Consider the following 230,686-nt stretch of genomic DNA (forward strand, 5'->3'; position numbering starts at 1 on the left):
TCTTCCTGACGGCGCTGGCTTTCGCTTTGTGGTTCCGTGGTATTGAGGGCGCAGGACCATCCGCAGTCGCTCCGTTCTTTCTGCTCGCTCCGGTGACAGCTTTTATTATGGATGCTGTTTTTAATGATATGGTGCCAAGCTGGCTGCAACTTGGCGGTATTGTTCTGGTGCTGGGAAGCTTGCTCTATGGACAGCTGGTTGATCGCAGATCATTCAGACCGGCACGGCACCATCATAAGATTACCGATGCTGAGAAACAGGTAGAAAAACAACCGGAGGCGGCTGAATGAGCACAGAAAAACCAGTCCGGATTACCCGCCGCGGTATAGAGCGGCGGGAGCAGATCAGAACCATCGCCGGTGCCCTGTTTCTGGAGCATGGCTATGAGGGCGTGTCGGTTGATGAGATCATGCGTCAGGCCGGTGGTTCAAAGACCAATCTCTATAATCATTTCGGAGATAAAGAAGGCCTGTTCATGGCTGTTATCTCGCAAATGAGTGAGACTTTCACTTACGGGATCAAAGATCTGGATGTCTCCATGTTGCCGTTGAAAGACGGACTGGAACGGTTGGGTCGTCAATTGCTGTCTGTCCTGATGGAAGAGCATCACGTGGCGTTTCAGCGGCTGGTTATCGCGGAATCGGGACGGTTTCCGGCAATTGCACGGACATGGTTTGAAAAAGGCCCGCAAATGGCGCGGCATTATTTCGCCAAGGCCATTGCCCCGCATGTAGAGAACGGCAGTCTGCGACAGGGCGACCCTTATATTATGGCCACCCATTTCCACGATATGATTGTTGAAAATCTGCTCAGTCTGGCTTTGCTGGGGCAATATGTGAGTGTGGAAATGCAGCACCGGACTATAGACGATGCTTTGCAGACACTGCTGCATGGCTGGACTGTGCGCAATGACCGGACAGGAGGAATATTATGAGCCCGAACTGGATTTATCAGCTTTTATCCATGCCCGTTATTCAGCTGTTGGCGCGTATTTTGCTGACCATGACATTCTGGCTGAGCGGGATTGCCAAGCTCTTTGATTTTCCGGCTGCGGTGGCTGAAATGGCAGCAAATAATCTGCCGGTGCCAGCCTTGTTTGCGGCACTGACCATTGCCGTGCAACTGATCGGTTCCGCTCTGATTATTCGGGGTTGCTCACTGGTCTGGCTGGGTGCCGGTGCGCTGGGTGTGTTCACCGCTATGACAATTCCGGTCTCCCACGCTTTCTGGCGGGCAGAAGGGGCAGAAGCCATCGCGAAAATGCATGTGGCTGTTGAACATATGTCGGTTATCGGCGGGCTGATTATTGTAGCTGTTCTTCATGCAATTGTGCCGCGCCTGCGCAGTAAATAATTTTTACACGGTACGGTTCTTGTTCAGCCATTCAATATCATCGCCCAAAGCTTGTGCGAGGGTGGCTTCCATATGACGAAAACGGCGGATCAGTTCTTCTCCGAAGGGTGTGAGGACTGCGCCGCCGCCTTGTTTGCCGCCACGCTGAGAGGTGACGGAAGGTTCACTGAACATGGAGTTCAGGGCATCAACCAGCTGCCATGCACGGCGATAGGACATATCCATGGCGCGCCCTGCCGCTGATATTGAGCCGGTGTCGCGAATATGTTCAAGTAGCTGGATCTTGCCGCGCCCCAGCCGCGCATTTTCAGGAAAATCAATCCGCAATACCGGCTTCAGCAAAGCGATATCCTGTTGTGCCATGATTGGTTCTCCGTTCTGTCTTCAAAAATTAATTGCTTAAAAAGTCGGCGGTGTACAGGCGCTGATAACGTCGCAGGCCACCGGCCCGACACAACGAAACCGGTGCGGGCGCCGGCTTTCAAAATAATAACCGTCACCTGGTCCCAATATACGCCTCTCACTGTCGACAGTCACTTCCAGACGACCGGCAATAACAATGCCACCTTCCTCACCTTCATGCACCAGTGGTACTTTGCCGGTATCCGCGCCCGGCTCATACCGTTCTTTGAGAATTTGCAGCGCCCGCCCGAACAAGGTGTCGCCCAGCTGCCGGTAGGAGATTTTGCCTTTGCCGATCTCGACAAACTCCTCAGACTGATAAAACGCCTTTTGTGGCATATCCGGTTGCAGGGCGAAAAACTCCGACATGCCGATCGGCAGGCCGTCGAGAATGCGTTTCAACGCGCCGACAGAAGGATTGGTCTGATTGGCCTCAATCAGCGAAATCGTGGCATTGGTTACACCGCTGCGCTTTGCCAGTTCGCGCTGCGACAGACCTGATTTTTCACGGATGAAGCGCAAACGGCCGCCAATATCGATCTCACCGGTCATGGGTATCTGTTTCCGCTGTTGAGGTTGTTAAATATTTTAAACATTTTATATTTTTTGCCAAGCAGATCAAGGTGATAATGAGCGCAAGAAATAGACTTGTTTCGCTCTCCGAAGCATGGCCAACTCTTAGCCACATATAAGGGAGAGGACGGTTTTCCGTTTGGAAAATTGCGCCGGCGAGGAGCGAAACAATGACTGATTTAACCAATAGTCCTAAGCTTGACAGTTTCTGGATGCCGTTTACGGCAAACCGCCAGTTCAAATCTGCGCCACGTATGCTGGCTACAGCTGAAGGCATGTATTACACGGATGTGGACGGCAATTCCGTGCTGGACGGTACTGCGGGTCTGTGGTGCGTGAATGCCGGTCATGGTCGCAAGCAGATTGCCAGCGCCGTCGAAAAACAGCTTTCGACGATGGACTTCGCACCGACATTCCAGATGGGGCACAATATTGCTTTTGATTTTGCTACCCGCCTTGGTGAAATTGCACCGCGCGGCGACGGCAAAATTCTCGACCGTGTTTTCTTCACCGGCTCCGGTTCAGAATCCGTTGATACCGCACTGAAAATCGCGATTGCCTATCAGCGCGCGATTGGTCAGGGCACCCGCACCCGCGTGATCGGCCGTGAGCGCGGCTATCATGGTGTGGGTTTCGGCGGTATTTCGGTTGGTGGTCTGGTCAATAACCGCCGCGTGTTTCCGCTGCTGCCGGGGGCTGACCATCTGCGCCATACCCATGATCTTGAGAAAAATGCTTTCAGCAAAGGTCAGCCGGAACACGGTGCCGAACTGGCGGATGATCTGGAACGCATGGTCGCGCTGCATGGTGCGGAAACCATTGCCGCGGTGATTGTAGAGCCGCTGGCCGGTTCAACAGGTGTGCTGGTGCCGCCAAAAGGTTATCTGGAACGCCTTGCTGCTATTGCCAAGAAACACGGTATTTTGCTGATCTTTGATGAAGTGATCACCGGTTTCGGTCGTCTTGGTTCACCATTTGCTTCGGATTATTTTGGTGTTACGCCGGATCTGATCACCACCGCAAAAGGTCTGACCAATGGTGCCATTCCGATGGGCGCTGTCTTTGCCAGCCGTCATATTTATGATGGTCTGATGCACGGGCCTGAAGGCGCGATTGAACTGTTCCACGGCTATACTTATTCCGGCCATCCGGCAGCCTGTGCGGCAGGGATTGCAACGTTGGATATTTATGCGGAAGAAGGGCTGCTGACCCGCGCTGCCGAACTGGCGGATGACTGGCAGGAAGCGATCCATTCGCTGAAAACCGCGAAAAATGTGATTGATATCCGCACTCTTGGTTTGGTGGCCGGTATTGAACTGTCTTCGCGTGACGGTGCTGTTGGCGCACGCGCCTATGATGTGTTCACCGATTGCTTCAAAAAAGGCCTGCTGATCCGCGTGACCGGTGATGTGATTGCCCTGTCTCCTCCGCTGATCGTCAGCAAAGAAGAAATCGCCAAAATCGTTTCGATCCTTGGTGATGCGATCAATCGCGTATCGTAAGTTTTAGACATGAAAAAGCCCCGAAGATGATTTCTTCGGGGGCTTTTTTAATGCTTAAATTATTTCGCGCTGTCAGTATGCGGTGCTTCCTGCCACTTGTCCCAACCGGTCAGAATGGTTTGTGCATAGGCTTTGCCGACGCGATAGGCATTGGTGGTTGCCAGTTTAAAGCCGCCGGATTCTGATTTCAGCGATTCCAGAGCATCCTGATCTTCGCCCTGACGATCAAAATTTGATGCAGTACGCAGTAGGGCAATACGGTCGAAATCCAGTTTGCCAGCTTCCGATGCACGTTTCAGTGCAGTCAGAGTAGCATTATCTTCCATCTGCGAGGTGCAATAGGTGGCTTTACCATCGGTGAGCAGTTCGACCCATTTTTCCATGAACAGAGCCATTTTAATGCCGTGCCAATAGGTGTCGCTGGAGAGCGTATCGCACATGCTGACAATCGGAGCGCCGGTTGCAATATCGCCCTTGTAATGTTTGCGATAGGCTTTGGCACCGTCGCCATCGAGCAGTTCTACATCCTTGGTCACGCTGAAAGCATAATCTGTGAGTTTGGCATTCAGGGCATAAACTTCTGTACCTGCTGACCATTTGGCTTTTTCAGTCGGATTGCTGGCACCAAGTGCGAAAGAACCGGTTTCCCATGTATCCGGCACTTCGCTCTGGTCGATGCGGTGGTTGAGGTCAGCATCAACGGCAAATTTTGCCCAGTGAGCGGAGCCGAGGGTGCCGTGTTTCGGATCAACACCGGCAATACCGGCAATCAGAAAATAAGTTTTGGAGAGATCGAATTTTTCGCTGAGTGCCATGGCCGAGACCGAGCTTGCCGCATTGGCAAAACCCATGGCGGTTGTCATGTGGCACAGACCTTCGTCAGTGCAGTCAACATTCGGATATTCCGGATTAAGACCGGCCAGCTTGATCTGCTGCGTGAATTTCTCGCCCTCAGCCCAAGGTTTGGCTTCCTGACCGAACATGGTGATAACCATGACTTTCGGTGCAATTTTAGCAGTATCCTGCGCCAGCGCCGGAGCAGCCAGTGCGGCAGAAAATGTAATAGCGGTAAGAGCGGAGGCAGAGAGGAGAAGAGCGCGCAATTCTGAATACCTTCGATGATATGACATTGGTCAGTTTCATCCGTGGTGACAGGTGCGTTGCGATCATGACTGATCAGACTTTAACTGCTGGCCGGAAAGAAACTGATCTTGCGTCTTGTACGCGATCTGCTTTGAGAGCGAAACCGGAATCTCTGCCGGAAACTTGTCGCAAGTCTGTTTGTCACAGGCAGAAGAGAGCTTCTGTGATTACAAGATCTTCTTTGCCTGCAGAAAAGAATACAGAGGGATATTTCATCTCTGCTCGTAAAAAGAAATCAAATTCCAATAATTGCTGATCGTGGAAAATTATCCCTCTTGGAGATGCGGGAAACCGCTCCTATGATGCTGTTTTTAAACTGGTCAATGATCCCATGCTGCAAGTGCCTGCCTATATGCTCACAACCGGTCCGGTACCGGCCTATCCGGAAGTTCTTCGGGCATTAGGGCAGCCGGTTTTGTATGATTACATCGATGCATTTCAGGCCTTTTATCAAAGCGTGATTGAGAAGCTGGCGCAGGTCATGCGCACCGGCAATCAACCGGTGATTATGCAGGGTGAGGCTATTCTTGGTATTGAGGCGGCAGCTGCGGGTCTGATCGCCCGTCAGGATGTGGTGCTCAATCTTGTCTCCGGTGTCTATGGCAAAGGGTTCGGCCCCTGGGCTGCGCGCTACGGTCGTGAAGTCATTGAACTGGCAGTGGATTATGATGATGTGATTGATCCGCAAGCCGTGGAGGCAGTACTTAAACAGCGCCCTGACATCAGCATAATTGCCGTTTGCCATCACGATACACCTTCGGGCACACTCAACCCGCTGGCGGAAATCGGTGCCATTGCCGCACGTCACGGCGCTTATCTGATTGTCGATGCGGTCTCATCTTTTTGTGGCATGGATGTGCATCCTGAAGCTGTACATGCGGATATTTTCATTACCTCTCCGTCCAAATGTCTGGGCAGTACACCGGGTCTGACGCTCGCGGCAGTGAGTGAACGTGCATGGCAGAAAATGGCGGCGAACCCTGATGCACCACGGGCATCGTTTCTGAGCCTTTTGGACTGGAAAGACGCTTGGCGTGCAGGCAATGCTTTTCCGGTCACCCCGTCTGTTGCGGAAATTTATGCTCTTAACACAGCGCTCGATCTTTATTTGGCGGAAGGCGATTCAAACGTCTGGGCACGCCATGCGCAAACGGCGCAAATCGCCCGTGAAGGTGTTAAAGCATTGGGGCTGGAATTATGGCCGCGTCAGGAAATCTATGCTGCACCGACTGCGACCGTGTTCAAATTGCCGGATGGCATCAGCGATGTGGCTTTGCGCGATCTGATGCTACACGACCATGATGTGCTGGTGTCGCTGGGTCGTAAGGATACGGCTGGTAAGGTTTTGCGTATCGGGCATATGGGGGCATCAGCGCAACCGGAATTTGCGGCAAAGGCTGTTGAGGCTTTGGCCGGTGCATTGAAAAAACGTAAGATTTAAGCGGTTACAGAGGGACAGGGTATTATGACAAGATTGACACTGAATCGACGTGCTCTGCTGGCGGGAACTGCCGGTGTTGTGGCATTGTCTGTTCTGCCGCGTTTTGCTTTCGCACAAACGGCTGAAAAACAGGCCTCCGTTGAGCCGGTGCGCGGTGGTCGTCTGGTTGTGGCCGCAGACAGCGAACCGGCCAATCTCAATCCGGCAATTGTGGCCTCAAACGGCGTTTTCTATGTGGCGAGCAAGGTTGTCGAGACTTTGGCCGAGCAGGCTTATGTCGATGCCCAGCATCCGGATGGTTTGAAGCCATTGCTGGCGACCAGTTGGGAAGGCTCGGCAGATGGTTTGTCTGCCACATTCAAACTGCGTGAAGGCGTGACATGGCATGACGGCAAGCCGTTCACCTCTGCCGATGTGGCTTTCTCGGCGCTGGAAGTCTGGAAGAAACTGCAAAATCTTGGCCGCTCAGTTTTCAAAAATCTGCAAAATGTTGAGACACCGGATGAGCATACGGCTGTCTTCCGCTTTTCCGAGCCGACACCATTTCAGCTGATCCGTAATGCGCTGCCGGTAGTGACTTCGGTACTGCCGAAACATCTCTATGAAGACATGGATATTGCGAAAAACCCTGCTAATGAGAAACTGGTGGGCACGGGGCCGTTTGTCTATGGCGATCACAAACCGGGCGAATATTACCTGCTGAAGCGCAATGAAAATTATTGGGACAAACAAGCACCTGCGCTGGATGAGATTATCTATCAGGTACTACCGGATCGCGCTTCTGCGGGCAATGCGCTGGAAGCAGATCAGATCCAGCTGGCTGCTTTCTCTGCAGTGCCGCTGGCTGATCTGGAACGAATTTCCAAAGTGCCGGGGCTGAAAGTCTATGCCAATGGCTATGAGGCGCTGACCTATCAGTTGAGTGTGGAACTTAATCATCGCCGCAAAGAACTGGCTGATCTGAAAGTACGCCAAGCTATCGCCCATGCGATTGACAAAGATTTCGTGGTCAAGACGATTTTCCTTGGTTATGCCAAGCCAGCGACAGGGCCGGTACCGGCTTTTGACACGGTGTTTTATGCGCCGGATACGCAGCAATATGTCTTTGATATTGCCAAGGCTGAAAACCTGCTAGATGAGGCTGGTTATAAAAAAGGCGCTGACGGTTTCCGCTTTAAGCTGAAGCTGTTGCCTGCACCATTCTTCAATGAAACCAAGCAATTCGGCGATTATCTGCGTCAGGCTTTGGTGAAAATCGGCATTGATGCAGTGATTGTTGCCAATGATTCACCGGCACATCTCAAAGCGGTCTACACCGATCATGATTTTGATATTGCTGTGGCTACGCCGGTTTACCGTTCTGATCCGGCAATCTCGACAACAGTGCTGTTTCAGAGCGGCTTGCCTGCCGGTGCGCCATTTACCAACCAATATGGCTATAAGAATGAGGCGGTCGATGCGCTGATTGCCAAAGGCGCAGTGACTTTGGACGACAAAGCGCGAGCAGGCATCTATCAGGATTTGCAGCGTCTGGTGGCAGAAGACCTGCCGCTGATCAATGTTGCAGATTTCTCGTTCATTACGGTTGCCAGCGAACGCGTGCAGAATGTCTCGGATAATCCGCGCTGGGCGGTGTCCGGCTGGGCGAATACCGGTTTGCAAGAGTAAATATCAGTGCCGTTTCTCCTCCGTCGTCTTGGCAGTATCCTTCCGGTTCTGGGCATTGTTCTGGTGGGCAGCTTTCTTATTCTGGAAGCTGCCCCCGGCGATGCTGTGGATGCTTATGTGGCACAGATGGGCGGGGCGGATGCGCAGCAGCTTGAAGCTTTGCGCCAGTCATGGGGATTAGATCAGGGGCCGTTGCAGCGGTTCTTTGCCTATGTCACGGCGCTGTTCTCCGGTGATTTCGGCTGGTCTTCGGCCTTTCAGCGTCCGGTGCTTGATGTTATTCTGGAGCGGCTTCCGGCAACATTATTGCTGATGGGCGTATCGACATTTTTGGCATTCTTTGCCGGTTCTCTGCTTGGCATCGTGGCCGGTGCCAAACCGCATTCCAGGCGTGACCGATTGTTATCGCTGACCTCGCTGACGCTTTATGCCGTGCCGGGTTTCTGGCTGGGCTTGGTGCTGATCGTGATCTTCGGCGTAACATTGCGCTGGCTGCCAATCGGCGGGCTGGAAACCATTGCGTCCGGCAAAACAGGACTGGCCAGAGCGGCAGATATCAGTCGCCATTTGATCCTGCCTGTTGCGGCACTCTCCAGTGTTTATCTCACGCTCTATCTGCGGCTGATGCGGGATCGCATGGCCGATCTGCATCAGGAAATGTTTGTGCAGGCGCTTAAAGCACGCGGTATTTCCTCACGCCGTATCATCTGGCGACACATTGCCCGTAATGCGGTTTTACCGGTGGTGACAATGTTAGGCCTGCAAGCCGGTGTGATGCTTGGCGGCAGTGTGGTGATTGAGAGTGTCTTTGCCATTCCGGGCTTCGGACGTCTCGCCGCAGAAGCCGTTGCCAAACGCGATACGGCCTTGCTGCTGGGTGACATTCTGTTTGGTGCTTTTGCAGTGATCATTGCCAATCTGCTGGTTGATCTGGCCTATGCGCGGCTTGATCCGCGGGTGCGGAGCCAGCGCCAATGAAGTTTTTCCAGGCTTTGGACAGACAGGGTAAAGCCGGTATTGGCCTTCTGATACTTTTAGGATTGATGGCGCTGTCTGCACCATTGCTGTTTGCCGGTGATCCGCTGGCGATTGCCGGAGACCCGCTGATACGGCCATTCACAGATCACGCTCATTGGCTCGGGACAGACCGGCTGGGGCGCGATGTGCTGGCAGGTCTGTTTCATGGTGCACGAACGACTCTGCTGGTGGCGCTGAGCTCAGCAGCGGCAGCGCTGATTGCCGGTAGTCTGGTCGGCACATTGGCTGGTTTTCTCGGTGGTTTTGCCGATAATGTTCTGATGCGGATCACTGAGGCGTTTCAGACTGTGCCGGGCTTTTTGCTGGCGCTGGCGATGATTAATGTGCTGGGGCCGAGCATTCCGACGCTGATTATTGCAATCAGCATCGGCAGTTGGACGCAGGCTGCGCGAGTGACGCGGGCTGAAGTGCTGTCTCTGCGTGAGCGCGATTTCGTCGCCGCTGCCCGTACGCTGGGGCAGGGGCCGTTCTCCATTGCTTTTCGGGAAATTCTGCCCAATGCCTTCGGCCCTGCGGCATCGCTGGCAGCCGTTTCGGTCGCGGCGGCTATTCTGATTGAAGCCTCACTGGCCTTCTTAGGCTTTGGCGATCCGAACAGTGTGACATGGGGCACGATGATTGCTGAGGGACGCAGCGTGTTGCGCTCAGCGCCTTATCTATCCATCATTCCGGGGCTGGCATTGGTGGTGACTGTTCTTGCCGTGCATCTCACCGGACAGGCGCTAACCCGCCGCCCATCATCAGCGAGGGAGCACAGCAATGTCTGAGGTCTTTCTTGCCGTACAGGATTTGACGGTTCGTTACGGGGCGCAAACTGTGCTGCATCCGGTCAGCTTTGAACTAAGGCAAGGTGAAAGGCTAGCGCTGATTGGTGAAAGTGGTTCCGGTAAAACCACATTGGCCATGGCGATTGCTGGTCTCTTGCCCGCTAATGCTAAAACTGCCGGTTCAATCCATTTTCCGGCTTTAGCGCATGAGCCGCGTGCGGGGCGCGATATCGGCGTGGTGTTTCAGGATCCTGATGGTTCGCTTGATCCGATGATGCGGGTGGGCGATCAGATTGCCGAAGTGATTGTCACGCATCTTAAAACTTCCTGGACTGAAGCTCGCCAAAGAGCGGCAGAACTGATGCGGCAGGTGCAGATTGCGGACAGTCAGCAGCGCTTACGCAGCTATCCGCATGAATTCTCCGGCGGGCAGAAACAGCGTATTGCCATTGCCGCAGCTTTGGCTGCACAGCCGCAATTGCTGATCGCAGACGAGCCGACCAGTGCGCTGGACACGGTGGTGCAAAATCATGTGGCGCAATTGCTGGATGGTCTGGTGCGGGCGCAAGGGCTGACAATGCTGTTTGTGACCCATGATATCGCGCTGGCCTCACAACTGGCCGATAGAATTGCCGTGCTTTATCGCGGGAAGCTGGTGGAGCTCGGCACGGCTGAACAAGTGATCACCGCGCCGCAGCATGATTATACCAAAGCCTTGCTGGCAACCCATATCGGGCTGGACTGGCAAAAGCAGCCGCGCCTGCCTGAGATTGACGGTGTGTTATGAGAGAGGTTTTGCAGATTGCCGGTCTCAATAAGGCCTTTGGCAAAGATTCGTCAAAAGGTTTGAAAAATATCAACCTGACACTTCATGCCGGTGAGACACTGGCGCTGGTCGGGCGTTCCGGCTCTGGTAAAAGTACTTTGGCACGACTGATTATGCGGCTGAACGAACCGGATAGCGGCAAGATTATTCTCAACGGCACGGATATGACAGTCCTTCAGGGCAGTGCGCTGCGGGAGAAGCGTGCTCAATTCCAGATGGTGTTTCAGGACCCTTTGGCGGCTTTTAACCCGCGCCATACGATCAGCCAGATCTTACAGGTGCCGCTGGTTCTGCATGGCAGTCAGCAGCATACGAACCAGCAAATTGCTGAAGTCTTGCAACGGGTTGGTCTGACAGCGGATATGGCTGACCGCTACCCGCGTGAACTCTCCGGTGGTCAGCGTCAGCGTGTGGCGATTGCCCGCGCACTGTTGTGCAAGCCTGACCTGATTGTGTTGGATGAACCCGTATCGGCTTTGGACATATCAGTGCGTGCGAAAATCCTTAATCTGCTGGCCGATTTACAGCGCGATAATGGCATTGCCTATCTGTTTATATCGCATGATCTGGCACTGGTACGGGCTTTTTGTGACCGGATGCTGGTGTTGCATGAGGGCGAGATTGTTGAGCAGGGTGTGCCGGATGAGGTACTGCAAAACCCGCAGACCGAGCCGACGCGGCAACTGGTTGATGCCGTTCCAAAACTTATAACTGAATTCGGCAAATCTTAACGGCGAAATCAATGAAGTGTCGCAGAGCTGGCAGAATGCGCCCGCTTTTCCGGTAAAACAGATGCACCGGTACCGCTGGTAATTCATAATCCGGCAGCAGGCGGATCAACTCGCCGGAGCTGATCATATCCTCAACCATATAATGATGCAGAGAAACAATGCCCGTACCTTGGTAGGCAGCCTGCCGCATGGCCGATGTATCATTGAGGCGCAGAACTGTGCGCATTGCCACGTCCTGATGATCCCTGAATATCAGCCTGTTCGGGTGGCGGCGCATCGTATGGGCAATCAGATAATGTTCGCTCAGATCATCCGGTTGTTGCGGGTGACCATGGCGCTCCAAGTAGGACGGTGCGGCACAGAGCCAATAGGCAGTCTTGCCGATGGAGCGCTGGATCAGCCCGGCATTGCCTTGCATGGTCATGCCGAAAATCAGGTCGATATTCTCCTGTTCAATATCCGGAAAGCGCTCTGCCAGTTCCAGATCAAGGGTAATATGCGGAAAGCGGCTGGTAAATTCGTGTAAGTGCGGCAGCAAAAATTGCGCGGCCAGCGGTCTTGCAGCGACAACACGCAAAGTACCGGATGGCTCACCGCGCATTTCCGAAAGATAACGGCTTTCACGCTCGCTCAGAAGGCGCAAAGTCTCGGCCGCATAATCTTTGAAAATCCGGCCTGCCGGTGTCAGCTGCATGCGCCGTGTGGTGCGTTCAATCAGCCCCAGTTCCAGCTGGTTCTCTAGCATTGTCAGTTGTTTGCTGACGGCAGGAGCGGTGAGCCCAAGTTTTTTGGCCGCCGCAGCAATGCTGCCAGCCTCGGCAATATCCAGAAAAACTTGCATCTGCTGTGGTGAAGCGCGAAAATTTGGCGACATCTATTCGTAACTTTAAGTTATGAAATCGTAATTTTAACAAGGCTTATGTTACTTATTAGATTGTTTTAAGGACTGGCGCAAATTCTGGATAAAGAAAGGAATGCGCCATGACCACATTGGCTGCGCAAACGGAAACACTCCGTAAAACACCGGCTTTGCTGCTTCTGGCGCTGCTGGTTACACTGCCGCAAATCGGTGAAACAATTTACACGCCCTCTCTGACCGATATGGCGCAGGGTCTGAATATTTCCGCATCGACAGCGCAAACAACACTGAGCATCTTTTTTGCCGGTTTTGCGCTTGGCGTTTTATGCTGGGGGCAGGTGTCCGATCACATCGGGCGACGTAAAACCATGATCATCACACTGGCACTGTATCTACTGGGTTGCCTGATCTGTCTTTCTGCATCCTCGTTATGGGTGCTTAATAGCGGACGTTTCATTCAGGCTTTCGGCGCGGCCAGTTGCTCGGTGGTGATTCAGTCTGTCTGCCGAGAGGCATTCAGCGGTGAGCGCCGCGTGGTTGTTTTCACAACAATCGGTATGCTCATTCCTGTTTCTGCGGCGGCGGGGCCGTTTATCGGGGGGCTGAGTGTCACGCTCGGTGACTGGCGTACCGCTTTCATGGTGTTACTGGTGCTCGGTGCTGTCTCTCTGGTGCTGGTCTGTGCAGCTTTTCCTGAAACTCTGGTGAAGCAGAACCATAAATCATCCCTGATGCAGATTTGGGCACGGATGCTGCGCGATGGGCAGGTGATCGGCACTGGTTTGCTGATCGGTATCGGTAACGGGATTATTTTCAGCTTCTATGCGGAAGCACCGTTTCTGCTGATCAATATGCAGGGCTTGTCGCCCGTTACCTATGGGACGCTTTGTATGCTGGTCGTGTCCGGCAGTATCTGGGGTGGTATGGCAATGCGCCGTTTGAATACGGCAGGCTATACAAGTCAGACGGTGATGATGGCTGGTATTCTGCTGTTGGCTTGTGCCGCTGCCGGTTTGCTGGTCGTGAGCCTGCTGACAATGGGACAGCTTTATCTTGTGTTGTTTACCGGTTTTTCCGTACTGTTGTTTGCCGGATTTACCCTTCTGACAACCGCCTGTTTGCATGGCGTCTTGCAGCACTATCACGATGCTTTGGGCACGGCAGGCGCTTTGCTTGGCCTGTTTTATTATGCGGTGATCACAGCGCTTACAGAGGGCATGGCATTGCTGCACAGTGGCTCAGCGCTGGTTTTCCCGAGCTATGCGCTGGGGCTGAGTGTGGTTGCCGCAGTCATATTCTTCGTTTGTGTTTACAAGACACGGATAACCGGCTTTAAAGCCTGATACAGCGCGGTATAGCGTTGATAGGCTGTTTCATAAGCCGCATGGAGTTTTTTATCCGGCTCAATGGTTTTGATAATCTGCGGGCTGGTGCAAATAGCCAGAGCATCAGCATTTTCAGCAGCAATCAGTCCAAGACGTGCAGCCCCGAAAGCCGCGCCGAAATCACCGTCGGCAGGCAGATGAACCGGCATATTCAGAGCGGTAGCCAGTGCTTTCAGCCAATAGGTCGAGCGTGAGCCGCCGCCGATAGCCATAACACTTTCAAGCTGTGTGCCGGCTTTTGCCAGAGCTTCCAGATTGTTACGGAAGGCAAAAGCCACACCTTCAAGCACGGCTTGAGTGAGTGCCACACGATTGTCGCTATGGCTGATCCCTGTGAAACTGCCGCGGATCAGGCTGTCATTATGCGGGGTGCGCTCGCCGGAAAGATAAGGCAGAAAACTCACTTCTGACGGAGCCTGCAGATCATCGCCGAGTTCCTGCGTTAGCGCCGCAGCTTCATGGCCGGTAATGGTGCTGTACCAGTTCAGGGCATCGGTCGCGGAGAGGATAACGCCCATCTGGTGCCATGTCTGCGGCAGAGCATGGCAGAACGCATGAACGGCACTGTCAGGACGCGGTAGAAAACTGTCATTGGCGGCAAATAACACACCGGATGTGCCGAGTGAGGCAAAAGCCTGTCCGGCTTTCACCGTGCCGATACCACAGGCGGATGCCGCATTGTCACCGGCACCACCGGCAACCACTACACCTGATGCCATGCCCCATTGCTGACACAGCTCTGCGCGCAATGTGCCGGAGACATCCGTGCCTTCGACAAGGCGCGGCATCTGGCTTTCATCAAGCTCTGTTGCTGCCAGCAGGTCAGTCGACCATTTGCGTTGTGCCACATCCAGCCATGATGTGCCGGACGCATCGGACATTTCGCTGACATGCTCTCCGGTCAGCCACAGACGCAGATAATCTTTCGGCAGCAGGATCTTTTTAATGCGGGCAAAAATCTCCGGTTCATTGTCCTTCACCCAAAGCAATTTCGGCGCGGTAAAACCCGGAAAGACAATATTGCCGGTCAAGGCGCGGAATTGCGGATCAGCATCCAGTTGCGCAGCTTGGGCGTGGCTGCGTGTATCATTCCAGAGAATGGCGGGGCGCAACACTTGATCCTGCGCATCCAGCAGAACCGCGCCATGCATCTGGCCGGAAAGGCCGATGCCGCGCACATTCGAAAGCGCAGTGCCATGTTCCGCTTTTAGCCGGGTGATTGCTGCTTCTGCTGCCTTTATCCAGTCTTGTGGCTGTTGCTCAGACCAGCTTTGATGCGGTCGGGAAACATGGAGCTCTGCATGGGCAGAGGCGATAATGCTTTGTTTCTCGTCGATCAGCAGTGCTTTGAGGCCGGACGTGCCGAGGTCAAGACCGAGATAAAATGCCATGCTGCTGATCCTGTGACTGGAATTGTGAACAGGCCGCAGCTAACGACAGAAACTTAATGCAGGCAATAGTTTTTATTCTTCATTGAGCGACATGCTCTCGATAGAAAACTCCATGCGATCAGCCGCAAAGCGAGTTGTTGAATATTCCACCGGCACGCCATTGGTATCGACATTGACCGATTGCGCCGTGAGCACAATCGCCCCCGGTGTGAGCTTCAGGTGCAGCAGATCCTGTCCGTTGGCGTGCTGGGCGGAAATCAGTGTGGATTTGCGGAAATAATCCTCAACGCCCGATTGCTTCAGTGCTTTTGTGACTGAGCCGCTGCTCTTGTAAAATTCATCAAATTGCGGAAAACGCTGTTGGTCAAACCAGCTGTCAGACATGGAAACCGGCTGACCATCAGCAATGGACAGGGTTTCAAAATAATGCACTTGCGCATTTTCATCACTAAGCTGCAAAGCATGGGCGACTTCGGCTGAGGGCTTTTCAACCCTGTGCGACAGGATGATCCGCTCCTGCTGTGTGATCTGTTCGGCCAGACTGGTGGACATGCGCGTGCGCTTGCTGATGGGATAGGTCAGGCGTTTGGCATTGGCGATAAATGTGCCACGCCCTTGCTCTGCCCGTAACACACCTTCCTGTGTCAAAGCCGCAATCGCACTGCGCACCGTATGGCGATTGACGCCAAAGCGGGCAGCCAGTGTCATTTCCGGCGGCAGCTTCTCGCCGCGCTTGAAATGCCCGTGTTTAATTTCCCTGCGAATTTCATCGGCAATCTGACGCCAGACGGCCACACCGCTGTTTCGGGCGATTTTTGTTGTCTCTGCCATTTAATTTGCCGCAGCTCCGCTGATTGTCATGTGCTTGTCACTAAGAGTGTTTAAGACAATAATTAATGTCTAGTTGTATAGATAAATAGACAATTTAGAGCGGTGTGTCAAATGAAGAATGAAACCGAGAATTTACCCGAAAAGCTGCAAGGCGAACGGCGCAAGGTCGCCGCTTTGCTGGCAAAGGCAGAATTGAAGGAGCTGGCTTCCTTCTGGAGTAATCAAGCAGAGCAGCCGCAGGTTGATGTGTTGCGCGGCCCTGAAACCGGACTGGTGATGGTGCGTGGCCGTATCGGTGGTGGCGGTGCCCCGTTCAATCTGGGCGAAACGACTGTGACCCGTGCAACTGTGCGTGTGTCGTCAAGCTCCTCAGAGGGGCTGGTTGGGCATTCCTATGCACTGGGACGCGATCATGAAAAAGCGCGTCTGGCAGCGATTGCCGATGCTTTGTGGCAGGCGCCGCAGAGCCGCGAGATCGTTGAGCGTGATCTGTTGCAGAAAATTGCGCAGCGTCTTGATGCCCGTGCCACACAGCGTCGCCGTGAAGCGGCGGCAACGAAAGTGGACTTCTTCACCATGGTTCGGGGAGACGACTAATGGCTTTTGATAATCAGGCTTTTGAAGGTGGTTTCACTGACGCCGTTTATGATGCGCAGACCTGCTTCCGTGCATTGATGGATGCTTTGGCCAATCCGGGCACGATCCAGCCGCTGACTGCCGAAACGCAGCCGCCATTGCCGCTGACACCGGAGCTCGGTGCTATTGCGCAGGCATTGTTCGACCATGACACCAAGGTTTGGCTCGACAGTCGTTTGGCTGCAAGCAGCGCTGTGCGTGAATGGCTCGCATTTCAGACTGGCTTTGAGCTGGTTTCCGAAGTTGGTGAGGCGAATTTCGCGCTGGTCAGCGACGTTGCCCACATGCCGCCGCTGGATGTTTTTGCCAAAGGTACATCGGAATATCCGGATCGCTCAGCCACTATCGTTATGGCGGTAGAAGGTTTCGAGGGTGCGCAGACTTTGCAGCTTCAGGGGCCTGGTATTGAGCATGTCCGTGACTTTGCACCAAGTGCTTTACCGGTACGTTTCAATGAACAATGGGCGGCTAATACTGCCTTGTTCCCGCGTGGTGTGGATCTGGTTTTTGCAGCATCCAAAACTGTTGCCGCACTGCCGCGTAGTACCAAACTCATAAAAAACGGAAATTGAACCATGTATGTTGCAGTTAAAGGCGGTGAAGCCGCTATTCAGAATGCACATCAGTTGCTGGGTGACCGCCGCCGTGGTGACCGCTCAGTACCGGCATTGCAGCTGGAGCAGATTGTGGAGCAGCTGGGTCTGGCCGTCGACCGTGCTATGGCCGAGGGTGCGCTTTATGATCGTGAGCTGGCAGCGCTGGCAATCCGCCAATCGCGCGGTGATCTGATTGAAGCGATTTTTCTGGTGCGTGCCTATCGTACAACCTTGCCGCGCTTCGGCTATTCCGAGCCGCTTGATACAGCGCAGATGCTGACCGAGCGCCGCATTTCCGCAACCTTTAAAGACCTGCCGGGCGGCCAGCTTCTGGGCCCGACTTTTGATTACACCCATCGCCTGCTTGATCCTGAAATGGCTGGCGATCATCCGGTGGCACAAGGCGTGCAGCGCGATGATGAGACTGTTGGCGAAGATATGCCGCGCGTGACCGATATTCTTGGTGCCAATGGTATGATCGAGCCGGATGGCGAAATGCCGGAAGGCCATGTGCCGGGCGATCTGACCCGTGAGCCTTGGACATTCCCGATGGAACGCGATCTGCGTTTGCAGGCTTTAGCACGCGGTGATGAAGGCTTCCTGCTGGCGCTGGGCTATTCCACACAGCGCGGTTATGGCCGCACGCATCCGTTTGTCGGTGAAATCCGCATCGGTGAAGTCGAGGTTGAGCTGGATGTGCCGGAACTTGGCGGTCTGGTATCGCTTGGCGCTGTGCAGGTGACTGAGTGTCAGATGGTCAACCAGTTTGCCGGTTCTGCAACACGTCCACCGCAGTTTACCCGTGGTTATGGTCTGGTGTTTGGTCAAAGCGAACGCAAGGCCATGTCGATGTCGCTCTGTGATCGCGCATTGCGCAGCGAAGAATTTGAAGAAGACATTACCGCACCGGCACAGGATGAGGAATTTGTGATTTCCCATTCCGACAATGTGCAGGCGACCGGTTTCGTTGAACATCTCAAACTGCCGCATTATGTGGATTTTCAGGCTGAGCTTGATCTTATCCGTCGTATGCGTGCCGAATATGCCAGCCACAATGATGCACAGAAGGAAGCCGCAGAATGAGCGTTCTGATGCAATATAATTTTGCTTATCTTGATGAGCAGACCAAGCGGATGATCCGCCGCGCATTGCTTAAAGCCATTGCGGTGCCGGGTTATCAGGTGCCTTTTGCGAGCCGCGAAATGCCGATGCCTTATGGCTGGGGTACCGGTGGTGTGCAGGTAACCGCTGCGGTTTTGGGCGCTGACGATACGCTGAAAGTGATCGATCAGGGCGCGGATGATACCACCAATGCCGTGTCGATCCGTGCCTTCTTTGAAAAGACGGCACAAGTTAAAGTGACGACCCGCACGGAAGATGCAACCATCATCCAGACCCGTCACCGTATTCCGGAAGCACCGCTCAAAGAAGGCCAGATCCTTGTCTATCAGGTGCCGATCCCTGAGCCGCTGCGCTTTCTGGAACCACGCGAGACAGAGACCCGCAAAATGCATGCGCTGGAAGAATACGGCCTGATGCATGTCAAACTCTATGAAGATATTGCCCGCCACGGCCATATCGCCACGACTTATGCCTATCCGGTGAAAGTCGAAGACCGTTATGTGATGGATCCTTCACCGACACCGAAATTCGACAATCCGAAAATGCATATGTCACCGGCTTTGCAGCTGTTTGGTGCAGGACGTGAGAAGCGTATTTACGCTCTGCCGCCATACACCAAAGTCGTGAGTCTCGATTTCGAAGATCATCCGTTTGAAGTACAGAAATTCGCTCAGCCTTGCGCCATGTGCGGTGCCAAGGGCGTCTATCTCGATGAAGTGGTTCTGGATGACAAGGGCGGTAGCATGTTTGTTTGCTCCGACACCGATTATTGCGAAACACGACAGGCCGATGGTCACGTTGGCCATCTCTCTGCAAATAATAAAGATATCGGACAAGTGTCCTCAGGTCTGGAGGCAGCCCAATGAGCGATATAAATCATGATACGCCTTTGCTGCGTGTAAACGGATTGTCGAAATTCTATGGCAACCGTCTTGGTTGCAGCAATGTGTCCTTTGAGCTGTATCCGGGTGAAGTGCTGGCGATTGTCGGTGAAAGCGGCTCCGGTAAGACGACACTGCTCAACTGTCTTGCTACACGCTTGCAGCCTTCAGTCGGCGCTGTTGAATATCGGATGCGTGATGGCCAGTTCCGTGATCTGTACCGGATGAGTGAGGCCGAGCGCCGCTTTCTGATGCGTACCGATTGGGGCTTTGTGCATCAGAACCCTTCTGACGGTTTGCGTATGACTGTCTCCGCCGGTGCCAATGTCGGCGAGCGTCTGATGGCTGTCGGTGACCGTCATTACGGTAAAATCCGCGAGACAGCGACGGACTGGCTTGGCCGTGTGGAAATTTCCGCCGACCGTATTGATGACCAGCCGCGTGCATTCTCCGGCGGTATGCGTCAGCGTTTGCAGATCGCCCGCAATCTGGTGACTGCACCGCGCCTGATTTTCATGGACGAGCCGACCGGTGGTCTGGACGTTTCCGTGCAGGCACGTTTGCTCGATCTGTTGCGCGGTCTGGTGGCCGATCTCGGTCTGGCTGCGATTGTTGTGACCCACGATCTGGCGGTGGCGCGTCTGTTATCGCACCGCATGATGGTGATGAAAGACGGTCATATCATCGAAGCCGGTCTGACCGACCGCGTGCTGGATGATCCGCAGGCACCTTATACACAGCTGCTCGTTTCCTCGATTTTGCAGGTTTAATCATGACTATGCCTCTTATTGTTTCGGAAGTGGCAAAGAGCTTCACCATGCATTTGCAGGGCGGTATTGCGCTGCCGGTGGTGACAAATGTATTCTTTGCGCTGAAAGCCGGTGAATGTGCTGTGCTCGGTGGCCCGTCCGGTGCCGGTAAAAGTTCGATCCTGAAAATGGTCTATGGCAATTATGCCGTGGACGAAGGCCAGATCATTCTGCGCCATCACGGTAAGCAGATTGATATTGCCTCGGCTGATCCGCGCACGGTTATGGCTGTGCGCCGTGATACGATTGGTTATGTCAGCCAGTTTTTGCGCACTGTGCCGCGTGTCAGCGCGCTGAATGTGGTGGCTGATCCGTTGTTTGCCCGTGGTGTTGATCGTGAGCAGGCGCAGGACAAAGCCCGTGAATTACTGGCTATGCTCAACCTGCCGCAGCGCCTGTGGGATCTGCCGCCAGCCACGTTCTCCGGTGGCGAGCAGCAGCGTGTGAATATTGCCCGTGGTTTCATCACCGATCATCCGGTGTTGTTGCTTGATGAGCCGACCGCTTCGCTCGATGCCAAAAACCGTGAAGTTGTTATGGAGTTGATCCGTCGCAAAAAAACAGAAGGCGTGGCGATGCTTGGCATTTTCCATGATGAAGATGTGCGTGAGGCTGTGGCTGACCGCATCATCGACGTGACCGAGTTTGCTCCGGGTTATGTACGTCAGGGAGCAGATGCATGACCAGATTGTCAGAACAGCCGTTTATCCATCCGGATACGGAAATTTCCGACAGCACATTTGGCCGCTATACGGAAATTGGTACCCGTTGTCGTATTTCTGAAACGGAAATGGGTGACTATTCCTATATTGAGCGCGACGGCATGGTCTGGTGCGCCAAGATCGGTAAGTTTGCGAATATTGCCGCTTCGGTGCGTATCAATGCCACCAATCATCCGATGTGGCGCGCAACACTGCATCACTTTACCTATCGCGCCAATGATTACTGGCCGGATGCCGAGCAGGAAGCGGATTTCTTTGAATGGCGCCGCGCTCATGAAGTGACCATCGGTCATGATACATGGCTGGGGCATGGCGTGACCGTTTTGCCCGGTGTTAAAATCGGTAATGGTGCGGTCATCGGCTCTGGTGCTGTGGTGTCCAAAGATGTGGCGCCTTATACGATTGTCGGCGGCGTGCCTGCCAAACTCATTCGTCAGCGTTTTTCCGATGCGATTGTCGAGCGTCTGGAAGCTCTGGCGTGGTGGGACTGGGATCATCAGCGCCTGCGTGATGCACTGGATGATTTCCGCAAGCTTGAAATTGAAGCTTTTCTTGAAAAGCACGGCGGCTGATAGCCAAGCTGCTGAATCCAATCGCAGAACAGAGCCGCCGGAATTTCCGGCGGCTTTTTTGTCAAAAATCTGATTCAGAACTTTCATGGAAGTGTAATCTAACTTACATTTTCATTTCATATCACGCGCCTAATTTCGCAGGGAAATTGATAGAGGGCGCTGATGCTGAAGCTTGAAAATGTAACCCGTCGTTTTGGCGGCAATACTGCGGTTGCAGATGTAAATCTGGAAATCCCGCAGGCCCAGATGGTGGGGATCATTGGCGCATCCGGTGCCGGTAAATCCACTTTGTTGCGAATGATTAATCGTCTGATTGATACATCGGACGGTTCGATTGTTTTCAAAGATCAGGACGTGTCGCGTCTGCGCGGTTCTGAGCTGCGCCGCTGGCGCAGTGATTGCGCAATGATTTTCCAGCAGTTCAATCTGGTGCCACGTCTTGATGTGCTGACCAATGTGCTGCTCGGCCGTCTTAATCAACGTTCTACAGTTAAAAGCCTGATGGGCATTTTCTCCCGTGAAGAGCGCGCACAGGCTATCGCCAATATCGAGCGTCTGGACATTGTCAAAACCGCCTTGCAGCCTGCCGGAACATTGTCCGGTGGTCAGCAGCAACGCGTGGCGATTGCCCGCGCGCTGATGCAGAACCCGAAAGTTATTCTCGCAGATGAACCGATTGCCTCGCTTGACCCGCGCAATGCGCAGGTGGTGATGAGCGCTTTGCGCGACATCAATAAGCGCGAAGGCCTGACAGTTATCACCAATCTTCACACGCTGGATACCGCACGCACCTATTGCGACCGGATCATAGGTATGCAGGGCGGACGCGTTGTGTTCGACGGAACACCGGCTGAACTCACACAACTGGCAGCGCGCCGCATTTATGGTGCCGAAGCCGATGATGAAAGCTTCTCGGAAGCTGTGACTTCAACAGCTCTGGAGCAGCCTGCACCGGAAGCTCCGGTCAGCCCGCAAGTGGCACGACAGGTCGCAAAGCTCGTTGCAGACGCACAGTAACACTCATCCAAAACCAAACGATAATCGTTTAACAGGAGAATGGTTCATGACCTTCAAGAAGCTTTTGCTCGGCGCCGTTGCGCTGTCCGCAGTGGCAACCGCAACCGCAGCGCAGGCAGATAAGCCTGAAGTGTTCCGCGTTGGTATTATCGGCGGCGAAAACGAAGCTGACCGTCTGCGCAATTACCAGTGCATTATTGACCAGCTGCCAAAGGCAATCGGCGTTAAGGAAGTTAAACTGTTTCCTGCTGCCGACTATGACGGCGTTATTCAGGGTCTGCTCGGCGGCACACTGGATTATGCAGAGCTTGGCGCTTCCGGTTATGCCAAAATCTATCTGACCAAAGAAGATGCTGTTGAGCCGATCCTGACCACTGAACAGACCGATGGTTCGACCGGTTATTATTCGATCATGGTTGCCCGTAAAGACAGCGGCATCAAGACTGTTGCCGATATGAAAGGTAAGAAGCTTGGTTTTGCTGATCCGGATTCAACCTCCGGCTATCTCATTCCGGTAACCTCGCTGCCAAAAGATCTCGATGGCGCGACAGTTAAAGATTATTTCAGCGAAACCGGTTTCGGCGGCGGCCATGAAAATCTGGTTCTGGCTGTAAAAGACGGCAAGTTTGATGCCGGTACAACTTTCGGCTCCGGCGTTGGCAGCTTCGATGAAGGTTACACATCCGGTAACCTGCGCAAGATGGTCGACAAAGGCCTGATCGACATGAAAGACTTCACAGAAGTCTGGAAATCCCCGCTGATCCCGAACGGCCCGATCGTTATCCGCACAGCCATTGATGCTGATCTGAAAGCCAAGTTCAAAACCTATATGATGGATCTGCCAAAGACTGATCCGGAGTGCTTTGCTTCCACAATGGGCGGCGATTTCAAGTCCTATATCGAAGTGAACAAAGATTTCTACCAGCCGGTTATCGACGCACGTAAGTCGCAGATCGGTCAGTAAGATTAAGTTGCGGCCAGTGTCAAAGAATGATGCTGGCCGCATTTTTGTATCCTTTTTAGGCGGGCCCGATGACCCATTCTGTTTCTAAGCCATCCCTGTCCGGTGAAGCCGCTTTGGTCGAGCAGCACTGGCGGGAGCTGTCCTCCCGACGTCGTACCTATACGCTGCTGATTATCGGTGGTTTGTTTCTGGCGCTCTCCGCATCTTTGTGGTTCGCCAATGAAAGCAATGCCGGTAAATTCTGGGAGCGTCTGCCGCATTTCTTCGATTTCGTCGGTGATATGGTGCCGCGTGACGGCTGGGAAGTCTGGCGGGCTTTGTTTGATCTGCCGTCACCTTATTTCGACGGTAGCCAGAAATATGATTATGAGGCAGGCCGCGTCTATCTGTTCGGCAGCGTTTTCTATATTCCTGAATATTTCTACAAAATGCTGGAGACGCTCAATATTGCCATGATGGCAACGTTGATCGGCTTTTTCTTTGGTTTCATCCTGTGTTTTCTTGCGGCTAAAAACCTGACAACCAGCCGCGCACTGCGTTTCTTCGTGCGCCGTTATATGGAAATCCTGCGTGCTTTCCCTGAGATCGTGATTGCCGGTTTCTTTGCCGCTATTCTCTCGCTGGGGCCAATTCCTGCGATTTTCGCGGTTGGTATTCATACGATCGGTGCGCTGGGTAAGCTGTTTTTCGAAGTGGTTGAGAATGCCGATATGAAGGCCGAGGAAGGTCTGCGTGCCGTCGGTGCCAACTGGTTTGAGCGTGTCGGCTTCGGCATTGTGCCGCAAGTCATGCCGAACTTCATGTCCTATGCTTTCCTGCGTTTCGAGATCAATGTCCGTGCATCCACCATTATCGGTGCGGTTGGCGGCGGCGGTATCGGTGAGGCATTGCGCCTGTCGATCGGTCATGGCCATCAGGCAAAAACACTGGCGATTGTGTTTCTGCTGCTCGTTACAATCATTGCGGTGGATCAGACCTCTGCATGGCTGCGCGGCCGTCTTGTCGGCGCTCAGGCCTTTCAGTTCGGAGCGTAAAAAATGACAGCTTTGACTTTAAACGCCGCTCAGATTGCTGATTACGAAAACCGCTATCCGCAGGTCTTTCGCCGCCCGTTTTCCAAACGCTATACATTGCCGCTGATCGGTCTGGGTATCGTGCTTTATATGGCCTATAGCTGGTGGTTCTTTGCCATTGGCACCGTGTTGTCGGAGGGGCAGTGGGATCGCGCCGGTATTACTGCCCGTCAGTGGTATTCCTATGAAGTGCGCCCGACCATTCGCCTAAACACTGGTTTGAATGGTGATGAGGCAAAAGTTACCTATCCGCGCTTTTCGGTACTGGGCAAGAATCCTGATCCGGAATGGGTGCAGCAGGCAAACGGCCGCACCAGTGTGATTTTCGGCAGCTCTGAAGCGCTGCATCTCAGTGGCAATACGGTTGTCGTAGAGCATGGCGGCGAAGTGCTGAATGTGCGCATTGATGCCGATGCTGCCCGACCTGTTGATGATAAGCCGCTGCCGTCTTGGGCATTGCTGAAAAATGACGAAGTGCAGGTGGATTTCGGTTTCTCCGGTGAAGCTCGTATCATGCCGGAGCGTATCACCGTCAATCGCCGTTTCTTCGGCTGGCCGAACTTTGTGTTCGATACCAATTCGCCATTCTGGGGCAAATCAGCTGGTGAGGTCGCCTCGCTGATCGTCTCCGGTGAGCGTATCAAACCGGAAATGTCCAATCTGTCGCTGGCTTTTGACAATATCTGGAACAATGCGGAATGGCAGCACGGCGATGTCTGGATCAAGATGCTGCAGACGATTGTCATGGCTTTTGTCGGTACATTGTTTGCTGGTATGCTCGCGCTGCCGCTGGCTTTCATTGCGGCGCGTAATATCACGCCGAACTTCTTTGCCAATCAGATTACCAAGCGCCTGTTCGACTTCCTGCGCTCGGTGGATATGTTTATCTGGGCGCTGTTCTTCACCCGTGCTTTCGGACCAGGGCCGCTGGCTGGTATTTCGGCGATCTTCTTCACCGATACCGGTACGCTGGGTAAACTCTATTCGGAAACGCTGGAAAATATCGATGATAAACAGCGTGAAGGTGTGAAATCGGTTGGTGCATCACCGTCCAATGTGCAGCGCTACGGTGTTATTCCGCAGGTGATGCCGGTCTTCCTTAGTCAGATGCTGTATTTCTGGGAGTCCAATACCCGTTCGGCAACGATTATCGGTGCGGTGGGTGCCGGTGGTATCGGTCTGAAACTTTGGGAAGCCATGCGCACCAACTCCAACTGGGCAAATGTCGCCTATATGGTGATCCTCATTCTGATCGTGGTGTTTGTATTCGATGCCATTTCCAATGCGCTGCGCTCACGTTTGACCGGTGATCGCCGCGTCTCACAGAAATGAGACAAAAACTTCAAATCAGCGTTGTCTGATTGTCACAAAACTCCTGTAGGCCACAGCCATGCTGCGTGATCCGATCATGCAGCATGGTTGTTTTTTGTAGGAAAGCATAATTTCGATGACACGCGACACGCGCCCTTCCGATATCGTTTTTAAAAATGCCCGCATCATCCTCGAGGATGAAGTTATCACCGGCACGATCCAGATTCGTGACGGAAAAATCGCTGATATCAGCTCTGGCAATGGCATTAGCGGTGAAGATTTCGGTGGCGATTATCTGATGCCGGGTGTTGTGGAACTGCATACCGATCATCTGGAACAGCATTATGCGCCGCGCCCGAAAGTACGCTGGAACGCCGATGCGGCCTTGATGGCGCATGATGCACAGATTGCTGCTTCCGGCATCACTACAGTATTTGATGCTCTGCGCGTTGGTCTTGACGGCGATACCGATATTAATTCCGATGACATGGTGCTTCTTGCCGATGCGATTGCTGATGGTCAGAACAATGGCCGCTTGCGTGCAGACCATTATCTGCATTTGCGCTGCGAAGTGTCTTCACCGAATTGCCTCGATGCGTTTGAATTGTTTGAGCACAATCCTCAGGTGAAGATTGCCTCCCTCATGGATCACGCTCCGGGACAGCGCCAGTTTGCCAGCCTTGAGGCCTATAAGACCTACTATATGGGCAAGCAGAAAATGACACAGGCCGAGTTTGATGCGTTCTGTGATCGTCGTGTGGCGGAATCTGTGGCTCATGCAGACCGTTTCCGCAAAGAAATTGCTGCCCGTTGTCAGGCCAAGGGTATTTCGCTTGCCAGCCATGATGATGCGACACTTGCCCATGTGGATGAAGCGATTGAGCAGGGTATTCATGTGGCCGAATTCCCGACAACGCTGGAAGCTGCCAAAGCCTCGAAAGAAGCCGGTATGGCTGTGCTGATGGGCGCACCGAATATCGTGCGCGGCTCATCCCATTCCGGTAATGTCTCGGCGCGTGATCTGGCTTCCGCCGGTCATCTCGATATTCTGTCGTCCGATTATATTCCTTTCAGCCTTGTGCAGGCAGTTTATACACTGCCGCAACTGGTTGATGGCTATACGCTGCCGCAGGCGATCAATCTGGTTACCCGCAATCCGGCTAAAGCTGTCGGTTTTACTGACCGCGGAACACTTGCATCGGGCAAGCGGGCTGATATGGTTCGCGTTCATATTCAGAATGCGATACCGGTGGTACGTTCAGTATGGCGGGAAGGGCAGCGCGTACTCTGAGTGCGGTTGCAATATTGAGTGACGGAATGAATGGAATGACCGGTATTTTTGTTGCCGTTGTGGGGCCGAGCGGTGCGGGCAAAGACACAATCATCGACTATGCACGCACGCATTTGCCGCAGGATGGCAGCTATCATTTTGTGCGCCGCGTCGTGACCCGTGATGCCCATGGCAATACGGAAGATCATGATACACTGACCGAAACGGCATTTCTGGAAGCGGTTGAGCGGTCAGAATTCTGCATGCACTGGCAGGCACATGGCCTCTATTATGGTCTGCCTGCCTCGGTGGAGCAGGTGATTGAAAATGGCGGTGTGGTGATTGCCAATCTGTCCCGCCGTGTTCTGCCGCAATTGGCCGCGCGTTTCCCGCGTGTGGCGATTGCCCATATTACCGCAACTCCGGAAGTGCTGGCGCAACGTCTTGCATCGCGCGGGCGCGAAACACCGGAATCCATTGCGCTGCGCTTGCAGCGTCAGGAACCGGTTGAAGCCGGTGATGTACCGGTCTGGGTGATTGATAATTCCGGTGATGTTGCCGCAGCGGGTGAGGCTTTTACCAGCCAGTTGAATACCTGCCGCGGCTGATTTGGCTTTAACTATGCGATGAAAATAATTCAGGGCAGTTTCGGGAAAACGAAACTGCCCTGATCTTTATGGTTTTTCCGGTGCCGGCCTGTCATCGTCATCCGGCAGGAAAATCCGGTTGGCGGCTCCGTCCATATCCTCATATTGCCCGCTTTTCAGTGACCATAAAAATGCTGCGAGCCACATGCCGCCCAAAAACAGGGCAATGGGTATGAGGAAAATCAATATATTCATAATCTCAGGCCTTTTGTCGCTTCAGCAGGCTTAAAGGAGAGGCCGCTTTCTGGCCTTGTTTTTTACCTGCCTTCAAGCGAAGGGCGTTGCTGACCACGAGGATCGAAGACAGCGACATGGAGAGCGCTGCAATCAAAGGCGTGACATAGCCGAACAGCGCAATGGGTACGGCAATAATATTATAGATCAGTGACAATGCAAAGTTCTGGCGGATCAGTTTGCCTGCCTCGCGGGAGATTGCCACTGCCAGCGGCACCGCTGTCAGGCTGTCATGCAGGAACACGAAGTCCGCAGCATTGCGGCCAATATCCGCTGCCGTTGCCGGTGCCATCGATACATAGGCAGACATCAGCGCAGGCGCATCATTCAGCCCGTCACCAACCATCAGCACTTTATGGCCTTCATTGGTACACTCGGTCACCAGTTCTGATTTATGGGCAGGCAGAATTTCTGCGCGGTATTTCTTAATACCAAGCTGACGGGCGAGGGCACTGACTGTTTTTTCTTTGTCACCGGAGAGAATTTCAACACTGAGTTTTTCATCTTTCAGCGCCTGAACAGAGCGCGCAGCATCATCACGCGGACTGTCTTCAAAACTGAACGCTTCCAGCAAAGTACCATTGCGGCTCAGAACGGTTTCCGTGCCGGTGCTGGCATTGTCCTGTGAAACATCTTCAACTGCCCAGTCACGGCGACCAAGACGATAAATATCCTGCCCCATACGGGCTTCGATACCGGCACCGCTGACCTCTTCAATCAGATCAAAACGGATGTTTTTTGCCGGATTGGTGAAGGCGGTCAATGCACGCGACAGCGGGTGACGCGAATAGAGTGCCAGTTCGGCGGCCAGTTCCAACGCATTCTGATCGAGATTGCCGCGCTCCATGAGCTGTGGCTGGCCGAGTGTCAGCGTGCCGGTCTTGTCAAACATCACACTGTCAATTTCAGCCATACGTTCCATCGCGGAACCGTCTTTGACCATGATGCCGTTTTCAAACAGGCGACGTGCGGCCACAACCTGCACAATCGGTACAGCCAGAGCCAGTGCACAAGGGCAGGTAATAATCAGCGTGGTGATCGCGACATAGGTGGATTTGTACCAGTCGCCGCTCAGATAAAGCCAGACGATAAAAGCCAGAAATGCAGTGGTGTGGACAAGCGGCACATAAAGTGCGGAAGCACGGTCTGCGAGCTGGCGGTAACGGGCACGGCCACCTTCTGCGGCATCCATCAGGCGCACCATTTCCGCGAGGAAAGAACTATCAGCAGAGGCGGTGGCTTTAATGGTCAGCGGGGCGGTGAGGTTCATGGTACCTGCACGGATTTTCGATCCTTGTGTCACCGGAACCGGCACACTTTCACCGGTCGCAATTGAACAATCGAGATCAGAACGGCCGCTTTCAACTACAGCATCAACAGGCACGCGCTCACCAACGGCCAGAATAATGCGCATAGACGGGCGGATATCGGCAATCGGCATGAAGCTGTGCTGGTTGTCATCGCCGATCACTACGGCACCGCGTGCGGCCAGCTGGCTTAAACCTTTCACTGCAGAGCGGGCGCGTTCGCGCATCACATGATCCAGAGTGCGGCCGATCAGCAGGAAAAACAGCAATGTTGCTGAAGCATCAAAATAAGCATGCTGGCCGGAATTGAGCGTTTCATACACACTCATCACAAAAGCAAGGGTGATCGCCAGCGAAATCGGCACATCCATATTGCTGCGGCCATGTTTCAGCGCGTTCCATGCGGACATATAGAAAATCCGGCCGGAATAGACCAAAGTCGGCAGTGCGATCAGGCCGGACAGCCAGTGGAACATATCGCGCGTTGCGGCATCCGCGCCGGACCAGACCGACACGGAAAACAACATGATATTCATCGAGGCAAAACCGGCGACAGCCAGCGCGATCAGCAGGCGGGAAAGCTGCGGATCTTTATCATCACCGAGCTCAAAAATATGGGCGGGGTAACCGGCTCTCTGCAAAGCATCAATCACATGCGGCGGTTCAATCCCGTCTTTCCAGCGGACAGATACCCGTTTGGATGAAAGATTAACACGCGCATAACTGATTTCAGGCAAAGCATTCAGCGCAGTTTCAACAGTCTGAATGCACAATCCGCAATGAACTGAGGGAACAGACAGGTCAAGCTGACGCTGGCCATCGCCGAGTGTGCGGCTGGCCAGCAGTAATTCTTCCGGACGATAATCCGCAGCTGAAAACTGAATGCCGGAACCACAGCAACTCATTGCGCTGATCCTTGTGTCGGCTGGTTGTCTGCGGTGATGGTGAATTTACCACCGGCAATATTCACACGGTTGACCTGACGGTAAGGCAGATCAAGTCCGGCATAGGTATTGATTTCAACTACCCAGTTTCCGTCTTTCAGATCGGCTTCTGCGGTCAGCACATTATTACCTGCAGGCATCAGATTCAGGATCTGGTCTTCTTTTTCATTCACTGGCCTGCGGAAAACAGCCGTTGCGCCAAGCGCTTTGACCGGCGCGCCATTAGCATCGGTCAGGCTATAGCTGACAATACCGTCTTTATAATCCAGATTTTGTTTCCAGTTGAGCGCGGCATGTTCTTTGCCGAGCTGGGATTTTTCATTAAATTCCTGACTGGCAACATAGGAGTTCTGGACAACAAGGCCGGACCAGCTGCGGATTGCTGATGTGGCCATAATGACATTCACGATAATAATCACCCCGAAGAAAGCGATCATAATCGCAAGCATATGCCAGCCGGTAAATTCGCGTCCCTGAGGGGCAGGGGAAGACGTATTCTGCTTGATCATCACGTTTCTCCGTTATCAGCGCTTTTCAGGGGCAATGAAAGTGGCTTTATAGGTTGCTGACTCGGTTCCGTTAACATCACGGACTGTCATGGTGAATGGTGTGCTGCCCGGAGGGACTGCGGTCTTAGGCAGGACAACGAACACTTTCAGGGTTTTCAGACGATCCGGTTCGGCGTTGAAAATATGGCGCCCTGAACCGTCTGTTGCCTGATCGGCCACATGCACTTCTGCCTGTGACAGGCCGTCAATAATCAACTCAAACTGGCGTGGTTCATTGACCATGTTCAGTAGTTTGACCGTATAGCCGTTGCGGATAGAACCATCAGACAGCAACACATATTGCGGGTTACGATCCTGCAGCACATTGATGCCGATCCGTTCGCGCATCAGCAAAGTTGTAATCAGCGCTACACCGATCAGTGCCCAGATCGAGAAATAGAACAGGCTGCGCGGGCGGAAAATCTTGGACATTTTCAGCTGCTGCACCTTGTCATTAAAGGTGTTTTTAGCTTCATAAATCCGTGTCGGCTCAATCGGTGTTGTGCCGTTATTGGTCGCCAGCGCCATATTGAGATCATAGTCGGACAGCGTGGAATAGGAGATCAGGCCGCGCGGCTTGCCGATTTTGTCCATAACCGAGTTACAGGCATCAATACACAGCGCACAGGTAATGCATTCCAGCTGCTGACCGTCGCGGATATCAATACCCATCGGGCAGACGGCCACACAGGCATTACAATCCACGCAATCGCCGACACTCTCACCGGCAGCAATGGCTTTTTTGGAATTACGGGTGCGTGGCTCACCGCGCCAGTCATTATAGGTCACTGTGAGCGAGTTTTCATCGAGCATGGCTGCCTGAATACGCGGCCAAGGACACATATAAGTACAGACCTGCTCACGCATCAGCCCGCCGAAAACATAGGTGGTGGCGGTCAGAATAGCGACAGTGATATAGGCGACCATTGCGGCCTGACCGGTCACAAATTCCATCAGCAATGTTGGTGCATCTGCGAAATAGAAAATCCATGCACCGCCGGTCATAACGGCGATAGCCAGCCAGATTGTATGTTTGGTGACGCGTTTTACAAGCTTATTGGCCGTCATCGGGGATTTGTCGAGTTTGATACGTGCATTGCGGTCGCCTTCAACGGCGCGCTCAACAACCAGAAACAGATCAACCCATACGGTCTGCGGGCAGGTATAGCCGCACCATGCGCGCCCCGCGACACTGGTAACAAGGAACAGGCCGATACCGGCCATAATCAGCATACCGGCAACGTAGTAGAATTCCTGCGGCCAGATTTCGATGAAGAAGAAGTAGAAGCGGCGATGTGCAATATCAATCAGGACAGCCTGATCGGGGGCGTAAGGCCCGCGATCCCAGCGCAGCCATGGCGTGAGATAGTAAATGCCGAGTGTGATGAACATGATAATCCACTTGAAGCGGCGGAAATCACCACTCGCTCGTTTCGGGAAAACCTTGACACGCGCGGCATACAGAGAGCCGCGTTTCTCAGACGAATTCACCGCCTGCGCATCGATACGTTCAAATTCACCAACATCTGACATGGTACACTCCGGGGGCTAGAGCTGTTTGCGTTCAGATTGGAGTATGGCGCTTGCTCTAGATTCTTTATTTCATCGCATTAACACTGCACTCATTGAGGGCATTTGAGCGCGGAATGCTTAAGGGCAGTCTGAAAACTGAAATGGTCTTATAAAACTGCACTCAAATCACTCAGAGCGGGTTCCGGTTATCGGAACAGAAATCCGCACTGAGTTTCTAAGGTTTCATCAGAGCCCCGTTTTTCAGATTATATCTGCTGGGCTTGCTGATTTTTTGAGCACCGGCCGGAATATTTTACACCAATATTTTACACCGGCCGGCCATGACTTGAAACAGGGCGTTTTTACTCACCGCCACCCAGAGAGTGGACATAGATTGCCAGCTGTTTCACAGTTGTGTCACCCAGACGGCCTTCCCATGCAGGCATTACGCCATGCTTGGGATTTCTCACCTGTTTGGCAATTTCCGCTTCGCCGGAACCGTAGAACCAGATCGCATCGGTCAGATTTGGCGCACCGAATTCCTTATTGCCCTTGGCATTTTCGCCGTGACAGGCAGCGCAGTTTTCAGCAAAAACCTGTTTGCCTGCGGGTATCAGGCTTGCATCATGCGGTGTCGATGTCAGGCTGGTGACATAGGCTGCCACATCACGGATCTGCTGCGGCTCAAGAATGTCGCCATAGGCAGGCATTTCGGAGATGCGTGTTTCTTCGTCATCCTTGGAACGCACGCCGTGGCGTACAGTCTGCAGGATTTCATCAATAGAACCGCCCCACAGCCAGTCATCATCATTCAGGTTCGGATAGCCTGGGGCACCCTGTGCACCGGAACCGTGACACTGAACACAATTCACACGAAATGCCGCTGCACCGCCTGCAATTGCAAACTGGTTGAGCTGCGGATCAGCTATAATTTCCTGAACGGATTTTTCTTTAATAGCTGCCAGAATATCCTGACGTTCACCCTGAATTTTGGTGTTTTCTTTCCAGAAATCACCACGGCTCGACCATTCCAGAAGACCGGAAGTGGCGCCGTTGATGAGCGGCCATGCCGGATAGGCAACAGTATAGGCAATCGCCCAGACAATGGTTGCATAATAGGCATAGAGCCACCAGCGTGGCATCGGATTATCAAGTTCCTTGATGCCGTCCCATTCGTGGCCGGTTGTTTCAACGCCTGTTACATCGTCAATTTGCTTATCAGTCATTGTTTTCGTCCTTGAACGGAATGGCTTTCGCAGCATCGGCAGCTTGTTTGCTGCCTGGACGGAAGGCGAAGAAGACAACAAAGAGGAAGAAGAGGAACATGCCTAACAGCCCCCAGCTGTCGGCAAAGTGGCGCATGGTCGTATAATCCATGATGAACCTCCTTAACGCGACTTCGGTGACTGGTCGTAAGTTGAGAAATCAACCAGAGTTCCCAGCATCTGCAGATAGGCAACAAGTGCATCCATTTCGCTGACAACCTTCGGATTGCCATCGAAATCGCCGGTCTTGGCTTTAGGGTAGCGGGCAAGCAGAGCCTCTGTATCGGCTTCCGGATCAGCCTGCGCTTTCATATCCGCCAATGCATTGTCGACCATTTCCTGATTATAAGGCACGCCGACAGCAATATTGGCTTTCAGATTGCCGGTAATGCCGGACATATTCAGCGGCGTGTTCATCAGGAATGCATAGCTCGGCATAACCGATTCAGGCACCACATCGCGCGGCTCAATCAGATGCTGAACATGCCATTCATTCGAGTAACGGCCGCCGACACGGGCAAGATCAGGCCCTGTACGCTTCGAGCCCCACTGGAACGAATGGTCATACATGCTTTCAGCTGCAAGGCTGTAATGACCGTAGCGCTCCACTTCATCGCGGAACGGACGGATCATCTGCGAATGGCAGGTATAGCAGCCTTCGCGGATATAAATGTCACGGCCTGCCAGCTCCAGAGGAGAGTAGGGGCGCATGCCCTCTACTTTCTCAATGGTGTTTTGCAGGTAAAACAGCGGGGCAATTTCCACGATACCGCCGACAGTGACCACAACCAGCGAACCGATCAGCAGTAAAGTAGCGTTTTTTTCAATCAGCGAGTGTTTTTTGAGAATAGACATAACTCACCTGCTCCTTATTCTGCCGGTTTCAAATACGGGCCGGTATTGGTGTCTGAGATTGGTGTCGAGCCCGGAATTGCGGCCTCCTCTCTCAGATCACCCTTGATGGTCTTGTAGACGTTCCAGGCCATCACAAGTCCGCCCGCCAGATACATCGTGCCGCCAAGTGTACGGATGACATAGTAAGGGAACATTGCAAGTACTGTTTCGGCGAAGGAGTAAACCAGGAAGCCCTGATCGTCATATTCGCGCCACATCAGACCCTGCTGGATACCGGCAACCCACATGGAAGCGGCATAGAGCACGATACCAAGTGTAGCCAGCCAGAAGTGCCAGTTGACCATGCGCACAGAATAGAGACGCTCACGGTTCCACAGGCGCGGTACAAGGAAGTACACGGCCGCAAAAGTGATCATACCATTCCAACCGAGCGCACCCGCATGAACGTGACCAATGGTCCAGTCTGTATAGTGCGACAGCGAGTTAACGGCCTTAACCGACATCAGCGGGCCTTCGAAGGTCGCCATACCGTAGAAGGCAATAGCAGCAACCATCAGACGGACAACCGGATCAGTACGGATTTTATCCCATGCGCCGGAAAGCGTCATCAGACCGTTGATCATACCACCCCAGGACGGCATCCACAGAACGATGGAGAAGACCATGCCGAGTGTCTGTGCCCAGTCCGGCAGCGCTGTATAATGCAGGTGGTGAGGACCGGCCCAGATATAGAGGAAGATGATCGACCAGAAGTGCACAATCGACAGGCGGTAGGAATAGACCGGACGATTGACCTGTTTCGGCACGAAATAATACATCATCGCAAGGAACGGCACGGTCAGGAAGAAGGCCACGGCATTATGGCCGTACCACCACTGGGTCACCGCATCCTGCACGCCGGAGAAAGCCGAATAGCTTTTCACGCCGAGGAAAGAGACCGGAATTGCCAGATTGTTGATCACATGCAGCATGGCAATGGTGATGATGAAGGAGAGGTAGAACCAGTTGGCCACATAAATGTGCGGCTCTTTACGCTTCATCAGCGTGCCCATGAAGATCACGAGATAGACAACCCAGACAATGGTCAGCCAGAGATCGACATACCATTCCGGTTCAGCATATTCACGCGACTGGGTGATGCCGAGCAGATAGCCGGTGCCTGCCATGACGATGAACAGGTTGTAGCCCCAGAAAACGAACCATGCCAGATCGCCGCCGAAAAGGCGCGCACGGCAGGTACGCTGCACCACATAGAAAGAAGTGGCGATCAGGGCGTTACCGCAGAAGGCAAAAATAACAGCTGATGTGTGAAGAGGGCGGACACGGCCAAAATTTAGCCATGGTCCCAGATTCAAATCAGGGAATGCGAGCTGCGCAGCAATGAAAACACCAACGAGGAAGCCGATAACACCCCAGAATACTGTGGCAATGACACCGTAACGGATCGGACCGTCCATATAAACGGACTGATCTTCCTTCACAGGCTTCAGACTGTAATCTGCATTACGCAGCAGTAAGACTGTAAAAATCACAAGAGTGAAAAACAGAACCCACATATGGCTTCTGAATAATGGATCATGCGTAAACCCCGCGGCCAGCAGTGCTAAAAAAGCACCGAGCCCGGAGATTACAATTCCCGCAGCGTAATTCATGAAAAATCCCCTCGCGCGCGCAACTTATCCTGCCCGCAAATTACAGAAATGCCTGCAATTCGAGCAATATAGCGGGTATTATATGCGACGGAAAAATTTAGTCATTGATTTAAATCAAGTACGGCCGGTGACAGGGCATGTATAAATGAAGCGTTTTTTGCGTGATTTTCCGCTAATTCGCAGCATATTGACGGAGATAATGGCTTCGGGTTTTGTTGTTTGCGAAATAATTTAATTATGACAATGTGATATGTAGAATTTTCTATAAATATCATATAGTTGCCTGATAAATTCTTATATCTTTATTGCTGTATTTACAGAAATTTCTGAAATAAATGTAGGAAATTATTTAGATTTTTCAGTTCTGAACCGGATCGGGGAATAGTCGTTTAAGCTTTGAAAATTCAGCCGGAACAGGTGCGTTGTGTCTTGCTGCGCAGGGTGGGGCTGATTGTCGCTGAGGCTGTGCCGGTGGCCGCTTAGGCGCCGGTTTTAATGGTACTGCAAAGTACAGCAGGGGCTCGGATCGCTCCAGTCTGGAATGATTCTCATCTCTACAGAGCTGTTTGTGCAGGAAAAATCACAGAAAACAGTACCAGTTTGGCATTGATAGTTACGTTGCCAATGTTTTTCATTATGCAAAATTGCTATCAATTTATGCAATTTTCGTCTGGTAAATTGTCAACATTTGCGGCGCGGGCTCTTGCTTTGGTACCAGTTTTTTGCAAGCATGTTCTTAACAAACAAAAATAACTGCTGACGGACTGACCGGTCAAAAGCCCGGGAGTAACCGAACAGTACAGGGGAATAAAAAAGCCACCGGATCTCGTATGAGTGAGGCTTTTCCTCAGCTCAATCATTAACCTTCCCGATCTTCATATCGGTAGGGCTCGCTGAATTATGTCTTGTCTTCCTTGAAGGCAGGGTGCTGGGAGATAGACAGAGTATGGAATATGCAGATCTCGTCCTTGCGGGCGGGCGGATTTTTTGCGGCCTTAATGAAGGGTTTGTTGAGGCGCTTGCAATTGCTGACGGTAAGGTTCTGGCAACCGGCACTACAGCTGAGATTGAAGCACTGACCGGTGAAAAGACACGACGTGTCGATCTGGGCGGACGTGTTGCGGTGCCGGGACTCAATGATGCCCATATGCATCTTCTTATGCTTGGCATAGGTATGAACGAGATCAATCTGCGCCCTGAATCAGGCGTGCGCAGTCTCGAGGAGATTTTCAAACGTATTGCGCAGGAAGTAGCTGTGAAACCGGCGGGTGAATGGATCCGTGGCGGCGGCTATGATCATTTTGAGCTGAGTGAACAGCGCCATCCGACGATTGAGGAACTGGATGCGATTGCGCCCGATCATCCGGTTTATATCACCCGCACCTGCGGTCACGTTGGTATCGCCAACAGCGCGGCCATGCGTCTGGCAAATATTACCCATGACACACCAAGTCCGTCCGGTGGTCTGATTGAAAAGCGCAACGGCAAATTATCCGGCCTGCTGGCAGAATCCGGTATGCGTGTGGTGACGGATAAAATCCCGCCACTGAGCCGTGATGAGCTGAAAGCTGCGATTACCCGCGCTGCGGAATTCATGCTTTCGCAGGGTTTTACCTCAGTGATGGATGCCGCTGTGGGCATGGGTTACGGCATGGAAGAACTTCATGCCTATGAAGAACTGGCAGCAAGCGGTAATCTGCCGATCCGCACATGGGTTTGCATTTATGGCAATCATGACGGTATCGGCGATCAGGCTCATGCACAGGGTTTCCGCGCTAAACGTCAGACAGGCAATTTGCGCTACGGCGCAATGAAAGTTTTCTCGGATGGCAGTGCCGGTGGTCTGACAGCCGCTATGAGTGAGCCTTATGTGGCAGGCGATCCGAATAATTTTGGTATTTTCTGCTATTCCGATGCGGAAATGCACAAGTCCCTCAAGCATTATCATGAGCTTGGCTATCAGCTGGCCATTCATGCGATTGGTGATGCGGCGATTGAACAGGTACTGTCCGGTATTGAGAATGCCGACAGTGCGCAACATCCAATTAAAACCCGTCGTCATCGTATTGAACATTGCGGCTTCCTGAGCGACGGGCAGATTGAGCGGATGGCCAAAGCCGGGATTGATCCGGTACCGCAGCCGATGTTCATTTATGAGTTTGGCGATCTTTACGTTGCCAATCTGGGCGAAAAGCGCGCCCATGCATCCTATCCGATGCGCAAATGGGTGGATGCCGGTTTGCATCCGGCTGCGTCTTCCGATGCGCCGGTCACCTCCACCAATCCGTTCCAGAATATCTACACGCTCGTCACCCGCAAGACCAAGGTCGGTTCGGTGATCGGCGGAGACCAGTGTCTGACACGGGAAGAAGCCATTCACGCTTACACGCATTTCGGCGCCTATACGCAGTTTGCGGAACAGGACATCGGACGTCTGGTGGCAGGTATGGCGGCGGATATTGCTGTGTTGTCGAAGGATATTTTCACCTGTGACGTGGAAGAAATCCGCAGCGATGTGGTCTGCGATATGACCGTGCTGGATGGCAAAGTCGTTTTCGAGCGGCAGGTGTAACTGTTCAGGTTCGGGGCGCGTTAGCGCGCCTTGAACCGACAGCCAGAGAAAGGCAATTTCATGCTTCGGCACACGTTACAACGTCTGCTTCTCGCTTTACCGGTCATGTTCGGTGTGCTGCTGCTCGGCTTTTTGCTGATGCAGGTGGTGCCGACCGATCCGGCACAGGTGCGTGCAGGGCCTACCGCGACACAGGAACTGGTTGAGGCTATCCGCCGTGATCTCGGTCTCGATCAGCCTTTGTGGAAACAGTTCTTCTATTATATCGGCCGCCTGATGCAGGGCGATCTCGGCGTTTCCATCATCAATAATGTGCCGGTCTCGCAGGAACTCGGTGCCACAATCGGCCCGACACTGGAGCTGATGGTTGCATCCCTGATCTGGGCAATTCCTCTGGGCATTCTGCTCGGCACAGTCGGTGCATATTATCGCGGCTCGCTGCTGGATCGTTCGATCATGGCGGTGTCTGTTGCCGGTGTGTCTATCCCTGTGTTTTTTCTCGGTCTGGTGCTGGTCTGGCTGTTCGGCTTCAAATATCCGATCCTGCCATTTACCGGTCGCCTCGGGCCGTTATGGACATGGGAAGGCTTCACCAGCATCATTCTGCCTGCGATCACGCTGGGCGGTGTGTTTGTCGGCCCTGTTGCCCGTATGACGCGTACATCGGTGCTGGATGTGCTGGGTGCGGATCATATCCGCACCGCACGCGCTAAAGGTCTGAAAGAGCGCAAAGTTGTCACCCGTCACGCGCTACGCAATGCGCTGGTGCCGGTGGTGACACTGATCGGTTTGCAGATTGGCTTCCTGCTCGGCGGTGCTGTGGTGGTTGAGACGGTGTTCTCATGGCCGGGTATTGGTCGTCTGGCAGTCGGTGCGATTTTGTCCAGCGATCTGCCAATGGCGCAGGGCACGATTATCGTGATGTCTCTCGGCTTTATTCTCGTCAATCTGGGCGTTGATATTCTCTACGCTGTGCTCGATCCGCGTGTGAGAGGTGCATGATGACCAGCCTTGCAAAAACAACTGTTGCGGATGCAGCGCAACCGGCAGAGCAGGAAATTGCCTTCAAGCGCGTCAGCGTGTTGCGCATGCTGCTCTCCGATACCGGCTCTGTCATCGCTTTGTCTTTGGTGGTGTTGACCTTGTTCTGTGGCCTGTTCGCCCCGTGGCTGGCACCGGAAGATCCCTATGGCGGCAATCTCGGCATGATGCTGAAGCCAATCGGTGAAGCAGGCTATCTGCTCGGCACTGACGGGCAGGGGCGTGGCATGGTTACGCGTTTGCTCTATGGTATCCGCACCACGCTGTTCATGGGCTTTGTCTCGGTGTTCTTCGGGTGTGTGGTTGGCGGGATTATCGGTTTTGTGGCCGCTTATTACACCCGCTGGAGCGGCTTGCTGATGCGCTTCATGGATGTGCTGCTGTCTTTTCCTGCTATTTTGTTCGGTTTGGCAATTGCCGCAATCTTTGGGCCGGGTCTCACTGCCGTTATCATTGCGCTGTCGATTGCAACCGTGCCGCTGATGGCGCGTGTGGTGCGCGGCGGTGCGATTGTCGTGTTGCAGCAGGATTACATTGAAAGCGCGCATTCGCTCGGCATGTCCGACAGCCGCATCATTTTCAAATATGTGCTGCCGAACTGTCTGTCATCGATCTTCGTGTTTGTAACGCTTCGTTTCGGACAGGTGATCCTGCTCGGTGCGGCACTATCCTTCATCGGCCTTGGCGCACAGCCGCCGACAGCGGAACTCGGTGCCATGGCATCGGAAGGGCGTAACTTCCTGTTCTTCGCACCGCATGTCTCGGTTCTGCCAAGTCTGGTGATCTTCATTATCGTTCTGGCGTTTAACGTGCTGGGGGATTCCCTCCGTGACGCGCTCGATCCGAAATTACGTAAATAAAATCATTTTTGGCGGCGGATCACTGCACAGAACAGTGGGCGCCTCATCAGGAGGACTAAAATGAGAAAATATCTGACTGCCACTCTCGTCGCCGGTGTTGCTGCCAGTGCCGTTTTGTCCGGTGCAGCCTATGCCCAGACCAAGGCGCCATTGTCGATCCTGCGCGTGATCGATGCGGATAATTACGATCCGATCCGCTCCACTGCAACAGCTATGGTTGAAGTCATGGCGATGCTGGGTGACACGCTGGTCTCGCTCGATTTTGACATGAAAACCGTCAAACCGGGTCTGGCGGAAGCATGGTCGGTATCCGAAGACGGTAAGACCTATACTTTCAACCTGCGTAAGGATGTGAAATTCTGCGACGGCCGTCCAATGACGGCTGCCGATGTAGTCTATACGATTGAGCGCTGGCAAAACCCGGAAAAACGCTCACCGACTGCCTTCCGTGGCGGTAAGGTCAAGAGTGTAACCGCTAAAGACGATTACACAGTGATCTATGAGCTGGAAGAGCCGTATTCCGATCTTCTGCCGCAGCTGACCATGCCGTTCTCGACCATTGTGGACAAAGCAACCGTAGAGAAGCTCGGTGAGAATTTCGGCGTGCAGGGCTTCAACGGCACCGGCCCTTATTGCTGGGTCAGCTGGCAGCCGCGTCAGGAACTGAAGCTCAAGAAAAACCCGAATTACACATGGGGACCGTCATTCTATAAAAATCCAAGCCCGCAGGTTGATGAAATCGTCTGGCGCGTGATCCCTGAAGCCAATACTCTGATGGCCGCAATTCAGGCGCGTCAGGCAGACATGACCTATTATATGCCGCCGATTGCGCTGACCACGATGGAAAGCATGCCGGGCATTAATGTTTCCAAACAGGAAAACTACATCTACGACATGTTCATGGGCTTCAAGATCGACAAGCCTGTGGTGTCCGATCCGGTGATCCGTAAAGCCGTGAATATGGCGACCAATAAAGCGGCAATCACTCAGGCGGTGTATTTCGGTCATGGTAAGGAAATGAAGTCGCTCGTTAATCCGGCGATTATTGATTTCGATCCTGAATCCGCAAAACTGATGCCTGCTTTCGATCAGGATGCAGCCAATAAAATGCTCGACGAGGCCGGCTGGAAAATGGGCGGCGACGGCATCCGTGAAAAAGACGGCCAGAAAGCCACGTTCCTTGTTTATGGTTTGCGCAATGCAACCAACCCGACTGTGAGTGAGGCCATGCAGGCTGATCTGCGCAAGATCGGTATCGACATGAAAATCCAGCTCTGGGATGCAACTGTCGGCTGGGGCAAGATGGCAACGCAGGAATTTGATGCGTTCTATATGAACTATCCTGCACTGACTGCCCTTGAAGCGATTGGTCTCTACTTCCCGAGCCGTCAGGCCCCGACACCAAACCGCATGAACTGGAAAGATCCGGCAACGGATGAGCTGATCCGTAAAGCGGCAACCACCACCAGCAAGGAAGAACGTCACGAAGCGCTGGCAACCCTGCAGCGTAATCTGACCGAGGCCAATGTCTGGGTCACTCTGTCGTCCGAGCCAATGTGGCTGATCGCCGGCGACCGCGTGGAGGGTGCCAAGGCACACGGTATCTATGGTGCCGGTATCTATAAAGGTCTGGATATTTCTCTGAAACGCTAAAGACAAAAACAGGCGCGGCTCATGAGCCGCGCCTGCACAATCTGTAATTCAGGCGCAGGGGAGTGATGCGGTGAGTGTAACAGTTATCAGAAACGCGGATATTGTCGTTGCATGGGATAAGGACAGCCAAAGCCATATCTATGTGAAAAATGCCGATGTCGCTTTTGAAAACGGTAAGCTGACTTTTGTTGGTACAGGTTATACCGGTGCTGCTGATGCAGAACAGGACGGCCGTGGCTTTATGGTCATGCCGGGTCTTGTCAATATCCATTCCCACCCTGCAAGCGAGCCGCTGAACAAGAGTATTCTCGATGAGCTCGGTTCTCCGGGTCTGTATAATTCCGCGCTTTATGAATTTATGCCGATTATCCGTCCGGATGCGGAGGGTGCAGAGGCTGCATGGAAAGTCGCTTATGCGGAACTGCTGAAATCCGGCGTCACAACACTGGCCGATCTCTCCGTTGCGCATCCGTCATGGATTGATCTGGCAGGGCAGAGCGGTCTGCGTGTTTGCATTACACCAATGTTCCGCACCGCGCGCTGGTACACCAAAAACGGCCATGTGGTTGAATATGAATGGGACGAGGCCGTTGGTGAAAAAGCCATGGCACAGGCATTGGAAATGGTGGATGCCGCTGAAGCGCATTCATCCGGCCGTCTGTTCTCGATGCTGTGTCCGGCACAGATCGACACTTGCAGCGAAGGCCTGATCAAAGAGAGCTATGCGGAAGCACAGCGCCGCAAAATTCCGTGGCAGATTCATGCCGCACAATCGACCGTAGAGTTTCATGAAATCACCCGCCGTCACGGTGTTTCGCCTGTGCAATGGCTGGAGCAGCTTAATGTATTGGGCGAGACCAGCATTGTCAGTCACGGGATATTCCTCGATGATTATCCGCGCAATAGCTGGTATACGCGCCGCGATCTTGATTTGCTGGTGAAAACGCGCACAGCAGTAGCCCATTGCCCGACTGTGTTTATGCGCCGTGGCATAGCCATGCGTGATTTTGGCCGTTATCTGCGCGCAGGTGTGCGCCTTGGTATCGGCACCGATACCTATCCGCATAATATGCTCGAAGAGATGCGCCATGTCGGTTACGTGGCGCGGATGATGGCTGAAAACCCGCGCACCGTTACCTCCGGTGAGATTTTCACCGCAGCAACTGTGGGTGGTGCCGATCTTCTCGGACGTGATGATATCGGTCGCTTGGAAACAGGCTGCAATGCCGATCTGGTGCTGGTCAATCTCGCGCATCCGATGATGCGCCCGGGCTATGATCCGATCCGCAGCATGATCTATGCCGCAGCCGAACGCGCCGTGGATACGGTCTATGTCGGCGGGGACAAAGTGGTCGAGAAAGGCCGCTGCCTGACGATTGATTTCGAGCAGGCCGCCGAAGAGCTCCACGCCGCACAGCAACGCACAGTTCAACGGGCACCGCAGGAAGACTGGGCGAAACGCCCCGTTACTGCTTATGCCCCGCATTCATTTTCCGGCCTGAGTTAAACTGGCCAAAGCAATATTCCGGTCATATGGAAATATGACCGGCTTGGAGATTTCTATATGACAGAACCGGTACTCGAAATCCGCAATCTCGTCACGGAGTTTAAAACCCCGAACGGTGTTATCCGTGCGGTGGACGGTATTTCGCTGAAAGTCGAGCGCGGCAAGACACTGGGTATTGTGGGGGAGAGCGGTTGCGGTAAATCCATGCTGTCGCTGTCTGTCATGGGGCTGGTGCCGCCACCGGGCAAGAATGCCGGCGGTGAGGTGATTTTTGAAGGACAGGATCTTCTGAAACTGTCGGCTGATGAGATGCGCAGGCTGCGCGGCAACCGTATTGCGATGATCTTTCAGGAGCCGATGACTTCGCTCAATCCGGTGCATACAATCGGCTATCAGCTGGTTGAAGCCTTACAGGCGCATCATAAAAAACCTTACAAGGAAATGCGTGAGGAAGCGATCGAAGCACTGCGCAAAGTGCGTATTCCTGCACCGGAGCGCCGTTTTGATGAATATCCGCACCAGCTGTCCGGCGGTATGCGCCAGCGTGTGATGATCGCGATGGCACTGGTCTGCAAGCCGGTGTTGCTGATTGCCGATGAGCCGACAACGGCGCTCGATGTGACTATTCAGGCGCAAATCCTCAACCTGCTGCGCGAGTTGCAGCAGGAAACCAATATGGCCATTATCCTCATCACCCATGATCTGGGTGTGGTGGCGCAGGTCGCGGATGATGTGGCGGTAATGTATGCCGGTAAGGTAGCAGAGCGCGCTTCCGTCAATGCGATTTTCAAAGACCCGCAGCACCCTTATACTATCGGTCTGATGGGCTCGATGCCGCGGATGGACGAGGATGTTGACCGGCTGGTGGCAATCAGCGGTGTGGTACCGCCTCCATTCCGTCTGCCGTCCGGCTGCCGGTTTAATCCGCGCTGCCCGTTTTCAGATGAGGAATGTACAGCAACTCTGCCTGCTCTGCATGAACTCCAAGCCAATCACCTTGTTGCCTGCCATAAAGCTCCGGTGGAGGATTTCGTATGACACAACCACTTCTGGAGCTGCAGGGAATTTCCAAACATTTTCCTGTCAAAAAAGGCCTGATCCGTCAAAAAGTGGTGGGTACAGTCCGCGCCGTGGACGAAGTCTCTTTCAAGCTGATGCCAGGGGAAACACTGGCCATTGTGGGCGAAAGCGGGTGCGGCAAGTCTACGACTGCCCGTCTGGCGCTGCGTCTGCTGGAACCAACCGCCGGTCGGGTGCTGTTCGAGGGTGAGGATGTCACCAATGCCAGCGGCACCAAGCTGCGTGATCTTCGCCGTAAAATGCAGGTGGTGTTTCAGGACCCTTATGCCAGCCTTAATCCGCGCATGACGGTGGGAGAGCTGATTGCCGAGCCGATGCTGGTGCATGGGGTTGGCACCGATACTTCGCGCCGTGAGCGGGTGATTGAACTGCTGCGCCGTGTTGATCTGGCACCTTACCATGCCGCGCGCTATCCGCATGAATTTTCCGGTGGTCAGCGTCAGCGTATTGGTATTGCCCGTGCGCTCTCGCTGTCGCCGAAACTGATTGTCTGTGATGAGCCGGTTTCGGCGCTCGACGTGTCCATTCAGGCGCAGGTCGTCAATCTGCTCAAAGATTTGCAGAAAGAGATGGGACTATCCTACCTGTTCATTTCGCACGGCTTGCCAGTGGTCAAACATATGGCTGACCGTGTGGCGGTGATGTATCTGGGGCAGGTGGTGGAGATTGCTGACAAGCATCAGCTTTATAACAATCCGCGCCATCCCTATACGCAGGCTTTGTTGTCTGCCGCGCCGCAGCCTGATCCGGCTTCGCGTGGCTCGTGGAATGTGCTGGGCGGTGATGTGCCAAGCCCGCTCAATCCGCCGTCCGGTTGCCGTTTCCATACGCGTTGTCCGCTGGCGCAGGATTTGTGCAAGCAGCAGGTGCCTGAATTGAAGGATTTAGTAACTGGCCAGCAGGTCGCCTGCCATTTCGAAGCACAGGTACCTGTCTTCAAACATGCCGCGCATTTCGCTTCCGGTGCGGAGAAATTGCAGCAACGTCTCGGATTGTTTGCCAAGAAACGTGCTGAAAAAGAACAGGCTGCTTAATATAATGATATTGATACAAAACAGGCCGCTTCATTTCTGAAGCGGCCTGTTTTTTGTTTGGTGGTTATTTCCAGATTTCGCCGTCCACTTTGCCTTTCAGCTCCGGATAATCCTTGAGCGTGAAATGCGGTGTACCAAGCTTCTGCTGGTCGAAATAATCTTTGGTCACTTTGACAACAGTGCCGGAGAGCAGCGCAATGGCGATCAGGTTGATGGTTGCCATCAGACCCATGGCGGCATCGGCAGCGTTGAATACGGTGAGGATGCTTTCATAGGCACCCCAGACCACCATCAGCAATGTGGAACAACGCAACAATGTGAGCCAGAGATGTCTGTCCGCACCCAGATAAATCATGGCATTTTCCGCATAAGCGTAATTACCGATGATCGAGGTGAAGGCGAAGAAGAAGATCGCGATACTGATGAAATAGCTGCCAAACCAGCCGATATGTGCGGTCATGGCTTCCTGTGTCAGCAGCGTGCCGGTCAGGCCGGAGCCCGGAACCAGCTTATGCGACAACAGGATCATAATCGCGGTTGCCGAGCAGATCAGAATTGTATCAATGAACACGCCCAGTGCCTGCACAAAGCCCTGCGAGGAAGGGTGGTGCGGATTTGGTGTGGCGGAAGCGGCAATATTCGGCGCAGAACCCATACCGGCTTCATTGGAGAACAGTCCGCGTTTCACCCCATTCATCAGAGCGCCGGTGATGCCGCCTGCCGCTGCTTCAATGCCGAAAGCGCTTTTAACAATCAGGGCAAATAATGCAGGGACTTCAGTAATATTGGCAAGCAGCACATAGACGGCAACGCCCAGATAAATTGCCGCCATAAATGGCACAACCAGTTCGGCCACGCGGGCGATCTGGCGGATACCGCCGAAAATGACAATACCGGCCAAAGCCGCAATGACGAGGCCGACCAGAACTTTAGAGAAACCGAAAGAGCCGTTCATCGCATCGGCAATGGCATTGGCCTGCACGGCGTTAAAAACAAGGCCGAATGCGATAATCAGACAGACGGAAAAAATTGCTGCTGCCCACGGGGCTTTCAGACCTTTGGAAATATAGAAGGCAGGGCCGCCGCGAAACTGGCCGTCATTATCGCGGGTTTTATAAAGCTGTGCCAGCGTGCTTTCAGAATAAGCTGTGGCCATGCCGACAAAGGCGACGATCCACATCCAGAAAATTGCGCCGGCGCCACCGAGATAAAGCGCGACTGCCACACCGGCAATATTGCCGGTGCCGACGCGTGAGGCGAGGCTGGTACACAGTGCCTGAAACGGGGTAATCCCGCTGTCATCGCGTTTTGGCGCACGCATGACCGAGCGGAAAAATTCAGGAAAATGGAAGATCTGAAGGAAGCCCAACCGGACCGAGAAATAAATCCCGACAGCGAGCAATCCGTAAATCAGCACATAATCCCAGAGGATCATGTTTATAAAGCTAATAATTGTATTCATCGGTATGACGCGCTCCGCTGCACCTTCGGGTGAGGTGAATATGTCGTTTTTATGATAATTATGATCTGATAAATTGGTTTTAGCTTATATTCACAGCGAATGCATGATTTTTTAAATCAGTGTGGAAATGCGCAATTTTCCGGATTTAATTTTGGTTTTTCAAAAAGATACAGCCGCTCGGTCTGTGTAAAACCGGCGGCTGTTATAAAAAATATTATTGCTGATCCGACGTCAGAGCTTCAGCTTTACGTGACGATTCACGTCCTTATAGAGCAGATAACGGAACTTTCCGGGGCCGCCGGCATAGCAAGCCTGCGGGCAGAAAGCGCGCAGCCACATATAGTCACCGGCTTCCACCTCCACCCAGTCCTGATTGAGACGGTAGACCGCCTTGCCTTCCAGCACATAGAGGCCGTGCTCCATTACATGGGTCTCGGCAAACGGAATAATGGCGCCCGGTTCAAACGTGACGATATTGACATGCATGTCATGTCGCAAATCAGACGGGTCAACAAAACGGGTGGTCGCCCATTTGCCGTCGGTGTCCGGCATGGCAACCGGCTCAACTTCGGATTCATGCTTGAAAAAGGCTTCCGGCACATCCAGACCGTTCACATATTCAAAGCTCTTTCTGATCCAGTGAAAGCGGGCAGGCGCATCGCTTTTGTTGCGTACAGTCCAGAGGCTTTTCGGCGGCAGAAAAGCGTAGCTGCCCGCGCGCATGGCATGGTCTTTGCCGTCAAGCGTAATGACAATATTGCCCTCAACCACGAAAATACCGGCTTCGGCATCCGGATCAGGTTCAGGTCTGTCACTGCCGCCCTGCGGTTCCAGTTCCACAATATATTGGGCAAAACTCTCGGCAAAACCGGAGAGCGGACGGGAGAGTATCCAGACGCGGGTTTTATCCCAGAATGGCAGGCAGGATGTAACAATATCCATCATCACGCCTTTTGGGATAACCGCATAGGCTTCGGTGAATACGGCACGGTCGCTCAGCAATTGCGTCTGCATCGGTGCGCCGCCCTTGGGGGCGTAATAAGTGCGCTCAGTCATAATCTCTCCCGTTACTTTTACCCTCAGTGCGCAGTCAGGCCGGTTTTCAGCGTTTCTGCAAGAGGGATAACGGGATTATCATTAAAAAAGATAAATTGTCGACAATATTGTATATAATATCCCGTTTATCTTTTCAATAAACGGGATACAGAACATCAATTATGCAAGATCAGGCCGGTCTGTGGTGATCTGACGGATCGGCGTATTTTTCCAGAATTCCAGTTCCGGCTCAGTATTAGGTACCCACACGCCCAGACGTTCCGGTGCAATCCGATCGGTAATTGCATCCCAGCTATGGGCAAGCAGAGCTTTTTCAACGGCCAGAATATCGGCATGGCTGCCGAAATAGTCGAGCGCTTCTTGCAAGCCACCGAGAATAGTGGCGCTGAAAGCATTGAGTGAGGCGAGGCGGCGCATTTCCGGCGCAATGTCTTTTACTTGTTGTAGCACCTGACGGGTAAAGCCGGTGAGAATGCACTGATCTTCCATATCCTGCGCACGGATAATCTGTACAACCGCATCGGTGAGACCGTCATAGAGATCACCATTGACGCGGTTCTTCAGTTCCACATGCAATTCCATGCCGGTCGGTTTGAAGATTTCCAGAACCTCTTCAAACAGCGGAAGATGCTCATCCATACTTTCACGCAAAATCGTGTTCTTACGTGCCTGTTTGGAAAGCTCCGCCACATCGCCGATGCCGTTAGTGGTGCGCTCTAAAGTCGGATCATGCAGCACAACCACTTCACCGGCATTGGTCAGGTGCAAATCAAATTCCACACCGGCAATATTGAGTTCAGCGGTTTTGCAAAAACCGGAGAGTGAATTTTCAGGCCAGAGATTACGCGCGCCGCGATGGCCGATAATACGTGTCATTGTCTTGCTTTCTGTTATCGAATAGTCGGGTCGAGCTTGTCACGCAGCCAGTCACCAAGAATGGAAATCGACAGCGTGGTGAACATGATCACAAAGGCCGGTGCCAGCATGATCCACGGCGCGGTTGTCAGATATTCACGGCCGTAGCCGACCATATTGCCGAGGCTGGATTTCGGAGGCTGCACGCCAAGACCTAAGAAAGACAGGCTGCTTTCCAGCAGAATGATTTCGGGGAAAGTCAGGGTCATGGAGACGATCAGAGTCGAGGCAATATTCGGCAGGATATGGCGCAGATAAACCCATGATTGCTTAGCACCAAGCTGCGTGACTGCGGCGGCATAGCCTTGCGAGCTGGCAGAAATCGCCAGACCGCGGGCAATACGCGCATAGCGCTCCCAGCCGTAAAGCCCCATCAGGCAAACCAGCAACACCATGGAATTGCCGAAGAAGGCCAGCACGGACAGAGCGAGGATCAGGAATGGCAGTGCCGCCTGAAAGTCGGCCAGTGTCAGCACTACCTGCTCCACGGTCTTGCGGAAATTCGCTGCAAGAAAGCCGACGGTGGTGCCGAGCAGGGTGGAAATAATCGTAGCGCCAAAAGCAATCAGCAGGGAGACACGGATGGATTCAATCAGGCGGGACAGCACATCGCGCCCCACCTCATCCGTACCGAGCCAATGCTGCGGATGACCGGGCATCACAAGGCGGCTTTTGAGATCCATTGCGGTGATGCTGTAAGGGCGGATCCAGTCAGCTGCGATAGCGATGATGATCATCGCTGCAAACCAGATCAGCGACAGCATCACCAGCAGCGGTATACGCTTCTTTCTGCGTTGATGGACATTGACCACGGGAACGGCGGTACTGTCACTGATTGAGAGTTCAGACATCAGCCGGTTCCTTTACGCTTTGGCCTGATTATCGCGCAGGCGCGGATCGAGAAAACCATAGAGCAGGTCAACAACGAAGTTTGACAGCACCATGGTGGAGGCAATTAGCAGCAGGATACATTGCACTACTGCGAGATCACGGTTGGAGACAGCAACCACCAGCAGGCGTCCGACACCCGGCCATGAGAACAGGGATTCAATCACCACTGCGCCAGCAACGAGTGAGCCGACCATGAAGCCGACCAGTGTCACAATGGGGATAGCTGCATTGGGCAGTGCGTGATTGCGGATGACATCGCCCCAGCGCACGCCTTTGGCACTGGCGGTGCGGATATAGGGTTGGCCGAGAATTTCGATCATCGCACTGCGGGCAAAACGGGCGAGAATAGCTGCACCGGCAATGCTCATTGTCAGTACCGGAAGAATGGCATGCATCCATGTATCACTGCCGCCGGATGGCAGCCATTTCAGCGTCACGGAGAAGATTAGCACCAGCACCAGACCCAGCACGAAATTCGGCAGGGTAAAGCCGATAATGGCGGTCATCATCACCAGCCGGTCGATGATACTGTCACGATGGAGTGCCGCATAAACACCGGCAGGAATACCGATTGCCAGATTGAGCAGCAATGTCGGAATAGTCAGCATCAGCGTGGCCGGAATACGCTCGGCAACCAGATCAATGGCTTTTTGCCCGTCGCGCATGGAGACACCGAGATCACCCTGAAAAATAGCACCGAAATAGCTGAAATATTGCACGAGGATCGGCTGATCCAGCCCCCATGCCTTGCGGAAGGCTTCAATCGCCTGCGGCGGTGCATCAGGGCCGAGAATAATCTGTGCCGGATCGCCGGACATGCGCAGTACAATAAAGGCAAAGGTCACAACCAGCATAACTGTAATAAAAGCCCGCAACAGACGGGTGAGAAAAAAGGAAATCATCAGTCAGTCCTGTTATCCGGCTAATGCTATGGGTTGCGATGCACCGTCATATAAGTGGCTTATTTGCCCCTTGTCATAGAGATGACAGGCAACACTATGCTCTTTGCCAGTGTGCAAGGTTTCCGGTACATCGGTGCAGCAACGCTCCGAGGCAAAACGGCAGCGTGGATGAAAGGCGCAGCCGCTGGGTCTGGCTGCCGGATTTGGCGGTTCGCCCTGCAGGATAATGCGATTGCTCAATAAAGTTCCGGGCACGGGAATGCTGGAAACCAGAGCCTGCGTATAAGGATGCTGGGGTGCCTGAAAAATCACGTCGGACGGTGCTTCTTCAACAATCCGTCCCAGATACATCACGGCCACGCGGTCACTGATATTGCGCACCACTTTCAGGTCATGGCTGATAAACACCATGGCAATGCCGTTTTTCTCTTGCAGGTCGCGCAGCAGATTGACCACCTGTGCCTGAATGGAAACATCCAGCGCAGAGACCGCTTCGTCACAAACCAGTAGCTCCGGATTACAGGCGATGGCACGGGCAATCACCACACGCTGGCGCTGCCCGCCGGAAAGCTCATGGGGAAAACGCGCTGCATGATGGGGCATCAGACCAACAGACTGCATCAGCTCTTTCACCCGTGCCGCACGGCTTTCTTTGTCGCCAATACCGTGGATCAGCAGCGGTTCTTCAATCTGTGTGGCGATGGTCAGACGACGGTCGAGGGCAGCCAGCGGATCCTGATAGACAAGCTGCATACGTTTGCGCAAAGCCCGCCATTCATTGGTGCGGGCAGGCGGCAGAACCTCACCGTCAAAACGCACTTCACCGGTACTCGGACGCTCCAGCCCCAGCAGCAGGCGACCAGTGGTGGATTTGCCGGAACCGCTTTCGCCGACAATGCCCAGCGTTTTGCCTTTTTGTAAGGACAGGCTCACCGCATCTACGGCTTTGACTTCTGTTGGCTTGGCAAACAAACCGCGCTTTGAGGTGTAGATTTTGCTTAGATTTTTGGCTTCGAGCAGTGGCTTGTTCATGACAACACCTGCTGCTGTGCTGCCGGAGCAGGTGCAATGAATGCAGCCGGTATGACCGGTGCTACAGGAATAACAGTGTCACGTATTTCGACAGGGCGGAAACAGGCGACATAGCGATCATCCTGATTGCCGGTCAAAGGCGGCAGATCGCTTTTACAGCGGTTTTCCGCACGGTTGCAACGCGGAGAAAAGGCGCAGCCTTTCGGTAGTTTTCCCGGTTCCGGCACAGTACCTTCAATCGGGATGAGACGTTCACGGCCGCCGTCAATACGCGGGATCGCATCAAAAAGCCCGCGTGTATAGGGATGGCGCGGCTGGGCAAACAATGCTTCAGTTGAGCTTTTCTCGATCATACGACCGGCATACATCACGCAGACCCGTTCGCAGATTTGCGATACGGCACCGAGATCATGGCTGATAAACACAATCGCCATGCCGGTTTCCTGACGGATACGGGCGAGCAGGTCGAGCACCTGCGCTTGAATAGTGGCGTCCAGCGCCGTGGTAGGCTCATCGGCAATCAGCAAATCCGGTTCACCGGCGAGCGCCATGGCAATCATCAGGCGCTGGTTCTGGCCGCCGGAAAACTCATGGGGAAAATTATCAAGACGGCGGGCAGCATCGGGAATGCCGACCAGTTCCAGCAGGCGCAGCGCTTCTTTGCGCGCAGCCGCACCGGAAATACCGCGATGCAGTTTCACCGCTTCTTCGATCTGCTTACCGACACGGATCACCGGATTGAGTGAAGAGGACGGGTCCTGAAAGATCATGGCAATGCGGGCACCGCGCACAGATTCCAGCTTGCGCCGTGGTGCGCCGACCAGATTAGCACCGTCAATGATGACAGAACCGGAGACAGTGGCTTTCTTCGGCAGCAGCCCGAGTGCTGCCAGCCATGTTACGGATTTGCCGCAACCGGATTCCCCGACCAGCCCGACGGCTTCACCTTTTTCGATTTTCAGATTGATACCGTGCAAAGCCTGCACGCCGTCAAAAGCCACTTTAAGATCGGCGATCTCGACCAAAGCCATCGACGCGCTCCTGTCATAAATATCGGCATCAGATGCCGAAGCAGAGAATGAAACAAAAAAGCCATGCGGATGGTGACACCCGCATGGCCTAAAGGGCTTAACCCCAGTTGTTGCTACGGAATTCCATGGCGAAGGCCGGTGCGGCTTTCCACTTCACGGATTTGCGTTTGGCGGTAAAGGTCGCGTTCTGATGCAGCAGCGTATAGGCCGGATCTTCACGCTCGCAGATTTCCAGCATCCGCTTGAAGGCTTCACGGCGTTTGCCCTGATCCATGCTGGTTTCAAGGAAACCGGACAATTCGTTCATTTCCTTATTGGTCCATTCGCCAACCTGCTGCTGCTGGCCGTTCGGGCCATGCTGGCTGACAATGGAGGAAACAGGATCATTGAACGGAGCAGAGTTCGACCAGTCACGCACAGCGCGGGTCGGGGTCTGTTCCAGAATCTGCTGCCAGTTTTCCTTCATTTCGATCTCAACATTAAGACCGGCCTGCTGCCACATCTCCACCAGAATCTGACCTGTTGCGGTCTGGTTGGTGTAGTAATTGTTGAGCAGGCGATAAGGGATCGGATCGCCTTTATAACCGGCTTCTTTGAGCAGCTGGCGGGCGAGGTCCGGATTATATTCCGGCACAGTCCAGTCCTTGATGAACATGTCATCATAATAAGACCATTGCAGACCGGCCGGAATTTCTGTGCGGCCTGCCCAGAGGCTGTCCACGATAGCCTCACGGTCAATCGCATGGGTGAATGCGCGGCGGATCAGCGGATTGGCAAGCTGCGGATGGTTCTTATCAAATACGGTCAAACGGTGATTGAGAACCGCACCACCGAGCACTTCAAATTCCGGATTCTTCTCGATGGTTTCGATCTGATCCGGCGGGATATCGCAGGCGAAATCATATTCACCGGAGAGCAGGCCGTTGACGCGGGAGGCCACTTCCGGCACCTCAACAAAGCGGATGCTTTTCAGCGGCGGGCGACCGCCCCAATAGTCGTCATGGGCTTCAAGCTGCAGATAATTATCCGGCTTGAATTCAACGATCTTGTAAGGGCCGGTGGTCACAGGCTTGCGCGCCCAGTCCAGATAGCTGTTGGCTTCTTCAAAAGAGCGGCGGTTCATAATCTGGCTGCCGTAACGGGAAATACGACCTTCCAGCGTGATATCCGGCGTACCGTTTTTGAAGCGCACGGTATATTTATCGATGATCTCAACACCGAGCAGCGACGGGAAATTGCGGCGGGCTGTGGCAGGCACTTCCGGCGGCAGTTCTTTGCTCTCGCGATTGGTGGGGTTCATTTCCAGAACGCGCAGGGTCTCACCGGTATTCGGCTTGGTGTCACCGAACATACGATCCGTACTGAAAGTGAAAGCCACGTCTTCGGCGGTCATTTCATCGCCGTTGTGGAATTTGACGCCTTGGCGCAGTTTCAGTTCAACAGTCTGATCGTCAATACGTTTCCACTCGGTCGCCAGTGCCGGAGCACGAACGAGATTATTCATATAATCAAGACCGATCAGCGCTTCCCACAATTGCGAGAAGAAAACGCGTTCGCCCACATTGGACTGTTCACGCAATACATCAAGCGTATTGGAATTGGATACTTTTTGCACCGCAATAGTGATGGAAGGACGGTCATTGCTCTGCGCAATAGCAAAGCGTGGCAGGGTCAGAGAGGCTGCGCCGAAGCCGATCAGGCCGAGTGCATTACGCCGGTTAATCGAAACCATCAAAGGTCTCCCGTTGTTGACAGAAATGTCATGCCGTCCGGCCGTTAAAAGCAGGGGTAAAGACCATGCCGGCATGGGCTGGCAGCGGAATAGGCTCTCTGTATGACAGGGGTATAAATCTGATTTTATCTTTTCATGACGTTCTGTTGACGGTGGGGTTCTGTGTTGCAACGGTATGAATTATTTATGAAATTTTGAATTTTGAGCAATTTTGCACAAGGCTGTAAAATGCCTGACATATAATGCAGGCAAGAGCGCGCCCATGCGGTTGGCGGCAGAGTTGCTGCGCCGCTCTGTCGATGCATATTATGGAATTGTGCATCGCGTTTTGGCGCCATCCTTCAACGAGTGTGGCTATCTGATTATTATCGAGGACGAGACAATGTCTGAACTGCCGATTATTGGTGCTGCCCTGCTGGTTGAGGAAATGCCTGTTCATCGCGACTGGTATCTGGAAAAGCCGCGTGATCTGGAAATCCAGAGCTTTATCAATGCTGATGTTTTGATCGGCGACTGGAAGCCGATGGCTGAAGAAATCAAGAAACAGCTGGATGGGCATCAGGGGCGTCTGGGCATTCACGGCCCGTTCTGGGGTTTCACTATTGATACACCGGATCCTGATGTGCGTACCGTTGTACAGAAACGTCTCGATCAGGCGCTGGATGTTTGTGAATTCCTCGGCGCCGATCAGGTCGTGATCCACAGCCCGTTCACCACATGGTCGTATAACCATCTGGATGACGGTTTTAAAGGCCGTGAAGAAATCACAGAAAACACCCATCTCACTCTGGCACCGGCTATTCGCCGTGCAGAAAATATGGGCGTGACTTTTGTGATTGAAAATATTGAAGATATCAATCCGTTTGAGCGCCTGAAACTGGCTGACAGTTTCAATTCATCTGCCGTGGCAGTTTCTATTGATACCGGCCATGCGCATTATGCCCATGGTAATACCGGTGCGGCACCGGTTGACCATTTTGTTCACGCCGCAGCCAACCGTTTGCAGCATGTGCATTTGCAAGATGCGGATGGCTATGCAGACCGCCATTGGGCAACCGGTGATGGCACAGTCAACTGGAAGGCCGTCTTTGCAGCACTCAAGCAATATGATAGTAATCCGCGCCTGATCTTGGAAATGCGCGATCATAATGACATTAAAAAGTCGATGAAATATCTGGAAGCTGTTGGTCTCGGACAGTAAACCTTTAGCAGCCGAAAAGAATTGTTGTTGCGTCCTGCCGGTGTTACACCGGCGGGATGTTGCATTTTAAGGAGCCTGTTATGTCTGTTTTGCGTCCGGTTTTGTCTGCCTGCCTTTTGTCTGCTTTATGGACAGGTACAGTGCTTGCACAACAAAATCCGGCAGAACCGCAGAAGCAGGAACAGGGTAAGGCGGAAGGCCCTTGCGCGGCTATTTTTGCTGAGGCGGATTTGTCTTCACTTCTGGACGGTGCTGAAATTACCTATCGTACAGATGGCTGCACACTCAGCAATGTCACCATCGATGCCGGAACCTATCAGAGCTGGTCAGCCGAAACTGTTGAAATCCGCAGTGCTCCGCTGGAAAAGGATGCTGAATACTGGCCGGAATGGGCTGAAATCTCTGTCAAGTCTGTCGGATACTGGCCGTCCAGTCTGCCTGCGATGCGTTATTTAAGCAAAATTCAGAAGAATGGTTTTGATCTGAAGCTGGCTTATCAATGGGATAAGGACAGTAAAATATTCCGCGTGAATGAGGCGCGTTTCTCCGGCCGGTATATTGGTGAAGTGCTGTCATCCGCGACGGTTGAGCTGTCTGAATTACCGCGTTTTGATATTCTGGGGGCGCAAAGCTCATCTCTGGAAACCATTAAAATTCGTGAGATTTCGACCGAGCTCGACGATCAGGGTTTCTTTGCAAATTATGTTATGACAACTATCGTCGGGATGATCGGTTATAATGATGATCCGGAACCGGAAGTTGAAAAATATCGCTCTATGGCGCTGGCCTTTGTTGCGGGCTTGTCAGCCAATATGATTGATGCTGATGGCAAACAGGCACTCAGCCGTTTGATTGCTGATCTGCCGCATCCGCAATCTAAGGCCGCGATAAAGCTGGTTTTTGATCCGGCTTATGCTGTGTCCCAATCCGATAGCTCACCGCTGGCTGTACTGGCTGCGTTCCAGAAAAATCTGAAAATCAGTGCTGTTTACGCCGGTAAATAAGGCTTTGGCAGCATTGTTATGAGCGGGTTTGACCGGACCTGCACAAATTTGTTTACGCGGACTTGCGTTTTGTGAAACGGTTTCCGGTGGTCTCGGTGTCTGGTTTTCGTTATAGCGGAAAAAACATTTCGTATCAGGCATCGGGACATTATTCATATGCAAGCTCTTGAACAGGCGTTTCCGCGCCGCGCAATTCAGATCAAAAACTCCGGATTTTCCGGTGGTATTATCCTCTCTTTTGCGATGATTGTCTGTATGGCGCTTGGTGCGTTTCTGCTTTGGTACCAAGGGCCGGGTATTCTGCGCGACTATAAAATCAGCCAGAATCCGGTCGTGGACGAGATTGCCAGCTTGCGTAAAGGCGAGTGCAAAACCCGCCAGCTGATTATGACCGATTGTAAAGCCGATATTGTTTTCAAGGACAGTGCCGGTCAATCTGTTCAGGAGAGCGTCAGCTTCATGTTTTTTGACATGAACCGCTCCGGCTATGATGTGGAAATCGTTCGCTCCGGTGATGATCCGTCGCTGGTGACACTGGATCTGGGCATCGAAAAGCTCTGGGATCGCATTTTCACGCTCGGTGTTTTCACTGTGCTGCTGATCGGTGGCGCGATTGCTGTGATTGTGGCCATGTTCAGAACGCGTGGTCTGAATAAGAAAATCCGCAAACCACTGCCTCTTAAGCCGGTTGCTGTCACCGTGACCGGTATTCAGTCGAATTACGGTATGCGTAATGTGTTTTACAGCTATCTGAATGAAGCGGGTAAAAAGAAGAAGCGTGCCAGCCGTTTTAAGAAGAAAGAAGAGCCGTTTTATCTGAGCGTTGCAGCCGGAAATAAGAAGAATGAAACACCCGCGCTCGCTGTCCTGCCACAGGGATGTGACGTGCCGGTGTTGCTGGATGCAGATCTGAACCGGCTTGATCTGACGGCGGATGAAAAACAGGCTATTGAGAACGCACTGGCAGTTTGACTGTAATAATGTGCAGAGAACTTGTTCTTTTGAACAGGTTCTCTTTAACTGGCGGAAATCGGACAATTTGTCGGGAAATAATGTTTACCGGCAATATGCAGGCACTTTATTAGGAATGCGCCTTTTGATGCTTGGCGTGACGCACACAAAATCTTGACATTCAGCTTATACTGGCAATTGTTTCCCTATGCAGGTGATGGTTGATATTGATTTGTCAGACTATATTGCCTTGTGCGAACCCGGTATAAAAGGTGCGGAATGCTTGACAAAGGCTTGATACTGATTGTTGAAGATGAACCGGCAATTGCCGGTATTCTCGAAGCTTACCTCATCCGTGACGGGTTCCGCACAGTCTGTGCTTCTGATGGTGAAATAGCATTGCGCCATCATGCCATGCTGTCGCCGGATCTGATCCTGCTGGATGTCAAAATGCCCAAATATGACGGTTTTGAAGTTCTGGCGCGCATCAGGCGGGAAAGCAATATTCCGGTAATTATGATCAGCGCGCTGGCAGAAGATCTGGATCGTCTTTCAGGTCTGCGCCTCGGTGCGGATGATTATGTGATTAAGCCGTTCAACCCGCAGGAAGTTGTGGCGCGGGTGAATGCCGTGTTGCGTCGCACCCGTAATAATGCGGCCAATGCAGCGATCCGCTTTGAGAACATTCTGGTTGATTTCGATGCCCATGCGGCTTTCACCGATACGGATGAGGAGCGGCAGCTGCTGCCGTTAACGCTGAGCGAGTTTCGCATTCTCGCCCATATGATCCGGCGTCCGACCCACGCATTTCCGCGCAATGATCTGCTGGATGCCTGTCTGCCGCAAAGTGATGCGCTGGTTCGTACCATTGATACGCATATTGCCAATCTGCGTCGCAAAATTGAAGCATCAGGCGGGCCGTCCGGTCTGTTTCCGGCGGTACGCGGTATTGGCTACCGTCTGGCAGAACCAAGATGAAATTATCCCGCCTGTCGCTGAGTACGGTTTCAGCTCTGGTCACAGCAGCGATGCTGATGCTCAGTTTTTCGATTATTTTCTTCGGTGTCATGTGGGTACAAGGCCTGTATGAGCAGCAATATCTGAGCCAGATCAGTGATAATGCCCGTCTCGCTTATGAGATGCTGGACAGGGGGGAGCTTCCGAAAGAGGCCGATTTTCTGGCTCTTGTCCAGCAACTGACGCCTTTATACGAAGACGCAGAGGCTCAGCTTTATCTTCTGGTGCTGAAATTCGGACTTGGGGCTGCGTTGATTTGCAGCCTCATCGGTTATTGGCTTGCCCGTAAATTCAGCAGCCCTTTGGAAAAGCTTACACGCGTAGTGAATAACCTGCGTGAAGGCGATTTTTCCGTCCGTGTTCCTGGCACGGTTAAAGGCACCAGCGAAGTTGCGATGCTTATCGAGCGCTTCAATGCGCTGGCAGAAGAGCTGGAGAATATGGAACGCCGTCTGCGCTTCAATACCATGGCTGTGGCCCATGAGTTGCGTACGCCTCTGACCATTGTTCAGGGCATATTGCAGGGAATGGCCGATAAGATTTTTCCGCGGGATGATGACCGGATTCAAGACCTGTTGATGCAGGTGGAAGGTTTGACCCGTCTGGTCAATGATTTGCGGACCTTATCGCTTGCAGCCAGCCAGAAACTGGTGACCGAGCGCTGTAATACAGATATTGCACAGGCGGCCGAGCAGGTCTTGCAGGCTTCACGCTCACTGCTCGCTGAAGCGGGAATGGTGCTGGAAACCAATCTGAAGCGAGCCATCATTCCGGCGGATAGTCAGCGTCTGCGGCAGGCCATGCTGGCGGTTCTGGAAAATGCCTGCCGTTATGCATCATCCGGCGGATATTTGCGCTGTGAAAGCGGATATCTGAATAAAGAAGAAGCCTTTCTGCGCATTATTGATCGCGGACCGGGCTTCGATCAGGAGTTTTCCGGTCATACGATTGATGTGTTCTGGCGTGGCGAGCCGTCCCGTGCAAGAGCAACCGGCGGGTCAGGTCTGGGCTTGTCAATTGTCCGTGCAATCGTGACTGCCCATGGCGGCAGGGTGGAACAGGCCAGTCTTGCTGAGGGCGGAGCTTCCGTGACCATGATTTTTCCGCGCAAATTGGCGGAGAATAAGCCGGACGGGGCAGCGGCATAAACTCATAATATCCGGTTTTTAGTTCCGTATTATGGAGTAATGTTTTTACACAACTGTCATAGAATACAGTTTTCATAGGTAAATTATAAAAATATTATTGAATATATTGTTTGACGATAAGTCTTAAACCGGATCACATCTTCTTCCGGTTAAATCTTGACAATTTTGCTGCACATCAACGCGTGTAATAAACGTGAGCGAGAATTGTTGAGTGCCATATTATACGGGGTTTCAGTCAGAATTTCAGGATAAGAAGAACCTGCCTGCCAAGTTGCAGCAGAGGTTACATGCGCTTGTGTCTTCTTCATTCCTTCCGCGCAATCCAAAACGACCGCAAGCTATCAGGCGGAATCTTTACAAAAGTGAATTTTTACTGACAGGCCAACATGTGATGCTTGCCGGACGGAGTGTTATCCCATGAGAAAGCTACCTCATGATTTACATTTATGTTTTGTTTTTATTGTATTTATTCGTGCGTGAATTTCTATGGGTATAAATAATAATCTGCCTGCACTGATACGCAGTTCTGCCGGTCCATTGCACGGCAATGTTTCTGCCATTCGCCATGGCAATTACAGACTTAACATACTGATAAGACTGGCAGTGATTGTCAGCTTTATCTTCATGGTGATACCGGTCATTGATATTACGGTTTCCGGCTGGTTTGCAGATCGTGCAGGCCAGTTTCCGCTGCATGAAAACCGCTTTTTACTGACATTGCGTGATCTGCACCGCACTTTGCCGGCGATCATCGTGCCTGCATTGCTTGCTTGTCTGATCTTGCAAGGTCTGTTTAACCGGCGCTGGCCACCTGCACCGCATAAGCTGCTTTATATTCTGTCTGTCTATGCTATCGGCGCGGCAGCTATTGTTCATGGTTTGAAATATCTTGTCGGCCGTGCCCGTCCGAATGAAATTATGGAATTCGGCGGCAGTTCGTTTTTCAGTCCGGCATGGCAGATTGCCAAGAGCTGTCAGAGCAGTTGCTCTTTTCCGTCAGGTGAATCTGCGAGTGCTATGGCAATGCTTGCTATTCCGCTGGTTCTGGGCGGTACCAATCGTGTGCTGCTGCTGATTATTACTGGTTTTGCAGCTTTGGTTTTCTCATTGAACAGGCTGGTTATGGGTGCCCATTTCCTGTCGGATATCACGCTGTCATGGCTGTTTGTTGCGATTACTATGGCGTGGTTCTGGCCGGTTTTTCAGCGCCATGGCGATCGCATTGACAGCTTCATTTTCAAGATCGGTCAGCGTATCCGTAATCGCGGTTTCGTGTGGCTGGCTCCGGTTGCGATGATCTGTAGCGGGCAGGGCTTGCACCAGTCCATTTTTTAAAAGCGCGGTGAAAAGCACTCGGCTCCGTATAGCCGAGTTCTGCCGCAATCATACCGACAGGCTTATCGGTTTCCTGCAGCCAGTTCAGCGCATATTGGCGGCGAAGTTCTTCTTTGAGGCTGCTATAGCTCATGCCGTCTGTCCGCAAATGGCGGCGTAATGTCGGTTCGGATATATGCAGGCTTTGCGCTGCCTGTGCAAAATCCGGCCAGCTGGCAGGCGGGGTTTCCCGTAGCAATTTATGGATCGCTGAAGCATTGCCGCGATCATAGCGATAACGCAGCAGAATATTGGCAGGTGCCTGTGCCAGAAACTGCCTTAGGGCTGCTTTGCTGCGGTGGATTTTCAACGACAGTAATACAGGGTCGAAGCTGAGGCTGGTCTCCTGTTGGAAAAAACGGACTTTGGTGCTGAAAAAATCCAGATAATCCGGCCTGTCCGGCGGAGGCGCACCGCGAAAACCAATATCGTGGATAGGCAGGCGCCGTTTCACGAGCCAGCACAGCACGCCGTAAAGAATGAGAAAAAAGGTGCGGTAGGCGAAGGCCGGACGTGCGGGGCTCACCTCACGCAGCACAATAACAGCAAGCCCGTCACGCAGGATCAGTTCTCCCTTCGGCTCACCGATCAGCAAGGTAAAAAAGCGTAATGACCGGCGGATGGCATGTTCGAGATTATCGCTGGAAAGAGCGGCATGGCACAACATGGCGAAACTTCCGGGTGGCATCGGGCGCTGGCCAAAGCGGAAAAACTCACACTGAATTTCCTCCGCAATCGCCAGCCAGAGGCGGCTGTAATGTGCGGCATCCATTTTGAAATCCGGTTGTTGTAAAGCATTGGCATCAATACCGGCACCTGCCAGCACATCCGGTATTTTTGCAGGTGCATAGTGTTGCAAGACTGTCAGTGCATCATCAACAAAGCCACGACCGATCATTGTCTCCTCCTGCTCCTGAATAACAAGATATGGCAAAACCGATCATAAAATAAAGTCCAAACTGTCATTCTTTGCCATAGATCTTAGGGCTAGGCTTGATGTTTCTTCATCTGAATATGCAACTCCGGGAGGGCGCGCAGATGGCAGATCCTGTGGTTATTGTCGGTATGGCACGTACACCTCTGGGCGCTTTTCAGGGCGCTTTCAGCACAGTACAAGCGGCAGAACTTGGTGCAACAGCAATCAAAGCCGCGATTGAGCGGGCAGAGATTGCAGCACACGAGATTGATGAGACTTTGCTGGGTTGTGTGTTGTCTGCGGGGCAGGGGCAGGCACCGGCACGCCAAGCCGCCATTGCCGCCGCTATTCCCGTGGCATCAGGCGCTACGACGATCAATAAAATGTGCGGTTCCGGCATGAAGGCCGTGATGCTGGCGCATGATATGCTGGCCGGTGGCAGTGCGGATATTATCGTAGCCGGTGGCATGGAGAGCATGACCAATGCGCCCTATCTACTGGATAAAGCCCGTGGCGGTTATCGCATGGGACATGGCAAAATCAGTGATCATATGTTTCTCGACGGGCTGGAAGATGCCTATGAAAAAGGCCGCCTGATGGGCAGTTTCGCCGAGGATTGTGCCGAGGCCTTTCAGTTCAGCCGCACCGCGCAGGATGAGTTCGCGCTGCGCTCTTTAAAGCGTGCGCAGACGGCGCTGGAGCGCGGTTATTTTTCAAAGGAAATTGCGCCGGTTGTGACGGGAAACGGCAATTCCGCACATCTGATTGATATGGATGAACAACCGGCCAAAGCACGACCGGAGAAAATTCCGTTTCTGCGACCTGCCTTTCGTGAGGACGGAACGGTTACGGCCGCCAATTCCAGCTCGATTTCGGATGGTGCAGCGGCACTGGTGCTGATGCGTCTTTCGCAGGCAGAAAAACGCGGACTGACACCGCTTGCCCGTATTGTTGCGCAGACATCTTATGCCCATGAGCCGCGCCTGTTTGCCACGGCGCCGATCGGTGCCATGCGCAAACTCTATGAGAAAACCGGCTGGACAACAGATGATGTCGATCTTTTCGAGATCAATGAGGCCTTTGCTGTCGTGACAATGGCTGCAATGCAGGAGCTCAATCTGTCAGCGGAGAAAGTGAATATTCATGGCGGTGCCTGTGCGCTCGGCCATCCTATCGGTGCATCGGGTGCACGTATTCTGGTGACATTGCTGGCAGCTTTGCAGACCCATGATTTGCAACGTGGCATTGCCAGTATTTGCATCGGCGGCGGTGAGGCAACAGCGATAGCGGTGGAGCGTTTCAACTGACAATCAATGCGGTTTTATGAAATCGCAGACACAGTGATTTATGCATTTTGGGAGGATTGCATGAGGCAGCTGAGTACGGAGAATTTTAAGCAGGCGCGTGATTTTCTGTTAAAATATCGCGAGGATTATCAGGCCGCGAAAGCCGGTTTTGTCTGGCCGGAGGCGCTGCCTTTCAACTGGGCGCTGGACTGGTTTGATGCCGAGCTTGCTGCCAATCCGCAAAGCCGCGATCAGACCGCTTTGTGGATTGTTGATAGCGCCACGCAAACAGACATAAAATTGAGTTTTGCCGATCTGAGCATCCGCTCTTCCCAGCTTGCCAATTATCTGCGCGGGCTTGGATTGAAGCGCGGCGATCATCTGTTGGTACTACTCGGCAATGTGCCTGCCCTGTGGGAAGTGATGCTGGCAGCAATGAAACTCGGCATTATTGTCATCCCAGCGACGACATTGCTGACACCGGATGAACTGTCTGACCGACTGGAGCGCGGCCATGCCTGCGCTATTCTCGCAACCGGCGATCAGCTCTTAAAATGCGAGGGACTGGCCGGAAATGAGGTGCTACGCATTCAGGTTCCAAATGCTCACGTAACGGAAAACAGCAACTGGCATGATTATAACGAAGCCTTCAATCAGCCCGATGAATTTCAGCCGGATGGTGAAACACAGCCGCATGATCCGATGCTGCTTTATTTCACTTCGGGTACCACGGCCAAACCGAAGCTGGTGCGCCATAGCCATCGCAGCTATCCGGTAGGCTCACTTTCGACCATGTATTGGGTTGGTCTGCAACCGGCCGATATCCATCTGAATGTCTCGTCTCCGGGCTGGGCGAAACATGCATGGAGTTCGCTCTTCGCACCGTGGAATGCCGGTGCCATAGTGCTGGTTGTCAACCAGCCAGCCTTCAGCGCCAAGGTGTTGCTGGCAGAAATGCAGCGCTGCGCAGTGACCACGATGTGTGCCCCGCCAACGGTGTGGCGTATGCTGATACAGGAAGACCTCAAAGCCTGTAAAATGAACCTGCGCGAAGTGGTAGGTGCCGGTGAGCCGCTTAATCCTGAAATTATTGATCAGGTGCGCGACGCATGGGGACTGACCATTCGCGATGGTTATGGCCAGACTGAAACCACGGCACAGGTGGCCAACACCCCCGCGCAACCTGTAAAAAGCGGTGCTATGGGCAGGCCATTGCCGGGCTACGAAGTGGTGATCCTTGATGCAGACGGTCATGCAGCGCAGGAAGGCGAAGTCTGTCTGGTGCTGGATGATAAGCATCCGGCAGGGCTGATGCAGGGCTATCAGGAAACGGACGGCAGGCTCAGCGGCACCGATGGTCGTGTCTACCGCACCGGTGATGTCGCCTATCAGGATGCTGATGGTTATTTGCATTTCGTTGGCCGCGCCGATGATGTGTTCAAATCCTCTGATTATCGTATTAGCCCGTTTGAACTGGAAAGCGTGTTGCTGGAACATGATGCGGTGACTGAGGCTGCTGTCATTCCGGTAGATGATCCGATCCGCCTGTCGGTTCCCAAAGCCTATATTCTGCTGCGTGCCGGTGAAGAGCCTTCGCGTGCGCTCGCACTCTCGGTGCTGCAATATACCAATGAGCGTCTGGCACCGTTCAAGCGCATCCGCTCGCTGGAATTTGTGCGGGAACTGCCCAAGACAATCTCCGGAAAAATCCGCCGTGTGCAACTACGCCGTTTTGAGCGGGAGGGCATCGAGGATGATGTGTTTCGTGGTGTAGCTTTTAATGAGGGTGAATTTCCGGAACTGAACATCGGGCGCAACAGACCTGTGCAGAGTGAAGGAGAGAACCATGTCCGGTGAACTCAATGAGGAGCAGAGCAGCATTTTCGCTATGGCTGCGGATTTTGCCGCGCAGGAACTGGCACCTTATGCTCTGGAATGGGATGAGCGGAAGCACTTTCCCGTGGACGTGCTGCGCAAGGCAGCGGCGCTGGGTATGGGCGGTATTTACATCCGTGACGATGTAGGTGGCTCCGGCCTGACCCGCATGGATGCGACTCTGATTTTTGAAGCACTGTCGCAAGGCTGTCCGGTCATCGCTTCATTTCTGTCGATCCATAATATGTGCGCATGGGTGATTGATGCCTATGGCTCAGAAGCACAGCGGCAAAAATGGTTGCCGCAACTGACACCTATGGAGCTGATCGCCAGCTATTGCCTGACCGAACCGTCCTGTGGTTCCGATGCCGCCAATCTCAGCACCAAAGCCGTGCGCGATGGTGATGATTATCTGATTACAGGGCAGAAGCAGTTTATCTCCGGTGCCGGTGCGAGTGATATTTATATCGTGATGGCACGAACCGGCGCGGCAGGAGCCAAAGGCATCTCAGCCTTTATCGTGCCGAAGGATGCAGTTGGTTTGTCCTTTGGTACCAATGAAAAGAAAATGGGCTGGAATGCCCAGCCGACCCGCACGGTGATGTTCGATAATGTGCGCGTACCGGCGGAAAACCTGATTGGTCAGGAAGGCATCGGTTTTAAAATTGCTATGTCTGCGCTTGATGGCGGGCGGTTGAATATCGCCGCCTGTTCGCTCGGCGGAGCGCAGGCCGCTTTTGACAAGGCACTGACCTATATGGATGAGCGCAAGGCTTTTGGCTCCAAGCTGCATCAGTTTCAGGCATTGCAATTCCGCCTTGCCGATATGGCTACGGAGTTGGAAGTAGCGCGCACATTTCTGCACCGTGCAGCCCGTGCGCTCGACCGTCATGATGCCGATGCGGTGAAACTATGCGCTATGGCCAAACATTTCGTCACTGATGCCGGATTTAACATTGCCGATCAGGCGCTGCAACTGCATGGCGGCTACGGTTATCTGAGCGAATATGGCGTGGAAAAACTGGTGCGTGATCTGCGCGTGCATCAGATTCTGGAAGGTACCAATGAAATCATGCGGGTGATTATCGCCCGTGAGCTACTGAACGGGAGAGGCAAATGAACACTCAAACAATCGGTTTTATCGGCCTCGGTCATATGGGCGGGCCAATGGCGGCCAATCTCGTCAAAGCGGGATTTAACGTGCGTGGTTTTGATCTGGTTGAGGCATCAAAACAAGCAGCTAAAGCAAACGGCGTTCAGATTGCAGATAATGTTGCGCAGCTTGTGCAGGGCGCTGGTGTGATTATCACCATGCTGCCTGCGGGTTCCCATGTTTTGAGTGTCTGGCGTGAGCTGACAGCGCTGGTTGTGCCGGACACACTCTTGATTGATTGCTCGACCATTGATGTTGCCAGCGCCCGCAAGGCGCATGAAATGGCGGCAGAGCATAAATTATTGAGCATTGATGCGCCGGTTTCCGGTGGTGTGGTTGGTGCAACGGCGGCAACGCTCACCTTTATGGCTGGTGGCGAAAAAGCTGCTTTTGACAAGGCTGAACCGGTTCTGGCCGCTATGGGCAAGCGCATTGTACATTGCGGTGATGCGGGTGCAGGGCAAGCGGCGAAAATCTGCAATAATATGATCCTCGGCATCTCTATGATTGGCGTGTGCGAGGCTTTCGTTTTGGGGGAAAAGCTGGGGCTGTCCCAGCAGGCATTATTTGATGTGGCCTCCACTTCGTCCGGCCAGTGCTGGGCGCTCACCACCAATTGTCCTGTGCCGGGGCCGGTGCCGACATCCCCTGCAAACAGGGATTATCAGCCGGGCTTTGCTGCAAGCCTGATGCTGAAAGATTTGAAACTGGCGCAGGAGGCGGCTGCTTCTGTGGGGGCAACCACGCCATTGGGAGCGGAGGCGGCACAGCTCTATAATTTGTTCAATGCGCTTGGCTCCGGCGGGGAGGATTTCTCCGGTATTATCCGCCTGTTACGCGGCAAGGAGGGTACATCATGACTTATGAAACCATTCTCACAGAAATGCATGGTCGTGTGCTGCTCATCACGCTGAACCGTCCTCAGGCGCTGAATGCGCTGAACCGCCAACTGGCGGCAGAGCTGATCGCAGCGGCGGAGGCAGCAGACAAAGACGAGCATGTGGGTTGTATTGTTCTGACCGGCTCTACCAAAGCATTTGCTGCCGGCGCGGATATCAAGGAAATGCAGGCGCAGGATTTCAGCACTATGTTCGCGGCAGACTGGTTCGGCGAGTGGGAGCGTTTTACCTCGGTGCGCAAACCGATTATCGCAGCTGTGGCAGGCTATGCGCTGGGCGGCGGCTGCGAACTGGCGATGATGTGCGATTTTATTCTGGCGGCAGATAATGCCCGATTTGGCCAGCCGGAAATCCGCCTTGGCGTTATTCCGGGCATGGGTGGCTCACAGCGTCTTACCCGCTTTGTCGGTAAATCCAAGGCGATGGAAATGTGCCTGACAGGGCGGATGATGGAGGCCGATGAGGCCGAGCGCTGCGGTCTGGTTTCCCGTATCATCCCCGCAGATCAGCTGCTTGAAGAAGCTTTGAGTGTGGCATCCACCATTGCGGAGAAATCTCTGCCGGTAGCAATGATGGCGAAAGAGGCTGTGAATGCGGCCTATGAAACAACACTGTCTCAGGGTGTGCAATTCGAGCGCCGTCTGTTCCATTCAGGCTTTGCCAGTCACGATCAGAAAGAGGGGATGAGCGCCTTTATCGAAAAACGCGATCCGTTTTTTCTGCATCGCTGAGACCGGAGCACGCATTCAGTTCAGGCGTGAGAAGTCTGTGAAAACAAATATCGGCTGAGAAGATTTTTTGGCTTGATCAATTTTGTATCCTGGATAATCATAGTGAAAAATATAAGGGAACACAGGCTTGTCCAGCTATAAATGGAGCAGCCAAACGAGGCTGCTGGACGAAGTTGCGCAAGCACTTCGTGAGAGCATCTATGCGGGTCAATATGCGCCGGGCACGATTTTGCGACAGGAGCATATTGCTGCTGAATTTGGTATCAGCCGCACGCCGCTGCGTGAAGCATTGCGCGTGCTCGAGCGCGATGGTCTGATCGTTCATCTCCCTGGTCGCGGTGTGCGTGTGGCAAATGTTGACCTGCCGCATTTGCTCGATGCCTATGCCGTGCGTGAAGTGATTGACGGTGTTGCTGCTCGTTTTGCTGCCGAGCGCGCCGATGCAGGTGCGATTGCCGGTCTTGAGAAACTCATTATGCATCAGCGCTCGATAATCGAGCCTTGGGATTCCAAAGCCTATACGCAATCCAATGTGGATTTTCATCTGGCGGTAATGGCAGCAGGCGGCAATGCTTCTCTTGAGAATTTTGTACCTCTCTTGCGCATGACATCGCAGGTCTTTGCGCCGGTTTTTGCACTCACAGCAGAGCGGGCGAAAAATGCCATTGAGGAACATGCTCTGATCGTTGGGGCGATTGCGCGCAAAGACGGTACAGGGGCTGAGGAATTGGCGCGGCAGCATATCCGCAAGACCATCAACAGCCTTCAGATGATGCAAAATAATCAGCAGGAAACATCCTGCGGGAGAGAATGACATGGCACACGGGATAGAGAACGGACAGCGGCGCTACGGCAATTTCATTAATGGTGTGTGGCAGGATGCCGTGCAGGGTGAGGTGCTGACACTGAAAAATCCGTCAGACGGTAGTGATCTGGCGCTGATCGCCCGTGGCACTGCGGCTGATATTGATCTCGCCGTTGATGCTGCGCGTGCAGCCTTATCCGGTCTCTGGGGAAAAATGACCGCAACCGAACGCGGCCGTATTCTGCATAAAATCTCAGAAGCGGTATTGCGTGAGATTGATCTTCTGACTGTGCTGGAAGCACGTGATGTCGGCAAGCCTTTAACGCAGGCGCGCGCTGATGTGGTAGCGCTGGCGCGTTATCTGGAATTTTACGGTGCCTCTGCTGACAAGGTGCATGGTGATACACTGCCTTATCAGAATGGTTTCACCGTTCTGTCTGTCTATGAGCCGCATGGTGTGACGGGGCATATTATCCCGTGGAACTATCCGATGCAGATCCTTGGCCGCAGCCTTGGTGCGGCTCTGGCTATGGGCAATGCTGCGGTGGTCAAACCCGCGGAAGAAGCCTGCCTGACTATTCTCGAATTTGCGCGGATTGCCCACGAGGCCGGATTGCCGACCGGTGCGCTGAATGTGGTGACAGGACTGGGGGGCGAGGCCGGAGCGGCTTTGTCTTCGCATCCGCAGGTCAATCATATTTCTTTCACCGGTTCCTTGCGCACGGGTGAGGCAGTGCAGGCGGCAGCGGCTAAAAATGCTGTGCCGGTGACTTTGGAACTCGGCGGTAAATCTCCGCAAATCGTGTTTGCTGATGCGGATATTGAGCGTGCATTGCCGTTTCTGGTCAATGCAGGCATTCAGAATGCGGGGCAGACCTGTTCTGCTTCTTCGCGCATTCTCGTGCAGCGTGAAGTCTATGAACAGGTGATTGCCGCTATGAGTGAGCGCTACCATGCGCTCAAGGTCGGTGCAGCGGAAGCTGATCTGTCGCTCGGGCCTGTTGTCTCAGCACGTCAGAAAGCGATTATTGAAGACTATTTGCAACTGGCAAAACAGGATGGTTTGCAGGTTGCGGCGCAGGGTGAAATTGTGCCTGATGCACCGAAAAACGGTGCTTATGTGCGCCCGACTTTGCTGCGTGATGTGCCACCGCAACACCGTTTGGCACAGGAGGAAATTTTCGGCCCCGTGCAGGTGATTATGCCGTTTGATACGGAAGAGGAAGCCGTGGCTCTGGCCAATAGCACGCCTTACGGGCTGGTTTGCGGTGTGTGGACAAAAGACGGTGCACGGCAATTGCGCATGGCGCATGCGGTGCATGCCGGACAGGTGTTTATCAATAATTACGGAGCAGGCGGCGGCATTGAGCTGCCTTTTGGCGGGGTGAAACGCTCCGGCCATGGTCGCGAGAAAGGGTTTGAGGCGCTTTACGGCTTTGCCTCGCTGAAAACCATTTCGGTCTATCACGGCTGATCTGCAGAAAATCGCATGGGAGAATACCGCATAATGACTGGTTCGCTTGAGAATAAAACTGCAATCATCACCGGCGCAGGTTCGGGGTTTGGTGAGGCTATGGCGCGTAAATTTGCCCGCGAAGGTGCAAATGTGGTCGTCGTTGATCGCGATGCTGCGGGTGCAAAGCGCGTGGCAGGAGAACTTGGCGGCAAGGGGCTGGCGGTTGAAGCGGATATTGCATCGGAAAATGGTGTGGCGGAAGCGGTGCGTCAGGCACAGATGCAGTTCGGTCGGATTGATATTCTCATCAACAATGCCGGTATCGGCCATAAACCACAACCGGCGGAAAATGTGCAGCCGGATGAATTTGACCGTATTGTTGGCGTGAATATTCGCGGCATTTATCTGATGAGCCGTGCTCTGATCCCGCATTTTAAAGATAATGGCGGTGGCGTTATTCTCAATATTGCATCTACCGGCGCTGCCCGTCCGCGCCCGAACCTCACATGGTATAATGCCACTAAGGGCTGGGTTGTTTCCGCCACCAAGGCGCTGGCGATTGAACTGGCACCGGAGAATATCCGCGTCAATGCACTCAATCCTGTGGCCGGTGAAACACCGCTGCTCACGACATTTATGGGCGAGGATACGGAAGAAATCCGTCAGAAATTCCGCGCTTCCATTCCGCTTGGCCGTTTGCTGAAACCGGAAGATCTGGCAGAAAGCGCTGCGTTTTTGTGCTCACCGGCAGCGAGTATGATCACCGGCGTTGCATTGGATGTGGATGGCGGCCGTTCAATTTAAAACTGCGGCTTCGGATGTGATAAACCTTTGAACGATCAGTGGTTCGTATTAAAGTCGGCCAGCTCTATTCCGGTAATTCCTGAGCAACATCAGGATGATATAAATAAGGGGACAGGCAATGCGATATAAATATTTGACCGGACAGTTCATGCTGGCAGCAATGACGGGGATTGCTGTTGTAGCGACGAGCGGTTCAGGGCTGGCAAAAGACACATTGGCAATCGGCGAGGTGCTGGAACCTCCGGGTATGGACCCGACAGCAAATGCTGCGGCTTCCATTCGCCGACTGACCTATAATAATCTCTATGAAGGTCTGGTGCGTATTGATGAAGAGGGCGCTGTTAAGCCGAACCTCGCGGAAAGTTGGACGATTTCACCGGATAATCTGACCTACACATTCAAGCTGCGTCAGGGCGTGAAATTTCATAATGGTACGCCCTTCGATTGTTCCGTTGTGAAATTCACCTATGACCGCGCCATAGCGCCGGATTCCACCAATGCGCAAAAGGCACTGTTTGCGCCGATTGAAAAGACAGAATGTCCTGATCCGGCAAGTGCTGTTGTGACGCTGAAACGTCCGTCCTCCACCTTCCTGTTCGGGATGGGCTGGGGTGATGCGGTAATGATGGCACCGGATACGATTGCCACCAACAAAACCAATCCGGTTGGCACAGGGCCGTTCAAATTCAAGCGTTGGCTGCAGGGCGACCGGATCGAGTTCGAGCGCAATCCTGATTACTGGGGCGAGCCTGCTAAGCTCTCTGCGATCACTTTCCGCTTCATCAGCGATCCGTCAGCGGCTGCCGCTGCGGTTATGGCCGGTGATGTCGATGCTTTCCCTGAATTTCCGGCGCCGGAGCTCATCAGCCGCCTGCAAAGCGATGAACGTCTTGCTGTGGAAATCGGCTCGACAGCTGGCAAGGTGATTATGTCACTGAATAATGCGCGCAAGCCTTTTGACGATGTGCGGGTGCGCCGTGCGCTTGCCCATGCCATCGACCGGAATGTGGTGCAGGAAGCGATCACGACCGGCCTCGCCAAGACCATTGGTGCTCATTATACACCGGCTGAACCGGGCTATGTCGATCTGAGCGATACCTATCCTTATGATGTGGCGAAGGCCAAAGCATTGCTGGCTGAAGTCGGTGTTCCTGCGGGTACTTCCATCACTATCATGTTGCCGCCGCCTGCCTATGCACGCCGTGGTGGCGAGGTGATTGCGGCAATGCTGGCAGAAGTTGGCATCGAGGTGAAACTTGTGCCGGTTGAGTTCGCGCAATGGCTGGATCAGGTCTTTGCCCGCAGCGATTTTGACGCGACGATTATCGCGCATGTGGAAACCCGCGACCTCGATATCTATGCGCGGGATAAATATTACTTCAACTATAACAGCCCTGAATATAAGGCGATCTACAAGCAGTTTTCTGAAGCAACAGACGACAAGCAGCAACTTGAATTGCTTGGTCAGTTGCAGCGCAAACTCGCTGAAGACGAGCCGAATGTGTTTCTCTATGCCCTGCCGAAAATCGGCGTCTGGGACAAAAAGCTCAAAGGCATGTGGAAAAATCAGACCATTCCGGCCAATGACCTGACCAGTGTGTACTGGGCAGACTGATCCTGTTGATGCTGAAATGAATATTGAAGGAGGCCGCATTTGCTGCGTTATTTTACAGGGCGTCTGATCTCTCTGATCCTGACGACGCTGGCGGCCTCTGTTATTGTTTTCCTGCTGATGCAGGTGCTTCCGGGTGATCCGGCAGCGATTATGCTTGGTATTAATGCGCAGCCTGACACTTTGGCGGCTTTGCAAAAACAACTCGGTCTCGATGCTCCGCTAATTGTGCGTTATTTAAATTGGATTACCGGCTTTCCGGTTGGTGATTTCGGCACCAGCTATACCTATTCCGTGCCGATCAGTGAGCTGATCGGGCCACGCTTGCAGGTGACTTTGCCGCTGGCGGTGCTGGCGATGATCCTCTCCGTGGTGATTGCTATTCCTCTTGGTGTGATCGCCGCTTCAAAGCGTGGCAGTGCGACCGATGTGGTGGGGATGGGCGTTGCACAGATTGGTGTGGCGATCCCGAATTTCTGGCTCGGTTTGCTGCTGATCCTGTTTTTTGCTCTCACACTTGGCTGGTTTCCGGCTTCCGGTTTTGCCGGTTGGGAAAATGGTCTGTGGACAGGCACCCGCTCGCTGATCCTGCCGGCTGTGGCGCTGGCCTTGCCGCTGGCTGCCATTCTGGCGCGCGTTACCCGCTCTGCGGTGTTGGAAACCTTGAGTGAGGATTTTGTACGCACAGCCCGCGCCAAAGGTTTGAGCCGCAATGCAGCCTTGTGGAAACATGCGACGCCCAATGCCCTGATCCCCGTGGTGACGATTTTGGGTCTGCAATTCTCATTCCTGCTGGCCGGTACAATCATTATTGAAAACGTGTTCAATCTGCCGGGTCTTGGCCGTTTGATTTTCCAGTCAATTGCGCAGCGCGATCTGGTCACGGTGCAGTCGCTGGTGACCTTACTGGCAGCCAGTGTGATTGCAGTGAACTTTCTGGTTGATATGGCCTATGGCTTTCTCGATCCGCGCCTGTCTGCAGGAGTGCGGGCATGAGCATGGCAGAAAATTTCTCCCGCTGCAGCCGTATGGTCTTGCTGTCTTTCGGACTGAGCCGCAGCCTGCTGATCGGGACAATTATTACCGGATTTCTGATCGGACTGGCCGTGCTGTCACTGGTCTGGACACCTTACAGCCCCACAGGCATGAATATTCTGCGCAAATTGCAGGGGCCGTCGATGCAGCATTGGCTGGGCACCGATGCACTTGGTCGTGATGTGTTGTCGATGATTATGGTCGGTGCGCGTAACTCTTTGTCGGTGGCGTTGATTGCTGTTGCGGTTGGTATGGGGCTTGGTGTGCCGCTCGGCGCCTATGCGGCGGCACGCGGTGGCATGATCGACGGTTTTGTCATGCGCATGACTGATCTGGCTTTCGCTTTTCCGGCACTGCTGACAGCCGTGATTATCACTGCCGTATTCGGTCCCGGTGCGGTTAATGCGATGATCGCTATTGGTATTTTCAATATTCCGGTTTTCGCCCGTATTACCCGTGGTGCGTCGATGGGGCTGTGGAAGCGCGATTATGTGCTGGCAGCCCGCTGTGCAGGGCGCAGCGATGTGGCGATTACGCTGGATCACATTCTGCCGAATATCGGCCATGTGCTGATCGTGCAGGCGACTATTCAGTTTGCCTTGGCTATCGTGGCGGAAGCTGGCCTGTCCTATGTCGGTCTTGGTACGCAGCCTCCTATGCCAAGCTGGGGTAAGATGCTCAATGATGCGCAGACCTATATTTATGACGCGCCGCATCTGGCGATTTTTCCGGGGCTGGCCATTACCTTTGCGGTTCTCGGGTTGAATATGCTGGGTGATGGTTTGCGTGATATACTCGACCCGCGTGTCAGGAGAGAGAGATGACCATACCGCTTCTCGAAATCCGTGATCTGGGCGTGCATTTGCAAGCCGGAGGCAGGCAGGCCGAAATTCTGTCCGGCATCACACTGACACTAAATCGTGGTGAGCGTCTGGGCATTGTCGGGGAATCCGGCTCGGGTAAATCCATCACCGCATTGGCGGTCATGGGGTTGCTGCCGCATCGTATGGCTTTGAGCGGAACCCTGCGCTTCGACGGACAGGATCTGACAACAATCTCAGAGGCTGCTCATTGCACGATGCGCGGGCGGCAAATGGCGATGATTTTTCAGGAGCCGATGACGGCGCTGAACCCGATTAAAACCATCGGTGCGCAGATCAGTGAAGGCCGCCGCCTGCATCTGAGAGAGAACCGTGCCGATGCCGATAAGACCGCGCGTCGTTTGCTGGATCGTGTTGGCCTTGCTGCCCCGCGTTTTGATCTGGAACTTTATCCGCATCAATTATCCGGTGGCCAGCGCCAGCGTGTGATGATTGCGATGGCACTGGCCTGCGAGCCGGAATTGCTGATTGCGGATGAGCCGACCACGGCACTGGATGTCACCGTTCAGGCGCAAATTCTTGATCTGCTGGATGAGCTTATTGACGAGAGCGGCACGGCACTGTTGTTGATTACCCATGATCTCGGCGTAGTCTCGGAAATGACAGATCGTATTGCGGTGATGTATGCAGGGCGCGTGGTCGAAACCGGCGATACGCAGGATGTTTTTCGCCATATGGCGCATCCTTATGCGCGCGGGCTTTTTGCAGCCTCGCCGCATAGTCTGACAATACGTCCGAAGCCGGAAAACACGGATAAACGCCAGCGTCTGACCACGATTGCCGGTGTGGTGCCCGATCCGTTCAGTCGTTTGCCACAATGTGGCTTTGCTGACCGTTGCCGTTTTGTGCAGGCGGATTGCCGTGCAACAGTCCCGCCGTTAGGTAATACGGGTTTTCTGGATGTGACGCATCGGGTCGCTTGTTTTCATCCGTTGACAGATGAGGTGATGGCATGACTGCTCTTCTGGAAGTGCGTGATCTGGTGCGTGATTATACGCTGCCAAAACAGTCCTTGCTTTCCAAGCCGCAAAATTTGCGGGTGCTGCATGGTGTCAGCCTCAGCCTGAGGCAGGGCGAAAGCCTTGGCATTGTCGGCGAATCCGGTTCCGGTAAGTCTACACTGGCACGTTCAGTCATGGGACTGGAAAAGCCGCAATCCGGTAGTGTGACCATCAATGGCAAGGATATTTACAGTCTGGGGCGAGCGGAGCTGAAAGCCGCGCGCAAAGAGTTTCAGGCTATTTTTCAGGATCCTTACGGTTCGCTCGATCCGCGTCATTCTGTGCGCCGCATTCTGGCGGAGCCGGTTGTGTCACTGGAAAGTGCCGCAACAGCTGAAAACCGTGAAGAGCGTATCCGTCAGGTGCTTGAGGCGGTAGGCTTGTCCGCATCAGCTGCGGATAAATATCCGCATGAATTTTCCGGCGGTCAGCGCCAGCGTATCGCGATTGCCCGCGCATTGATTACGCGCCCGAAACTGATTGTTGCCGATGAGCCGGTTTCGGCACTGGATGTTTCCATTCAGGCGCAGGTGCTCAATCTGATGATGGATTTGCAGGAGCAATTCGGCCTGTCCTATCTGTTCATCAGCCACGACCTTGGTGTGATGCGGGTGATTACAGACCGTGTGGCGGTGATCCATCTGGGCAGAATTGTTGAAGAAGGGCCGACCAATGAGGTCTTTGACAATCCGCAGCATCCATACACACAAGCACTGGTTAATGCCGTGCCAAAACCGTTTTCCGGCCGACGTAAAAAAATACGGGCGTAAAATGCGGATGAAAGCTTTGTAATGAAAAACTGAATGTCTGTCTGAAGATCAAAACCCGCCAAGAGGTTCGCGTCAGACAGGGAAATGGGAGCAGATATGTCCGAGCTTGCTGATTTAAGCGCTGTCGAAATGGTTGCCGGTTATAAGGCGGGTACTCTGTCGCCGGTGGAAGTGGCAGAATCCGTGATCGACCGGATTGAGCGTTGCGAGCCGCAGCTTCATGCGATGTGGGCTTTTGAGCCGGAAGCGGCACTGGCCGCAGCAACCCTGTCGGAAGGTCGCTGGAGGCGGAAAGAAGAGCGCGGGCCGATTGACGGCGTGCCGCTGACTATCAAAGAAAATATTGCCACCAAAGGTTTGCCGGTACCGCTCGGTTGCGCAGCAATAGCATTGAACCCGGCGGCAAAAGATGCACCGCCTGCTGCCCGATCCCGCGAGAGCGGTGGTATTATTCTGGGTAAAACGACGATGCCTGATCTCGGCATGTTGTCGTCCGGCCTGTCGAGTTTCCATGAGCTGGCGCGCAATCCGTGGGATCTGGCCACCAATCCCGGCGGTTCCAGTGCAGGGGCGGGAACGGCAGCTGCTGCCGGTTACGGTCCTTTGCATATTGGTACAGATATTGGCGGTTCCATCCGCCTGCCTGCCGGTTGGTGTGGGGTGGTGGGGCTTAAACCGTCTTTCGGACGTATTCCGATTGATCCGCCTTTCATCGGTCGTGTTGCAGGGCCGATGACACGGACAGTTGCAGATGCTGCGCTCTATATGTCGGTTCTGTCCAAGCCGGATCGCCGCGATCCGATGAGCCTGCCTTACAGCCGTATTGACTGGATGAATTTGAAGCGCGATGTCAAGAATCTGCGTATCGGCCTGTGGCTGGATGCCGGTTTTGGCTCCGCTGTGGAGCCTGAGGTCAAAGCGGCGGTAGAAGCCGCAGCACAAGCCTTTGCCAATGCCGGTGCGATTGTTGAGGAAGTGCCTAGCTATCTCACCCGTGAGATGATTGACGGGCTGGATCATTTCTGGCGTGTGCGCTCATGGGGCGATATTTCCAAAATGACGCCGGATAATCAGGCAAAAATCCTGCCTTATATTTATCAGTGGGCAGAAGGCGGCAAGGATTTGAACGGTGCGCAGGTCTATCAGGGCTTTGCGCAGATCGAGGCCATGCGCAATGCGGCGCTGGCGGCAATCAGCTCTTATGATTTTATTATTTCGCCGACAGCGCCGATGCCGACTTATCCGGCAGAATGGGCTTCACCGCTGAATGATCCGCAGCGCCCGTTCGAGCATATTGCTTTCACCGTTGCCATGAATATGTCGGAACAACCTGCTGTGTCTGTGAATTGCGGTTACACGGAAAAAGGGTTACCGATCGGTTTGCAGATTATTGGTCAGCGTTTTGATGATCTGGGCGTGTTGCAACTTGCCCATGCCTATGAACAACTTCGCCCACAGCAAAGGCCGTGGCCGAAAATATAGACAGCAGAGGTTAAGGGGACAAACGGAATACATTCTGCCATTCGGGGGGAGCGGCAGAAACAGCATGCAGTATCAGTTCCAGCCAATGGAGAAGTGCAGTCATGTCATATCCGCCACTCTCATTACATATGCCCCGCACGATGCGGGGAGAAAGTGTCCCGCCGCCTAATCCGCATTTACGTTTTGCCGGAGCGGGCGAAATGCGCCGCCCGCCGGTTGATTCCGATCCTTATGCTATGCATGATCTGGCCTATAATCTGGTACGGGTGCTGGATGATGACGGCGAGGCTAAAGGCGAGTGGGTGCCGGATCTGACGGCAGAGCAATTGCGCCACGGTCTGCGCTCCATGCTCAAAACCCGTGCCTATGACCGGCGCATGATGCGCATGCAGCGGCAGGGTCAAACCTCTTTCTATATGCAATGTACCGGTGAAGAAGCGATTGCCTGCGCTTTTCAGATGGTGATGCAAAAAGGGGATATGAATTTCCCCACCTATCGCCAGCAGGGACTGTTGATAGCACAAGGTTTCCCGCTGACCGATATGATTTGTCAGGTGCTCTCCAACGAAAAAGACCATCTCAAAGGGCGGCAATTGCCGGTCATGTATTCGGCACCGGAGGCCGGATTTTTCTCGATCTCCGGTAATCTCGGCACGCAATTTGTGCAGGCCGTCGGCTGGGCCATGGCTTCCGCTATGCGCAGTGATACAAAAATCGCTGCCGGATGGATCGGTGACGGTTCCACTGCCGAGAGTGACTTTCACGCGGCGCTGGTTTTTGCCTCGGTCTACCGTCCGCCGGTGGTCCTCAACATCGTCAATAATCAATGGGCGATTTCATCGCCGCAATCGGTGGCAGGTGGCGAGAATATCAGCTTTGCCTCCCGCGCTCATGGTTTTGCTATTCCGTCTTTGCGGGTGGATGGCAATGATTATCTGGCGGTCTATGCGGCAGCAAGCTGGGCGGCAGAGCGGGCACGGCGCAATCTGGGGCCGACACTGATTGAATGGGTGACCTATCGTGTGGCGCCGCATTCCACCTCCGATGATCCGAGCAAATACCGGCCGAAAGAGGAGGAGCTGAACTGGCCGCTGGGCGATCCGGTAGAGCGGCTCAAACAACATCTGATCCGCAAAGGTGAATGGAGCGAGGAGCGCAATGTGCAGCTGCTGGCCGGTATTGATGCAGAGGTTAATGATGCCGCCCGCGAGGCTTTGAAATACGGCACTTTGCATGAAGGGCCGAAAGTCAGTCCCGCAACCATGTTCGAGGATGTCTATAAGGACATGCCGCAGCATTTGCGCGAGCAGCGCCAGCAGATGGGGTATTGATGATGTCAAAACCTGTATTGCCAAGACGCACAATGATTGAGGCCATCCGCGAAGCGATGGATGTGATGATGGAGCGTGACGACAAGGTGGTCGTGTTCGGTCAGGATGTCGGCTTTTTCGGCGGCGTATTCCGCTGCACGGAAGGGTTGCAGCGCAAATATGGTGAGGCGCGCTGCTTCGATACACCGATTTCCGAAACCGGTATTGTCGGTGTGGCGGTCGGCATGGGCGCCTATGGCCTGCGTCCTGTGGCGGAAATCCAGTTCGCCGATTATGTCTATCCGGCCTATGACCAGATCGTCTCGGAGGCCGCACGTCTGCGCTTTCGCTCTGCCGGTGATTATACCGCGCCGATGGTGATCCGTATGCCATGCGGCGGCGGTATTTTTGGTGCGCAGACCCATAGCCAGAGCCCCGAGGCATTGTTTACCCATGTGGCGGGGTTGCAGACCATTATTCCGTCCAATCCTTATGACGCCAAAGGCCTGCTGATCTCGGCCATCGAGAATGATGATCCGGTGATCTTTCTGGAACCGAAACGGCTTTATAACGGGCCGTTCAACGGACATTACGACCAACCGGTCGTACCTTGGTCAAAACATGTTTTGAGTGAAACACCGGAGGGCTATTACTCGGTGCCGATCGGCAAGGCGGCCATCCGGCGCAAAGGTTCCGCAGTCACAGTGCTGGCCTATGGCACTATGGTGCATGTGGCGGAAGCGGCTGTCACCGAGACCGGTATTGATGCTGAGGTGGTTGATCTGCGCTCGCTGGTGCCGCTGGATATTGAGACGATTACGGCTTCTGTCGCCAAGACCGGACGCTGCGTGATCGTTCATGAAGCCACGCGATTGTCCGGTTTCGGTACGCAACTGGCGGCGGAAGTACAGGAGCGTTGTTTCTATCAGTTGGAAGCGCCGATCCTGCGCGTGACCGGCTGGGACACGCCTTATCCTCATGCCCATGAATGGGATTATTTTCCGGGGCCGGAACGGGTCGGTCGGGCACTCATGCAAGTGATGGAGGCATAAATGGTGAAAAAGATCATTAAAATGCCGGATATCGGCGAAGGTGTTGCCGAGGCTGAAATCGTCGAATGGCATGTCAAAGCCGGTGATGTCATTGCAGAGGATCAGTTGCTGGCTGCGGTAATGACCGATAAGGCAACGGTAGAGGTGCCGTCGCCTGTGGCTGGTACAGTCCTGCAGATCGGTGCGGAGGCCGGAACTGTAATGGCTGTTGGTGCAATGCTGGTTGAGATTGAGGTTGAAGGCACGGGTGCCGATGATGTATTGCCACATCAGGCCGTGCAGACATCCGCCGTGCCTGAAAGACAGGTTCCCGCACAAACAGTGCCGGAAATGCCGGTTTTGACGCCGGTTCAGCAGGTGCAGTCCGTTCCGTCAACCATCCCACATGACAAACCGCTTGCATCCCCTGCTGTCAGAGCATTGGCACGGGAACTGGGGATTGATCTCTCTCATGTAAAGGGCAGTGGCCCTGCAGGGCGCATTACCCGCGATGATCTTGATCATTTTACGGCCAGCGGCGGCAGTGCTCAAAGTTCGGCCTATCAACGTCGCGACGGTACAGAGCAGATCAAAATCACCGGACTACGCCGTAAAATAGCCGAGCGCATGGCCAAATCCTCCCGTGAGGTGGCACATTTTTCCTATGTGGAAGAGGTGGATGTAACCGATCTGGAAATTCTTCGCAGTACGCTCAATGCAAGCCATGCGGAGCGGCGCGGAAAACTGACGGTATTGCCGTTCATTCTCCGTGCGCTGGTTGTGGCATTGCGGGATTTTCCGCAGATGAATGCGCTCTATGATGAGGAAGCGCAGGTACTGACCCGTCATCAGGCCGCCCATATCGGTATGGCAACACAAACACCATCCGGTTTAATGGTGCCGGTGCTGCATCATGCAGAAGCGATGGATCTCTGGGCAATGGCTGCGGAAATCACACGGCTTGCTGCTGCCGCGCGCGAAGGCGTGGCAAAACGCGAAGAACTCTCCGGCTCCACTATTACCGTCACCAGCCTCGGTGATCTCGGCGGGCTGGTGACGACGCCGGTGATCAACCAGCCGGAAGTGGCGATTATCGGTGTGAACCGCATCACGATACGCCCTCAATGGCAGGAGAACCAGTTTGTGCCGCGCAAAATGATGAACCTGTCATCCTCTTTCGATCACCGGATGGTCGATGGTTATGAGGCCGCCGCTTTTATCCGCCGCATCAGGCAATTGCTTGAAGTTCCCGCAACACTTTTCATTGAGGTGTGAGATGGAAGATATTGCAACACATGTGCTGATTATTGGTGGCGGACCTGCCGGTTATGTCGCTGCCATCCGTGCCGGACAATTAGGACTGCCGGTGATACTGGTTGAGAAAGAACAGCTGGGCGGCACGTGTCTGAATATCGGCTGTATCCCTTCCAAAGCACTGATCCATGCGGCTGATGCCTATCATCATGCACTTGCTCAGCAATCCGGTTCTGCGCTGGGCTTGCGTGTGGGAGATGTGTCGCTGGATTGGGGCAAAACGCTCAGCTGGCAAGGTGCCATTGTGCGGCGGTTGACCGGTGGTGTTGAAGGCCTGTTGAAAAAGCACAAGGTGACTGTGCTAAAGGGCACTGCAGAGATCATTGACGGCAAAACGGTCGTGGTCCATGGCAAGGCCGGTACAACCCGTATCCGCACCAAGCATCTGGTTCTGGCAACCGGATCTCTGCCGATGCAGATCGGTGCTTTGCCTTTCGGTGGCAATGTTATTTCCTCAACAGATGCTCTGGCGCTGGAGCAGGTGCCGAAACGTTTAGCTGTGATCGGTGCTGGTTATATCGGTATGGAACTGAGTACAGCTTTTGCCAAACTCAGCTCGCAGGTGACGATTATCGAAGCGGCTGACCGCATTTTGCCGCTCTGGGATGCAGATCTGACTACGCCGGTGCGCAAGCGGCTGACGACGTTGGGCGTTACTGTGATGACGCGCAGTGAAGCACGGGGATTAAGCGCAGACGGCGGCTCTTTGCTGGTGCACCAGCATGGAAACAGCGCGCCGGTTGTTGTGGAAGCTGACAAATTTCTGGTGGCAGTCGGACGGCGATCAAATATCAGCGGTTTCGGGCTGGAAAGTCTTGATCTGGCGATGAATGGTGCCTTCATCCGCATTGACAAATATTGCGCGACCTCGATGCTCAATGTCTGGGCAATCGGCGATGTGACCGGTGAGCCGATGCTGGCGCATCGGGCAATGGCACAGGGGGCCATGCTGGCGGAACATCTGGCCGGACATAAAGCAGCGCTGGATGAGCCTGTGATACCGTCTGTTTGTTTCACTGATCCTGAGGTGGTAAGCGTTGGATTGTTACCGGATCAGGCGAAATTACAGGGCTATGAAATTGTCACCGGAAGTTTTCCGTTTATGGCCAATGGCCGTGCCATGACCCAGCAGGATGAGACGGGTTTTGTCCGTGTTGTTGCGCGGGCCGATAATCATCTGGTGCTGGGTATTCAGGCCGTCGGCCATGACGTATCTGAGCTGGTCAATGGTTTCGCTCTGGCATTGGAAATGGGCACTGTGCTGGAGGATGTGGCGCAAACCATTCATGCGCATCCGACACGCGGCGAGGCTTTTCAGGAGGCCGCTTTTACGGCGCTTGGCCGCAATCTGCATAGTTAAGATTATGGCGGGCTTTGCCGTGGCAGAACCCGCCATATCGTAATTATTGTTTCGGCAGCTTGGCAATGAAATGTTCTTTCAGCCGGTCAATATCTGTCTGTGACCAGTTGACATTGGTCACCTCTACCCATGCGTCGATATAATGTTGGGGTGCATAGACATGGCCGTGGCCGATCGGCGTGGTGGTAGCCAGCATCAGGTCAATAGCCAGCTGTAACATGCTGACTACCGGATACCATTTCAGCTGCGGGGACACATCAGGGCCACGCGGTGCTTTCATCCAGTCCGGCTCGCGGTAGAAGTCTTTCGGATCAAAGAACACAATCGGATCACTGGCATATTGCAGATAGACAATCCGCATAGGCCCCCAATGGCTGTTTGGCAGTTTCAGCGCATTATTCTGGTTGGTGAAGCGTGCATAGGAACCGTCGCGGAACTCCGGCAGCCATTCCGGTGTGCCTTCATTACGGTTATTAGTGATGGAGCGCCACAAACGGCTGGTGAATGGCGGGCCGCTCCACAAAGCGCCCTGATAAGGATCGCCCAGCACCTGAAACAGTTCCGAGGAAAGCTGGGAATTCATCGCACCGAGGCTCAAACCATAGAGATAAAGTTTTGGACGTGTGTCTTTCGGCAGTTTGGTCCAGTAATCATAAACCTCGTCAAACAGAGCCGTTGCGGTTTCGCTGCCATAGCCCGGCTCAACGAGCAGCGAAAGCCAGCTGGCGAGGTAGGAATATTGCACGGCAACGCTGGCAATATCGCCGTCATGGAGATATTCCACCGGATCAATGCCCATTTCATCGACCCAGCCGGTGCCGGTCGGAATGGTCACCAGCAGCAGAGAGCGGTCAAATGCGCCGACGCGGATCATTTCTGCAAGCGCAAGTTTGGCGCGTTCTTTAGCAGTTTCAGCCGAGCGCAAGCCCACATAGACACGCAGCGGATTTTGTGCCGGACGGCCGGTGAAATTGCTGATCTGCTGTGCATCAGGACCGGAGCTCACATAGCTGCGTCCCATGCGCCCTAACTCATCCCATTTTACCAGAGAGGCAGCACTGCCGCTTTTCAGCGGGTCTTGCGGTTGCGGGACTTCCGCTTCCATCAGCGCGTCAAATTGACGGTAGGAAGAATCCATCACATGCAGGCCAAAGCGGAACAGCACACCATTGATTGCCATGCTGAAAATCACGGCGGCAACCAGAAAACCGGTAAAGCGTGACAGGCGTGGCGGGATATAGCGGTCGAGCCAGCGGCTGGAGCTGCGATAAATCAGCTGAAATAAACGGGCGAGCGCGATCAGAATAACAAAAGTGATCAGAGCAATCAGGCCGGTTTTCAGCGGATGCGCGCTTTCAACTTTTTCCAACCCCATCAGACTGCGGATGGAATTTTGTCCGTCTGCCGCATGCCACAGAAACACCATAGCCGTGATGATGGTCACGGCCATGGCAGTAATTTTGATGATAGTGGAAATCCGGCCTTTAGGCTTCGGTAATTGCAAATAGTTCCACAGCCAGAACAGAAACACACCGATCCCGTAACCGATGGCGAAACAGGCGCCCGACAGCACGCCCTGTATCAGAAAGGGGCGCGGCACCAGCGATGGCGTAAGCGAGGCTGCGAAGAAAAGTGTGCCGAGCAACATCCCGATCAGCGACAGGGAACTCCAGAATTTTTCCAGCCAGACTGGTTTCATCAGTTATTTTCCCTTTTGTTTCAATGCAATGCACAAAAAGCGGTGCAGTCTTTATTTGCCATAGCCGTAATAAACCGGTCCGCAGCTTGACGTGCAGTATCACGCAAGACCGGTTTGGCGCGCTCGATAATATTGCTCAGCATTTTGCGATCTTGCAAGGAGATAGCTTTGGCAATTGCGGGGGCGTTATCTGCCAGTGCTTGCGCCAGTCTTTCCTGATTATGGGCATTGAGTTCAGGATTGCTTAACATAAGCGCGGAGCCGTTGATAACCTGCTGTAAACCGAGCCGCAATTTAAGGATTGTATCCGTCTGTGCTTTGCCGTTGCTTGTCGTTTTCAGTGTTTCGGCATAGTCGCCTGCGGCTTCGAGTGCGGCAGCAATGAAGCTGACCATAGCGGCAGAAGAGCGGGTGATTTCATCCTGAAAAGCGATACTGTTTTTCTCAGTATCTGCCGGTTTTTGCGGGTCAGTTGAGAAAGACACATAGGCCTTGGTCACCTGTGCCTGCTGCTGAATAATATCCATCAATATTGGCAAATCGCTCACCTGATAGGGTGCCTGACCGATAATCGCCGGCACATTCCACAAGTCTTCAAGCACAGGCGCATCCTGACTGTTGGACAGGCGTGGCGGGAGTTTGGTGCGCTTGGTTTCTTCCAGCCGCACAATAAATTCCTGCAAGGCTTTATTCAGGTGATCGGTACCGGTGGCGGGTACAGTTGCCTGTAGTGGGCTGCTGAAAGCAACAGATATGCCCAGCGCCAAAATGGCGAGTGAAAGGCGTTTGAAATGTACCGGCGCCATGAAATCTCTCTTACGGTTCTGATCTGAACTGTCTGCATAATACAAAAATTGCAGCAAAAGACACTGAATTCATGAGGCTGACGAAGTTTTGATAGGAGAAGCATCAGAGGAGGTTTTCGTCAAAATTATAGATAAAAATTCAACATTGGGTTTATTGCGATATAAATTTATAGATTTTTTTATATGGACATATCAATTTTGACGTTTTAACTGAAGTGAAAATTACGAATCTCGTAAAATTATCTATAATTTATGCCAAGCATCATTTTATAAGGATATTTCATGTCTCAGCCTGTTTCTTATCAGAATGCACCTCAGACACGCTGGACGGCAGAAGAGGCACGTCGCGTCTATGATCTGCCGTTTAATGATCTGATGTTTCAGGCGCATGTCATCCACCGGCAGAACTTCGACCCGAACCGTTTGCAGATGAGCAAATTGCTGAGCATCAAAACCGGCGGCTGTCCTGAGGATTGTTTTTACTGCAACCAGTCTGCGCATAATCCGACCGGCCTGAAGGCATCCAAACTGATGGAAGTCGAGCGTGTGCTGGCTGAAGCGCGGCAGGCAAAAGCAGCCGGTGCCACCCGTTATTGCATGGGGGCGGCATGGCGCAGCCCGAAAGAGCGCGACATGGATATGATCGTTGCCATGGTTGAGGGCGTTAAAGCCATGGGCATGGAAACCTGCATGACGCTTGGCATGTTGTCATTGCCGCAGGCGCAGCGTCTCGGTGCTGCGGGGCTCGATTATTACAATCATAATATTGATACATCTGAGGAATTTTACCCGCAGATTATCACCACCCGCACTTTCGCAGACCGGCTGGATACGCTGGATAATGTGCGTATGGCCGGTATCAAAGTCTGCTCCGGCGGTATTCTCGGTATGGGGGAGAGCGAGCAGGATCGTGTCAATATGCTGGTGACGCTGTCCAATCTTGAAGAAGTGCCGCAAAGCGTACCGGTCAATATGCTGATCCCGATTGAAGGCTCCAAACTCGCCAATGCCAAGCCGGTGGATTCCATCGCTTTCATACGCATTATCGCCTTGGCACGGATTATGATGCCGACATCCCATGTGCGGCTTACCGCAGGGCGCAGCAATATGAGCGATGAAATGCAGGCAATGTGTTTCTTCGCCGGTGCCAATTCGATTTTCATCGGTGATGTTCTGCTGACAGCCGCCAATGCCGGTGATGACCGCGATACGGATTTGCTGAAGCGTTTGGGCATACAGGCTGAGACTGTGGCTGAGGAAAGCTGCACATGCTGATGCAGGCTTACAATGCGATATTGCAACGGCTTGAAAATAAAGGACGGCTACGCAGTCTCAACGTGGCGCAAGGTGCAGATTTCTCATCCAATGATTATCTGGCACTGGCTGGCTCGAACTATTTGCGCAATATTGCCTGTGAAGCGCTGGAGCGTGGCGTGCCGGTCGGCTCCGGCGGCTCGCGTTTGTTGCGTGGCAATCATCCGGAGCATGAAGCACTGGAGGCGGAAGCCGCTGCTTTTTTCAAAGCGCCTCAGGTTTTGTACTTTGCCAGCGGTTTTGATGCCAATCAGGCAGTATTTGCAACGCTGCCCCAAGCTGGCGATCTGGTGCTTTATGATGCACTGATCCATGCCAGTATTCATGCAGGGTTACAGGCAGGCAAGGCGAAGACCAAAAGCGTACCGCATAATGATATTGCGGCCTTTGAAGCGGCGATCCGGCATTTTCGTGCGACAGAGAAAAGCGGCAATATCTGGCTGGCAGTGGAAAGCCTCTATTCGATGGATGGTGATTTTGCACCGCTGGCAGAGCTGAGTGCTTTGGCAGATCATTATGACTGTTTTCTTTACATTGACGAGGCACATGCGACCGGCGTGTTTGGCGCAGGCGGGCGGGGCTTAGCGGCAGATTTTGCAGGGCGAGATAATGTTCTGATCCTGCATACTTGCGGCAAGGCACTCGGTGCTTCCGGTGCGTTGCTTTGCGCGGAAAAACCTATGATTGATGTGCTGATTAATCGGGCCAAGGGCTTTATTTTCTCAACTGCGCCAGCGCCTCTGCAGGCAGCGATTGTGCGCGGTAGCTTGAAAATATTAAAGACGGAACCGCAGCGACGTGAGAAATTACACGCACTCATTTGTTATGCAGAACAGTATTTGCAGCCAAGTGGTTCGCAGATCATTCCGTTTATCGTGGGCGATAATCAACGTGCAGTCGCAATGGCCAAAGCTATGCAAAATCATGGCTTTGATATCCGCGCTATTCGACCACCGACCGTGCCGCTTGGCACAGCGCGGCTGCGTATTTCTATCACATTAAATGTTGATGAGGCAGAGATCAGCCGTATGGCTGAAGTGCTGAAACAGATTGCAAATTCCTATGAATAATCCTGTATTTATTGTCAGCGGTACTGATACCAGTATCGGCAAAACCATTTTCAGCGCAGCACTGACTCAAGCCCTGCAAGGCAGCTACTGGAAACCGGTGCAATCCGGTCTTGAGGAAGAAACGGATAGCGAGACCGTGCGTCGTCTGGCGCCGGATTGTCCTGTCCTGCCGGAGCAATGGCGCTTGCAATTACCTGCCTCACCGCATCTCTCAGCCCAGGCCGAAGGGGTGAAAATCGATCCTGCTGCTCTGACCATTCCGTACTGCGACCACCCGCTGGTGGTGGAAGGTGCAGGCGGCTTGATGGTGCCGCTGACACGATCCCAGACTTATCTTGATATTTTCACCCGCTGGCAGCATCCACTCATTCTCTGCGCACGCACGCAGCTCGGCACGATCAATCATAGTTTGCTGTCATTGGAAGCACTGCGCAGCCGTAATATTCCGGTGCTCGGCGTGGCCTTTATCGGTCATGCGCATGAGGACAGCGAAGGGATCATCTGTGAACTAGGAAAAGTGCGCCGCCTTGGTCGGTTGCCGGTCGTGGATGATCTGAACCCGCAGACATTGAGGCAAGCCTTTACAGAGAACTTTAATTTGCATGATTTTACCGGAGGTGTCCGATGAGTCATTATTCATCGCCGGTCTGGCATCCGTTTACCCAGCATCTGCTGGAGCCTGTTACGAAAAAGATTACCCGTACGGAAGGTGCCTATCTGATTGATGAAGACGGGCGCAAAATTCTTGATCTGATCTCGTCCTGGTGGGTGATTACGCATGGTCACCGAACGCCGCCGATTATGCAGGCAATTCGTCAAGCAACAGAACAATATGACCAGATCATTTTTGCGGAATATAGCCATGAACCGGCTGAACAACTGGCACGGGAGCTGATCCGAATTGCGCCACATGGTCTGTCTCATGTGTTCTATTCCGACAGTGGCTCAACTTGCGTGGAAGTGGCGCTGAAAATGGCGCTGGGCTATTTCCATAATCGCGGCGAGCCACGCTCCAAAATTGCGGTGATGGCCGGTAGTTATCACGGGGACACAATCGGCACTATGTCTGCCGGTGAGCGCGGCGTGTTCAATGCGGCCTATGATGCACTGCTTTATGATGTGGCCACAATTCCGTTTCCCGTTGAGGGGCGCGAACAGGAAACACTGGATGTGTTTGAACAGCTCTGCCGTGGCGGGAACTTGGCAGCATTGATTGTCGAGCCGCTGGTGCTTGGCGCAGGCGGCATGAAAATCTATCCGGCTTTTGTTTTGCGGCAGTTAAAAGCGATTGCCGAGGCGCATGGGGTTTTATTGATCTGCGATGAAGTGATGACCGGCTGGGGACGCACTGGCACTCTATTTGCCAGTGAACAGGCCGGTATCACACCGGATATTTTGTGCCTCTCTAAGGGTATTACCGGCGGAGCGCTGCCGCTGGCGGCGACGCTGTGTGTACCGGAAATATTTGAAGCGCATCTCTCAACGGATCGCAGCCGTACTTTCTATCATTCGAGCTCCTATACTGCGAACCCGATTGCCTGTGCGGCAGGGCTTGCCAATGTGCAAATCTGGCGTGATGAACCGGTTTTGCAACGCGTACAAAATTTGCAGGCGATGCAGAGCCGTGAGCTGGTACGTTTCAAAAATGACCCGCGTTTTGAGAATGTCCGGCAATGCGGAACTATCACAGCGCTGGATGTTAAAGCGCAAAATAGCGGTTATCTCTCGGATGTCGCTCTGCGGCTGAAGGCATTTTTCCGCTCTCATGATGTGCTGCTGCGGCCGCTTGGTAATGTGCTGTATCTGATGCCACCTTATTGTGTCACAGCGCAGGAATTGCAGCGCTCTTATCTGCTGATTGATGAGGCGGCAGCCTTGCTGCAAAGCGGCAAATTATGAGCGGTTTTTATCCGTCATCTATTATCAGCTTTGGTCATGCCGTGCCCAAGCGTCAGGTTTTCAATGCGGAGATTGAAGCCGAACTCGGGCTTGAGGCAGGTTGGATTGAACGCCGCACCGGCATCCGTAGCCGTTATTGGGTTGCAGATGGAGAGATGCTGACGGATCTTGCAGCAGAGGCCGGACGCATGGCGCTGAGAAATGCTGGTATAGTTCAATCTGAAATCGGTATGGTGCTGCTGGCAACATCTACGCCCGATCATCTTTTGCCGCCTTCCGCACCTTTGCTGGCGCATAAATTAGGGCTCACAGGTGCCGGTGCTGTCGATCTTGCCGGTGCCTGTTCCGGTTTTCTCTATGCGCTGGTGATGGGGGATGCATTGGTGCGCATGCAGGGAAAGGCTGTGCTGATCGTTGCGGCAAATATTCTCTCGCGCCGTATCAACAGGCAGGAACGGGCATCTGCTGTAATGTTCGGCGATGCGGCCGGAGCCGTTGTTCTGGTACCATCCCAAGATGGGCTTTGCAGTCTGGTCAGTTCCACACTCACCAGTGATGGCAGTCATTATGATCTGATCGGCATTCCGGCAGGTGAAACATTGATGACTATCCGCGATGGCCGCTCCATGTTTGCGCAAGCGGTGAAGACCATGGCCGAATGCGGCAAAACAGTTTTACAACAAGCCAATGTTGAACCCGCTGCGATTGGTCATTTTGTGCCGCATCAGGCCAATGCGCGGATTTTTGATGCTGTGGGTGAGCAATTGCAACTGAGCAATGCGGTGACCGCCCGCACGATCGCTGATTATGGCAACTCATCAGCGGCGACCATTCCGCTTAGTCTGTCTCTGGGGCAGGGTGCTTATCGTAAAGGCGATCTGATCTTGCTGACAGCGGCAGGCGCAGGACTGACAGGCGGCGCGGCACTGCTCAATTACACGGGATAATTCGGTAAATTTTATAGGCTGATTGCCGTATCACTATTTCACAAGGCATGGCGCGGTTTCTTATTCTTGTCTCCGGTATGGAGGAATTGGAATGGTGAAGCAGCAGAAGCCTTTTGCGGGTATTACGGTGCTGGATTTTTCCCGCGTTTTGGCAGGGCCGTTTTGCTCGGCCATTCTGGCGGATCAGGGCGCGGAGATCATTAAGGTCGAGCCGCCGCAGGGCGACGATCAGCGCTATATGGGCGCGGTGCGTAACAATCAGAGTATCAATTTTCAGCTGTTTAACCGCAATAAGCGTAGTCTGAAGCTCGACCTGCGCCAGCCGGAAGCGGTGAAGATTGCACAGGAGCTGGCGTTGAAGGCCGATGTGGTGCTGGAAAATTTCCGCCCAGGTGTGGCTGACCGCTTAGGCATTGGCGCAGAACAGTTGCAGGCGCTGAAGCCTGATCTGGTCTATTGCTCCGTCTCCGGCTTTGGCCAGCAAGGGCCGATGGCCGCTATGCCGAGTTATGATGTGGTAGCGCAGGCGCTGTCCGGCATGATGAGCGTGACCGGCGAGGTATCGGGTGCCCCGACATTGGTTGGCGACTCCATCGGTGATATTGTTTCCGGTATTTATGCGGCGCAGGCGATTTCTGCCGCGCTTTACCGTCGCTCGGTCACCGGACAGGGCGCACGGATTGATGTGGCTATGTTTGATGCGCTGTTCAGCCTGCTACCGACTGTGCTCGCCGGATGGCAAGGCAGCGGTAACCGGCCTGCACGCTTTGGTAACCAGCATCCGCTCTCCGCGCCTTTTGGTGCTTTTGCTGCATCGGATTCGCCTTTCATTCTTGCCGTGGCCAATAAGGCTTTGTTCGCCCGTCTCGCAGAGGCGCTGGGAAAACCACATCTGGCGGAAGATCCGCGCTTTGCTTCCGATCAGTTGCGCAGTCAGAACCGTGATGCTCTGCAGGCCGAGATCGAAGACTGGTCACGGCACTATACTGCTGCCGAAGTGGTGGAGAAGCTTGGCAAAGCCGGTTTGCCGGTGTCAGAAATCTGGGCGGTGGATGAGGCCGCACAAAGCGCCCATGCGCAGCATCGTCAATTGTTGCATGAAGTTGAACATCCGCAATTGGGCAAGCTTCTGGTGCCGGAGCAGCCGGTGCATTTCGACGGCTTGCCGCGCGGTGACATCCGGCAGGCACCGGAGCTGGGTGCTGACGGTGCGGATATTTTGCGGGAATTTCTGAATATGGATGAGGCACAGATCAGTGCGCTGACAAGCGCCGGTATTGTCTGATTATCCTTGTGATTTAAGGGACGGAGTACAAGAATGGGACTACAGATTACGGATGCCGACCGCGCATTCGCAGCGGATGCACGCGCTTATTTGCGTGCCAATCTGCCGGAAGCATTGGCCTATAAGGTGCGGCACAATATTCGCCTGACTAAGGAAGACCTGACCGGCTGGCAGGAAGTGCTGGCGGCACGCAACTGGTATGCAATCGGCTGGAGCAAAGAGATGGGCGGTGCCGGTCTGACACCAGTGCAACGCTATTTGTTTGAGCAGGAATATGGTGCGATCTGTGCACCGCATCCGTGTCAGTTTGGCATTGCTATGGCGGGGCCTGTTATCCACTCCTTTGGTAATGATGAACAGCGGGCGCGCTTTCTGCCGGACATTCGCGAGAACCGGACATTCTGGTGTCAGGGCTATTCCGAACCGGGGGCAGGGTCTGATCTGGCTTCGCTGACAACTTCCGCTGTGCGGGATGGTGATCATTATGTGGTCAATGGTCAGAAAATCTGGACGACATGGGCGCAATGGGCAGACTGGATTTTCTGTCTGGTACGCACGCATAAAGGCGAACGTCCGCAGCAGGGCATTTCCTTTCTGCTGATTGATATGCGCACCCCCGGTATTACGGTTCGCCCGATCCGAACACTGGATGGAGAAGCCGAGTTTAACGAGGTGTTTTTCAATGATGTGCGTGTACCGGTTGAAAACCTGATCGGTACTGAGGGCGAAGGCTGGGGCTATGGCAAATATCTGCTCGAATATGAGCGTTTTTCCATGTCCGGTGCTGCGCGTTCCAAGCGTATTCTCGGTGAATTGAAAGAAGATGCTGCACGCCTTGGTGTAGCGAATGATCCGCTGTTGCAGGATCGTATGACGCGGATTGAAATTCAACGTCTGGCGCTGGAGCATATGGAACTGAAACTCCTGTCGCAGAGTGAAGCGGGTGAAAATCCGGGTCCCGAAGCCTCAAAGCTGAAAATCCGCGGTACAGAAATTGCACAGGCATTGGCGCAATTACGACTGGATATTTGGGGTTCGCAGGTGCTGCCTTACAGCGAGGCATTCCTTGAGGGGGAGGCGGATGCGGAAAATCCGGCCGCTGCCGGTGCCGCTGCTGCGTGGCTCAACTTGCGCAAGCTGACGATCTGGGGTGGATCAAATGAAATTCAGCGCATGATCCTTGCCAAACAGGTTCTGGGTTTAAGGTGAGGAGAGCGGATATGCAGAAAACACGTGAAGAAAAAGCAGACGAATTGCGGATGCTGACGGATTTTGTGACCCGCTTTGCTGCCGATCACACACCGGAAAACGGTTTGCCACAGTCTGACCTTGGTCTGTGGCCGCAGATTGCGGAAATGGGGCTGATTGGTCTTGCACTGCCGGAAGCATCAGGCGGTGCGGAACTGGGCGCAGAAGGTCTGGCAGCTGTGGCGCAGGCTCTGGGAAGTGTTGCCTTGCCGGTAGATTTTGCTTGCGGTGCAGCACTCGCAGCAAGTCTGTTATGTGAAGCGCAGAAGAGCAATCCGGATGTTGCGCCATTGCTGGAAGGTTTTCTCACCGGTGAGTTGCGCATAGGCATTGCCGGTCATTTGGCGACCTCTGCGCAGGGCATCAAGTCTGCTAACCTGCCGGAACTGACCGGCAATGGTCTGGCGCTCAACAAGCAACAGGTCTTGGGTGTGCGGGAGCCGGAAAAGCTGTTGTGTCTGGTGCAACAGGATGGTGGCGTTGCCCTGTGTCTGGTCTCTGCGGAAAAGGCGCAGTTCCGTCAATTATCAATGATTGATGGCCGGATGATGAGTGAAATTACGGCAGATATTGCACCGGCGGATATTCAGGTGCTGCTCTCCGGCGCTGATGCACAGCAGCGCATGGAGGCTTGCGCCGCAGATATTCTGATTGCCGTTGCCGCAGACAGTCTTGGCGCGATGGATAATCTTTACCGGCAGACGCTGGATTATATGCGGATGCGCAAGCAATTCGGCAAAGCGCTTGGCTCTTTCCAGACCATTCAGTTTCGCCTCGTGGATATGTCAGTGGCGCTGGATGAGGCAAAAGCCTTGGTCGAAGCTGCAGCGGAAGCGCAGGATAATGGTGCGGAAGATGCCCGCGCACTGACCCTTGCCGCATGGGTGCAGACATTGTGGTCAGCCCGCCATATCGCGCAGGAGGCTGTTCAGCTTCACGGCGGTATCGGCATGACTGAAGAATGCGCGATTTCCCCGCTGGTCAAGCGTCTGCTGGTGAATGAACATAGTTTCGGTCAGGCAGAAGCCTATATGGCAGCCTATCGTCAGTTGGCTGCCTGAAACGCCTTACGCAAACACGCGAGCAGAATATGCTCCGGCTCATTGAGATTGCGGGTGCCGCTGGTGCCCGCAGTCAGATAAAAATGCGGCGCATCCGGCAGAATGTGCTGTAACAACGGCTTGGCGGAACTGATATTGTCTGCCAGAGCCGCAGGGATAATTGTGCTATAGCCGTTACCCGCGAGTGTAAGGCATAATTGCAGGGACTGGGTTTCCAGTGCCGGTTGATACTCGGTCGCTTCCGGCATTTGCATCAACGCGTTGCGGATACTGTCACCGGTAGCAGGCAAAGCCAGCGGTGCGTCCTCTGCATCAATATCGGAAATATATTGCAGCGGCCCCAGATCAGTTAAGAATGCAGAATTTTCAGGGTGCATTGTGCTATCGAGCAGAGCAATAGAGCACTCTCCCTGCTTTAGCCGTTCTTGCAAAATATGCGCCGGTGCTTCACTTACTTTCAGCAGAACATACGGACAAAGCCGCTGCCATTCACGCATCGCATTGCTGATCGCTGTGGCGCTTGACTGGCTGAGCAAGACCATCGGGCTGAGGCCGAAAGAAATCACCGGCTCGTCCATGACTGCAATTTGTTGCGCGCCCTGACGGATCGCATCGGCCAGATTGAGCACGCTTTGCAGCAAAGGCGCTTTATGTACCGCAGTCGGCAGCGGGTGCAGGCCTTTATAGTGGCGGGCAAACAGAGCTGTGCCCATCAGCTGCTCTGTCTTGCGTAATTGTGCAGACAAAGCAGGTTGGGTCTGATTGAGCCTGCGGGCGGCCTCGCTCATATTGCGGCAATGATAGAGCGTCAGAATACTCTGAATATCGCGCAGGGAAACCGGCGGATTATAGAGCGTTACAGTCTGTCTGCTCAGTTCTTCACGCACCAGTGTGATGAAATCCTGTGCGACGATAGTCAGCTTTTCATCTTTGGTGGTGATTTTTGCAGTAACCGGACTATGCAACGGGTTTTGCAATTGCAGCACCGCAAGATCATTGCGGCTGATACCGCTGGCAAGCAGGCTATGCGGTGCCAGCAGAAGTACCGGCTGCTTGGCTTGCTTGAGACGGGTGAAAATCCCCACATCTTCCGACGTCATCTCCGGCGCAGGCAGATCATGCTGGCAGCAATAGGCGCGGATACGCGCTTCTTCAGCTGGTAAGAGTGGCGGTAGCCAAAGACTGTAATTGCGCAAATCTTCGGGGCTGAGCGGCGCCTGATCCTCATCGGGTATCAACCCGCCCGCAACGGCAATCCATTCATCATCAAACAGAAATTGTTCCTGCTCGCTGCCATTTTGCGAGGCATAGCCCATCAGAATATCTGTATTCTCAGGTTTACTGGTGTTGAAGGCGCTGATCAATGGCGAGCGAAAATGCACTTGTGCATAATATTCAGGATGGGAAAGCCGGAACGGGCGCACGGCTGCCGTTGCCGCGCGGGATAATTTGCCGAACATGAAATGCAGCGGTGAGCTGACTTTCAACGCAGTTGAAATGGCCTTGCCGGAGAACGCGGTTTCTACTGCCTGCAAGGTCGCAGTTGCCTGCTGAAACAACCAGCGGCCTGCTTCACTCGGTACAAGTCCCTTTGGACCGCGCACAAAAAGCTCCAGCCCTAACTCCGTCTCAAGCGCAGAAATTGCGGTGCTGAGAGTGGAGGGCGAAATCTGCTCGGCTTTCGCCGCTTCTGCATGATTATAATACTGGCAGGCCAGAACAAAATAGGCGAGGGAGCGAAGTTCCATGGTCTGTGCAGCTTTATGTTTTTAAAGGACAGTTTTCTATAACTGTTCCTCAATGCAAATGACCAGCTTAAAAACAGGATTGAAGCAGACAAAACAAAACCGGCGATGCAATGCAGAGCCGGTTTTGTTGTTATGTGATTTACTGGTCAGACGCTGAATGTTGTTTCTGTATTCAGCGGATAGATCGGGCGACGCAGCTTTTTATAATCGCGAGCGCCGAGATTGGCTGTGCTCAGTCCATCCGCATCCACTTCGATAATCGCTGAGGCAATCGGCCCGAAAGCTGCGCGGAAATGCTGCTGGGATTTCACGACAACAATATCATAATCAGCAGGCTCAATGCCGACGCTGCGGAACAGGTTTTTATCCAGCATTTGCTGCCGTTCTGATGAGATCAGCATGTCGGTATTGCCGACGCGGAAACAGACGCTTTTACCAAGTGAGGCAGGCAGTCCCTGAAACATCGGCCCCTCAAAAGTGATATTGCCGTCTGAAATGGCAATAACTTCGCCGGTCAGCGTAATTGCACCACCACCGATTTTCGGGTCAACTTTACCGCCAAGGCTGACAGTGCATTGCGCACCAATACCTGCCGATGCCAGTTCTGCAACGGCCTGCGGGTCACAGAAAGCACCAAAAGCCGCACGCCCGACATTGGTTTCCAATAAGCCCTTCAGCACGGTTGTAGCATCACTATAGGCGCCGCAACCCGGATTGTCGGAGAAATCGGCGATTACCAGCGGGCCTTGCTTGGTGTTGCCGGCAAAATGCGCACGGATTGCCTCGGGCATTTCCGGTGCCTGCAAGCGGTTATCCTCATCCTCGCGACGGCTCCAGATTTCCTGACACAGTTGCTCGGCATGGCTGACAGCCTGTGCTTCCGTTATTTTGTTGCGGTCATAGCAGATGACAGCAGATGATCCTGTGTTGAACACATCGGCATCATAGAACCCCGCATTAATGGAGGTGGCAAGAATGCCGTTCTGCGCTGCAATTTGATCGGCAACTTCCAGAATTTCGGTCATCGCGCAGGCATGAGTAGTACGGCCGTCATTACAGCCATTGAGCATTGGCGGCTGACGCACGGCAATCGCAGGGCTGATCTGACCGCGCATTGCTTCTTCAAGCAGTTTACCTGCCTTACGGCCACATTCAGCCATATCCACATGCGGATAGGTGCGGAAAGACACAGCAATATCCAGCAGCGCACTCATTTCCGGCGCGCTATTGGCATGCAGGTCGAATGTACCGGCAACCGGTATATCATTGCCGACAATCCCACGGATAAATTGCAGCAATTCGATCTGGGCATCATCCGCGCTTTCCGTGCACATGGCGCCGTGGAAAACAATGAATACGCCGTCCGGTTTGTGTCCCACAAGCGTTTCAGCCACATCACGTTGAAAATGCTCGATCATGGACTTTTCAACCAAGCCACCCGGTTCGGCACGTGCGGCAACGGTATAAACCGGTTCCCAGCCATAGGCTTCGCAACATTCGATAAAGCCGCCGATCTCGGAATTGGTGCCGCGACAGTGGGTTTCGATCTCCTGACCTTTAAAATAATGGCAGAGATGGAAGTCCTTCAAAGTGGTCTTCAGCTTGGAAAAAGTATTGGTTTCCTGATTGAGTTCAAGAACGGCGACTTTGAAGCTCATAGGGGCATCTTTCATTTATGCGGTATTGATATTGCAAGCGAAAGGCTTTCTGCCCCGCCTGCTTTTGCTGTAAGCGGGGCAGAAAGCATGAGCCTGTGAACGGAACGCTGTTTGCAGGCTACGGGGGAAGAAATGATCTGAGGGTGCAGATTTACTTCAGATAGGCGCTGGCATTGACCGGACGAACCATAATGTCGAAGTCAAAATATTGCTGGCGGATCTTGTCGTAAGTGCCGTTTTTGATGATGGCTGCAAGCGCGGTGTTGAGGCGCTCTGCCAGATCACCGCTGTCTTTACGCACGGCCATCGCATTGCCCTGTGCCGCATCCAGAATGAAAGGCTTGCCGGCAAATTCACAGCAATTGCCGCTGTCCTGCGCCAGCCAGTCGCTCAGTGCCATCTGACTTTCCAGAACCATGTCGAGACGACCGCTGTCCATATCGAGGAATACCTCGCTGAGCGAAGGATAGAGTTTCACTTCATTGTCAGGGAAATAGTCTTTGAGCGTATCGACCGCAACCGAGCCGGACTGGGTGCCGATGACCTTGCCTTTCAGGGCTTCTTTGGAGATTTCCTGAATGCCGAGATCCTTGCGGGCAATGAAATGCATGGCATTGAAATAATACGGATTGCTGAAAGTAACCTGCTTTTTGCGCTCTTCATTGACGGCCATTGAGGCGATCATCACGTCAAATTTGCCGGATTGCAGGGCAGGAATAATCCCCGACCATTCATGCGTGCTCCATTCGCACTCAACTTTCATTTCAGCGCAGACGGCTTGCCCGATATCATAGTCAAAACCTTTGATTTCGCCGCTGCCGGTTACATAATTGAACGGCTTGTAGTCACCTTCTGTGCCGATGCGCAGTTTTTCTGCCGCCGGAGCCTGAGCGGTCATAATGCCCAGAGCGATCAGGCTTACCGCTGATATGAATGCTGATTTCATTAAAGATTCCCCGATGTTGCCCTTCATTCTTCTAATGTCTGATTTTAGAATAAAGGCTTGTTCTTGGCGCTTCCATTCGCCGTGTGAAACTAATTTAATATCAATTAAAACATTGATATTAATAATTTAATTGAATTTTTATTGTTTTTTCAATTGCCAGCATGATGGATTTAAAATCTGTATGCAATGTGAAAAAATTGATTTAAAATATCGAAATAATTCATATCTGAAAAATTCCGGACAGGATGAAAGATGCGTGATTTACCCGGGTTGAAATCATTGCGGGCTTTTGAGGCCGCTGCGCGCTGCGGCAGTCTCACGGCAGCAGCGGATGAATTATGCGTCGGGCAGGGCGCGGTCAGCCATCAGATCCGCCTGTTGGAGGACTATCTGGGTTTGCGGGTGTTTATCCGCAGACAACACGGCGTGGAGCTGACACAGGAGGGCAGTCTGCTGTTCACATCCTGTCAGCGTGCCTTTGATGATCTGGCCGGAACAATCCGCCATATCAGCCCGCGCACGGCGCAGAAGGTGTTGCGTGTTAAAGTGGGGCCGTTCTTTTCGATGAAAATCATTGCGCCGCGCATTTCTGAATTTTTGGCGCAGCATCCGGGTCTGCAGCTGCATCTGTCCCATCTTGATACCAATGTGCCCGCATCCGGCCAGCCGGATATTGTGATTGATTATCGTCTGGGCGGTGTGGCCGGAAAATTCTCAAAACAATTGCTGCGTGAAAGGCTGGTACCGGTTTGCGGGACGTCCATCCGTAATCAATATAAGAGTGCAACGGAACTTTTATGCAGCAACCGTCTGCATTACCGCTCCGTATCGGAATGGCAGAGCTGGATTGCCACATCCGGTCTGATGCTGGGTCACAGCCAGCAGGATCTGATTTTTGATGATCAGCATATTATTCTGGAGGCAGTAAAAGAGGGGCAGGGTGTGGCGCTGATCGATCAGGCGCTGGTTGAGCAGGAGCTTAAATCCGGCCATATGTTTCTGGTCTCGGAACATTGCTTTGAACCTCAGGAGACTTACCAGTTTGTATGTCAGGAGGACTTGTTTCGGTCAAAGCCGGTGACAAAAGACTTCCTCGACTGGTTGCTCAGAGAGGTTGCGTTACGGCGAAAGCAACAGGACGCACCAGAATTACCCGGCTGAGGCCGGTAGTACCGCTGCATCTGACAAGGATACAGCGGTGAATGATTTATCGCGACAGCGCCTGACTTGGATAGCGCAATGTTGCATCAAACGGATTGAGCTTGCTGGAAATCAGTGCTGCTTCTTTTTTCAAAAGATCAGCGATGGTGCGCTGGCGCTGTTCTGTCAGGCGCGAGGCCAGTGTACCGATACTCAGCGCCGCAACGGCTGTGCCGTTCTGATCCAGCACCGGCACGCCCAGTCCTGCCATGCCTTCAATCATTTCAAAATTCATATGGGCAGCGCCGGTCTGTCTTACGCTGTCAATCATAATGCGCAGATCAACTTCATCAATCGCTGCGCGGTCGAGAATGCGCGGCATGTTAAAACGGATAATCGCTTCGCGCTCTTCCTCCGGCAGAAAAGCCAGAATGGCAATACTGCCCTGACCAATACCGAGCGGAACTTTGCCGCCGATATCACCTGTGAAAGAGCGGATCGGAAACGGGCCTTCCACGCGGTCGAGACACACGACATCAAAACCGCTGCGCACCAGCAGAAATACAGTGTCGTTAAAGGTAGCTGACAGACGTAGCAGTGCCGGACGGGCAAAATCCAAGATACCATCGCGCTGGCGGGTTTGCGCTGCCATACAGAAAAAATCCAATGAGAGGCGATAGGATTTCGTGTCGTTGATCTGCTCAACTAGTCCTTCGCTGATCAGGCTTTTCAGTAGGCGATGCGTGGATGGCTGGCTGAGTTCCAGCTCGCGTGCCAGATCAATCAGCCGCATTCCGTCCCGTGAATGAGCGGCCAGTCCTTTTAAAATCTGGATGGCTTTTGTGAGGCTCGTATTCACAGGGGATTTCGTATTTTCACTCATTGCGCGACTCTTGAATTGAAATAATTCCGTATTATGGATTAAACTATATAAAATATTTCAGAATAGAAAATAGAATTTGTCTAATTCGCAAATTTTCTGTCAATTATTGGATAAATTCCGCTTTAAGTGAAATCTGCCCTCATGCCCTTGTTACAAGGCAGCCATGAAATAGGCCGATTGAGAGAGCGGTAAACGGCCGGATAACCCGCAGCGCAGAAATGCCGGTACTGCTCAGGGAGGTATGCATGAGCTTTTTGAACCTGAAACAGGTTTCCAAAATTTATGGAAAATTCACAGCGGTGAAAGATTTCGATCTGGCTGTGGAAAAAGGTGAGTTTATCTCACTGCTGGGCCCTTCCGGCTGCGGCAAGACAACGACATTGCAGATGATCGCCGGTCTGGTGACGCCATCATCCGGTTCTGTCACGCTGGATGGTCGCGATATTACCTATACAGCTCCGGCACAGCGCCAGCTCGGCGTGGTGTTTCAGAGCTATGCGCTGTTTCCGCATATGACTGTTGCGCAGAATGTCAGCTTTGGTTTGGAAATGCGCAAAGTGCCGAAAGCGGAGCGCGATGAGCGCGTGAAAGAAACGCTGGCTCTTGTGCATCTTTCCGCATTGGCCGACCGCTATCCGCGTGAAATGTCCGGCGGTCAGCGTCAGCGTGTGGCGATCGCCCGTGCACTGGTGATCAACCCGCCGGTGCTGTTGCTGGATGAGCCGCTTTCCAATCTTGATGCGCAGCTGCGTGAAGAAATGCAGTTTGAACTGCGCCGTATTCAGCGTGCCGTCGGCATTACCACCATTATGGTGACCCACGATCAGGCGGAAGCTTTGTCGATCAGTGATCGCATCGTGGTGATGGAAAAGGGCAATATCACGCAGGTTGATATGCCATATAAGCTCTATGAGCATCCGCGGAATGATTTCATTTCCAACTTTGTCGGCAAATCCAATTTCCTGAGTGCACAAGTTGAAGCGGATATGCTGGCGATTGAAAATACCGCTATACGCTTCAAACCGGAACAGGCTGTGAGCGGCGACAGGGTTTCTCTGTTCATCCGTCCGGAAAAACTAAACCTGACCAATGCCGGTGCCGGTCATGTGGATGGTACTGTTGCCACCCGCTATTTTATGGGCAGCCAGTGGTTTGTCACGGTTACTACGCCTGCCGGACAATTGTCTGTGTCGCTGCCAAATGTTGGCACACCGCCACCAGCAGAAGGCGAAACAGTTGGTTTGGTCTGGCAGCATGAAGATTGCCGGATGCTTGCAGGCGGAGCGGCCTGACCATGAGCGCAACCTCCGCCGCCCCATCTCAGGCAAAACGCCGCTTTGCTCCGCTGTTTCTGGCAGGGCCCGCGACTTTGCTTTTCATCGGTCTTGTGTTGTTGCCGCTGGCGCTGACAGTCATTCTGTCGTTCAACAGCTATAATTACGATACTGGTATCGAAAACACCTTCACCCTGCACAACTATACGCAAGTGTTGCAGGATGATTATTACCTGTCGATTTTCTGGCGTACCTTGCGTCTTGCGCTGATCACAACCGTGATTGCCGTGGTGATCGGCGTGCCGGAAGCCTATATTCTCTCGAATATGCGCTCCCCTTGGCGCTCGATTTTCCTGCTGGTGATTATCGGCCCGCTGCTGGTTTCCGTTGTGGTACGTACCTTCGGCTGGAGCATGATCCTTGGCCGTAATGGTTTTATCAATGGTGCGCTGACAACGGTCGGGCTGGAGCCGGTGCAGCTGCTCTATACAGAAACCGCGATTGTTATCGGTCTGGTGCATATCATGCTGCCATTCATGGTTATTCCGGTCTGGACAGTGTTGCAAAAACTCGACCCGACAGTTGAAGCCGCAGCGCTGACACTTGGTGCATCGCGCTTTACAGCGCTGCGCCGCATCGTGTTTCCGCAGGCCATGCTCGGCATTCTCTCCGGAAGCCTGATTGTCTTTGCCTTGTCGGCAAGCTCTTTTGCTATTCCCGGCTTGCTCGGTGGCCGCCGCTTGAAAATGGCTGCAACCGTTGTCTATGACGAGTTCATGATCGAGCTCAACTGGCCGCTCGGCGCTGCCATTGCCATCATTGTTCTCGTCGCAAACCTCATCATCATGATTGCCTATAATCGTATGATTGAAGGTCAGGCCAAACGGAAGCTGGGGTAATATCATGCAGAAAAATGGTCCTGTTGCTCTGATTTTTCACAGCCTTGTCGTCATCTTCATGCTGGCGCCGATGGTGGTGGTCTGCCTCGTTGCCTTTACACCGGAAAACACACTGACAATGCCTTGGAACGGGCTGTCGCTGCGCTGGTTTGAAGCCGTGTTCAAGCATAATGATTTCATGACCTCTTTCGGGAACAGTCTGAAACTGGCCTTCCTTGCGGCGACGATTTCCACGTTGCTGGCGGTGCCGTCAGCACTGGCGATCAGCCGTTATGATTTTGTGGGGCGCGATGCACTGAATGCGCTGTTCCTGTCGCCGCTGATTATTCCGCATCTGGTGCTCGGCGTTGCGTTCCTGCGTCTGTTCTCGCTGATGGGCATGAGCGGTTCGTTCTTCTGGCTGGTGGCAACGCACGCGATTATCATCACGCCTTATGCGCTGCGTCTGGTACTGGCCTCATTAAGCAGCATGGATCGCAATGCAGAAAACGCTGCCCGCACGCTGGGTGCCGGTGAATGGACTGTGTTCAAGCGCATTACACTGCCATTGCTGTTGCCGGGTGTGAGCGGCGGCTGGTTGCTGGCTTTCATCAATAGTTTCGACGAGCTGACGATGTCGATCTTCGTGACCTCGCCGTCAACAGTCACACTGCCGGTGCGCATGTATATGTATGCCAGCGAGTCGATTGATCCGATGATGGCTGCGGTCTCTGCCCTGATGATCCTTGTGGCGACGGTTGCGATGGTCATTCTGGATCGCCTGTTTGGTCTGGATCGTATTCTGGTCGGAAAAGGCTGATCCGCAGTGAGTGCTCAAACGCAAACTTCACATAGCGGCGGGCAGTTTCACCGTCGCTACCGTCAGGATGAAAAGCCAATCGGCTTTTCACTGAACGGTGTTGCGCAGGTCGGACGCCTCGGCGATACGGTGCTGACTGCCATTATGGCGGTCAGCTGCCATGTGCGCCAAACCGAGTTCACCGGTGAGAACCGTGCCGGTTTCTGCCTGATCGGTGCCTGTCAGGATTGCTATGTCATGACGGAAGAGGGGCAGCGCCTTCGTGCCTGCACCACGCCGTTGCAGGAAGGTATGCGTTTTGTAACAGCCATACCTGCGGGAACCGGAGTGTGATGATGGCCAAAGCCGATTTACAGCCGGTGATTATCGGAGCGGGGCCTGCGGGTATCCGCGCGGCGGAAGTACTGGTCAAGGCTGGTTTGCGTCCTGTTGTTTTGGATGAAGGTTTGCGGGCAGGCGGGCAGATTTATCGCCAGCCACTGATTGATGACGGCCGTTCTTATGCCAAACGCTATGGTTCTGAAGCATCAAAAGCCAAAGCGCTGCATGAAACATTTGAATTGCTGAGACCGGCGATTGATTATCATCCGGAAACGCTGGTGTGGAATATTTCGCCAAGCGGTGACACACGTTTTCTCGATGTTATATCCAATGGCAGCTATCGCCGGATTGAATGTTCCGAACTGATTGTGGCGACCGGCGCGACGGATCGTGTTCTGCCCTTTGCCGGCTGGACAACACCCGGTGTCTATACGCTTGGTGCCTCGCAAACGGCACTGAAAGCACAGGGCGTGACCATCGGAAACAAGCTGGTTTTCATGGGCTCGGGGCCGCTGCTTTATCTGGTAGCATGGCAATATATGAAAGCCGGTGCCAAAGTTGTGGCGGTGCTGGATACGGCACCTTTCAAAGCCAAATTGCATCTGGCGCAGCTGGCGCTCCATGCGCCGCGTATTGTGGCACTTGGTATGTTCTATGCCATGCAGTTGCGTCTTGCCGGTGTGAAAACCATCTATAATGCACGTCCCGACAGCATTGTCGGCAAAACCCATGTTGAAGGTATCCGCTATCATATTCAGGGCAAGTCCGAGGTCAAAACATTGGCTTGTGATGCACTGGCCTATGGCTTTGCGCTGCGTCCTGAAACACAGCTGGCTGATCTCGCCGGTTGTGCTTTTGAGTTCAACAGCCGTGACAGAGCATGGCTGCCGGTGCGTGACGCACAGGGGCAGAGCAGCGAGCAGGGCATTTACCTTGCCGGTGACGGCAGTGGTATTGCCGGTGCCGATGCAGCGGAAATCTCCGGTGAAATGGCCGCTTTGGCTTTGGTGCAGAAGCGCGGGCTTCCTGTTGATACAGCGCGCATCAATGCTCTGCAAAAAGCTCATCAGAAGATCATCCCCGAGCGCGACCTGCTGGAAAAGGCCTTTCCGTTTCCGCGTGATTGGTTTGAGACCGTCAGCCCTGAGGTCACTTTGTGCCGCTGTGAGGAAATCACCGTGGGCGAGGCATTGAACGCGATCAGCGGCGGCAGTATCCGCGAGATCAACCGTCTGAAAGCCCTGAGCCGTGTTGGCATGGGGCGTTGTCAGGGGCGGATGTGTACTGCCGCAGCCACAGAACTTCTGTCATCGCAATTGCATATTGATGCATCTGAAATCGGGCGGCTGCGTGCGCAGGCGCCGGTGAAGCCAGTGCCACTTGGTTTCGGTGCGATGCAACAGGCCGGTGAAGACGAGGTGGTATCATGACCAGACGTCTGGAAGCGGATGTAGCCATTATCGGTGGCGGTCTGGTCGGCAGTTCTGCGGCACTGGCGATGCGCAAGGCCGGTTTGTCGGTGATCCTGCTGGATAAGGGCTTCTGCGGCGCGCAGGCCAGCGGTGTCAATTATGGCGGTGTGCGTCGTCAGGGGCGCGGTGTTGAGCAATTGCCGCTGGCGGAATTGTCTCATGCAATATGGGCTCGTTTGCCGGAATTGATCGGCATTGATGGTGAATATCAGCGTTGCGGTCATTTGAAACTGGCACGCACGGAAGAAGATTTCGCCAAGCTCGAAGCCTATGCTGCCAGTGTGCGTCCGCATGGTCTGGAGTTGGAACTCATCAGCGGCAAGGCCGTGAAAACACGTTTCCCGTGGTTGACCGGCGATGTTGCCGGAGCATCGCTCTGCCATGATGACGGCCATGCCAATCCGCGTCTGGTTTCTCCGGCTTTTGCCCGTGCAGCCCGCGCTGCCGGTGCCACGGTGCTGGAACATATGCCGGTGCATCAGGCCGTTAGTACCGGCAGTGGTTTTGTGCTGCAGGCCGGTGAGAACACGGAAATCCGTTGCTGTCAGCTGGTCAATACGGCCGGTGCATGGTCGGATAAGTTTGCCAGCCAGTTTGGTGAGAGCGTTCCGCTCAAGAAAATCTATCCGTCGATGGTGGTGACAGAACCGCTGCCTTATCGCCTGCCAATGAGCATGGGCGAAGAGGGCGGCAGTTTCTATGGCCGTCAGGTGACGCGCGGTAATTATGTGATGGGCGGCGGGCGCGGAATTGTGCTGGATAATCCGGACTATTCGCGACCTTCGGTGACTGCCGCCTCATCGGTTATGCAGCGGGCAATTGCGCTGTTTCCGCATCTGGAACATGCCCATGTTATCCGCTTCTGGTCCGGCACTGAGGCTGAAATGCCGGATGGCAATCCGGTTATCAGCGCGAGTTCCAAGGTGAACGGGCTTTTTCATGCTTTTGGTTTTTGCGGAGCGGGCTTTCAGACCGCACCAGCTGTGGGGGCGGTGCTGTGTGATCTGGTAACACAAGGCCAAAGCAACATACCGATCGGGGCTTTCAGCATTGATCGTTTTCATAACCTTCCTGCCTGAGAACGGGTAGAGAAGGCAATCTTTAATCTTCATAATGGGAGTAGCACGAAATGAATTCTAAACTGACAATGGTTTCCGTTCTGGCATTGGGTGCCGCTGCTGTTGCAACAGCTGCACAGGCAGAAACCAAGACACTCTATATCGGCATGAATGGCGGTAATTTTGAACGCGCTTATACCGAGCATGTTCTGCCACCGTTTGAAAAAGCCAACAATGTTAAAGTTGTCGTGGTTCCGGGCACTTCAGCCGATATTCTGGCCAAAGCAACCGCTGCCAAAGACAACCCGCAGATGCATGTTATGCTGCTGGACGACGGTGTGATGGTACGCGCTATCGGCAGCAATCTTTGCCAGCCAATCTCTGATGATCCGGTGCTGAAAGAAATCCAGCCGGCAGCGCGTCTGAAAGACGATATGGCCATCGGCGTTGATATGGGCATGACCGGTCTTGCCTATAATAAAAAGCTGTTTGATGAAAAAGGCTGGGCAGCACCAACCTCATGGATGGATATGGCTGACCCTAAATTTGCCAATGCGGTTGTGTTCCAGTCCGCTTCAGCTTCCAGCTTTGGCCTTCACGCATTCCTGATGTTTAACCGCATTCAGGGCGGCGATGAAAACAATGTTGAGCCGGGTTTTGAGAAATTCTCCGACACCATCGGCAAGAATGTGATCGAGTTCATTCCTAGCTCGGCCAAAATCTCTGAAATGGTGCAGACCGGCGAAGCTGCAATCTTCCCGCTGACACCAACCGGCGTGAACAATCTGAAGGACAAGGGTATTCCGGTGGAATATGCGCAGCCTAAGGAAGGTTCGGTGGTTCTGGCCGTTACCCAGTGTGTGATTGCCAATAATAGCGAGCCGGAACTGAGCCAGAAGCTGGCACATTATCTGCTGTCCGCCGATGCGCAGAGCCTTGCTCTGGACAATGGCAATATCATTCCTTCGAACATCAATGCCAAGGCCGGCAATGAAGACGCAGCCGCCAAGCTCACAGCATTCCGTGGTTACATGGAAACTGCAAATGTTCTGGACTGGGATGCGGTCAACAAAAACCGTCAGGCATGGAACAGCCGCTGGAACCGCACAATCGAGCGTTAATCAGCCGCTTTTTGCTTGAAACTATATGGCCCGCGATCTCTGATCGCGGGCTTTTATTTTACCTTCTTGATATTTACACTTATTTGTCAGACATTCAGCAGCAATATTCAGAACAATCATGTCGACATTCTCTTGAAAATAATTAAACAGGCAGGATTATGCATGCCTGATACGAATTGAGAGATAAGTGAAATAACGGGAGTTTCCATGTCCAAGGCAGAAAGTGCCCAGGCTACGCCGGCAAGTCAGATATTTGACAGGATATGGCTCTCGATTGCCGAGCGGCGGCTGAAGCCCGGCACGCGGCTGAAAGAAGAAGAACTGGCGGAAATTTTTGATGTCAGCCGTGCGCGTATCCGTCAGGCACTGGCTACGCTTGAGCGTGAAGGACTGGTGACAATTCAGGCCAATCGCGGTGCATTTGTTTCCGAGCCATCGGTAGAAGAAGCGCGGGATGTGTTCTATGCCCGCCGCGCTATTGAACATCGGGTGGTTGAGCGCCTGTGCGAGAATATCAATAAAGAGCATGTTCAGCGGTTGAATGCCCATGTGGAAGAAGAGCGCAATGCTGACCGGCAGGGCAATCGCACGGATATTATCCGGCTTTCCGGCGGGTTTCATCTGTTGCTGGCAGAGCTTGCAGGATCATCTTTCCTTTATGGTATTGTCAAAGATCTGATCTCGCGCACATCGCTGATTACGGCCGTTTATCGCTCACGCCATTTGCATAATTGCGGGCCAGATGAGCATCAGGCAATTGTCGAACATATTGCGCGTGGTGATACGGAAACGGCAATCAAAGCCGTGATTGAACATCTCGACCGTGTCGAATGTGAATTAGAACTGGAAGATGACAAAGATCAGTCCTCCAGTCTGCGCGCCGCATTGCTCTGATTTTCATTTATAATTACGCGATTTTTAGCTCCGGTAAGCCGCAGGCCTGCCGGAGTTTTTTATATTGTTTAAAATATTTGATGACAAATATGTTGACAATTATGTCTGCATAAAACATCGTCTCAATCCTGTTCGGCACTCTCCCGTCTGAGGAAAAGGAGGGTGCTGTTATCTGTCGGCGAGAGGGACGACTATGACTTCACTACTGAAAAAACTATTATTCTGCACGGTTGCAACCTGTATCAGCACTGCATCTTTTGCTGAGACACTGCGCTGGGGCGGTGCACGCGATATTTTTTCGCTGGATCCGTATTCCTATGGCAGTACGTCTAATCTGGCGTTTCTGAACCATATTTACGAAGGTCTGGTGCGCTATACGCCTGAATTCGTTGTTGAGCCTGCGCTGGCAACCAGCTGGGAGCTGATCGACAATAAAGTTTGGCGCTTCAAACTGCGCGAAGGTGTGAAATTTCAGGACGGTTCCGATTTCACCTCTGCGGATGTTCTCGCTTCCATGAAGCGCGTCAGCCATCCGTCATCACCGCTGCGCGGCAATATTCCGCTGTTTGTCGGTGCAACGGCTGTTGATGATTACACCGTTGATATCGAGGTCTCGTCACCGAGCCCGCTTTTCCTGAACGACATGACCAATATTTTCATGTTCGACGGCGACTGGCTGGTGAAAAATAATTCTGAAATGCCGACCGATGTTGGTGGTCAGGTTGAAGGTTACACAACCTTCCACACCAATGGTACAGGCCCGTTCCAGCTCGAAAGCCGTGTGCCGGACAGCAAGACCATTCTGGTCAAACATAATGGTTGGTGGGATACACCGAAGCACAATCTCGACCGTATTGAATTTACCCCGATTGCCTCGCCTGCAACCCGTGTTGCAGCCCTGCTTTCCGGCGAGATTGATCTGGTAGATGGTGTGCCGCTGCAGGATGTAAAGCGTCTGGAAAGCACACCGGATATCCGTGTGGAGCAGCGCCCTGATCTGCGCACCATCAATCTGGTGTTTAACCGCAAGGAAAAGCTGAACGACGGCCGCGATAATTTCTTCAACGATATTCGTGTGCGTCAGGCAATTGACCATGCGATTGACCGTGATTTGCTGGCAAAACGCGTCATGCGCGGCATGACCCATACGGCCGGTACTGTCGTTGCACCGGAAATTCCGGGCTATACGAAAGAGCTGGATATTCCGACAAAATATGATCCGGAACTGTCCAAAAAACTGCTGGAAGAAGCCGGTGCTGTCGGCACAGAATTCACCTATCTCTGCATGAATGATGAGAGCGTGAATGAAGAGGATGTCTGCTCGGTGATCGTCACCATGCTGAGCCGTGTCGGTCTGAAGCCGAAGCTGGATATCGGCCCGCGTGCTGTTCAGGCACCAAAACGCTCGAGCGGTAAATCCGATATGTTCATGATCGGTTGGGCGAATGAGCCGACACTGGATGCCTATTCCATTCTGGTGCAGGTTCTGTCATCACGCAAAGGCGCTGCCGGTGTGGCAAACTATGGCGGCTGGTCTTATCCTGAACTCGATGCGCTGACGGAAAAAGCAGCGCTGGAAATGGATCGTGACAAGCGTCTGGCTTTGGAATCCGAGGCACTCGGCATTGTTAAATCCGAAGTGATCATGATTCCGCTGCATCAGCAGCCAATGGCATGGGGCATGACCAAGAAAGTGGAAGATGTCACCATTCGTGCCGACAATAAGCCGCGTCACTGGCTGACGCGTATTGCTAAATAAGCATAATATTTGCTGAATTTCGATATTTACAGCGCCTGCAAGGTTCATTTGCAGGCGCTGTTTCTGTTTTTGGATCGGGTTTTCCCCGATATTATCTGTTTGCTCTAATATTTTGTAAAAAAATATGTCGACAATTTAGTTGACAATGAATTCTGAATTCCACACACTCTCCCCGTCCGGACAAAACACCATCAAGAGTGAAGAGCCGGTTGTCTTTTTTGGGGAACAAATTCATGAAATTCAGAAAATCGATCCTCGCGGGTCTGATGGCTTTCGCATTAGGTCATACCGCGCATATTGCTTCTGCTGAGACTTTGCGCTGGGGCGCAGCGCATGATGTCTATTCGATGGACCCTTATTCCTACGGCGACAGCTGTACGATTGCCTTTCTCAGCCACATTTATGAAGGGCTCGTGCGCTATAATGCCGATCTGAAGATCGAGCCTTCCCTTGCAACCAGTTGGGAAGTTGTCGGCGAAAACACATGGCGCTTTAATCTGCGCAAGGATGTGAAGTTCCATGATGGTGCGGATTTCACCGCCAAAGACGTTCTGGCTTCGCTCACCCGTGTGAGCCACCCGACATCGCCGCTGCGTGGCAATCTGCCGGCCTATAAATCCGCTAAAATTGTTGACGACTATACAATCGATATCGAGCTGACAGGCCCTTATCCGCTGCTGCTTAACGACCTGACCAATATTCATATGTTTGATGAAGACTGGCTGGTGAAGAACGATTCCCTGCTGCCGACCGATGTGGGCGGGCAGAAGGAAGGTTATGCGACCTATAACACCAATGGTACCGGCCCGTTCAAGCTGGAAAGCCGCGTGCCGGACAGCAAAACCATCCTGCTGAAAAATGAAGGCTGGTGGGATAAGCCGCAGCACAATATCGACAAGATCGAATTCACCCCGATTACCTCTGCTGCAACCCGCGTAGCAGCGCTGCTTGGCGGCGATGTGGATTTCTCTGAATCCGCGCCGACGCAGGATCTGGCGCGTTTGGCTTCAGCTCCGGGTCTGCGCCTGATGGAGCGCACCGATCTGCGCACTGTGTTTGTCGGCTTCCAGCGTCGTGAGAAGCTGCACAACGGTGATGAAAACCAGTTCAACAAGCTGGGCGTGCGTCAGGCTTTTGCCCATGCGCTGGATATGGATCTGATTAAAAAGCGCATCATGCGTGATAAATCCCGCAATGCCGGTACGATTATTGCACCGGAAATTCCGGGCTATGTGCCGGAGCTGGATACGCTCTACGGCTATGATGTGGATAAAGCGAAATCGCTGCTGAAGGAAAACGGCGCGGAAGGCTTCCCGTTCACGCTGGTCTGCACCTATGAAAACTACCTGAATGAAGAAGAACTGTGCAACGGCATGGTTTCCATGCTGACCCGTGCCGGTTTCAAACCGTCGCTGGATATCGGGCCGACAGCTGTGCAGGCACCAAAACGTACAGCCGGTCAGGCCGATGCCTATATTCTCGGTTGGGCGAATGAGCCGATGCTCGACAGCTATTCCATTCTGATGCAGGTCATCCAGACCAAATCCGGTGTTGCCGGTGTATTCAACTGGGGCGGCTGGTCCTATCCGGAACTAGACAAACTGGTGACAACAGCCTCCACAGAAATGGATCGTGAGAAGCGTCTGGCCTTGCAGACACAGGCACTGGAAATCGTCAAAAAAGAAATCATCCAGTTACCGCTGCACCAGCAGCCGATTGCATGGGTTCTCACCGACAAAGTGGAAAGCGTTGTCCAGCAGGCTGATAACAAGCCGCGTCACTGGCTGACTGTTCTGAAGAAATAACGAATTTAGCTATGCCGCGGTCATGCAGATTGCGGCATAGCGTGATTATCCTTGGGAGAGGGAACTGAATGCTTGTATTTATAATCAAGCGACTGGCAAATGCGGCGATGGTTATGCTCGCCGTGGCATTGCTGGCTTTCATGATTTTCCGTTTTGCGGGCGATCCTGTTGAACTGATGGCCAATGAACAGATGAGCCAGATCGACCGTGACAATCTGCGCGAGCGTCTGGGGCTGAATGACGGTTTTATCACGCAATATGCGCGATTTGTCAGCGATGCTGTTCAGGGCAATTTCGGTATTTCCTATCGTAACGGTCAGGAAGTGCTGGGGCTGATCGCCGAGAGCTTTCCCGCAACGATGGAGCTGGTGATTGTCGCCACCCTGCTGTCGCTGATTATCGGTATTCCGATGGGGGTGATTACGGCCATTCATCGCGGCAAATGGTATACGGAGCTGTTCCAGTTCGCCTCGATCATCGGCGTGTCTCTGCCGAGTTTTGTGGTCGGTATTCTGCTTATTCTCGTCTTCTCGGTAAGTCTTGGTTTGCTGCCTGCTTTCGGGCGCGGCGATGTCGTGCAACTCGGCTGGTGGTCGACAGGCTTCCTCACTCATTCCGGACGCATGGCGCTGATCCTGCCATCTATTGCGCTGTCGCTCTATCAGATTACGCTGATTATGCGTCTGGTACGCGCTGAAATGCTGGAAACCCTGCGCTCAGATTTTGTTAAATTCGCCCGCGCCCGTGGCATTCCGCGCTATCGCATCTATTTCCGTCATGCGCTGCGCAACTGCTTAATGCCGGTTGTGACCATGACCGCGATGAATGTCGGCTCGCTGATCGCTTTTGCGCTGATTACTGAGACCGTGTTCCAGTGGCCGGGCATGGGCATGCTGTTCATTCAAGCTGTGACATTTATCGATATTCCGGTGATGGCCGCCTATCTTTGCATTGTTTCTTTCATCTTTGTTGCGCTGAATACGCTTGTTGATATCACCTATGCTGTGATTGATCCGCGCCTGCGCGCCGCTACACGTTAAGGGGCAGACATGACAGACAAAATAAACGCCCCGATTGTGAAACCGCAAAGCCGCTGGCAGCGTATGCGCGACAGTGATCTCTGGTGGTCATTTACCCGCAATAAGCCGGCAATGATTGCAGCCTTTCTGCTGTTTTTCATGATCGTGACCGCTTTTGCAGCACCGCTGATTGCACCGCAAAATCCGTTTGATCCGGCACAGCTTGATCTGTGGAATTCCGAACTGCCGCCGATCTGGAATGCTGACGGTCAGTGGCCTTATCTGCTGGGTACAGACACACAGGGGCGCGATATTCTCTCTGCCATTCTTTATGGCTCGCGTATCTCCATCCTGATCGGTGTGGCTTCCGTTGTGCTGTCGCTGATCGTGGGCTTAAGCTTTGGTCTGATCGCCGGTTATATGCAGGGCATTATCGATAATCTGCTGATGCGTATCGGTGATGTGCTTCTCTCAATCCCGACCATTCTGATCGCTATTCTGGTCAGCGCCGTGGTGCGCCAGATGCTGCCTGCCGATCTGCGTGATTATGCGGCTGCCGGTGTTCTGGTACTGGCGATCACACTGTCTGGCTGGGTGCAATATGCCCGTACCGTGCGTGCGCAGACCATTGTTGAGCGCTCCAAGGAATATGTTCAGGCTGCGCGTCTGCTCAAGGTGCCTGCACGCCGCATCATGATGTACCACATTCTGCCGAATACGCTGACGCCGATCCTTGTGGCAGCGACGCTGAATTTTGGTATGGCAATTCTCACCGAAGCCACGCTCTCCTTCCTTGGTATCGGTATGCCGCCGAGCCAGCCGAGCCTTGGCACACTGATCCGTCTGGGCAACCAGTTCCTGTTCTCCGGCCTGTGGTGGATCACCGTTTTCCCTGTTCTGCAGCTCTGTCTGCTCGTTGTTTCTGTCAACGTGCTCGGCGACTGGCTGCGCGATGCCCTTAATCCGAAACTGAGGTAAAATTTATGTCTGATCTTTTGTTGCGCAATGTGCGCCCACAGGCAGGTGCTGTCACCGATATTCTGATCCGTAATGGTCGTATCGCTGAGTACGGAACCAATCTCAGTGCGGAAGGTATGGCTGTTGAAGACGGTCAGGGACATATTGTTATCCCTGGTCTGATTGATGCCCATACTCATCTGGATAAAACCAATTGGGGTCTCGACTGGCATGTGAACGGCAAGCAGGCTTCTCTGCGTGAGCGTATTGATTTTGAACGTGAAATGCGTCTCGAAATCGGTCTCGATCCGCATATTCAGTCGATGCGCCATGCCATTGGCCTGATCGCTCACGGTTCCAGCCATATCCGCAGCCATGTGGATATTGATACGACCCATGGTCTGAAAATTCTCGAAGGCGTGTTTGAAACCCGCGAGAAGCTTAAAGACCTGATCGACATCGAAATCGTTGCTTTCCCGCAATCCGGTCTGATGGTGATGCCGGGCACATTGGAACTGCTGGATGAAGCGCTGCGTCAGGGCTGTGAAGTGCTGGGTGGTATTGATCCTTGTGGTATCGACCGCGATCCGAAAGGCCAGCTGGATGCGCTGTTTGCGCTGGCAGTAAAACATGGCAAGCCGATTGATATTCACCTGCACGAACTGGGTGAACTCGGTGCTTTCACCATGGAACTGATTTTCGAGCGTATCCGTGCCAATGGCATGCAGGGTAAAGTCGCGATCAGCCATGCTTTCACACTCGGTGCGAATGATTATCTGCGCGTGTCGAGCCTGCTTGAGCAGCTTCGCGAGCTTGATGTCGCCATCCTCACCACCGGCGCACCTTCCGTTCCGGTGCCGTCCGTGCTGCGCCTCAAAGAAGCAGGCATCCGCATGGGTGCCGGTTGTGACGGTATCCGCGATACATGGGGTCCGTGGGGTCAGCCGGATATGATCGACCGTGCCAAAGTGATCGGCATGAAAAACGGCCTGCGTCGTGACGTTGATCTGGAGCATGTGCTGCATATCTGCTCGCAGGGCGGTGCTGATGTGATGCAGCTGGAAGGCTATGGTCTGGATGTTGGCTGCAAGGCCGATATGACATTGCTCACCGGCCAGACACTGGCTCATGCCGTTGTTGATGTGGCACCGCGACCGCTGGTGATTAAAGGCGGCCGCGTTACTGCGCGTAACGGTACAGCAGTGGTGGAAATGCCATGACGGACAAGACACAATTCACTGCACTTGAAAGCCTGAAACTGGGTGCGCGACCTGAAGGGCGCACACTGCTCACAGCACAATGGGTGCTCGGGCATATTGATGGCCAGCATCGCCTGTATAAAAATGGGGAAGTGGTGATCGAAGACGGCACGGTGCTGTTTGTCGGTCACGATTTTGCCGGTGATGTTGCCCGCCGTATTGATCTGGGCAATGCGCTTATCAGTCCGGGTTTGATTGACCTCGATGCGCTGTCTGATCTCGATACAACTATTCTCGGTATTGACCATCATCCGGGTTGGGCGAAAGGCCGTGTTTGGCCAAAATCCTATATCGAGAGTGGCCCTTATGAAATGTACAGTCAGGACGAACTGGCATTCCAGAAGCGCTTTGCATTCGGTCAGCTGCTGCAAAACGGTATCACCACAGCAGCACCGATTGCCTCGCTGTTTTACCGCGAATGGGGAGAAACCGTTGCGGAATTTGATGCGGCAGCGGATGCGGCCGGTGATCTCGGGTTGCGCGTTTATCTGAGCCCTGCTTATCGTTCCGGCGGTATGATGCTGGCGGAACCGGGCAAGATTGTACCGGTCTTTAACGAAGAGCGCGGTTTTGCCGGCCTCAAAGATGCAACTGATTACATCTCCCGTCAGAATGGCCGTCATGGTGATCTGGTGCGTGGTATGCTGGCACCGGATCGCGTGGAAACCTGCACCGCTGATTTGCTGAAGCGTACGCAGGATGTGGCGCGTGAACTGGATTGTAAAATCCGTTTGCATATGGCGCAAGGTCAGATGGAAGTGGAAACCGTGCGCAGTCTTCACGGCACCACTGCACCGGTCTGGCTCAACAGTCTTGGCGTGCTCAATGACCGGATTATTGCTCCTCATGCCACCAATGCAACTGATGAAGATCTGGCGCTTTATGCGCAGAATAATGTGTCGATCATTCATTGTCCTCTGGTTTCAGCCCGTGGCGGCAGCACGCTGAAGTCGTTCTCCAGTGTGAAAAAGCGCGGCATCAATATTGCTATGGGCACCGACACCACACCGCCCGATATGCTGATGAACCTGCTGATCGGGCTGATTACCTGCCGTATCAATGATGGCACACCGGAGAGCATCCGCTGTGCTGATCTGTTTGATGCAGCCACACTGGGCGGTGCCAAAGCCTTGGATCGTGATGATCTTGGTCGCCTGCAGGCAGGTGCCAAGGCTGATATCGCTGTGTTTGGCCTTGATGATACATTCATGGCACCAAGCATTGATCCGATCACCACGCTGGTTACCGGCGGTTCCGGCAAAGTTACCAAAGCGGTGTTTGTCGATGGCCGGCTGTCGATGCGTCACGGTGAGGTTGCAGGCATTAATATGCAGGCAGCACGTGCGCAGGCGCAGGCGCAATATGACGGCCTGATCGCCAAATATCCTGAGCGTTCCTACAATAATCCGCCGGTATCAGAGATTTTCCCGCCGAGCTATCCGCTGGCAGGCAAACATGGAGAGGAAGCATAATATGGCAGATACCTCGTCCAATAAACCGACCCTTGAGGTCAAAAATCTGCGGGTGGATTTTCCGGGCAGACGCGGCACACTGACTGCCTTGTCCGATGTCAGTCTGTCGATCATGCCGGGAGAAATTCTCGGCGTGGTCGGTGAGTCCGGCGCCGGTAAATCCATGACCGGTCTGGCCGTGCAGGGCTTGCTTGAATCACCGGGACACATTGCCGGTGGTGAGGTTTTGCTCAATGGTCGCCGCATTGATAATCTCAGCGATAAAGAAATGCAGAAAATCCGCGGCCGTGAAATTGGTGCGATTTTTCAGGATCCGCTGACCTCGCTTAATCCGCTTTTCACCATCGGATCACAGCTGGTGGAAACCATTACCCAGCATTTAGCCTTAAACCGCACACAGGCACAGGAACGGGCGATTTCGCTGTTGAAAGAAGTGGGTATTCCGGCACCGGAAGACCGCATCAATCATTATCCGCACCAGTTCTCCGGCGGTATGCGCCAGCGTGTGGTGATCGCACTCGCGCTTGCCGCAGAACCAAAGCTGATTATTGCCGATGAGCCGACAACCGCGCTGGACGTGTCTATTCAGGCGCAGATCACTTCGCTGTTGCGCCGTCTCTGCAAAGAACATGGCACAGCGGTAATGCTGGTGACCCATGATATGGGCGTGATTGCCGAGACTGCTGACCGTGTGGCGGTAATGTATGCCGGACGTTTGGTGGAAAACGGCCCCGTTGAAACCGTGCTGAAAAACCCGAGCCATATGTATACGCGTGGTTTGATGAGCTCCATTCCGGCGCTCGGAAAGCGCGTGGAACGGCTCAACCAGATTGACGGCTCCATGCCGCGTCTCGATGCTATTCCGAGCGGTTGTGCCTTCAATCCGCGCTGCGTGAAAGCCTTTGACCGTTGCCATAAGGAGCGGCCTGATCTGATGCCGGTTGCCGGCGGATCAGGTGTCAGTGCCTGCTGGCTCAATGCGGGAGCTGCCTGATGAATGATATTGCTATGAAACAGTCACCTGCCGCGCTTGAAGTCAAAGATTTAAGCATTTGCTTCGATGTTTCCGCGCCATGGCTCAATCGTGTGATCGAGCGCAAACCGCGCCAGATGCTGCATGCGGTCAATGATATCAGTTTCAGCGTGCCGCAGGGCGGGTGTTTGAGCCTTGTTGGTGAATCCGGTTGCGGTAAATCCACCGTGGCGCGTCTGGTGACCGGTCTTTACCGCCCGAGCAATGGTGAAATCCGTTTTGCTCCGTCCAAAAACGGTGCGCCGCTGTCGGCACATATGATCTTTCAGGATCCTTATGCCAGCCTCAATCCGCGCTGGCGGGTACACAGCATCATTGCTGAACCACTGCGTGAACTGAAGCTGCGCAAGACTGAAGCCGAGATCAATGACCGTGTGGAAGAATTGCTGAAAATCGTTGGTCTTGCACCATCGGACGGCAAGAAATTCCCGCATGAGTTTTCCGGCGGTCAGCGCCAACGTATTTCGATTGCCCGTGCACTTGCCGGTGAGCCGGAATTTCTGGTCTGCGATGAGCCCACTTCGGCACTGGACGTCTCTGTGCAGGCGCAAATTCTCAATCTGATGCGCAAGCTTCAGGATGAGCTTGGTCTGACCTTCCTGTTCATCAGCCACGATATGAGCGTTGTCCGCCATATGTCGGATCGTATTGCGGTGATGTATCTGGGGCGGATTGTTGAGGAAGCGGACACGGAAACCCTGTTTTCTGATCCGAAACATCCTTACACACGCCTGCTTTTGGAAACGATCCCGAATATTGCCGAACCGCATCGTGACCGTGTGATCGGCGGTGGTGAAGTACCAAGTCCGCTGAAACCGCCTTCAGGTTGTACTTTTCATCCGCGTTGTGCCTTTGCCGACAGCCGCTGCTCGGCAACAAAACCGGAAATGAAAGCCTATGATGACGGCAGCCGTGTTGCCTGTCACCGCATCGGCGAAATTTAAGGTTTAAATTTAGAAGAACCCTCCGTGCCGGATGTCTTCGGATATCCGGCACCATCCGGCAAAAGGCGGCAGAGGTCACTCTGTCGTCTTTTGTTTTTTACACATTAAAAAGCCTCCGGACATTGCTGGCCGGAGGCTTTTTAATAGCGTTGATGGGTGTGGTTATTTCACACGCGGATAGTCATAGGCACCGGCTTTGGAAGTGCGGTATCCGGCGCTGACATAGGCTTCAGCGAGTTTGACAGCGGCGGTAACGCCGTCAATTACCGGCAGACCGCAGCGCTGCTCCAGCCGTTCGCACAGTTCAGACATACCGGCACAGCCGAGCACAATCGCCTCAGCATGGTCTTCGCGTTTGGCGCGCTCGATTTCCTGCACCAGCATTTCTTCCGTATGGCAGGCATCGTCTTCCAGAGCCAGCACCGGCATATCAATGGAGCGCACGCGGCGGCAATGATGGGTTGCGCCATATTCCTGCACAAGATCCTCAATGATCGGCACGGAGCGGGGTAGGGTAGTGACAACGGAGAAGCGTTTGGAAATGGTCATGGCAACCTGCACAGCGGCCTGACAAATGCCGAAAACCGGCCCTCCGGCAACTTCACGCGCGGCATCCAGTCCCGGGTCGTCAAAACAGGCGACGACATAGGCATTAAAGCCTTTCGCTTCACCTTCGCGGATGAGCTGCAGCATGGAAGGAACGGCCATCGCCTCGTCGGCATGACCTTCAATACTGCGCGGGGTATCTACCGGATTGATCGCTTCAATAGTCGTTGTCGGCAAAGCTGCGCGACGGGCGCTGCGTTCTGCCTGATCGGTCATGGACTGGGTGGAGTTCGGATTGATAAGGAGTATGCGCAAGGGCTTAGCCTTTATTGGTCAGACGATCCTGAAACGCAGCTAATCCCGGCGATTTCAGAACGAACTGGTTATCGGAAGCGATGTAATTATCGGCATGCAGACGGGCGATTGGCTGATAAGTGTCCGGATTGACGTAACGGCCAGCATCATCCAGACAGTCGCGGCGCACATGCATATGCACAACCTCGCCAAGCACGATGACGCGGCGCTCATAATCAATCAGCCGCTCCACACGACACTCCATCGAGCAAGGAGAAGCCGGAAGCCAGCGGGAGCAAACCTGTGCGCCTTCCTGCGATGACAGTCCGGCCATTGCCACTTCATCAACATCCGGCTCAAAGCCGAGGCCGCAAACCAGCATGGCATCGGAAAGCGCCATATCCACCATATTCACAGTAAATTCCTGTGTCCGGCGGATATTAAGGACTGTATCCTTTTCCCGTCCGTCCTGCCTTGTCTGAATACCGAGAATGACAATCGCAGGATCATGAGAAAAGACGTTGAAAAAGCTCATCGGGGCGGCATTGTCCTGCCCGTTTTCCGCGCGGGTTGTGACCAGAGCAATCGGGCGCGGGCCGACAAAATTTGTCAGCAGCCGGTAGCGATCCTGCGGATCCATACGCGTGAAATCAAAATCCATTCATGTTCCCCCGTTTATTGTTGTGGAGTCGGCTCAGCTTAGAAAAATTCGCTAATATTGTCTACAAATATGTTGTCAATAATTTACGTCTTTGTTTGCAATTAAAGAAAAGAAATTTGCTATATTCAGTGATATGAAGCTGATATATGAGATTGCAAATTCTGAAAGAGACGGAAGGTCTGACTGATGATTGGTGGTTCTGATTACGCTACAGAGCTGAACGCAATTCGCCCTTGGACAAATATTGCGCCGGCAATATCAGTCGCTGAGCGGCTGGGGCGCATTGAGAAAGCCCGCAGACTGATGGCGGAAAGCGGTGCAGGTGCGCTGATCGTTGGCGCAGGCACCAGCCTCAATTATTTCACCGGTATCGGCTGGGGCATGATCGAGCGTCTGGTGGCGATGGTACTGCCGCTGAAAGGCGAACCCTATCTGGTCTGTCCGGCTTTTGAAGCGGGCTCGCTGGAAGCTGTGCGCATTATGGATGCGCGCATCCGCCTGTGGGAAGAGCATGAAAGCCCGTCAGAGCTGGTGGCGCAAATTCTGCAGGACGAGAATTGCAAGGTTCTGGCCATTGATCCGGCGCTGCCATTCGGCATGGCGAGCAACATCGGCAAAGCTGCACCTTCCGTCACCTTGCAGGATGCAACGGCGATTATTGATGGCTGTCGCAGCGTGAAGTCACCGGCAGAAATCGCGATCATGAAACAGGCCATGCAGATGACACTGGAAGTGCATCGCCGCGCTGCCCGTATTCTGCATGTGGGTATCAAAGCCAGTACTGTGCGCACATTTATCAATGAAGCGCATAAGGCTATTGGCAGCAATGGCAGCACTTTCTGCGCTGTACAGTTTGGCCGCTCTACTGCTTTCCCGCATGGTTTGCCGCAGGATGATGTGCTGGCTGAAAATGACGTGGTGCTGGTGGATACCGGCTGTCTGGTGCAGGGCTATAATTCTGACCTGACCCGCACCTATATTTTCGGTACGCCGACCTCTGAGCAGCAGCGTATCTGGGATATTGAAAAAGAGGCTCAACTCGCAGCTTTTGCGGCGGCTAAAATCGGTGCACCCTGCGGCTCTGTGGATGATGCAGCCCGTGCTGTGCTGGAGCGCCATGGTTTGGGGCCGGATTATCAATTGCCGGGTCTGCCACACCGTACCGGTCACGGCATTGGCATGACCATTCACGAAGCACCTTATCTGGTGCGCGGGAATAAGACTGTTTTACAGGCAGGGATGTGCGTTTCTAACGAGCCGATGATTGTTGTGCCGGAAAAATTCGGTATCCGTCTGGAAGATCATTTCTATATGACTGAGCAGGGCGCTGAGTGGTTTACTGAACCGTCTTTCAGCATGACGCAGCCATTTGCGTGAATTTAAAAAAAGCCGCTCAAAACTGAGCGGCTTTTTTGTTTCCGGAGCGTGAATTATTTGCGTAATTCGGCTTCAATTTCATCAAGAACCTTATCTTTGCCGATGCCGGTCAGAAAGGCCAGACCTTTGATGACCGGTTTGGTCACAGATGCTGAGATCGGTGTGGTCGAGACGATGAAATCCACATTATCAGCAAGAGACGGCACTTCCGTAGCTTTGGCCTGCTGAGCATTGAAAGTGAGGCCGCGCTTTTTCATTTCCTCGGTTACAGTGGCATTCACCGCTGTTGAGGTGGCGATGCCGGTGCCGCAGGCAAAGAGAATGGTTTTCTGTTTAGCCATGAGGTCGCTCCTTATAATATTATTTAACCGAGTAGTTTTTTAAGGTCGTCTGTTGTCTGTGCCAGTTTCAGCCCGTCGAGAATCTCCGGTGACTGAATTGCGCCCATAATGGATTGCAGTGTTTCAATCTGCTTGTCCTTATCATTGATGGCAAGCAGGAACACGGTGCCGACGCCGACTGTTTCATCCGGATCTTCCATATTCGCGAAATCAACCGGTGTTTTCAGCGTGGCCATGGCAATTGCTGCTTTCAGCACATGCTCAGGATCAGTATGCGGCACAGCGACATTGTCAGAGCGCTCCAGCGGCAGGCCGGTCGGCATAGACTGTTCCCGTTTCACAACCGCATCGGCATAGCTGTCTTTGACATAGCCGAGCTGATGCAACCGGCTGGCCAGGAGACGGATAACCTCCTCATTGGTTTTTGCCTCAACGCCGAGCAGAATTGCGTCAGCTGTAAGGGAATTGAAGAGGCTGGTCGCCATCCTGTTTCTCCGTTTACTATGAATATTGTGCATTTACCCCGTTATCGCGGGGTAAATGCTTGAGATAATTGTCAGGCTGCGGCCTGATCTGCAGGTTCATCAGCGGCTCCGGCTGCACGTTCCCAAGCCAGCGTATTGCGGCGATAGAGTACAAACAGAGCAGCCACAACCACAGCCAGCACACCGATACCGGCAACGCCAAGCCACTGAATTGCTTCAATGATAACATATGGAATCCACAGGAAGCCATCGACCACCGAAGTAATCTGCAAGGCATTATCCGGTAGCTTGAAGCCCGAAGAGACGGCGGCGCTGGTGAACAGCGGTGCCAGAGCATTGGCCACATAGAAACCGATTGTCAGCGTGATTGTGCCGACAATAACCATGCGGAACACATTGCCTTTCAAAAGCGGAGCGGTAAGCGCCACGATGAACGGAATAACCGCAAGGTCAGCAAACAGGATAACGCGGTTGCCCGGAAGGATAACCGAGAGCAGGATCGCAATCGGCACAAGGATCAGCGATGAAGAAATCGCAGCCGGATGGCCGATCAGGATTGCTGAATCAAGGCCGACCAGCAATTCGCGGTCGCCGGTGCGCTTGCGCACAAATTCCTGCGCGGCATCGGATACCGGCAACAGGCCTTCCATCAGAATTTTCACCATGCGCGGCAGCAGCAGCATCACAGCGGCCAGTGTCATACCGGTGCCGAGAACTTTAGCCAGTACCGTGCCGAAATCACCGGCATTGTAGAAAGCGATGGTTCCCAAAACCAGACCGATAATCAGGCCGAGCACCACCGGTTCCCCGAAAACACCGAAGCGGCGTTCAATGGTTTCTGTGCTGATATTGACTTTGTTAATGCCCGGAATGCGGTCGAGAACCCAGTTTACGACAATGGCAATCGGCAGAATTTGCGCCGATGCAATATGCGGCACGGAAATGCCCGGCACATCATAGAATTGCTGAACGGCACGCGCTGACCAGTCGGCAAACAGCAGCGACAGCGCGGCAACCAGAGCGGCAATGGCAATACCATAGGCCAGATTGTCGGTTGCGGCGACAACGAGCGAGCCGATAAAGGCGAAGTGCCAGAAGTTCCACACGTCAACATTGAGTGTGCGTGTCCAGCGCATCAGCAGTAATGCAATATTCACCGCGATGCCGACCGGAATAACCCACAGACCGACGGAAGAGCCGAAGGCAATGGCGGCGGCAGAAGGCCAGCCCACATCAACAATGTCACGTTTAATGCCGGTATTGGTAACGATTGCCTGAGCCACTTCACCGATCGAGGTGAACATCAGGCCAAGCACCAGATTGATACCGATAAAGGCAACGCCGATGGTGACGGCCGCGCGAAACGCCTTGCCGACCTTTGCCCCAAGGATGACGGCGATAATAAAGATCACGATTGGCAGCAGGACTGTTGGCCCCAGTGTATCAATCGCGGATTTCAAGCCATTCAGGAATTCATTCATATCTCCAAGCCTCCCGGGATATGTAAGAGCGTTATTATGTTGTGATGCAACATTTGTTTTTTAGTTAATACCAAAGTGTATCTGCGAAATTTATATCCAAGTCAATCGGGGGCAAATGTGACCTGAAGAATTTCGCTCTTAATAAGCCGTGTTTTTAGCGGAAAATATACAGAAATTTACGCAGCTCAGAATTTTTTCCTGATGCTGCGCATTGGTTTTCGTGACGCTGCTGCGGCGTGGTTTTACGCTTTTGTGTCGTGACCTGCGACTGTTTTACTGCAGATGAATTGAACAGAGGTATTGACTTGAATACAAATGTTCAATACCCGATTATAGAACTGATAAAATCAGACAGAGCGTCAAGCACCCAAAACGCTCTCAGGAGGAACTCATGACCACCAATGTTGCGCTGACAGGGCTTGCCCGCGATATGAAAGCCCGTGCTGATAGCGGCAGGCCAATTCGTATCGGCCTGATCGGATCAGGTGAAATGGGTACGGATATTGTGACCCGTGTTGCGCATATGCCCGGTATTGAGATTGGTGCTATTTCCGAATTGCGAGTGCCGAATGCGCTGAAAGCTGTCGATATTGCTTTTCAGGAAAGCGGTCATGGCCGCGAGGTTAATACGGCATCCGACCTGACCGCTGCTATGGAAGCGCACAAAGTTGCTGTTACCGACAATGCCGATCTGATCCTTGAGAATGATCTGATTGACGTGGTGATTGATGCGACCGGCGTGCCTGCCGTCGGTGCGGAAATCGGCCTGCGTGCCATGGAGCACGGTAAACATCTCGTCATGATGAATGTTGAAGCTGATGTGACCATCGGCGCTTATCTGAAAAGCGAAGCGGATCGCCTTGGCGTCACCTATTCGCTTGGAGCCGGTGACGAGCCGTCTTCCTGTATGGAGCTGATCGAGTTTGTTTCCGCTATGGGACACCCGATTGTCGCTGCCGGTAAAGGCAAGAACAATCCGCTCAATATTGATGCCGTGCCGGATGCCTATATGGAAGAAGCAATCCGCCGCAATATGAATGTGCGCATGCTGGTGGAGTTCGTTGACGGTTCCAAAACCATGGTTGAAATGGCGGCAATCGCCAATGCCACCGGTCTGGTGCCTGATAAGGCCGGTATGCACGGCCCTGCCGCAACCCTCGACCAACTCTCCTCAACCCTGATCCCTGAAAAAGACGGCGGCGTGCTCTCTCGTGTGGGCGTGGTTGATTATACTATCGGCAAGGGCGTGGCACCGGGCGTGTTTGTTATCGCGGACATGTCCCATCCGCGTATTTCCGAGCGTATGGAAGACCTGAAAATGGGCAAAGGCCCGTATTTCACCTTCCATCGTCCTTATCACCTGACCTCGCTGGAAGTGCCGCTGACCTGCGCCCGCGTCGTGCTCTATGGCAAGCCGGACATGGTGCCGCTGGATAAGCCGGTGGCTGAAGTCGCAGCTGTGGCCAAGAAGGATATGGCGGTCGGTGAAATCCTCGATGCCATCGGTGAATATTGCTACCGCGCATGGATCATGACGGCCGGAGAAGCCCGCGCAGCCAAAGCCATTCCATGTGGTTTGCTGCAGGGCGGTGTCGTTACTGCACCGATTAAAAAAGGTGAATTGATCACCTATGCTAATGCCGCTGTGGCAGCAGGTTCCAAGATCGCAGAATTGCGCGCCCGTCAGGACAAACTGGTCTACGGCGCCTGACATTATTGAATTTGATATACGGCCTCATCAGGCCCCCGTTCTGATGAGTGCCTTGAGGAGTAAACTTTGATGGCTCAGGTCAAAAAGGCTCAGACGGACGACGGCGCGAAGGGTGATTTGCGCAATCTGCCCTTTGCTTTCCGTGAATATTCACCGGAAAAGCTGAAAGAAGCGCTGCATAAAATGTATCTGATCCGCCGCTTTGAAGAAGGCGCGGAAGAAAGCTACACCCGCGGACTTATTCACGGCACTATGCATCTGTCCATCGGGCAGGAAGCCAGCGCTATGGGCATCTGCCTGCCGCTGGAAGAAAATGACATGATCGGCTCGACCCATCGCGGTCACGGGCATTGTATTGCCAAAGGTGCTGACATTGGCCGTATGTTTGCCGAGTTCTTCGGCAAGGAAACCGGCTATTGTAAGGGGCGCGGCGGCTCCATGCATATTGCGGATGTTTCCAAGGGCAATCTCGGTGCCAATGGTATCGTCGGCGGCGGTATTCCGATTGCTGTCGGTGCTGCGCTGTCGGCCAAGAAACAGAAAAACGGCAAGGTCGTTATTTCCTTCTTCGGTGACGGGGCCAACAATGAGGGCGCGTTTCACGAGGCGCTGAATATGGCCTCGGTCTGGAAACTGCCGGTGGTTTTTGTTTGTGAAAACAACGGCTATGGTATGTCCACCTCGACCAGGCGCTCGACCGCGGTTGAAAATATCGCTGACCGTGCTGCCGCCTATAATATGCCGGGTGTGATTGTTGACGGCAATAATCTCTCTGATGTGGCCGAAGCTGCCCATGAGGCGATTGAGCGGGCGCGTCGCGGTGAGGGTCCGACCCTGATCGAGAATAAGACCTATCGCCTGCGCGGCCATTCCAAGAGCGACCGCAACCGTTATCGTACCAAGGAAGAGATCGAGGATTGGGCAACCAATCGTGATCCGATTGCCCGCTTTGAGGCTGATCTGAAAACCTACGGCCTCATTGATGATGCCGAAATTGAAACAATCCGCACCAATGTCGAAAAAGAGATCGCTGACGCTATCGAGTTCGCCAAGAACAGCCCGTCACCGGATCTCTCCAATCTGACACGCGATGTATACACGGACTGATAGAAAAATGGACACGACAATCCGTGAGTTGAGTTATTCGCAGGCTATTCAGGAAGCGATGGCAATCGCCATGGAGCGCGATGAACGCGTTTTCCTGATGGGTGAAGATATTGGTGTTTACGGCGGTGCTTTTCAGGTCACCGGCGATCTGGTGCATCGTTTCGGTGAAGACCGCGTGATGGATACGCCGATCTCCGAGCTTGGCGGTGCCGGTGTTGCCGTCGGTGCTGCACTGACCGGTATGCGCCCGATTTTTGAATTCCAGTTCTCTGATTTTGCGGCGCTCGCAATGGAGCAGATCGTTAATCAGGCGGCAAAAATCCGTTATATGCTGGGTGGTGCGGTTTCCGTGCCGCTGGTGATGCGCTTTCCTGCCGGCTCCGGCACCGGTGCCGCAGCGCAGCACAGCCAGAGCATTGAGGCGTGGCTTGGCCATGTACCGGGTCTGAAAGTTGTTCAGCCGTCTACCCCTTATGATATGAAGGGCATGTTGCTGGCAGCAGTAGAAGATCCTGATCCGGTGATGATCTTCGAGCATAAGCTGCTTTACAAAATGAAGGGCGAAGTCCCTGAAGGCTATTACACCGTGCCGCTCAACAAGGCGAAAGTGGTGCGTGAAGGTACAGACCTGACCATCGTTGCCTCGGCAATTATGGTGCATAAGGCGCTGGATGCGGCGACTGAGCTGGCCAAGGAAGGCATTAATGTTGAAGTGATCGATCTGCGCTCTGTGCGCCCGATTGACCGCGAAACCATTATTGCCAGTGTGAAGAAAACCTCGAAACTGATGTGCGTTTACGAGGCGGTCAAGACATTGGGCATCGGCGCTGAAATCAGTGCGCTTGTCGCTGAAAGCGATGCATTTGATTATCTTGATGCTCCGATCATTCGTCTTGGCGGTGCGGAAACACCAATCCCTTATAATCCTGATCTTGAACGGGCAACGGTGCCGCAGGTGCCGGATATTCTCAAAAGCGCCCGTGAACTTGTGAAGGGGGCACGCTAGTCATGGCGGTTGAAGTCATCCTGCCTAAAGTTGATATGGATATGGAGACCGGCCAGATTTCGCGCTGGTACGCCAAGGATGGCGATACGGTCACCAAAGGTCAGTTGCTGTTTGAGATTGAAACAGACAAAGCCGCTATGGAAGTGGATGCACCGGCATCCGGTATTCTCGGCGATGTGTCCGCTGCGGAAGGTGCAGTCGTACCGGTCGGTCAGGCTGTTGCATGGATTTATGCTGAAGGCGAGGAGCGGAAAGCTGCCAGCAAACCGGTTTCAGAACCGGCTGTTGAACCGCAAATATCGCCTTCAGTCTCTGAAGCCCCCGCTGTGCAGCCGGTTGTTACCCCCGCGCCGGTTGCACAGACTGAAATTGCAGGCATTCGTGCGACTCCGCTGGCGCGCAGGCTGGCGAAAGATGCAGGCCTTGATCTGAATGCGATACAGGGTTCCGGTCCTAAAGGCCGGATTCAGAAGAAAGACATAGAGTTCAGCTTGGCAATTGCGGCACCTGCTACTTCGCCGGTGCAGGTCACCGCATCCCGTCCGTTTGTCACATCTCCGGCGCAAGCTGCGCTCAATGCGGTCTGGTTGCGCCAAGGTGAAAGCGGGCAGTTGCCAATTGTGCTGATCCATGGCTTTGCGTCAGACCTCAATAGCTGGCGCATGTTGCTGGCCGGCGGTACTTTACGCAATCCGGTTCTGGCGCTTGATCTGCCAGCCCATGGCGGCTCACCGCGCTACGTGCCGGAAAGTATTGATGCGATTGCGGCCAGTGTGGAAGCAACGCTGGCAGCGCATGGAGTTGAATCCTGTATTCTGGTCGGTCATTCGATGGGTGGTGCAGTTGCGGCTGTCACAGCTGCACGCGGCATTGCGGATGTGCGCTCGCTGGTGCTGATTTCCTCTGCCGGTCTCGGGCCGCAGATCAATGGTGCATTCCTCAACGGTCTGGTGCAGGCCAAAAGTGAAGCAAGCATTGTACCCTGGCTGAAAGAACTGTTTGCCGATGAGAATATGCTCTCCAGAGCCTTTATCAACGCAACGGTTGCGCAGGCACAGGATACGGAACTACGTGCAGCACAAGCCGGTATGGCGGCGCATTTATGTGCGGACAATACGCAGACATTTGAAATCCGCTCAAGCCTTGAGAGGCTGGCAATTCCTGTGCGGCTGATCTTCGGTGCGCAGGATCGCATTATTCCTGTGGCTCATGCCCATGGCCTGCCGGGAGAGGTGGGTGTGCATGTGTTCCGCAATTGCGGACATATGCCTCAGCTGGAGCAGCGTGATGTTGTGCTGCGTATCATCGGCGAGTGCAGCAGGGCAGCACAATAAAATTGCAGAAAACAGGCTGCATACCGTTCCCTCTGTATAGCCTGTTTTTCTGATCCCACCCCCGCCGGATGCAAGGCTTTCCTTTCCATCCTGCGGGGGATTTTTTAGTTCTAGAGCATAATTCCTTAAACTTGGATCAGTTTAAGGTAAAATTATGCTCTACTTTTAAAGTGTTAGAACGACCTTTGTGCGCCCAACGGGGCGCCCGACGCTCTAATTATGCGATGGCTGCGTGAGTGCAACGGCAGGATTGTCTGCGCCGAGTGCACGCTGCACTGCCGCGCGTGCCGAGGCAAAATCCGGCATCACCCAATTGGGTTCCTGTCCCAAAAACTTGTCGAGAAAGGCGATGGCAAAGCCCGGCATTTCAGACGCATTTTCTTTATATGTCCACCAGGTGCGCAGATCATTGGCGCTCTGGTCAATATCGGGGCTTATGCCGAATTCTTGTTCCTGTATCGCGGCAATCGCACAGATACAGTAATTGGTATAGAGAAAACCTTCCGGCCAGAAGCGGATGATTTCGTTCAAATTCTCCATCTCGCCGGTCAGAACTTTATCCGGCGCATTCACGGCTCTGGCGGGGCTGAGGCGGATCAGCTCTTTAAGAACCAGACCGGCGGCAAAAATAATGAAATCCTTGCGGTCAACAGCAGCATAATGCTTGTTCTGATTGACCAGCTCGATCCAGTTGAGAAAGGCTTCCGTCAGGCGTTTTTCATCAATATCATAGCGCATACCGGTCATTTCGGTAATCAGACCGGCATGTTTACGCAAAGTCGCCCGAAACCAGCGCAGCTGACGCAGCCTGTGCCGTAAATCAGGCACATTTGCCATCTGGTTTTTGAATAGCAGATCCATCATGAGCTCTTTCTTGTATCGGTCTTTTATGCGGGCACTTTATTGACAGTAATCATAAGCGATGACAGGAGAAATGTCATGGTCCATTCGCTTTGATCTGCGTGTAATGAATTATACATATTGACATTAAAAAAAACAAATGTTCTCTAATTCACTCGGGAGAATGAGCTGATGACGGGTTCAGAGGCAGTCGGGAGGATATCGTATGGCGATATGGCAATGGGCATTATTAGCTTTGGCATTGCTCTGGGGTTTCCAGTCGCTGGGTGTCTGGTTCCAGATGCGTCACTATACCGATGTCATGAAGGGCATCAGCAATAAATACAAAGACGGATATGTTGGTGCCGGTCATGTGCGCGGGCGTTTTGGTAAGGGCGTTATTGTTCTGATCGTGGTGGATCGTGATCTGGTTGTGCGCAGATTGCTGGAGATGAGTGGTCGTACAGTCTTTGCCAAATTCACCCGTCGTGATGCTTTTGAAGGGCTGACACTGACCCAATTGCGGGAGCAGCTGGAACAGGACAAATTTCAGCCGGCTGTGGCACATGCGGTGCGCTCTGCAATCGAACAGGCTGAAAGGCTGGCTGATACGTCTGACGGAGAGACCGGACTAACCGGTCTGAAGACAGCGGAAGCCTGAACTAAAAAAGAGTAGGGGAGGCCGCATGTCCGGTGCGGCAATCAGGGAGGTAATATGTCAATTACAGCAATGTTGGCACAACATGCCGACGTCACCATGCAATCCCTGCATCATGCGGGGGGGCTGGTATCCGACGCAGTGTTAAACGCAGGGCTGCACAGCAAAATGGCGGTGCAGCAAAGCGGCAATGATCTCGTGGTATTGGCGCAGGCCAGCACCGATACGGGAACAGCGGCTGCAACCGGCGGCAATATCACTGTCGATCAGTTCCGTGAACGCCTGCAAAATGTGCAGCAGGAAGAGCAGCTCGGCTGGCTTACCGCTTTGGGTAAACACTTTATCGGTGTGTTCCAGAAGGGCGGCGAGGTTCTGACCGGCTTTGTTACCGGTATCATCCCGACACTGATCGTGCTGATGACCGCTTTTTACGCGATCACCGAACTGGTGGGCGAAAAGCGCGTGCATGGTCTGGCACGCGGTGCCGGACGTATCGCGCTGACCCGTTATACGGTTTTGCCTTTGCTTTCGGTCTTCTTCCTGACCAATCCAATGGCCTATACATTCGGCTCGTTCCTCGAAGAAAAGCACAAGCCTGCATTTTACGATGCTGCGGTTTCCTATGTGCATCCGCCGCTTGGCCTGTTCCCGCATATCAATCCGGGCGAGTATTTCGTCTGGGGCGGCATTCTTGTGGCGCTGTTGGAGCTGGAAAAGAAGGGCGCAGTGCCGGGCGGTTATCATATCACTGTGGCGATCTGGTATGCGCTGGTCGGTCTCGTAGTGATCCTGCTCAAAGGTATGCTGACAGAACGTATTACCGCCATTATGGCGCGCCGTCAGGGCATTGAGCTCTGAGGGGCGGGAGGGGAACATGGCAAAAACCTATAAATCCGTAACAATTAATCCGGGTTCCGGCGGCTGGGGCGGCCCGCTGACCATTCAGCCGACCGAACAGCGCAACAAGGTTGTTTCTGTCACCGGTGGCGGTATTCACCCGATTGCCCGTCAGATTGCAGACCTGACCGGTGCTGAAGCGGTTGACGGCTTTAAAAGCCCGCCGATTGAAAGCGAAATGGCTGTTGTAATCGTGGATTGCGGCGGCACGGCACGTTGCGGTGTCTATCCGCGCAAACGTATTCCGACCGTTAATGTGATGCCGGTCGGCCAGTCAGGACCATTGGCACAGTATATTACCGAAGATATCTATGTGTCGGGTGTGAAGTCTGAAAATATTGCCCTTGCAGATGGTTCCGCACCGGCGGCTGCTGCTGCGACACAGACCAAGGCTGAGGCACCTGCTGCACCGGTTGAACAGCCTTCTGAGGGCGGTCTGATCGGCTTTATCAGCAGTGTCGGCCGAGTGATGGGCGGCATTGTCGGCGTATTCTTTAATGCCGGTCGCCGTACCATCGATCAGGTTATCCGTAACGTATTGCCGTTCATGGCTTTCGTTACCATGCTGATCGGCTTCATCCTCTATACCGGTATCGGCGATATTCTCGCACAGCCGCTGGGGCCGCTTGCCAATAATATTATCGGGCTGCTGATCCTGTCCGCAATCTGCGGCCTGCCGTTTCTGTCACCGGTTCTCGGACCTGGTGCAGTGATTGCGCAGGTGGTTGGTGTGGCAATTATCGGGCCGCAAATTGCCAATGGCACGATTGCTCCGGCAATGGCTCTGCCTGCACTGTTTGCCTATAACACGCAGGTCGGTTGTGACTTTGTACCGGTTGGTCTGGCATTGGGTGAAGCCAAGCCGAAAACCATCGAGATCGGTGTGCCTGCGGTTCTCATCAGCCGTCAGATCATGGGGCCGGTTTCGGTGCTGATTGCATGGGCTGTGAGCCTGATGGTTCTTTAAAATAACACATACAATACAAAGAGCGGTCTGGTCGCCAATGACTGGCCGCTCTTGCAAAGCAGAATAGATTGAAAGGTTCCGCCATTATGACAATTTCTCTTAAAACGCGGATTACCGCTGTGGGTCCTGAAGTGGCGGATCTGGCTGAAGGCGGCGTAGTTATCCTGTTTGCTGACGGCTCTCCGTCAGAACTGGCTGAGGTTTCTGTGCTTCATGCGGTGGAAGCCCAACCGTCTGCTGAAGCCCCTGCAACCGGCGCAAAGATCAGCATCGGTTCTCTTGAGGCGACGATTACCTCTGTCGGCTCCAGCGCGTGGCAGAAAGTGCTGGATATCGGCCATGTGGTGATTTCGTTCAACGGTTCTGAAAGCACCGAGCGTCCGGGAGAAATTTGCGCTTCCGAAGTGGATACGCAGGCGCTGGTGGCGCAATTGCAGACCGGCACCGCGATTATCATTCACGCATAAATTCAGACTATTGAAACAGGTATAGCATGGAACGCTCGACAATCGTACGGGTGCATGAAGGTTTACATGCACGGCCGGCTACCCGCTTTGTAAAGCTTGCCAAGAGCTTTGAATCGGACATTGAGATTGCTAAAGCGGACAAAAGCGTCAGCGCAAAAAGCTCCGTGAAGCTGATGCTGCTCGGCGTTAAGGAAAATGACACGGTGACCGTGCGTGCCGAAGGTGCGGATGCGATTGAGGCACTGGAAGCGCTGATCGGCTATCTGGAAAATCCGCTGTCGGGTCTGGATGAAAATGCGGATGCTCCTGTTGTTGCGAGCGCGCCTGCATCTGTTGAACCAATAGTTCCGGCTGTTACGCTGGCAGAGCCGGAAGAGACCGGTTTCATCACCGGTATTGCCGCCAGTGAAGGCGTGGCAATCGGTGAGGCCTATCCGTTTTTCCCGCCGGAAATCTCTGCTGATAACCGCACGTTGAAAACCTCTGAAATATCCGCAGAACTTGCCCGTTTTCATGATGCTGTCGCGCATGTCCAGCAGCGTATGGATGCGGAGCTGAAAGCGGATAATCTTGCCGAGAGCGATCGCGGTATTATTGCGGCATTGAAGGATATTGCTGCGGACGAGACTTTGCTTGATGAAGCAACAGGACTGATCCGTGGCGGGCTGGATGCACTCTCAGCTATGCTCGGTGCCAGTGCAGCCGTTGCCCGTCAGTTCTCAGAGATTGATGACCCTTATCTCAACGCCCGTGCTGATGATGTGCAGGCCGTTGGTCGTCAGATTTGTCTGGCGCTTCTGGGACAGCAGGATATCAGTCTGGAAGCCTTGCCGGATGGCGCTATTCTGATTGCTGAAGATATCGGTGCATGGGATTTCGCCCGCGCACCGCTGAAAAAAATCGGTGCGATTGTCTGTGGCCATGGCGGCGCAACTTCCCATGTGGCGATCATTGCCCGCACTCATGGTATTCCGGCGGTGCTCGGTCTGGGTAAAGCGGTGCATCAGCTGAAAGATGTGAAGCAGATTGCTGTTGACGGCAGTAAAGGCCGTGTCGCGCCGGATCCAGATGACGTAATCTGCGCGGATTTCAAGCAGCGTATTGCAGATGCGAAGGCTGAAAAACAGGCTTTGGAAGCCTATCGCACCATGATCCCGCAGCGGGCCGATGGTACAGTAATTGAAGTTGCCGCCAATCTCGGTGCACTGGAAGAGATTGAGGTGGCGCAGGCAGCCGGTGCGATGGGTGTCGGCCTGTTCCGTACCGAGCTGCTCTTCATGAAACATATGCATCTGCCATCGGAAGATATGCAGACGGAAACCTATTCAGCTTTGCTGAAAGCTTTTGCACCTTATCCTGTGATTGTACGCACGCTTGATATCGGTGGTGACAAGCCGATTGCGGGCATTGAATTTCCGCAGGAGGAAAATCCGTTTCTCGGCTGGCGCGGTATCCGTATGTGTCTTGACCGGCCGGATATTTTCAAGCCGCAATTGCGTGCCTTGCTGCGTTCTGCCGTACATGGGCAGCTTAAAGTCATGCTGCCGATGATCTCGGATGTGGCGGAAATCCGCGCAACCAAAGCTTTGATTGAGACATGCAGACAAGAACTGCTCAGTGAGGGCAAGGTTTGCGGTCAGTTTGATCTTGGCGTGATGATTGAAACGCCTGCCGCTGTTTTTGCTGCACAACAGCTGGCACAGGAAGCCGCTTTCTTCTCAATCGGCACCAATGATCTGACCCAATATGTTATGGCTGCAGACCGGCTTAATCCGACTGTTGCCAAGCTGAATGATGTTTCACATCCGGCGGTGATGGCCGCCATTGAGATGACTGCAAAAGCAGGCGTGCAAGCCGGTATTATGGTGGGAATGTGCGGTGAGGCGGCAGCAAGGCCGGATCTGATTGCAGAATTTATCCGCATGGGGCTGACAGAACTGAGCATGAGTCCCGCTTCAATCCCGCGGGCAAAGAAGCTGATTTCTGAGCTTAAATAAATTTAAACACCGCCGTAAAATACATTCTTATGGCGGTGTCTTGTCTTTACGGCAGATGAAAAATCAGTGTGGCAAACAGTTTTTGCAGTGCTGCTTCATCCTTGTTGTGCAGGCTTTCAAGAATACGTTCGCCGCGTGCTTCCACTGCCAGCAGGGCGCTTTCCAAATTATCAATATTTTCCATATCGACCGGTTTGGCTGTTGCCAGACCACAGGCCAGACTAATGGCCGCAAAACCTGAAATCAGGGCTTGTTCGGACAGGGTGCTGGACTGGCGCACCGGCTGCTGGCGCAATATTTCCTGAAACAGCGCCGTGCACAGTCTGGCAGTCTGCTGGATTACATCAGTTTTCGGATCATGCAGGCGGGCAATATCCGCACTATAGCGCTGTTTCATGTGATTATAGACCGACATGAAAACGGCTTCCTGAATCAGCACGTTTTCTGCTTTGTTGCGACGCAACACGGCCTTGGTCAGATAATACATATCGCGGTGAAACGCGCGCTGTCCTTCTTGTCCGCTTGTGAAATAGAAGCGCAAACCCTGCACATCCGGCGCAGTGTCATGAATGGACGGATTGTCGGAAACCAGAGAAATCGAGATATTTTCAGCGGTGCTGAATGCTTTATCCATCACGGTTGCGGCAACATGTGCAGCACGGTTGAGGACAATATCCGGCAGGATTGCCGGTTCCGCAGCCTCATTCTGGCCGTGACGGGTACGGCGCAGGGCATAACGCAGGCCTCGCAGCTTGTCTTTGATACTGACGGCGATGTCGTTCGGAATGTCCTGATGCATGGTCGTTCATCCTGCGCGCATGATGCGGGTATAACCCGAAATGATGACGGGATTATTGTTTCTTCATGGCTGAAAAAGCAATAAGCTGCGCGCAGAAAAACCTGCTTATCGGCCAGTCTTTCAGCAGGTCGTATAAGTATGTGCAAAATATTCGGGGAATTGGGTTGAAAAGCACAAAGCGCAAATCGGGTAATGTTCAGGAAACACCGGAATTTATCGTCGGATCAGAAGGTGTCGCCAGCGAGAATAAAACCAACAGGCTGCGCACCCGCGCGGCATGGATGTATTATGTCGAGCAGATGACCCAGAATGACATTGCGGATGTGCTTGGTGTCGGTCGCGTAACGATTGTGCGGCTGCTGGCCGAAGCCCGTGCCCGCAATGAGGTGAAGATCACGATTGAAGGCAAGCTGGCCGGTCTGACTGCGCTGGAAAGAATGCTGGAGCAGACCTTCGGGCTGGAGCGGGCAATCGTTGCGCCGCTGTCAACGCCGGAGACTGACCCGATTGTGCCGATTGCTGCTGCAACCGGTGCTTATCTTTCCGAGAAAGTACAGCACGGCATGCGCATTGGTGTAGGCTGGGGGCGCACATTATCCGGCACTTTGCAGCATATCGGTGCGCGTAGTCTTAATGATCTTAAAGTGATTTCGCTACTCGGCGGAATTGCCCAGCCGCGCCGGTTCAATCCGCCGGAATTTGCCTGGCAATTCGCGCAGATTTTTCAGGGCGAGGGCTATCTGATCCCCGCACCGGCACTGGTTGACAGTCAGGAAACGCGTGAGGCATTGGTTGAACGCTGCGGCCTGAAAGATGTTTTCGAAATGGCTGATGATCTGGACATGGTGCTGCTCAGCATCGGCGGTATTGAGACGGCCAGCAGTACATCCTATCGCGTCGGGCTGATTGATGAAGCGCAGAAGCGCTCTTTGATCGAGAATGGCGCAGTCGGCGATATGCTGTTCCATTTCTATGACCGCAATGGCGAGATCGTTTCCGATCCGGTGCATGAGCGCGTGATGTCGGTCAGCATGGATAAGCTGCAAAAAGCACCGGTGCGTATCCTCACCTCCGGCGGGCCGGAAAAAGTGGTGGCATTGCTCGGGGCGATGAAGCTGCTGAAACCGACTGTTTTCATCACCGATGAAATCAGCGCCGCAGAAATGTTGAAGAAATATCAAGCCGGCAATTAAAACTGTAACGCCCCCCTCCGCATGATTGAACGTTGGGGAGGGGGACGGCTTAGCCGGTCTGTGGATTAAAGATTTTTGATCGCATTGATGCGGTCGATACCACCGACAACCGGTGCGAAATCATCCCATACGTTTTTTGCACCGGCCTGCCACTGGTCATAATTTTCCGGTTGCAGTACCTGCGCACCATGTTCCTTGGCTTTGGCAATCGCCGCGCTTTCATCATCAACAATCAGCTGATTAAAATAGCCGGTGGCTTCTTGTGATGCTTCCTGCAGCACCTGCTGTTGCTCGGTATTGAGACCGTTCCAGAAATTGGCAGAGAAATAGACCACACCCGACGCCCAGATATGGCCGGTTTCAGTGACAAACGGCACAACCTCATAGAGCTTGAAGCTCGCATAGGCTGATTTTGTCAGATCCATCGCATCGGCAACGCCGGTTTCCAGTGCATTATAGGTTTCGGTGATCGGAATACCCACCGGCGTGGTGCCGAAATTGCTCCAAAGCTTGGTATGCAGCGGGCTTTGAATAACGCGGATGCGTTTGCCTTTGAGTTGTTCCGGTTTGGTCACGGCTTCCTTGGTCAGCAAATGCCGTGCGCCGTAATTGATGAAGCCGATGGCAATGAAGTTCTGCGCTTTGAGCTTTTCCTTCAGATCATTGCCAGTCTCGCCCTGCACGGTTTTCAGCACATGGTCTGCATCTTTGAACAGGAATGGCAGGTCAAGAATTTGCAGCTCCGGCACCCAGCCGGAAAGTGCGGAAACGGTAGAGAGGCTGCCTTGCACGGAACCAAGGCGGATGCCCTCAGCCACTTCCTTTTCACCGCCCAGAGCACTGTCTTTGACGATGTTGAAACGGAACTGTCCCGGCAGTTTTGCTTCTACGAGATCACGGATTTTCAACCAGATTTTGGTTTCCGGCTTATCATCGCCAAACAGCGAAGCGATAGTGATCGATGTTTTGGCCTGTGCCGTGCGGATGAGAGCAGGCATGGCAAGGGCGGTGGCAGTGCCGAGTGTGGCAGTGCGCAGAAAATGGCGGCGGTTAAGCGTAATCATAGCGGGAAAATCCTTATGAGAGCAGGTCAGATGAGCAGAGCCCATGCGCCGAGAATGACGAGAGAAAACAGAAGAGCGATGAAATAGGGTGTCATGGCTTTGAAGAGAGCGGTGGCGGGAAGGCGGGTCACACCACTGACCACAAAGACCAGCATGCCGACAGGCGGGGTCAGTCCGCCGATCATGAGATTGACCACGAGAATGACACTGAACATTACCGGATCAATACCTGCTGCCACTGCAATTGGCAGAAAGATCGGGCCAAACAGCAAAATGGCAGCACCAATATCGAGCACAAGGCCGACAATCAGCAATACGAGATTGATGGCAATCAGAATGATGATCGGGTTCGCGCCAAGACCGTTGACCAGATCGGAAATCGTGCCAGAAATATCATCCACTGCCAGCAGGAAAGCGAAAGGGCTGGCCGTGCCGATAAGTAAGCCGATAGCAGAGGCTTCTTTGCCGGATTGCCTGAAAATATCATAGAGCGAGGTAATGCCGACTTTGCCGATAACGGCCATAATCAGCGTGTAGAGCGCAGCAATGGCTGCGGCTTCTGTGGTGGTGACAACGCCCATGCGGATACCGACCACAACGATAATGCCAAGGCCGAAAGCCGGGATGGCACCGATGGCTGAATGCAGGCGTTCCTGTCCGCTGGCACGCGGCTGTGTCACCTGTTCGCGCACGGTCAGATGAATGGCAACGGCAAGGCAGAGAGCCATGATCGCACCGGCAAAAAAACCGCCGACAAGCAATGCGCCGACAGAGAGATTGGTTGCCGCTGCGAGAATGAGAAAAGCAATAGACGGCGGGATCACATTATCCAGCACAGAAGTTGCCGCAATAATCGCACCGGCCTGCGCAGGCGGATAGCCACGCTTCACCAGTTCCGGCTGGAAGGTTGCAGCGCCGAAGGCCGCATTGGCGACAGAAGAGCCGGAAGCACCGGAAAATAGCACACTGGTTAGCAATGTGGTTTGCGCCAATCCTGCACGGCGATGGCCGACAAGTGAGGAGGCAAATTGCACGATCTTCTGCGCAATGCCTGCGGCGGTAAGCAGGCTGCCCGCCAGCAGAAAGAACGGAATTGCCAGCAGCAGGAATTTGGAAACACCGGTTACGGTGGAAGACACAACTGCCGGTTCCGGCAAGGTGCTGCCAAAGGCAATGGCAATATATGCAGCAGCCAGAAATGCATGGGGCAAAGGTGCAGCAACCAGCAGTCCGGCCAGCGCAATCAAACCCAGCACAATGCTCGGGCTTAAATCCGTATCAATCTGGATATGACTGACAGCGATATAGAGCGCCGTTGCCAGCAGGCCGGCAATCAGCAGATCCGGTATTTTATTCTCGCTGATGCGCTGTAGCCCCAGCACAATCAGAATAAAGAACCCGCCGAGACCGAGAAAGCCGAAACGTATCCATTCCGGCAGGCCGAGTGTCGGAGAAATACCGCCAAGCAGCACAGCAATCCGCGCACTGCCGAAGCTGAGGATCAGCCCGCTCATCAGCGTGAAAGTGTCCGCAATAATAGCTGCGCCACGCTGACCCGAAGGCGAGAGACGGGATGTCACCAGATCAAGCCGCATTGCCAGTGCCGAATTGATTGCCAGCGGCGCACCAAAGGCAATCAATGCAACATAGAGCCATGTGGCCAGTTCTTCAGAGCCGAGAAGACCGGTATTAAACCCGTAGCGCAGCACCACTGTTGTCAGCACAATCAGCAGCAATGCGGCAAGGAGCGCGGCACAGATTGCACCCAGCAGATTTTCAATGCCGGTCAGCATTGTTCTGGCAAAGGATTGCACCGGTGTTATTGCGATCGCGGGATAGGTCTTCACTGTACTCATCATCAAGCCGGAACTGCCTTAGAGAGGTCGCGGTCAAACAGCGTTGACCATGTGTAATTCTTTGCTTGCTTTACTTCTGTCGAAACATCAAGACGCGGCAGCACAGTTTCCCCGAAACGATAGGCTTCTTCCAGCAATGGCATACCGGAGAGGATGAATGTTTCCACACCCGCTTCACGATAGGCTTCCAGTGTGCGGATAACCGTATCCGGTGAACCGACAATTGCAGTGCCCGGACCCGGACGCACAAGGCCGATACCCGCCCAGAGGTTTGGTGCAACTTCCAGATCACGTAAGTTTTCAGGCTTAACACCGCCATGCAAAGCACTCATGCGTTTTTGGCCAACGGAATCCGTGTTGGAAACAAAGCGCTGATTGGCAGCAATGGATGCGGCATCCATCTGCGCATAGAGATCATTGGCGGCTTCCCATGCTTTGGCATCGGTATCGCGCACAATCACATAAAGGCGGATGCCATATTGCATAGTACGGCCGAATTGCTTGGCACGTTCTTTAACCTTGGCAATTTTCGCACCAATCTGCTCCGGTGTTTCACCCCATGACAGGTAAGTGTCGGTATGCTTGGCGGAAACATCGAGGGCTTTATCGGAGGAGCCGCCGAACCAGAGCGGCGGCGGGGTAATCGTGTCGCCCACCGGCAGTGCCAGTTTGGCACCGGTTGTGGTGAAATATTTTCCCTGATAATCCACGCTCTCTCCGGCGAACAGTCTGTGCCAGATGGTCAGATATTCATCGGCCATATCATAGCGTTCATCATGGGGAATGTTCATGCCATAGGCGCCGAGCATTTTGGCATCACCCGATACGACATTGACCAACAGGCGGCCGTTGGAAAATTCCTGGAAACTCGCCGCCATTTTGGCAAGCAGGGTAGGGGCAATCAGACCCGGATGAATGGCAACGAGAAATTTCAGCCGCTCCGTATAAGGTAGCAGCGAATTGGCCAGCCCCCAGACATCATGGGCACCAGTGGCAAAGAGTGCGCCGGTATAACCCAGCTGGTCATAGGCCATGGCAAGCTGCTTGTAATAACCGAGATCAACCTTGCGGGAGCCTTCCGGCTTCCACGGATAGGCACCGTCAGGTGCGCACATATACCAGAAAATATTCATATCATTGTCCGTATTCTTAAATTGCGGTGATGTGGCGATCAGGCAGCCTGCGGATAAATCTGCGCAAGGCGGTCAAAATGCCCGTGACGATGCAGAACTTCTGCTTCTGTCTGCTGTTCTGTGAGAATGGTTTCATCCGCCGGAATGACAGTGAAATCGCGTGAGGCAATCACCTTTTCCCAGCCTTGCAGGCTGGCTTCCGTTGCGCCGCTTTCCACCAACCTGCGGGCGGCCTGATGCGGATCGGCAGTGATTTCACGGCCGATACGTGCCAGTTCCTGCGCAATTTTCAGGCGGGTTTGGGCATCAAACCCGCTGCTTTCCAGCGTCCAGAACAAAGAGCGGTTGGGAATAGTAGAGCCGCAGCGCGAGAGCAGGCGGATATCATCGCGTTCAAGGGCATTTTCCAGACGCGGTGCCATGGCAATCCATGCATCAACACGACCGTCGAGCAGAGCTGGCAGGGCATCATTCACTTCTGGCTCGATGCGTTCAATATCGGTGAGGCTGAGGCCTGCTTCTTCCAGATTGCGTGCCAGATAATAAGTCTGGAAAGAGCCGTCTACCAGTCCGATGCGACGGTGTTTCAGATCAGATGTGGATTTGATCGGGCTGTCAGTGCGCACCAGAATGGCACCATTGGCAGGACGTGGGGCAGAGGCGGCGATATAATTGACAGGCAACCCGTCCAGAGCTGCAGTGATCGGCGGGGTTGAGCCGGTGCCGCCAAAATCAATCTTACCTTCTGTAATCAGTCTGCCGGTGTTGCGCCCTTCGCGATAGGCAACAAACTCACCATCCAGTGCGGCAAAGGCATCAGGCCAGACCTGTGCGATACGCAGATGCAGATTGCTGGGATGAACACCGATTTTCATAAACTGCCCTTTCAGAAGACAGGCAGAAACCGGAATTATCCGCCTGTGGTACTGAGATACAATTTACGTTTTTGTAAAATGAAAGCCAAAGCGGGCTGTTCTAATTTTGTGCGGCTTTGTAACGGATTATTCTAGTTTTTGGCATGTGCGCAGGTCATAATTTTTAACGCTTGAATTTATAACATATTGATTAATATCAGTTATCAATATATTTTTTTATAGAATGTTTGCGCGTGGTTATAATGAGAGGTTTAATGACCAAGCCGGTTGCAGCCCGTTTATGCCGTTCGGTCACCACAGCGAGTGACCTGCTCAAGCTGATTGCCAATGCAAACCGGCTGGCGCTGGTCTGTTATCTGATGGAGCAGGAAGCGCAGGTCGGTGAGCTGGAAGCGGAACTGCGTATTCCGCAGCCGAGCCTGTCGCAACAATTGAGTATTCTGCGTGAAGCAGGTGTCATTGTCTGCAGGCGCGACGGCAAGACGATGATCTATAGTGTGGCCGACCCGCGCGTTGAGCAGATTGTTCTGCGGCTACGGGAGATTTTTGACGGGCTGGAAGATGTGACCGGACGGAATATGACAAGCCGCCAAACATCCGATGCGATGCCCGACCTGATGCCCGACCTGATGTTTGACTGATATGATTGATCTCTACACATGGATTACGCCCAACGGGCTGAAAACCTCCATTGCACTGGAAGAATTTGGCTTGCCCTATCAGGCGCATGCAATCGACCTGACCAAAGGCGAGCAGTTCTCTGAATACTTCCGCAAGATCAGTGCGGGCTCTAAAATTCCGGCGATTGTCGATCATTCAAACGGGCTGACATTGCTGGAATCCGGTGCGATCCTGACTTATCTCGCAGAGAAGACCGGCCGGTTTTTGCCAGCATCAGGTGCTGAGCGTTATGCGGTGCTGGAATGGGTGTTCTGGCAGGTTGGTGGTTTTGGCCCCACGCTTGGCCATGCGCATTATTTTCTGACCTATCATCCGGATGTGGCACCGGCAGCTTCCGCGCTTTTCGCTCATGAAACCAAGCGGCTTTACGAGAAGCTGGAGCAGCATCTCAACGGTAAAGACTATCTGGCAGGAGATTATTCCATTGCTGATATGTCGGTCTGGCCGTGGGTCTCGCGTTTTGAACGTCATAAAATCAATCTCAATGATTATCCCTCCGTCCGGCGCTGGTATTTGCAGATCGCACAGCGCGAAGCTGTGCAGCGTGGCTATCGTGTGCCGGTTTTTACGGGGGAGATTCCTTTGCCGCCCCCGCTGACACATGAAAATTCTGAGGAAAGACTATGACTGCGCCCCGCATAACCGGATTTTCCGGCAACCTGACCAGCCCGTCAAAAACCCGTGGCTTTGTTGAACATATTGCCGGACAGGCAGCTTTGTCCCTCGGCGGTGTGTTATCCGTCTATGATATTGCCGATCTGGGCGCGTCGTTTCCTGCTGCGCGCTGGCCATCGCAGCTTGACAAGCAGGCTTCTGACATTGTGGATGAAATTGCCGCTGCTGATCTGCTGGTTGTCGGTACGCCGACCTATAAAGGCAGCTATACAGGGCTGTTCAAACATTTCTTCGATCTGCTTGATCCGAAATTACTGCGTGGCAAACCGGTCATTCTGGCTGCAACCGGCGGCGGTGATCGCCATTCGCTGATTGTCGAACACCAGTTGCGTCCGCTATTCGGGTTTTTCGAAGCTTTTGCACTGCCGACCGCGATTTATGTTTCAGACCGCGATTTTACCGATGGTACGCTCAGCAATGTGCTGATTGAGAACCGCATTGCGCAGGCGGTTTCTGAAGCTGTGCGTGTGGTTTCCGGCCATCATTATCAGCAGCAGGCGGCTGAGTGAGTATCTCACTCAGCGCAGCATAATCAGCGCCATTCCGGCTACCACCAGCAGAGCGCCAAGCCATGCACCATTGGCGGGGCGCTCACCGGTACGCAGCCATAGCAGCGGCAGAATAATCACCGGTGTTGTCGCCGAGATGGTGGAGACAATACCGACTTTGCCGCCGGAGAGCGCAAAGAGCAGCAATGTCATGCCGAGTGCCAGCGAGAGAAAGCCGGTCAAAGCGGTGAGGAAGGCAATCTTCAGCGTAAAAGGCTTTTTGGGTTTGAGCGCCGGAAACGGCAATTGTGTCAGCACGGTCAAGCAGCAGGCGGCAATGCCAACACGCAATAGCGAGGCCAATGCCGGATCAATCCCGCTGGCCATGACAGGGCGGGCGATAATCGAGCCGATGGCCTGACCGGTTGCTGCCGCCAGCCCCAGCCCGACACCGATCCAGAGCGGGCCTTTGATCTTTTCCCATTCATGGATTTGCGCACGGCGCTTGCCGAACAGAATGGCCAGTAGTACGCCGGATATAGTGACGGCGATGCCGAGCACACCCATAGGCGATAATGTTTCATCCAGCAGCAGCCAGCCAAGCACGGCGGCAATCGGTGCATTGAGCGCAAACAGAATACCGGAGCGGCGGGGTCCAAGGCGGTTCAGAGCGGTGAACAGCAGAGAGTCGCCGACGAAAATCCCGATCAGGCCGGAGAGCAGCAGCGGAACTGCACTGTCCCAGCTGAGGTCACGCCATGTACCGGAAATCAGGACATAGACCAGCAATAATCCGGTGACGAAAACCTGTCTGCCGCGGTTGAATGCCAATGCGCCGACATGACCGGCGGGAATGGCAGAAATAATACCTGTAAACGCCCAGCAAGTCGCGGCTCCGAGTGCGGCGAGTTCATATACAGGCATAGTCGTGATCCGGATGCAGGATGAGAAATGTTTGAATAACAAAGGCTTCTACAGATACAAAGCCTTGCCGTCCAATCATATTGCGCAGAGCGGATCATCAAAGTTTCAGATCAGATCATGTCTTTATGCGATGACCGGATTTGATCATGCTCCTGTTGCTCTTGCTTACAACATAAAAAAAATGTGGCCGCGAAAATCGCAGCCACATTCATGATTTCAAATTGTGTTCGTAACTTATGGAGTTACGTCAAAACCGAACCATTTTTCGGACAGCTTTTTGATTGTGCCGTCTGCTTTTGCGGCTTCAATCGCTTCGCTGAACTTCTTCTGCAGCTCAGGTTCGTTCTTACGCAGACCAACGGCAACGCCGCGACCCAGAACGCCGCCTTTAAAGTAAGGACCGGTCAGAACGATATCTTCATTGCCTGGCTTTTTCGCAGCATCGGCCAGATAGGCCAGCGACGCTACAACCAGATCAACGCGGCCGGACTTCAGATCCAGATCGTGTTGTTCAGTAGTCTTATATTCGCGGATATCAGCGGAATCTTTGAAATAGGTGTTGAGCAGTGTCAGGCCGAGCGAAGCGGTCTGTACGCCAACAGTGCGGCCTTCGATTGAAGTCGAAAATTCGCCGATGGCTTTCTTGGTGGCTTCATCTTCATTGGCAAGGAACAGAGTTTCGCCGGTATGCGGCAGTTTCGCATATGGGCTGTCTTTCAGCGTTGCGAAAGTCTGTGGTGTCAGGCCGTAGGAGACCGAGAAATCAATGGTTTCTTCGCGCTTTGCAGTGGCGGTCAGACCAGCCATGATCGCGTCGAATTTACCGGCATTCAGAGCAGGGATCATGCTGTCAAATGGTGTTGCAACGAGCGTGCATTCCACTTTCATATGATCGCAGAGATATTTGCTCAGCTCGATTTCATAACCGTCGAGTGTGCCGTCCGGCTTGGTGAAGTTGTACGGACGGTAAGCACCTTCAGTTGCGATGGTTACTTTTGTCCATTCCTTTGCCTGTGCAGTGACGCTGGCCGATACGGCGCCGAGCAACATTGCAGAAGCAAGAAGCGATTTGGTGATGAGGCTGATTTTCATAGAAGCACCCTGTTAGATAATTGTTTTAGTTCGATCAGGCCGCATTTTCGTGGCTGATGAATTTGCGGAAACGTTCTGACTTGGAATTGGTGAAGACTTCCGACGGTGCGCCGTCTTCTTCAACCTGACCCTGATGGACAAAGATAACGCGGTTGGACACGTCACGGGCAAAGCCCATTTCGTGAGTCACGACCAGCATTGTACGGCCTTCTTCAGCAAGTCCGCGCATCACGCGCAGAACTTCACCTACCAGTTCCGGATCAAGTGCGGAAGTCGGTTCGTCAAACAGCATTACTTTTGGCTTCATTGCCAGCGCGCGGGCAATCGCTGCACGCTGCTGCTGGCCACCGGACATATGCGACGGATAGTAATTGCGCTTATCGGCAATACCGACTTTCGCCAGCAGTGCTTCCGCTTCTTCAATGACTTCAGCGCGGTTGCGCCCCTGCACATAGATCGGCGCTTCAATTACATTTTCCAGAATGGTTTTGTGTGACCAGAGATTGAAGCTCTGGAAGACCATGCCGAGTTCCGAGCGAATGCGCGAGACCTGTTTCTTGTCGGTCGGGTAGCTTTCGCCTTTGGAGTTCTGCGCCATCTTGATGGTTTCACCGGAAATGGTGACCGTACCGGATGTCGGTGTTTCCAGAAGGTTGATGCAGCGCAGCAATGTGGATTTACCCGAGCCGGAAGAGCCGAGAATGGAGATCACTTCACCTTCGCGGGCTTCGAGCGAAATACCTTTCAGCACTTCGACCTGACCGAAATTCTTGCGCAGGTTTTCGACTTTCAGCGCGACCGGTGCGGATGCGGATACTGTATTGCTCACGATGCTTTTCCTTCAGTAGGAATATTGGCCGGTACGCTGACAGGAACAGGCTGACGCAGATATGGCGTCAGGCGGTATTCAGCCAGCAGCAGAAGACGGGTCAGAATGAAGTTGATGGACAGATAAATCGCACCGGCGACGACAAAAACTTCAATCGCGCGATAGCTCTCGGCAATCAGCTTGGCAGCAATACCGGTCACTTCCATCAGCGTGATGATCGAGGCCAGCGAGGTGGCTTTGACCATAGAGATCATTTCATTGCCATAGGCAGGCAGTGCCTGACGGATAGCAAGCGGCATGACCACGCGGCGGAAAGCGGTGAAGCGGGACATGCCGCAGGCTTTGGCTGCTTCAATCTGGCCATGAGGCACGGACAGCAGGCCGCCACGGATGATCTCGCCGGCATAGGCGGCAGTATTCATCGTCAGAGCGATAACCGCACACCAGTAAGGTTCACGCAGGATCGGCCACAGGAAAGAGTGACGGATCGCCGGAAACTGGCTGAGGCCGTAATAGATGATGAAAATCTGTACCAGCAGCGGTGTGCCGCGGAATACAAACACATAAATACGAGCAATCCAGTCCAGCACAACATTGCCGGACAGGCGCATCATCGCGATGACCAGAGCAAGACAGGCACCCAGTGCAATCGCAGTCGCGGCCAGTTTCAGGGTCAGAGGCAGACCTGCCAGCATGGCGACAAAAGATTCAGCGAAGAATTCAAAACTCATTGGGCTCTCCTCACGCCGCGGGAGAAATAGCGCTCAGCAGACTGCAGAATGCCGCCTGAAACAGACGAAATCAGCAGATAGAGGGCACCGGCGATCAGGAAGAAGTTGAATGGCAGACCGGTTGAACCGGCACCGATCTGTGCCTGACGCAGCAGTTCCACAACGCCGGTCACGGAAACCAGAGCGGATTCTTTCAACGATACCTGCCACACATTGCCAAGGCCCGGCAGCGCATGACGCAGCGACAGAGGCGCAATGATACGGCGGAATTTCAGCCAGCGACCCATGCCGCATGCGGTTGCCGCTTCCAGTTCGCCTTTGGCAACGGCTTTGAACGCACCGCGGAAGACTTCCGTGTGATGCGCGCCGCAGGAAATGGCGATAGCCAGCATGCCGGCGAGAAAGCCCGGAAAGCCGAGGAAACCTTCAGCGCCGAACAGTTTGCCGATTGCGGTAATCGCTGCACTGCCGCCGAAATAAAACAGATAGATAATCAGCAGGTCAGGAATGCCGCGGATAATGGTTGTATAACCATCCGCGATGGTACGGGTAATCCGTCCGCCTGAGATTTTTGCCCAGGCACCGAACACGCCGATGACTGCGCCGAGCAAAAAGCCGGTCACAGCAAGGGCAACACTCATTAATGCGCCGGTGAGCAGAACTTGCCCCCAGCCGTCAGGCCCGAAGCTGAGGATTTCAAAAAAGCTGAGTTGCTTCATAATGTCCTTGGCCGGTTAGAGCAGTTTCAGGAAAAGTGGGAACTGGTTTTCCGTCCGAAACTGCGTGTGAATAGAAGGAGAGATGAAAGAAATGGTTGTCATAATGGATTCCTGTAGCCCGCTGACTATGCTTTTTGCACGGGGAGGGCAGGCTGCACATCATCCGGTATCGGATTGATGAAAACTGTACCGCCGAGGCGTTTTTTATGATCTGCTTTGGCCGCTGTAATATGTTCCGGATTGCGGAACAGTTCTGCAGCGGTGCTGCTCATGATTTTCGCTGCATGTGCCATGCCTTTATGGGCTGCAGGCAATTTACCCTGCGCCACCATTTGCCATGAATGCAGCGGCGTGCCGATTGCGCAGGTCGCACCGCGCATTTGCACAGTTGGTACCACCCAGCTTACACTGCCCACATCGGTAGAGCCGACAAGGGAATTATCCCCGTTATACGGCTTATAGATCTCTTCGCATAGGGCAAGGCCGTCTTGCTGCTCAACACCAAAACGGCGGAAAGCATCCGAGATATCTTCTTTGCTCAGAGTATCCTGAAATTCGCGGGCAGTTTTTCTGTCCTGCTCGTCAAAAACAGGTGCGCCGAGACGTTCCAGCTGGATCTGCATCAGCTGTTCAAGGGTTGAATTGCCGATCAGATTGGCATCACCGCTGATGATCTCATCACGCACCGACGTTTCCGTCATCAGGGCTGCACCCTGTGCAATTTTACGAACGCGTTCCAGCAATGTCTGCATTTCCGGCAGGCTGAGCGCGCGGATCAGGTAACGTACAGTGGCTTTGGCCTGCACCACATTCGGTGCAATGCCGCCGGTATCTGTCACAGCATAATGGATACGGGCGCTGGAAGGCATATGCTCGCGCATATAATTGACGCCGACATTCATCAGCTCCACAGCATCCAGCGCACTGCGGCCGAGATGCGGGGCGGATGCGGCATGGGCTGCGCGGCCGGTAAAATGGAAGCTGATTTCATTGCAGGCCAGAGAAACCGGATCATTGACACCGGCAAAAGGAGCAGGATGCCAGCAGAAAGCGACATCCACATCATCAAACAGGCCTTCACGAACCATGAAGCCTTTGGCTGAACCGCCTTCTTCCGCAGGGCAGCCGTAATAACGTACACGGCCTTTGATACCGTTTTCTGCCAGATAGTCTTTCAGCGCGGAGGCTGCGAGGAGTGAGCCGGAGCCGAGCAGATTATGACCGCAGCCATGACCATGGCCACCGTGCTCAATTTCCTGCGGCTCTGCCAGACCGGCAATCTGGCTCAGGCCGGGCAGGGCATCAAATTCACCGAGAATAGCAATGACAGGGCCGTCTTCACCGGCTTCGCCCATAACGGCGGTCGGCAGACCGGCAATACCGCGCTCTACGCGAAAGCCTTCATCCATCAGCATCTGCGCATGGGCATCGCTGGCTTTATATTCTTCGTAATTGGTTTCAGGATTGTCCCAGACTGTATCACTCAGATCAAAATAGGCAGGGCTTTTCTCTTCAACGATATCCCAGATATCAGAATGATTTTTCAATTGCCTGCTCCGTTTGATCCTGACACGCGCTGCATCCTTTACGGATAGTGTCGTGCTATGCTCGTTTACCCGTTCAGACTGGGAAGATGAAGGGGTATTACAACTTATTATTGAGTGCTGATAAAATTCCTTGGTCCCGCTTACAAGTGCTGATTACATCAAAAGCTGCCGTTCAACATAGTTTGATGCTGATACGGGCTGTATAAAGACAGCATGCGGGTCTGGAATATCCTCCGTTGCAGACAACCTCCTCTTTCTGCGCGCTGATAACTACAGTGACGAAATGGCAGAGTACAGGCACAATAATGCTCAAAAAGACGGCATTATTTGCCAATATGGATGGTTGATGTGCCGAAACGGGCGTGAAACAGCGCTTTTGAACACTGTTTCAGGCTGAGAATAAGCATAATGGTCAGTTTTGACGGATGTATAAAGTGGTCGTGATTCAGTGGCCGTTGACCAGCCCGAGGATCAGCTGGTGAATATTTCCGCCCTGTGCCATGTCTGAACGGTCAAAATCGCGGCCGCGCTGGCGCTGCTCCTGAAACAAATCCGAGAGCACTTTATTCAGCTCTGTTTTGAACTTGGTGCATTTCGGATCATTGGCAACGGACATCCCGACGGTGGCCGTTTCAATTTTCTGTACCATTTCTTTGATGTAATCGCCGTGAATATGCTCATGTTTTTCAATGCCGGCATAGAATGTTGCCCAGAGCGCGGCAGTTTCCGGCGGTAGCTTTTGCGCCGGTCTCGGCAATGTATATGTAATTGTCAGTTTTGGTTTGGCAGAAACCAAAGTGCAGTTGCCGTCATCGGTTTTATATTTGCGCGACCAGAGCAATGTGAAATTTGTATGCGCAATGGTGCGTCTGTTCTTGCCGATCTGCGGGCCTTTTTGGCCGATGGAAGCATAGAGCTCTGGACCTGTTGTGCCGGAGACAGAATAGGTTTCCACCTTCTCAATCGCCTGCCACTCAGCTTGCGCACTGCCTGCCCAGATTGTGCCGGTTGCAAGCAGGGTGAAGAAAATACTTTTAACAGACATGCTATCTTCCGGTTTGACCGACATTGTTGAAAGAATGCCGGAACCGGCGTGTCTATACCTAGAGCGTATCCCGAAAAGTGTGAAGCGCCTTCGCGGGAAAAACAGTCCACTGACTGTTTTTTTATCCCGCTTCGATCGGATAACATATGCGCAAAATAAAAAGATCGAGTATTTTTGCCGGAATGGATCGTATCAGTGAAAGCATCATGCGAATGGCCGAAAGCCGGTCTCCCGTTTCACCGGTTCTGAGCCTCCCCTGATTTAGTTGGGATGATTGTGATTTTCTTCAAAATTATCAATGGCACTCGGGCGGAGATCGTTACACTATCACGATACGGAATCACTTAACTCCGGTCATCAATCACTTTTTGACCGGACTAAGAGCGTAGTCTGAAGACTGTGAAACAGTTTTCGGGATGCGTGTAAAATGAACAGGCAAGGCAGTTCTGTTGGTTACTTGAACAGAGGGGTTTTGTCTGCCGGATGGAATGGGGAATACCAGTATGAATATTTATAAAAAGGCGCTTTCGGCGACAGCACTTGCTTTGCTGCTCGGCGGAATGGCCTCTGCTCAGGCTTCAGCAAAAACACTGATTTATTGCTCTGAAGCGGCACCGGACAATTTCGATGCGGCAACCACCACATCAGGTGCAACTTATGACGCTTCGGCGCGTAACGTGTCCAACGGTCTGATTAAAATCAAGCGCGGCTCAACAGAACTGGAACCGGGACTGGCCGAGCGCTGGGAAATTTCGGAAGACGGTAAGGAATATACTTTCTTTCTTCGCAAAGGCGTAAAATTCCAGACAACCAGCTATTTCACACCAACCCGCGAATTCAATGCGGATGATGTAATTTTCAGCTTTGACCGTCAGGGCAACAAGGAAAATCCGTTTTACGGCAAGGGGACATGGCCGCAATATGGTGCCTATTCTTTCCCGACACTGATTAAAGAAATCAAGAAGATCGACGATCATACGGTTAAGTTCGTTCTGAATCGTCCGGAAGCAACCATGATTGCTTCGCTGTCGCTGACTTTTGCTGTAATCCAGTCCAAAGAATATGCGGATCAGCTGGTGGCAGAAGGTAAAACCGATCAGCTGAGCCAGTTGCCGGTTGGTACCGGCCCGTATCAATATGTGGATTATCAGGCAAACAGCGCTGTGCGTTTTCAGGCCAATCCTGATTACTGGGGAGGCAAGCAGAAGATCGACAATCTGATTTTCGCGATCACCCCTGATGCTTCCGTGCGTTATCAGAAGCTGAAGGCCGGCGAATGCCATATCATCGCTTATCCGAACCCTGCGGATATTGATGAGATGAAAGCGGATACTTCGCTTGAAGTACAGCGTAAAGAAGGCCTGAATATTGCTTTCATGGCATACAACACTGTTGTTGCACCATTTGACGATGTGCGCGTGCGTAAAGCGCTGAATATGGCGATCAACAAACAGGCGATCATTGATGCTGTGTTTGGCTCAACCGGTATGGTTGCGGTCAACGCAATGCCTCCGGGCGTATGGGGCTATAATAAAGACGTTAAAGACGATGCTTATGATATTGAAGCATCGCGCAAACTTCTTGATGAAGCCGGTGTTAAAGATCTTTCGATGAAGATCTGGGCAATGCCTGTACAGCGTCCTTATATGCCGAATGCCCGCCGTGCAGCGGAATCGATGCAGGCTGATCTGGCAAAAGTTGGAGTTAAAGCTGAGATCGTCTCCTATGACTGGAGCGAATATCTCAAGCGCTCGCTGGAAAAAGACCGTGACGGTGCAGTCATGCTCGGTTGGACCGGTGGTATGGCTGATCCGGATAACTTCCTTGCAGCTTTGCTGGGTTGTGAAGCTGTCGGCAGCAGTAACCGTGCCAACTGGTGTAACGCTGATTTCGAAAAGCTTATTCAGGCGGCCAAGCTGACCACGGATCAGGCAGAACGCACCAAGCTTTATGAACAGGCGCAGGTGATCTTTAAAGAACAGGCACCGTGGCTGACGATTGCCCATCAGGTGATGGAACAGCCGGTCAGCAAGAAAGTTAAAGATTTCCGCATCGATCCTTTCGGCGGTTATCTCTTTGAAGATGTTGATATCGAAGAATAAGCAACACGATCTTACCCGTTTTTGGTGAGCACTTGTTTCAAAATCAATGGCGCCGTCACCGGCGCCATTTCTGCAAGATGAAATGAAACTGTAAGCTGATACCAAAGTTCATTGAGTAAAACTCATTGGACTTTGGTTAAGCCCGTGTGGTGATTGAACATTTTCAAGGCGTGATGCGTTAGCATCTTAGCGCCTTGGTATGAGGTAAAAGAATCCGATGGATATTGTTGAACGCTTTCTGAACTATACCCGTATTAATACAACAGCCGTATCCGATGCGGGGAAACTCCCGTCCAGCAGCGGCCAGACTGAACTCGCCAATCTGTTGGCAGGCGAGCTGCGCGATTTGGGACTTACCGTGGAAATGAGAGATCATTCCATCGTGGTTGGTACATTGCCGTCCAATATCAAAGATGCCAGCCGTCAGGCACCGGTGATCGCATGGGTTGCCCATATGGATACCAGTGGTGAATATACTACTGATACCAAGGCGCATGTGGTGGATTATCAGGGCGGGGATATCGTCCTCAATAAAGCGCTTGATATTGTGATGCGCGTTGAGGAATTTCCGGAACTGAAGCGTTACGAAGGCGACCGCATTATCGTGACAGACGGCACCAGCCTGCTGGGTGCGGATAACAAGTCAGCGATCGCTGAAGTTATGCATGCGATGCAGGTGTTGCAAGATAATCCGCAGATTGAGCATGGCGAGGTTAAAGTCGTGTTTGTGCCGGATGAAGAGATCGGTCTGCTGGGCGCGAAAGCACTGGATGTACCGAGCCTCAATGCGGATTTCGCCTATACGCTGGACTGTTGTGCAGTGGGTGAAATTGTCTATGAAAACTGGAATGCCGGTGAGTTCCACATCACTTTCCGCGGCCAGCCTGCCCACCCGATGTCGGCTAAGGGCAAGCTGCGCAATGCCATTCTCTATGCCCAGCAATATGTTGGTATGCTGCCGGCGGGTGAGCGGCCGGAACATACGGAAAATCGTGAAGGCTATTACTGGGTCAAAGCTATTCAGGGCAGCGTGGCATCGGCCAAAATCGTGGTTGATATCCGCGATTTTACTGTAGAGGGCTATGATAAACGCCGTAATTTCATTGATACACTCGCGGCAAGCTTTAACCAGTTGCATGGTGAGGGCACAGTATCGGTTGAATATCGTCCGATGTATCGCAATGCTGCCGAAGGCCTGAAGGGCGATAATTTCTATCCGGTTGAACTGGCTCTGGAAGCGATGAAAGCTATTGGTGTCGAACCTTATGCCATTCCGATGCGCGGTGGTTATGACGGTGCAGTTCTGTCAGAAAAAGGTCTGCCTTGCCCGAACCTGTTCTGCGGTGCGCATAATTTCCATTCGATCTACGAGTTCCTGCCGGTTGGTTCTCTGAACAAGGCATCGGAGATGGTGATTGAGATTTTGAAACGCGCAGCAGCGGCTAAACGCTGATTAAACATACGAACACAGTTATGAATGTTACAGGCGCGGAAGAACACCGCGCCTGTTTTTATTCTGTCAGCAACAATGTGTGGAAACCGGTAATACGCAGCAGATGCGCGCGCCATTCGGCAATGGCCTGATAATTATTCACATACCACCGCAGAGCCGAATAGACCTGATTGAACGCGCCAACTGTCATCATCAGTCCGCCGAAATTCAAGCCGCCGGAAAAATAGATCGGTGCGGCGGCCAAAATCGGCACCACAATAGCCATCCAGCCAAAGCCTGATGAAATCCATGTGAGATTGGTCTCCATAAGGATCAGCTTTTTTATGCTGGAATACAGGCCTTGAAATTTACCGCGCAAAAAACCGATTTTCCGCTCGCTCTCATTGGCCATCGGGTAATTATCGTTTTCACTAATAATTTTAACAAGAGCGGTTCTGAATTCTGCTTCCTGCGCTTCACGGGCGGCGTTCAGTTTGACCAGCCCGCGCCCCACCAAACGGCTTAGGGCAGAGGCAAGTCCAACATAGAGAATGGCCGCCCAGACCATATAGCCCGGTAGTGAGAATTCGTAGCCATTATAGCGGAATACAAAACCTTCCGACACATTCCACAGAATGCCGATAAAACTGAATAAGAGGATGGAAGACTGAATGAAGCCGATTGTCAGCCCCGTGGTTGAATCTGCCAGCTGTCTTGTATCCTGATGGATGCGCTGGTCGGGATTTTGCGCATAAAAACCGGTCTTATCGAGTTTGGATGCCTTATTGCCATGTAGCCAGCAATCAAGAAGATTTTTGACAATAGCTTTGCGCATCACCACAGAAAGCGTTTGCTGAAACCAGTTTTGCGCAACATTGAGCACCAGCAATCCGGCAGCAATGAAAACAAAGATCTGCAACTGCCGGATAAATTCCGGAACATCCCGCTGCTCAATGGAATTGTAAAACGGTACATTCCATTGATTGAGTGTCACCTGCCCATAGGCGGTTGCCAGCAAAATCAGCAGCAGCGTAACAGACATGGCTGCCAGTTTCAGAAATTCTTCCGAGGAATTCAGAAGCTTGCGCAGAATGCCGAGTTGCGTGAAAAAGGGAATGTCCGGTAGGTGACTGTCGCTCTGAGGGTCTTGTTGATGTGGCACCGAAATGACTTCTTTCAGCTGCTGCATAATTTAAAATCTTAGAGCGACCTTTGTGCGCCCCATTGGGCGCACGGCGCTCTAATGACCCTGTAATTTTAGGCTGGCTGCAAAGTAATAGAATTCGGGGAGCCGATCCAGAGCGGCCATTGAAAAAAATACGCTGCAATTTCATCAATGATAGAAACAGCGAGCAAAAAAATCCCCCGAACCATTGCTGATCGGGGGATTGTCTCTTCAGCACTGAGCAGGAAGATCAGTCTTCTTTGCCGTAAATGCCGGTATGGATGATGCCATCGGCACCGCACCATGCGCGATACATGCCGGGGCTGTTGAACGGCAGTTCGATATTGCCTTTGGCATCAACGGCGATCAGGCCGCCGGAGCCGCCGAGTTCGCCCAGTTCCTGCACCACATCACCCGCAGCCTGTGCAAGGCTCTGACCTGCCCAGCGCATACGCGCGTCAATTTCATGACCAACCGCCCAGCGAATGAAATATTCGCCATGACCGGTTGCGGAAATTGCAGCGGTTTTATCATCTGCCCATGTACCGGCACCGATCACAGGGCTGTCACCCACGCGACCCGGTGTTTTCGCGGTCATGCCACCGGTGGAAGTTGCAGCAGCAATATGACCGTTTTTGTCGAGTGCAACAGCGCCAACGGTGCCGTGTTTACGTGCCGGATCACCATCATCCGCCAGACCAAGACGACGACGTTCCATTTCCGCTTTCAGTGCATCGAGACGTTGCTGGGTGCCGAACCATTCCGGTTCCATCATTTCCAGACCGGCATTTTCACAGAAGCGCTTGGCACCGTTACCGGCGAGGAACACATGCTCGGTCTGTTCCATGACCGCGCGGGCTGCCAGCACCGGATGACGCGGGCCGCAGATGCCGGTGATCGCACCGCAGCGGCGTGTCTCGCCGTCCATCACGGCAGCATCCATTTCATGCGTGGCATCAGTGGTATAAACCGCACCGCGACCGGCATTGAACAGCGGATTATCTTCCAGTGCCATAACGGCGGCGGTGGCGGCATCCAACGCGCTGCCGCCTTCGTGTAAAATTTTCAGACCGGCTTCCAGACAGGCTTTGAGACCTGCGTGATAGGCGACTTCCCGTTCCGGTGTCATATTGAATTTCAGGATTGTGCCTGCACCGCCGTGGAGTGCAATTACAGGAGTAGTTTCAGACATGGTATTCCTCAGATATTGAAAGCTGTCATGAGAACGCCGTCTCAATTGAGACGGCGTAACTTCATCAGTCAGAGCGTAGTTTCGGGTCCAATGCGTCGCGAAGACCATCACCAAACAGGTTAAAACCCAGAACAGTCACGAAAATCGCAATGCCCGGAAACAGGGTCAGGTGATCGGCAACGCCCATATAGGAGCGTCCGTCTGCCAGCATGGCACCCCATTCAGGGCTTGGCGGCTGTGCGCCCAGACCGATGAAGGAGAGGGATGCCGCAGTCAGAATGGATGTCCCGATACGCATGGAGAAATAGACGATCACATTCGGTAATGTGCCCGGCAGAATGTGGCGCAGCATGATCACGCGGTCTTTAACCCCGATAGCGCGGGATGCATCCACATAGACTGTGCGCTTGAGCTGCAATGTGGTGCCGCGGGCAAGACGGGCAAAAACCGGAATCGAGAAGATCGCAACCGCATAGATCACATTGGTGATGCCAGGTCCGAGAATGGCGATAACAGCGATCGCCAGCAGGATACCCGGAAAGGCCAGCAGCAGATCGCACAGACGCATCACAGCGGAGTCAATCCAGCGACCGTAATAACCGGAGATGATGCCGAGCGAGACGCCCACCAGAGCACCCAGTGTTACGGACAGGAAGCCGACGGACAGCGAAATCCGTGCTCCCCAGATGATGCGGCTGAAAATATCGCGGCCATAGGTATCCGTGCCTGCCCAATGGGCGGCACTTGGTCCCTGCAGCACGGCATTATAATCCGGAATGGTCGGATCATAAGGGGCAACAAACGGCGCGAAGATAGCCATCAGCACCAGAGTGATGATGAAGATAAGCGCAACCATAGCCACTTTTTGTTTTTTAAAGCGGCGCCAGAATTCAGCCAAAGGCTTGCGCATTTTTTCGGTGGGTTCCACCACAACAGTTGTCGCACTCATTTGTAGCGGATCTCCGGATTTGCGAAAGCATACAGCACATCAACCAGCATATTGATGAAAATGAACTGCAGCGAGAACAGCAGGATCAGCGCCTGAATGACCGGATAGTCACGATAGGAAACTGAATCGACCAGCAGACGGCCGAGACCCGGCCATGAGAACACGCTTTCAACCACAATCGAACCACCGAGCAGGAAGCCGAATTGCAGACCGACCATGGTGATGATCGGGATCAGCGCATTGCGCAGAGAGTGTTTCCAGATCACACGGCGTTCCGGCACACCTTTGGCGCGTGCAGTGCGGACATAATCTTCACGGGCAATTTCGATGAAGGAAGAGCGGGTGAAACGCGCCATAACTGCCGCAACACCGACGCCGAGCGTAAAGGACGGCATGACAAAATGCTGCCATGTGCCGTAACCGCCGGTCGGGAACCAGCCGAGATGGACGGAAAACAGGTTGATAAGCAGCAGGCCGAGCCAGAAAGGCGGAAAGGAAATACCGGAAACCGCAATAATCATACCCGCATAATCAGGCCATTTGCCGCGTTTGACAGCGGAGACAACGCCGATCAGCAGGCCGAGAGCCGTTGACCAGAGCATGGCGAACAAGGTCAGCCAGACGGTCGGCATCAGGCGGGCGCCGATTTCTTCCGCAACAGTGCGGCGGGTTTTCAGCGAAATGCCGAAGTCGCCCTGTACAGCGCGGGTAAAATAGCGGACGAACTGTTCAGGCAGCGGTTTATCAAGCCCGAGAGAGGAGCGCACAACGGCGACATCTTCAGCGCTGGCTTCAGGGCCGGCAACAAGACGGGCAGGATCACCGGGCAACATATGCACGAAGGCAAAAACGCAGACCATCACCATCGCAATGACAGGGATAGTGGCCAACAGCCGTTTGATCAGATAGGCAAACATGGATTTCCTTTCTGAAAAACTGTGCTGACCGTATTAAGCGTATCCCGAAAAGTGCGAAGCGGTTTTCGGAAAAGATACGCGTCAAATAGCGGTCAGCACTCGCTTTCAGATGCGATTATTCAGCAAAAGCGGCATCTTCGAGCAGGAAGCCGCGGTCAGGCAGCATATAAACGCCCGACAGGCTTTTGCTCTTGGCAGCAATATTCTGACCTACACCAAGGAAAATCCACGGTGCATCCTGCCATGCAAGTTTCTGCACTTCCGCATAGGCTTCAGCACGTTTTGCCGGATCTGCAGTTGCAATACCTGCTTCAATCGCTGCATCAACCTTCGGGTTTTTATAATATGCGACGTTGAACATTGCAGGCGGGAAGCTCTGGCCGTAAAGCAGCGGGCGAATACCCCAGTCAGCATCACCGGTCGAAGCAGACCAGCCGCCGTAATACAGCTGCACGGTTGCATCTTCAGGCTTATCAACGCCCCAGACTTTCTGCGCGGCAACACCGGCTTCAAGCGGCACGACATTGACCTTTACATTGATCTGCGCCAGCTGCTGCTGGATGAACTGCGCGGCACGCAGGGAACCGGTATTGGAGGCAGCCCAGACTTCTGTTTCAAAACCGGCTTCGAGGCCTGCTTCTTTCATCAGTTCTTTGGCTTTGTCGAGATTGAAAGTGTAGTCACCGGCTTTCACATGGAATGCCAGAGCCGAAGGAATGATGGAATCTGCCGGTGAGCAGTAACCATTGGAGACAACTTTACAGAAAGCGTCTTTATCAACGGCATAGTTCAGAGCCTGACGCACGCGCAGATCATCAAACGGCTTCTTCAGATTGTTCATGGCGACATAGGTTTCAACGATCGACGGTGTCGCTTCGACCTGAACATTCGGATTGTTTTCGACTGCCTTCATCAGTTCAGTCGGGAATGTCGGAATGTACTGAGCTTCGCCGGTCTGCAACATCGCAAAACGGGCGCCGGATTCCGGAACGGAGCGGATGGTCACGCCGTCAACTTTCGGCATGCCTTCTTTCCAGTAATTGTCGTTTTTCACGACTTCCAGTGTATCAGCAGCCCAATGTTTGAAAGTGAACGGGCCGGTGCCGACCGGATTACGGTCGATATCTTTGCCGAATTTTTCCAGCGCTGCCGGAGAAATCATCATCGCGCCCGGATGGGCGAGAGAGGCAACCATGGCACCGAAAGGCTCTTTGAGGGTCAGTTTGATGGTTGAGTCGTCAACGGCCTGTACTTCCTTAACCATGGAAACAAGGCTGCGGCGGGACAGTTTGTTATCCGGATTGGCAAGGCGGTCAATGTTGAACTTGGCAGCAGCAGCATTGAAATCTGTGCCGTCGTGGAACTTGATGCCCTTGCGCAGTTTGATTGTAAACTCGGTGGCATTTTCATTGGCTTCATAGCTTTCAGCGAGAAGCGGGATCAGTTTCATATCCTTGTCGAAACCGAACAGACCCTGATAAATCAGGCGCAGCGAGGTCTGGGACAGGGTGTCATTGACCACAGCAGGGTCAAGACCGGTCAGGTTGTCCTGAACAGCAACGGTGAGCGATTTCGCCCATACGGTGCCCGGAAGCATGACAGCGGCAGCTAATGCCGATGACAGCAGAATTGATTTCAGTTTCATTAGTCTCTCCTTCCACTTATTATTTAAAATCACCGATCGGGTGGCGGGCTACAAAATGGCCGGGTTCCACCTCAACCAATGGTTTGACAACAGGCATATCGTCGGGCTTGCGCACCGGACTTGGGATTTCGCCCTCAATCAGCGGTCTGTTGCGGTCGCGCCGTGCCGGATCGGCAATCGGCACCGCAGAGAGCAGACGGCGGGTATAGGCATGTTGCGGATTTTCAAAAATCTGACGGCGCGGGCCGATTTCAACAATCTGTCCGAGATACATCACGGCAACACGGTGCGAGACGCGTTCAACCACGGCCATGTCATGGCTGATGAAAATATAGGACAGGCCGCGTTTTTCCTGCAATTCCATCATCAGATTGATGACCTGCGCCTGAATGGAAACGTCCAGTGCGGCCACAGCCTCATCCGTAATCAGAATATCCGGATCACCGGCCAGAGCGCGGGCAATACAGATACGCTGACGCTGGCCGCCGGAGAACTGATGCGGATAGCGGCGCGCATGTTCCGGCTGCATGCCGACATCGCGCAGCAATTGCACAACGCGCTCCTCAATCTCATTGCCCTTGGCAAGGCCATGGGTGATGAGCGGTTCGGCAATAGAGAAGCCAACTGTCAGGCGCGGATCGAGTGAGGCAAACGGATCCTGAAACACATATTGAATTTTACGGCGAACAGCGAGTTTCTCAGCGCCGCTCAGCTTGAAAATATCCTTGCCGCGATAGTGTACTGAACCGGAAGTGGCTTCCTGCAACATCATCAATGTACGGCCGGTGGTGGATTTTCCGCAGCCGGATTCACCGACAAGTGCCAGAGTTTCGCCCTGACGCAGATCAAAATTGACCTGTTCAACCGCGTGCACGCGACCTGCCAGCTTGGAAAAGAAACCACGGCGGATATCAAAACGGGTGACGAGATCGCGCACCTTCAGCACAGGTTCGTCGGATTTGATTGTATCCTGCGGCGGGGAAACTTCAAATTCAGCAGGCTTGCCATTTGCATGATCAGCTTTGAGCATCGGGAAACGGCGCGGCAGGTCTTCACCATTCAGTGCACCAAGACGCGGCACAGCAGCCTGCAAAGCACGGGTATAAGGATGCTGCGGCGACTTGAAAACGTCCTCTACAGTGCCTTCTTCAACCTTTTCACCGTGACGCATCACGAGAACGCGGTCAGCCACTTCTGCCACCACACCCATATCATGGGTGATGAACAGCACAGCCATGCCCATCTCTTCCTGCAACAGGCGGATGAGGCGCAAAATCTGTGCCTGAATGGTCACGTCAAGCGCGGTGGTCGGCTCATCAGCGATCAGCAGTTTCGGTTTGCAGGACAGCGCCATTGCAATCATCACGCGCTGGCGCATACCACCGGAAAGCTGATGCGGGTGGCGGTCAAGCAGGCGTGCTGCATCGGGAATACGGACTTTTTCCAGCATGCGCAGCGCTTCCGCACGCGCTTCTGAAGCAGAGCAATTCTGGTGCAAACGCACAGCTTCGGCAATTTGTTCGCCAACGGTGAAAACCGGGTTGAGCGAGGTCATTGGTTCCTGAAAGATCATGGCAATATCATTGCCGCGGATCTTTTCCATCGCTTTCAGGGAATGTTTGGTGAGGTCGGTGGTAACACCGTCATTGCCGGTAAAGTGGATGCCGCCTTCGGTGATCTTGCCGCCGCCGCTTTCCACCAGACGCATAATGGCCAGCGAGGTTACGGATTTACCGGAGCCGGATTCACCAACCACAGCCAGCGTTTCTCCGGCCTTGATCTCGAAAGACAGGTTCTTAACCGCACGGAATGTGCTTTCATCACCTTTGAAATCAACGCTGATATTCTCAACGCGGATAACCGGTGCTGTTTGCGGGTTACTCGGCTTCACTGACATCCGTGGTCCTCGTTTTGGACTGCGGATGCTGTTCATCATCCGCATAAAAATAGGGCATGAGAAAGCGTGTCATCGATACGGCATCGGACACGCTCTGATGATGGGCCGCCAGAACGGCGAGAATAGTTTCAAAAGCAGCAAGTGCGGCAATGCCGGAACTGTGCAGAACCGGATGATCCGCCGGAATGAAAATCTGCTCATGGCTGAGGGCGCAAAGCGGAGAATGCGCTCCGTCCGTAACCGCGATGCAATAGGTGCCGCGACCACGGGCGAGCTTCATAAAATCGACTGTGTGTTGTGAATAGCGTGGCAATGCCATGGCGATCAGCAGGTCTTCAGGACCGAGGCCTGCGATTTTGAGCGCGACCCGCTCCATGCCGTTCTCACCGGTCAGCATGATCTGTGCACGGCTGAAAGGCAGCAGCCTGTCGGCAAAAAGCTGGAGCAGATTGCCGCTGACACCAAAGCCTAAGAATGCAATGCGCTGGGCGTTTTGGATACGCATGGCGGCGCTTTCCCAGACCGGATTATCCGCTTGCTTTGCAACAGTCTGTACCTGTGAAAGAGCATTCTTGAAGGCGTCTTTAATCACACGGCGCGGCGGAATGTGACGGGCGCGGTCGATATTTTCAACCGGCTTCAGCAGAGACTGATAGCCCTGCACGGCATGGGCGCGAAATTCGGTAAAACCGTTCAGGCCGAGCGCTTTGACAAAACGTGTGATGGTGGCGGTGGAGGTTTCGGTGGCTGTTGCCAGCTCTTCAATGCCCATTGTGGCAACCGGAAAGGGGTTCGTCAGCACGAAATCAGCAATTTTCTGCTGATTGGCTGTCAGGCGTGACCACTGTGCTTCAATAAGCGCCGGTAGATTCACCGATCTTTCCCCCTCATTATTCTCCCGAAAAAAATCCTATCAAAAAAGATTCAAAATGAAAATCTTTTTCATAAGAGTGTCACAGAAATAAATTTCTACGATGCAGAATGAAATTTGGCCGCTGTTCGGATGGGAACAGCGGCCTGAAACAGGTTCAACAGAGAGGGAGCCGAAGGCTTTGTTATTTCAGGCTTTTGATCGAGCCAATATCTGCACCATCCGTGCGAGTTCGGCTTCACTTGAATTGGCAAAGCCAATGCGGAAAGCCTCTGTGGCACGGCTTTTATCCAGCTCAAAATGTGCACCGGGCAAGACGGAGAGGCCGGAGCGGGCAGCATTTTCAGACCATGTTTGTGCACAAAACCCCTGATTGAGTCTGAACCAGATGGCCAAACCACCAGCCGGAAGCGAGAACCGGCCGTCATCGCCGAGCAGGTTTTGCAACTGTCCGGCGAGAAAGTCGCGTCTTGCGTGATAAATCCGGCGGGCTTTTCGGGCATGGCGCTTGATAGTGCCGTCAGCGAGAAGGTCACTCAGGGCAAGTTCCAGCGGCAGGTCGCCTTGCCGGTCAATCGCCTCACGGTGCCGGATCATCCGCCTGAGAATATCCGCCGGTGCAACGGCATAGCCGATACGAATGCCCGGAGCCAGAACCTTGGACAGGGAGCCGAGATAGATAACCGGCAGTTCCTTGCCGGAACGCGCGGTTAATGGCAGGACAGGGCGGCCGTCATAGCGATATTCATTGTCATAATCATCCTCGATAATGACCAGACCGTAACGCTGTGCAATATCAAACAGGCGCAGCCGTCTTGCGGCTCCGAGCGTGACTGTTGTCGGATATTGATGATGCGGTGTCAGGTAAACAGCTTTGAGCTGCGGGTCTTGTCGGGCAAGTGCCTCAAGAGCATCAACATCAATCCCGCCTTCATCCACCGCTATGCCGCAGATTTCTGCGCCCGCTGCACGAAATGCCGACCATGCCAAAGGATAACCCGGCTGCTCAACGGCAATTTTTGTGCCGGGTTCAATGATTGCTTTCGCGGCCAGAAACAGCGCCATCTGGCTGCCTCTGGTAATGAGAATGTCTTTCTCAGTAGCCACCAGACCGCGCTCGACATTCAGATAGGCTGAAAGATTTTCCCGCAGTGATTTATTGCCTGCCGGATCACTATAGGAGCCGCCATGGGTGAAATTGGTGCTTGTCAGTGCACGGCGGAAAGCCTGCGCAAAGGCGGTTGTCGGCAGCAGGCGTGCATCCGGCGCGCCGTCAGAAAATTTGAGTGTAAAAAGCGGCAGATTGCTGTTCACGGGAGAGGGCTGTTTACCGGCCGTTGTTGTTTTTCCTGAGCCGGAAACGTCCGGCAGGTCATGGGAAACAAAGGTGCCGCGCGATGGTTCAGCTGAAAGCCAGCCCTGCATTGTCAGTTCGTGATAGGCCGCATCAACAGTATTGCGGTTGAGTTTGAGTGTTTGCGCCAGCGAACGTGTGCCGGGCAATGCCGCGCCGGGTTTGAGGCGGCCACGTTCAATCTCGCTAATAATGGAGCGGGCTAAGGCCAGAAAAATCGGTTCCCGTTCGCGGGCAGAGACTTCGATTGCAAGTGCGGTACTTTTTCTCATCACAGACCTGAATTGATAAAGGCAGGATGCTGCCTGTTCCATATTAGAGCGGAAGAGAGGCTTCAGACGCTGGTCAGCCTTGCAGGCGGCGTGACCAGTCCTCCGTTTTTCGTGTGGCTAGTCGCTTAACGGCATAATCACGCCAGCTCTGCGCAAGATGTTCAAGATCGGCCATCACAGCCAGTTCTGCAAAATTCAGCGTATCGACATATAAAATATGCCACGCTTTGCGGATGGTCCAGTCAGGCGAGGGGCGTTCAATCAGTTGTAATATATCGCCGGCTTCAACAAAGCCTTCTTGTAGAACGCGATAATACCAGCCGGTACGACCGCTGCGTTGCACACGCAGGGACATGTCGCCGGTATCAAAGCGGAAATTAAGCTTCCAGCAGGGCTGACGTCCCTGACTGACCTGAATAACGGCGTCACCAGCCTGAAATATGTCCCCGATTGCAATAGTCTCTTCTGTCAGGCCGGTGGTCGAAATATTTTCACCGAATGCGCCTGCCTGTTGCAAGACATCGCGCTCGCCGATTTCCTGCTTCCAGACCGCATAATGTTCATAGGCATAATGATGAACAGCTTTTTCCGGCCCGCCGTGATGCTTGCGATCACCTTGTGCATCCTTGGTGAAGCCTTCCGTGCCGAGCCAGTTTTTGCCCTGTGACGGAGTTTTGGCAATTGCACTGGGGGCTTCGCGGGGGCCAAGCGGGGCAACGGTACCGGTCAGAACTGTATTTATCGAAATCATATCTGCGTTCTCTGGGCATAAGGAGAGAGCCATTTCTGACCAATATTATGACTGATATTGGTCAGAAATGGAGGCCGACCTTGGATTTGAACCAAGCTGAACGGATTTGCAATCCGTTGCGTAACCTCTCCGCCATTCGGCCTGATCTTGGGGCTTAGGATCGTGTAGTTTTCAAAATATCTTGGGAGGATGTTTTGTAAAACCGTCTCCTGAATAATGCTGTTCAGGGCAAAGCGGATGGTCCGGTTTTTATATTCTGAACAGGCCGGTAGCGATGTGTAATGCATAGAAATACAGAATAGAAAATCAGATTAATCAGTATATTTGTCAGTCAATCGGCCTGTTATTGTCGGATTGTTTCTGCCTTTGCTTTTATTACAGGTCGAGATTGCGTAGCCAGTTTTCAAAGCTGACCTGTTTGCTGTTCGGGACAGGGAAATCTGTCGGCTCCGGATGGGGTGCGGACAGGTTTTTGCGCACTTTGCTCGGGCTGACGCCGAACTCATTGGTGAATGCGCGGGTGAAATTTGCGGCAACATCAAAACCGGCCGTTTGGGCAATGTCGAGAATTCTGTCCTGATTGGCCGGATCCTGCAATGTTTCATAGGCCGCTTGCAGGCGCTGTTTGCGGATATAATTCAGAACGCCGCCATGGGACTCGAACAGCTGATAAAGCCGCGTGCGGGATATGCCGACCGACCGGCAGATTTTCTCTGCTGTGAGTTGCGGATCGTGCAGATTGTGATGAATGTAGTGATGCACCCGTTCCATGGTTCCGAAGCCGATTTGACCCGGATGGTCATGGTCTGGACGGACACAGGGCTCAACGCCGTTCACAATCATATTCCTGATTGTTTGTACAATACCGGGCAGATCATCCAGTGTCAGCGAGGGCAGATGTGTTTCAACCTGAGCCAGAAAATTCGCCAGCAGCGTGGCAAGCGTTCCTGACAGGATGGAATTATTGACAGACTTGAATAGACCGGCCTCGCCGGAAAACAGGCTGTAAGGCATATAGAGCAGCACAATTTCAGAACTGGTGCAGCGCCCCCGATAGGGGTGTCCGAGTGTGCGGAAGGCCACGCGACCCGAGCCGGTTTTAATAACTTTGCCGTCAACCTCCGTCCATGCCTGCCCGCTGCGTCTTAATCCCAGATACCAGTGATCAATCGGGCTGTAGCGTAATTGTGCAGCAGTGCGGGCGTAACTATAGGCATCGCTCTGCTGCCGGACAAACAGCATTTTCCCGAAATGCCAGACAGTATGGGTAGCGAAAAATCCGTCCTCAGGCAGAACATTGTCCGGCAAACGGACATCAATAATCGGCCGCATATAAACGCGCCATGCCTCGAATTGCTCTTCGGGAGGCAGGTCCTGCGTGGAAAAATGCAGCGACGGTAAAGGCGGTGCGGTTGAAGGAATGATCACCGGCTCAAGAACATCCTGACCGGTGCGGGGAAAGCGGCGGCGCTCAACCTGCGGCCATGTTGCTTCAGCTCTCAGCCGGTCAGTGTTTCCTTCCGGGGTGTCAGATTGCTTATGCATGCGTTTCCTCCGTCCACTGCATATTTTCGCAGTGAAATCTTGTGAAATCTCTCAGCACATCATCCTCAAGCAATATCTTATCATATCAAATAAGAAATGTACGAAATGATAATTTTCAGGATGCAGTGATAACGACAATCCTCTGACGGAACGGTATATAGTATATAAAAGTAATTTTGTTAAAATTTCGTTTATATTTTGAGTATTTTTAGTAAGTTTACTTAAGTAATTTCATTAAATTTCTTTTTACATCAATGCAGATTTAAAGATAAATTTGATGGAGTTGAAGATGAGTGAACTTAATCACCACATTGGTAATCAGTCTGGCAGAACACCTGTACGTGAGCTTTATGCTGTTCAGTCGGATATATTACATAAGCAGATTATTGTCACAGGCGGAGCCGGTTTTCTCGGTTCGCATCTCTGTGAGCGTCTCCTCCGTTCAGGCCATCGGGTTATCTGTGTTGATAACTTCTCGACCGGCAGCAAGCAGAATATTATGCATCTGCTTGGCTATGACACTTTCAGTGTTATTGACCATGATATTGTTGAGCCGTTCGATCTGGAAGCGGATGAGATTTACAATCTCGCTTGTCCCGCATCGCCGCCGCATTATCAGGCCGATCCTGTTCACACAACGCTGACCAGTGTGCTGGGCGCGTATAATCTGCTGACACTGGCTGCCCGCTATAATGCCCGCATTTTTCAGGCGTCAACATCCGAGGTTTACGGCGATCCGCATATTCATCCGCAGGTCGAAACCTATTGGGGCAATGTCAATCCGTTCGGCCCGCGCTCCTGCTATGATGAGGGAAAGCGCTGTGCGGAAACCCTGTTTTTCGACTTCCACAAAGCCTATGACACCGAAATAAAAATCGTCAGGATTTTCAATACTTTCGGCCCGCATATGCGGCCGGATGACGGACGTGTGGTCTCCAATTTTATTGTTCAGGCGCTGAAGGGCGAGGACATTACGATTTACGGTGACGGCACGCAGACCCGTTCCTTCTGCTATGTGGATGACCTGATCGAAGGTTTTGTCCGTCTGATGGCGGCCGATGCATCGGTGACAGGACCGGTTAATCTGGGCAATCCCGGTGAGTTCATGATCGGTGAACTGGCGAAGATCGTGATTGATCTGACAGGCTCCCGCTCGCGTATTGTTCACCATCCGCTGCCTGTCGATGACCCGCGCCAGCGCCGTCCTGATATCTCGCTTGCAATGCGTGAACTGGGCTGGCAGCCGCAGGTGCAGCTGACCGAAGGTCTGGAAAAGACAATCACCTATTTTGACAGCCGTCTGAGCCTCTCCGGATACAGATTACGGGAGATAGCCAGATGACAGCAAAGCGCATTCTGATTACGGGCGGTGCCGGTTATATCGGGAGCCATACAGCCAAGCTTCTGAAATTCCGGGGTATTGAGCCGGTTGTTTATGACAATTTGTCTACGGGGCACCGGTCTTCCGTGCGCTATGGCCCTCTTGTGCAGGCCGATATTCTGGACACGATGCTGCTGACGGAAACGATCCTGCGCTATATGCCGGTTGCCGTTATTCATTTTGCCGCGTCCGCCTATGTCGGGGAATCCGTCACAGATCCTGCAAAATATTACCGTAATAATGTCTGCGGAACTTTGTCTTTACTGGATGCCTGTCGCGAGACAGGGCTGGATAAGGTGATCTTTTCTTCGAGCTGCGCCACTTATGGCGTGCCGGCAAATTTGCCGGTTGCGGAAACTGCCGCCCAGATCCCTGTCAGCCCTTATGGTCAGACCAAGCTGATTGCTGAACATATGCTGGCCGATTATGCCTCGGCTTTCGGGCTGCGCTATGTGGCTTTGCGCTATTTCAATGCCTGCGGCGCTGATCCGGAAGGTGAACTGGGAGAATGGCATGATCCGGAAACCCATCTCATCCCCCGCGCGCTGCTGGCAGCAGCCGGAAAAATCGCACAGCTTGAGATTTTCGGAGATGATTATGACACTGAGGACGGCACCTGTGTGCGGGACTATATTCATGTCACTGATCTCGCCCGCGCCCATGTTCTGGCTTACGATTATCTTGCCGGTGGCGGTGACAATCTCGCGGTCAATCTCGGGACAGGGCGTGGCTCTTCTATCCGCGAAATCCTCAATACGATCGACAAGGTAACCGGCCGTACGGTTCCTGTAATTATCCGTCCGCGTCGTGCAGGTGACCCGCCGGCTCTTTATGCCGATCCCGCTCTTGCACGCCATATGCTTGGTTTTGAACCGCAATATTCGGATCTGGAAACAATCGTCCGGACTGCGGCTCCTTTCTTCGGACTGGAGGCGAGATCATGACACTTCCTGCCATCAACAGACAGAAGTCTTTCACGCTGAATGGCGAACCGCTGCTGGTATCCGTATTTCAGGGCTACAGGCGGGCAGAATATATTGCCGGTGTTTCTATATGGCTGGCGGCCTTCATCTATTTCTGGGTCTGGTGGTTGCAGCCTGAACATCATGTGAGTGTATTCGGCAGTCTTGTAGCAACGCTGGTGCTGGCTTGGCTCACATTGCTGCCAGCCTATTTTCTGGGCATGTTTTACTTTGCGGTTAAGCCCGTCGGTGCTTTGCGCATACCGCAGAACAGCCGGATTGCCATGGTTGTGACCAAGGCACCATCAGAACCATTCTCCATTGTCGCTGAAACTTTGCAGGCGATGCTTGCGCAGACACAGCCGCATGATACCTGGCTTGCCGATGAAGATCCGTCACCGGAAACACTGGCGTGGTGCCGCGCGCACGGGGTTTTTGTATCGACACGTAAAGGCCGCGCCGACTATCACCGGCAGACATGGCCACGTCGTACGCGCTGCAAAGAAGGCAATCTTGCGTTTTTCTACGATCATTACGGTTATGAGCGCTATGATTTTGTTGCGCAGCTTGATGCCGATCATGTGCCTGAGCCGGATTATCTCTGGCAGATGTTGCGGCCATTCGCCGATCCGGCAGTCGGTTATGTTTCCGCGCCGAGTATCTGCGACCACAATGCTGCGGAAAGCTGGTCGGCACGCGGCAGGCTCTATGCCGAAGCCAATGTTCACGGCTCTTTACAGGCAGGCTATAGCGGTGGTTTTGCGCCGATGTGCATCGGCTCCCATTATGCAGTGCGCACTGTAGCGCTCAAGGAAATTGGTGGTCTCGGGCCGGAACTTGCTGAAGATCATTCCACAACGCTGATGATGAACGCTTATGGCTGGCGTGGTGTCCATGCGATTGATGCGATTGCGCATGGCGACGGCCCCCGCACTTTCGGCGATCTGATTACGCAGGAATTTCAGTGGGCACGCAGCATTGTAATGATCCTGCTGCAATATTCGCCGGATCTGATCCCGCGTCTGTCGCCGCGCCTGCGTTTCCAGTTCTTGTTTTCGCAACTCTGGTATCCGCTGTTTTCGCTGCTCACAGCAACACTTTTTGCCATGCCGGTTATTGCACTTATTCGCGGCGAGAATTTTGTGGCTGTCACTTATCCTGACTTTCTCACGCATTTTGTGCCGCTTTCGCTGATCCTGCTGGTCTTCGCCTATCGCTGGCGGGCAACCGGAACTTTCCGGCCTGAAAACGGTAAAATTCTGAGCTGGGAGAGCGCGCTCTTTCTGCTCGCCCGCTGGCCTTGGGCACTGGCAGGCTCGGTTGCGGCATTACGCGACTGGATGACCGGATCTTTTGTGGATTTCCGCGTGACCCCGAAGGGAACATCCGAGGTTGATCCGCTGCCTTTCAGGGTTCTGGTTCCCTATGCCTTTGTTGCGCTTGGTTCCGTATTGGCGGTGTTTCTTGTGCCGGATGCCGGTGAAAGTCGTGGCTTCTACCTGTTCGCCATTCTCAACAGTGTGACTTATGCCGTGCTGCTGATCGTGGTGCTGGTGCGGCACAGCGTGGAAAACAAAGTGCGCATGACCACGCGCTATTACCGTCCGGCAGTGCTGGCGACTATTCTGTCTCTCATCCTTCTGCCCGGAATTGCGACCTTTGAACGGGGACGTGAAAGCCTCGAAGTGCTTGCCTGGGGCGCAAAACATGTCCGGCTTTTTGATGAACGCTATTCGGCAGCCGGTGCCGGTGTCGGCGGACAATCGCTGCGCATAACAACATTCAGACCGCATTGGCGCTCCGGCGCATCAATAAACATATCGGAAGATTAGAGCGTATCCCGAAAAGCGGGAACCGGTTTTCGGATAAGATACGCGCAAAAACAAAGAGATAGAGCATTTCATCGGATTCAATCAAAATTGAAATGCTCTGGAAAATTATAACAGGGAGGCGCCTCAGGGCGTTGCAGATCATGAAAATCACGATGATAGGAACCGGATATGTCGGCCTCGTCAGCGGCACCTGTTTTGCACATTGGGGCAATGACGTTATCTGTGTCGATAAGAATGCTGCAAAAATAGCCGGACTTAATCAGGGCATCCTGCCGATCTATGAACCGGAGCTGGACGGGCTGGTCAGCAAATATCATCAGGCGGGGCGTTTGTCTTTCACCTGCGATCTGGCCGCAGCGGTCAAAGATGCGGATATTGTGTTTATCGCTGTCGGCACACCGGCGCGCGCCGGACACGGCGATGCGGACCTGTCATTCGTCTATATGGCTGCCAAGGAAATCGCACCGCATCTGGCGGAAGGTGCCGTGGTTGCGGTTAAGTCCACTGTGCCGGTCGGCACCGGTGATGCGGTTGACAAGATTATCGGCTCGGTGCGCCGCCGCGGCAGCTATTCGGTTGCCTCCAATCCTGAATTCTTGCGTGAAGGCGCAGCCATTCCAGATTTTCTGAAGCCGGATCGCGTGGTGATCGGTGTTGAGGATATGCATGCACAGGCCGTGCTGATGCAGCTTTATCGCGATGTCTTTGCACCGCATGATGTGCCGGTTGTCGTTACCAGACGACGCACATCCGAGCTGATTAAATATGCAGCCAATGCATTTCTGGCGACCAAGATTACTTTTATGAATGAACTGGCCGACCTGTGTGAACTGGCAGGTAGTGATATCAGTGATCTGGCGCTGGGTATTGGTCTTGACCGGCGCATCGGCTCCAGTTTCCTGAATGCAGGTCCCGGCTATGGCGGTTCCTGCTTCCCGAAAGATACGCTGGCTTTGTTGCGTACCGCTCAGGATTACGGCGTAGCCTTGCGGGTAGTCGAGGAAACCGTAACAGCAAATGAAGCACGCAAGCGTAAAATGGCGCTGAAGGTGCTTGATGCTGTCGGCGGTGATGTGGACGGACTGACCATTGCGGTTCTTGGCCTGACATTCAAGCCGGATACGGATGATATGCGTGAGGCACCGTCGGTTCCTCTGATCGAGACTTTGCAGCGTTTCGGGGCAACGATACGCGCTTTTGATCCGGTGGGAATGCCGAATGCGGCGCAGATGCTGGATGATGTGGCTTTGATTGATGATCCTTATGAATGTGCACGCAATGCGGATGCCGTTGTCATCGTGACAGAATGGGATTGTATCCGCAGGCTGGATCTGACCCGCTTGAGAAAACTCATGAATGCACCCGTTCTTGTTGATCTGCGTAATGCTGTTTCTCAGGAGAGTGCAGAGGCAGCGGGCTTCCGTATTACGATGATTGGTAAACCTGCCCGAAATCACAAGGAAGCACATTCTGCCGGCAAGGCAGCAAAGGAAACACAGCCTGTCCTTCAGGGACGGGGCGCAAGAGGCAGGCTTCACACCGGCAATGATGAAAAAGCCGGAACAGCAGGGAGAAGCAGGCTATGAGCAGAGATAACAACAAGACAAGAAATCAGAAGCATGGTGCAGGCTTACACCGGTTTGGTGTTGCGCTCGCCGTACTGACAATGTTGGGTGTGCCCGTAATACCGGCCGGTGCCGCAGAGCCGGTCAAAGTGCCCGCAAAGGCAAGAGCAATGTCCGCTGCAGAGCTCTATGTGCTTTACCGGGATAAAACCTGGCAATGGCCGGACGGCGCAGGCCGTATGCAGGATAAGGACCGTACCTTTATCGGCTGGTCGGGTTCAGGGGATGATACCCGCTGGGCTGAAGGGCGCTGGGTACTCAGTGATACTGGGCTGATGTGCCTGAAAGCCGACTGGTATGGCATTCAGGCAAAGCAGGGCAAAGAAGCCGGTAAAACCTGCTTCCGTCACCGCATTTATGAAGACACGATTTATCAGAAGAAAGAACCTTCCGGCAGCTGGTATGTTTTTAAACATGCCAAAGCCGCAGACAGTGATGAGTTCAAAAAACTTGTTGCTGAGGACACTGTGAGCGCACAGCTGGCAAAGCTGCAGCCGCTCACACAACAGGCAGATGCCAAACAGCAACCGTTCTCTGCACAGGCTCCGAACGGTGCAAATTAAGGCAGGAGAAAGGCAATGGGTAAGATATCCAAAATCGTTGCATTGTCATTCGTCGGGGTCATGTTATCCGGTACTGCTTACGCCGCAAGCAGCACTCCGCTCGGTATCCCTAACGAGATGTCAGCAACCAAAGACCAGCCATCCACGAAACGTCCGGTGATTACGCAGGCATCGGTCAGTTTCGGTGCGTATGATCCGCACGGAGACTTCGGGGATGACAAGAATTCAAAAATCGAACATCTGTTTCTGCCATGGGAAGATGTCGAGCTGGGATCATTGACACTTGCTGATGATTACGCGCTCAAACGCGGCCGTACACTGCTGATTTCGGTCGAGCCATGGTCGTGGTCGCCGGACTGGCGTATTTCCTCACCGCAACTTTTGCAGAGTATTCTGAACGGGGAGCGGGATGTGTATATGGCCAAGGTCTGCACGGAAGCCGCAAAACTGAAAAGTCCGGTTATCATCCGTTGGGCGCAGGAAATGGATGAAACAGACAACCAGTTTACCTGGGCGCATTGGCAGCCTGACGAATATGTAAAGGCGTATCAGCGTATGGTGCGTGTGTGCAGGGAGAGCCTGCCAAATGCCAAATATATGTGGTCACCAAAGGGCAATGAGGGGCTTCAGGCCTTTTATCCCGGCGATGACTATGTTGATATTATTGGTCTTTCCGTCTTCGGTTACCAAAAATACGACCGTGCAACCAAGGGCGGGGATCAGACTTTCTCTGAACGTCTGGCACCGGGTTATGACCGTGTAAAAGGCTTTGGCAAGCCGATCTGGGTTGCCGAACTGGGCTATGACGGTGATGCCTCATATGTCCGCAACTGGGCGGAAAATGTTGCCAAAACTCATCCGGAATTTCCTGAACTGAAAACCGTGGTTTATTTCAATGACCGTGAAGTTTATCCATGGCCGGACGGTTTCGGAAAGCCTGAATGGCGCGTTGTGAATGCACCAACCAACTGAACCACGCTGTCTGAGCGTGAGGGAGGCGATTATGTCAGTGTTTCGTACAATGACACTTATAATAGCGGTAGCCGGCGGATTGGGTTTGAGCGTTTCCGCTGGTCTTACAGCTCAGGCAGCGGCGGCGTCAGGAGCAGACACGGCTAAGCCGCTCAGCAGTTCTGAAATCTACCGGATTTACAGCCATAATTCATGGATGTGGAAAGACGGTGCCGGTTATTTTGCCGTATCAAAACGGCAGTTCAAGGCATGGTCCGGCAGGGGCAGCAATGCTTCTGCCGGTCAGGGGATCTGGTTTATCACCGATCCCGGAAAGTTATGTTTCCGTGCGACATGGTATGAAAAAGGTACCAGTTTTCCGGCAACAACCTGCTTCAGCCATCGCGAAAAGGACGGCGTGATTTATCAGCGAAAAGAGCCGAATGGTGACTGGTATATTTTCAAACACGCACCGGCAAGAAAAGGTGATGAAATCACCAAATTCCGCCGGGGCGATTATGTGAGCAGACAACTGGACCGCATGATGCCGGCAATGGCATCCAACTGACTATGAGGCTGGCGGCAGATATCTTGTTTGCCGTCAGCTTCTGTTAAAGCAGCGTGTTTTGCTGCCGAAACCACTTGGTGTGCAGATATAAGGCGCACGTCCCAGATAATTTGCGGAAGCCACTCTGACTGATTTTGAAGATGTCACTGTTTTGGTAGCAGCAACACGCGGTGCTCGTTGCGTACGCGGGGCTTTCATATCATCTGCTTTGGCGATGGCAGTGGTTTTTGCAGGCAGGCCATAACCGACTTTGGTGACAGACATTGCCTGTGTCTCAGCGACATTATAACCAGTGCTGCATCCGGCAAGGGCCAGACTGCCAGCCAGAACGGCTGTAAGAGCGAGTGTTGTGGATTTGAAAGGCATGCGATTACGGTGACCCGCGAGGATCTTTGCGGAGAAGAGTTGCATTCGTGTGAACCTTTGTTCCGATGCCGTGACACAGGAACTTATAAACTGAATAAATTAATACGAAGTGATTAAGATCGGGGACAATTAGTAATTGAAGCATTGCCTAATTGAGTTAGATCTAAAGTTGTAAGGGCTTCATATAGTATCAGTCGCGGGAACCCAACCCCTTTTCGCGGGAATGCTGCCGGACAACGAGACAGGCTTGTAACTCATGATACCGTTTTTTGTACTTGCCCGGCGTGCTGCATAAAATTTACTGCAATTCAATAACTTGCCTGCCTGCAACCGTTTTCCCTGCAATCGGCGACCTCAGGGCGTTTGCGACAGATTTTTGTACGGATGGTTTAATTTGCGTCGAAATGGCGCATGCAGGGCAGGAGATTCTCTCTGCGAGATTTATCCGGTCTCATTATTGAGCTGTGCAGAAGCGGAAGCTGCGGAGGAATTCCGCTATAAAAGATTTTTCAGTTTGGGTTGCACAGAGCAAAATTGTCAATTCTCCTGCGTAAATCAGGCGTGACTAAAAAAATATTCTCTGGCAAAATTTATCAATAAAATTATGATGTTAAATAAAATGCAATTTCGACTTGCTTTGCATTTTAAGGACTGTTGTTTATAATCGTTGATTATAATGCTAAAAATTATTTCTTTATAATAAAGCCCTTGACATATTTCTGCTTTATCGGAATTATCCATTTTAGCGGACATTTTTCCACCAGATCCGATATTTCTGCCGAAGGGAAGCGGCGAAGTATTTTCAATCGATCCTGTGGGTGAGCCTGATCTGCGCCTGATAATAAAAAACAAATATCTTCAGGGGAACATAATGAGGAAGACTCTTCTGGTTAACCGCCGGTCAGCATTGAAGCTGGTTGCGGCAGGGACAGCTGTGCTGTCGTCACCATATATCATCAGACCGCGTCCGGCATGGGCTGAAAACGGCGTTCTGAATGTTACAACCTATGACAAATTTTTGCCGCAGGACTTTCTGGACAAGTTCCAGAAGGATACCGGTATTGAAGTGCGCGTTCGTCTGACAGACGATCAGGGCAAGCAATATAACCTGCTGACTGCGGAAGGCGCCAATCCGTCAACCGACATCGTGACGGTTGCTGGGCACCGCTATAGCCAGTTCATCCAGTCCAAGCTGATTTCTGCAATTGATACAGATAAAATCAGCAACTGGAAAAACCTTAATTCTGTCTATCAGGATGCCAAATGGGCACGCGTTGAGGACAAGCTCTGGGGGCTGCCAATTCTGGCCGGCTATGAGGGGCTTGCACGCAATACCGATTACGTTAAGGAAGCGGACAGTCTGGAGATCATGTTTGATCCGGAATATAAGGGGCAGACCTCTTATATCGTCAGCGACTTCCTGACACTGGCCATGCAATATCTTGGCTATGACGGTGACTTTGTCAGTTATACGGATAATCGTGAGCTTGCACAAAAGGCCACTAATGATGCCCGCGACCTCCTGATTAAACACAAGGATATGGTGCGTAAATATTACGATGCCGGTTCCGAAGTGCAGCAGATGTTTATCAATGAAGATATTTATCTGGCGCATTCCTGGTCAGGTCCGGTTGCCAAGCTGATTATGGAAGGCCATCCGATCCAGCTTTCTGCACCGAAAGAAGGCACATTCGGCTTCGTTTACACGCTTAACATCGTCAATAATGCACCTAATCAGGAAAATGCCTATAAGCTGCTCAATGCAGTTCTGGCAGATCCGGCAGTCGGTGCATCGATGACCCGTCAGTCCGGCTACAGCTCCACCATCAATGGTGTTGCTGATTTGCTGAATAACCGTGAGAAGATGGCAGCAACCTTGCCGCAGAACCAGCTTGAACGGGTTATTTTCTTCAGCTCCGTCAACCGCGACATGAAAAACGAACTGGTTGACCGTGCGACTGCTGAGGTCAAGGCCGCCTGACGGCTCTGCGTTCTGAATGAATGTTTGCGCCCGATCCGGCGCAAACATCCTTCCCGTAAAATGACTGTCTGATGAAACAGCACGACATGCGTCGCAGGGCTGAACAGGAAAGCTATATGTCTGACACCTCTATCAGGGACGATATTGGTATAAGCCAAAAAGCGGAAATGCCGCGCTATTCGACACGGATAGCAAAAGTCATGAATTCCGGCTTGTATCAGAAAACATTGGGAGCCGCGGTCAATTCGCGTTACGGACGCGTGATCCTGCTGGCAGGTTTTCCTCTGCTCTGGCTCATTTTTCTGCATGTCGGGCCGATTTATCAGATGCTGAAAATCAGCCTGATGTCGCAATATCCGTTGCCTGCGGGCAGTGAGCCGCAATATACGCTGGATAATTATGCGATCTTCTTTCAGGAGTCGATTTACTTCACGCCCCTGATCCGCAGTTTCTTTTTCTCGCTTTTTGCAACTACAGCAACCCTGATCGTGGTTTATCCGGTTGCCTATTATGTTGCGAAAATTGTGCGTCCGGAAGGCCGCTCCAAAGCACTGCTGCTGCTGCTCGTGCCGTTCTGGGCAGGGGAGTTGATCCGCACATTCTCGGTCATTATGCTGCTGGCAAACCGTGGTGCGCTCAATGTTTTTCTGCGGGAAATCGGCCTGATTGACCGGCCGATCCAGATGCTTTACGGCCCGTTCTCTCTGACATTCGGCCTGATCTATCTCGTGTGCCTGTATATGTTGCTGCCGCTTTATTCGGCGATTGAGAAAATCCCGTCATCCTATCTCGATGCCGCTGCCGATCTTGGTGCAGGTCCATGGACACGGTTCCGCAGAATTATTCTGCCTTTGTCCAAGGAGGGCATTATTTCGGGTTGCTCACTGGTCTTTCTCACGACAGTCGGTGTTTTCGCCACACCAATGCTGCTTGGCGGGCCCGGCACAGTGATGTTCCCTGAAACCATCAGCGGCTTCTTCCACGGCGCCAGCAATAAATGGCCGGTAGGCGCGGCTTTTGCCATCATCATGCTGGTAACCGCCTTAACTGCTGCCGGAATTTTCATGCGCCTTGTCGGCGGCCGTAAACGGAGGGTGATCTGATGCGTAACCTGTTTCATGATGCACCGCGCACGGCTTTGACAGCAACCTATTGGGCTTTCGTCATCTATCTGATGCTGCCGTTGATGCTGATGATGGCGATGAGCTTTAAAGATGCCAGTTTCATTGCTTTTCCGATCAGCGAATGGACTTTTGACTGGTATGTCAAGGTCATGCAGGACAAGCAGTTTCTCGAAGCTGTTATTTATTCCGTTCTGATTGCTGCGGCGACCACGCTGGCGGCTACGACTATCGGCACATGGATTGCCATGCTGATTGTGGCGGAAGGGATTAAAGGTCAGGCAATTATTTTTGCGCTTGCCTGTCTGCCTGCCGTTGTACCGGGTATGATCTCGGCGATTTCGATGCGCATTTTCATCTCGTCGATTGATATGCCGACAGGTACAGCCGCCATTATTCTGGGGCACACAGTGCATGCCGTGCCTTTTGTGGTGGTGATGGTGCTGACAAGACTGCGCACAATGCCGGGCAATCTGGTGGATGCGGCACGTGATCTCGGTGCGGACAGCGTTGTGGCTTTCTTCCGGGTGACACTGCCTTATCTCTGGCCTGCAATCATGGGCGGTATGATCTTCTGCGTGCTGCTGTCGATTGATGACTTTGTGCGCACCTTCTTTCTGGGTGGCTACAAGCCGACGCTCCCGATGCTGATTTTCGCCAAAGTGCAGGGCGGTATGTCTCCTGAAATCAACGCCATGGCAACGCTTGTCCTTTTGGTGACCGCAGCCGTTGGCCTCTATGCAGAATATAAAACCCGCCGTTCGAGGACACGCTAATGGAACCGATCGTTAAATTTGAGAATGTAACAAAAAGCTATGGTTCTTTTGTTGCGGTGGAAGAGCTTAACCTGACCATTGAAGCAGGCAAGTTCATCACATTGCTCGGGCCTTCCGGTTGCGGTAAATCCACCACTTTGCGTATGCTCGGCGGATTTGAAACACCGACATCCGGCCGCATCATCATCGCAGGCAAAGACGTGACAAAGCTGCCGCCTAATAAGCGCGATGTGAATATTGTGTTTCAGGATTATGCGCTGTTTCCGCATATGTCTGTTGCTAAGAATATTGCTTTCGGTCTGGAGCTAAAAGGCCGCGACAAGCACTTTATTCACAAGCGGGTGACCGAGCTGCTGGAACTGGTACAGTTGCAGGATTATGCACATCGCCTGCCGTCAGAACTTTCCGGCGGTCAGCGTCAGCGTGTGGCCCTGATGCGTGCGCTGGCACCGGATCCGCAGGTGTTGCTGCTGGATGAGCCGCTCTCGGCGCTCGATGCGAAACTGCGCCAGCAGATGCAGATCGAACTGAAATCCATTCAGGAAAAAACCGGCAAGACCTTTGTCTTTGTTACACATGATCAGGAAGAGGCACTTACAATGTCTGACCAGATTATTGTGATGAACAAAGGCCGCATTGAACAGATGGGTGATCCGCATACACTCTATCGTGCACCGAAGAGTGTTTTTGTCGCCAACTTTATCGGTGAAACCAATCTGCTGCGCAGTCAGGTTTCCGGCGTTGAAAATGATATGCTGAAGCTGAACTGGAACGACAATATTCTGACGGCTCCGCGCGGCACTGCGAGCGTTTCAGCGCAGGACGGCTATTTCATTGCTCTGCGCCCTGAAGCGATCCGCTGCACAGAAACAGCACCGGAAAGTCAGAACCGTCTGAAGGGCCGCATTCGTCAGCTGGTCTTCAAAGGCAATCATACATCTGTCTTTGTTGAGGTGGACGGCGGTACCGTTCTCAATGCGTTGAGCCATCCGGCAGATATCACTTCTTCCGTCGGGGATGATATCTGGGTCAGCTGGAAGCCGGAAAGCGCAACAGTCCTGCCTGTTTCGAACTGAGGTCATGCAGATCATTCCGGTCGCTCTGATGTGACCGGAATTTCATCATTATCTGAGAAAACCGGATGGAAATGAGTTATGCAATATAACGTGCAGGCACCGCTTAACGTTGCCGCTTCCACTCTTGAAGAACTGGAACATCGTGTCCGCGATGATCTGGCTTGTCTGTGTTATCCGCCTGCAAACTGGGTGGAAACGACTGATAGTGCAGAGAAAGTGCATGATGTCGTGATTATCGGCGGCGGTATGTGCGGGCTCGTTGCCGGATTTTCACTGCTGGCGGGCGGCATCCGTAATATCCGTATTTTCGACCGCAGTCCTCAAGGTTTTGAAGGCCCGTGGCTGACTTATGCGCGTATGGAAACACTGCGCTCGCCAAAACAGCTGACAGGTCCTGCCTATGGTATTGCTTCGCTGACATTCCGCTCGTGGTATGTGGCACAATTCGGCAATGATGCATGGGCTGAGATGGATAAAATCCCGCGCCCGATGTGGATGGACTATCTGCGCTGGTACCGGAAAGTTCTGTCTTTGCCGGTTGAGAATAATGTCGAGGTAAAATCCATCCTGCCGGAAGGGCCGCTGATGCGCCTGACACTGGCGGGCAGTGGTGCCAAAGAGGCGACAATTCTGGCGCGCAAAATTGTCATGGCGACTGGTCGTGACGGTATGGGGCATCCCAATATTCCGGATTTTGTGGCGGGACTGGACAGGAAGTTCTGGGCGCATTCTTCTGATGCGATTGATTTTCAGGCGCTGCGTTCCAAACGGGTGGTTGTGGTCGGTGTGGGAGCCTCTGCGGTAGATAATGCCGCTGAAGCGCTGGAAGCCGGTGCCAAAGAAGTGCGTCATCTCATCCGCCGCAAGGAAATGCCGCAGATCAACAAACTGATGGGTATTGGCTCCTTTGGCTTCACGGCCGCTTTTTCCAAGCTGGATGATGCCCGCCGTTGGCAGATCATGAATTATTCACTGCGCACCCAGACCCCTGCGCCGCGCGGTTCAACGCTGCGGGTCAGCCGTCATGACAATGCGTATTTTCATTTTAATGCCGGTGTGAAATCGGTCGAGCAGAGCGGTGATGAACTCATTATCACAACGCAGGACGGTAGCCGGCTGGTTACGGATTTCCTGATCCTCGGCACCGGCTTCACCGTTGACCCGCTGGCGCGCAAAGAGCTGGAAGCCTATGCGGATAAAATCCTGCTCTGGCGCGATTGCTATACACCACCGGCCGGTGAAGAAAATAAAGAACTCGGCAATCATCCTTATCTGTCCGCTGACTTTTCTTTCCGCGAGAAAGAGGCAGGCACGGCTCCCTGGCTGGCTAATATCTACAGTTTCAATGCCGGTGCGGCGGCCAGTCTTGGCAAGCTGAGCGGCGATATTCCGGGCATCAGCGAAGGCGCGGCCATTCTCGCCCGTGAGATTGCAGCCCGGCTTTATCAGGAAAATTTTGAGCAGCACTGGCAGGCCTTGCTGGATTACAGCACGCCGGAACTGCAGGGCGATGAGTGGAAAGCTTCACCTTTACCGGATGCAGAGCAGATACAGTCGCAACAGGCGGAGGAGGTATAATGACGGAAACCACGGATATTCTTATCAGCGCCGCCGGTATCGGAGCCACAGATCCTCTGCGTGAGGTACTGGCAGGCCGTGCGGATATTCTGGCGCTGACACAGCAAACCCATGACAGTGCCTTAATGCCTGCTGATGCGGGCGGGCTGTCCCGTGCAGAGCGCGCTGCCATTGCGGTGCGAGTTGCCAGACATAATCAGGACGAAGCGCTGACACAGCATTTCACAACTTTGCTGGAACAGGCGGGCAATGCTGCAGAAGCGGCTTTGATTGCTGATCTGAGCTTCAGCGGCGGTGACGATCAGCGTTTGCAGGCTTTGATCCGGCATACGGATATTGTGACGCGCTCTCCTAAAGATGCCACAGGTGCCGATATTGAAAAGCTGCGTCAGGCCGGTGTGAATGACGCTGATATTGTACGGCTTTCGGAGCTTCTGGCTTTTGTCAGTTATCAGATCCGCGTTGCAGCCGGTTTGCGTTTGATGAGAGGTTTACATGGGTAAGACCATTCATGAATTCACGACAACAGTGCCGGTCTGGAAACCCTATGTGACGCCGGTTGTGCTGGCGGATGCAACGCCGGAACAGCTGGATGCGCTGAAAGTCACGCCGTCCAATACCAAGGTTTCTGACTATCTTCTGGTGCTGGCGCATGATGCTGAAACGCTGAAACACCGGTCACCGCTGTTTAACGGCGTGATGTATAATCGCGGCGGCATGTCCCGCGCAGAGCGGGAAATCGGGGCAGTAGGAGCCTCGGTTGTAAACCAATGTATCTATTGCGCGGCGGTACATGCAAGCCGCTATAATCAGCTGGCAAAGGAAGAGGATACCATTGCCGCCATTTTTCGTGATGGTGTGAATGCGGATATTGAACCGCGGCTGAAAGCAATTTTCAATTTTGCAGTTCGCCTCTCGGCCTGCCCGCCGCAGGCTGACGCAACCGACATGCAGGCTTTGGCTGAGGCGGGGCTGGATCAGAATGAAATCCTTGATCTCATTCTGTCTGCATCGCTTTTCGGCTGGGCAAACAGACTGATGCATACATTGGGAGAGCCTGTAGAGGAATAGGTCTGCGGCATAGTTTGAGGAGTGAGCAAATGAAGCAGCTGACACCACCGGAAATCGGGCCTCGTTTGCAGGCTTTGCGTAAAGAGCGAAAACTTACACTGGCAGACCTCTCCGTTATGGCAGGCGTATCGCGTTCCATTCTTTCCGAGATCGAGCGCGGTAATGCCAATCCGACCTATGGCACGCTGTGGCATCTGACACAGGCGCTTGGGGTTAATCTGGATTGCCTGATGGGCGGCGTGACCAATGAGCGGACAGATCAGATTCATCTGCTGCCCGGCAATCTGACGCCGACGATCCGCAGTCCGGACGGTACCTGTACTTTGCAGATTCTTGCACCGGCCGGCATGATTGCACTGATCGAATGGTATCTCCTGAATTTTGATCTCAACGGCAAGCTGGAGAGTGAGGCGCATAGTCCGGGAACAATGGAGCATCTGCATTGTCTTGAGGGTGAAATCCACGTTTCCAACACAGCGTCACAAACAGTGGTCAGGGCAGGCGAGACAGCCCGTTATTCGGCAGAGGTGCCGCATTGCCTGACCAGTATCGGCAGCCAGCCTGCCAAAGCTTTTCTGGTCGTTGCCTTTGCCGGTGTGAATGGCGGCTTTGGCAGCAATTTACGACCCAAATAACAAAATGCGGAACAACCGCAGAATAATTTGAATGATTATGAGTGAGGAACAGAAAACTATGCGGGCAGGGATTATTGGCGCCGGATCAATCGCGTTTGGTATGGCAGCATTTCTGGAACAGGCAGGCCATACAGCTATTCTCTGGTCACCATCGGGTGAGCGCACAAAAGCGCTGGCCGCAGGCGAGGCGCTGACTGCCTCCGGTGCTGTGACCGGCACATTCCGGCCGCAGGTGGCTGCTGATGCACGTGCATTGGCCGAAGGTTCTGATGTGCTGGTAGTGGCTCTGCCTGCCTATGGGCACAAGGCGGTGCTGGATGCTGTGGCACCTTATATCCGTGCGGAGCAGAGCGTTATTATCAGCTCCCATGCTTCCTTTGGTGCGCTCTATCTGTCCCGTCTGCTGGCTGCGCGTGATATCAGCGTGCCGGTCATTGCGTGGGGAACTACGGTTGTCTCAGGCCGTCAGCTGAGCCAGACGGAAGTGAATGTGAATACTGTACGCAAACGTATTGATCTTGCGACAGTGCCGGAATCTCGCAGCGCAGAAGGGCTGGCACTTTGCCAGACATTGTTCGGGGATCGTTTCGTGGATCGTGGCAGCCTGCTGGCCATTGCCTTGTCCAATCTCAATCCGCAAAACCACATGGGCATTGCACTGGGGAATATGACCCGTATGGAACGCGGTGAAAGCTGGAGTCAGGGGCAGAATGTAACGCCGAATGTCGGGCGTCTTCTGGAAGATCTGGATCAGGAGCGCATCAATGTTGCTACTGCTCTGGGGCTGCAAGTGCGGACGATTTTCGAGCATTTCCATCTTTCATTCCATGTTCCTGTCAGCTCGATTTCGCAGATGAATCAGGAAATGCATGCCGCAGGCAATGGCGGAGCCGGCCCGACCACAGCGGACAGCCGCTATGTCACGGAAGATGTGCCGTTTGGTCTGGTGATGACTGCCAGACTGGCACGTCTTGCAGGTAAACCTGCCGAACTGCATGAGGCAGGTGTTAAAATCTTCTCGGCAATGTACGGACGGGATTTTACTGCTGAAAACGATCTTTTGAACGCATTGGATATGGATGCGCTTTCCCTGTCTGACCTGACCGGACTTTGCAAAAATGGTTATGCAACCGGTCAATAACTGATCTGCATTCTGTCTGCCCTGCATCGGAAAATCCTGATAAAATGCGGGGCAGATGCCGGTATAATTGTGAGAGAGCTTCAAGCATGACACATGATTTTCTTCGACATCTCCGTTCCGAGCTGGATGGCCTGAAAACATCCGGCCTGTATAAAACCGAGCGTATTATTACCTCCAAACAGGCCGGTGAAATCGAAGTGGCCTCGGGAGATCGCGTTCTGAATTTTTGTGCCAATAATTATCTCGGACTGGCGGATAATGAGGAGCTGACAGAATCTGCCAAGCAAGCGCTCGACCGTTATGGCTACGGCATGGCGTCGGTGCGTTTTATCTGCGGGACGCAGGAAGAGCACAAGCAGCTGGAAGACCGGATTTCCTCATTCCTTGGCATGGAAGATACCATCCTTTATTCTTCCTGTTTTGATGCGAATGGCGGGCTTTTTGAAACGCTGTTCGGTGAAGAAGACGCAATTATTTCTGATGCGCTGAACCATGCCTCGATTATTGACGGTATCCGTCTGTCGAAGGCAAAACGGTTCCGTTACGCCAATAATGATATGGCTGCGCTTGAAGAAGAGCTGAAGAAGGCGGAGGGCTCCCGCTTTAAACTGATCGCTACAGACGGCGTGTTCTCGATGGACGGAATTATTGCCAATCTGCAGGGCGTTTGTGATCTCGCGGACAAATATAATGCGATGGTCATGGTAGATGACAGCCATGCGGTTGGTTTTGTCGGCAAAAACGGTCGCGGCTCTGCGGAATATTGCGGCGTTGAAGGACGGGTTGATATTATCACCGGCACGCTCGGTAAGGCGCTTGGCGGCGCATCCGGCGGCTATACATCTGCCAAAGCTGAAACTGTGGAATGGCTGCGACAGCGCTCACGTCCTTATCTGTTTTCCAACACACTCGCGCCGGTTATTGCTGCGGCATCACTGAAAGTTTTTGATCTCATCGAAAACGGTGCGGAACTGCGCGCGCGTCTCGCTGCGAATGCAGAACTGTTCCGCCGTGAAATGACAAAGCTCGGCTTTACACTTGCCGGAGACGGCCACCCGATCATTCCGGTGATGCTGGGTGATGCGGCGCTGGCACAGGAAATGGCCGCGCGAATGCTTGAAAAAGGCGTCTATGTGACCGGCTTTTCGTTCCCTGTGGTGCCGAAAGGTCAGGCGCGTATCCGTACACAAATGTCGGCAGCCCATTCGGAGCAGGATGTACGCAAAGCCATTGCGGTCTTTGAACAAACCGGCCGTGAATTAGGCATTATCTGAGGGAACTCCAATGACAAATATGATGAAAGCCCTGGTGAAAGCAAAGGCAGAACCGGGTCTGTGGATGGAGCACGTCCCTGTTCCTGAGATCGGCCCGAATGATGTGCTGATTAAGGTCAAAAAATCCGCAATCTGCGGTACGGATGTGCATATCTGGAACTGGGATCAGTGGGCGCAAAACACCGTGCCTGTGCCAATGGTTGTCGGTCATGAATTTATGGGCGAGATCGCAGAGATCGGCTCGGCTGTAACTAAATATAAAGTCGGCGAACGCGTCTCGGGTGAGGGGCATATTGTGTGCGGCAAGTGCCGTAACTGCCGTGCGGGGCGTGGTCATCTGTGCCGCAATACGCTGGGCGTGGGTGTGCACCGCGCGGGTTCTTTCGGAGAGTTCATCTGCCTGCCGGAATATAATGTGGTGGCAATTCCCGATGAAGTGCCGGATGAAATCGCCGCTATTTTCGATCCTTTCGGCAATGCGGTGCACACGGCTTTGTCTTTCGACCTGATCGGCGAAGATGTGCTGGTTACCGGTGCAGGCCCGATCGGCATCATGGGGGCGATGGTCGCCAAGCGTGCGGGCGCGCGCAAGGTTGTCATCACCGATATCAATCCGGTGCGGCTGGATCTGGCCAAAAAAGTCGGCATTGATTATGTGGTGGATGCCTCAAGAGAAAATCTTGATGACGTCATGAAATCCATCGGTATGACAGAAGGCTTTGATGTCGGGCTGGAAATGTCCGGTGCTGCACCTGCATTCCGCGACATGATCGACAAGATGAATAATGGCGGCAAGATCGCTATTCTCGGTATCGCCCCTGCGGGTTTTGAAATCGACTGGAACAAGGTCATTTTCAAAATGCTCAATCTGAAAGGCATCTACGGGCGGGAGATGTTTGAGACCTGGTACAAGATGATCGCCTTTGTGCAGGGCGGGCTTGATCTGTCTCCGGTTATTACGCACCGTATCAGGATTGATGAATTTCGAGACGGTTTCGAGGCCATGCGCTCCGGCAATTCCGGCAAAGTGGTCATGGACTGGTAAATACGGCCTGTGCTTTTTATGCTGCCGTCAGATTATAGCGATCTGACGGCAGTTTTTGTTTCATATGGCTTATTCAGCGCTTAGTTTCAGATATTTCTCAATCATATCAACAACGTGAAGGCGGCGTGTGCGGATATTCTCCTCCGAGGATATATCGACGCCAAAAGTAACGGACAGCGTATATTGGCTGGAAAGATACATGAAGCTGAGAGAGACGATGGAAATATAAAGCTGGGTGGCGTCGATCCCTGAGCGGAATATTCCTGCCGCAACACCGCGGTCGAGCTGTGTCTGGATCGACTGGATAAACGGGCGTGACGAGCGCGGTATGCTCGGGATGGTACGGATGAACTCTCCCTGCAACAGGTTTTCACCAAGCACGAGTTTGATAAAGGCAGGGGTGTCCCGCATATAATCAAAGGTGAATGCGGTCAGGGTTTTAATCGCATCCATCGGGTCGCGGTCGAGTATGCTCAGCTCTGCTTCCCTGCCGCGCAGCTGGTTATAAACCTGTTCCAGAGCCGCTTTATACAGTGTCTCTTTGTTCTGGAAATAATGGTAAAGCATGCGGATATTACAGCCCGCGCGCTCGACGATCCGCGATGTGCTGGCGCCGCTCAGGCCATATTCGCAAAATTCAACAATGGCTGATTCGAGAATAGCCTGGCTTGTGGCTTGTGCATTGCGCGAGCGCACAGCTTTGGAAGTGTTCATATCCACTTTACTCATTCTGTAATCCTCCGACGCTCTGACATTTCAGACCGTATATTTACGCATTTTGCAATGAGGGCAATTGACAAGAAAGTAAGTAATAGCTTACTTATTTAAAAAAAACTACTTCTTGTCACGCATGACATAAAAAGAGGAGGGGAAAGATGATTAAGGGAATTAAAAAGGCCCTGCTGCTGGGGGCTGCACTGGCTGTCAGTGTCGCGGGATCACCGGCACAGGCTCAGAAGTCTGATCAGATTACTGTTGCGATTACCGAAGGTGTGACGGGTTATAATCCTTATGCGGATTCCGTTGTGCTGATCGGGTCGATCTGGTGTCAGATTTATGGTTGTCTGACGCGCTGGGATTTTGAACAGGCAAAATTCGTTCCGTTTCTGGCCGAAAGCCTTGAGCCTGAAGATGACCTGAACTGGATCCTGACATTGCGTCCGGATCAGAAGCGTCATAACGGAGAGCCGGTTGTCATTGCAGATGTGATCCATTCGATGGAGCGCGCGCGTAACGACCCGCAGAGCATGTCGCAGGCCTCTGTCCAGTATATTAAAAATGTTGAAGCGCTTGATGATCTGCGTATGCGGATTACAACAACGCAAAAAATCTCCACGCTGCCGAATTATCTGGCATTCATGCAGATCACATCCAAATCCATCTATGACAAATACGGTGCACAGGAAGCTGATCGTCAGCATCCGATTGGTGCAGGCCCGTATAAATTGGTGGAAGTCGGTATCGGCAGCCATATTGTGATTGAGCGCGTGGATGGCCATCCGATGGTCAGTGAGACAAATCCGAAGCGCATTCTCTACCGGATGATGACCGAGCCGGAACAGCGTGTGACCGCGCTGGCCAATGGCGAGGTGCAGATCGCACAGGGAATTCCGCCGCAGCTGATTAACCGCGTGCAGCAGATGTCGAACGCGACAGTTGAAATGGTCGATTCCGCAGAAGCTATGTTCATTGCCATGAGCCCTGAGACCAAGCCATGGGATGATGCACGGGTACGTAAAGCGGTATGCCATGCAATCAATCGTGAGGGTATTGCCCGCGCTATTCTCGGTAATCAGGCAACCTTACTGAACGGACCGGTCGGTGCAGGCCAGCTTGGCTATGACGCGGATTACAAAACGCCGTTTGATTATAATCCGGAAAAAGCAAAGAGCTTGCTGGCAGAGGCCGGTGCAACCGGTGTTGCGGTTGATCTTTACACGCCGGTAGGGCGCTATATTGCAGACCGCCAGATCACAGAAGCGATTATTCCGATGCTGGAAGAGGCGGGCTTTAAAGCAACGCTGAAGACACCGGAATGGGCAACTCTGTGGACGAATGTACAGCGTGGCGACACACCATTCTATTATATGGGGCGCGGCAATATGCTGGATCCGTCCCCTGCGCTGGCGCAATATTTTGAAACCGGTGCATCACCGCGTCTGAAATATTCCAATGCGGAAGTCGATAAATTGCTGCAGGCCGAGCGTGAAGAATTTGACTTCACCAAACGGGTCTCCATGCTGAATAAAGCCATGGTGACGATCACGGAAGACGCTCCGGCTTGTTTCCTCTGGCTGCACCGACTGGCATGGGGTGTTTCCAAAAGCATCGATTTCAAACCGAGCAAAGCCGACCGCGTGAACGGCTGGGAAATCCACCTGCGCTGATTTCCCATGCGGATTTTCTGAAGCCGGATAAGGGATATTCCTGTCCGGTTTCGGGAGCCTGCCGATCCGGTTGTGCTGATCAGACTATGTACCCGTCTTTTTAATATTGCGTATGCCGCAGCCGGAAGTTTGCTTCCGCTTTGCCGTGGCATGCTCCGGTCAATTCCCGAGGATTTTCCATGTTGGGCTATACGCTGAAGCGCGTGTTGGGCACAATTCCTGTGCTCTTCATGGTGACACTTTTGATTTTTGTACTGATAAAACTCGCCCCCGGCGATCCTGTGGATATGTTGGTCAGCGATGAGGTAACTGAAGAGATCCGGCAGAATATCCGTATTGCCTGGGGGCTCGATCAGCCTGTCTATATTCAGTATCTGACCTTTATCAAGAATGCACTGATGGGTGATCTGGGAGAATCCTTCCGCTATCGCGAACCTGTCATGGATCTCATTTTACAGCGTTTGCCGGCCAGTATTGAGCTTGCCATTTATTCCACACTGCTTGCCGTCATTCTGGGGCTACCGCTTGGTGTCTGGGCTGCCAGCAAGCCGAACTCCTTTGTTGATACGATCGGCTCAATCGGCGGGTTTTTCGGCATCAGCCTGCCAAATTTCTGGCTGGGGATTCTCCTGATCCTGCTCTTCGCAGGCATGTTTAACCTCCTGCCATCGGGCGGGCGTGCAACATGGGGCATGGATGTTCCGGCTATTACAGGCTTCCTGACTATTGATGCGCTGCTTGCAGGGCGCTGGGATGCGCTGTGGGATGCAGTGCGGCATCTGACATTGCCGGTTATTGTATTGGGCACCAATATGGCGGGCATCATAATGCAGATTACCCGTGCATCCGTGCTGGAAAATTTGCAGGAAGATTACGTCATGACCGCCCGCGCCAAGGGTATGTCAGCACGTGTTGTGCTGTGGCGCCATGCTTTCCGCAATGCCCTGATTTCCGTTGTCACCATTATCGGACTTGAATTCGGTACACTCATCAGCGGTGCGATCATTGTCGAGACGGTCTTCTCCTGGCCGGGCATCGGCTATCTGCTGCTGCAGGGCATAACCTTCCGCGATTTTCCGCTGATTACCGGCCTTGTCCTCGTCTACACCTCGCTTTTTGTTTTTATTAATCTCGTGATTGACATGATTTACACGATTGTCGATCCGCGTATCCGTCTGAGGTAACGCCGATGACTTTCCGTTTCAGTACAGAAAAACTCACAGAGATTGTCAAAACGCCGAAAGCTGTTTTCGGACTGGGTGTTGTCAGCCTGTTGTTGATCGCCAGCCTCTTTGCACCATTCTTGGCACCGTTTGATCCGAACAAGCAGGATCTGATGCTGGCTTTGATGCCGCCGCAGCCGACCGGCCCGCATTTTCTCGGCACGGATCATGTCGGTCGGGATTTGTTGAGCCGCATCATTTACGGCTCACGCGTATCGCTGATTATTGCTGTTGCCGTGGTTATTTTCTCCGGTCTGGTTGGTGTCACACTCGGTGTGGTTTCCGGCTATTACGGCGGTCGTGTTGACTCTGTCATTCAGAAATTTCTTGAAGTGGTCTGGGCTTTCCCGCCCTTGCTGCTGGCGATTTCCATTGTCGCGTTTCTTGGCCAGAGCCTCGGCATTCTGATTATCGCGCTCGCCTCACAACGCTGGATTCCTTATTGCCGTCTGGCACGCGCCGAGGCGCTGAGCTTGCGTGAACGGGATTTTGTTGTGGCCGCTCGGTCGCTCGGTGCGCGGGACGGTCACATCTTGTGGAAACATATTCTGCCTAATCTCATCCAGTCATCCCTGATTGTTGGTACTTTCGCGATGGCGACAGCGATTATTGCTGAATCAAGTCTCAGTTTTCTGGGGCTGGGTGTGCCTGCATCAACGCCGACATGGGGCGGAATGCTGGCAGATGCACGCTCTTATATCAGCACATCGTGGTGGATGGCATTCTTCCCCGGCCTTTGCATCTTCACCACGGTGCTGGCCATCAATCTGCTTGGTGATGTTCTCAGAACGCATTTTGATCCTCGTCTGAGCACGAGATGATCTGAACTTTGTTATCCAAAAATTCTGCAACTTAAAAAGAAGGAACAACTACTTTGGTCGAACGTATTGAAATTTCAAAGACTGATGGCGCTCTGAAAAGCATGGCCGTTGTTCATAATGATATGGTGTTTTTGTCCGGTGTGCATGCAACCGACACAAGCGGTGATATTAAAGAGCAGACAAGAGAAGTGCTGCAGAAAATTGACCGGCTTCTGGAAACCGCAGGCTCCGATCACAAATCCATTTTCGTTGTTCATATCTGGCTGAAAGACATGCGCTATTTCGGTGCCATGAATTCTGTGTGGAATGAATGGGCTGACCCTGCCAACCCGCCTGCACGTACCTGCGTCAGCGGTGAACTCTACCGTTCCGATGTGCTCGTGGAAGCTGTTGTGATTGCTTATCGCAGCTGAAACGCAGACCGAACTCAAGCCTTAAGAACTGGAGAACCCTATGGAACTGAGAGAGCTTGGCCGGATCGACGGAGCAGGGCATCAGCCGAGAATATGTCTCGGAAAAGCATCCGACAAACTGGCTTCGGTCTGTCTGACAGCACCGGATAAAGGGGGAGATGTCAAAGACCAGTCTTTGCAAATCCTGAATATCATTGATGACTATTTTCAGAGTGTCGGATCATCGCGCAAAGACATTCTGATGGTACAGGTCTGGCTGTTCGATATCAGCGAATATGACGCTTTTTGCGAAGTGTGGAATGACTGGATTGATCCTGAAGGTGTTCCGGCATTGTCGGTCGTAACGGGACATGCGGCACGGCGTGACTGCGCCGTCGAAATTCGCGCTTACGCCGCTTGCTGAGACCATAAAAGCCTGTTTGCCGGAGATTATGATGACCGAAAAATTGCTCGAAATTTCTGACCTCGCTGTAAAGTTTAAGGGCATGGATGCCACAACTTTTGCTGTGAAAGGCATAGACCTTGCCATCGGGCGCGGGGAGATCGTGGCGCTGGTCGGTGAGTCCGGCTCCGGCAAATCGGTAACGGCCAAGTCGGTGATGCGGCTGGTCGGATTTATGGGCGGTACAATCACGGGCGGACAGGCACTGCTTTATGACAAAGCGGGGCAGGCTGTTGATCTCTACGCGATGGATGAAAAGCAGGTGCAAGCGCTGCGTGGTGATCGGATTGCCATGATCTTTCAGGAGCCGATGACATCGCTCAATCCGGTTCTGACAATTGAGGCACAACTGGCTGAAGTTGTTATCCGGCACCGGCAGGTGAGCAAGGCTGAGGCAGGGCGCCTCGCATTGGAGGCGCTTAATCAGGTGCGCATTCCGGAAGCTGAGCGACGGTTGAAACAATATCCCCATGAGCTGTCAGGCGGTATGCGCCAGCGTGTGATGATCGCCATGGCCATTTTGTGCAAGCCGGATTTGCTGATTGCTGATGAACCGACGACAGCACTGGATGTGACTGTGCAGGCGGAAATTCTGGCTCTGCTGAAAACTATTCAGCAGGAAACCGGCATGGCCATTCTGCTGATTACCCATGATATGGGAATCGTGGCTGAGATCGCCGACAAGGTGGTGGTGATGCTGAACGGAGCAATTGTTGAAAGGGGGGAGGTTCACGCTGTTTTCAACAATCCGCAGCATGAATATACCCGCCGTTTGCTGGATGCCGCGCCCAAGCTTGGTGAGATGCGCGGTAATGATGCAATTGCCGTTGAGAATACATCGGAGGCTGTACTAAGTGTGCGCAACCTCGTGACACGGTTTTCTGTGCGTCAGGGCATGTTTCAGCGCGTTGTTGCCAATGTTCACGCAGTGGAGAATGTCTCCTTTGAATTGCGGGAAAAAGAAACCTTGTCACTGGTTGGCGAAAGCGGTTGCGGTAAATCCACGACTGGCAAAGCGATCATGCAACTGATACAGACCAATAGCGGTGAAATCTGGCTGCAGGGGCGTAAACTGGGAGACATGAATGCCTCGGATATGCGTGAAACTCGCAAACGTATCCAGATGGTTTTTCAGGATCCTTATGCGTCTTTGAACCCGCGTATGACAGTCGCGCAGATTGTTGCGGAACCGCTGCATATTCATGGTATGGGAACTGCCGCTGAAATACAGGCACGGGTTTTGCAATTGCTGGACAGGGTCGGCCTGACAAAAGCACAGGCAGATCGCTATCCGCATCAGTTTTCCGGTGGTCAGCGGCAGCGTATCTGCATTGCACGCGCACTCGCTCTGAACCCGAAAGTCATTATTGCCGATGAGCCGGTTTCCGCTCTGGATGTGTCCATTCAGGCGCAAATTCTGGACTTGCTGGAGGAAATTCAGGAGGAATATGCCATTTCCATCCTCTTCATTTCCCATGATATGGCTGTTGTTGAAAAAGTGAGTGACCGCATCGCGGTTATGTATCTGGGTGAGATTATCGAGATCGGCCCGCGTGATGCTGTCTTGAGTTCACCTGCACATCCTTATACGCGGCGTTTGCTGGATGCAGTGCCGATTGTGCATCCGGAGAAACGTCGTGAGCGCAAGCTCTTGTCCCGTGAACTCAAAAGCCCGATCCGTCCGGTCGGCTATCAGCATGAGGCAATTCCGCTGAAGAGCGTCGGCTTTGAACATTACGCACGTATCAGCTGACATATAAGACAAGATTCCGGTAAAGCAGGCAGTTTTCAGGGCGCTATGAGCATGGTGCGCGGCTGCCTGTTTCACTATGCCCGCAGGCAAAACGATCAGGAGAAAGACGAATATGAAGGGAGACAGAAATTATATTTTCCTGATGGCTGTTGTCGTTGTAGGACTCAATCTCCGGCCCTTTATTGCGGCTATCGGCCCTCTCGCAGAAGATATCAGTCACGCAACCGGATTGAGCCATCACGGTATGGCGCTGCTGACACTGATACCTATGGCGCTGATGGGGTGTGTGGCATTTGCCGGTCCCGCATTGTTACGCACGGGTGAGATGCGCGGCATTCTTCTTGCGGCACTGACTTGTATCACTGTCGGCACTTTGTTGCGGCTGGCTGTAACCACGGGGCCTGCATTGCTGATGACAGCAGCTATTATCGGCCTTGGCGTTGCGGCGGTGCAGGCGCTTTTTCCTGCAATTATCAAGCAGCGTTTTCCTGACCGTTTTGCCAATATTATGGGGCTTTATTCCGCTATGCTACTGGCAGGCGGCGCGCTTGGCGCGCAATTGTCACCTGTCATTGTGCAACTGACCGGAACATGGCAGGCAGGCTTTGGTTATTTTGCAATTATGGGGCTGCTTGCAACTGTTCTGGTCTGGGCGGTACTTCCTGCTTCTTCCTCAGTTCAGACCGGTAAAAGCCTGACAAAATTATTCTCCCGTCCGCGGGCATGGTTGCTGATGATTGCATTCGGGCTGGTGAATGGCGGCTATTCATCCGTCATAGCCTGGCTTGCGCCTTATTATCAGGAAGCGGGGTGGAGTGTTACGGCAAGCGGTAGTCTGCTTGCCGTTATGGCGCTGTGTCAGGCTGTTTCCGCTCTGATTATGCCTGCTTTGGCGCAGGGCAACAGCAGGGATCGCAGACCATGGCTGTGGCTGGCGCTTGCGATGCAGTTTACAGGATTTGCCGGTTTTGCTTTTGCCCCAGCAAGCGCTCCGTTTCTTTATGTTGCGCTTGTCGGTGCCGGATTGGGTGGCTGTTTTTCACTGCTGCTGGTGGTGGCTCTGGAGCATATTCCTGACCCGTTACAGGCCGGAGCGCTCTCCGCAGTCATGCAGGGCGGAGGATTTTTGCTGGCAGCCCTGCCGCCTTTGATTGTTTCCGTGCTTCATGAGCAGACCGGAAGTTTTGCTGCGGGCTGGAAATGGCACATGGTCAGCATTGCTATTGCGGCAATCCTGACCAGACGTCTTGATCCTGAAACTTACAGTCCGGCTATGTTGTTGCTGACTGAGCCTGTGAATGCATCTGACCTGTAAATGGTCTTGTCAGGCGGCGATCGTCCAGCCGCCGTTTTCACCGTGCTTCAGCATCGGTGTGGTGAAGCAGCCGCGTGTCATCTCGGCAAATTCAGTGCCGAGTTGCTCAAGCGGGGCACGCCAGCGCTGGGTTTGCAGCATTGCCGCACCGATAACGACCGGCTTGAGTGCACGGGAATTCAGCAGATTGAGCGCAGCCACAATCGACGAGCCGCTGGAAATCACATCATCCACCAGAGCAATGCGGCGACCGTCGAGCAGCGGCAGCATACGCGGGTCGATATAGAGACGTTTGATCTGATCCGGTGTGGTGATGGAAGACAGTGGTACCGATAGTTCTTCCTCATACCAGAATTTGCGCGAAGTACCCAAAGGCACATAGCGGCTGTGACCGAGTTTGCGCGCCACTTCACTGGCAAGGGTCAGACCCAGTGTCGGCAGGCCGACAATCACATCCGGCTCAAAGGCATTGAGTTTAGCGGCCAGATCATCAGATAAAGCGTCGACCACATCAAAGGCCGCCTGATTGACGATCAGCGATGCCAGTGCATGTTGTTTATCCGAGAGGGGGCGGATCGGCAGTTGCAGCTGACGGCCGTCATCCAGCGTGGCCGGAAAGAAAGTTTCATGCACACCCTGTACATTGAAAGTTTCAGGCGCATAGAGTTTTTGCCAAAATTCATGCGGTTGCATCATGGTCTCCCGACAGTTCCTGCTCCACAAGGCGTGTCCAGAAGCGCACGCCGTGTTCAATGGCGTCGTCATTGAAGTCATAGGCAGTATTGTGGTGCAGGGCACCGTCTACAGCAGGACCATTGCCGAGCCAGACATAGCAACCCGGTGCCTCACCGGCGAAGAAGGCGAAATCATCGCCCGCAGTGGAAGGCGGGAAGCTGGTGCGCACTTTGCTGCCAAACACATCCTGTGCTGCACGCAGTGCACGCGCTGTGGCGTCGGCATTGTTGACGACCGGCGGGATACGGCGGATAAAATCATATTCGGCAACAATGCCATACATCATCGCAGTACCCTGCGCGAGGCGGCCGATTTCCGTCTCAAGCTGGTCACGGACATGCGGGGTATAAGCACGGGCCGTGCCGCCGATTTCCACAATATCCGGAATAACATTAAGAGCCTTCGGATCACCCGCCTGCAATGAGCAGGCGCTGACGACAGCCGGTTGCAACGGATCGACCACGCGACCGATAATTGTTTGCAATGAGGCGATGAAAGTAGCCGCTGCTGTGACCGGATCTTTGCCGAGATGTGGCTTGGCACCATGGGTGCCAGTACCGCAGAAAGTCACACGCCAGCTGTCGGAAGAGGCGAGCTGGGGGCCTTCAACCACAGCGATTTCATCAGGATCAAGACCCGGCATGTTATGCAGGCCATAAACCGCATCGCATGGAAACAGGTTGAACAGTCCTTCTTCAACCATGCGCTTGGCGCCACCGCGACCTTCTTCTGCAGGCTGGAAGATGAAATGCACAGTGCCTGAGAAATTACGGCTTTTTGCCAGCGCACGGGCTGCACCCAGCAGAAGCGTGGTGTGGCCGTCATGGCCGCAGGCATGCATTTTACCGGCGAATTTTGATTTATAAGGACGATCCGCCATTTCCGGCATTGCCAGCGCATCTATATCTGCGCGCAGGCCAATGGTGCGGGTGCCGTTACCGATCTGTAAAGTGCCGACCACACCTGTACCGCCAAGACCGCGATGAATGGTGATACCTGCCTCTTCCAGAAGTTTGGCAACAATATCCGATGTGCGCTCTTCTTCAAAACCGAGTTCAGGATGCGCATGCAGATCGCGGCGCAGCTCGGTCAGAAAAGCAATATCGTCGAGGATAGGATCAGTCATAGGTATTACTCTGTCACTTGCAAAATAGGGGAGGCCAGCACTTGTCCGGTTTTAACATCGGCAATGCCCTGATCAGTCTGGTGCGGGCCGGCATTGCAGGCCAGTGTTGCACCAAAACAGGCTTTGAAAATGAGATAAGGCGGCTGCCAGTCCACCACATCATCCATAGCTGTGCGCAAAGCTGCAAACTGTGCGGCAACACCGGCCAGCGATGCCTCAGACACCAGACCGGAGACCGGCAGCGGAAGCAGGGCGGTGACTTTGCCGCTATGCGCAACTGCCATGCCGCCACCGGCAGCGACCACGGTATTGGCTGCGAGTGCCATATCTTCTTCATTGCCGCCGAAGACTGTGAGATTATGGCTGTCATGGGAAACTGTGGTGGCGAAAGCACCACGCCAGCTGCCCCATTCACGCAGGAAGCCAACGCGCGGTTTCGCTTCTGCACGGCCATGGCGATGGGCAACGGCAATCATGGTTGCACCTTGCGGCGGTACTACAAAACCATTGACGACGTCCGTTTCCGCTTGACCCCATTGAGTAAAGCGCGGGCGGTCAATGGTTGCCACCACAACGCTCTTGGCATCGCTGCGAATGCGGAAATCATTCGGCTCTAGCGCATCAATCTTCATGGATTGCAGGAAATCACCGGCGCTGGTGTTGGTGAGGGAATGTGCGAGAACACCGCTTGAAGCAGCAACTGCACCATTGGTCAGCACGGTCTGTGCAGTGAAATCGGACAGGTTGTCGAAGATCACAATATCCGCACGGCGACCTGCTGCAATCAGCCCCAGATCATCGCGGCCAAAGCGGCGCGCTGCATTGAGTGTTGCCGCCTGCAAAGCCCATTCCGATTTCATGCCATAGCGCACGAGGCGGCGCACCACATCATCAAGACCACCGGCATTGAGCAGATCATCAGGGAACACATCATCCGTACAGAGGGTAACAGTCTGCGGCAGATGGCCGAGGCGGTTCAGTTCCTGCACAAATTCCGGCAGCAGATGGTCGTGGGAGCCGCGCATCTCAATAGTGAGACCGGCGCGCAGTTTTTCCATCAGGTCGCTGCCGGAAACCAGCTCATGATCGGAGGTTACACCCGCAGTCATAAAGGCCGCGAGATCAGAGCCGGTGAGGCTGCGTGCATGGCCGCAAACCGGCTTGCCCGCTGCAAGTCCCGCATGGACAATGGCACTCATCCGCGGTTCGCCGTCAATGACATTGCGCATGGTCATGACTTCGGCAATACCGCCGATTTCAGGCCGCGCCAGCAGGTTATTCAGCACATCAGCGTCAAAGTCCGCTCCGGCCAGTTCCAATCCCGGTGCGGACGGCACACAGGAAGGTGCCAGCATAATGGTACGCAGCGGCAGATCACGGGTTGCCGCAATTGCCCAGTCAACACCGGCTACGCCATGCACATTGCCGAATTCATGCGGGTCCCAGACAATGGTTGTCACACCACGCGGCACCACGGCATTCGCATAGGTGGCAGGGGTGATCATCGAGCTTTCAATATGCATATGCGTATCGATTAGACCCGGTGTGATATAACCGCCTTTGGCATCAATGATTTTGGCTGCATCTTTACGGCTGTCCGGTGCATGAACAGAGGCAATCAGAGCGCCGGTGATGCCGATATCAGCACGGCGATGTTCGCCGGTCACCATATCAATGACGGTGCCGTTGATAATCAGGCAGTCAAAAGCTTCTGCGCCGCGTGCTGCGGCTGCTGCTCTAAGGCGCAGTTCAGGAGAACTCAGATCAAAGGGTTCTGCATGTGTCATGATTTGGCTGCCTCTGTTCTGAGGGCATCGAAAATAATGCCGAGAATGGCTTCCGCATCGCCGTCAGCTGCATAGGCGGCGTTGAATGTGGCATGGCTGGAGCGTGTTTCCACCACGGTGCGGCCGCGTGTCAGCGAGCCGCAAAGTTCCGCACCAATGAATGCCCTGTCAAAACGCACCAGATCAGGACGGGCAAAAGCCACAGCTGCCGCCGGATCATAGAGCGCCATGGCTGTGCGGCCACGCGAGATCGCAATATTGATAAAGCCGCCGGTCATATCGGCAATCAAAGCGGCATTGGCACCACCGGCTGCGCGGATCGGATGCACATCATCCGGCGTGGCCAGAATTTTACGGCAGAAATCAAGCTCCACCATTTTCAGTGACAGCTCATGGGCAAGCACAATTGCCAGCGCTTCCGGATCGGCCAGAGCGTTAAACTCGGCCGAGGCCGTGTGATTGCCTTTGCCAACGCCGCCGCCCATCCAGACCAGCTCGTCAATCCGTGCTGCCAGATCGGGGCGTGCCAGTGCCAGTGCGGCAATATTGGTGAGGGGGCCAAGTGCAAGAACGCGCTTGGTGCCGCAGGTATTTTCAAGCCAGTTGCACAGGGCGGTGAAGGCACAACCCTGTGTATTATCTTCACAGACAGGAAGGTTCAGGCCGAGTGTCGGAATGCCGGTTTCACCGAGAATTCCGGCGGCAGTTTCAATCTCCGCCAGAACCGGTTTGTGCCGCCCGCGATAGATCGGAAAATCCCAGCCGAAAACCTGTGTCGCACCCGCCGCATTGCGGCAGACCTGACCAAGTTCCGTATTTCCGAAAACGAGAGACACGCCGTCGATTTCTAGACCCAGATGTTTCACCACCAGTATGGCGGCGATATCATCAAAGCCCATATCCGTATCAATCCAGACACCCATGCTGAAATTTACTCCCGTTCCAGAATTGCCGCCTGATCAATTGGCAGATCAAAGGCAACCTCATCGCCCAGTGCATAGGCAGGCAGAGCGGCATCAACATCGGCTTTGACTGAGCCGAATGGTGTTTCCAGCACATATTCACGGGTGTTACCGGCAAATGCGGCGCCGCGCACAATACCTTTGAGCGGGCCGGTACCAAGCGTGACGATCTTCGGGCGGAACGCCAGACCGGCAGCTTTCGGCAGTGGTGCATTGAGCGGCACTTCACCAGTTTCGGAATAGAGCTTGCCATCGCGGATTGCATAGACATTCTCGAAGCCGACAAAATCCGCCACAAAGCGCGATGCCGGATGATTATAGATCTCTTCCGGTGTGCCGATCTGTTCAATCGCACCGGCACGCATCACCACGATACGGTCGGCGAGCGCCAGAGCTTCCGCCTGATCGTGGGTCACGAAGATCATGGTGACGCCGGTTTCCTGTTGCACGCGCTGCAATTCAGTACGCATGTCGAGACGCAGACGTGCATCCAGATTGGACAGCGGCTCATCGAGTAACAGTACTTTCGGTTCCATCACCATCGAGCGGGCAAGGGCAACACGCTGCTGCTGACCACCGGACAATTCCGGCGGCTTGCGGTCGGCAAATTTTGCCAGCCCAACGGATTTCAGGCCGCTTTCAACTTTCTGGCGCAGTTCGTCACCTTTGATGCCTTTGAGTTTGAGGCCAAAGGCAACATTGTCAAACACGGTCAGATGCGGGAACAGTGCATAGGACTGAAACACCAGCCCGATTTCGCGTTTATTGGCGGCAACGCGGGTAATGTCTTTGTCGTCAAGACGGATAGTACCGCCTGCCACATCCATCAGGCCTGCAATCGCACGCATGGTGGTGGTTTTACCGCAGCCCGAAGGGCCGAGCAGCGCCAGCAACTCACCTTTGTTGATTGTGAGATTGAGCTTATCCACGGCTGTGGTGTTGCCGTAACGCAGTGTCAGCTGGTCGAGAGTAAGAAAGGCTTGATCAGACATAGCGGGAGAATCCTAGGAAACGTTCTGCAAGAAGGACAATGCCCATGGACAGAAAAGCAAGCAGAGAGGAGAGGGCGGCGATGGAAGGGTCAAAAACAATTTCCATATAGCCCAGCATATCGATTGGCAGGGTGCGCACACCGGCGCCGGAGAGGAACAGCGACACCGGCACCTGATTGAAGCTGGTGACAAAACCGAGAATGAAAGCGGAAAGAATACCGCCGCGGATATTCGGCATCACTACGCGGAAGAACGCACCGGCGCGCGAGCAGCCGAGCAGCACAGCCGCTTCTTCCATGTCTGAGCGCAGATTGTTGAGGCTGGCAGACACCACACGCACCGCATAAGGCAACACCAGTGCTGTATGCGCTAGAAACAGCGCCAGCGTGATGGACATACCAACCGGCACCACGAAATAACGCAGCAGTGCTAAGCCGACGATGATGCCCGGCACAATGATCGGTGAGGATACGATTGTGCGCACGGTTTCGGAAAACGGCATGTCATAGCGTGCCATCGCATAGGCTGCCGGTACACCGAGTGCCAAAGCCACCAGAGTGCCGCCGACCGCCAGAACCATGGAGGTGATGAAACTCTGCTGGAAACTCTCGATGGTAAAGACCTTATAGACCCATTTCAGCGAGAAGCCCTGCGGCGGGAATGCCAGTGTGTCACCGGCCGAGAAAGAGGCGGCAACGATGATGAGGAACGGGCCGATCAGAAAGACAATGACTAGCCAGAGAACCAGATTGGCCGGATTAATCAGCCGTGAAAGCAAATTCGAGTTCATTTTTTGCCCTTCACTGTCGCAATACGCTTCAGAAGAATATTAGCGGCGAAACTCATCACGACGAGAATGAGAGCGATAACGCTGGCCGCAGCAAAATTATTGGATACGGTTACATGCTGATAGAGCAGTGTTTCCAGCATCAGAACCTTGGAACCACCGAGAATGGCCGGTGTGATATAGGCGGTGAGCGAACCGGTGAAAACCAGAGTACCGCCGACAACCAGACCTTCTTTGGTCAGCGGCAGAATGATTTTCCAGAACACTGTAAACCAGCTGGCACCGAGCACGCGGGCTGCAGGCACGACATCTTTCGGCAGGTTTTCCAGCGCACTGATCAGCGAGATCACCATCAGCGGCAGAAACAGCTGCAGCAGACCGATGAAGATCGCGGTTTCAGTGAACAGAATACGCAGCGGTGCATCGCTTAAGCCCACAGTCTGCAGGGCCTGATTGATAATACCGGTGCGGCCGAGAATAACGATCCACGCATAGGTACGGGCAACCGGCGAGATCATCATCGGCAGCATGATCAGGCCGATCATCCGGCCTTTGGAATTGGCAGGCAGGCCGACAATCGCCCATGCGGTGGCATAGCCGATAATCGCAGCGACAACGGTGACTTCCAGTCCCAGCCGCAGGGTACGCCAGAACACGGTGCGGTTCATCGGCTCGGAGAAGAAATCAATCCATGGGGCAATTGTCCATCCTTCTGTTGATCTGAAACCTTCAGACAGCAGAAGAATAACAGGGACGAGGAAGACAAGTGCCGCGAAAAGCGCTGCCGGCAAGGCCAGCCACATGGCTTCGGTGCGGTTGTTGAACATAAGCTTTCCTATAAGACAGGTGGCCTACAGCATAATTCCTTAAACTTGAATCAGTTTAAGGAATTATGCTGTAAATATAGTGTATTAGAGCGACCTTTGTGCGCCCTAGAGGGCGCCCGGCGCTCTAACCGGAGGCGGGATAATGCATCAAAAAAGAAAGCTGCCCGTGAACTGAAAATGTTACGGGCAGCTGCTGTTATTTGGGCCGGATTACTGGCCGATTTTGGCGTTCCATTCTTTCAGCCATGTGTCGCGATTGTCGAGAACGACATCGGACGGAATGAGCTGAAGGCTTTTGGCGGTTTCTTCGCCAATGGTGAGGTTGCCGGCAATTTCGTCGGAAACCTTGACTTCTTTATTGGCAGGGCTGTCGACCAGCTTTTCAGCAATCTTGGTCTGAATTTCAGTGGAGAGCCAGAAATCCATGAATTCCAGAGCCAGATCACGGTTCTTGGAATCCTTGGCAACGACCATCACATTCATGCCGCCGGTCTGGCCTTCTTTCGGTGTTGCCCAGCCGAGTGGCAGGTCAAGCTTTGTGAAAGGTGCCCAGGAGAAACGACCGATTGGTGCTGCCCAGATTTCTTCCTGCTGCATCAGCTGCACGAGCTGCGAGGATTTGACGTAGAAAGTCACGATGTCATCGGATTTTTCACCAACGGCAGCAATGGCGTTTTTCAGATCAGCTTCATTATGGCCGAGGGATTTTTCCAGCATGTAAAGCGCTGTCGGACCCTGATTGGTGGTCACATTCGGGAAAGCAATATGCGGTGCATATTCAGGCTTCAACAGGTCTGCCCAGGACTCGATTTTCATCTTATCGGTGCGGTAAACGATCGAGGTCGCATAGAATGTGTAACCAACGCTCATGCCGTCTTTGTTCGGGTCTTTGGCAATGTCGTAGAGCTTGTCGAAGTTGGAAAGCTTCGATGTGTCGATCTTGTCGATCAGACCGGCGCGGGAAGCCTGCAGCGCATCGGCCATGGAAACAACGGCCATATCCACAACAGGACTGGCTTTGTTGGCTTCCATTTTAGCCAGACGTTCTACGCTGTTGCCGGTTTCAACAACCAGTTTACAGCCGCATTTTTCTTCAAACGGCTTGTAGAGGATTTCTTTGAAATCATCCTGCGCAAAAGCGTAAACCGAGATGGTCAGGGTCTTGTCAGCGGCATAAGACGCTGTGGTCAGAAGCGCCATGGTGGATGCGGCGATGAGTTTCTTCAGCACTTTTAAAGTCCTTTTGCGGAGTTGGAGCATTTCCAGAAAAAGTGGGAACCGGTTTTTCGTCCGGATAATGCGATAAGAACAAAGAGACAGAGCATTTCTGATGTTTTCATTGATACTGGAAATGCTCTGATGAGTGATCAGACAGAATAGAACGGCATGTTTGGCGGGCAATCAGTGTCATTGGCACACGGGATGTGCCGAAAGTCGGCACCGGTCCTTTGCGGTTTTCACTTTTGCTCTCAATAGCTTGCACCAGTGAGGCAATGGCAATCTCACCGATGCGCGGCAAATCCATGCGCACGGTGGAAAGCGCAGGCGTAATGCCTGAAGCCCAGAACAGGTCATCAAAACCAATAACACTGACATCATCCGGCACACGGTAACCGCTGTGATACAGCTCGGTCATCGCACGCAGGGCATGCACATCAGACACGGCGGCAATGGCCGTTGTGCCGGATGCAATTTTCTCATTCAGGCCGAGATGGGCGCCTTTGCCGAATTCAGCCTCGTGATGTTCGATCCACAGAACATCAATGTCTGTTTGTCTGCCTAATCCTGCACGAATACCGCCCAAACGGTCATTCTGCACGATAGAGGCCGGATTTTTACCGATCAGCAGCACTTTGCGGTGTCCGCCGGACAGCAGATGCTGGCCCACCAGTTCGCCGCCCTGCCAGTGATCCGCCGCAACAGTATTGCCGGGGGTTGAAGGGCTGTCGATCACCGCGACAGGAATGTCCAGATCCGCAATGCGGGTGCCAAGACGCGGTACGATCACCAGACCATCGACACCATATTCAATCAGGCGGTTAATCGCTTCAGTCTGCAGGCTGACGTCGCCGCGCGAGTCTGCAATCAGAATACCATAACCGGCAGCCGCCGCTGCCGCTTCAATCGCCTGTGCGATTTGTGGAAACAGCGGATTGGCAATATCCGGCAAGACCAGACCCAGTACGCTGTTGCGCCCTGTACGTAAAGCCCGCCCTGTATGGCTCGGGACATAACCCATCTGGGCAGCTTTGGTTTTAATGCGGGAGATAAGACTGGCCGATACGCGTCCTTTGCCGGACAGGGCATTGGACACCGTTGCAACTGACACGCCAAGAGCCTTAGCGACGTCGCTAAGATTGACCGTTTGTTTTGGTTGCAGGGAATCGGACATAAGACGATCTTGATTAAACGATTAATCATCTTTCGATACGGCTTCTTCGCCGGAGAGTCAATGCGACTAAGACGGATGTTTTACCGGATAGGTTGCAGAGATTATTTCAGGGCATCAGCGCTGTGGATTACGGCCGTGCGCCCCCAGCCGAATAACACTGCGGTACTATGTGCGGCTAAGGCAGCCATAAAAATCATCCAGAACAGGCCGTGCCATTGAAAGTACAGGGCAAAACTGAGCAGCATCAGCCATGTAATCGCAAACCAGCTTAGCACTGCCCATTGTCTGCCCTCGCTGATGCCGCCTAAAGCAATGGAGCCGGTTGCGAGGAAAATGAACAGCAAAGCCTGTTCTGTGACAGATTGGCTGATCTGATAGCCATAGAGCCAGATATAGCCGGTCACGAGTGCAAACAGGATGACAGCACCGCTTAGGATGATAAAACCTGAGCTGACAAAATCCGGCGCTTTCTGTTGTTTCTTCTCTCTGCGTGCCTGCAAATATTGGCGAAAAGGCTCATTGCTGGCAATAAACGGGTTCTGAGAAGATTTGTTGCCTTTTACGCCATAGGCGAAATCTGTTTCAGGCAGATCCGGACGATAGGTGCCGAACAGCCTGTCCCAGAACACAAAACTTCCTGCATAATTCGAGTCCGAATAGGCTCTGTCATCCACATGATGGATGCGGTGATGCGCCGGTGTGACCAGAATATATTCCAGAAAACCAAGTCTTGGCGTGAGAGCGCTGTGGTTCATCAGCTGGATTGCATAATGCAGCACCGAAACCGTAATGAAGACGGATAGCGGAACGCCCAGCAGTGCCATGGGAATAAAGAAAGGAATGGAGGCGAGGGAGGAATACCATGAATTACGCACGGCCAGCGACAGATTGAAATGCTCTCCCTGATGATGCACCACATGCACAGCCCAGAGCAGCGCGAATTTATGATGCAGACGATGCAGCCAGTAAAAGCAGAAATCCCACATCAGAATAGCAAACAACCACAGCCAGACCGGTGACCACTCCGACACAATATTCAGGCTGAAATTTGCAACAATAAAACCATAACAGGCAAGTTCCAGACCACGAAACAGCCAGAGCATCAGATGGCCGGAATTCAGGTTGAACACCACATCATGCCAGTCGACTTTTTCCTTGCCTGTTTTGCTCAGGATAATCATTTCACTAAGCACAAGGATAATCAGCAGAAAAATCGGAAAGGTAATAGCGATCATGTGGCGCGCCTCACAGCCATTTCCGCTCTGATATTCAGCACCCGCTGAGTGAGCAGGCCTGCGCAGATAGCCAGAGCCGCGCCGCCGAGCAGGTCTACGAATTGGTGGCGATGTAATTGCAGAATAGACACTGTAATCGCTGCGCCCCACAGTGCTATAACGGTACTGCGCAGAATATGCGTTCTTTGCCAGAGCGCACAGACTGCCAGTATTGTGAGCGTCACATGCAAGGATGGCAGGCAGTTCTGCAATGAATCATATTGGATCAGCAATTTCAGAACCGAGGCGCTGAATGTATCCTGTGTAACCGGCGGAAACTGCATTGTTGTCGGCCAGAAGGTGAAAATGATCCCTGCGCCTAAGGCAGAAAGCTGCATGGATCTCGCCAGCCAGACCAACCGTGTTTGCGGGCAAAACAGATATGCCAGCGCCACCAGCGGGAAAAATGACAAGTATAGCCAGATAGCATTTGGGTCGAAATCAAACCACAGATCAATCGCTGACGGTTGCAGCATGATGGCCGATGCCTGATCCTGACTGCTGGTCAGACTGTAAATCAGCCCGACAGCACCCCAGCCGGTCAGCATAGTCCAAAGGCGCAAATACAGCGAATTCATCCGGTCTCCCGCTCATTTCCCGTCTGCGAAACATGGTCTTTCGCTGAAACACAGACCCGTTAAATAGCCTGACTTTGCCGTCATTGTCACTAAACTCCGTTACAAAACGTCTCTTGACGGAGACCGGCTATCATGCGACCCCGTTAAGGAACACCATAATTTAATTGCGAGTATCAATGGCCATCGTTGAAAATGGTGCGGGAAATCCCGGATTGAAACCAGGGTTGAAAATCGCAGGAACCGGCGCTTATCTGCCTGAAAAATGTGTTCTCTCCACGGAAATTGATGCGATGCTGGACTGGCCGTCCGGTACTGTGGAAAACCGCTTTGGCCTCAATGTCCGCTACGTGGCGCAAGGTGCGGAAACCAGTTCTTTCATGGCTGAGCAGGCCGCCTTGCAGGCACTGGACGCTGCCGGTATTGCGCCGCAGGAGCTTGATCTTATCCTCGGTGCCTGCGGGGTTATGGAGCAGGTTATTCCTTCAACCGCCACACTGGTTCAGCACCGGCTGGGTTTGGGGAAATCCGGTATTGCAGCTTATGATGTGAATGCAACCTGTCTCAGTTTTATTCAGGCGCTTGATCTTGCCGCTATGAAAATTCAACTGGGGCTTGCCCGCAATGTGCTGATCTTTTCCGCAGATATTGCCTCAGTCGGTCTGGACTGGAATGAGCCGGATGTTGCCGCGATTTTTGGTGATGGTGCAGCAGCGGTTGTGCTAACAGCCGATGGCGAAGGTCTGCTTGCCAGCCATTTTGAAACCTATTCGGAAGGGCGCGATGCCTGTGTGCTTGCTGGTGGCGGCACACGAATATCAGCCGCAGTTGATCCGGTGGCAGCAGCGGATGCCTCTTATTTCCGCATGAACGGGCAGGCGGCTTTCCGCGTAACAGCGCGTTATCTGCCACGGTTTCTGAAGCGTTTGTTCGCGCAAGGTGCGCTGAATATTGCTGATATTGACTGTATCATTCCTCATCAGGCGAGCGGCCCGTCACTGACACACGGACTGGCACGGATCGGGCTTCATCCGGATAAGGTTATCCAGACATTTTCGCGTTTCGGCAATCAGATCGCCACATCCATTCCGATGGCACTCCATATGGCGGTGACGGAACAGCGGCTTAAGCGCAATGATCTGGTCTTGCTTGCCGGTACTTCGGCAGGGATTTCTATCGGCGGAACAATATTGCGGTATTAATGGCAAAGATACTTGTGACAGGGGCAACAGGATGCCTCGGCAACACTCTGGCAAAATATCTGTCTGCGCAGGGACATCAGGTTCTGGCACAGGGGCGTGATGCGCGTGCCGGTCAATTGCTGCAAGCGCAGGGGATTGAGTTTATTCCTTTTGATTTACGAGCCGATTATCCGGTGCAAGCCTTTCAGCAGGTTGATATTGTCTTTCATTGCGCCGCTCTTTCAACAGCCTGGGGCAAGGCGGAGGATTTTCAGGCGATCAATGTAACCGCGACACAGCGCCTGCTGGATGCTGCACGCAAAGCGGATGTGGCGCGGTTTGTCTTCGCATCCTCGCCGAGCATTTATGCCAACGGAGAAGACCGGTTTAATCTGGCGGAAGATGCGGAATTGCCTGCAAATTTCCCCAGTCATTATGCCCGTACCAAATATGAAGCGGAATGTCTGGTGCTTGCCGCAGACCGGCAGGGAGCTATGCGTACCAGTGCCTTACGTCCCAGAGCGATCTACGGCACCGGTGACCGCTCGCTGATGCCGCGTTTACTGCAGGCAATCCGCCGCGGGCGGGTGCCTATGATCGGCGGCGGGCAAAGCCGGATCGATATTACTCATGTGTCGGACGCAGCGCAGGCTATGGCGCTGGCCGGTTTCAGTGAAAATGCGTGTGGTGAGGTTTTCAATATCACGTCCGGCAAGGCTTACCGTTTCTCGGAATTGCTGGCAGCGGTCTGTGCATTAAATAATGCTCATCCGCGTGAAGTTCATATTTCCTATGGTAATGCCATGCGGCTGGCCAAAGGGTTGGAATTTTTGCATCGCATTTTCGCACCTGATCGCGAGCCGGTGCTGACCTGTCAGGCAGTGGCCTCGCTCGGTCGCAGTCTCACACTGGATATCAGTAAAGCACAGGAAGAACTGGGATACAGACCGGCCGTGGCGATTGAGGACGGGATTAAAGATTATGCCGGCAATCTCTGAAACCATTCTGGATTTTACATCTTTTCATGTCGGCTATTGCAACGGGCCGCTGGCGATGACGCAGCGCAGTGCACCGTGGTGTATCGGGCGTTTTCCTGCCGGTATTGCAGTGCTGCGCCATCCGGTGCGCGGCACAATTCTGTTTGATACGGGTTATGGAAAGCTGTTCGGAGAGGCAACGACACCTTTCCCCGAGCGGATTTATCGCTGGCTGACACCCGTAACCTTTGATGCTGATGACAGCCTGACAAAACAGTTGCAAAAGCGTGGCATTGCTCAACCGGATCTTGTTTTTCTTTCGCATCTTCATGCCGATCATGTGTCGGGCCTGTTCGATCTGCCTGTAATGCCGCCGGTGATAACATCGCGTCAGGCGATTGAGAAACTGGCCGCGCCACGTCTTGCGACTTTACAGGCGGGATGTCCGGCGCTCATCCGCGACAGGCTGAAATCTCTGAATTTACAGGCCGTCGAGTCATTGCCTTGCGTCAATCTTGCAACTTACGGGCTTGAGGCTTTCGGCAATGGCTATAATCTTCTGGGCGATCAGTCCGCGCTGGTTGTGGAACTTCCGGGGCATGGCTTCGGTCAGACAGGTTTGTTTCTGCCTGCCACAACACTAGGCGCAATTTTTCTGGTGGCAGATGCGATCTGGAGCCTTGAAGCACTGAGACAAAACCGGTTGCCGCCCGATATGACTTTGCGCCGTCTTGGCGACCGCAATGCTTTTCTTGAGACTTTTGCAAAGCTGCGCGCATTCCATCTGGCCAATCCGCAGGTGCGGATTATGGCTTCGCATTGCATGGAAGCCTATCCTCTGAACAGCCACGGGGAGAGAGGATGACCCCGCTTACCGTCTTTCTCCGTGCCCGATATGGCAAGGGCTTTGCATCCCGTGAGGCGATTGCGCAGCATCAGCAAAAGGCGTTTCAGCATTTGCGCCGCAATATCATGCCGCGCTCTCCTTTTTATGCGCCTTATGCCGATAAGCCGCTGTCTGACTGGCCGTTGATGAATAAAGCTCTGATGATGGAGCATTTTACTGATATCAACACCGTCGGTATCACGAAGGAAGAAGCTTTGCATATTGCGCTGACCTCTGAGCAGGAGCGTGATTTTGCACCGATGATCCGCAATATTGCTGTGGGGCTTTCTACCGGCACATCGGGACAACGCGGGCTTTTTGCCTCGAACAAGCGTGAGCGGGCATTATGGGCTGCGCTGATGCTGGGGCGTTTTTCACCGTCATTCCTGCAGCGGCAGCGTGTGTCTCTGTTTCTGCGCGCCAATAATATGCTCTATGAGCGGCTGGGCAATGCGCTGATCAGTTTTGAATTTTATGATCTTTTACAATCATTTAACAGCCATTTGCAAAGGCTTGCGGATCAGCAGCCCACAGTGCTGATCGCACCGGCACAAATTCTTGGTTTGCTGGCACAGGCGCAGAAAGAGCGGATAATCAATATCGCCCCGCGCTGTATTATCTCCGTGGCAGAAGTGCTGTCGCCGGAGGACAAAAGCGCGATTGAAACGGTGTTTGGCGTGCGGGTCGATCAGGTCTATCAATGCACGGAAGGTGTATTAGGCATGACCTGCCGCGCCGGTAACCTGCATCTCAATGAAGCCTATATGCATATTGAGCGTGATATAATTGATGAAGCCAGCGGGGCTTTTGCACCAATCATCACGGATCTGACGCGCGAGACACAGCCGGTGCTGAAATATCGTCTCGACGATATATTAATTCCCGATAATGAGCCTTGTCCGTGCGGTTGCGCCAGTCTTCGTCTTAAGCGGATTGAGGGGCGTTGCGATGATATTCTCTATTGGCACACAGCAGACGGCACATTGCGTATGATCCCGTCTGATCTTATCCGGCAGACGGTGGCGACAGCCAGGGCGGGTATCAGCGATTATCGGGCTGTACAGCACGGGCAGCAACTTCTGGAAATATGGCTGGAAGCGGCCGATTATGAGCAGGCCTGTGCAGAAGTGACACGTAATTTGGCGGCACAGGCTGTGTCAGTGAAAGCGCAATTGCCGGAACTGCGCTTTCATGCAGGTATTCATACGCAATATGATCAGAAGCGACGGCGTGTCATCGCTAAGCCCTGAGACTGCTTGTGAGCAGCTCCAGCAGGTTGGATATTTATCCTTTTGTGAATAAAGGAGTGACAATCTCCTTCAGGATGCCGAGCGCTGCGGCATTGGCCTGATCGTCGTCCGATGCTTCAAATTCCGCAAGTTCAATCCCTGCAATTTTCTCACGCGGCAGCGCTGCAAATAATGCGCGGAGTTGTTCCGGCAGCAAGCCGTGCTGCACTTTATAAGCGGCAGGCACAAAGCCCGGTTCAAGCGCATCCCAGTCAACATGAATCCAGACCGGTGCATCGCCGGTGGCTTTCATAATGGCTTCCGGCGTTACTTCTGATGGCGGAATAACGCGGACACCGGCTTTTTGCAGCAATGCAGCTTCTTCATCATCAATGTCCCGTCCGCCGACAATAATCACCTGTTCCGGCCGCAAGCCGCTGCCTGAGCCGCTGTCCCAGAGGCCGCAGGCCGCAGCAACTACCATGCCGCCAAGATAGCCGGAGCCGGTTGTAGCAGGAGTGTTGAAATCGCCATGAGCGTCGATCCACAAAACCACACTGTCCGGTCGTTCGCGGGCAGCTACAGGCAGACTGGCGAGACTTGCTGAACAGGTATTGGCAAGCAAAACCGGTATCCGGTTTTGGCGAAGGCTGTTTGCCACAGCATTGCTGATTGCGGTTAATGTGTCATGCGCCTGAGGCAGGCTCTCTGACCAGTCATCCTCTCTGGCCGGTGAAGGTGTTCCGACTGTGGTGACCGTTGCGGGGATGAGCTCCCCAACCATTGCGGCGGTGAGGGCGGCACCGGGAATTGCGCCCGATGTACGGTCGGCAATACGGCCCTGAGAAAGAATGATGTCGAAGGCCATATCCGGACTCGCTTTTCATGGTAACGGAATTTGCTGTTACGCATTTCTATAAGCGGGATAAATATTTGTCATCTTTAAACTTTTCCCCGAACAACATATTCAGTGCACGGCAGCGGCACGCAGGGATTGGTCGAATGCAGCACGCGCCGGACGCGACAGCGCAGATACAGATTGGGAGAACCATTCCGCAATATCCTGCCCTGCTGCCGGTGCAGTCAGACCGGCTCCGGTGCTGAAATTTCCGGTCGCCTGAGGGTATTGGCTGAGCGCTGCGGCAATGCCACCGGCAAAGAAACCGGCATCTTTTGCATGGGGAAACCATACGCTGCCGTCTTTCTTCTCAGCCTTGTCCAGCATAGCGCTATTCGCAATAAGCCCCGCCCATTGCTTGCCCAAACGCTCTGCCTGCCCATGTGACAGCATAGCAGATGCGTATTGTTGCAGGGCTTTGCGCCCGCCAATATTGCTCTGCAAATGATTGGCTGTTTCCGGCAGATTTGCTTCAACCGCAACGGTCAGTTTTTCAAGCTTTGCGGCATCGATATCGGTTGTTGCACCGATGAAACTGTCCAATGTGATATTGGCCGCAAAAACCGGCGCACTATACAATGTTGCAATTGTAATAATGATTTTCAGTACCGGTATTTTGCGAATGATTGTCATAGCTGTTTCAACTCATGAAATAGGTGAAATTGTTCCATTGACTGAAATATTCAATATCAGCGCTTTCCGGTGGTGACATTACACTTATTGTTTCAACCGACGTTAATCAAAGACGTCGCCTCAGACTTTTATGAAGCTTCGGCCACTTTATGGACACAGAAAAATCATCTGCTACCATGGTCTGAATATTCTGAGCTTTCCTCAACGTGATACGGAGAGACTGCATGAGTAGCAAACGCCTCTGCTGGGCGGTTATCCTGTTCCTCGGAATGCCGAATTCCGGCATGGCGCAGGATTATCTTTTCCAGAATTTTGCGGCAAGTGATGCTCTGGGGCAAATGCATCAGTCCATGCGCGACAACATGATGCCCTCCGCGCGGGAGCGTCCTGCACCGCAAAGGAAAAGCAAGCAAAGAGCGGTTTCCACGACCTATCGGGCATCTCCGGCTGTATCATTACGGGTGCAAAGACAATTTACGGATTTCGTGGAAAAAACATCGGGACGTCAGGCTGGACAACAGGTGCGGGAAATCTTCCGCAAACGTAATCCGGTCGCCAGCTGGGTCAGTATCGTCAAGGCAGACGGATTTCGCTCCGGCGATGTGGTTGATGCCGTTGCGGCCTATCTGATCCTGAACTGGATGATGGCCAATGGCAGCGATAATAACCAGCAGCAAGCGAGTGCTGTGCGGCAGCAGATCCGGCAGGCCTTGAGCAATAATCCGGGATTTGCGCGTTTGGGTAATGATGAGCGTCAGGCACTCGCAGAAACCTCAATGCTGAATTTTCTTGTCCAGCATGCGGCCTATATTGATGCGCTCAAACGCGGTGAGAAAGTGATGATCCGCCGTCTTAGTGATGCGGCGGTTGCCCGTTTTCAAAACCAGATGAATATGAACCTGCGGGAAGTGAAAATAACCGCAGCGGGCTTCCGGTGAAGTCTGAAGCCACGCTGACGGTTATTGAGGCGTATCTTCTGCGGTGCTTGTCCTTGCCGGTTGGGTCAGCGGTTCCGGCACAGGAGTGCCGGTGAGTAATTGTTCGCGTCCGGAAAAAATGTCACCCTGAACCTGTTCTGTCAGGCGTTTGGCATCGCGGCTGCGGATATCATAAAGCGTATCAACCGCGCTTTCGTCATCAAGACCGAGCTGGCGCAGCCCTTCCATACCGAAAAGCAGTGCGGATTCAAAGGTTTCGCGCAATTCGAAATCAACACCGGCCTTGCGCAATTCAATGGAATGGGTTCGGTCAAACGACCGTACAAGAAGTTTTGCAACGGGAAAATGCTGTTTAATCAGATCAACAATGTGATTGGTCACTTTGGGATCATCAATACAGATCATAATGATTTCAGCTTCATCTGCGCCGGAATGATGCAAAATGTCGAGCCGCGAGCCGTCACCATAGAAAATCCTGAAACCGAATTTTTGCGCTTCACGGATACGGTTCGGGTCGGATTCAATGATGGCGACTTCTGTCTGATGTGCCAGCAGCAATTGCGATGCAATCTGTCCGAAACGCCCGAAGCCGATCAGCAAAACCCTGCCTTTCAGATTGCAAACCGGCTCAACGCCGTCAAGGGAGGCGGTTTCCTGTTTCATAAATCTTGCGCCTGCCAGCAGGATCAGCGGCGTGACTGCCATAGACAGGATAATCACCGTTGAAAACAACGCATTGTCGCGGGCATCGATAAGGCCGTTGCCGAAAGCTGAAGTGTAGAGCACGAAAGCAAATTCACCGCCCTGCGCAAAGAGCAGGGTACGTTCCAGTGAATGATGGTGACTGGAGCCGAAAAGCCGTGCAACACTGTAAATTCCGACGGCTTTGGTAAGAATATAGGCAATCAAAAACAGAAGGATCGTCGGCCAGTCGGTTGCGACAATGCCGAGATCGAGCGACATGCCGACGGCAAGAAAAAACAGTCCCATTAAAAGCCCTTTAAAAGGCTCAATGTCGCTTTCAATCTGGTGGCGATAACTCGATCCGGAAAGCATTACGCCAGCCAGAAAGGCACCCATTGCCATGGAAAGGCCGCTGGCTTCCATCAGCAATGCGGCGCCGAGCACAACAATCAGGGCACCGGCAGTCAGAACTTCGCGGGCACGGGCGCGCGCCAGCAAGGCAAAAAACGGATCAAGCAACCATCGCCCGACGGCGATCAGCAGCAGAATGGCACCGACGGCAATTGCGATACCGGTCAGGCCGCTGGCCTCATGCTGCTGGGGTGCAAGAAAAGCAACCAGTGCCAGCAGAGGCACGATCATCAGATCTTCAAGCAGCAGAATGGAAACGGCTTTTTGCCCCTCAGGCGTCGCGATCTCACCGCGTTCCTGCAGCATGGACATAATGACGGCTGTCGAAGACAGGACAAAACCCGCTCCGGCGATCAGGGCTGTGACGGGCGCAAGACCGAGAAGCATCCCGACACCGCTGAGCAGGGCAATACAGCCGAGAACCTGCGCCAGACCAAGGCCAAAAATCTGATGCCGCATCGTCCAGAGTTTGCTTGGGCGCATCTCCAGTCCGATGACAAAGAGAAACATGACAACGCCGAGCTCGGAGAAATGCAGAATTGTGGCAGGGTCGGTAAACAGTCCCAGAACGGATGGTCCGACAAGAGCTCCGGCAGCGAAATAGCCAAGTACAGAGCCCAGACCAAGTCTGCGAAAAAGCGGTACGGCCGCCACACCTGCTGCGAGAAGTACCACTGCCGGTCCGAGTGTTTGTCCAAGCCCTTCTGCTGCCATAGACGCTCCGTTCCGAATGTTGGATTTTAAGTATTGCTTATATAAAAAGACATTATTTTTGTATTGCGGTCAATATAATTGCCGAAGGGGAAATCCCCTCCGGCCGGTTTGCGGGTGTTCTCATCCGGTCAGGCTTTAGCAGGAAGGAACGCGGCTCTGACCTTCAAGGGTGAAGCGCCCGTCTGCGCCGCGCTTATAGACTTCCTGAAAATTCTCTGATCCGCTCTTGTAGGAAACCGTAATGCTCTTGCCCTTTTCAGCGGCAGTAATCATGCCGGTAACTTCTTTGGCTGTTGCTTCATCACGGGCATCGGAGAAAGCGACTGGGATGCGTGCGATTTCAACAGGACCGGATGCGCCAAGTTCGGTCAGAACGCCGAATGAACAGAAAAGTCCCTGTCCGCCGCCACCGCCTTCCGTGTAGAGAACCGGCGCGTCAGTAATATCTGCGCTCCATCCCCAACTGTCTGCGGGATTGCCGACAACGCCTGTCATACCGACATTCAGCCATTCACCCTGAGATGTATAGGGATATCGCGGTTCGCCTGCATCATGGTCCAGATAATGGACAGCATTGAGACCTGAGCAAGCCTGACTGGTGCATTCATTGGCACCGGTACTTACAAGGGCAACACGGGTATCAGATAACGGGATGAACGCTAAAGGCACAAAAAGGAAATTATCATCGCCTACTGTGACTTTGGCCTCACTGCGCGCAGCTTTAGGGAATGCAACTTCAAAGGCTGCGGGTACACCGGCGGGAACGACATCGCGGTTTACGGCTGTAATTTCAAACAAGGGTTGAGCAGAGACTGCAACTGCCGGAACGGTGAGGAAAGTAGCCAGACCGCAAATGAGGGTAATATTGCGATATCTCATATAACCGCGACTCCAATAATGTTGTTGTGTTGGCGTAAATTTTACGGGGCTCATAAAGAGCATTGTTTTTATATCTGGCGCAACAGGAAACAACAGAAACTGCGGGAAGATATAATTTCGCAATTATTGTTTCGATGTCAAAATTGTTGCTGATGAAATTGTGTAATCTATTGTGATGCGCTGATGCGGTTTTATGGAAATTCATTTTTGTATAGGTTGTTGATATTCGGTCTGACGACCGGTTCATATTTGCACTGAAAGGCTTTCATAATGCTGATTTCTTTGATGCATAAATCCGGCTGGGCGCTGGCGGCTTTAACCGCAGGTTTGATGACGGCTCAGGCTGCGCCTTCCTTTGATTGTGCAAAAGCATCCGGTGATGCCGAGAAGGCTATTTGTGCATCTGCGGTGATTGCTGCAGCTGATAAGAAACTTGCTAAAACCTATGCGGAATTGCTGAAGAAGCTGGATAATGAAGCGGCCGCAGCCCTGAGGAATGATCAGCGACAGTTCATTGCAGACAGAGATGAACTTTTCACTCTGACCACACAAACGCAGGAGAGGCTGACGGAGCGGCTTGAGTTTACGCTGACCAACAGGGAGAAAATCCTCAGTGCTGTTGAACCATTGCCTCCGGCGGGATTGCAGGGCACGTGGCGTAACAATAATGCGCTGCTCACAATCTCTGCCGATAAAGCGGGCAAGCTTACATTCGACGGTAATGGCACGGAACAGGTCACAGGCTATTGGACATGTAATGCTGAAGGTGTTGTAGAGCCTGACGGCGAAGCAAAAGGGAAAGTTGCTGTCGATAATGGCTGGACGATAGAGCTGACCCGTGCAGGTTCAGTCTTGAAGCTCACGGAAAACGGGCCTTCCGGCACAGTGCCTTATTGTGGTTTGAACGGTGCAATGGCCGGTACATATTTCTATGTCGGTGCTGCACACTAAAGCTCCGTGCCCCCGTTGGACGCACAAGGGGCGCACAAAACTCGCTCTGGCACTTTAAAATTATGCTCTAAGCGGAGCGCTGAAGTATCATCAGCGCTCCGTTTGTTTTTATGCGGATCAGAAACGCAGTGTCATGCCGCCGATAACCGTGCGACCACGGCCGAGTTTTTGTGCATCCATATATTGCGCAGGCTTGTAAGCTTGATTGGTGATATTCTCAATATTGAGGAAGAAGGTCGCATTTTCATTATACTTGTAGGATGCATAGGCATCTGCAAGCATATAGCCTTCAACATCAATCAGCTGAGGTCCCATCGGCGGTTTCACCGCTTTGGTCTTGCCGACACGGCGGATTTGTCCACCGATTGTCAGTTTTTCATCCAATGCGCGAAAACCGGCATTAATGGTCACAGTATAGTCCGGCAGACCATTCAGCTCACCAATTCCAAAGCCATCCGACCACATGCCATAAGGCAGATCTGTTTTGGTTTTTGAGTAAGAAATACCGGCAAAAGCAAAACCGCTGTCATAATTGGCTTCCAGTTCAAAACCTTTGATACGGGTTTTACCCGGTATATTGATGAATTTCAGCATCGGCATATTCTTCATCGAGTAAGGACCCGATGTGATGTAGTTTTCAACATCATTGCTGAAGTAATTGGCTTTCATGCGCAGGGCATCGCCGGAGGCCAGCACATCTTTCTCCAGCACATTCACGCCGAATTCCCAACCCTTGCTGGTCTCGCCTTCGAGGTCAGGATTAGGACTGGTCGGGTTCGGTGTCTTGCCATGTGCTCCAGGGAAGAAAGTTTCAGTCACAGTCGGCGGGCGGAAGGTTTTCGCATAGGTGCTGTAGAGCTGGATGCCGTCCACAGGTGTTACAGCCAGTGTCACCCGCGGGTTCAGGCTGCTGTCAGACCGGTCGATCGCTTCAAGCACGGTTTCGCTGCCGCGTTTTCTGGCAACATCACCCTGCAGCCGGAATGTGTCATAGTGGAAGCCGGTTGTCAGATCGAACATGCCATAGGAGAAAGTCGCATCGGTAAACAGGCTGCCAATGCCGATCTTGCCGTCTCCGGGGCCGCCTGTGCCCCAGGACTGACCATTGGTCACATCATCATGATAGTATGCGCCGCCATAGGTCAGTTTCAGCGCAATATCATTGGGCAGATCCAGATGACTGCGATTGGTGACATCAATCCCCATACCCTTATCGCGGGTGAACTGCCCTGCATAATTTCCTTCCGTAAATCTGACCTGCGCATCATTATAATAGGCGTTAACGGTCAGATCGATCAGGTCATTATCGGGCGTGAAATCATAACGCGCCGTATAAGTCTGATTGCGATAGGTTTGCGGTTCACTGCGGATTGTGGATTTATTATTATACCAGACACCGCCCAGCAGCAGTTTGTGATCCTCACCATTGCCAAACTCCAGTTTGGCAAGGCCGGACTTCAGATCTTCCTGCTGGTTGGGATTGATCAGGCGGCGGCCTTTTTCATCCACCCCGCTTTTCGGTGCGCCGGAGTCGCGACGGTTGAAAGCGCCCATAAAACCGATACCGTTTTGCGTGCGTGCACCGGCTGCTGCCATTCTTGACCAGTCATAGGCATTATTACCGAATTTAATGGTCGACATGGCACCATAGGAATTGCCGGGCAAGATCACATCATCAATACCCAGAGTGCGGAAATTGGCCGCCCCGCCCAGCGTGCCGACACCGGCAGCACCACCCAGAGAGCCACGCCCCATATCCATTCCAGCGAGCAGATCACTGTCGACAAAAGCAGAGCCGCCGGACACGCCATGTCCCATCACGCGTATATTCTGGCGGGCACCGTCAATCATCATATTCACACGGCCATAGCCTTCCATGCCGCGTATATTGACCGCAACACCGGCGCCGGACATTGCCTTGCGGGTAAATGTGCCTGCAGAAGCGCGCAGGGCATTATCAATATTACCGGCATTCTTCTCCTGAAGTGTCGCCGCATCAATGGAGGTTACCGCCGCAGTTGTTTCATAAGGAGCATCTTTACCGGCAACCAGACCGCTGACACTCGGCGTGCCGGTGTTGACGGTAATCACATTCAGCTGCACATCCGCATCACCTGCCTTTGCTGCATTCTGTGTGCCGGGGCGGATCAGGGTGAAAGAGCGCGCATCATTGCGGCGATAGGAATAGCCTGTACCGCTGAGCATTTGTGCAAGCGCCGCATCGACACTCAGCTTGCCTTGCACGGGTGCGGTGCGGATATTGGCGGGCAGGGTGCCGTCAACAAGAATATTCGTGCCGGTTTGCGCTGCAAAGCGCACAATCGCGGAAGACAGTGGTTGTGCAGCAAGCGAAAAGTCACGTTTTGCTTCTGCGGCAGCCGTCGCAGTTGCTTCAGGCTGCTGTGCATGAGCCGCAGGTATGATGAGTGCAGCAATCGCCACAGAACAGGCCCAGATTTGCGGACGCAAAATCATACGCTTTTTGAGGTTTCCGCTTTTTACCGGCAATGGCATTCCGTTTCTCCAGATCAGCAAACAGGTTCTGACTGTAAGACGGAAAGCTTTTGTGATTTTCTGATAAAAATAATCATATTTTAAAAAATAATTTGAAAGCGCAGTTTTCCGCTAATTTGAAAGTGTTAGAGCGACTATGTGTGCCAAGTCTTGCACACGGCGCTCTAGGCGCTATAAATCAGCGTGCCCCATAGCGGTATATGGCGGGTCTTAATCGGCAAAGTTTGGGTGAGTTGTGTCAGCACCGTATCAATGTCCTGAATATTGATGACCAGTGTCACCGGACGTTGCGCAAGGCTGCTATCCATTAATATCAGCTGCTCTGCCGACCAGCGATTGAGCACCTGAACAATATCACTCAAAGGCTTGTCGATGAAAACCAGCCGCCCTTCCAGCCATGACAGATCAATCTGGTCGTCTGCAGGCAGCGGGGCGCTGATCTGCTGCTTTTCATAAATGAGTTTTTGTCCCTGCTGCAACGTGACGGATTGTGCAGCATAATCAATGCGAACAGCATGTTCTGTCACCAGAACTTCAGCCAGATCATTGAGCAAAGCAATATTGAATTTTGTGCCAAGAGCTGTCACACGGCCGGAAGCGGCCTGAACAGTGAAAGGCGCCTGACCGCGTGCAACGCTGAAATAGGCTTCGCCGTGATGCAGGATAATATTGCGCTGCGTCTCTGTTATTTTGACAGACAGAGCAGTGCCGCCGGACATATGGATTTGCGAGCCGTCCGCTAAGTCCACAAGACGGCGCTCACCGCTGGCGGTTTTAAAGTCCGGTGCGGTCGTTTCCATCACACTATAGCTGCCTGCACCAAAAGCGGCGAGCAACACTAATTTGCCGAAATTGCGCCGGTTCATGCGGCGCGTGGTCTTGCGCTTTTGCATCCGGTGCATCTGCGTTGTACCCGCCCAGAGTATTTCCGCTTTTTTATAGGCCTCGGCATGGTGCGGATCGGCTGCAATCCAGCGCCGATGCGCGGCTATTGTCTCTTCATCGGCTTGTCCGTCACTCAGCACAGTAAACCAGTCGATTGCCCTGCGCAGCACCGGATCAAGCGCCTGTTCGGCCTCAGCGCTCCAGAGTTCATTGTCGCTGATGTCTGGTTTGGTGATCATACGCGCCTACCTGTCAGACCGTTTTCCGCCTGACTGACGCGATATTGCAGATGGATCATCACGCGGTTCATCTGGCTATAGGCAGTTTGCAGCGGCAGATGCAATTCACGGGCAATGTCAGCAAATGTCTTACCGTCAAGCCGCATGAGATAAACCCGACGCGGAATATCAGGCACTTCCGACAAAGCCTGTTCGAGTATGCGCATGAATTCAGCATCTATCAAAATCTCATCGGCCAGCGGCGCGGGATCGGCAAATGTTTCGCTTAATGCAGCGGTATGACCGGCTAGCGGATTCAGTTTCTGGCTGCGGGCATGGTCGGTCTGCAAATTTGCAGCCACGCGGAAAAGATAGGCTTTGTGATTGTCGGGCAGGGTTGCAAATTTATTTTTACGCGCTGAGGTCATCAGGCGCAGAAAAGTCTCCTGAGTCAGGTCTGCCGCCACATCCTGCGCAGCACCGCGACGGCGCAGAAAGCGTTGCAGCTCTGCGCTGTAATTTCTAAAAAGGGAGGTGAAGTTCCACATTATCAGGTCAAAAACTATCGCTGTCGCATAAAGGATTCTGTCAGAAATTTTATGCTGTTTAATAAATATGACTTAAATAATCAAGTTAATCTATGTGTTTGTATCCGGCTAATAAATGCCTCGCCGGAGATAAGCTGTCGGTAAGGATCGGATACAAAAAACACGGTGAAAAGTCTCCTTTTCACCGTGTCTTCCCAACGTGGCTGTCATTATAGTTTTTCAAAGACTGGAGGTCAGAATAACTATTAAATATCCACGTCTGTTAAGGAGACTGATCGTTGAAAAATCTCCTTAATACTGTTCATCAGAATGAACGTTGGAAACGGATCACACCGCCGACAGCATCTTTTTCGCGGGAGAGAATGCGAACAGGATGGTCTTTTTTCCATGTGGTGTAGTTGAATTCCGGAGTAATGGTGAAACCCGGAACCAGCTGATAGGCGACATTCGCAGCAAAAGCAGTTTTGCCCCAATCCTCGTAAGCAGCCTGAATGTTGAAAGTCGCATTGTCTGTTGCTTTGTACTGCGCACCACCCCAGACAGCCCAGTCACCACCCCAGTTTCCATACATGCCGGTATTCTCTTCATAAGAAGCGTAACCGCCCTGCACCCACAGGGAGAATGTGTCTGTTACATTCACATCAAGGCGAACTTTACCGGCCCATTCTTCAAGATTGGAGTCATAGGCGACAGTGCCTGCAATCGCGCCCCAACCCTGTTCAAACTTCAGGCCGCCAACAACATGCGGCATATAGCTGTCGATACGGTTATTGAAGTCGCGCTGCAGCCAAACGCCGGAGGCATCATCATAATAATTATTTTGCCCTTTATCGCCGCCTTGTTCGAGCGATATGATGGCTGAGAAACCATTGCCGCCGGCAAAAGTGTAGCTGATCAGATTGGTGCGGTAATAACCGGCTGCAACCACGTCATCATTGATGATGTCGCCGAGATATCCGGTGAAAGTATGAAATGCGGATTCATCCAGCCCCATCCGCAGACCGCCAAGCTGTATATAAGCATAATTCAGCGTATGGGCGCCCTGTGAACCATTTGAGAAGTTGAAGCGGTTTTCAGTAAATGTTTTGAGCGTGCCCAGTTCGGTTTCCGAAATGGTATAGGTGCGCAGAGTGAAGCGTGCGAGTTTATCCCAAGTGTCTTGATGGTCGCCATTCGCATCAACATAACCGAGTTTGCTGCCAGTGTAGGGATCATCGCCGCCAGCCGCCTGATAACGAACATAACCGCCGATGCGTAAGCAGGTTTCTGTGCCGGGAATGTAGAAATAGCCAGCGCCGTAAGCATCGCAAACGCGCACATATTCCACGGCTTCCGGTTCCGGTGCAACGACAGCGTCGGCGGCCTGCGCTCCGGTTGCCGCAATAAGTGCAGCCGCAGAGCCAAGAAGAAGACTCTTAATAGTCATGGCGTTAATCCCGCTTAGCTTTGTCAGTGTGAAATTTACTGGCTAAAGTTTACGGGTTGTGGTCGCTCTTACTACTGTAGAATCTTGCAGGATGCGGTGTAAATTTCAGAAAGCCGGTCGGGCATTGACGCCCAACCGGCTTGTTTTTTGCATTTTATTTGCGTGCAACAGGGCGAACCAATGGTGTCACGCGTCTGATGGTAACGCGGCGGTTTTCCTGCTCGGCAGCTTGTGTGCGGATTTTCAGGAAGCGTTCGCCATATCCCTGCGTTACAAGGTTTTCTGCCGGAATGTCATAGACTTCTGTCAGCAGGCTTGCCACAGATTCCGCGCGCTGGTCGGACAGCACGAGATTTGAGCGGTCAGAGCCGATAGCGTCTGTGTGCCCTTCAATGAAGAAGGTTTCACCAGGGTCTTTGGCGAGCACTTTTTGCATTGCACTTGCAACTTTGCGCAGGGTTTTGGCCTGCGACAGTGAAACCTCGGCACTGCCGGTGGCAAAGTGAATTGTATCCAGATCGATACGGCGCACCTTGTCACGCAGACGCGCTGAGTGACGGACTTCATCAATCGTGTAGACGCGTTCAACCCGCTCTACAGGCGGCTGAGCAAGGAAGTCATAGAAGTCACGTTCCGGATCTGCAGCGACATCAATAATATAGTCAGTGACAGGAATGGTCAGCCGCATCGGCGGCAGATCATATCCGACATCGAAGATTGCTGCACGCGGGCTGTCATCATATTCAGGTGCATAGATCATCAGATATTCATTGCCGTCACGGTCGATACGTGAGCGCTGCAGAATGTCGCCGTAACGATCATAGATTGTTACGATCTCATAACCGCCGGGACGTACAATGGTTTCGCGCAAGCGGCCGCGCGGCAATTCATCATAATATGAACGCTCGGCATCACGACGCAGGCGGGGGCGATCATCACCACGGACGAAGATGCGGTCGCCCGTCTCCAGAATGATGCGGTTATCAACTTCCTCAACGACTTTCACATTGGTGATATTGTTGATTGTCGTGTTGTTAATAACGGTATTATTCACAACCGTATTATTGATGATATTTGTAGTGTCCGGAACCACAAAGGCTGGTGCATCTTTGATGCGCGTGCCTTCTTCTTTGAGATTGGCTTCAATCTGCTGCGGCAGATTTTCAGAGATCGTGGCCGGAATTTCAACCTGAGCAGCGGCATCATTCACAGGCGGAGGCGTATTCTGCTCCTCGGCTGCACGCTGTTGCTCTCGCTGTTTACGGCGCTCTTCTCTGGATTGGTTGCCGCCGAAATTATCCGCATCCTTATCACTGTCAAGAATGGCGGCTCCGTTTTCAACGGGCAGAACAATGGTTTCATCTGTGCTGGCAGGATCTTTGGCAATCTCCTGCTTTTGCTCAGGTGTACGCTCGTCAATAATTTCAGCTTTAGGTTCGGCAGGCTGGTTGTTTTCAGGCTGCTGAACTTCCTGCTCCGGCTGTGGTTGCGGCACCTGCTGATCCGCTTGTTTGGCCGGTTCAGCCTCTTGTTCCTGAGGCTTTTCATCAGTTACAGGCGGTTGAGGGGCAGGTTGCTCAGGTGTTGTCTGAGGGGCAGGCTGTTCTTCCGGTTGCTTTACAGGCTCCTGTTCGGTTGGCGCAGGAGGTGTTTCTTCGGATTGAGCAGGTTTCGGTTCAGGCTCCGGTTTAAGGTCAGGCTTTGGTTCTGGCGCTGGCTTCGGCTCCGGGCTTTCCTTAGGTTTGGATTGCTCTGCTGCCTCTTTGGCCTGCTTTTCTGCTTCTTCGTCTATAGCTTTTTGCTGGTCAGCATTTTTCTGCTGTTCGGCAGCGTCTTGCTGTGCCCGTTCTGCAGCCTGTTTTTGTTCTTCTGCCTGTCGGGCAGCCTCGTCCTGCGCTGCTTTTTGCTGCTCTTCAGCTACACGTTTTGACTCTTCTTCGGCAGCACGCTGTTGCTCAGCGGCACGTTGCTGTTCTGCAGCCTGTCGTTCAGCTTCTTCCTGAGCGGCTTTCTGCTGCTGTTCGGCTGCGCGTTTTGCCTCTTCTTCGGCCGCGCGCTGTTGCTCAGCGGCACGTTGCTGTTCTGCGGCCTGTCGTTCAGCTTCTTCCTGAGCGGCTTTTTGCTGCTCTTCAGCTGCACGTCTGGCTTCTTCTTCGGCCGCGCGCTGTTGCTCGGCGGCACGTTGCTGTTCTGCAGCCTGTCGTTCAGCTTCTTCCTGAGCAGCTCTTTGCTGCTCTTCAGCTGCCCGTCGCGCTTCCTCTTCGGCTGCGCGCTGTTGTTCCTCAGCCTGTTGCTGACGCAGCATCTGATCGTCAGCCGGCTGTTCGCTGTTTTCCTGTGCGAGGATGATCGGGGCTTCTGATGTGCCGGCCTGAACAGGCTGCATCATGATGGAAGCCGAGAAAGCCGGAAAAACAACTGTTGCGAGCAGTTTAGAACGAAAACTCATAATCCCTCTCCTTAGGAAGGCAGAAATTGCATAGGTTGCATTTCGTCAATTCCCGATCGAAATAACACTTAATTGCCGGTGCTTATTATTTGCTGATTTATGGCAAATTTCGGCGATATGAGGAAATGGTTAGTTCACGTTTTATGAACCTTTGCTGAATGTCAGAGAGCAGAGGTCTTATGAGTATAGTAAAATCCGGCCGTTGCTAAGCCGGTTTGCTGGCGAGAAATGCAGCACGCGCGACATCCTCTACCTGATGATCCTGTAATGTGCTGGTTGCAATACGCACTGCTGCCAGCGGACGGACTGAGAATTTGGAACCCGGTGCCACGGCAATATTGCGGGCGGCCAGCGTAATCAGTGCAAATTGTTCGGATTCTACCGGCATCAGACAGCACAGACCATGATTGTCCGGAATGTTTTTGCCGTGCGCGGCCAATGCCTGCTGAAAATAGCTGGCACGCTGCCGGTAAATCTGCTTTGCCTGCTCCAGACTATGCTGCGTTGCCTCATCTTTGAGCAGCCATGCCACTGCCGATTGCAGAATACGGCTTGTCCAGCCGGAACTGAAGCTACGATAAGACTGGATTTGCTCAACAAGGCTGGCTGAGCCGGAGAGAACTGCCAGACGCAAATCAGGACCTAAAGTCTTGGAATAAGACAGAATATGGACCACCCGATCAGGAAAACGTGCGCCGAGTGTCTGACGCGGTGCCATGGCAATATCGGCAACACCGTCATCTTCAATGATGAGTGTATCATGCCCTTCCAGAACATCACCCAATGCCATCAACCGTTCTTTGCTCATGCAATGGCTGGTCACGGAATGAACCCGTGGCTGAAACAGAAACGCGGCAGGTTTCTGCTCCAGAGCAGATGCCAGAGAAGAGGGCAGCGGGCCCTGATCGTCACAGGTGACCGGAATGATTTTAGCGCCGAAATCTTCAAGAATATCAAGAAGGCGCATCGCAGTCGGATCTTCAATGGCGATGGATGATCCGGGCGTTACAAGGGCATGAATAAGCGTATAAGTGGCATTATAGCCGCCATTAGTGGCCAGAAAGGCTTCCGGCTCATAAGGCCAGTCGCGGCGCACAGCCTCTTCAAGCTCAGGCAATATACGCACACGCTGATAGCTGTTGAGACCATCCGCCTGAGCACCATGGCGCAAAGCCTGTTCCAGTGATGGCAGTAAAGCTGTGTCCGGTATGGCCATGGAGAGATCCAGTACATCATCGCCGTAATTGCCGAAGCTCATCAATCGTGCCGGTTTTGCTGCAAAATGATCACCGCTGACCCATGTGCCGTTGCGGCCTTTGCCATTGATAATCTTGAGCTTACGCAACTCGCTCAAGGCCTCGGAAATGGTGGCGGGGCTGATCCCCAGAACATAAGCCAGATCACGGATCGGCGGTAATTTGGTGCCGACCGGCAAGGCGCCGCGTCTGATTAATCCTGCCATGTCGCGGGCAATGCCGCGCGTCGTGCGGTCTTCAAGGTGGCGGGCAAACCACTCGCTGGAGAAATCAGGCACCATAATTATTTATCCGATTTAATGTTCAGTAACATAATAACATTTGATCGGTTCAATTTGAACATTTAACTTCATTTGTACAGAGGAAATTTTGAGGGAATATTTATGCCGGTTAAATTGCGTATCGCTGTGCGTGACTGGGATTATCTGACACCGCTGGCTTTGGGCGATGTGCGTTCTGAAAAGCTTGATGTGATTGTTGATCGTGTGGGCACGCTGGTTTCTCATCCGGGAGAAGATGAGGCCCATGAAGCGTCCGAAATGTCATTCAGCCGTTACGTTTCTTTGCGTGATGAGGGTGATACCAGCATTACCGGCATTCCGAATTTCATCATGCGCGGCTTCCGTCATCGGTGCATCATCACCAGTACAGACAGCGGTATTACCGGTTTTGAACAGCTGAAAGACAAGAAGATCGGCGTCACCGGCTGGCGCGATTCCGGCAATACATGGACACGTGCGGCACTGCGCCGTCATGGTATCGGGGTTGAGGATGTCTATTGGTATGCAGGCCGTTTGACAGAAGCGCATCCGGTTACAGATCGTCTGGACGGTTTTGGCCGTGCAGGCCGTATTGAGGCCATGCCGGGTGAACAGCCGATGATGGATGCCCTGCGCGAGGGTGTGCTGGATGCAGTATTCACGCCCTTTATGCCGGATGGTTATTTTGGCAAAAACTCCGGTTTCCGTCAGGTGCTGGCCGATTTCCGCAGTGCGGAGCTGGCCTATTATAACGATGTCGGTTACGTGCCGGGTATGCATCTGATGGGTATCAAGCCGGAAATTCTGGCGGAACATCCGTGGGTGGCGCAGGAACTGAGCGATCTCTTGGATGAAAGCCAGCGTGTGTGGACAGTAAAGCGCCGCAAATATGCGGAAACCACACCCTGGATGCTCGATGAATTGCTGAAATGCGCACAGAATCTGCCGGAAAACTGGAATGTCAGCGGTATCGCCGCCAATGAGGCGATGATTAATGATTTCGCTGATGAATTGCATTTGCAGGGTATTTTGCAGCGCAAACTAAGCGTTGAAGAACTGTTTCCGTTTTATGCGAACAAGGCGTGATTGCGCCAGCCAAAGCGTATCCCGAAAAGTGCGAAGCGGTTTTCGGATAAGATACGCGTAAAAACAAACAGACAGAGCATTTCCTGTCATGGAAGACAAACTGGAAATGCTCTGAACTATTGGGAGAGTGAGATGAAAAAAACTATACTGGCAGCTGCTGTATTTGGCAGTGTTTTTGCACAACAGGCTTTGGCTGAGGATGTGAAAATTCCGGAACAGGCATTGAATGAGGCGCTGCGCGCCCGTCTGCCGGAAGACATCATCAAGGCCGGTGTTATTAATGATGTGAATTCCGGTTCCTTCCCTCCTTACCAGATCATCAATGGTAAGGACGTGAACGGCGATGCGACGGACATGACCGATGCACTCGGTCAGCTGCTCGGTATCAAAATCACCCATTCGACAGTCAGCGGTCTGCCATCGGTTCTGAGCGGTATTTCTGCCGGACGTTACCAGCTCGGCTTTGGACCGAACGGTGACTTCCCGTCCCGTCAGGGCGCCAATGATTTTGTAGACTGGGTGCGTGAATATGTGGTTTTCGCGGTGAAGCATGGCAATCCGGAAGGCATCACATCGCTGGATACAGCCTGCGGCAAGCGTATCGCTGTAATGGCGGGCGGTTCGGCTGAGAAAGTGATCAAGGAGCAGAATGAGAAATGCACCGCGGACGGCAAGCCGATTGAAGTGCAGTCTTATAATGACCAGCCAAGCTCTATTCTGGCCGTGCGCTCTAACCGCGCCGATGCGTTCTTCTCATCACAGGCACCTCTGACCTATTTTGTTCAGCAGTCCAATGGTCAGCTGGAACTGGCTGCAACCGGCCAGAAAAACGGCTTTGATGACCTGTATCAGGGCGCAGTGCTGCCAAAAGACTCACCGCTGAGCGAAGTGTTCCGTGACGGTATCCAGATGCTGATCGACAACGGCACCTATGCCACGATCATGAAAAAATGGGGTCTGGAAAAGAACATGATTGATAAAGCCGGTATCAATCTCGCCGGAAAGACCGCGCAATGAGTGAGTTGCGTGGTTCAGGCGCAGCCGTGGGTGATGTCGAACGTTTCGACGTCGCCCGTGCGCGCGCACCCTTTCCGCTGAAACGTGTGATCCTGTGGGCAGTTGTTCTGGGTGTGGCACTCGATTTCGGTATTATTGTTGCCAATAATCCGAATTTCGGCTGGCCGGTCGTCGCCGCTTATTTCTTTGATTCAACAGTGATGGAAGGGCTGTATATCACCCTCAGCCTGACCGTTGTGGCGATGATTATCGGTGTTGCACTTGGCCTTATTCTGGCAATTGCCCGCATGTCGCAGGACAGGCTGGCAAGTTCGCTGTCCAATCTGTTCATCTGGTTTTTCCGTGGCACACCGCTGCTGGTGCAGTTGATCTTTTGGTACAATCTTTCAACCTTGTTTCCGAAAATCTCGCTGGCTATCCCGTTCGGCCCGACACTTGTCAGCTGGAATACCAACGACCTTATCACACCGCTGACCGCTGCGATTGTTGGTCTGGCACTGAATGAAGCAGCCTATATGGCGGAGATTATCCGTGGCGGCCTGTTGTCTGTTGATAAAGGACAGGGCGAAACCGCAGCCGCTTTTGGTATGACACGGGCACGCGCATTGCGCCGTATCATTATCCCGCAGGCCATGCGTTCTATCGTGCCGCCGACAGGGAACCAGCTGATCAGCATGATTAAAGCGACATCACTTGTCAGTGTTATCGCCATGGCTGATCTGCTTTATTCCGTTCAGTCGATCTATAACCGCACATTCGAGGTTATCCCGATGCTGCTGGTTGCGGTTGTGTGGTATCTGCTGATTACATCCGTGCTGAATGTCGGACAGAGTGCGATTGAACGTCATTATAACCGTGGTGAACGCGGCGATGCGGTCAAAGATGAAGCACCGGTTCAGATGCAGGAGAATGCATGATGGATAAGACCGCCAATATGCAAAAACCTCTTGTTCATGCCCATAATGTGCACAAGGCCTTTCACGGTATTGAAGTGCTGCGTGGCATTGATCTGGAAGTACGCTCCGGCGAGGTCGTGGTTATTCTCGGGCCTTCCGGTTCGGGCAAATCCACCTTCCTGCGTTGTATCAACCGGCTTGAAACCATCGACAAAGGTTCGATTTTTGTCGATGAGCAGCAGATCGGTTATAAGTATAAAAACGATCGCCTGCTGCCATTGTCAGACCGTGCTATCGCCAAACAGCGTAGCCAGATCGGCATGGTGTTCCAGCAGTTCAATCTCTATCCGCATATGACTGTTTTGCAGAATGTGATTGAAGCTCCGGTCGGAGTTCATGGCCGCAGCAAAAGCGAGGCTATTGCAACGGCCAAGGAATTGCTGGCGAAAGTCGGTATGTCCCACAAGATCAATGCCTATCCGCGCCAGCTTTCCGGTGGTCAGCAACAGCGTGTAGCGATTGCCCGTGCACTGGCCGTGAAACCGAAACTCATCCTGTTTGATGAGCCGACTTCCGCGCTTGATCCGGAACTGGTGGGTGAGGTGCTGACAACCATGCGCAGTCTCGCCGATCAGGGGCAGACGATGATCGTGGTCACTCACGAAATCGGCTTTGCCCGTGAGGCCGCAGATCGTGTGATCTTTATGGACGGCGGCAAGGTGGTTGAAGAGGGCACACCGGAAGAGGTGATCGAAAATCCTCAGCATCCGCGTACCCGCAGCTTCCTCAGTCGTTTTATCTGATAAAAAACAACACGCCGGATACAAAACCGGCGTGTTTTGCATATATGATACAGTAGTTTGAGTCTCTGACCGCAATGCAGCATGCCTGCCGATAAATATTACAGGAGATCCCGTTATGAGGACGGGAGCAGACCATGACACAGTCCGATAATTTCGCCCGTATCGCCGATCTTGAACCACGCCGCAGCGCATTGGAAGAAATCCGCCATCATCTCCATGCCAATCCTGAATTGTCTTTTGAAGAAGAAAAGACCGCAGCCTATGTCGCTGAAAAGCTGGAAGGCTGGGGCTATGACGTTACCCGCAATGTCGGCGGCCACGGTGTTGTCGGCCGGCTGACTGTCGGTACCGGCGGTCGCAGTGTTGCGATCCGTGCCGATATGGATGCGCTGCCAATTCTGGAGAAAACCGGCCTGCCTTATGCAAGTACAGTGGCTGGTAAAATGCATGCCTGCGG

Annotated in this window: 212 protein-coding genes and 1 tRNA gene (2 of these 213 only partly in view); 132 read left to right on the forward strand and 81 right to left on the reverse strand. The window is 53.2% G+C overall.

Going from position 1 to position 230,686, the window contains the following annotated elements:
- The 3 genes in view from KHQ09_RS03420 to KHQ09_RS03430 are tightly spaced (each overlapping or abutting the next) and all read left to right on the forward strand, a layout consistent with a single transcriptional unit that may run on beyond the window.
- Nucleotides 1–290, forward strand: partial view of a DMT family transporter gene (locus KHQ09_RS03420; RefSeq protein ID WP_213596303.1) — the end only. 625 nt of this gene lie to the left of the window's left edge; 290 of the gene's 915 nt are visible here — the last part of the coding sequence; the start codon falls outside the window, past its left edge; the stop codon is at nt 288–290.
- The gene (locus KHQ09_RS03425; protein ID WP_213596305.1) at nt 287–934 is read left to right on the forward strand and encodes a TetR/AcrR family transcriptional regulator; all 648 of its coding nucleotides are present in this window, start codon (nt 287–289) and stop codon (nt 932–934) included. Before KHQ09_RS03420 ends, KHQ09_RS03425 begins: the two co-directional genes overlap by 4 nt.
- Entirely contained in the window at nt 931–1,353 is a 423-nt protein-coding gene (locus KHQ09_RS03430) for a DoxX family protein (RefSeq protein WP_213596307.1), read from the forward strand. The genes KHQ09_RS03425 and KHQ09_RS03430 overlap by 4 nt, the downstream gene beginning before the upstream one ends.
- A gap of 3 nt (nt 1,354–1,356) precedes the next feature.
- Here KHQ09_RS03430 and KHQ09_RS03435 read toward each other — a convergent pair whose 3' ends face one another.
- Both KHQ09_RS03435 and KHQ09_RS03440 read right to left on the reverse strand, forming a co-directional pair.
- Nucleotides 1,357–1,716, reverse strand: coding sequence for a winged helix-turn-helix domain-containing protein (locus KHQ09_RS03435; RefSeq protein ID WP_213596309.1), 360 nt, complete (start codon nt 1,714–1,716; stop codon nt 1,357–1,359).
- A gap of 36 nt (nt 1,717–1,752) precedes the next feature.
- Nucleotides 1,753–2,307: a cupin domain-containing protein gene (locus tag KHQ09_RS03440; RefSeq protein WP_213596311.1), complete on the reverse strand. Its 555-nt coding sequence runs from the start codon at nt 2,305–2,307 to the stop codon at nt 1,753–1,755.
- Between the two features lie 191 nt (nt 2,308–2,498).
- Between KHQ09_RS03440 and aptA the strand changes: the two genes are divergently transcribed.
- Entirely contained in the window at nt 2,499–3,830 is a 1,332-nt protein-coding gene (aptA, locus tag KHQ09_RS03445) for an omega-aminotransferase AptA (RefSeq protein WP_213596313.1), read from the forward strand.
- 59 nt (nt 3,831–3,889) lie between these two features.
- Here the strand turns inward: aptA and KHQ09_RS03450 are convergent, their stop codons facing one another.
- Entirely contained in the window at nt 3,890–4,960 is a 1,071-nt protein-coding gene (locus KHQ09_RS03450; RefSeq protein ID WP_213596315.1) for a purine-nucleoside phosphorylase, read from the reverse strand.
- Between the two features lie 344 nt (nt 4,961–5,304).
- Between KHQ09_RS03450 and ppaT the strand changes: the two genes are divergently transcribed.
- The 6 genes from ppaT to KHQ09_RS03480 are packed head-to-tail and all read left to right on the forward strand — an operon-like array spanning nt 5,305 to nt 11,444.
- Nucleotides 5,305–6,414 carry a pyridoxamine--pyruvate transaminase gene (gene ppaT / locus KHQ09_RS03455; RefSeq protein WP_238481554.1) on the forward strand — a complete coding sequence of 370 codons (1,110 nt, stop codon included), beginning with the start codon at nt 5,305–5,307 and terminating at the stop codon, nt 6,412–6,414.
- A gap of 24 nt (nt 6,415–6,438) precedes the next feature.
- The gene (locus KHQ09_RS03460) at nt 6,439–8,082 is read left to right on the forward strand and encodes an ABC transporter substrate-binding protein (protein ID WP_213596317.1); all 1,644 of its coding nucleotides are present in this window, start codon (nt 6,439–6,441) and stop codon (nt 8,080–8,082) included.
- Nucleotides 8,083–9,060, forward strand: coding sequence for an ABC transporter permease (locus KHQ09_RS03465; protein WP_213599773.1), 978 nt, complete (start codon nt 8,083–8,085; stop codon nt 9,058–9,060). It begins immediately after the preceding gene.
- Nucleotides 9,057–9,887: an ABC transporter permease gene (locus tag KHQ09_RS03470; RefSeq protein WP_213596319.1), complete on the forward strand. Its 831-nt coding sequence runs from the start codon at nt 9,057–9,059 to the stop codon at nt 9,885–9,887. Before KHQ09_RS03465 ends, KHQ09_RS03470 begins: the two co-directional genes overlap by 4 nt.
- Entirely contained in the window at nt 9,880–10,674 is a 795-nt protein-coding gene (locus tag KHQ09_RS03475) for an ABC transporter ATP-binding protein (protein WP_213596321.1), read from the forward strand. The genes KHQ09_RS03470 and KHQ09_RS03475 overlap by 8 nt, the downstream gene beginning before the upstream one ends.
- The gene (locus KHQ09_RS03480; RefSeq protein ID WP_213596323.1) at nt 10,671–11,444 is read left to right on the forward strand and encodes an ABC transporter ATP-binding protein; all 774 of its coding nucleotides are present in this window, start codon (nt 10,671–10,673) and stop codon (nt 11,442–11,444) included. Before KHQ09_RS03475 ends, KHQ09_RS03480 begins: the two co-directional genes overlap by 4 nt.
- On the opposite strand, the gene KHQ09_RS03485 is transcribed toward KHQ09_RS03480, so the two are convergent.
- Nucleotides 11,419–12,318, reverse strand: coding sequence for a LysR family transcriptional regulator (locus KHQ09_RS03485; RefSeq protein ID WP_213596325.1), 900 nt, complete (start codon nt 12,316–12,318; stop codon nt 11,419–11,421). The genes KHQ09_RS03480 and KHQ09_RS03485 overlap by 26 nt on opposite strands.
- Before the next feature lie 107 nt (nt 12,319–12,425).
- On the opposite strand from KHQ09_RS03485, the gene KHQ09_RS03490 reads away from it, so the two are divergent.
- Nucleotides 12,426–13,646 carry a multidrug effflux MFS transporter gene (locus KHQ09_RS03490; protein WP_213596327.1) on the forward strand — a complete coding sequence of 407 codons (1,221 nt, stop codon included), beginning with the start codon at nt 12,426–12,428 and terminating at the stop codon, nt 13,644–13,646.
- Here the strand turns inward: KHQ09_RS03490 and xylB are convergent.
- Nucleotides 13,613–15,079, reverse strand: coding sequence for a xylulokinase (gene xylB / locus KHQ09_RS03495; protein ID WP_213596329.1), 1,467 nt, complete (start codon nt 15,077–15,079; stop codon nt 13,613–13,615). The two genes, KHQ09_RS03490 and xylB, sit on opposite strands and share 34 nt — an antisense overlap.
- Nucleotides 15,080–15,151: 72 nt before the next feature.
- Nucleotides 15,152–15,910, reverse strand: coding sequence for a phosphonate metabolism transcriptional regulator PhnF (phnF, locus tag KHQ09_RS03500; protein WP_213596331.1), 759 nt, complete (start codon nt 15,908–15,910; stop codon nt 15,152–15,154).
- A gap of 111 nt (nt 15,911–16,021) precedes the next feature.
- On the opposite strand from phnF, the gene phnG reads away from it, so the two are divergent.
- From phnG to phnN, 13 genes are all read left to right on the forward strand, one after another.
- Nucleotides 16,022–16,507, forward strand: coding sequence for a phosphonate C-P lyase system protein PhnG (gene phnG, locus KHQ09_RS03505; RefSeq protein WP_213596333.1), 486 nt, complete (start codon nt 16,022–16,024; stop codon nt 16,505–16,507).
- Complete coding sequence (gene phnH / locus KHQ09_RS03510; RefSeq protein ID WP_213596335.1) at nt 16,507–17,118, forward strand: phosphonate C-P lyase system protein PhnH; 612 nt, start codon at nt 16,507–16,509, stop codon at nt 17,116–17,118. Before phnG ends, phnH begins: the two co-directional genes overlap by 1 nt.
- 3 nt (nt 17,119–17,121) lie before the next feature.
- Nucleotides 17,122–18,225 (forward strand): carbon-phosphorus lyase complex subunit, encoded by a 1,104-nt coding sequence (locus KHQ09_RS03515; RefSeq protein ID WP_213596337.1) that lies wholly within the window; start codon nt 17,122–17,124, stop codon nt 18,223–18,225.
- Nucleotides 18,222–19,130, forward strand: a complete 909-nt coding sequence (locus KHQ09_RS03520; protein ID WP_075654159.1) for an alpha-D-ribose 1-methylphosphonate 5-phosphate C-P-lyase PhnJ — start codon at nt 18,222–18,224, stop codon at nt 19,128–19,130. Before KHQ09_RS03515 ends, KHQ09_RS03520 begins: the two co-directional genes overlap by 4 nt.
- Nucleotides 19,127–19,915: a phosphonate C-P lyase system protein PhnK gene (phnK, locus tag KHQ09_RS03525; RefSeq protein ID WP_022710285.1), complete on the forward strand. Its 789-nt coding sequence runs from the start codon at nt 19,127–19,129 to the stop codon at nt 19,913–19,915. Before KHQ09_RS03520 ends, phnK begins: the two co-directional genes overlap by 4 nt.
- Before the next feature lie 2 nt (nt 19,916–19,917).
- The gene (gene phnL / locus KHQ09_RS03530) at nt 19,918–20,637 is read left to right on the forward strand and encodes a phosphonate C-P lyase system protein PhnL (RefSeq protein ID WP_213596339.1); all 720 of its coding nucleotides are present in this window, start codon (nt 19,918–19,920) and stop codon (nt 20,635–20,637) included.
- Nucleotides 20,634–21,248, forward strand: a complete 615-nt coding sequence (locus KHQ09_RS03535; RefSeq protein ID WP_022710283.1) for an LbetaH domain-containing protein — start codon at nt 20,634–20,636, stop codon at nt 21,246–21,248. Before phnL ends, KHQ09_RS03535 begins: the two co-directional genes overlap by 4 nt.
- A gap of 162 nt (nt 21,249–21,410) precedes the next feature.
- Nucleotides 21,411–22,265, forward strand: coding sequence for a phosphonate ABC transporter ATP-binding protein (gene phnC, locus KHQ09_RS03540; protein WP_213596341.1), 855 nt, complete (start codon nt 21,411–21,413; stop codon nt 22,263–22,265).
- A 46-nt stretch (nt 22,266–22,311) separates the two neighbouring features.
- Nucleotides 22,312–23,229, forward strand: a complete 918-nt coding sequence (phnD, locus tag KHQ09_RS03545; RefSeq protein ID WP_022710281.1) for a phosphonate ABC transporter substrate-binding protein — start codon at nt 22,312–22,314, stop codon at nt 23,227–23,229.
- Between the two features lie 68 nt (nt 23,230–23,297).
- Nucleotides 23,298–24,263 carry a phosphonate ABC transporter, permease protein PhnE gene (gene phnE, locus KHQ09_RS03550; protein ID WP_213596343.1) on the forward strand — a complete coding sequence of 322 codons (966 nt, stop codon included), beginning with the start codon at nt 23,298–23,300 and terminating at the stop codon, nt 24,261–24,263.
- A 3-nt stretch (nt 24,264–24,266) separates the two neighbouring features.
- Nucleotides 24,267–25,634 carry a phosphonate ABC transporter, permease protein PhnE gene (gene phnE / locus KHQ09_RS03555; RefSeq protein WP_213596345.1) on the forward strand — a complete coding sequence of 456 codons (1,368 nt, stop codon included), beginning with the start codon at nt 24,267–24,269 and terminating at the stop codon, nt 25,632–25,634.
- 115 nt (nt 25,635–25,749) lie between these two features.
- Entirely contained in the window at nt 25,750–26,904 is a 1,155-nt protein-coding gene (locus tag KHQ09_RS03560; protein ID WP_213596347.1) for an alpha-D-ribose 1-methylphosphonate 5-triphosphate diphosphatase, read from the forward strand.
- Between the two features lie 35 nt (nt 26,905–26,939).
- A complete protein-coding gene (gene phnN, locus KHQ09_RS03565; RefSeq protein WP_238481555.1) occupies nt 26,940–27,491 on the forward strand; it encodes a phosphonate metabolism protein/1,5-bisphosphokinase (PRPP-forming) PhnN in 552 nt (183 codons plus the stop codon).
- 66 nt (nt 27,492–27,557) lie between these two features.
- Here phnN and ccoS read toward each other — a convergent pair whose 3' ends face one another.
- The 8 genes from ccoS to ccoN all read right to left on the reverse strand — a co-directional run bounded on the left by ccoS (nt 27,558) and on the right by ccoN (nt 35,847).
- Complete coding sequence (gene ccoS / locus KHQ09_RS03570; protein WP_022710276.1) at nt 27,558–27,725, reverse strand: cbb3-type cytochrome oxidase assembly protein CcoS; 168 nt, start codon at nt 27,723–27,725, stop codon at nt 27,558–27,560.
- Between the two features lie 4 nt (nt 27,726–27,729).
- A complete protein-coding gene (locus tag KHQ09_RS03575) occupies nt 27,730–29,976 on the reverse strand; it encodes a cation-translocating P-type ATPase (RefSeq protein ID WP_213596351.1) in 2,247 nt (748 codons plus the stop codon).
- Nucleotides 29,973–30,524, reverse strand: coding sequence for a FixH family protein (locus KHQ09_RS03580; RefSeq protein ID WP_213596353.1), 552 nt, complete (start codon nt 30,522–30,524; stop codon nt 29,973–29,975). Before KHQ09_RS03580 ends, KHQ09_RS03575 begins: the two co-directional genes overlap by 4 nt.
- Before the next feature lie 15 nt (nt 30,525–30,539).
- Complete coding sequence (ccoG, locus tag KHQ09_RS03585) at nt 30,540–32,096, reverse strand: cytochrome c oxidase accessory protein CcoG (RefSeq protein WP_213596355.1); 1,557 nt, start codon at nt 32,094–32,096, stop codon at nt 30,540–30,542.
- A 341-nt stretch (nt 32,097–32,437) separates the two neighbouring features.
- Complete coding sequence (ccoP, locus tag KHQ09_RS03590) at nt 32,438–33,301, reverse strand: cytochrome-c oxidase, cbb3-type subunit III (protein WP_022710273.1); 864 nt, start codon at nt 33,299–33,301, stop codon at nt 32,438–32,440.
- Nucleotides 33,294–33,452 carry a CcoQ/FixQ family Cbb3-type cytochrome c oxidase assembly chaperone gene (locus KHQ09_RS03595; protein ID WP_022710272.1) on the reverse strand — a complete coding sequence of 53 codons (159 nt, stop codon included), beginning with the start codon at nt 33,450–33,452 and terminating at the stop codon, nt 33,294–33,296. Before KHQ09_RS03595 ends, ccoP begins: the two co-directional genes overlap by 8 nt.
- 11 nt (nt 33,453–33,463) lie before the next feature.
- Nucleotides 33,464–34,195 carry a cytochrome-c oxidase, cbb3-type subunit II gene (gene ccoO, locus KHQ09_RS03600; RefSeq protein WP_022710271.1) on the reverse strand — a complete coding sequence of 244 codons (732 nt, stop codon included), beginning with the start codon at nt 34,193–34,195 and terminating at the stop codon, nt 33,464–33,466.
- 14 nt (nt 34,196–34,209) lie between these two features.
- A complete protein-coding gene (gene ccoN / locus KHQ09_RS03605; RefSeq protein ID WP_022710270.1) occupies nt 34,210–35,847 on the reverse strand; it encodes a cytochrome-c oxidase, cbb3-type subunit I in 1,638 nt (545 codons plus the stop codon).
- Between the two features lie 946 nt (nt 35,848–36,793).
- On the opposite strand from ccoN, the gene KHQ09_RS03610 reads away from it, so the two are divergent.
- The 7 genes from KHQ09_RS03610 to KHQ09_RS03640 all read left to right on the forward strand — a co-directional run bounded on the left by KHQ09_RS03610 (nt 36,794) and on the right by KHQ09_RS03640 (nt 45,594).
- On the forward strand, nt 36,794–38,419 hold the full coding sequence (locus tag KHQ09_RS03610) for an amidohydrolase (RefSeq protein ID WP_213596357.1): 1,626 nt from the start codon (nt 36,794–36,796) through the stop codon (nt 38,417–38,419).
- 60 nt (nt 38,420–38,479) lie between these two features.
- Nucleotides 38,480–39,421: an ABC transporter permease gene (locus KHQ09_RS03615; protein ID WP_075654174.1), complete on the forward strand. Its 942-nt coding sequence runs from the start codon at nt 38,480–38,482 to the stop codon at nt 39,419–39,421.
- A complete protein-coding gene (locus tag KHQ09_RS03620; protein ID WP_213596359.1) occupies nt 39,418–40,320 on the forward strand; it encodes an ABC transporter permease in 903 nt (300 codons plus the stop codon). The genes KHQ09_RS03615 and KHQ09_RS03620 overlap by 4 nt, the downstream gene beginning before the upstream one ends.
- A gap of 60 nt (nt 40,321–40,380) precedes the next feature.
- Nucleotides 40,381–41,973 (forward strand): ABC transporter substrate-binding protein, encoded by a 1,593-nt coding sequence (locus KHQ09_RS03625; protein WP_213596361.1) that lies wholly within the window; start codon nt 40,381–40,383, stop codon nt 41,971–41,973.
- 70 nt (nt 41,974–42,043) lie between these two features.
- A complete protein-coding gene (locus KHQ09_RS03630) occupies nt 42,044–43,480 on the forward strand; it encodes an amidohydrolase family protein (RefSeq protein ID WP_238481556.1) in 1,437 nt (478 codons plus the stop codon).
- A gap of 57 nt (nt 43,481–43,537) precedes the next feature.
- Nucleotides 43,538–44,518 (forward strand): ABC transporter ATP-binding protein, encoded by a 981-nt coding sequence (locus KHQ09_RS03635; protein WP_022710263.1) that lies wholly within the window; start codon nt 43,538–43,540, stop codon nt 44,516–44,518.
- Nucleotides 44,515–45,594 carry an ABC transporter ATP-binding protein gene (locus KHQ09_RS03640; protein ID WP_213596363.1) on the forward strand — a complete coding sequence of 360 codons (1,080 nt, stop codon included), beginning with the start codon at nt 44,515–44,517 and terminating at the stop codon, nt 45,592–45,594. The genes KHQ09_RS03635 and KHQ09_RS03640 overlap by 4 nt, the downstream gene beginning before the upstream one ends.
- 64 nt (nt 45,595–45,658) lie before the next feature.
- Here the strand turns inward: KHQ09_RS03640 and KHQ09_RS03645 are convergent, their stop codons facing one another.
- From KHQ09_RS03645 to KHQ09_RS03680, 8 genes are all read right to left on the reverse strand, one after another.
- Nucleotides 45,659–47,056 carry an alanine/glycine:cation symporter family protein gene (locus tag KHQ09_RS03645; RefSeq protein ID WP_213596365.1) on the reverse strand — a complete coding sequence of 466 codons (1,398 nt, stop codon included), beginning with the start codon at nt 47,054–47,056 and terminating at the stop codon, nt 45,659–45,661.
- Nucleotides 47,057–47,287: 231 nt separating this feature from the next.
- The gene (locus KHQ09_RS03650) at nt 47,288–48,112 is read right to left on the reverse strand and encodes a bifunctional allantoicase/(S)-ureidoglycine aminohydrolase (protein ID WP_213596367.1); all 825 of its coding nucleotides are present in this window, start codon (nt 48,110–48,112) and stop codon (nt 47,288–47,290) included.
- Between the two features lie 159 nt (nt 48,113–48,271).
- Nucleotides 48,272–48,988, reverse strand: a complete 717-nt coding sequence (locus tag KHQ09_RS03655) for a glycerophosphodiester phosphodiesterase family protein (protein ID WP_213596369.1) — start codon at nt 48,986–48,988, stop codon at nt 48,272–48,274.
- Between the two features lie 14 nt (nt 48,989–49,002).
- Entirely contained in the window at nt 49,003–49,878 is an 876-nt protein-coding gene (locus KHQ09_RS03660) for an ABC transporter permease (protein ID WP_213596371.1), read from the reverse strand.
- 12 nt (nt 49,879–49,890) lie between these two features.
- Nucleotides 49,891–50,820, reverse strand: coding sequence for an ABC transporter permease (locus KHQ09_RS03665; protein WP_075654182.1), 930 nt, complete (start codon nt 50,818–50,820; stop codon nt 49,891–49,893).
- A 12-nt stretch (nt 50,821–50,832) separates the two neighbouring features.
- Entirely contained in the window at nt 50,833–51,852 is a 1,020-nt protein-coding gene (locus KHQ09_RS03670; RefSeq protein WP_213596373.1) for an ABC transporter ATP-binding protein, read from the reverse strand.
- Nucleotides 51,849–52,883, reverse strand: coding sequence for an ABC transporter ATP-binding protein (locus tag KHQ09_RS03675; RefSeq protein WP_213596375.1), 1,035 nt, complete (start codon nt 52,881–52,883; stop codon nt 51,849–51,851). Before KHQ09_RS03675 ends, KHQ09_RS03670 begins: the two co-directional genes overlap by 4 nt.
- Before the next feature lie 97 nt (nt 52,884–52,980).
- Nucleotides 52,981–54,615: an ABC transporter substrate-binding protein gene (locus tag KHQ09_RS03680; RefSeq protein WP_213596377.1), complete on the reverse strand. Its 1,635-nt coding sequence runs from the start codon at nt 54,613–54,615 to the stop codon at nt 52,981–52,983.
- 382 nt (nt 54,616–54,997) lie between these two features.
- Between KHQ09_RS03680 and KHQ09_RS03685 the strand changes: the two genes are divergently transcribed.
- The 6 genes from KHQ09_RS03685 (at nt 54,998) to KHQ09_RS03710 (ending at nt 61,271) form a co-directional block, all read left to right on the forward strand.
- Nucleotides 54,998–55,816: a sugar phosphate isomerase/epimerase family protein gene (locus tag KHQ09_RS03685; protein WP_213599778.1), complete on the forward strand. Its 819-nt coding sequence runs from the start codon at nt 54,998–55,000 to the stop codon at nt 55,814–55,816.
- An 80-nt stretch (nt 55,817–55,896) separates the two neighbouring features.
- A complete protein-coding gene (locus KHQ09_RS03690) occupies nt 55,897–56,820 on the forward strand; it encodes a hypothetical protein (protein WP_213596379.1) in 924 nt (307 codons plus the stop codon).
- A gap of 156 nt (nt 56,821–56,976) precedes the next feature.
- Nucleotides 56,977–57,792, forward strand: coding sequence for a hypothetical protein (locus KHQ09_RS03695; RefSeq protein ID WP_213596381.1), 816 nt, complete (start codon nt 56,977–56,979; stop codon nt 57,790–57,792).
- 258 nt (nt 57,793–58,050) lie between these two features.
- Nucleotides 58,051–58,749, forward strand: a complete 699-nt coding sequence (locus tag KHQ09_RS03700; RefSeq protein ID WP_022710844.1) for a response regulator transcription factor — start codon at nt 58,051–58,053, stop codon at nt 58,747–58,749.
- On the forward strand, nt 58,746–59,936 hold the full coding sequence (locus KHQ09_RS03705; RefSeq protein WP_213596383.1) for an ATP-binding protein: 1,191 nt from the start codon (nt 58,746–58,748) through the stop codon (nt 59,934–59,936). Before KHQ09_RS03700 ends, KHQ09_RS03705 begins: the two co-directional genes overlap by 4 nt.
- Before the next feature lie 486 nt (nt 59,937–60,422).
- The gene (locus KHQ09_RS03710; protein ID WP_213596384.1) at nt 60,423–61,271 is read left to right on the forward strand and encodes a phosphatase PAP2 family protein; all 849 of its coding nucleotides are present in this window, start codon (nt 60,423–60,425) and stop codon (nt 61,269–61,271) included.
- On the opposite strand, the gene KHQ09_RS03715 is transcribed toward KHQ09_RS03710, so the two are convergent.
- Entirely contained in the window at nt 61,174–62,208 is a 1,035-nt protein-coding gene (locus KHQ09_RS03715) for an AraC family transcriptional regulator (RefSeq protein WP_213596385.1), read from the reverse strand. The genes KHQ09_RS03710 and KHQ09_RS03715 overlap by 98 nt on opposite strands.
- Nucleotides 62,209–62,348: 140 nt before the next feature.
- Here KHQ09_RS03715 and KHQ09_RS03720 point away from each other — a divergent pair, with 140 nt between their 5' ends.
- The 18 genes from KHQ09_RS03720 to lpdA all read left to right on the forward strand — a co-directional run bounded on the left by KHQ09_RS03720 (nt 62,349) and on the right by lpdA (nt 83,031).
- On the forward strand, nt 62,349–63,533 hold the full coding sequence (locus KHQ09_RS03720; RefSeq protein ID WP_213596386.1) for an acetyl-CoA C-acyltransferase: 1,185 nt from the start codon (nt 62,349–62,351) through the stop codon (nt 63,531–63,533).
- Nucleotides 63,534–63,593: 60 nt separating this feature from the next.
- Nucleotides 63,594–65,369, forward strand: coding sequence for an AMP-binding protein (locus tag KHQ09_RS03725; RefSeq protein ID WP_213596387.1), 1,776 nt, complete (start codon nt 63,594–63,596; stop codon nt 65,367–65,369).
- Nucleotides 65,359–66,507, forward strand: a complete 1,149-nt coding sequence (locus KHQ09_RS03730; RefSeq protein WP_213596388.1) for an isobutyryl-CoA dehydrogenase — start codon at nt 65,359–65,361, stop codon at nt 66,505–66,507. The genes KHQ09_RS03725 and KHQ09_RS03730 overlap by 11 nt, the downstream gene beginning before the upstream one ends.
- Entirely contained in the window at nt 66,504–67,400 is an 897-nt protein-coding gene (gene mmsB, locus KHQ09_RS03735; protein ID WP_213596389.1) for a 3-hydroxyisobutyrate dehydrogenase, read from the forward strand. Before KHQ09_RS03730 ends, mmsB begins: the two co-directional genes overlap by 4 nt.
- A complete protein-coding gene (locus KHQ09_RS03740) occupies nt 67,397–68,170 on the forward strand; it encodes an enoyl-CoA hydratase (protein ID WP_213596391.1) in 774 nt (257 codons plus the stop codon). Before mmsB ends, KHQ09_RS03740 begins: the two co-directional genes overlap by 4 nt.
- Nucleotides 68,171–68,297: 127 nt before the next feature.
- Complete coding sequence (locus KHQ09_RS03745) at nt 68,298–68,984, forward strand: GntR family transcriptional regulator (protein WP_213596393.1); 687 nt, start codon at nt 68,298–68,300, stop codon at nt 68,982–68,984.
- A 1-nt stretch (nt 68,985) separates the two neighbouring features.
- Nucleotides 68,986–70,449 carry an aldehyde dehydrogenase family protein gene (locus KHQ09_RS03750; RefSeq protein ID WP_213596395.1) on the forward strand — a complete coding sequence of 488 codons (1,464 nt, stop codon included), beginning with the start codon at nt 68,986–68,988 and terminating at the stop codon, nt 70,447–70,449.
- 33 nt (nt 70,450–70,482) lie between these two features.
- Entirely contained in the window at nt 70,483–71,235 is a 753-nt protein-coding gene (locus KHQ09_RS03755) for a glucose 1-dehydrogenase (RefSeq protein ID WP_213596397.1), read from the forward strand.
- Nucleotides 71,236–71,383: 148 nt separating this feature from the next.
- A complete protein-coding gene (locus KHQ09_RS03760; RefSeq protein WP_213599780.1) occupies nt 71,384–72,850 on the forward strand; it encodes an ABC transporter substrate-binding protein in 1,467 nt (488 codons plus the stop codon).
- A gap of 39 nt (nt 72,851–72,889) precedes the next feature.
- Nucleotides 72,890–73,843 (forward strand): ABC transporter permease, encoded by a 954-nt coding sequence (locus KHQ09_RS03765; protein ID WP_213596399.1) that lies wholly within the window; start codon nt 72,890–72,892, stop codon nt 73,841–73,843.
- A gap of 2 nt (nt 73,844–73,845) precedes the next feature.
- Nucleotides 73,846–74,706, forward strand: coding sequence for an ABC transporter permease (locus KHQ09_RS03770; RefSeq protein WP_420801464.1), 861 nt, complete (start codon nt 73,846–73,848; stop codon nt 74,704–74,706).
- Nucleotides 74,703–75,719, forward strand: a complete 1,017-nt coding sequence (locus KHQ09_RS03775; RefSeq protein ID WP_213596402.1) for an ABC transporter ATP-binding protein — start codon at nt 74,703–74,705, stop codon at nt 75,717–75,719. The genes KHQ09_RS03770 and KHQ09_RS03775 overlap by 4 nt, the downstream gene beginning before the upstream one ends.
- Entirely contained in the window at nt 75,716–76,534 is an 819-nt protein-coding gene (locus tag KHQ09_RS03780) for an ATP-binding cassette domain-containing protein (protein ID WP_213596404.1), read from the forward strand. The genes KHQ09_RS03775 and KHQ09_RS03780 overlap by 4 nt, the downstream gene beginning before the upstream one ends.
- A 96-nt stretch (nt 76,535–76,630) precedes the next feature.
- Nucleotides 76,631–78,016 (forward strand): amidase, encoded by a 1,386-nt coding sequence (locus tag KHQ09_RS03785; protein WP_213596406.1) that lies wholly within the window; start codon nt 76,631–76,633, stop codon nt 78,014–78,016.
- 101 nt (nt 78,017–78,117) lie between these two features.
- A complete protein-coding gene (locus KHQ09_RS03790; RefSeq protein WP_213596408.1) occupies nt 78,118–79,347 on the forward strand; it encodes a thiamine pyrophosphate-dependent dehydrogenase E1 component subunit alpha in 1,230 nt (409 codons plus the stop codon).
- 17 nt (nt 79,348–79,364) lie between these two features.
- Nucleotides 79,365–80,378 carry an alpha-ketoacid dehydrogenase subunit beta gene (locus KHQ09_RS03795; protein WP_213599782.1) on the forward strand — a complete coding sequence of 338 codons (1,014 nt, stop codon included), beginning with the start codon at nt 79,365–79,367 and terminating at the stop codon, nt 80,376–80,378.
- Entirely contained in the window at nt 80,379–81,632 is a 1,254-nt protein-coding gene (locus tag KHQ09_RS03800) for a dihydrolipoamide acetyltransferase family protein (protein WP_213596410.1), read from the forward strand.
- 1 nt (nt 81,633) lies between these two features.
- Nucleotides 81,634–83,031 (forward strand): dihydrolipoyl dehydrogenase, encoded by a 1,398-nt coding sequence (gene lpdA / locus KHQ09_RS03805; protein ID WP_213596412.1) that lies wholly within the window; start codon nt 81,634–81,636, stop codon nt 83,029–83,031.
- 43 nt (nt 83,032–83,074) lie between these two features.
- Here lpdA and KHQ09_RS03810 read toward each other — a convergent pair whose 3' ends face one another.
- Entirely contained in the window at nt 83,075–84,730 is a 1,656-nt protein-coding gene (locus KHQ09_RS03810) for an alpha/beta hydrolase (RefSeq protein ID WP_213596414.1), read from the reverse strand.
- A gap of 20 nt (nt 84,731–84,750) precedes the next feature.
- On the reverse strand, nt 84,751–85,536 hold the full coding sequence (locus KHQ09_RS03815) for a hypothetical protein (RefSeq protein ID WP_213596416.1): 786 nt from the start codon (nt 85,534–85,536) through the stop codon (nt 84,751–84,753).
- A gap of 282 nt (nt 85,537–85,818) precedes the next feature.
- On the opposite strand from KHQ09_RS03815, the gene bioB reads away from it, so the two are divergent.
- From bioB to KHQ09_RS03855, 8 genes are all read left to right on the forward strand, one after another.
- Nucleotides 85,819–86,811 (forward strand): biotin synthase BioB, encoded by a 993-nt coding sequence (bioB, locus tag KHQ09_RS03820; RefSeq protein WP_213596418.1) that lies wholly within the window; start codon nt 85,819–85,821, stop codon nt 86,809–86,811.
- A complete protein-coding gene (locus KHQ09_RS03825) occupies nt 86,805–87,920 on the forward strand; it encodes an 8-amino-7-oxononanoate synthase (protein ID WP_213596420.1) in 1,116 nt (371 codons plus the stop codon). The genes bioB and KHQ09_RS03825 overlap by 7 nt, the downstream gene beginning before the upstream one ends.
- Nucleotides 87,913–88,548: a dethiobiotin synthase gene (bioD, locus tag KHQ09_RS03830; protein ID WP_213596422.1), complete on the forward strand. Its 636-nt coding sequence runs from the start codon at nt 87,913–87,915 to the stop codon at nt 88,546–88,548. The genes KHQ09_RS03825 and bioD overlap by 8 nt, the downstream gene beginning before the upstream one ends.
- Nucleotides 88,545–89,819 carry an adenosylmethionine--8-amino-7-oxononanoate transaminase gene (locus KHQ09_RS03835; RefSeq protein ID WP_213596424.1) on the forward strand — a complete coding sequence of 425 codons (1,275 nt, stop codon included), beginning with the start codon at nt 88,545–88,547 and terminating at the stop codon, nt 89,817–89,819. Before bioD ends, KHQ09_RS03835 begins: the two co-directional genes overlap by 4 nt.
- Entirely contained in the window at nt 89,816–90,766 is a 951-nt protein-coding gene (locus tag KHQ09_RS03840) for a beta-ketoacyl-ACP synthase III (protein WP_213596426.1), read from the forward strand. The genes KHQ09_RS03835 and KHQ09_RS03840 overlap by 4 nt, the downstream gene beginning before the upstream one ends.
- A gap of 91 nt (nt 90,767–90,857) precedes the next feature.
- Nucleotides 90,858–92,051 carry a CaiB/BaiF CoA transferase family protein gene (locus KHQ09_RS03845; protein ID WP_213596428.1) on the forward strand — a complete coding sequence of 398 codons (1,194 nt, stop codon included), beginning with the start codon at nt 90,858–90,860 and terminating at the stop codon, nt 92,049–92,051.
- 33 nt (nt 92,052–92,084) lie between these two features.
- On the forward strand, nt 92,085–93,260 hold the full coding sequence (locus tag KHQ09_RS03850) for an acyl-CoA dehydrogenase family protein (RefSeq protein ID WP_213596431.1): 1,176 nt from the start codon (nt 92,085–92,087) through the stop codon (nt 93,258–93,260).
- A gap of 11 nt (nt 93,261–93,271) precedes the next feature.
- Nucleotides 93,272–94,360, forward strand: coding sequence for an acyl-CoA dehydrogenase family protein (locus KHQ09_RS03855; protein ID WP_213596433.1), 1,089 nt, complete (start codon nt 93,272–93,274; stop codon nt 94,358–94,360).
- On the opposite strand, the gene KHQ09_RS03860 is transcribed toward KHQ09_RS03855, so the two are convergent.
- The 3 genes from KHQ09_RS03860 to KHQ09_RS03870 form a co-directional block, all read right to left on the reverse strand.
- Nucleotides 94,345–96,108 carry a LysR family transcriptional regulator gene (locus tag KHQ09_RS03860; RefSeq protein WP_213596435.1) on the reverse strand — a complete coding sequence of 588 codons (1,764 nt, stop codon included), beginning with the start codon at nt 96,106–96,108 and terminating at the stop codon, nt 94,345–94,347. The genes KHQ09_RS03855 and KHQ09_RS03860 overlap by 16 nt on opposite strands.
- A 146-nt stretch (nt 96,109–96,254) precedes the next feature.
- A complete protein-coding gene (locus KHQ09_RS03865) occupies nt 96,255–97,766 on the reverse strand; it encodes a M81 family metallopeptidase (RefSeq protein ID WP_213596437.1) in 1,512 nt (503 codons plus the stop codon).
- Nucleotides 97,767–97,917: 151 nt separating this feature from the next.
- Nucleotides 97,918–98,712: a transporter substrate-binding domain-containing protein gene (locus tag KHQ09_RS03870; RefSeq protein WP_225686362.1), complete on the reverse strand. Its 795-nt coding sequence runs from the start codon at nt 98,710–98,712 to the stop codon at nt 97,918–97,920.
- Between the two features lie 252 nt (nt 98,713–98,964).
- On the opposite strand from KHQ09_RS03870, the gene KHQ09_RS03875 reads away from it, so the two are divergent.
- Complete coding sequence (locus KHQ09_RS03875; protein ID WP_213596438.1) at nt 98,965–99,873, forward strand: LysR family transcriptional regulator; 909 nt, start codon at nt 98,965–98,967, stop codon at nt 99,871–99,873.
- A gap of 46 nt (nt 99,874–99,919) precedes the next feature.
- Here KHQ09_RS03875 and KHQ09_RS03880 read toward each other — a convergent pair whose 3' ends face one another.
- A complete protein-coding gene (locus KHQ09_RS03880) occupies nt 99,920–100,735 on the reverse strand; it encodes an IclR family transcriptional regulator (protein WP_022710880.1) in 816 nt (271 codons plus the stop codon).
- A 245-nt stretch (nt 100,736–100,980) separates the two neighbouring features.
- Here KHQ09_RS03880 and KHQ09_RS03885 point away from each other — a divergent pair, with 245 nt between their 5' ends.
- The 16 genes from KHQ09_RS03885 (at nt 100,981) to KHQ09_RS03960 (ending at nt 118,821) form a co-directional block, all read left to right on the forward strand.
- Entirely contained in the window at nt 100,981–102,027 is a 1,047-nt protein-coding gene (locus KHQ09_RS03885; protein WP_213596439.1) for an ABC transporter ATP-binding protein, read from the forward strand.
- Nucleotides 102,028–102,029: 2 nt separating this feature from the next.
- On the forward strand, nt 102,030–102,908 hold the full coding sequence (locus tag KHQ09_RS03890) for an ABC transporter permease (protein WP_075654219.1): 879 nt from the start codon (nt 102,030–102,032) through the stop codon (nt 102,906–102,908).
- Nucleotides 102,909–102,912: 4 nt separating this feature from the next.
- Complete coding sequence (locus KHQ09_RS03895) at nt 102,913–103,707, forward strand: ABC transporter permease (RefSeq protein ID WP_213596440.1); 795 nt, start codon at nt 102,913–102,915, stop codon at nt 103,705–103,707.
- Between the two features lie 6 nt (nt 103,708–103,713).
- A complete protein-coding gene (locus KHQ09_RS03900; RefSeq protein ID WP_213596441.1) occupies nt 103,714–104,040 on the forward strand; it encodes a (2Fe-2S)-binding protein in 327 nt (108 codons plus the stop codon).
- Nucleotides 104,040–105,458: an FAD/NAD(P)-dependent oxidoreductase gene (locus tag KHQ09_RS03905; RefSeq protein WP_420801426.1), complete on the forward strand. Its 1,419-nt coding sequence runs from the start codon at nt 104,040–104,042 to the stop codon at nt 105,456–105,458. Before KHQ09_RS03900 ends, KHQ09_RS03905 begins: the two co-directional genes overlap by 1 nt.
- On the forward strand, nt 105,455–106,579 hold the full coding sequence (locus KHQ09_RS03910) for an NAD(P)/FAD-dependent oxidoreductase (protein WP_213596442.1): 1,125 nt from the start codon (nt 105,455–105,457) through the stop codon (nt 106,577–106,579). The genes KHQ09_RS03905 and KHQ09_RS03910 overlap by 4 nt, the downstream gene beginning before the upstream one ends.
- Nucleotides 106,580–106,629: 50 nt before the next feature.
- Entirely contained in the window at nt 106,630–107,679 is a 1,050-nt protein-coding gene (locus KHQ09_RS03915) for an ABC transporter substrate-binding protein (protein ID WP_022710888.1), read from the forward strand.
- Nucleotides 107,680–107,886: 207 nt separating this feature from the next.
- The gene (locus tag KHQ09_RS03920) at nt 107,887–108,573 is read left to right on the forward strand and encodes a GntR family transcriptional regulator (protein ID WP_075654225.1); all 687 of its coding nucleotides are present in this window, start codon (nt 107,887–107,889) and stop codon (nt 108,571–108,573) included.
- Between the two features lie 193 nt (nt 108,574–108,766).
- Nucleotides 108,767–110,332, forward strand: a complete 1,566-nt coding sequence (locus KHQ09_RS03925; protein WP_116086565.1) for an ABC transporter substrate-binding protein — start codon at nt 108,767–108,769, stop codon at nt 110,330–110,332.
- Between the two features lie 233 nt (nt 110,333–110,565).
- A complete protein-coding gene (locus KHQ09_RS03930) occupies nt 110,566–112,137 on the forward strand; it encodes an ABC transporter substrate-binding protein (RefSeq protein WP_420801427.1) in 1,572 nt (523 codons plus the stop codon).
- A 68-nt stretch (nt 112,138–112,205) separates the two neighbouring features.
- A complete protein-coding gene (locus tag KHQ09_RS03935; protein WP_022709824.1) occupies nt 112,206–113,177 on the forward strand; it encodes an ABC transporter permease in 972 nt (323 codons plus the stop codon).
- A 9-nt stretch (nt 113,178–113,186) separates the two neighbouring features.
- On the forward strand, nt 113,187–114,134 hold the full coding sequence (locus KHQ09_RS03940) for an ABC transporter permease (RefSeq protein ID WP_213596443.1): 948 nt from the start codon (nt 113,187–113,189) through the stop codon (nt 114,132–114,134).
- 5 nt (nt 114,135–114,139) lie between these two features.
- Nucleotides 114,140–115,333, forward strand: coding sequence for an amidohydrolase family protein (locus KHQ09_RS03945; protein ID WP_213596445.1), 1,194 nt, complete (start codon nt 114,140–114,142; stop codon nt 115,331–115,333).
- A complete protein-coding gene (locus KHQ09_RS03950; protein WP_213596446.1) occupies nt 115,330–116,844 on the forward strand; it encodes an amidohydrolase family protein in 1,515 nt (504 codons plus the stop codon). Before KHQ09_RS03945 ends, KHQ09_RS03950 begins: the two co-directional genes overlap by 4 nt.
- Before the next feature lies 1 nt (nt 116,845).
- Nucleotides 116,846–117,838 carry an ABC transporter ATP-binding protein gene (locus tag KHQ09_RS03955; protein WP_213596448.1) on the forward strand — a complete coding sequence of 331 codons (993 nt, stop codon included), beginning with the start codon at nt 116,846–116,848 and terminating at the stop codon, nt 117,836–117,838.
- Nucleotides 117,838–118,821 carry an ABC transporter ATP-binding protein gene (locus KHQ09_RS03960; protein ID WP_075654231.1) on the forward strand — a complete coding sequence of 328 codons (984 nt, stop codon included), beginning with the start codon at nt 117,838–117,840 and terminating at the stop codon, nt 118,819–118,821. The genes KHQ09_RS03955 and KHQ09_RS03960 overlap by 1 nt, the downstream gene beginning before the upstream one ends.
- Nucleotides 118,822–118,983: 162 nt before the next feature.
- Here the strand turns inward: KHQ09_RS03960 and KHQ09_RS03965 are convergent, their stop codons facing one another.
- Both KHQ09_RS03965 and KHQ09_RS03970 read right to left on the reverse strand, forming a co-directional pair.
- The gene (locus KHQ09_RS03965) at nt 118,984–119,682 is read right to left on the reverse strand and encodes an aspartate/glutamate racemase family protein (protein ID WP_213596450.1); all 699 of its coding nucleotides are present in this window, start codon (nt 119,680–119,682) and stop codon (nt 118,984–118,986) included.
- Nucleotides 119,683–119,686: 4 nt separating this feature from the next.
- Nucleotides 119,687–120,322, reverse strand: a complete 636-nt coding sequence (locus KHQ09_RS03970; RefSeq protein ID WP_075654232.1) for a flavin reductase family protein — start codon at nt 120,320–120,322, stop codon at nt 119,687–119,689.
- A 186-nt stretch (nt 120,323–120,508) separates the two neighbouring features.
- Here KHQ09_RS03970 and KHQ09_RS03975 point away from each other — a divergent pair, with 186 nt between their 5' ends.
- The gene (locus KHQ09_RS03975; RefSeq protein WP_213596452.1) at nt 120,509–121,699 is read left to right on the forward strand and encodes a M24 family metallopeptidase; all 1,191 of its coding nucleotides are present in this window, start codon (nt 120,509–120,511) and stop codon (nt 121,697–121,699) included.
- A gap of 53 nt (nt 121,700–121,752) precedes the next feature.
- On the opposite strand, the gene KHQ09_RS03980 is transcribed toward KHQ09_RS03975, so the two are convergent.
- The 3 genes from KHQ09_RS03980 to KHQ09_RS03990 all read right to left on the reverse strand — a co-directional run bounded on the left by KHQ09_RS03980 (nt 121,753) and on the right by KHQ09_RS03990 (nt 124,006).
- On the reverse strand, nt 121,753–122,040 hold the full coding sequence (locus KHQ09_RS03980) for a PTS sugar transporter subunit IIB (protein WP_022710189.1): 288 nt from the start codon (nt 122,038–122,040) through the stop codon (nt 121,753–121,755).
- A gap of 23 nt (nt 122,041–122,063) precedes the next feature.
- The gene (locus tag KHQ09_RS03985) at nt 122,064–122,525 is read right to left on the reverse strand and encodes a PTS sugar transporter subunit IIA (protein WP_213596454.1); all 462 of its coding nucleotides are present in this window, start codon (nt 122,523–122,525) and stop codon (nt 122,064–122,066) included.
- A 71-nt stretch (nt 122,526–122,596) separates the two neighbouring features.
- A complete protein-coding gene (locus KHQ09_RS03990) occupies nt 122,597–124,006 on the reverse strand; it encodes a PTS galactitol transporter subunit IIC (RefSeq protein ID WP_022710187.1) in 1,410 nt (469 codons plus the stop codon).
- Nucleotides 124,007–124,397: 391 nt separating this feature from the next.
- On the opposite strand from KHQ09_RS03990, the gene KHQ09_RS03995 reads away from it, so the two are divergent.
- The 4 genes from KHQ09_RS03995 (at nt 124,398) to KHQ09_RS04010 (ending at nt 129,164) form a co-directional block, all read left to right on the forward strand.
- Complete coding sequence (locus KHQ09_RS03995) at nt 124,398–125,717, forward strand: NAD(P)H-dependent oxidoreductase (RefSeq protein WP_116086583.1); 1,320 nt, start codon at nt 124,398–124,400, stop codon at nt 125,715–125,717.
- 69 nt (nt 125,718–125,786) lie between these two features.
- Nucleotides 125,787–126,824 carry a thiamine pyrophosphate-dependent dehydrogenase E1 component subunit alpha gene (locus tag KHQ09_RS04000; protein ID WP_213596455.1) on the forward strand — a complete coding sequence of 346 codons (1,038 nt, stop codon included), beginning with the start codon at nt 125,787–125,789 and terminating at the stop codon, nt 126,822–126,824.
- A gap of 7 nt (nt 126,825–126,831) precedes the next feature.
- A complete protein-coding gene (locus KHQ09_RS04005) occupies nt 126,832–127,830 on the forward strand; it encodes an alpha-ketoacid dehydrogenase subunit beta (RefSeq protein ID WP_116086587.1) in 999 nt (332 codons plus the stop codon).
- 2 nt (nt 127,831–127,832) lie between these two features.
- Complete coding sequence (locus KHQ09_RS04010) at nt 127,833–129,164, forward strand: acetoin dehydrogenase dihydrolipoyllysine-residue acetyltransferase subunit (RefSeq protein ID WP_213596457.1); 1,332 nt, start codon at nt 127,833–127,835, stop codon at nt 129,162–129,164.
- A 213-nt stretch (nt 129,165–129,377) separates the two neighbouring features.
- Here the strand turns inward: KHQ09_RS04010 and KHQ09_RS04015 are convergent, their stop codons facing one another.
- Complete coding sequence (locus KHQ09_RS04015) at nt 129,378–130,025, reverse strand: hypothetical protein (RefSeq protein ID WP_116087187.1); 648 nt, start codon at nt 130,023–130,025, stop codon at nt 129,378–129,380.
- Nucleotides 130,026–130,230: 205 nt separating this feature from the next.
- Here KHQ09_RS04015 and KHQ09_RS04020 point away from each other — a divergent pair, with 205 nt between their 5' ends.
- From KHQ09_RS04020 to ptsP, 5 genes are all read left to right on the forward strand, one after another.
- Nucleotides 130,231–130,665 carry a transcriptional regulator GutM gene (locus KHQ09_RS04020; protein WP_213596466.1) on the forward strand — a complete coding sequence of 145 codons (435 nt, stop codon included), beginning with the start codon at nt 130,231–130,233 and terminating at the stop codon, nt 130,663–130,665.
- 54 nt (nt 130,666–130,719) lie between these two features.
- A complete protein-coding gene (gene srlA, locus KHQ09_RS04025) occupies nt 130,720–131,520 on the forward strand; it encodes a PTS glucitol/sorbitol transporter subunit IIC (RefSeq protein WP_122092352.1) in 801 nt (266 codons plus the stop codon).
- Nucleotides 131,521–131,536: 16 nt separating this feature from the next.
- The gene (gene srlE / locus KHQ09_RS04030; RefSeq protein WP_213596468.1) at nt 131,537–132,526 is read left to right on the forward strand and encodes a PTS glucitol/sorbitol transporter subunit IIB; all 990 of its coding nucleotides are present in this window, start codon (nt 131,537–131,539) and stop codon (nt 132,524–132,526) included.
- A gap of 86 nt (nt 132,527–132,612) precedes the next feature.
- Nucleotides 132,613–132,993 (forward strand): PTS glucitol/sorbitol transporter subunit IIA, encoded by a 381-nt coding sequence (locus tag KHQ09_RS04035; RefSeq protein ID WP_213596470.1) that lies wholly within the window; start codon nt 132,613–132,615, stop codon nt 132,991–132,993.
- Between the two features lie 26 nt (nt 132,994–133,019).
- Nucleotides 133,020–134,990 (forward strand): phosphoenolpyruvate--protein phosphotransferase, encoded by a 1,971-nt coding sequence (ptsP, locus tag KHQ09_RS04040; protein WP_213596472.1) that lies wholly within the window; start codon nt 133,020–133,022, stop codon nt 134,988–134,990.
- A 46-nt stretch (nt 134,991–135,036) separates the two neighbouring features.
- On the opposite strand, the gene KHQ09_RS04045 is transcribed toward ptsP, so the two are convergent.
- The gene (locus KHQ09_RS04045; protein WP_213596474.1) at nt 135,037–135,789 is read right to left on the reverse strand and encodes a hypothetical protein; all 753 of its coding nucleotides are present in this window, start codon (nt 135,787–135,789) and stop codon (nt 135,037–135,039) included.
- 164 nt (nt 135,790–135,953) lie between these two features.
- On the opposite strand from KHQ09_RS04045, the gene KHQ09_RS04050 reads away from it, so the two are divergent.
- Nucleotides 135,954–136,982 (forward strand): sugar-binding transcriptional regulator, encoded by a 1,029-nt coding sequence (locus KHQ09_RS04050; protein ID WP_028233451.1) that lies wholly within the window; start codon nt 135,954–135,956, stop codon nt 136,980–136,982.
- A gap of 65 nt (nt 136,983–137,047) precedes the next feature.
- Here the strand turns inward: KHQ09_RS04050 and KHQ09_RS04055 are convergent, their stop codons facing one another.
- Genes KHQ09_RS04055 through KHQ09_RS04070 form a run of 4 tightly spaced genes read right to left on the reverse strand, consistent with a single transcriptional unit; the run spans nt 137,048 to nt 141,910 of the window.
- Nucleotides 137,048–138,046, reverse strand: coding sequence for a TRAP transporter substrate-binding protein (locus KHQ09_RS04055; protein ID WP_213596476.1), 999 nt, complete (start codon nt 138,044–138,046; stop codon nt 137,048–137,050).
- A 26-nt stretch (nt 138,047–138,072) separates the two neighbouring features.
- A complete protein-coding gene (locus tag KHQ09_RS04060; RefSeq protein ID WP_213599789.1) occupies nt 138,073–139,902 on the reverse strand; it encodes a TRAP transporter large permease in 1,830 nt (609 codons plus the stop codon).
- 2 nt (nt 139,903–139,904) lie between these two features.
- Nucleotides 139,905–141,035: an LLM class flavin-dependent oxidoreductase gene (locus KHQ09_RS04065; RefSeq protein ID WP_116086604.1), complete on the reverse strand. Its 1,131-nt coding sequence runs from the start codon at nt 141,033–141,035 to the stop codon at nt 139,905–139,907.
- Between the two features lie 38 nt (nt 141,036–141,073).
- Nucleotides 141,074–141,910: an ABC transporter substrate-binding protein gene (locus KHQ09_RS04070; RefSeq protein ID WP_213596478.1), complete on the reverse strand. Its 837-nt coding sequence runs from the start codon at nt 141,908–141,910 to the stop codon at nt 141,074–141,076.
- 254 nt (nt 141,911–142,164) lie between these two features.
- Between KHQ09_RS04070 and KHQ09_RS04075 the strand changes: the two genes are divergently transcribed.
- Genes KHQ09_RS04075 through msuE form a run of 3 tightly spaced genes read left to right on the forward strand, consistent with a single transcriptional unit; the run spans nt 142,165 to nt 143,775 of the window.
- Nucleotides 142,165–142,551, forward strand: a complete 387-nt coding sequence (locus KHQ09_RS04075) for an ArsR/SmtB family transcription factor (protein WP_213596480.1) — start codon at nt 142,165–142,167, stop codon at nt 142,549–142,551.
- A 1-nt stretch (nt 142,552) separates the two neighbouring features.
- On the forward strand, nt 142,553–143,218 hold the full coding sequence (locus KHQ09_RS04080; protein ID WP_213596482.1) for a glutathione S-transferase family protein: 666 nt from the start codon (nt 142,553–142,555) through the stop codon (nt 143,216–143,218).
- Nucleotides 143,215–143,775: an FMN reductase gene (gene msuE, locus KHQ09_RS04085; protein ID WP_213596484.1), complete on the forward strand. Its 561-nt coding sequence runs from the start codon at nt 143,215–143,217 to the stop codon at nt 143,773–143,775. The genes KHQ09_RS04080 and msuE overlap by 4 nt, the downstream gene beginning before the upstream one ends.
- Nucleotides 143,776–143,784: 9 nt before the next feature.
- Here msuE and KHQ09_RS04090 read toward each other — a convergent pair whose 3' ends face one another.
- The 7 genes from KHQ09_RS04090 to KHQ09_RS04120 form a co-directional block, all read right to left on the reverse strand.
- On the reverse strand, nt 143,785–144,678 hold the full coding sequence (locus tag KHQ09_RS04090) for a DMT family transporter (protein WP_022710167.1): 894 nt from the start codon (nt 144,676–144,678) through the stop codon (nt 143,785–143,787).
- Nucleotides 144,679–144,912: 234 nt separating this feature from the next.
- Complete coding sequence (locus tag KHQ09_RS04095) at nt 144,913–145,770, reverse strand: transporter substrate-binding domain-containing protein (RefSeq protein ID WP_213596486.1); 858 nt, start codon at nt 145,768–145,770, stop codon at nt 144,913–144,915.
- A gap of 34 nt (nt 145,771–145,804) precedes the next feature.
- Nucleotides 145,805–146,599 carry an ABC transporter ATP-binding protein gene (locus KHQ09_RS04100; RefSeq protein WP_075654253.1) on the reverse strand — a complete coding sequence of 265 codons (795 nt, stop codon included), beginning with the start codon at nt 146,597–146,599 and terminating at the stop codon, nt 145,805–145,807.
- Entirely contained in the window at nt 146,596–147,330 is a 735-nt protein-coding gene (locus KHQ09_RS04105) for an ABC transporter permease (RefSeq protein ID WP_022710164.1), read from the reverse strand. Before KHQ09_RS04105 ends, KHQ09_RS04100 begins: the two co-directional genes overlap by 4 nt.
- Nucleotides 147,327–148,049 (reverse strand): ABC transporter permease, encoded by a 723-nt coding sequence (locus KHQ09_RS04110; protein WP_022710163.1) that lies wholly within the window; start codon nt 148,047–148,049, stop codon nt 147,327–147,329. Before KHQ09_RS04110 ends, KHQ09_RS04105 begins: the two co-directional genes overlap by 4 nt.
- A 125-nt stretch (nt 148,050–148,174) precedes the next feature.
- Entirely contained in the window at nt 148,175–149,596 is a 1,422-nt protein-coding gene (locus KHQ09_RS04115) for a M20 family metallopeptidase (RefSeq protein WP_213596488.1), read from the reverse strand.
- A gap of 445 nt (nt 149,597–150,041) precedes the next feature.
- On the reverse strand, nt 150,042–150,641 hold the full coding sequence (locus KHQ09_RS04120; RefSeq protein ID WP_213596490.1) for a DUF922 domain-containing Zn-dependent protease: 600 nt from the start codon (nt 150,639–150,641) through the stop codon (nt 150,042–150,044).
- A 503-nt stretch (nt 150,642–151,144) separates the two neighbouring features.
- On the opposite strand from KHQ09_RS04120, the gene KHQ09_RS04125 reads away from it, so the two are divergent.
- Nucleotides 151,145–152,743, forward strand: a complete 1,599-nt coding sequence (locus KHQ09_RS04125) for an ABC transporter substrate-binding protein (protein ID WP_213596492.1) — start codon at nt 151,145–151,147, stop codon at nt 152,741–152,743.
- Between the two features lie 217 nt (nt 152,744–152,960).
- Nucleotides 152,961–154,196, forward strand: a complete 1,236-nt coding sequence (pepT, locus tag KHQ09_RS04130; RefSeq protein ID WP_213596494.1) for a peptidase T — start codon at nt 152,961–152,963, stop codon at nt 154,194–154,196.
- Nucleotides 154,197–154,254: 58 nt separating this feature from the next.
- On the opposite strand, the gene KHQ09_RS04135 is transcribed toward pepT, so the two are convergent.
- The 11 genes from KHQ09_RS04135 to KHQ09_RS04185 all read right to left on the reverse strand — a co-directional run bounded on the left by KHQ09_RS04135 (nt 154,255) and on the right by KHQ09_RS04185 (nt 166,733).
- Nucleotides 154,255–155,364, reverse strand: a complete 1,110-nt coding sequence (locus KHQ09_RS04135) for an SbmA/BacA-like family transporter (protein WP_213596496.1) — start codon at nt 155,362–155,364, stop codon at nt 154,255–154,257.
- Nucleotides 155,365–155,590: 226 nt separating this feature from the next.
- Nucleotides 155,591–156,532 (reverse strand): isoaspartyl peptidase/L-asparaginase family protein, encoded by a 942-nt coding sequence (locus KHQ09_RS04140; protein WP_213596499.1) that lies wholly within the window; start codon nt 156,530–156,532, stop codon nt 155,591–155,593.
- Nucleotides 156,533–156,596: 64 nt separating this feature from the next.
- Nucleotides 156,597–157,481: an ABC transporter permease subunit gene (locus KHQ09_RS04145; protein ID WP_022710156.1), complete on the reverse strand. Its 885-nt coding sequence runs from the start codon at nt 157,479–157,481 to the stop codon at nt 156,597–156,599.
- Nucleotides 157,478–158,398, reverse strand: a complete 921-nt coding sequence (gene gsiC / locus KHQ09_RS04150; protein ID WP_151158558.1) for a glutathione ABC transporter permease GsiC — start codon at nt 158,396–158,398, stop codon at nt 157,478–157,480. The genes KHQ09_RS04145 and gsiC overlap by 4 nt, the downstream gene beginning before the upstream one ends.
- A 115-nt stretch (nt 158,399–158,513) precedes the next feature.
- The gene (locus tag KHQ09_RS04155) at nt 158,514–160,043 is read right to left on the reverse strand and encodes a glutathione ABC transporter substrate-binding protein (protein WP_151158557.1); all 1,530 of its coding nucleotides are present in this window, start codon (nt 160,041–160,043) and stop codon (nt 158,514–158,516) included.
- Between the two features lie 19 nt (nt 160,044–160,062).
- Nucleotides 160,063–161,940, reverse strand: a complete 1,878-nt coding sequence (locus KHQ09_RS04160; protein WP_213596501.1) for a dipeptide ABC transporter ATP-binding protein — start codon at nt 161,938–161,940, stop codon at nt 160,063–160,065.
- Entirely contained in the window at nt 161,921–162,814 is an 894-nt protein-coding gene (locus KHQ09_RS04165; protein WP_121993922.1) for a MurR/RpiR family transcriptional regulator, read from the reverse strand. The genes KHQ09_RS04160 and KHQ09_RS04165 overlap by 20 nt, the downstream gene beginning before the upstream one ends.
- 186 nt (nt 162,815–163,000) lie before the next feature.
- On the reverse strand, nt 163,001–164,437 hold the full coding sequence (gene pdxR, locus KHQ09_RS04170; protein ID WP_213596503.1) for a MocR-like pyridoxine biosynthesis transcription factor PdxR: 1,437 nt from the start codon (nt 164,435–164,437) through the stop codon (nt 163,001–163,003).
- Nucleotides 164,438–164,510: 73 nt separating this feature from the next.
- On the reverse strand, nt 164,511–165,188 hold the full coding sequence (locus KHQ09_RS04175) for an MOSC domain-containing protein (protein WP_213596505.1): 678 nt from the start codon (nt 165,186–165,188) through the stop codon (nt 164,511–164,513).
- Between the two features lie 68 nt (nt 165,189–165,256).
- Nucleotides 165,257–165,330, reverse strand: a tRNA-Cys gene (locus KHQ09_RS04180).
- Nucleotides 165,331–165,563: 233 nt separating this feature from the next.
- Nucleotides 165,564–166,733: an AraC family transcriptional regulator gene (locus KHQ09_RS04185; RefSeq protein ID WP_213596507.1), complete on the reverse strand. Its 1,170-nt coding sequence runs from the start codon at nt 166,731–166,733 to the stop codon at nt 165,564–165,566.
- Between the two features lie 367 nt (nt 166,734–167,100).
- Between KHQ09_RS04185 and KHQ09_RS04190 the strand changes: the two genes are divergently transcribed.
- From KHQ09_RS04190 to KHQ09_RS04220, 7 genes are all read left to right on the forward strand, one after another.
- On the forward strand, nt 167,101–168,075 hold the full coding sequence (locus tag KHQ09_RS04190) for a UDP-glucuronic acid decarboxylase family protein (protein ID WP_420801465.1): 975 nt from the start codon (nt 167,101–167,103) through the stop codon (nt 168,073–168,075).
- Nucleotides 168,072–169,058: a UDP-glucose 4-epimerase GalE gene (gene galE / locus KHQ09_RS04195; RefSeq protein WP_213596518.1), complete on the forward strand. Its 987-nt coding sequence runs from the start codon at nt 168,072–168,074 to the stop codon at nt 169,056–169,058. Before KHQ09_RS04190 ends, galE begins: the two co-directional genes overlap by 4 nt.
- Nucleotides 169,055–170,908 (forward strand): glycosyltransferase family 2 protein, encoded by a 1,854-nt coding sequence (locus KHQ09_RS04200; protein ID WP_213596520.1) that lies wholly within the window; start codon nt 169,055–169,057, stop codon nt 170,906–170,908. Before galE ends, KHQ09_RS04200 begins: the two co-directional genes overlap by 4 nt.
- Nucleotides 170,909–171,048: 140 nt before the next feature.
- Nucleotides 171,049–172,494: a UDP-glucose dehydrogenase family protein gene (locus tag KHQ09_RS04205; RefSeq protein ID WP_213596522.1), complete on the forward strand. Its 1,446-nt coding sequence runs from the start codon at nt 171,049–171,051 to the stop codon at nt 172,492–172,494.
- Complete coding sequence (locus tag KHQ09_RS04210) at nt 172,491–173,096, forward strand: DUF995 domain-containing protein (RefSeq protein ID WP_238481559.1); 606 nt, start codon at nt 172,491–172,493, stop codon at nt 173,094–173,096. Before KHQ09_RS04205 ends, KHQ09_RS04210 begins: the two co-directional genes overlap by 4 nt.
- A 15-nt stretch (nt 173,097–173,111) precedes the next feature.
- Complete coding sequence (locus KHQ09_RS04215; RefSeq protein WP_213596524.1) at nt 173,112–174,068, forward strand: glycoside hydrolase family 26 protein; 957 nt, start codon at nt 173,112–173,114, stop codon at nt 174,066–174,068.
- 31 nt (nt 174,069–174,099) lie between these two features.
- Nucleotides 174,100–174,615 (forward strand): DUF995 domain-containing protein, encoded by a 516-nt coding sequence (locus KHQ09_RS04220; RefSeq protein ID WP_213596526.1) that lies wholly within the window; start codon nt 174,100–174,102, stop codon nt 174,613–174,615.
- A 33-nt stretch (nt 174,616–174,648) separates the two neighbouring features.
- Here the strand turns inward: KHQ09_RS04220 and KHQ09_RS04225 are convergent, their stop codons facing one another.
- Nucleotides 174,649–175,026: a hypothetical protein gene (locus tag KHQ09_RS04225; protein ID WP_238481560.1), complete on the reverse strand. Its 378-nt coding sequence runs from the start codon at nt 175,024–175,026 to the stop codon at nt 174,649–174,651.
- Nucleotides 175,027–175,852: 826 nt separating this feature from the next.
- Here KHQ09_RS04225 and KHQ09_RS04230 point away from each other — a divergent pair.
- From KHQ09_RS04230 to tdh, 11 genes are all read left to right on the forward strand, one after another.
- A complete protein-coding gene (locus tag KHQ09_RS04230; protein ID WP_213596528.1) occupies nt 175,853–176,962 on the forward strand; it encodes an extracellular solute-binding protein in 1,110 nt (369 codons plus the stop codon).
- Nucleotides 176,963–177,078: 116 nt separating this feature from the next.
- Nucleotides 177,079–178,065 carry an ABC transporter permease gene (locus KHQ09_RS04235; protein WP_033315823.1) on the forward strand — a complete coding sequence of 329 codons (987 nt, stop codon included), beginning with the start codon at nt 177,079–177,081 and terminating at the stop codon, nt 178,063–178,065.
- Nucleotides 178,065–178,859 carry an ABC transporter permease gene (locus KHQ09_RS04240; protein ID WP_022709486.1) on the forward strand — a complete coding sequence of 265 codons (795 nt, stop codon included), beginning with the start codon at nt 178,065–178,067 and terminating at the stop codon, nt 178,857–178,859. Before KHQ09_RS04235 ends, KHQ09_RS04240 begins: the two co-directional genes overlap by 1 nt.
- The gene (locus KHQ09_RS04245) at nt 178,859–179,935 is read left to right on the forward strand and encodes an ABC transporter ATP-binding protein (RefSeq protein WP_213596530.1); all 1,077 of its coding nucleotides are present in this window, start codon (nt 178,859–178,861) and stop codon (nt 179,933–179,935) included. The genes KHQ09_RS04240 and KHQ09_RS04245 overlap by 1 nt, the downstream gene beginning before the upstream one ends.
- A gap of 78 nt (nt 179,936–180,013) precedes the next feature.
- Complete coding sequence (locus KHQ09_RS04250; protein ID WP_213596532.1) at nt 180,014–181,513, forward strand: NAD(P)-binding domain-containing protein; 1,500 nt, start codon at nt 180,014–180,016, stop codon at nt 181,511–181,513.
- Nucleotides 181,513–182,016: a CMD domain-containing protein gene (locus KHQ09_RS04255; protein ID WP_213596534.1), complete on the forward strand. Its 504-nt coding sequence runs from the start codon at nt 181,513–181,515 to the stop codon at nt 182,014–182,016. The genes KHQ09_RS04250 and KHQ09_RS04255 overlap by 1 nt, the downstream gene beginning before the upstream one ends.
- Entirely contained in the window at nt 182,009–182,584 is a 576-nt protein-coding gene (locus KHQ09_RS04260; protein ID WP_116086657.1) for a peroxidase-related enzyme, read from the forward strand. The genes KHQ09_RS04255 and KHQ09_RS04260 overlap by 8 nt, the downstream gene beginning before the upstream one ends.
- 29 nt (nt 182,585–182,613) lie before the next feature.
- Nucleotides 182,614–183,219: a helix-turn-helix domain-containing protein gene (locus KHQ09_RS04265; protein WP_022709491.1), complete on the forward strand. Its 606-nt coding sequence runs from the start codon at nt 182,614–182,616 to the stop codon at nt 183,217–183,219.
- Between the two features lie 58 nt (nt 183,220–183,277).
- Nucleotides 183,278–184,360: an NAD/NADP octopine/nopaline dehydrogenase family protein gene (locus KHQ09_RS04270; protein ID WP_213599795.1), complete on the forward strand. Its 1,083-nt coding sequence runs from the start codon at nt 183,278–183,280 to the stop codon at nt 184,358–184,360.
- Nucleotides 184,361–184,446: 86 nt separating this feature from the next.
- Nucleotides 184,447–185,634, forward strand: a complete 1,188-nt coding sequence (locus KHQ09_RS04275; RefSeq protein WP_075654271.1) for a glycine C-acetyltransferase — start codon at nt 184,447–184,449, stop codon at nt 185,632–185,634.
- A 10-nt stretch (nt 185,635–185,644) separates the two neighbouring features.
- Nucleotides 185,645–186,679, forward strand: coding sequence for an L-threonine 3-dehydrogenase (gene tdh, locus KHQ09_RS04280; protein ID WP_022709494.1), 1,035 nt, complete (start codon nt 185,645–185,647; stop codon nt 186,677–186,679).
- 69 nt (nt 186,680–186,748) lie between these two features.
- Here tdh and KHQ09_RS04285 read toward each other — a convergent pair whose 3' ends face one another.
- A complete protein-coding gene (locus KHQ09_RS04285; protein ID WP_213596536.1) occupies nt 186,749–187,408 on the reverse strand; it encodes a TetR/AcrR family transcriptional regulator in 660 nt (219 codons plus the stop codon).
- A gap of 146 nt (nt 187,409–187,554) precedes the next feature.
- Here KHQ09_RS04285 and KHQ09_RS04290 point away from each other — a divergent pair, with 146 nt between their 5' ends.
- From KHQ09_RS04290 to KHQ09_RS04320, 7 genes are all read left to right on the forward strand, one after another.
- Nucleotides 187,555–189,066 carry an ABC transporter substrate-binding protein gene (locus KHQ09_RS04290; protein WP_121993940.1) on the forward strand — a complete coding sequence of 504 codons (1,512 nt, stop codon included), beginning with the start codon at nt 187,555–187,557 and terminating at the stop codon, nt 189,064–189,066.
- A gap of 179 nt (nt 189,067–189,245) precedes the next feature.
- Nucleotides 189,246–190,250, forward strand: a complete 1,005-nt coding sequence (locus tag KHQ09_RS04295; protein ID WP_022709497.1) for an ABC transporter permease — start codon at nt 189,246–189,248, stop codon at nt 190,248–190,250.
- Nucleotides 190,251–190,255: 5 nt separating this feature from the next.
- A complete protein-coding gene (locus KHQ09_RS04300) occupies nt 190,256–191,110 on the forward strand; it encodes an ABC transporter permease (protein ID WP_213596538.1) in 855 nt (284 codons plus the stop codon).
- Between the two features lie 53 nt (nt 191,111–191,163).
- A complete protein-coding gene (locus KHQ09_RS04305; RefSeq protein ID WP_022709499.1) occupies nt 191,164–191,523 on the forward strand; it encodes a RidA family protein in 360 nt (119 codons plus the stop codon).
- Between the two features lie 40 nt (nt 191,524–191,563).
- Nucleotides 191,564–191,926 carry a Rid family hydrolase gene (locus KHQ09_RS04310; RefSeq protein WP_022709500.1) on the forward strand — a complete coding sequence of 121 codons (363 nt, stop codon included), beginning with the start codon at nt 191,564–191,566 and terminating at the stop codon, nt 191,924–191,926.
- Between the two features lie 28 nt (nt 191,927–191,954).
- A complete protein-coding gene (locus KHQ09_RS04315; RefSeq protein WP_238481561.1) occupies nt 191,955–193,718 on the forward strand; it encodes an ABC transporter ATP-binding protein in 1,764 nt (587 codons plus the stop codon).
- Nucleotides 193,719–193,830: 112 nt separating this feature from the next.
- Nucleotides 193,831–195,033 carry a cyanate transporter gene (locus tag KHQ09_RS04320; protein WP_213596542.1) on the forward strand — a complete coding sequence of 401 codons (1,203 nt, stop codon included), beginning with the start codon at nt 193,831–193,833 and terminating at the stop codon, nt 195,031–195,033.
- A 9-nt stretch (nt 195,034–195,042) separates the two neighbouring features.
- On the opposite strand, the gene KHQ09_RS04325 is transcribed toward KHQ09_RS04320, so the two are convergent.
- From KHQ09_RS04325 to KHQ09_RS04375, 11 genes are all read right to left on the reverse strand, one after another.
- On the reverse strand, nt 195,043–195,726 hold the full coding sequence (locus tag KHQ09_RS04325) for a phosphoribosyltransferase (protein WP_213599797.1): 684 nt from the start codon (nt 195,724–195,726) through the stop codon (nt 195,043–195,045).
- A complete protein-coding gene (locus KHQ09_RS04330) occupies nt 195,713–196,894 on the reverse strand; it encodes an amidohydrolase (protein WP_213596544.1) in 1,182 nt (393 codons plus the stop codon). Before KHQ09_RS04330 ends, KHQ09_RS04325 begins: the two co-directional genes overlap by 14 nt.
- A 5-nt stretch (nt 196,895–196,899) precedes the next feature.
- The gene (locus KHQ09_RS04335) at nt 196,900–198,681 is read right to left on the reverse strand and encodes an adenine deaminase (RefSeq protein WP_213596546.1); all 1,782 of its coding nucleotides are present in this window, start codon (nt 198,679–198,681) and stop codon (nt 196,900–196,902) included.
- The gene (locus KHQ09_RS04340; protein ID WP_213596548.1) at nt 198,678–199,604 is read right to left on the reverse strand and encodes a nucleoside hydrolase; all 927 of its coding nucleotides are present in this window, start codon (nt 199,602–199,604) and stop codon (nt 198,678–198,680) included. Before KHQ09_RS04340 ends, KHQ09_RS04335 begins: the two co-directional genes overlap by 4 nt.
- 8 nt (nt 199,605–199,612) lie before the next feature.
- Nucleotides 199,613–200,635 carry an ABC transporter ATP-binding protein gene (locus KHQ09_RS04345; RefSeq protein ID WP_213596550.1) on the reverse strand — a complete coding sequence of 341 codons (1,023 nt, stop codon included), beginning with the start codon at nt 200,633–200,635 and terminating at the stop codon, nt 199,613–199,615.
- The gene (locus KHQ09_RS04350; RefSeq protein ID WP_213596552.1) at nt 200,628–201,425 is read right to left on the reverse strand and encodes an ABC transporter permease; all 798 of its coding nucleotides are present in this window, start codon (nt 201,423–201,425) and stop codon (nt 200,628–200,630) included. The genes KHQ09_RS04345 and KHQ09_RS04350 overlap by 8 nt, the downstream gene beginning before the upstream one ends.
- Complete coding sequence (locus KHQ09_RS04355) at nt 201,422–202,249, reverse strand: ABC transporter permease (protein ID WP_213596554.1); 828 nt, start codon at nt 202,247–202,249, stop codon at nt 201,422–201,424. Before KHQ09_RS04355 ends, KHQ09_RS04350 begins: the two co-directional genes overlap by 4 nt.
- 210 nt (nt 202,250–202,459) lie before the next feature.
- The gene (locus KHQ09_RS04360; protein ID WP_213599799.1) at nt 202,460–203,476 is read right to left on the reverse strand and encodes an ABC transporter substrate-binding protein; all 1,017 of its coding nucleotides are present in this window, start codon (nt 203,474–203,476) and stop codon (nt 202,460–202,462) included.
- Nucleotides 203,477–203,585: 109 nt separating this feature from the next.
- Nucleotides 203,586–204,641, reverse strand: coding sequence for a LacI family DNA-binding transcriptional regulator (locus KHQ09_RS04365; RefSeq protein WP_213596556.1), 1,056 nt, complete (start codon nt 204,639–204,641; stop codon nt 203,586–203,588).
- A 101-nt stretch (nt 204,642–204,742) separates the two neighbouring features.
- Entirely contained in the window at nt 204,743–205,876 is a 1,134-nt protein-coding gene (locus tag KHQ09_RS04370; RefSeq protein ID WP_213596558.1) for a sterol desaturase family protein, read from the reverse strand.
- Nucleotides 205,873–206,493 (reverse strand): phosphatase PAP2 family protein, encoded by a 621-nt coding sequence (locus tag KHQ09_RS04375; RefSeq protein ID WP_213596560.1) that lies wholly within the window; start codon nt 206,491–206,493, stop codon nt 205,873–205,875. The genes KHQ09_RS04370 and KHQ09_RS04375 overlap by 4 nt, the downstream gene beginning before the upstream one ends.
- Before the next feature lie 176 nt (nt 206,494–206,669).
- Here KHQ09_RS04375 and KHQ09_RS04380 point away from each other — a divergent pair, with 176 nt between their 5' ends.
- The 4 genes from KHQ09_RS04380 to KHQ09_RS04395 are packed head-to-tail and all read left to right on the forward strand — an operon-like array spanning nt 206,670 to nt 210,784.
- Entirely contained in the window at nt 206,670–207,692 is a 1,023-nt protein-coding gene (locus tag KHQ09_RS04380) for a 3-oxoacyl-[acyl-carrier-protein] synthase III C-terminal domain-containing protein (RefSeq protein ID WP_213596562.1), read from the forward strand.
- The gene (locus KHQ09_RS04385) at nt 207,692–208,669 is read left to right on the forward strand and encodes an NAD-dependent epimerase/dehydratase family protein (protein WP_213596564.1); all 978 of its coding nucleotides are present in this window, start codon (nt 207,692–207,694) and stop codon (nt 208,667–208,669) included. Before KHQ09_RS04380 ends, KHQ09_RS04385 begins: the two co-directional genes overlap by 1 nt.
- A complete protein-coding gene (locus tag KHQ09_RS04390) occupies nt 208,653–209,513 on the forward strand; it encodes an MBL fold metallo-hydrolase (protein WP_213596566.1) in 861 nt (286 codons plus the stop codon). The genes KHQ09_RS04385 and KHQ09_RS04390 overlap by 17 nt, the downstream gene beginning before the upstream one ends.
- Nucleotides 209,510–210,784, forward strand: coding sequence for a F390 synthetase-related protein (locus KHQ09_RS04395; RefSeq protein WP_213596568.1), 1,275 nt, complete (start codon nt 209,510–209,512; stop codon nt 210,782–210,784). The genes KHQ09_RS04390 and KHQ09_RS04395 overlap by 4 nt, the downstream gene beginning before the upstream one ends.
- Before the next feature lie 34 nt (nt 210,785–210,818).
- On the opposite strand, the gene KHQ09_RS04400 is transcribed toward KHQ09_RS04395, so the two are convergent.
- Entirely contained in the window at nt 210,819–211,631 is an 813-nt protein-coding gene (locus KHQ09_RS04400; protein ID WP_213596570.1) for an arginase family protein, read from the reverse strand.
- Nucleotides 211,632–211,730: 99 nt separating this feature from the next.
- The gene (locus tag KHQ09_RS04405) at nt 211,731–212,294 is read right to left on the reverse strand and encodes a hypothetical protein (protein ID WP_213596572.1); all 564 of its coding nucleotides are present in this window, start codon (nt 212,292–212,294) and stop codon (nt 211,731–211,733) included.
- Between the two features lie 224 nt (nt 212,295–212,518).
- Between KHQ09_RS04405 and KHQ09_RS04410 the strand changes: the two genes are divergently transcribed.
- Complete coding sequence (locus KHQ09_RS04410; RefSeq protein WP_213596574.1) at nt 212,519–213,232, forward strand: DUF6683 family protein; 714 nt, start codon at nt 212,519–212,521, stop codon at nt 213,230–213,232.
- 21 nt (nt 213,233–213,253) lie between these two features.
- On the opposite strand, the gene KHQ09_RS04415 is transcribed toward KHQ09_RS04410, so the two are convergent.
- Nucleotides 213,254–215,041: a monovalent cation:proton antiporter-2 (CPA2) family protein gene (locus KHQ09_RS04415; protein WP_213596576.1), complete on the reverse strand. Its 1,788-nt coding sequence runs from the start codon at nt 215,039–215,041 to the stop codon at nt 213,254–213,256.
- A 135-nt stretch (nt 215,042–215,176) separates the two neighbouring features.
- Nucleotides 215,177–215,920, reverse strand: coding sequence for a hypothetical protein (locus KHQ09_RS04420; RefSeq protein ID WP_213596578.1), 744 nt, complete (start codon nt 215,918–215,920; stop codon nt 215,177–215,179).
- A 270-nt stretch (nt 215,921–216,190) separates the two neighbouring features.
- On the opposite strand from KHQ09_RS04420, the gene KHQ09_RS04425 reads away from it, so the two are divergent.
- On the forward strand, nt 216,191–216,871 hold the full coding sequence (locus KHQ09_RS04425) for a lysozyme inhibitor LprI family protein (protein WP_213596580.1): 681 nt from the start codon (nt 216,191–216,193) through the stop codon (nt 216,869–216,871).
- A gap of 117 nt (nt 216,872–216,988) precedes the next feature.
- On the opposite strand, the gene KHQ09_RS04430 is transcribed toward KHQ09_RS04425, so the two are convergent.
- The 6 genes from KHQ09_RS04430 to KHQ09_RS04455 all read right to left on the reverse strand — a co-directional run bounded on the left by KHQ09_RS04430 (nt 216,989) and on the right by KHQ09_RS04455 (nt 226,448).
- Nucleotides 216,989–219,385 carry a TonB-dependent receptor gene (locus KHQ09_RS04430; protein WP_213596582.1) on the reverse strand — a complete coding sequence of 799 codons (2,397 nt, stop codon included), beginning with the start codon at nt 219,383–219,385 and terminating at the stop codon, nt 216,989–216,991.
- 164 nt (nt 219,386–219,549) lie between these two features.
- A complete protein-coding gene (locus KHQ09_RS04435; RefSeq protein ID WP_213596584.1) occupies nt 219,550–220,509 on the reverse strand; it encodes a FecR family protein in 960 nt (319 codons plus the stop codon).
- Entirely contained in the window at nt 220,506–221,036 is a 531-nt protein-coding gene (locus KHQ09_RS04440) for an RNA polymerase sigma factor (protein WP_213596586.1), read from the reverse strand. Before KHQ09_RS04440 ends, KHQ09_RS04435 begins: the two co-directional genes overlap by 4 nt.
- 304 nt (nt 221,037–221,340) lie before the next feature.
- On the reverse strand, nt 221,341–222,462 hold the full coding sequence (locus KHQ09_RS04445) for a porin (RefSeq protein ID WP_213596588.1): 1,122 nt from the start codon (nt 222,460–222,462) through the stop codon (nt 221,341–221,343).
- A 154-nt stretch (nt 222,463–222,616) separates the two neighbouring features.
- The gene (locus tag KHQ09_RS04450) at nt 222,617–224,911 is read right to left on the reverse strand and encodes an OmpA family protein (protein WP_213596590.1); all 2,295 of its coding nucleotides are present in this window, start codon (nt 224,909–224,911) and stop codon (nt 222,617–222,619) included.
- Between the two features lie 205 nt (nt 224,912–225,116).
- A complete protein-coding gene (locus KHQ09_RS04455) occupies nt 225,117–226,448 on the reverse strand; it encodes an aminotransferase-like domain-containing protein (RefSeq protein WP_213596592.1) in 1,332 nt (443 codons plus the stop codon).
- Between the two features lie 102 nt (nt 226,449–226,550).
- On the opposite strand from KHQ09_RS04455, the gene KHQ09_RS04460 reads away from it, so the two are divergent.
- The 5 genes from KHQ09_RS04460 to KHQ09_RS04480 all read left to right on the forward strand — a co-directional run.
- Nucleotides 226,551–227,513: a substrate-binding domain-containing protein gene (locus tag KHQ09_RS04460; protein WP_213596594.1), complete on the forward strand. Its 963-nt coding sequence runs from the start codon at nt 226,551–226,553 to the stop codon at nt 227,511–227,513.
- A gap of 132 nt (nt 227,514–227,645) precedes the next feature.
- A complete protein-coding gene (locus KHQ09_RS04465; RefSeq protein ID WP_213596596.1) occupies nt 227,646–228,530 on the forward strand; it encodes an ABC transporter substrate-binding protein in 885 nt (294 codons plus the stop codon).
- Entirely contained in the window at nt 228,527–229,447 is a 921-nt protein-coding gene (locus KHQ09_RS04470) for an amino acid ABC transporter permease (RefSeq protein WP_213596598.1), read from the forward strand. Before KHQ09_RS04465 ends, KHQ09_RS04470 begins: the two co-directional genes overlap by 4 nt.
- Nucleotides 229,444–230,229, forward strand: coding sequence for an amino acid ABC transporter ATP-binding protein (locus KHQ09_RS04475; RefSeq protein WP_420801428.1), 786 nt, complete (start codon nt 229,444–229,446; stop codon nt 230,227–230,229). Before KHQ09_RS04470 ends, KHQ09_RS04475 begins: the two co-directional genes overlap by 4 nt.
- Before the next feature lie 134 nt (nt 230,230–230,363).
- Nucleotides 230,364–230,686 carry the 5' end (the start) of a M20 aminoacylase family protein gene (locus KHQ09_RS04480; protein ID WP_213596600.1) on the forward strand. It continues 871 nt past the right edge of the window, so the window shows 323 of its 1,194 coding nt (coding positions 1–323); it begins with the start codon at nt 230,364–230,366; the stop codon falls past the right edge of the window.

Origin of the sequence: Pseudochrobactrum algeriensis, from assembly GCF_018436245.1 — a bacterium.
GTDB lineage: Bacteria > Pseudomonadota > Alphaproteobacteria > Rhizobiales > Rhizobiaceae > Pseudochrobactrum > Pseudochrobactrum saccharolyticum.

Coding starts and splice junctions, on each gene's coding strand:
- KHQ09_RS03425 (WP_213596305.1), top strand. CDS start 287: ATGAGCACAGAAAAACCAGTCCGGATTACCCGCCGCGGTATAGAGCGG.
- KHQ09_RS03430 (WP_213596307.1), top strand. CDS start 931: ATGAGCCCGAACTGGATTTATCAGCTTTTATCCATGCCCGTTATTCAG.
- KHQ09_RS03435 (WP_213596309.1), bottom strand. CDS start 1,716: ATGGCACAACAGGATATCGCTTTGCTGAAGCCGGTATTGCGGATTGAT.
- KHQ09_RS03440 (WP_213596311.1), bottom strand. CDS start 2,307: ATGACCGGTGAGATCGATATTGGCGGCCGTTTGCGCTTCATCCGTGAA.
- aptA (WP_213596313.1), top strand. CDS start 2,499: ATGACTGATTTAACCAATAGTCCTAAGCTTGACAGTTTCTGGATGCCG.
- KHQ09_RS03450 (WP_213596315.1), bottom strand. CDS start 4,960: ATGTCATATCATCGAAGGTATTCAGAATTGCGCGCTCTTCTCCTCTCT.
- ppaT (WP_238481554.1), top strand. CDS start 5,305: ATGCTGCAAGTGCCTGCCTATATGCTCACAACCGGTCCGGTACCGGCC.
- KHQ09_RS03460 (WP_213596317.1), top strand. CDS start 6,439: ATGACAAGATTGACACTGAATCGACGTGCTCTGCTGGCGGGAACTGCC.
- KHQ09_RS03470 (WP_213596319.1), top strand. CDS start 9,057: ATGAAGTTTTTCCAGGCTTTGGACAGACAGGGTAAAGCCGGTATTGGC.
- KHQ09_RS03475 (WP_213596321.1), top strand. CDS start 9,880: ATGTCTGAGGTCTTTCTTGCCGTACAGGATTTGACGGTTCGTTACGGG.
- KHQ09_RS03480 (WP_213596323.1), top strand. CDS start 10,671: ATGAGAGAGGTTTTGCAGATTGCCGGTCTCAATAAGGCCTTTGGCAAA.
- KHQ09_RS03485 (WP_213596325.1), bottom strand. CDS start 12,318: ATGTCGCCAAATTTTCGCGCTTCACCACAGCAGATGCAAGTTTTTCTG.
- KHQ09_RS03490 (WP_213596327.1), top strand. CDS start 12,426: ATGACCACATTGGCTGCGCAAACGGAAACACTCCGTAAAACACCGGCT.
- xylB (WP_213596329.1), bottom strand. CDS start 15,079: ATGGCATTTTATCTCGGTCTTGACCTCGGCACGTCCGGCCTCAAAGCA.
- phnF (WP_213596331.1), bottom strand. CDS start 15,910: ATGGCAGAGACAACAAAAATCGCCCGAAACAGCGGTGTGGCCGTCTGG.
- phnG (WP_213596333.1), top strand. CDS start 16,022: ATGAAGAATGAAACCGAGAATTTACCCGAAAAGCTGCAAGGCGAACGG.
- phnH (WP_213596335.1), top strand. CDS start 16,507: ATGGCTTTTGATAATCAGGCTTTTGAAGGTGGTTTCACTGACGCCGTT.
- KHQ09_RS03515 (WP_213596337.1), top strand. CDS start 17,122: ATGTATGTTGCAGTTAAAGGCGGTGAAGCCGCTATTCAGAATGCACAT.
- KHQ09_RS03520 (WP_075654159.1), top strand. CDS start 18,222: ATGAGCGTTCTGATGCAATATAATTTTGCTTATCTTGATGAGCAGACC.
- phnK (WP_022710285.1), top strand. CDS start 19,127: ATGAGCGATATAAATCATGATACGCCTTTGCTGCGTGTAAACGGATTG.
- phnL (WP_213596339.1), top strand. CDS start 19,918: ATGACTATGCCTCTTATTGTTTCGGAAGTGGCAAAGAGCTTCACCATG.
- KHQ09_RS03535 (WP_022710283.1), top strand. CDS start 20,634: ATGACCAGATTGTCAGAACAGCCGTTTATCCATCCGGATACGGAAATT.
- phnC (WP_213596341.1), top strand. CDS start 21,411: ATGCTGAAGCTTGAAAATGTAACCCGTCGTTTTGGCGGCAATACTGCG.
- phnD (WP_022710281.1), top strand. CDS start 22,312: ATGACCTTCAAGAAGCTTTTGCTCGGCGCCGTTGCGCTGTCCGCAGTG.
- phnE (WP_213596343.1), top strand. CDS start 23,298: ATGACCCATTCTGTTTCTAAGCCATCCCTGTCCGGTGAAGCCGCTTTG.
- phnE (WP_213596345.1), top strand. CDS start 24,267: ATGACAGCTTTGACTTTAAACGCCGCTCAGATTGCTGATTACGAAAAC.
- KHQ09_RS03560 (WP_213596347.1), top strand. CDS start 25,750: ATGACACGCGACACGCGCCCTTCCGATATCGTTTTTAAAAATGCCCGC.
- phnN (WP_238481555.1), top strand. CDS start 26,940: ATGACCGGTATTTTTGTTGCCGTTGTGGGGCCGAGCGGTGCGGGCAAA.
- ccoS (WP_022710276.1), bottom strand. CDS start 27,725: ATGAATATATTGATTTTCCTCATACCCATTGCCCTGTTTTTGGGCGGC.
- KHQ09_RS03575 (WP_213596351.1), bottom strand. CDS start 29,976: ATGAGTTGCTGTGGTTCCGGCATTCAGTTTTCAGCTGCGGATTATCGT.
- KHQ09_RS03580 (WP_213596353.1), bottom strand. CDS start 30,524: ATGATCAAGCAGAATACGTCTTCCCCTGCCCCTCAGGGACGCGAATTT.
- ccoG (WP_213596355.1), bottom strand. CDS start 32,096: ATGTCAGATGTTGGTGAATTTGAACGTATCGATGCGCAGGCGGTGAAT.
- ccoP (WP_022710273.1), bottom strand. CDS start 33,301: ATGACTGATAAGCAAATTGACGATGTAACAGGCGTTGAAACAACCGGC.
- KHQ09_RS03595 (WP_022710272.1), bottom strand. CDS start 33,452: ATGGATTATACGACCATGCGCCACTTTGCCGACAGCTGGGGGCTGTTA.
- ccoO (WP_022710271.1), bottom strand. CDS start 34,195: ATGTCTATTCTCAAAAAACACTCGCTGATTGAAAAAAACGCTACTTTA.
- ccoN (WP_022710270.1), bottom strand. CDS start 35,847: ATGAATTACGCTGCGGGAATTGTAATCTCCGGGCTCGGTGCTTTTTTA.
- KHQ09_RS03610 (WP_213596357.1), top strand. CDS start 36,794: ATGGAATATGCAGATCTCGTCCTTGCGGGCGGGCGGATTTTTTGCGGC.
- KHQ09_RS03615 (WP_075654174.1), top strand. CDS start 38,480: ATGCTTCGGCACACGTTACAACGTCTGCTTCTCGCTTTACCGGTCATG.
- KHQ09_RS03620 (WP_213596359.1), top strand. CDS start 39,418: ATGATGACCAGCCTTGCAAAAACAACTGTTGCGGATGCAGCGCAACCG.
- KHQ09_RS03625 (WP_213596361.1), top strand. CDS start 40,381: ATGAGAAAATATCTGACTGCCACTCTCGTCGCCGGTGTTGCTGCCAGT.
- KHQ09_RS03635 (WP_022710263.1), top strand. CDS start 43,538: ATGACAGAACCGGTACTCGAAATCCGCAATCTCGTCACGGAGTTTAAA.
- KHQ09_RS03640 (WP_213596363.1), top strand. CDS start 44,515: ATGACACAACCACTTCTGGAGCTGCAGGGAATTTCCAAACATTTTCCT.
- KHQ09_RS03645 (WP_213596365.1), bottom strand. CDS start 47,056: ATGAATACAATTATTAGCTTTATAAACATGATCCTCTGGGATTATGTG.
- KHQ09_RS03650 (WP_213596367.1), bottom strand. CDS start 48,112: ATGACTGAGCGCACTTATTACGCCCCCAAGGGCGGCGCACCGATGCAG.
- KHQ09_RS03655 (WP_213596369.1), bottom strand. CDS start 48,988: ATGACACGTATTATCGGCCATCGCGGCGCGCGTAATCTCTGGCCTGAA.
- KHQ09_RS03660 (WP_213596371.1), bottom strand. CDS start 49,878: ATGTCTGAACTCTCAATCAGTGACAGTACCGCCGTTCCCGTGGTCAAT.
- KHQ09_RS03665 (WP_075654182.1), bottom strand. CDS start 50,820: ATGATTTCCTTTTTTCTCACCCGTCTGTTGCGGGCTTTTATTACAGTT.
- KHQ09_RS03670 (WP_213596373.1), bottom strand. CDS start 51,852: ATGAACAAGCCACTGCTCGAAGCCAAAAATCTAAGCAAAATCTACACC.
- KHQ09_RS03675 (WP_213596375.1), bottom strand. CDS start 52,883: ATGGCTTTGGTCGAGATCGCCGATCTTAAAGTGGCTTTTGACGGCGTG.
- KHQ09_RS03680 (WP_213596377.1), bottom strand. CDS start 54,615: ATGGTTTCGATTAACCGGCGTAATGCACTCGGCCTGATCGGCTTCGGC.
- KHQ09_RS03685 (WP_213599778.1), top strand. CDS start 54,998: ATGTCTGAACTGCCGATTATTGGTGCTGCCCTGCTGGTTGAGGAAATG.
- KHQ09_RS03690 (WP_213596379.1), top strand. CDS start 55,897: ATGTCTGTTTTGCGTCCGGTTTTGTCTGCCTGCCTTTTGTCTGCTTTA.
- KHQ09_RS03695 (WP_213596381.1), top strand. CDS start 56,977: ATGCAAGCTCTTGAACAGGCGTTTCCGCGCCGCGCAATTCAGATCAAA.
- KHQ09_RS03700 (WP_022710844.1), top strand. CDS start 58,051: ATGCTTGACAAAGGCTTGATACTGATTGTTGAAGATGAACCGGCAATT.
- KHQ09_RS03705 (WP_213596383.1), top strand. CDS start 58,746: ATGAAATTATCCCGCCTGTCGCTGAGTACGGTTTCAGCTCTGGTCACA.
- KHQ09_RS03710 (WP_213596384.1), top strand. CDS start 60,423: ATGGGTATAAATAATAATCTGCCTGCACTGATACGCAGTTCTGCCGGT.
- KHQ09_RS03715 (WP_213596385.1), bottom strand. CDS start 62,208: ATGATCGGTCGTGGCTTTGTTGATGATGCACTGACAGTCTTGCAACAC.
- KHQ09_RS03720 (WP_213596386.1), top strand. CDS start 62,349: ATGGCAGATCCTGTGGTTATTGTCGGTATGGCACGTACACCTCTGGGC.
- KHQ09_RS03725 (WP_213596387.1), top strand. CDS start 63,594: ATGAGGCAGCTGAGTACGGAGAATTTTAAGCAGGCGCGTGATTTTCTG.
- KHQ09_RS03730 (WP_213596388.1), top strand. CDS start 65,359: ATGTCCGGTGAACTCAATGAGGAGCAGAGCAGCATTTTCGCTATGGCT.
- mmsB (WP_213596389.1), top strand. CDS start 66,504: ATGAACACTCAAACAATCGGTTTTATCGGCCTCGGTCATATGGGCGGG.
- KHQ09_RS03740 (WP_213596391.1), top strand. CDS start 67,397: ATGACTTATGAAACCATTCTCACAGAAATGCATGGTCGTGTGCTGCTC.
- KHQ09_RS03750 (WP_213596395.1), top strand. CDS start 68,986: ATGGCACACGGGATAGAGAACGGACAGCGGCGCTACGGCAATTTCATT.
- KHQ09_RS03755 (WP_213596397.1), top strand. CDS start 70,483: ATGACTGGTTCGCTTGAGAATAAAACTGCAATCATCACCGGCGCAGGT.
- KHQ09_RS03760 (WP_213599780.1), top strand. CDS start 71,384: ATGCTGGCAGCAATGACGGGGATTGCTGTTGTAGCGACGAGCGGTTCA.
- KHQ09_RS03770 (WP_420801464.1), top strand. CDS start 73,846: ATGGCAGAAAATTTCTCCCGCTGCAGCCGTATGGTCTTGCTGTCTTTC.
- KHQ09_RS03775 (WP_213596402.1), top strand. CDS start 74,703: ATGACCATACCGCTTCTCGAAATCCGTGATCTGGGCGTGCATTTGCAA.
- KHQ09_RS03780 (WP_213596404.1), top strand. CDS start 75,716: ATGACTGCTCTTCTGGAAGTGCGTGATCTGGTGCGTGATTATACGCTG.
- KHQ09_RS03785 (WP_213596406.1), top strand. CDS start 76,631: ATGTCCGAGCTTGCTGATTTAAGCGCTGTCGAAATGGTTGCCGGTTAT.
- KHQ09_RS03790 (WP_213596408.1), top strand. CDS start 78,118: ATGTCATATCCGCCACTCTCATTACATATGCCCCGCACGATGCGGGGA.
- KHQ09_RS03800 (WP_213596410.1), top strand. CDS start 80,379: ATGGTGAAAAAGATCATTAAAATGCCGGATATCGGCGAAGGTGTTGCC.
- lpdA (WP_213596412.1), top strand. CDS start 81,634: ATGGAAGATATTGCAACACATGTGCTGATTATTGGTGGCGGACCTGCC.
- KHQ09_RS03810 (WP_213596414.1), bottom strand. CDS start 84,730: ATGAAACCAGTCTGGCTGGAAAAATTCTGGAGTTCCCTGTCGCTGATC.
- KHQ09_RS03815 (WP_213596416.1), bottom strand. CDS start 85,536: ATGGCGCCGGTACATTTCAAACGCCTTTCACTCGCCATTTTGGCGCTG.
- bioB (WP_213596418.1), top strand. CDS start 85,819: ATGTCTCAGCCTGTTTCTTATCAGAATGCACCTCAGACACGCTGGACG.
- KHQ09_RS03825 (WP_213596420.1), top strand. CDS start 86,805: ATGCTGATGCAGGCTTACAATGCGATATTGCAACGGCTTGAAAATAAA.
- bioD (WP_213596422.1), top strand. CDS start 87,913: ATGAATAATCCTGTATTTATTGTCAGCGGTACTGATACCAGTATCGGC.
- KHQ09_RS03835 (WP_213596424.1), top strand. CDS start 88,545: ATGAGTCATTATTCATCGCCGGTCTGGCATCCGTTTACCCAGCATCTG.
- KHQ09_RS03840 (WP_213596426.1), top strand. CDS start 89,816: ATGAGCGGTTTTTATCCGTCATCTATTATCAGCTTTGGTCATGCCGTG.
- KHQ09_RS03845 (WP_213596428.1), top strand. CDS start 90,858: ATGGTGAAGCAGCAGAAGCCTTTTGCGGGTATTACGGTGCTGGATTTT.
- KHQ09_RS03850 (WP_213596431.1), top strand. CDS start 92,085: ATGGGACTACAGATTACGGATGCCGACCGCGCATTCGCAGCGGATGCA.
- KHQ09_RS03855 (WP_213596433.1), top strand. CDS start 93,272: ATGCAGAAAACACGTGAAGAAAAAGCAGACGAATTGCGGATGCTGACG.
- KHQ09_RS03860 (WP_213596435.1), bottom strand. CDS start 96,108: ATGGAACTTCGCTCCCTCGCCTATTTTGTTCTGGCCTGCCAGTATTAT.
- KHQ09_RS03865 (WP_213596437.1), bottom strand. CDS start 97,766: ATGAGCTTCAAAGTCGCCGTTCTTGAACTCAATCAGGAAACCAATACT.
- KHQ09_RS03870 (WP_225686362.1), bottom strand. CDS start 98,712: ATGAAATCAGCATTCATATCAGCGGTAAGCCTGATCGCTCTGGGCATT.
- KHQ09_RS03875 (WP_213596438.1), top strand. CDS start 98,965: ATGCGTGATTTACCCGGGTTGAAATCATTGCGGGCTTTTGAGGCCGCT.
- KHQ09_RS03880 (WP_022710880.1), bottom strand. CDS start 100,735: ATGAGTGAAAATACGAAATCCCCTGTGAATACGAGCCTCACAAAAGCC.
- KHQ09_RS03885 (WP_213596439.1), top strand. CDS start 100,981: ATGAGCTTTTTGAACCTGAAACAGGTTTCCAAAATTTATGGAAAATTC.
- KHQ09_RS03890 (WP_075654219.1), top strand. CDS start 102,030: ATGAGCGCAACCTCCGCCGCCCCATCTCAGGCAAAACGCCGCTTTGCT.
- KHQ09_RS03895 (WP_213596440.1), top strand. CDS start 102,913: ATGCAGAAAAATGGTCCTGTTGCTCTGATTTTTCACAGCCTTGTCGTC.
- KHQ09_RS03905 (WP_420801426.1), top strand. CDS start 104,040: ATGATGGCCAAAGCCGATTTACAGCCGGTGATTATCGGAGCGGGGCCT.
- KHQ09_RS03910 (WP_213596442.1), top strand. CDS start 105,455: ATGACCAGACGTCTGGAAGCGGATGTAGCCATTATCGGTGGCGGTCTG.
- KHQ09_RS03915 (WP_022710888.1), top strand. CDS start 106,630: ATGAATTCTAAACTGACAATGGTTTCCGTTCTGGCATTGGGTGCCGCT.
- KHQ09_RS03920 (WP_075654225.1), top strand. CDS start 107,887: ATGTCCAAGGCAGAAAGTGCCCAGGCTACGCCGGCAAGTCAGATATTT.
- KHQ09_RS03925 (WP_116086565.1), top strand. CDS start 108,767: ATGACTTCACTACTGAAAAAACTATTATTCTGCACGGTTGCAACCTGT.
- KHQ09_RS03930 (WP_420801427.1), top strand. CDS start 110,566: ATGAAATTCAGAAAATCGATCCTCGCGGGTCTGATGGCTTTCGCATTA.
- KHQ09_RS03935 (WP_022709824.1), top strand. CDS start 112,206: ATGCTTGTATTTATAATCAAGCGACTGGCAAATGCGGCGATGGTTATG.
- KHQ09_RS03940 (WP_213596443.1), top strand. CDS start 113,187: ATGACAGACAAAATAAACGCCCCGATTGTGAAACCGCAAAGCCGCTGG.
- KHQ09_RS03945 (WP_213596445.1), top strand. CDS start 114,140: ATGTCTGATCTTTTGTTGCGCAATGTGCGCCCACAGGCAGGTGCTGTC.
- KHQ09_RS03950 (WP_213596446.1), top strand. CDS start 115,330: ATGACGGACAAGACACAATTCACTGCACTTGAAAGCCTGAAACTGGGT.
- KHQ09_RS03955 (WP_213596448.1), top strand. CDS start 116,846: ATGGCAGATACCTCGTCCAATAAACCGACCCTTGAGGTCAAAAATCTG.
- KHQ09_RS03960 (WP_075654231.1), top strand. CDS start 117,838: ATGAATGATATTGCTATGAAACAGTCACCTGCCGCGCTTGAAGTCAAA.
- KHQ09_RS03970 (WP_075654232.1), bottom strand. CDS start 120,322: ATGGATTTTGATTTCACGCGTATGGATCCGCAGGATCGCTACCGGCTG.
- KHQ09_RS03975 (WP_213596452.1), top strand. CDS start 120,509: ATGATTGGTGGTTCTGATTACGCTACAGAGCTGAACGCAATTCGCCCT.
- KHQ09_RS03980 (WP_022710189.1), bottom strand. CDS start 122,040: ATGGCTAAACAGAAAACCATTCTCTTTGCCTGCGGCACCGGCATCGCC.
- KHQ09_RS03985 (WP_213596454.1), bottom strand. CDS start 122,525: ATGGCGACCAGCCTCTTCAATTCCCTTACAGCTGACGCAATTCTGCTC.
- KHQ09_RS03990 (WP_022710187.1), bottom strand. CDS start 124,006: ATGAATGAATTCCTGAATGGCTTGAAATCCGCGATTGATACACTGGGG.
- KHQ09_RS03995 (WP_116086583.1), top strand. CDS start 124,398: ATGACCACCAATGTTGCGCTGACAGGGCTTGCCCGCGATATGAAAGCC.
- KHQ09_RS04000 (WP_213596455.1), top strand. CDS start 125,787: ATGGCTCAGGTCAAAAAGGCTCAGACGGACGACGGCGCGAAGGGTGAT.
- KHQ09_RS04005 (WP_116086587.1), top strand. CDS start 126,832: ATGGACACGACAATCCGTGAGTTGAGTTATTCGCAGGCTATTCAGGAA.
- KHQ09_RS04010 (WP_213596457.1), top strand. CDS start 127,833: ATGGCGGTTGAAGTCATCCTGCCTAAAGTTGATATGGATATGGAGACC.
- KHQ09_RS04015 (WP_116087187.1), bottom strand. CDS start 130,025: ATGGATCTGCTATTCAAAAACCAGATGGCAAATGTGCCTGATTTACGG.
- KHQ09_RS04020 (WP_213596466.1), top strand. CDS start 130,231: ATGGCGATATGGCAATGGGCATTATTAGCTTTGGCATTGCTCTGGGGT.
- srlA (WP_122092352.1), top strand. CDS start 130,720: ATGTCAATTACAGCAATGTTGGCACAACATGCCGACGTCACCATGCAA.
- srlE (WP_213596468.1), top strand. CDS start 131,537: ATGGCAAAAACCTATAAATCCGTAACAATTAATCCGGGTTCCGGCGGC.
- KHQ09_RS04035 (WP_213596470.1), top strand. CDS start 132,613: ATGACAATTTCTCTTAAAACGCGGATTACCGCTGTGGGTCCTGAAGTG.
- ptsP (WP_213596472.1), top strand. CDS start 133,020: ATGGAACGCTCGACAATCGTACGGGTGCATGAAGGTTTACATGCACGG.
- KHQ09_RS04045 (WP_213596474.1), bottom strand. CDS start 135,789: ATGCATCAGGACATTCCGAACGACATCGCCGTCAGTATCAAAGACAAG.
- KHQ09_RS04055 (WP_213596476.1), bottom strand. CDS start 138,046: ATGATTACGCTTAACCGCCGCCATTTTCTGCGCACTGCCACACTCGGC.
- KHQ09_RS04060 (WP_213599789.1), bottom strand. CDS start 139,902: ATGAGTACAGTGAAGACCTATCCCGCGATCGCAATAACACCGGTGCAA.
- KHQ09_RS04065 (WP_116086604.1), bottom strand. CDS start 141,035: ATGAATATTTTCTGGTATATGTGCGCACCTGACGGTGCCTATCCGTGG.
- KHQ09_RS04070 (WP_213596478.1), bottom strand. CDS start 141,910: ATGAAAATCGGTGTTCATCCCAGCAATCTGCATCTGCGTATCGCACAG.
- KHQ09_RS04075 (WP_213596480.1), top strand. CDS start 142,165: ATGACCAAGCCGGTTGCAGCCCGTTTATGCCGTTCGGTCACCACAGCG.
- KHQ09_RS04080 (WP_213596482.1), top strand. CDS start 142,553: ATGATTGATCTCTACACATGGATTACGCCCAACGGGCTGAAAACCTCC.
- msuE (WP_213596484.1), top strand. CDS start 143,215: ATGACTGCGCCCCGCATAACCGGATTTTCCGGCAACCTGACCAGCCCG.
- KHQ09_RS04090 (WP_022710167.1), bottom strand. CDS start 144,678: ATGCCTGTATATGAACTCGCCGCACTCGGAGCCGCGACTTGCTGGGCG.
- KHQ09_RS04095 (WP_213596486.1), bottom strand. CDS start 145,770: ATGAAAATCAGCCTCATCACCAAATCGCTTCTTGCTTCTGCAATGTTG.
- KHQ09_RS04105 (WP_022710164.1), bottom strand. CDS start 147,330: ATGAGTTTTGAATTCTTCGCTGAATCTTTTGTCGCCATGCTGGCAGGT.
- KHQ09_RS04110 (WP_022710163.1), bottom strand. CDS start 148,049: ATGAAGCAACTCAGCTTTTTTGAAATCCTCAGCTTCGGGCCTGACGGC.
- KHQ09_RS04120 (WP_213596490.1), bottom strand. CDS start 150,641: ATGTCTGTTAAAAGTATTTTCTTCACCCTGCTTGCAACCGGCACAATC.
- KHQ09_RS04125 (WP_213596492.1), top strand. CDS start 151,145: ATGAATATTTATAAAAAGGCGCTTTCGGCGACAGCACTTGCTTTGCTG.
- pepT (WP_213596494.1), top strand. CDS start 152,961: ATGGATATTGTTGAACGCTTTCTGAACTATACCCGTATTAATACAACA.
- KHQ09_RS04135 (WP_213596496.1), bottom strand. CDS start 155,364: ATGCAGCAGCTGAAAGAAGTCATTTCGGTGCCACATCAACAAGACCCT.
- KHQ09_RS04140 (WP_213596499.1), bottom strand. CDS start 156,532: ATGTCTGAAACTACTCCTGTAATTGCACTCCACGGCGGTGCAGGCACA.
- KHQ09_RS04145 (WP_022710156.1), bottom strand. CDS start 157,481: ATGAGTGCGACAACTGTTGTGGTGGAACCCACCGAAAAAATGCGCAAG.
- gsiC (WP_151158558.1), bottom strand. CDS start 158,398: ATGTTTGCCTATCTGATCAAACGGCTGTTGGCCACTATCCCTGTCATT.
- KHQ09_RS04155 (WP_151158557.1), bottom strand. CDS start 160,043: ATGAAACTGAAATCAATTCTGCTGTCATCGGCATTAGCTGCCGCTGTC.
- KHQ09_RS04160 (WP_213596501.1), bottom strand. CDS start 161,940: ATGTCAGTGAAGCCGAGTAACCCGCAAACAGCACCGGTTATCCGCGTT.
- pdxR (WP_213596503.1), bottom strand. CDS start 164,437: ATGAGAAAAAGTACCGCACTTGCAATCGAAGTCTCTGCCCGCGAACGG.
- KHQ09_RS04175 (WP_213596505.1), bottom strand. CDS start 165,188: ATGATTTCGATAAATACAGTTCTGACCGGTACCGTTGCCCCGCTTGGC.
- KHQ09_RS04185 (WP_213596507.1), bottom strand. CDS start 166,733: ATGCATAAGCAATCTGACACCCCGGAAGGAAACACTGACCGGCTGAGA.
- galE (WP_213596518.1), top strand. CDS start 168,072: ATGACAGCAAAGCGCATTCTGATTACGGGCGGTGCCGGTTATATCGGG.
- KHQ09_RS04200 (WP_213596520.1), top strand. CDS start 169,055: ATGACACTTCCTGCCATCAACAGACAGAAGTCTTTCACGCTGAATGGC.
- KHQ09_RS04205 (WP_213596522.1), top strand. CDS start 171,049: ATGAAAATCACGATGATAGGAACCGGATATGTCGGCCTCGTCAGCGGC.
- KHQ09_RS04210 (WP_238481559.1), top strand. CDS start 172,491: ATGAGCAGAGATAACAACAAGACAAGAAATCAGAAGCATGGTGCAGGC.
- KHQ09_RS04215 (WP_213596524.1), top strand. CDS start 173,112: ATGGGTAAGATATCCAAAATCGTTGCATTGTCATTCGTCGGGGTCATG.
- KHQ09_RS04220 (WP_213596526.1), top strand. CDS start 174,100: ATGTCAGTGTTTCGTACAATGACACTTATAATAGCGGTAGCCGGCGGA.
- KHQ09_RS04225 (WP_238481560.1), bottom strand. CDS start 175,026: ATGCAACTCTTCTCCGCAAAGATCCTCGCGGGTCACCGTAATCGCATG.
- KHQ09_RS04230 (WP_213596528.1), top strand. CDS start 175,853: ATGAGGAAGACTCTTCTGGTTAACCGCCGGTCAGCATTGAAGCTGGTT.
- KHQ09_RS04235 (WP_033315823.1), top strand. CDS start 177,079: ATGTCTGACACCTCTATCAGGGACGATATTGGTATAAGCCAAAAAGCG.
- KHQ09_RS04240 (WP_022709486.1), top strand. CDS start 178,065: ATGCGTAACCTGTTTCATGATGCACCGCGCACGGCTTTGACAGCAACC.
- KHQ09_RS04245 (WP_213596530.1), top strand. CDS start 178,859: ATGGAACCGATCGTTAAATTTGAGAATGTAACAAAAAGCTATGGTTCT.
- KHQ09_RS04250 (WP_213596532.1), top strand. CDS start 180,014: ATGCAATATAACGTGCAGGCACCGCTTAACGTTGCCGCTTCCACTCTT.
- KHQ09_RS04255 (WP_213596534.1), top strand. CDS start 181,513: ATGACGGAAACCACGGATATTCTTATCAGCGCCGCCGGTATCGGAGCC.
- KHQ09_RS04260 (WP_116086657.1), top strand. CDS start 182,009: ATGGGTAAGACCATTCATGAATTCACGACAACAGTGCCGGTCTGGAAA.
- KHQ09_RS04265 (WP_022709491.1), top strand. CDS start 182,614: ATGAAGCAGCTGACACCACCGGAAATCGGGCCTCGTTTGCAGGCTTTG.
- KHQ09_RS04270 (WP_213599795.1), top strand. CDS start 183,278: ATGCGGGCAGGGATTATTGGCGCCGGATCAATCGCGTTTGGTATGGCA.
- KHQ09_RS04275 (WP_075654271.1), top strand. CDS start 184,447: ATGACACATGATTTTCTTCGACATCTCCGTTCCGAGCTGGATGGCCTG.
- tdh (WP_022709494.1), top strand. CDS start 185,645: ATGACAAATATGATGAAAGCCCTGGTGAAAGCAAAGGCAGAACCGGGT.
- KHQ09_RS04285 (WP_213596536.1), bottom strand. CDS start 187,408: ATGAGTAAAGTGGATATGAACACTTCCAAAGCTGTGCGCTCGCGCAAT.
- KHQ09_RS04290 (WP_121993940.1), top strand. CDS start 187,555: ATGATTAAGGGAATTAAAAAGGCCCTGCTGCTGGGGGCTGCACTGGCT.
- KHQ09_RS04295 (WP_022709497.1), top strand. CDS start 189,246: ATGTTGGGCTATACGCTGAAGCGCGTGTTGGGCACAATTCCTGTGCTC.
- KHQ09_RS04300 (WP_213596538.1), top strand. CDS start 190,256: ATGACTTTCCGTTTCAGTACAGAAAAACTCACAGAGATTGTCAAAACG.
- KHQ09_RS04310 (WP_022709500.1), top strand. CDS start 191,564: ATGGAACTGAGAGAGCTTGGCCGGATCGACGGAGCAGGGCATCAGCCG.
- KHQ09_RS04315 (WP_238481561.1), top strand. CDS start 191,955: ATGATGACCGAAAAATTGCTCGAAATTTCTGACCTCGCTGTAAAGTTT.
- KHQ09_RS04320 (WP_213596542.1), top strand. CDS start 193,831: ATGAAGGGAGACAGAAATTATATTTTCCTGATGGCTGTTGTCGTTGTA.
- KHQ09_RS04325 (WP_213599797.1), bottom strand. CDS start 195,726: ATGCAACCGCATGAATTTTGGCAAAAACTCTATGCGCCTGAAACTTTC.
- KHQ09_RS04330 (WP_213596544.1), bottom strand. CDS start 196,894: ATGACTGATCCTATCCTCGACGATATTGCTTTTCTGACCGAGCTGCGC.
- KHQ09_RS04335 (WP_213596546.1), bottom strand. CDS start 198,681: ATGACACATGCAGAACCCTTTGATCTGAGTTCTCCTGAACTGCGCCTT.
- KHQ09_RS04340 (WP_213596548.1), bottom strand. CDS start 199,604: ATGGGTGTCTGGATTGATACGGATATGGGCTTTGATGATATCGCCGCC.
- KHQ09_RS04345 (WP_213596550.1), bottom strand. CDS start 200,635: ATGTCTGATCAAGCCTTTCTTACTCTCGACCAGCTGACACTGCGTTAC.
- KHQ09_RS04350 (WP_213596552.1), bottom strand. CDS start 201,425: ATGAACTCGAATTTGCTTTCACGGCTGATTAATCCGGCCAATCTGGTT.
- KHQ09_RS04355 (WP_213596554.1), bottom strand. CDS start 202,249: ATGTTCAACAACCGCACCGAAGCCATGTGGCTGGCCTTGCCGGCAGCG.
- KHQ09_RS04365 (WP_213596556.1), bottom strand. CDS start 204,641: ATGTCCGATTCCCTGCAACCAAAACAAACGGTCAATCTTAGCGACGTC.
- KHQ09_RS04370 (WP_213596558.1), bottom strand. CDS start 205,876: ATGATCGCTATTACCTTTCCGATTTTTCTGCTGATTATCCTTGTGCTT.
- KHQ09_RS04375 (WP_213596560.1), bottom strand. CDS start 206,493: ATGAATTCGCTGTATTTGCGCCTTTGGACTATGCTGACCGGCTGGGGT.
- KHQ09_RS04380 (WP_213596562.1), top strand. CDS start 206,670: ATGGCCATCGTTGAAAATGGTGCGGGAAATCCCGGATTGAAACCAGGG.
- KHQ09_RS04385 (WP_213596564.1), top strand. CDS start 207,692: ATGGCAAAGATACTTGTGACAGGGGCAACAGGATGCCTCGGCAACACT.
- KHQ09_RS04390 (WP_213596566.1), top strand. CDS start 208,653: ATGCCGGCAATCTCTGAAACCATTCTGGATTTTACATCTTTTCATGTC.
- KHQ09_RS04395 (WP_213596568.1), top strand. CDS start 209,510: ATGACCCCGCTTACCGTCTTTCTCCGTGCCCGATATGGCAAGGGCTTT.
- KHQ09_RS04400 (WP_213596570.1), bottom strand. CDS start 211,631: ATGGCCTTCGACATCATTCTTTCTCAGGGCCGTATTGCCGACCGTACA.
- KHQ09_RS04405 (WP_213596572.1), bottom strand. CDS start 212,294: ATGACAATCATTCGCAAAATACCGGTACTGAAAATCATTATTACAATT.
- KHQ09_RS04410 (WP_213596574.1), top strand. CDS start 212,519: ATGAGTAGCAAACGCCTCTGCTGGGCGGTTATCCTGTTCCTCGGAATG.
- KHQ09_RS04415 (WP_213596576.1), bottom strand. CDS start 215,041: ATGGCAGCAGAAGGGCTTGGACAAACACTCGGACCGGCAGTGGTACTT.
- KHQ09_RS04420 (WP_213596578.1), bottom strand. CDS start 215,920: ATGAGATATCGCAATATTACCCTCATTTGCGGTCTGGCTACTTTCCTC.
- KHQ09_RS04425 (WP_213596580.1), top strand. CDS start 216,191: ATGCTGATTTCTTTGATGCATAAATCCGGCTGGGCGCTGGCGGCTTTA.
- KHQ09_RS04430 (WP_213596582.1), bottom strand. CDS start 219,385: ATGCCATTGCCGGTAAAAAGCGGAAACCTCAAAAAGCGTATGATTTTG.
- KHQ09_RS04435 (WP_213596584.1), bottom strand. CDS start 220,509: ATGATCACCAAACCAGACATCAGCGACAATGAACTCTGGAGCGCTGAG.
- KHQ09_RS04440 (WP_213596586.1), bottom strand. CDS start 221,036: ATGTGGAACTTCACCTCCCTTTTTAGAAATTACAGCGCAGAGCTGCAA.
- KHQ09_RS04445 (WP_213596588.1), bottom strand. CDS start 222,462: ATGACTATTAAGAGTCTTCTTCTTGGCTCTGCGGCTGCACTTATTGCG.
- KHQ09_RS04450 (WP_213596590.1), bottom strand. CDS start 224,911: ATGAGTTTTCGTTCTAAACTGCTCGCAACAGTTGTTTTTCCGGCTTTC.
- KHQ09_RS04455 (WP_213596592.1), bottom strand. CDS start 226,448: ATGGTGCCTGATTTCTCCAGCGAGTGGTTTGCCCGCCACCTTGAAGAC.
- KHQ09_RS04460 (WP_213596594.1), top strand. CDS start 226,551: ATGCCGGTTAAATTGCGTATCGCTGTGCGTGACTGGGATTATCTGACA.
- KHQ09_RS04465 (WP_213596596.1), top strand. CDS start 227,646: ATGAAAAAAACTATACTGGCAGCTGCTGTATTTGGCAGTGTTTTTGCA.
- KHQ09_RS04470 (WP_213596598.1), top strand. CDS start 228,527: ATGAGTGAGTTGCGTGGTTCAGGCGCAGCCGTGGGTGATGTCGAACGT.
- KHQ09_RS04475 (WP_420801428.1), top strand. CDS start 229,444: ATGATGGATAAGACCGCCAATATGCAAAAACCTCTTGTTCATGCCCAT.